Genomic DNA, 167,408 nt, shown 5'->3' with positions numbered 1-167,408 from the left:
GTGTACCATCGGTTAACAGCGTTTTTTCCCATTCTGGAATGAAAACAGCGCAAAAATCATCGACATCGCAAAACACTTCCACTAATTTATGCATAGGCCCTCCGGTGTGATGGGGTTTCTCTTGGTCGAAAGATCCGATCACTTGGAGGGCTATTAGTTCAACATTTCTTATCCCGAGTTCAGGTTAAAATAACAACATTCATTAAGCTAATCGAGCTAGCGCTTGGTTCAAGTCGCCGATGATGTCGTCACAATCCTCTAAACCAATAGAGATCCGCAGCAAATTATCACCAATCCCAGCGGCAGCCCTCGCCTCTGACGTATAAGGTGAATGCGTCATCGATGCAGGATGTTGAATCAGGGATTCAGCATCACCTAGACTCACCGCAATTGAGAACAACTTTAGATATCCGACAAAGGCCATGGCTTCTTCTAAATTTGCCGCCAGTTCAAACGCGATAACACCACCAGCACGTTTCATCTGCTGGCCAATGAATTTATGCCCTTGATGAGATTTAAGCCCGGGGTAATACACACGTGTAATGCTTGGATGTTCCGCCAAAAACTCTGCCACGCGCTGGGCACTATCGCAATGGCGCTGCAAACGCACATCTAAGGTTTTAAGGCCGCGTAAGATCAGCCAAGCATCATGTGGCGATATCACAGCGCCAATATCCTTTAAAATTTCATACTTCACTTTATGGAGCTGTTCTTCACTGCCACACACTATCCCCGCAATCACATCACCATGACCATTGAGATATTTAGTCGCACTGTGGATCACCAAATCAATACCAAAATCCAGCGGCCTCTGCAGTAATGGGGTCATAAAGGTATTATCGACAATACTGACCAACTGATGACGTTTGGCAATATTCGCAATTGACGCTAAATCAAATACCTGCAAATGCGGATTGACAGGGGTTTCACAGAAAATGACCTTAGTATTGGATTTAATCGCCGCTTCTATTTCTGCTTCCGATGAAAAGTCCACTAGGGACACTTCAATACCAAAGCGGGCAAACTGAGTCGTCATTAGCGCATAAGTACAACCGTATACGGCATTCGACGCCACTAAGTGATCGCCCATCTGCAAATTAGCCAGCAATGCGGCGGATACTGCGCCCATACCAGAAGCAGTTGCTGCTGCGGCCTCAGCCCCTTCTAAAATCGCCATTTTACGTTCAAGCTCAGCGGTTGTCGGATTCCCTAAGCGCGTGTAAATATACCCCGGCTCATTACCCGCAAATCGCTCACCACCTTGCTGTGCAGACTCAAACACAAAAGTCGCACTTTGGTAAAGCGGCGTCACTAAGGCACCAAAGGCCTCTCGCTGATGGCCGCCATGAATAACCTGTGTTGCCGCCTTCCACATCTTGCCTGACTCATCTTGCATACCTAGCTCCTTGTCATTGGCATTGAGCAGTTCCCGTTCTTGATTGATTGTTGGTGTGGAGCGCTCAATGCCCGCATTATGGATAATCTAATAGATAAGTTAATGAAACATTAGCCCTATCGAATAAGCCCTACCATAACGCGGCCAAGCACTGAAGCCAGTAGCATGACGAAAATAGCAGCGATCAAAAGTGTAATTAACTTGTTACATAGCACTTTTCAGTCGCACTTTGTCATTCTCTTTATCTGCAAAAATCATAAAAAATGCGCTAAGGAACAAGTCCATTAGCGCATCTACTTTCGGCTATTTGAATCGTTTAATCATATGATATTCAATAGCATCTACTCTTTAGACTTATCTTTAGATGACCGCGATACCCTATCATCAACATCGGCGAACTGGCCTTTTAATGCGTCGCGACCTTCTTTGGTAAACAGCTTGCCTGAAAACTGCTTCAGTTCGATCAACAATTCCTGATGCACTTTAGACAATTTAGGCCTTTGATCTTCTCTAAACACAATCGGCCGACACAGCGCCATGGCTTGATATCCAAGGCGCGCTGTTAACATGCCGCCCCCTAAGCCTTGGGCCAAGCGAGCAGACAATTTACCTGTCATTTCAACCGATAACAGCTGTGTTCCTAAATCGGTAACTAACTCAGTGGTGCCCGCGTAGATGATATTAATAATAATGCTGCGGATAAGTTTAATTCGGCTCCAGTAACCAAGTTCAATGCCATAACAGCGGGCGACATCGCGCAGCATACGTTGATTACGCCAGAGGATAATCGCCATATCGAGCACAGCTAACGGACTCGCCGCCAGTAACACTGCCGACTCAGCCGCATAGCGTCGCACGACTTTTTTGGCCAGTTCATCTCGCTCAGTTAGGACTAAGTCCTCGAATAACAAGACTTTCTCGGCATCATTATGTTCATCTTTTAATGAACTGCGAAGTTGCTGCAAACCTTGGCTGTCTTCATAGTGGCAAACGATATTATCGATAAAGCTGTCTGCTTCACCCATTTGCATGCTCTGCGCTAGCCTTGCACCTGTTTCTTGAGTATCGGCGACCTGTTTGAGTCGCTTGAGCTTACGGTATTCACTGACTGCGCCCGCCAATGCCCACGCACTGACAACCCCAAGCACCACACCATAAAAACTGAACAACCAAGGGCTCTCAAGCCAAGCATCCCTCAGTCCTAATCCTGTTTGAACTACTACAAGCAGCAATAAACTCGCTACTGCCAGACGAGCGAGCCAAGACCAACGGCGTGATTTTACAAGTTGAGGCGATACCGATTTAGCATCAATCATTTGGGGATGGGCTGACAGCGTTTCATCCATCAATTCCTCAATATCAGCAGCCACTTCTTGCACTGGCGTATGGGGATCAAAGGCTTTCGCCCCTTTGAGATCCTCTTTGCTGGGTTTAAGCTCCACTATTTGTGGGTCAAATAGCTGCTGCTTTTTCAGCGCCTTATGTTCAACTGAGTGTGCAAATGAGTTCGCAGAAGAATTAGAAGCCTGCTCGTTAGCGTTATCAGATAGCTTTAACGTCATTCCAACTTATCTCCCAGTAAGTACTGCAGCAGATGATCGAGACGAATATGGTCAAAATGCACTTGAGAAGGGTCAACATTAACATTGCTCGGTGGCGCGAACCCAACAAAATTAAACCCTTGGTCACGCCAAAAATGCGCTTCAGGTAAGCGAGTGGGCACTTCGCCGGGAAACAAGGTCAGGGCTTTACCATTGAGTCCCATCCCCTGCACGACTTCCACCTCGCCCTCTTGGGTCGTTACCATGCCATGGCGAGTCGCTTTAATGGCGCTAATCGCCATCGTCTCCACTTTACAACCATCGAAACTGGCAAAATGCTGGCTGTGTTTCAACATATCGGTCAGCAGGGACAAAACATGGCTCTGCTGATCGCGAGTCACATGGTCAACCTTGCTCGCGGCAAACAATAAACGGTCGATGCGGGGGGCAAATAAACGCCGTAAATAACTCGATTGGCCAAACTGAAAGCTTTCCATAATGGCATTGAGCGCCGCGCCCATATCCTCAAATTGCTTTTTACCGCGATTCAACGCACTAAAACAGTCAACAAGTACTAACTGCCGATCAAAACCGGCAAAGTGGTTTTTATAGAAAGGCTTAACCACTTTAGCCACATATTCTTGATAACGTTTTTCAAGTACATGGAATCCACTGTGTTTATCGCTTTGCGAAAGCTCAGCAAACTTTTCATCATTAACCAATAACAGGGGGAAAAAAGCCAATAAGGGAGCCCCCTGCCATTCACCCGGCAATAACATGCGCCCAGGTTGCGCTTGGTAATAACCTTGCACGTGCACTAAATCATTGAGTAATAGCTGATATTGATCGGCAATCTGCTTTAATTGCTGCTCATCGGCGCTGGCGGCTAAATCCAATAAAATCAAAGATTGTTCAAACTCAGCATACAAGGGCGAGCTTTTAAGATTCTCGCTGCGAACTTGTTGAGCGCGACACCAGGTTACAAAGTCTTGGCGCAACATAGGTAAATCGAGTAACCATTCGCCAGGATAATCGACTATGTCTAAATACAAGGTGGCGGTATCAGAAAACTTGGCCAGTAAGCCCTTCTTAGGTTGGTATTTAATCGCCAGTCGTAACTCAGAAATAGTACGAGTGGAGGCAGGCCAGGTCGCAGGTTCGGAAATGAGCGCTAACATGGCGCCTTGATAATCAAAACTGGCGATTTCAAGATCCGGCTGCATGGCACGCTTAACACCGAGTAAACGCTGATCGCGGCTCACCTGCCACAGTGGCAAAGCGCTGTTGTTACGTGCGTGAGGTAACGTTGAGACAGGTCCAGAATTGAGTAACTGATTGACTAACCCCGTGATAAACGCCGTTTTTCCCGCACCAGAAAGCCCAGTCACGGCCAAACGTAAATGCCGGTCCGCGGTGCGATGTAACAGGGATTGGCCCTTTTGGGTTAATTTATGGAGCGAGGCATCAAGCATTCCCATAGAGACTTCCCTTATGTCGAATGATGTTAACTTATGTCAAGTAATGTTGACTATACACTGGAATGGAGCAGAGATTAAGCAACAAGGGCGGACATGGCCGCCCTTTAGAAGGGTTACAAACTATTGATTTGTCTTTTTAAATCAAAGTTGTCAGAGGTGACATGGCGTTCTAAATTTTGTAGCCTGACTTCCAGACTTCGAAATTGACGACTCACGTCGCTTAGCGCTTGCTTTGCGGGTTCTCCCGACTGCCACGGCTTCTTCTTCACCTCAATATCGTCTCTATCGTAATGCTTTTGCGGCTTGATGTCTAAAATCACCCACAAAGCGACATAGATGATAAATACCACACCTGAGCCGCCGAGTAAGAAGATAGACACAGTCAGCACTCGCACTAACCAAGTTTCAATCGCAAAGTACTCGGCAATCCCTGCACATACACCCGCTATTTTGCCTGACTGGGGAATGCGGTACAAAGTACGGCCATTAGATCCTCTCATGTTTCCCCCTCCATTCGGGCGATTCTGTATCCAGAATGGCCTCTAAGGTCTCGATACGCGCCGCCATTTTATCGGCCTTGGATATCAAATCATTGAGTTGTGAAAACTCTTCCTCAGTGAGTCCCTGGCTCACTTGTCGCTTACTGCGATAATGAAGAACTAACCATATTGGCGCGACTATCACCATGAAAATAATAATCGGCGCCATTAGCACGTCCATATCCATAACTCACCTCTGAATTGTTATTCTTTTGACTTAGTTGGCGCTTTACCTTTTACCTTGGCTTTGAGCGCTGCCAGTTCTGCATTCACAGAATCTTCCGCTTCTAGCGCCGCAAACTCATCGGCTAAGGTCTTCTTGCTGCCAAGATCGTAAGATTCAACTTGGGCTTCTAAGCCTTCGACACGGCGCTCATATTGCTCAAACTTGAGCATAGCATTGTCGATCTTGCTTGAATCTAGCTGCTTTTTCACTTCTAAGCGTGATGACGCTGTTTGAGTGCGCAAAATAATGGTCTTTTGACGCGCTTTTGCATCGAGCAGCTTTTCTTGCAACATGCCCACTTCATCTTTCAAGCGTGCGATATGTTCATCGATGACGGCTAACTCTTGATTCAGCGTATCTGCTAAACCGGTCGCTTTTTGTTTTTCAACTAAAGCGGCTTTCGCTAAGTCTTCACGGTCTTTGGACAGTGCCAGTTCAGCCTTATCTTGCCAATCTTGCACTTGCTCTAACACGCGGTTGATACGACGTTGCAGCTCTTTCTTTTCAGCTAACACTTTAGCTGAGGTAGAACGCACTTCAACGAGTGTGTCTTCCATTTCTTGGATAATCAGTCGAACCATTTTTTCTGGGTCTTCGGCTTTATCCAGCAATGCGCTGATATTAGAGTTAATGATATCGGCGAAACGAGAGAAAATTCCCATAATCCTATCCTCAAATTGATGTTGGTCTCGTACAAGGTAATACACTAACCGTGCCAACTTTAATTTCTTATTTAAATACAGCAATTTAAACAAAATATTAACTTTTACTTCCTTTTACGCTTCAAGCCACTTATTATCATTTTCACCAAATTTTAGCGCGAAAGACTAAAAAATATCGTGGATAATAAATTTCAGCAAGACAACCTTATCGGTCAATCTAACGCCCTACTCGAAGTGTTAGAACATGTGTCGCAAATAGCGCCTCTGTCTAAACCCGTACTGATTATTGGTGAACGTGGCACTGGTAAAGAGCTTATTGCCGAACGCTTACATTATCTGTCTAAGCGCTGGGATCAAAGTTTTATTAAGCTAAACTGTTCATCTTTGAGTGAAAATTTACTCGAGAGTGAGTTATTTGGCCATGAGTCAGGAGCCTTTACTGGCGCCAAAGGCAAACACGAAGGCCGCTTTGAGCGCGCCGACGGCGGCACCTTATTCCTCGACGAATTAGCCAACACCTCAGGACTTATCCAAGAAAAGCTTCTGCGTGTCATTGAATATGGCGAATTTGAGCGGGTCGGCGGCAGCAAAACGGTGCAGGCTGATGTTCGTTTAATCTGCGCCGCCAACGAAGATTTACCATCACTTGCTGACGCAGGCGAATTTCGTGCCGACTTGCTCGATAGACTCGCCTTCGATGTAATTACTCTGCCACCACTGCGTTGCCGCCCAGAAGACATAATGACGCTGGCGGAATATTTCGCCGTTGGCATGGCGCGCCAATTAAAGCTGCAGCTATTCAGCGGTTTCAGCGCCCATGCGGTCGAGCAATTAATGACCCACGACTGGCCGGGTAATATCCGTGAACTTAAAAACGTAGTCGAGCGCAGCGTTTACCGTAATGGTGGTGAAAATAGACCCATCGATCATATTACCCTCGATCCCTTTGCTTCACCGTATCGGCCTAAAACTCGGATCAAGACCCGCGAACGTCAAATCACCTCAGTTGCGCCAACAACTGTTGCCAGTACGCCACAATCTGCGCCGATATTTGAGGCTGAAGTACAAGTCAATACTGAGTATTCAACAAATTGCTTTAATTTTCCGTTAGATTTTAAAGAGCAAACGGAGCAGTACGAAATGGATCTGATCCAGCAAGCACTTTCAAACAGCCAATATAACCAAAAGAAAACCGCCGACATGCTCGGGTTAAGCTACCACCAACTGCGTGGCATCCTTAAAAAGTACAATTTACTTGATAAAGCATAAGCAGATTGCCCACGGGGGAGATGCACTGCTAAAATAGCCGTTCATAGTCGATAAAATAATGATTTATAAATGAGTGTGCTAATTAGACGCCTGTGCCTAACAACTGCAGTTTCTTGCATGAGTTGGTTGTTGGTCGCGTGTGGCCCCCAACGACTCCCTTCTGGTTTGGTGTATTGCTCCGAAGGGAACCCTGAGTCTTTTAATCCACAATTGGTGACATCTGGCACGACAATCGATGCCACCTCGCATCAAATTTATAGTCGCTTAGTGGATTATGACACCCAGTCAGGCAAGCTTGTCCCTGCCTTGGCGACGAGTTGGGCCATGTCTGATGATGGCTTAAGCTATCGCTTCACTCTCAGGGAAAACGTGCAGTTCCAGCATTCAAAGCGTTTTTACCCAACTCGCCCCTTTAATGCCGACGATGTGTTGTTCTCCTTTAATCGTATTATCGATACCCAGCATCCTTATCATTTTGTCTCCCGCACGGGTTATCCCTTCTTCCAAAGTATTGGCTTTTCTCAGCAAGTTAAAGGGATAGAGAAGATAAACGATCATGAAGTGGTCTTTTACTTAACCCGCAAAGACGCTTCTTTTCTGTCGAATTTAGCCACCGACTTTGCGGTGATCTTATCCAACGAATACGCGCAGCAGCAGTTAGCTTTAGGTCATCCTGAAAACGTCGACCACTATGCCATTGGTACAGGACCGTTCACCTTAGTGCAATACGCTAAAAACGAATATATCCGCTATCGCCGTAATCCCGATTTTTGGGGAGAGCCAGCAAAAATCGATATGCTGGTATTTGATATCACGCCCAAAAGTACAGTTAGGCTCGCTAAGCTTATCGCGGGGGATTGCAGCGTTTCTGCGCTGCCCAAAGCAGGTGAACTGCCTGTTATCAAACAGCATCAAGAATTAAACATCGAATCACAACCAGGTCTTAACGTAGCATTTTGGGCCTTTAATACACAAAAGCCACCGTTAGATGATGTTCGCGTACGTCGTGCACTTGCCTATGCTGTTGATAAACAAAATATCCTGCGAGCGGTTTATCAAAATACTGCCATTGAAGCCACCGGCGTTCTGCCGCCAGCATCATGGGCCTACGAAAATAACAAAGGACTTGTCGATTACAATCCGCAAAAAGCACGCGACCTATTAAAAGAAGCTGGTATAAAAAATCTCAGCATCAATATTTGGGCCATACCGGTTGCCCGCGCTTATAACCCCAATTCGTTGAAAACGGCCGAATTAATTCAATCCGATTTAGCAAACATCGGCGTAAAAGTGAATATCGTCAGTTACGATTGGAGCGTATTTAATCAGAGACTGAGCCGCGACGACTATGATTCTGTGCTGATTGGCTGGAATGCTGATAACAGCGATCCCGATAACTTTTTTAATCCGCTGCTGAGCTGCGCAGCAATGCAATCAAACAACAATCGTTCTCGCTGGTGTAACCCTGAGTTTGATGCCATCTTAAACAGCGCAAGGGAAGTATCAGATCAAGCGGAACGTAAAGTGATTTATCAACAAGCAGAAGCCTTTTTAGCTGAACAAGTACCTATGCTGAGTCTGGCCCATGCCAAACGTGTAGCGTTAACTCGCAGTGATATCAAGGATATGCAGCTTACGCCTTTTGGTGGTATTTCCTTCACCCATACTAGCCAAGCACCAAAGGAGGCGAATTAATGTTTACATACCTACTGCGTCGCCTCAATCTGTTCCTCGCCACCTCTTTAGTGATGATTGGTGTATTATTTTACGCTACAGGCTTGTTTCCGGTTGAGCGCACCTATGCACTCACTGGCATACATACACCGACGGCAAGCCAACTGGTTCAAATAGAACAGGACTACAAATTAGATAAAAACCAAGCGTGGCAATTTATCGCTTACCTACAACAAAGGCTTAGCGGTAATTTAGGGATTTCAGTCACGTCACATCAAGAAGTCGCCGAAGAACTCAGTGCCGTCCTACCCGCCTCCTTCGAACTTGCTGTGATGGCGGGCATTATCGCAATTTGCTTGGGCGTGCCCTTGGGCGTGCTCGCCTCCCAGAGTCAACATAAGCTCACCCAAAATACCATTATGGCGATTACCCTAACGGGCTACTCTGTACCCGTATTCTGGTTAGGCCTTTATCTTTCGCTTTGGTTTGGCGTCGATCTTGGTTGGTTACCAATTTCGGGACAAATCAATTTGCTCTATGAAATCAAGCCCGTCACTGGCTTTATGCTAGTGGATACCTTGTTGTCAGAGTCTGAATACGGCATGTCGGCATTTAAAGATGCCCTGCTGCATATCATTTTGCCTGCCACAACACTGGCCGTGTTACCTTTTACTGTAGTGGTTCGTAGCACCCGTTCGGCAATGGTGAATGTGATGAATCAAACCTTTATCCGCGCCGCCGAAGCCAGAGGCATGCATACTGGCACGATTATACTGCGCCACGCCCTGCCCAATGCGTTAATCCCCGTACTTAAACATTTAGGGCTAATGCTTGGCTCATTTGCCAGTTATGCCATAGTGGTTGAAATGATTTTCTCTTGGCCTGGTGTAGGATCTTGGCTAGTTTCAGGGATTTACCAACGGGACTATACTGTTATCCAAGGTGGGATTTTGGCCGTGGCCCTATTGATTATCTTCCTAAGTATCTTGATTGAAGTGCTGCACACAGCCTTTAATCCACTGAGCAGAAAAGACCTTTATGCCACCAGTTAAAATTTATCAAGAAGATCAAATTGCCTCCCCGACTATGCGGGTTTGGATTAACTTTTCGGCTAATCCTTTCGCCTTAGCGGGTCTATGGACGATTGCATTTCTGCTCTTGCTAACCCTGTTTGGCCCTATGATTGCGCCCTTTCCGCCAGAAGCACAAGATCCAAGAGCCTTGCTATTGCCACCCTCTTGGGACCCTTCAGGGACAGTGGCGCACTTTTTAGGGACTGACGATCTCGGCCGCGATATTTTCAGCCGATTATTACACGGCGCGCACTTGACCTTTGGCATGGCGCTGCTGATCGTAGTTACCGCTTTATTCACAGGCTTTATCATAGGGTCGTTGTCGGGCATGATGCGGGGCTTAAAATCCAGTATTCTTGGTCATTTACTCGATGCGCTGTTATCAATTCCTTCATTATTAATGGCCATTTTAGTAGTTGCTGTAATGGGACCAGGGCTTGAAAATGTGTTCTGGGCCGTCGGGATAGCCTTAACCCCACAATTTGTGCGCTCCATACACCAGTCAGTGCATGAAGAATTACAAAAAGAATATGTCACAGCCGCGCGTTTAGACGGCGCTAACTCGATGCAAATTTTTTGGTATGTCATTATGCCAAACGTGTGGGAAGTGGTGATTATTCAAACCACACTTGCCATTTCAGCTGCTATTTTAGATATCGCTGCCCTGGGTTTTTTAAGCTTAGGCGCACAGGCGCCGAGTCCAGAATGGGGCGCTATGGTCGCCCAAGGAATGGATAATTTACTAACAGCGCCTTGGGCCGTAACTATCCCAGGCTTAGCGATTCTTTTCAGTGTGCTTTCCATTAACTTGGTTGGCGATGGCCTACGGTCGGCGCTTGCGCCCATCAGAAACTAACTTATGCCCTTACTCGACGTACGAAATCTAACGATTGAACTCGATACGCCCCACGGTAGAGTGCGGGCGCTAGAAAAAGTCAGCTTAACGCTCAATGCGGGCGAAATTCATGGGCTAGTCGGTGAATCTGGCTCAGGACGAAGTTTGTTAGCCAGAGCAATTTTAGGCATCCCCGGCCCTAACTGGACTATCACAGCAGACCGCATGATGTGGGATGGCAATAACTTGATGGCCATGAGCTCAAAAGAGCGCCGTAATCTGATGGGTTCAGACATTGCTATGATCTTCCAAGATCCGTCTGGCAGCTTAGATCCAGCACAAACAGTCGGCAGTCAGTTAATGCAAGCTATGCCTAAAAATCCTAGCGCCTATTTTTGGCAACGGCGCAGGCATGCAAGACTTACAGCACAGAAATGGCTGCATAAAGTCGGGATCAAGAATCCGCGGCAGGTGATGTCTAGCTACGCATGGGAATTATCCGAAGGCGAATGCCAAAAGGTGATGATTGCGATGGCGGTTGCTAACCAGCCTCGCCTCTTGATTGCAGACGAACCCACAAGCTCGATGGAGCTCAGCACTCAGGCACAAATTTTCAGATTATTATCCCAATTAAATCAATTACAAAACGTATCGATTCTATTGATCAGCCACGAGCTGGAAACCTTAGCCCAATGGTGCGATCACTTATCCGTGCTCTATTGCGGTCAAGTCATGGAATCTGGGCCGACGGACGAAGTGATTAAGCAGCCTTATCATCCTTACACTAAGGCGTTACTCGAAAATATGCCCGACTATTCAGGCTCAGGTGGTCACAAGGCGATTATGCCTACCCTACCGGGTTCTGCGCCCGCCTTACAGCATTTGCCTATTGGTTGTCGTTTAGGGCCACGCTGCCCTGAAGCACAAAAAAAATGCGTTAATCAGCCAAATTTGAGTCATATCAAAGACCGCTATTTTGCCTGTCATTTCCCTTATCACGGCGAAACCCATAATGACGACCCCACTGCTTAAAGTTAATGACCTTTATAAAAGATATGATACTGGTTATAAGGGCTTTTCCCGCCAATATAACGATGCATTAGCGCCCGTATCCTTTGAACTCGAACGCGGTGAAACCTTAGCGATAGTGGGTGAGGCGGGTTCAGGTAAAAGTACCCTCGCCCGCATTTTAGTCGGTGCAGAGCCCCGCAGCGGTGGTGAGATTTTTTTCGAAGGTGAAGCCTTAGATAGCCGCAATGTGAAGCAAAGATGCCGCTTAATTCGGATGATTTTCCAAGATCCGAATACTTCACTGAACCCGCGCCTAACGATTGGTCAATTGCTCGATGAACCGCTGCGTTTCAACACCCAAATGTCTGCGCAATCGCGGCACACCCAAGTGGTCGATACCTTACGAAAAGTAGGTTTATTACCCGAACACGCGGAGTTTTATCCGCACATGATTTCCGAAGGGCAAAAACAACGAGTCGCAGTAGCACGAGCCTTAATGCTCAATCCTAAAATTATCATTGCCGATGAAGCCTTAACCGCTCTGGACCTTTCGGTGCGTTCGCAAATTCTTAATTTGCTGTTAAAACTGCAAAAAGATCTCGGCTTGTCTTATATCTTCGTGTCCCATAATCTCAATATTATTCGCCATGTCAGCGATAAAATTATGGTACTGCACAAAGGTGTAATGGTTGAAAAAGCTGATACAGAACAAATATTTAACTCACCAAAACATGAATATACCCAGAGGTTGGTCCAAGAGCAGAGTCTGTTTGTTCACAAACGTTAAACTGCTCCAACCACTTAAATAATCAGGTGAATTGGCTAAAAATAGGTGCCATTTACCCGCCGAAATATTTATCCTATTGGTCATTTTGATAGAAGAAGCTTAAACATGATTATCAAACCAAAAATTCGTGGATTCATTTGTACCACTACACACCCTGTCGGTTGTGAAGTAAACGTTCAAGAACAAATCACCTTAACTAAAGCAAAAGGCAAGATCACTAACGGCCCGAAAAAGGTATTAGTAGTCGGTTCATCAAGTGGTTATGGTCTGTCTTCACGTATCGCAGCCGCTTTTGGTAGCGATGCCGCAACGATTGGCGTGTTCTTCGAAAAGCCAGGTACTGAAGCGAAACCAGGTACTGCAGGTTGGTACAACTCTGCCGCTTTCGACAAATTTGCTAAAGCGGAAGGTTTATATTCTAAAAGTATTAACGGCGATGCCTTTAGCCATGAAGCTAAACAAAAAGTCATCGAGCTTATCAAGCAAGATCTCGGTGAAATTGACATGGTTGTTTACTCACTGGCATCACCAGTGCGCAAACTCCCAGATTCAGGTGAGCTTATCCGATCAGCTTTAAAACCCATTGGCGAAACTTACACAGCGACTGCCGTTGATACCAATAAAGACTGCATCATTGAAGCCACCGTTGAGCCAGCAACTGAGCAAGAAATTGCTGATACTGTCACCGTTATGGGCGGCGAAGATTGGGAACTGTGGATTAAAGCCTTATCTGAAGCCGGTGTATTAGCCGATAACTGCAAAACCGTAGCCTATAGCTATATAGGTACAGAACTGACGTGGCCAATTTACTGGCACGGCGCCCTTGGCAAGGCCAAGATGGATCTGGACCGCGCTGCAAAAGCGTTAAATGAACAACTGTCAGCCACTGGCGGCAGCGCAAATGTTGCAGTGCTAAAGAGCGTTGTGACTCAAGCGAGTTCGGCCATTCCTGTCATGCCTTTATATATCGCTATGGTATTCAAGAAAATGCGTCAGGAAGGTCTCCATGAAGGTTGTATGGAGCAAATCTATCGCTTATTCAGTGAGCGTCTATTCCGTGCCGATGGTGCAAAACCTGAGACCGACAGTGATAATCGCTTACGTTTAGATGACTGGGAACTGCGTGAAGATATTCAGCAACACTGCCGTAATTTGTGGCCACAAGTGACCACAGAAAACTTATCAGAATTGACTGATTACCGTGAATATAAAGCTGAATTTATTAAGTTATTTGGTTTTGGTATCGAAGGCATTGATTACGATGCCGACGTTAATCCATACGTTGAGTTTGACGTTATCGAACTCTAATCAACTCGATAGCGAATCACTGCTTATCACAAACGTTAAACGCCACTTTTTAGTGGCGTTTTTATTTATAACTCCCAGATTAAGATGCGCTACACTAGCTGCAGTTGACCCCTAATAATCCCTCAATAAGGAAAATCAATGAAAATTAGCGCAAGAAACACCCTCAGCGGTACAATCAAATCCATAGAAATGGGCGCTGTAAACAATGAAGTGACAATCGAACTTGCACCCGGTGTCGTACTGACCTCTGTGGTGACTAAAGCTTCCTGTGAGCGCCTAGGGCTCAAAGTGGGTGATTCGGCTTATGCCCTCATCAAAGCCAGCAGCGTAATGATTGGCGTTGATGATTAACCATTCAATTCAGTAACGTGGCGATTGAAGTAATGGAATATGGAGTCTGACAGTGTTGCTATAGCGGATATCCTTCGAACTTCATTGGTAAACTTTATCGAATTAAAAACAAAAAGGCCAAGTGAACTCACTTGGCCTTTTCTATTTAATCAGTCGGATAGTAAATTTAATAACTCGCTATCCTCACTGAAATTATTCTTCTACAGGGTAAAGCACCTTGGCATTAGCTTTAAGCGAATCGATCAAGCCACGGTAGTCTGCTTCACTGTATTGTGCGTTCAGACGTTGTTTAAGTGCATTAACTAGCTCATCACTCACGCCTTCTGCAGCATTGACTTTATCCAGTGCAACCACAGCATAACCGTTTGCTAAACCGACGGTATCGACAACAGGAGTTGTACTTGGTGTTGGCATTTGGAACGCTTTGCCTACAATCGCAGCATCAACGTCTTGCGCGCCACGGCCTAGTTTCGCTTTAGACACTAAACCAAGATCAGTTGCACCCGCTTTAACTTGTGCCATCAATTCCTGTGCTTTTGCACGGGCGGCTTCGTTTGCTTGATCTTGCTTCAAGCGCTCAGTGATGTTGGCTTTCACTTCAGCTAAGGCCAAAGTACCCGCATCGTGATGTTCTTTCACTCGGATAACAACCACATGGTTAGGTTCAAGCTCAATCACTTCACTGTTTAAACCTTTCAGCATTACAGTTTCAGAGAAGGCTGCTTTAACTAAGTCAGGCTTGTTTAGCTCAGCAGGTGCGTTATCGCGAGAAAACAGTGCTGTAGTCTTAACATCAACGCCAACAGCTTTTGCGGTTTCAGATAGTGTATCTGGCACTTCATAGCTGGTATCCGCTAATTTACTTTGTAAGCTATAGAACTGGTCAACCGCTTTCTTATCTTGCAATTGAGCCACTATCTTAGCTTTCACATCAGCAAACGGTACAGTCGCGCCAGATTGCACATCTAATAGCTTGATAATGTGGAAACCAAAGTCTGTTTTAACCACCGCAGAATGTTGGCCTTTATTTAATGCAAATAAAGCGGCATCAAATGCGGGGTCCATTACACCAGGTTCAAACCAATCCAGTTTACCGCCCTGCTCTGCACTCAAAGTATCATCAGAGTTAGCTTTAGCCAGATCAGCAAAATCGGCACCGCTATCTAATTGCTTAGCGAGATCTTCAGCCTTGGCTTTTGCTGCCGCTTCATCGTTACCTGGCATAACCAAAATATGCGCGGCAAGACGCTTCTCGTTAGAAACATATTGTGCTTTATGTTCTTCGTAATACGTTTGTGCTTCTTCATCAGAAACTGGATTATTTTTAGCAAAATCAGCAGCATTCAGTTCAACATATTCTAGGCTCACCATCTCAGGGCTCATAAACTGCCCTTGGTTTGCGTCGTAATAGTTTTTCACTTGCTCGTCAGTCACAACCGCTGTCGCTAAGAATGGTGCAGAATCGACAATAACATAGCGCACATCACGGGTTTGGCCTTGTAACTCAGCCAATTGCTTAGCTTCGCCAGGTAACACAAATTCAGTACCCACAAGGGCTGCAGTTAACTGACGACGGGTCATATCGACACGCATCATGTCTCTGAAAGTCTGTGGCTGATAACCTAACTGACGCAGAATCGCCTGATAACGATCGTTATCAAATTTGCCATCAGTTTGAAATGCCGGTTCAGCTCTCATTGCAGCAACAATTTGCTCGTCAGATACACGTAGACCCATAGCCTTAGCAGCTTGATCTATCAACTTGTCAGCCACTAAGCGTTCTAATACGCTCTGCTTAATGCTTTGTAAGTATTTTTCGTCAGCAGATAACGCAGCAAACATTTCACCTAGCTGTTGCTCCATGCGAGAGCGCTCGCTCTGGTACGCCTGTTCTAGCTCGGCTTTAGTGATCTTGTCACCGTTCACTTCTGCCGCAGGCACATCAGTTGTTGAACCTAAGTAACTACTGACTCCTGCAAATGCAAAAGATAAAATCACAAGTACGAGAATGCCTTTAGCAATCACGCCTTGCGAACCATCGCGGATCTTTTCTAACATCAGATTTCTCGCTTGTTGCGATTAACAAAATAAAAAGGCGCATCAGGTTGAGATGCGCCTTTCTGTAATTTATGGGGAATATTCAGACGCTACCACTGGTAAATTCTAAAACCCCGAGTAATGGTAGAAATTAAGCTTCATATTCCATTACTTTCAATTCGTAAAAAGCACTGATAAACAGTGCTTGTCATTACGAACGCCTTACAAAGGCTACGATATTAATGATTAATTAACAGCGTCTTTCAGTGCTTTACCAGCTTTGAATGCAGGAATTTTAGCTGCTGCGATTTTGATTTCTTCACCCGTTTGTGGGTTGCGACCAGTACGCTCAGCGCGTTCACGCACTTCAAAAGTACCAAAACCAACAAGAGAAATTTTATCACCTTCTTTCAGACCTTCGGTCACAGCAGCGATAAAAGAATCCAGTGCTCGGCCAGCAGCGGCTTTAGAAATGTCAGCACCAGATGCGATTTTCTCGATTAGTTCAGATTTGTTCATGTCATCCCCTTGAATGTAATTTTTTTGCGCCGCAACCAAATCCGTCTCTAGAGCGGTCTGCGGAGGCTTTTATAACAAGCTTGAATTCAAAGTTCAAGCTGAGTTCGAAAACCAAAGAATTAAAACTGGATACAGCTCAAAGCCAGTTGCGCCAAGGGCTTGGAGCAGCTGGCTCTCCACAGACCTAGGCTACCACAGGTCTGCGCTTTGTTAAGCCCCTTTTTTCATTTTTTTTAACGTGATAGCGCAATTTCTTGCGTTATGCCAAGTTTTTAACCACTTCGAAGCCTTCAACTGGTCTTTCTAGGGCCAGTTTTAACACTTCATCGACCCAACGCACGGGACGAATTTCTAAATCGGCAATCACATTGGCAGGAATTTCTTCCAAATCGCGCTCATTTTCTTTTGGAATAAGCACCAATTTTATGCCGCCGCGGTGAGCTGCTAGCAGTTTTTCTTTCAAACCACCGATAGGTAACACTTCACCACGTAAGGTTATTTCACCAGTCATGGCCACATCGGCACGCACTGGGTTACCCGTTAAGCTGGATACTAACGCGGTACACATAGCCGCACCAGCAGATGGACCATCTTTGGGTGTCGCACCTTCTGGCACATGCACGTGGATATCACGCTTCTCGTAGAAATCCGCATTGATACCTAATTGTTCCGCACGGGCGCGAACAACTGTCATCGCTGCTTGAATCGACTCTTGCATCACGTCACCAAGAGAACCAGTATAGGTTAACTTCCCTTTACCTGGTACTGAGGTTGCTTCAATCGTCAGTAAGTCACCGCCCACTTGAGTCCAAGCTAAGCCAGTCACTTGACCGATTTGGTTCTTAGACTCGGCTTTGCCGTAATCAAAGCGCTGCACGCCAAGGAAAGACTTGAGATTCTCTTGGTTAACAGTCACAGACTTGACCGACTTATCGAGCAAAATCATTTTCACGACTTTACGGCAAATCTTAGACAATTCACGCTCGAGTGAACGCACACCCGCTTCACGGGTGTAATAACGGATAATGCCAACGATAGCACTATCATCGACTTTAATTTCAGTGGCTTTTAAACCATTGCGCTCGATTTGCTTATTCAGCAAATGTTGCTTAGCAATATTCAGCTTCTCGTCTTCGGTGTAACCCGATAAACGAATGACTTCCATACGGTCAAGTAGTGGCCCAGGAATATCCATGGAGTTTGACGTTGCAACAAACATCACATCGGATAGGTCGTAATCGACTTCGAGGTAATGATCGTTAAAGGTCGCATTTTGCTCAGGATCTAACACTTCTAATAAAGCAGAAGCCGGATCTCCGCGCATATCAGAACTCATCTTGTCGATTTCATCGAGCAAGAATAACGGGTTTTTCACGCCGACTTTAGCCATCTTTTGAATGACTTTACCCGGCATAGACCCAATGTAAGTACGGCGGTGACCACGGATTTCCGCTTCATCACGCACGCCACCGAGGGCAACACGCACATACTTACGACCGGTCGCCTTAGCGATCGATTGACCTAGCGAGGTTTTACCCACACCTGGTGGCCCCACTAAACACAGGATTGGCCCTTTAAGCTGACGCACTCGGCTTTGGACTGCCAAATATTCCAAGATACGTTCTTTGACTTTTTCAAGACCAAAATGATCGGTATCGAGTACTTCTTGGGCTTTGGCTAAATCACGTTTGATTTTAGAGCGTTGGCTCCAAGGCACAGCCGTCATCCAATCGACATAACTGCGAACCACCGTCGCTTCAGCCGACATTGGTGACATCATGCGTAACTTGTTAAGCTCGGCGAGGGCTTTCTCTTTCGCCTCAGCGGGCATATTAGCCTCTTCAATCTTACGATTTAAGGCTTCAAATTCGTCATGGCCTTCATCTAAGTCACCCAGTTCTTTCTGGATGGCTTTCATCTGTTCGTTCAGATAGTACTCACGCTGACTCTTTTCCATCTGTTTTTTAACGCGAGTCCGGATACGTTTCTCAACCTGTAATAGGTCGATCTCCGATTCCATCATCGCCATTAGATATTCCAGACGTTCGCCGACGTTGACCATCTCAAGCACAGATTGCTTATCTTCAAGCTTAAGTGGCATGTGTGCGGCCATAGTATCGGCCAGACGCGCCGCTTCATCGATACCCGATAAAGAGGTCAAGACTTCTGGCGGGATCTTTTTGTTCAGCTTGATATAACCTTCAAACTGACCAATAGCACTGCGCACTAACACTTCTTCTTCTTTGTCTTCCAGCGGTTCTGATTCCAGATACTCAGCCTTAGCAACAAAAAATTCTGTTTCTTGGGTATAACGGGTAATACGGGCGCGACGACCACCTTCAACCAGCACTTTGACTGTACCGTCTGGCAGCTTAAGTAACTGTAAAATAGAGGCAACCGTACCCACTTCGAAGATGTCATCTTTTGATGGTTCATCGAGCTCGGCATCACGCTGCGCCACTAAAATAATTTGCTTATCCTGCGCCATTGCCGTTTCGAGACATCGAATAGATTTTTCTCGTCCGACAAATAACGGAATTACCATATGGGGATAGACCACCACATCTCGCAGTGGCAGCACGGGGAGTTCGATATGCGCTTCACGCTCTTGGGTCATAGTTCGATTCCGTTTTGGTGAAATGGATTAATACTGGAGTATATTGGGACGCTTTATGGAGTTTCAATGGCTAATACGAAAAAAGGAGTCCATTGGACTCCTTGTTTTTCAGTTTATTAGCGATCAGTACAATTATTGTTCGCCTGATGCCACTTGGGCCTCATTGTGCTCGTAAATCAAGATTGGGGCAGATTCCCCTTTCACGACTGATTCATCCACAACGGCCTTCACCACACCGTCAACGGATGGGATATCGTACATAGTATCCAGCAGAATACTTTCAACGATGGAGCGTAGACCACGGGCACCTGTCTTGCGAGACATGGCTTTGTGAGCAATCGCTTTAAGCGCATCTTCGCGGAACTCAAGCTCTACCCCTTCCATCTCAAATAACGCACTGTATTGCTTAGTTAGGGCATTTTTAGGTTGAGATAGAATTTGTACTAAAGCTTCTTCATCCAGCTCAGTCAGAGTCGCAACCACTGGTAGACGACCAATAAACTCAGGGATTAAACCGTATTTGACTAAATCGCCAGGTTCTACTTGTGATAACGTTTCAGAGATCGTCGCCTTCTCTTTCTCGCCTTTCACCTGTGCACCAAAACCGATACCCGAGCCAACGTGCGCACGTTGCTCAATCACTTTCTCAAGCCCTGCAAATGCACCACCACAGATAAACAGGATCTTAGAAGTATCGACTTGTAAGAATTCTTGCTGTGGATGCTTACGGCCACCTTGTGGTGGAACCGCGGCAACAGTACCTTCAATCAGCTTAAGCAGCGCTTGCTGTACACCCTCACCCGATACGTCACGGGTGATTGATGGATTGTCTGACTTACGACTAATTTTATCGATTTCATCGATATAAACGATACCACGCTGCGCCTTCTCAACATCGTAGTCGCACTTTTGCAGCAACTTTTGAATGATGTTTTCAACGTCTTCACCCACATAACCCGCTTCAGTCAGCGTAGTAGCATCTGCCATAGTGAAAGGCACATTGAGTGAGCGCGCAAGGGTTTCAGCCAGTAGGGTTTTACCGCTACCCGTTGGACCGATAAGCAAAATATTACTCTTGCCCAGCTCGATACCATCTTTAGGCGATGCATTTTTTAAACGCTTATAGTGGTTATACACTGCCACAGAAAGCACTTTTTTCGCTCTGTCTTGGCCAATAACATAATCGTCTAAATGTGCACGCAACTCATGTGGTGTCGGTAATTTATCGCTATCACGCTTTGGAGAGATTTCTTTAATCTCTTCACGAATGATGTCGTTACATAACTCAACACATTCGTCGCATACATACACTGATGGGCCAGCAATGAGTTTTCTGACTTCATGCTGGCTCTTTCCGCAAAAAGAGCAGTACAGCAATTTACCGCTGTCACCATTATTTTTGTTGTCGCCCATTAATTACCTCATTTGCAGTCTGCTCTACTGCCTGTCTTAAATTTGCTTAACTTTTACAAAGCATAGCTCAGTCAAAAGCAAAAATCAGCCGCGTTTCGTCATCACAGAGTCAACTAAGCCATATTCGACGGCTTGAGTTGCACTCATGAAGTTGTCACGATCGGTATCGCGTTCAATCACTTCGAGCGGTTGACCTGTGTGTTCAGCGAGCATTAGGTTAAGCTTATTTTTAATGCCTAAGATTTCTTTGGCATGAATAGCAATATCTGATGCTTGACCTTGGAAACCACCCAGCGGTTGATGGATCATCACGCGAGAGTTTGGTAAACAGTGACGCTTACCCTTCTCACCGCCGGCTAACAAGAAAGCGCCCATACTGGCGGCTTGGCCGATACAGACAGTGCTAACATTCGGTTTGATAAACTGCATGGTATCATAAATCGCCATGCCTGCAGTGACAGAACCACCAGGGGAGTTAATGTATAAAAAGATATCTTTATCTGGGCTTTCTGATTCTAAGAATAATAATTGCGCCACGATAAGGTTTGCCATGTGTTCTTCAACTTGACCTACCAAAAAGATAATCCGCTCTTTCAACAAACGAGAATAAATATCGTATGAGCGTTCACCCTTAGCAGTCTGTTCGATCACCATAGGCACTAAAGCACTTTGTATGTCTGACGCATTATGCATTATTCACTTCCCTAAATAAAAATGGCTCGCATGAGGAGCCTCATACGAGCCATTATAAATGGCGAACAGCTAATCAAGTCAAGCTTAGCTTATGCGCGACCGGTAGCCTTGTTCATAAATTCTTCAAAAGCGACTTGTTTTTCGGTCACTTTGGCAGATTTCAACAGTGCTTCAACCGCTTGCTCTTCTAAAGCAACGTTGCGCATGTTTTGCATCAGCTCTTTGTTGCTGTTGTAATAAGCAACAACTTCACTTGGATCTTCGTAGGCAGAAGCCATAGAAGCGATCAAGCCTTGTACGCGTTCATCTTCCGCTTTCAGTTCGTTAGTCTTGATGACTTCGCCTAATAACAGACCGATTTTAACACGACGTGCAGCTTGTTCAGTGAACAATTCAGCTGGCAGTTCTGGCATGTTAGCCGATTGGCCGCCAAAACGTTGCATGGCTTGTTGACGCAGAACGTTAACTTCGCCATCGATCAATGCTTTTGGCAAAGTGATATCGTTGTTAGCTAACAGACCATTGATCACTTGCTCTTTCACGTTAGCTTTTAACGCTTGCTCAAGTTCACGGTTCATGTTTTTACGGATTTCAGTTTTAAGGGCTTCTAAGCCACCTTCGCTGATACCAAACAGAGCAGCAAACTCATCGTTTACTTCTGGCAGGTTAGCCGCTTGCACTTCTGTCAGCGTAATCGCGAACTTAGCCGCTTTACCTTTCAGGTTTTCAGCGTGATATTCTTCAGGGAAGTTCACGTCGATAACAAATTCTTCACCCGCTTTGTGACCTAAGATACCCGCTTCAAAACCAGGGATCATACGGCCGCTACCTAGTTGCAGTTCGAAATCATCAGCTTTGCCGCCTTCAAACTCTTCACCGTCAACTGAGCCAACAAAGTTCATTTTCACTTTGTCGCCATCAGCAGCTTCACGCTCAACAGCAGCGAAAGTCGCGTGTTGTTTACGTAAGGTTTCAATCATAGTGTCAACGTCAGCGTCAGTCACTTCAGCTTTTGGCTGTTCTACTTCGATGGCATCTAAGCCTTTCAGCTCAACTTCTGGATAGATTTCAAAGGTAGCGATAAATTCGAATTTTTCGCCATCAGTAGAACCAGGAACAAAAGTCGGTGCACCCGCTGGGTTTAACTTCTCAGCAATAATTGCTTCGATGAAGTTACGTTGCATCACTTCACCCATGATGTCTTGACGAATCGCTGCGCCATAACGTTTGTTTATAACAGTAACAGGCACTTTACCAGGACGGAAACCTGGGATACGAGCACGCTTAGCTTCACGTTGTAAACTGTCTTTAACCAGCTTTTCAATTTGTTCAGCAGGAACAGAAATGGTCAGGCGACGCTCTAGGCCTTGGGTTGCTTCAACAGAAACTTGCATTGTTTTACCTCGAAATTTGTCTAACGTCCTTTGTAATAGCCGATTCATCAACTATTCAGGTATTCGTTTCTTGATCATTAAATTTGACTACAATGCCCACCACAACTGGCTTTAGGCACAGGTCGCTCATAGTTGATATCTATCAAGACGCGACATTATAGCCACCGTTTTCTGCAGAGTCGAGCCTCAACAGCCGAATCTGGGGTATAAAAAAAGCGACACAAGGTCGCTTTTTTTAATTTGTACTCAAAGTACTAAAAATGGGGTGACTGATGGGGCTCGAACCCACGACAACCGGAATCACAATCCGGGACTCTACCAACTGAGCTACAATCACCACTGAAACTGGTACGCCCGGCAGGATTCGAACCTGCGACCACCCGCTTAGAAGGCGGGTGCTCTATCCAACTGAGCTACGGGCGCATGGTTTACAGAATTTTCTGTATCCTAACCGATTTGGAAAGCATTTATGCTAACCCTATCACTCGCCTATTTGAGTTCAAATTATCTTTGAATTCATTGAAGCAAACGATAATAAAGTGGTCGGTGATAGAGGATTCGAACCTCTGACCCTCTGGTCCCAAACCAGATGCGCTACCGGACTGCGCTAATCACCGAAGGTCTTACATTTTACTTGATATCAACTCAGAGGGTTTCCTCTGGTCCACTCTCATCCAAAATCTGGATGCACTACCGGACTGCGCTAATTACCTAAGGTCTTACATGACAGTTTCAGCGCAAGATGAACACATCTGCCTGAGAACGGAGCGCATCTTATCCCCTCACTTTACACCCGTCAACGATTTTTTTATCGTTCGACTCTAGGTGCTGAATTATCAGGCTAATCTGGTTTTTTTTATCCACTTGGCAACGGCTTTAACCATGACACAGTAGCTGTGCCCTGTTAAAATAGCCACGATTGCCAATCTCTGTGTTAACTACTGTTTTCACCATCGCCCATATAAAGGATATCCTACACCCATGACAGCCCAAATAATCGACGGCAAGGCGATTGCTCAATCCATCCGCACTAAGCTCAGCGAAAAAGTCACCGCCCGCAAAGAGGCTGGACAACGCGTACCGGGTTTAGCCGTAATATTAGTGGGAGCCGATCCGGCATCACAAGTTTATGTTGGCAGTAAACGTAAGGCTTGTGAAGAAGTTGGATTTATTTCTCGTTCATACGATTTAGAAACAAACTGCACTGAAGATGAATTACTCAACCTGATTGATAGTCTTAATGATGATCCGACAATTGATGGCATCTTAGTGCAACTGCCATTACCCGCACATATCGAAGACTCAAAAGTCATCGAGCGTATCCGCCCAGATAAAGACGTCGATGGATTTCACCCGTACAACGTCGGCCGTTTAGCCCAGCGTATTCCGGTGCTGCGCTCTTGCACCCCAATGGGCATAATGACACTCATCAAATCCACCGGCGTTGATACCTATGGTTTAGATGCTGTTGTGGTTGGCGCATCGAATATTGTCGGCCGCCCAATGACCTTAGAGTTGCTGCTGGCTGGCTGCACCACCACTACTTGCCACCGCTTCACTAAGAATCTCGAGCAAAAAATCCGTCAGGCAGATCTCGTAGTCGTTGCTGTGGGTAAACCTGGCTTTATTCCTGGCGAGTGGATCAAGCCCGGCGCGATTGTAATAGATGTGGGAATTAACCGTTTAGATAACGGCACCTTAGTCGGCGATGTGCAATATGACATTGCTGCGCAAAATGCCAGCTTTATCACTCCAGTCCCCGGCGGTGTTGGCCCGATGACGATTGCAAGCCTATTAGAAAACACCTTATATGCCGCCGAGCAGTATCATGACTAGGTTCTAGGTTCTAGGTTCTAGGTTCTAGGTTCCAGGTTCCAGGTTCCAGGTTCCAGGTTCCAGGTTCCAGGTTCCAGGTTCCAGCAAGCATAAAAAAACCTGCATGATGCAGGTTTTTATTTACTGAAGATTTTCTTGAATTAAAAATATAGCGAATAAGCTTATTTCTTACGCCAAGTGGTGCCACTTGGACCATCTTCAAGCACAACGCCCAAAATATCTAAACGATTACGCGCCACATCCGCAGCAGCCCAATCCTTTTCGGTACGAGCACGGTTACGCTCAACGATTAAGGCTTCGATTTCGGCCACTTCATCGTCACTACCGCCGCCTTGAAAGAAGGCCTCTGGCTCTTGGCTTAATAGACCTAACACATCCGCTAATTGCTTCAAGGTGACCGCTAATGCCGATGCCTGTGCCATATCGGTCAGTTTTAAACGATTGATTTCACGCACCATATCAAATAGAACGGAATAGGCTTCAGGTGTATTAAAGTCATCATCCATCGCCGCTTTAAACTTAGCAATAAACTCTTCTGCAGGCGCTGCAACGACAGTTAAGTCGACATCTTTAATCGCGGTATACAAACGCTCTAAGGCTGAGCGAGCTTGTTTCAAGTTATCTTCTGAATAGTTCAGTTGGCTACGATAATGACCAGATAATAAGAAATAACGCACAGTTTCAGCATCATAGTGACCAAGTACATCGCGAATAGTGAAGAAGTTGCCTAAGGACTTAGACATCTTTTCACGGTCAACCATCACCATGCCAGTGTGCATCCAATAGTTGACGTATGGTGTGTCATGGGCACAGCAAGACTGGGCGATTTCATTCTCATGATGTGGGAACTGTAAGTCAGAGCCGCCGCCATGGATATCAAAATGCAAACCTAAATGTTTGCTGTTCATGGCCGAACATTCGATATGCCAGCCAGGACGACCCGGTCCCCATGGAGATTCCCACGTTGGTTCGCCAGGTTTAGACATTTTCCACAACACAAAATCCATTGGATTTTGCTTGGTTTCGTCCACTTCAACCCGAGCACCAGCTTGCAGTTGATCTAAATTCTGGCCCGATAAACGGCCATAATCAGGATATGAGGCCACGCTGAAAAGCACATCACCATCGCTCGCCACATAGGCATGACCACGGGCGAGTAATAACTCAACCATGTCGATGATTTCAGCAATGTGAAGGGTCGCGCGCGGTTCAAAATCGGGGCGCAACATATTTAAGGCATCGAAGTCTTGGTGCATTTCACCAATAAGACGCTCGGTTAAGGCTTCACAGCTTTCGTTATTCTCGTTAGCGCGCTTGATGATTTTGTCATCAACATCAGTAATATTGCGCTGAAAATTCACTTCATAACCCGCGTAACGCAGGTAGCGCACTATCATGTCGAAAGAAACAAAAGTACGGCCATGACCAATATGACAGAGATCGTATATGGTCACACCACACACGTACATCCCAATTTTCCCGGGATTAATTGGCTTAAATTCCTGTTTTTGGCGGGTAATACTGTTGTAAATCTTCAACATCGATATTCTCTTCAATGATACATTCAGGTGTAAAATCAAGGAGTCAGTCTATCACGGCCTGACAGGTTTTGAATACTGCACTTTGCGCGCAATCCGAGATAAGTTAGAATCGCGCCACTATTTACACTGAGTATGAAAACATGATCACATTACACACTAATTTGGGCGACATTAAACTGCAACTGAACGCTGAAAAAGCACCGTTAACAGTAGCAAACTTCATGAAATATGTTGACGAAGGTTTCTTCGACGGCACTATCTTCCACCGTGTGATTGACGGTTTCATGATCCAAGGTGGTGGCTTCAACGAAGACATGAGCCAAAAGCGTTGTAACGAGCCAGTGAAGAACGAAGCCAATAACGGTTTATCAAACCGTACTGGTACTGTCGCTATGGCGCGTACTTCAGATCCACATTCAGCTACTGCGCAGTTCTTCATTAACGTGAACGACAACACTTTCCTCGATTTTAAATCAGAAACCTCACAGGGCTGGGGCTACTGCGTATTCGGCGAAATCGTTGAAGGCATGGACATTATCGAAAAAATTAAAGCTGTTAGCACTGGTAACCGTGGTATGCATCAAGATGTGCCATTAGAAGCCATTGTTATTGAAAAAGTCAGCGTCGCGGCATAATACGTCGAATGCGAACTCTATTTATAGGCGATCTGCACCTGAGTGCAGATCGCCTTGATATCACCCAAGCGTTCACTCGCTTTCTCGACACTGAACTCGATGATGCCGACGCCCTTTATATCCTAGGCGATTTGTTTGAAGTCTGGGTTGGTGATGATATTGCCTTACCTTTTGCCCTCGACATCGCCGAAAAACTCAAGCAAGTATCACAAAAGTTGCCCGTGTATTTTATCCATGGCAACCGTGACTTCATGCTAGGCAAACAATTTGCGCGCGCCGCAGGCATGCAAATTTTACCCGAAGTCACTCGCCTCAATTTATACGGTGTCGACACTGTAATTTTGCACGGCGACAGCTTATGTACTTTAGATAAGGCCTACCAACGCTTTCGAAAACTGCGCTGTTTATCGCTGTCTCGTTGGCTGTATGGTTGTTTATCCAAGAAAACCCGTCAGGGCATTGCTGATAAAATTCGCAGCAAGAGCAAGAACAGCAATAAGCAAAAAAGCTACACTATCATGGATGTAGAGCCCAATGCGGTCGATGTGTTATTTGCCAAGACACACACTAAGCATATGATCCACGGTCATACCCACAGACCGGCCATTCATCAACTTGCTAATGGCTGTAAGCGTATAGTGGTTGGCGATTGGTATGAACAAGGCAGTGTGCTCAGTGTGAGCGCTGAAGGGATTAATTTACAGTCCTTACCCTTTGACCAGATGATGACCTAAAGGCATTGGCTTAAGTAGGCCTCATTTAGCGATACTTAAGCTTAAATGGCTTAAATTTTTAGCTTTAATAGCTTGAAAATACTGCGATTAACGGTTTTTCGAACCGTTAATCGTTTCTACTATATGGACTTAACTCTACTCGTTTGGGGAAGCAAAGCCGTTCAAATTAATTTAATAGAGGCGACCCACTGTGGAAACGAAACTCATCATCCTGCGCCAAAATCAACTCCGCTTCTAACTCGCCAAAGTACTTCACTCGCTCGCTAATATCCTCAGGTGAAACCAACTGAGCTAACGCAAGATAATCTTGATAATGTCGAGCTTCAGAACGCAGCAGTGACACATAAAACTTACTCAACTCACCATCTAAATAAGGCGCGAGTTTAGCGAAGCGCTCGCACGAGCGAGCCTCAATATATGCCCCTACAATCAACTTATCCCGCAAAATATCTTTCTCATGGGTTGTCACATGACTCATCATGCCCTTGGCATAACGCCCCGCGCGAATATTGCGGTAATCAATACTGCGCTTGTGCATTAAATCCAATACTTGTTCAAAATGATGAAACTCTTCTTTAATCAAGCGGATTAAAGGTGAAACTAAATTCGCAGCAAACTTAAAGTTGGGCTTAGGTATAAGGTCAGTTACCAACTCATTCTTTTTCACATCACGGGCTAAAAAACTTCCCACATCATGTTCTTGCGAATAAATAAACTCTTCATAGGGTTTCGCCCACGCCAACAGGGTTCGACCACTATCTTTATCTAACGCATATTTTCGTAGCAAAAAAATCGCTGTCTGAGCGGCTTTTAACTCACAGTTACAATGGTCGATCAGCAACTCATCCAAGGAATCTGATTTTATCGCAACATCAATCCAAGTTTGCGGTGTTTCACAGTGAAGAAATGCGTGGATGGGGGCAAGAAGTTGCAGCATGGACTCACTCAATATCATTCTGAATATCGCGCTATTTTACGCATATTTACTCATAAGCTATAGCATTAGGCTTAAGTAAACTTGACGCGCTGAACTTTTTGTTCAATAAATAATCTACACTCTAAAGAACTGAGATCCTGATCACACAGCCTCTCACTTCTCTATGTGTAACCAATCGATGGATAAAGAGACTGGACACCATTTTAACCTCGATTGTAGAGCTGTTATCAGCTCGTCTGACGTTTGGCGAGCCATTCATCAATGCTGAACAAGGATAAGGATAATTATAATGATACTGAATCACTTAATGGGGCTATACACTCATCCAAAACAAGAGTGGCAAACAATTGAAAAAAACCATGAGGCACTGAAAAGTAGCTTAAGTCATGTAGTTCTTATCGCCTTAATTCCGGCGGTGTGCAGCTATATTGCTACGGCTTACATTGGCTGGAATCCTGGCGCAGGCGATCCAATTTACCTTACACCACAAAGTGCCCTGTTTATGTCCGCAGGCATGTATTTAGGCCTAATCGCAGGCGTATTCGCCCTTGCCTATTTAGCCTATTGGATGGCAAAAACCTTCGATGCTAACCCAACTTACACCCAAGCATTAGAGCTCGCATCCTACACTGCAACCCCGTTGTTTATGGTCGGTTTAGCCGCATTATATCCAGTGCTATGGTTTATCATGATAGTAGGGTTGATTGGTTTAGCCTACTCAGTGTATTTACTGTACGCGGGGGTGCCTATCATTATGAATATCCCTGAAGAGAAAGGTTTTATCTACGCCAGCTCTATGGTGACAGCAGGCTTAGTACTCTTGGTGGGGCTAATGGCAACTAGTGTCATTTTATGGAGCTTAGGCTTTGGTCCTATGTACCAATAACCACTTTAATTCATCACAAATTTAATCAACAGCAACTCAAGCTCTGCGTCGCAATTGATTTGTAGCAGAAAATAAAAAAGAAGGCCGCAAAGGCCTTCTTTTTTGAGTTGAATTAACGCTCTGAGCGAGTTAGCAGATCTGTTTTACTCATTCAGTCAAACAGATCCACTTAAGCAAAATCATTCGAAAGAATCACGCAGCGCTACAGTTAAGTTAAACACTAAATTATCCGCTGACGAATCTTTGCTGTCAGCACAGAAATAGCCTTCACGCTCAAACTGATAGGCTTGTTCCGCAGGTGCATTCACTAGGCTTGCTTCTGCAAAACCTTGTACAACGATCAATGATTCAGGGTTCAACACTTCATCCACAGTCTCTGCCGCAGCAGGATTAGGATCGGTAAATAAACGCTGATAGAGACGGAATTCAGCAGGCTTGGCAGTAGATGCCTCAACCCAATGGATCACGCCTTTGACTTTACGGCCATCTGCAGGGTTTTTACCTAAAGTTTCAGGATCATAAGTACAGTAAACCGTCGTGATATTACCTTCGCTGTCTTTGTCACAACGTTCAGCTTTAATCACATAGGCATTACGTAAACGCACTTCTTTGCCTGTAACTAAGCGTTTGTATTGTTTGTTGGCTTCTTCTTTAAAGTCAGCCACATCGATCAATATTTCTCGGCCAAAGGCTAATTCACGCGTCCCCATGCTCTCATCATTTGGATGAGCGGCCGCTTGAATGTACTCAAGTTCACCTTCAGCATAGTTTTCAATGATGACTTTCAATGGACGCAATACGGCCATCGCACGCGGTGCATGTTCGTTCAATTCTTCACGAATACACGCATCTAACATGCCGACTTCAATCATATTCTCTTGCTTAGTCACGCCGATACGTTGACAGAACTCGCGAATTGACGCCGGTGTATAACCACGGCGACGTAAGCCTGCAATCGTTGGCATACGTGGGTCATCCCAACCTGACACGAGTTTACGGGTCACAAGGTCGTTCAGCTTACGTTTAGACATCAAGGTATATTCGAGATTTAAGCGAGAAAACTCGTATTGACGAGTACGATTCGGCGCTTGAAAATCGTTCAAATTATCCAACACCCAATCGTATAAACGACGGTTGTCTTGGAACTCTAATGTACATAAAGAGTGGGTAATATGTTCTAACGCATCAGAAATACAGTGCGTGAAGTCGTACATTGGGTAAATGCACCACTTGTCACCTGTTTGATGATGATGGGCAAAACGAATACGGTAGATGATAGGATCGCGCATGCACATGAATGGCGATGCCATATCAATTTTGGCACGCAGCGCACACTCACCTTCTTTAAAACCACCGTCGCGCATCTTAGCGAATAAGGCGAGGTTCTCTTCGACTGATGTGTCGCGGAAAGGACTGTTTTTACCTGGCTCTTTTAACGTGCCACGGTATTCGCGGGTTTCATCAGCATTTAAGAAACACACATAAGCCAAACCTTTATTGATCAGTTCAACCGCATATTGATGTAACTGATCAAAATAGTTTGATGAATAGCGCACGTCGCCATCCCACTGGAATCCAAGCCAACGCACATCCGCCTGAATAGAATTTACATAATCAATGTCTTCTTTTTCAGGATTAGTATCGTCAAAACGTAAATTACACAGACCGTTATAGTCTCGCGCTATCCCAAAATTTAAGCAGATAGATTTAGCATGACCAATATGAAGATAGCCATTCGGTTCCGGCGGGAAACGAGTCTGTACACTCGTGTGCTTACCGCTTTGTAAATCTTCATCTATGATATTACGAATAAAGTTACTCGGACGTACTTCAGTGTCCACATGACTCATGGAATTCCTCTTTGCGAACAATGGCAATTTTAAGAAAACCAGCATGATCCTACAGATCACTACTAGTTACAATGCCTAGTGCTAAAAACTATGGTTTTTGACCGGCTGGGTTATAGCCGCGATAGTAAAGCAATAAAAGCAGCCATGAAAGCTGCTTTTATCTTTGACCTAACTAAGCTGACATTTATTACTCAGTCATGCTGACTCAGTAAATCTTACTCGGTAATGATGCGGATCCCAGGAATAATCTGCTGGCTTCTTCTGCCCTTACGTTTCAGCCATTGATAAAAGACCACTAACGCAAAGAGGAAGAAACCGATCCACAGACTCGATTGCACAGGATGCTGCGTAAAAGTTGCCGCTTGATAGACTACCGTCGCTGAGCCATAGGCCAGAGAGAAAGTCCACGTTGCTGCAAATGTCGCCCAACGGGAACCAAACTCATGCACTAAAGCGCCCATCGCCGCAACACAAGGGGTATACAGCAAGATAAACAGCAAGTAAGAGAACGCCGCAATTTTACCACTGAAACCAGCTTGCAGAGCACCGAAGGTCGATGTCGCGACGCCTTGCTCTTCTGCTATCGCTTCTTTATTAGTCAAATCACCAACCGACAACTTCAGCGGATCTTCCAGATCGATTCCGAACAAGTTTGCAGGAATCGTCGCTAGAGCCGCATTAAAGCTTTCGCTCAATGGTGCAAGCTCTTCATCTGTCGGTGCCGCGCTGCTGTATAGACTGTTTAAGGTACCAACAACCGCTTCTTTAGCGAAAATACCCGTGATAATACCGACGGTTGCAGGCCAGTTATCCTGCTCTATGCCCATAGGCGAGAAGATAGGCGTGATTTTTTGGCTCGCGACACTCAGCAAAGATGCTTGGCTGTCTTCATGGCCAAATGTGCCATCAACACCAATAGCATTAATGAAGTTCAATAAGGTCACGACCAACACAATCGTTTTACCAGCGCCTAAAATAAAACTCTTAGTGCGTTTACCTGTACGAACCATAACAGCTTTCAGCTTAGGTAGTTCATAACTTGGTAGCTCCATCACCACTGCACTACTGCTGCCGGGTAATAAAGTGCTTCTGAGTAATAAACCCGTACCGATAGCGGCAAAGATACCAATAATATACAGCAAGAAGACTAAATTCTGACCTGAATCAGGGAAGAAAGCCGCCGCAAATAGTGCATAAACAGGAAGACGTGCACCACAGGACATAAATGGCGCCATCATCCCTGTCACAATACGCTCACGCTCACTGCCTAAGGTTCGCGTCGCCATAATTGCAGGCACTGAACAACCAAAACCGACAATCATAGGAACGAATGCTTTACCAGGCAGGCCAATACGACGCATTAAACCGTCAACCACAAATGCAGCACGTGCCATGTAGCCAGAACTTTCGAGGATCGACAAACCGAGGAAAAGCGCCGCTATAACAGGAATAAAGGTTGATACGGTTTGAATGCCTTGGCCGACACCTCCCGCTAAGATAGTGACCAACCAAGCCGGAGAGCCCATGCTCGTCAAGAATGAACCGAAGTGATCGACAAACAATGCGCCAGCAAAAACATCAAAGAAATCAATAAAAGCACTGCCAATATTAATGCTGAACATAAACATCAAATACATCACAAACAAGAACACAGGAATGCCAAGCACAGGATGTAAGACGAGTTTATCTAATTTGTCACTGAGGGTGAGGAACCCTGACTCTTTCACTGAACCTTGAAAAACTTGTTCAACGAAATTAAAGCGCGTGGTCGCCACCATCACTTCAATATCATGGCCTTGCTGAGCGATAATCTGAGTACAGGAATTCACTTCATCCTGCAGTTCAGCATTTTTACAGCTACCACAACCCGAACCATTACCTAGCATAGCCAAAGCGCGGCCGCGACTTAATTGGGCATCTTTGCTGCAGAGTAACTGCACGCCCGCTTCAATTTGTTCATCATAATGAAGCACTAATGGGGCTTCTGAGACTCGGCCTTGAAGTAAATCGAGTACCTGTGCCTGCACTTTAGCGACATCGGCAGGATCTCGCGAACACACGCCAATCACAGGGCAACCCAGCTCTTGGCTCATTTTCTTTAAATCGACTTTAATCCCACGTTTGACAGCCGAATCAATTTTATTCAGCACCACTACCATAGGGATAGCGAGTTCACGTAATTGGGCTGTGAGATATAAGTGACGTTCGATATTAGTGGCATCGACTAAATTGATAATGCCATCGACACGTTGCTCAGCAAGATATTGCTGCGCAATTTGCTCATCAAGTGAACAATCGCAACTATTGCCCGCAGGGAGAAGGTCGTAAATACCCGGTAAGTCTGTCAGATAGACGTCAGCACCGTTTAAGGTGAAATGACCAGTCTTTTTTTCGACCGTAACACCAGACCAGTTACCCACTTGTTGATTTGCGCCTGTTAGCGCGTTAAAGAGTGTAGATTTACCCGCGTTAGGGTTTCCTACTGTGACGCAATGAAACTGCTTAGCCATTCGTCTTTTCCACCTCAATGATGTCTGCCAAATCTCTGCGCATACAAAGTTTACTACCACGAATATCCAGTTCGAGACCAGAGCCCATAGGTGCGTATCGGATCAATAAAAAACGCGTATTTGGCGTGATCCCCATGGACAACAACTTGCGCTTCACGGTTTGTGGCAGCGCCAAACGCCCCACTTCAGAAATAAGACCGCGATCGCCGGGACTGAGTTCGCTTAACTTCATTACGTATTCCACCTTGCAACAGGTTCAGCTCGAAAAACTGCGCCCATTGTAACCGAGCGATGACACTAATAACTTTACCTAGATCAAGATTTTTGATTGGTAACGATAATAGTTTTCAATTGTGTTGGGTATTATGTGATAAAAATTCCAATGAATAAACGACCAACCGAAAATAAAAATCCGCACCTTAGCATTAGTGACTATCAAGCGATGCACAGAAGTCAAAACGCTGTAAACAAATCCCACCCGAAGCAAGTGTGATCAAAATCACACTTAATCTATATCGCCTGTAAAATCATCCCTCTTTACAGTGAAAAGACCACGCAATGTTAAGCACGTGTCACACACTTGTTCTAATATTAACCAGGCTCAATAAGCTAAATTAGCAATGTCGAAAGCGTAAAAATAACAAATATAAATGCACTCGGGAAAACATAACCATGGAAATAGGGCTAAAGTTCAGAAGCATAGCTAAGGCTATGCTATGTATTTTGTTATCAATCGCGAGCGTTTCGGCCTCTGCGATCCCTTGGGATGACAAAAAACCAGAAGAAGTTGTTGCGACATTAGACAAAAAATTCGCCGAAGGTAAGTATTCCGCTAAAGGCGCTGATACTTGCCTGATGTGCCACAAAAAAAGTGCCGTGGTGATGGCGATATTTGAGGGGGTTCATGGCAACCCCAATGTGAAAGATTCACCCATGGCCGATTTGCAGTGCGAAGCCTGCCACGGCCCGTTAGGGAATCATAATAAAGGTGGCAAAGAGCCGATGATCACCTTTGGCGCAAACTCCCCTGTTCCCGCGCAAAAGCAAAACAGTGTCTGTATGAGTTGCCACAATGACAGTCAACGTACCGCATGGAAAGGCAATCACCACGATAACGCCGATGTCGCCTGTAGCAGCTGCCATCAAGTGCATACCGCAAAAGATCCTATCAGCGATAAAGCCAATGAAGTCACCATTTGTACCCAGTGCCATACCCAACAAAAAGCCGATATGCACAAGCGCTCGGCGCATCCATTACAGTGGCAACAAATGGTGTGCAGTGACTGCCATAATCCCCACGGCAGTTTAAACGATTCAAGCTTGAAGCAAATGAGTGTTAATGAAAATTGCTATAGCTGTCATGCCGAAAAACGCGGCCCTAAACTGTGGGAACATGCCCCCGTCACCGACAACTGCGCTAATTGCCATAATCCCCACGGCAGCGTGAACGAAGCCATGCTGATCAGCAAACCGCCACAACTGTGTCAGCAGTGCCACGCTTCGGATGGCCATAGCAGTAATGCCTATTTTGGCAATCAAACCAATGCCTTCACTTCTGGTAATTCCTGTATGAATTGTCACGGACAAGTGCATGGCTCTAACCATCCTTCTGGCAAATTACTGCAGAGATAACAAGGGAATGATCATGCGAACAGCTAAAATGTCTCACCCTAGCGCTTATTTCTCCCTCACTTTGCTGGCTTGGGCGATAAGCGGTGTTTTGACTCAAGCACACGCCGAAGGTTATGAGCTGCAAGAAGCGAATCGAAGTAGCATAAAGACAGAGGCATGGAGCTGTAAGCAATGCCAACCTACGACAGGTCATATTGGCAATATCAGTGCCAGCCTCGCTTACAACGATAGTGAGGACAGCCGTTTCGGTAACCGCACAGGGACAGATAATGATGGTCTCGTTGGCGCCGTCGGTGCGGATATGGTGTACAAAACACCGTCGGGTTATCAAACCGAGCTGGTCGCGGATAAGTTAGGTTTTGATGCGGGCTCAGCCATGCTCACAACCGGAAAGCCGGGAAACTATCAAATCAACTTGGGTTATAGAGGCTTAGCAAACTATAACCATAATCAACTCAAAAACCCCTATATCTCAGTGCAAGATAAAATGTTATTGCCCGATAACTGGATAACAGGCGGCACAACGCAATCTATGCCTATGTTACAGAGCAGCCTTGTTAGCCAAGATTTAAGTATTCAACGTGATCGCTTTAGTATCGGTGGTTACTACGCTGGCAGAATATCACCTGAAGGCGACAATAACAGTCACTACAAAGCCTCGCTAAACTATCAGCACGAAGACCGCAGTGGCGCAAAAAAGACCAGTGCCAATATACTCACCAATAGCGTTATGCTAGCCCAACCGATTGATGACAGTACTGATGAAGTCGATGCGAGAGTTTATTTTAACGGTTCAGGCTGGCAAGCTGGCATCAATAGCCAAATCAGCCAATATAAAAATGATCACCAAGCCATGCTGTGGCAATCAGCCTACACACCCACCTTTGGCGCAGCATACTTAGGCCAGAATGAGGTCGACCCCGACAATAAAGCCTACAAAGTTGCCGCAGAAGCCTCAGGGGGGGCAAATGGTCAAAATGTATTGATGCACGCAGGCTTTAGCCGCATGACCCAAGATGACACCTTTATTCCTGCCACCATCAATGGCCCATCGCCCGTCCTGCCTGCGGATACCTTAAATGGCCAAGTTGATATTGTAGAGATGGACCTTAAATATTCAGGACGGATCAGCCAAGATTTAAGCATGCAGGCAAGTTACAACTATCAAGACAGAGATAACAAAACGGCTCAATTAGACTTTCCGCAGATCATCACCGACAGTATTAATCAAGGCACAGCCCAAAATAGCCTTTATGATAAGCGCACCAAAAAACTCGAACTTAAAGGCAAATACCGTTTTACCTCAGCGGCTTATGCCGAAGCGGGCTATAGCCGTAACGAAAACGATTACACTGAACTCGACCGCCAATCCATCGATGAATCCGGCGTGTTTGCTAAACTAAGTTATCGCTATTCACCCACATGGTCAGCTTGGTTGAAAGGAGAAGCACTAGAGCGAGATGGCAGTGAATATCATCCCGTCGCAACCACTCAAAGTTCAAGTAATCCTTGGCTACGTAAATCCTACCTTGCCGACAGAAAAAGACAAAAAGTCACCTTACACACTGATTATCAAACTGATATCGGCCTCTCGCTGGGCGCCAGCTTGCACAGTGTCGATGACGATTATCACCACACCCAAGTGGGTCTTACTCAAGTGTCCTACCTAGGTTATGACGTATCGGCCCAATATGCGCTGAGTGACGATCTTCATTTCAGTGCCTTTGTTAGCCAAGATTGGCGCGATTCAGACCAAGCGGGCAGTAATTCCTTCTCGACACCCGACTGGTACAGCACTGCCGAGGAAAAATCGACCTTGATTGGTGCAGGGCTAAGTTATCAAAACCTGTTCGATCATCACCTCGATATTGGTTTGGATTACAGCTATTCCGACGGACAGAGTGATACAGAAGTGACCTACGGCATCACCAGTCCCTATGGCGATTTTTACGCCCGCAAACACAATCTTAATGCCTATGCCAAATATAAGTTTGCCGACAGTATGTCGCTGCGCGTCGATTGGTTATTCGAAAAATATCAAGATGCTAACTGGCAAAACCAAGGCACAAGCTGGGACACGATTCCCAACGTACTCAGTTTTGGTGATATGGGCCACGACTACAACGCTCACTATTTAGGCTTGACCTTAAGCTACCAAATGTAACTTAGGCACTGACAGCGCATTCCAAGGATAGAAATATGAACAAGTTTGCAAAAATTCGCACTCAATTCAGTCTTATACTGGCCTTAGTCTCGCTATTAAGCGCCTGTGGCGGTGATAACGGCCAAGATGGTAAACCCGGTGAGCCTGCGAAACCGCCTGCATTAACGATAACTAGCCTTAACATCATGGTCGATAAAGTCGCGATGACAGATGGCATTGCTCAAGTGGATTTTCAAGTAAGCAATCAAGATGATGAAGCCGTGATTGGTATCCCATCGGCGACATTTATTGCTGCGCAGCTTCTCCCCCAAGGTTATACAGGCGCGGGGAATAGCAGTGAATGGCAGCACTTTACCGCTGAAACCTGCGCGGCAACTTGCCCTGGCAGTCTCACAGATCATAAAAACGGTCACTACAGTTACATCTTCAGCACCGCATTTAATGGCATGAATGGAGTGACGTTTATGCCCGAAGCGACCCAAAGAATGGTGGTCAAAATTGGCGGCGATAAACTTGCCGATAACACGCCCTTACCTATAACCAATCAGCATTATGACTGGCAATCTTCAGGTAGTAATGTCGCTTACACCCGCAACTTAGTCACAATAGAGACCTGTAATAGTTGCCACAGTAATCTAGCTTTCCATGGCAGTAGATATGATCAAATCGAAACCTGCGTCACCTGCCATAACAGCAAAAAAGTCAGTAACCCTGATATTTTCCCACAAATGATCCACAGCAAACATTTAACCGGCTTCCCGCAACCCATTAGTGACTGCCAAACCTGTCACGTCGATAAGGCTGAGTTAACCGAACAGCAAAACTGGCGCAGAGTCCCGACCATGCAAGCCTGTGGTGCATGTCATACACAGATCAATTTCCCCGCAGGCGAAGGACACCCAGTGCAAACAGATAACAGTAACTGCGTGGCGTGTCATAATGCCGACTGGACCGCAAGTGTACACAGTGATGAAGCTAAAAACGCGGCATTGATGCAATTTAGCCCAAGTATCACCAGCGCCAGTATGGATGCCAATGGCACGGTCACTGTTGCGGTTAAACTAATGAATCCAGCCACAGGAACTGTATATAGCGAAAGTGCCGATAAGCTAAAATTTATCAATGATTTAAGGGTATATGCCAACTGGGGAACCAGTTTTGATTATGCGACCCGTTCAGCTCGCTCGATTAAACTGCCGGAATCCACACCCATAACAGGCTCTAATGGCATTTATACCTATACGATAGCGGGCCTTACCGTGCCAGCAGGCACTGAAACGGATCATGGCGGACTTGCGATTCAAGGCAGAGTCTGTGCCAAAGATAAAGTACTGGTTGATTGCACGACTGAACTGGCGGAAGTGTTAGTGATTAAATCCAGCCACAGTTATTTTGATATGGCAGCATTGAGCAATGAAGGTCGCCGTAGCGTTGTGAGTAATGCAAGCTGCGGTAATTGCCATGGTGATCAAAAACTGAATATTCACGGCTCACGTAACGATCTCGATGGTCAATGCCAGCTATGCCATAACGCCAATATGCTGGCCGATGCGACGGCAGCCAATCCTTCAATCACGTCATTTGACTTTAAGCAGCTGATCCACGGTATTCACACCAGTCAATTCACGGGGTTTGAAAGCCTAAACTACCCAGGAAAAATCGGTAACTGTGCCCAATGCCATGTTAACGATACTGCGGGAATTTCTACCGTCGCCCTCCCCTTAAATTCAGCAGTACAACCCCTTGCCCTCGATAACGGCAATTTTACCAGCCCAATTGCCGCTGTGTGTAGCAATTGCCATTCAGATACCAGCACTCATAACCACATGGCTCAGCAAGGTGCTGTTTTTGCAGGTACAAAATCCGATGCAACCGCAGGAACTGAAACCTGTGCTTTCTGTCATGGACAGGGCGGAGTCGCAGACGTGTTGAAAGTGCATCCAATAAACTAACCCTATGATGCTGGCCTAAAAAGGCCAGCAACTGCAGATATAAAAGGAACTCATACGATGCAGCCATCTACTCCTAAAGAAATAGTCAGATCTCAGTCACATTACCCGCCTAAAGTGACTGATAAATACCAGTGACTTAGTTAGCCTTACAGATGGAAAACTAATTCCACACATCTTATGCGGGTAATGAGATTTATTCTTATTTGCCAAGCGTTTGATGATGATTACAACTATTGCAGGGAAATATCATGATGAAACGGTTCAATTTCAATACCGCAACAAAAGCGATGTTGGGTGCCGGTTTACTCTCTCTACTACTCGCCGGTTGCGGTGGTAGTGACGGTAAAGATGGTGAAGACGGAAAACCTGGCGTTGTCGGTGTTAATATCGATTCAACTCCTACACTGAAAGCAAGTTTCACTAACGCCACAGTCGATGCAGGTAAAGTGACTGTTAATTTCACATTAGAAAATGCGAATGGTGTGGCTGTACTTGGCTTGAATAAAGATCACGACATTCGCTTTGGTATTGCGCAACTTAGCCACGTAACAGTAGCAACAGAAGATCCAGCAAAACCCGCTGACCGCGGTTACCAATGGCAAGCCTATATCAATACGAAAAAAGAACCTGGCACAGTGCCTTCTGGCGTGGATAACCTCAATCCATCCGCTCAATATCAAGCCAACGTTGAAGCTGCAGCCAAGTGTGATACATGTTTAGTCGATCATGGTGATGGCAACTACAGTTATACCTATCAAGCCAATATCACCAATGTCACTGAGCCCTTAGCCATTACTTACAGCGCTGAAGCGACTCAACGTGCAACCTTAGAGCTTGAGTTACCACAACTTTCAGCAAACGCACATTTTGACTGGCAACCTTCAACAGGTAAAACAGAAGGAATCCAAACACGTAACGTTGTTTCAATAACAGCCTGTTACACCTGTCACCAACCAGAAAGTTTAGAGTTACACGGCGGCCGCAGAGTTGATATTGAGAACTGTGCATCTTGCCATACGGCAACATCTGGTGACCCTGAATCTGGCAATAGCATTGAATTTACTTACATGATTCATGCTATCCATAAAGGTGGCGAACGTCATACCTATGATGAAACTGGAGCGGAAGTTCCTGCACCATATAAAATTGTGGGTTATGGCGGTAAAGTCATTGACTATGGCAAGGTTGGTTTCCCATTAAAACCTGCCGCGGATTGTGCAGCCTGTCACGTAGAAGGAGCGAACGCGCCAGCTAATGCCGATCTATTTAAAGCTGATTTAAGTAATCAAGCCTGTATTGGTTGTCACACTGAAAAACCATCTGCTCACCACAGCAGCAATGACTGTGTTGCCTGTCATAATGCAACTCAACCCTATGGTGGAACAGGCAGTGCGGCTAAACGTCATGGCGATGTGCTGAAAGCTTACTCTGACACTAAAACTATGGGTATTAAGTTCAGCAATGTAGGTGTCAACACCACAGGAAAAATCACTTTCGATGTTCAAGTTATTGATAAAGATGGCAATGCGATTGACAAAGCCTTCGTGAACCAGGGCTCGCGTGTTGTAGTAGCATGGGATTCTAATAAAGACTTCCCGAGTTCTGCTACGGCTTCTTACAGTAACCGTCGCATTGCTCTAAGTGAAGGAACCTATAACGAAGCCAGTAAAACCTACTCATTGACTGGCACTAAGTTCAATTTACCCGCAGATGCAAATGGTAAAACATTCGAACTATGGTCAACATTGGAAGTATGTTTCAACAATGGTGGCTATGGCGTTGCGGATGTTGTGATGACAGATTGTGCGACAGCTAACACACACAAAGTCCCAGTCAAAGAAGCTCCTTATCACTTCGTTTGGAAAGATAATGCGGTGGATAGCACAGCTAAAGCAGCTACTCGTCGTGATATTATTGACCCAACAAAATGTCAAGGTTGTCACAATCAAGAAATTCACCACTATGACAATGGTGTAAACTGCCAAACTTGTCATACATCAGACAAAACCCTTAAAGCCGATTCAAGCTATCCTGGTGGCAAAATCCCAACTAGCTTTGCTTGGAAAGCTCACGAACGTGAAGGCCATTATCTAAAATATGCAGGCGTACAATCGGGCACTGTGCTTAAAACCGATTGTGCTACATGTCATTCTGTAGATAAATCAAACGTCATTACAGGTATTACCTTAGGCCGTGCACCTGAACGCACATGGCGTTTTGGTGACATCAACAATAACGGTACCGATATTTGGGTCTCTTCTGATGCAGGCGCATGTTTAAGCTGTCACCAGAAATATCTCTCTGATGCCGCTAAATCTCATATTGAGGCTAACGGTGGTATCTTAAACGGTACTAGCGCTGCCGATGTGCAAACTCGTGCATCTGAAAGCTGTGCAACTTGTCATACACCAGCTCAATTGAGTGAAGTCCACGGTAACTAAACAGAGATAACGCTCTCATTCAGAGCAATGTTTTTATCGTTATTAAAGAGAGAGGTTGTTACCTCTCTCTTTATATTCTACCCTTTCAAAACCCTGCTGTTTTTTTGTTCTAAAATCATTTTTACCTCTCGCTTTAAATACCTCTTTAGAAATAGAAAGATCCAAGTCACACATTAGCAAAGGCCTTGGAGATTTTAAGGTCATGTTAGGTTAGCCTTTCCTTGGGGAATTCTATTTCCAGCATCCACTTAAGTCGCTTCTAATGACCAAAAACACAGACATAGAATCTGTTGGCTCTAGAACATAGCGTTTAAGCAATGCCAAACCTATGCAGGGAAAAAAATGATGAACGCACAAACAACTAAAATCGCACTGCTGTTAGCAGCAAGTGCAGTCACTATGGCCTTAGCGGGCTGTGGTGGCAGCGATGGTAATGATGGTAATCCCGGTGAACCTGGTGGCGAACCTGCTCCAGCGATTCAAACCCTTAATTTCGCCTTTGACAAATCTGTCGTCACTAATGGTATTCCGAGTGTTGAGTTTACCGTCACTAACGAAAATGATTTACCCGTTGTTGGCCTACAAAAAATGCGTTTTGCCGCAGCACAATTAATCCCACAAGGTGCAACTGGTGCAGGTAATGCGTCACAATGGCAATACTTTGGTGATGAAACCTGTGATGTCGCTGCAACATGCCCAGGGACTTTCGTTGACAAGAAAAACGGTCACTACAGTTATACTTTTAGTATGAACCTGACCGCTAACACTAAAGTCACCTATAACGAACAGTTAGCTCAACGAGTATTAATCCGCGCTTATAACACTCCGCTTCCCGATGGTACTCAAGTACCAAACAGTAACGCCTTTGTCGACTTCACTGCCGATACTGGCGCACTGCCAACATACAGTCGCAAAATTGTCGCCACAGAAAGCTGTAATACTTGTCACCAAGATTTAGCCAATGTTAAACATGGCGGCGCGTATTCTGACGTTAATTACTGTGCAACTTGCCACACAGCCGGAAAAGTCGGTGTAGGTAAAGAGTTCAATGTTCTCGTTCACGCTAAACACAAAGACCTTACCTTAGGCTCACTAGAAAGCTGTCAAAGCTGTCACGCAGCAAATGAGGCTACGCCTGATTGGAGTAATTGGTCACGTATCCCAACTGCTGCCTCATGTGGAAGCTGCCATAGCGCAGTGGACTTTGCTGCTGGTAAAGGTCACTCACAACAGCTAGATAACTCTAACTGTATCGCCTGTCATAACAGCGATTGGACTGCAGAACTGCACACAGGTAAGACTGCAGACAAAAAAGCCGTTATCGCTCAGTTAGGTATGTCAGCAGCACTTGCTGGTCAAGCTGATGATACTGCAGTATTAACCGTGTCTATCTTAGACAAAGATGGTAACGCAATTGATGCGGCAACCGTTCAAGATAAGATTAAACGTTTAGAGTCCGTTACCAACGTTGGCCCTAACTTCCCGATCATGGGCTACAATCCAAGTCCAGGTAGCGGTAAAGCGAAAATAGCGAAAGACTTAGTCAAAGATGGCGCACTGCAAGAAGGTGTAACCTTAGTTGACGGTAAATTGGTCTTTACAACACCCGCTCTACCTTTCGGTGCAGGCGATACTGATACCGCCTTTACCATTATCGGTTTAGAAGTGTGTAGCACTGGTACAAGCTTAACCGCATGTACCGCAGACAGCGCAACAACGAGCATGAAAGCTGAGCTAGCTTTTGGCACTAAGTCTGGTAAAGCACCGAGCATGCGTCATGTTAACTCAGTTGAGTTTGGTACCTGTCAAGGTTGTCACGGTGATAGCTTCGAAATTCACAAAGGCCACCATGCGGGTTTTGTGATGACAGAACAGCTATCACATGCAAAAGATGCCAGCGGTAAGCCAATCGTCGGTGTGGATGCGTGTGTCGCTTGTCATACCCCAGATGGTACCTATGCAAGTGGTGCTAATAAAGGTGCGTTGGAGATGAAATTACACGTTGTTCATGGTAAACAAGGTGTCATCAAAGAATGTACCCAATGCCATAACGACTTCAACCTAGATGCATTCAAGGTCAAAGGCGCTCTGGCAACAACTGCGGGTAAATACACCACGCCAATCACTGCCACTTGTACTTCATGCCACGCGCCAGAATCTATCGGCCACGGCTTAGAAAATATGGGCGCGATTGTGAACGGTGATTATGTTCAAGCCAATCAAGCGGCGCAGTCAGAAACCTGTTTCTACTGTCACAAACCCACACCAACAGATCACACTCAGGTGAAGATGTAATTTGCCCAAGCAGGGGGAGTTCGCTCCCCCTTTCTTGAATTTTGTTGGGACAAATTGGGAAGCCTATTATGAAGAACAGCCTAAAAATGAAAAACCTACTGCCGGCACTTGTCATCTCCATGGCAATGTCTGCAGTGATGTCTTTATGCATCACACCGAGTGCACACGCCTCAAAGTGGGATGACAAAATGACTCCAGAACAAGTCGAAGCCACCTTAGATAAGAAGTTTGCCGAAGGCAGCTACTCCCCTAAAGGTGCCGATTCTTGTTTGATGTGCCACAAAAAATCTGAAAAAGTGATGGACCTTTTCAAAGGTGTCCATGGCGCCATTGATTCATCAAAGAGCCCAATGGCTGGCCTGCAATGTGAAGCCTGTCATGGTCCTATGGGTCAACACAATAAAGGCGGCAACGAGCCGATGATCACTTTTGGTAAGCAATCGACCTTAAGTGCAGAAAAACAAAACAGTGTCTGTATGAGCTGTCACCAAGATGATAAACGCGTATCTTGGAACGGTAGTCACCATGACAATGCCGATGTCGCTTGTGCCTCATGCCACCAAGTGCATGTCGCAAAAGATCCTGTGTTATCAAAAAACACCGAAATGGAAGTCTGTACTAGCTGTCACACTAAGCAAAAAGCAGACATGAATAAACGCTCGAGTCACCCACTAAAATGGGCTCAAATGACCTGTAGCGATTGTCATAATCCCCATGGGAGCATGACAGATTCCGATCTAAACAAGCCTAGCATTAACGAAACCTGTTACTCCTGCCACGCCGAGAAACGCGGCCCAAAACTGTGGGAACATGCACCCGTCACTGAGAACTGTGTGACTTGCCACAATCCTCACGGCAGTGTGAATGATGCCATGTTGAAAACCCGCGCACCGCAGCTGTGTCAGCAATGTCACGCCAGCGATGGCCACGCCAGCAATGCTTACTTAGGTAACACTGGTTTAGGTTCAAACGTCGGCGACAATGCCTTTACGGGTGGAAGAAGCTGTTTAAATTGCCACAGTCAGGTCCATGGTTCAAACCATCCATCTGGCAAGCTATTACAGCGCTAAGGAGACGAGAAAATGAAATTTAAACTCAATTTGATCACTCTGGCGTTACTAGCAAACACAGGTTTTGCAATAGCGGCCGACGGGTATGGCTTAGCCAATGCCAATACAGAAAAAGTCAAAATGTCCGCTTGGAGCTGTAAAGGCTGCGTTGTTGAAACGGGTACGTCTGGCACTGTGGGTGTGGGCGTGGGTTACAACAGCGAAGAGGATATTCGCTCGGCGAATGCCTTTGGGACTTCAAACGAAGTTGCGGGTAAATTTGATGCAGATGTCACCTTCCGTGGTGAGAAAGGCTATCAAGCCAGCGTTGAAGCTTATCAACTGGGCATGGATGGTGGCCGTTTAGATGTCAATGCGGGCAAACAAGGCCAGTATAATGTCAATGTAAACTATCGCCAAATCGCCACTTACAACAGTAATAGCGCCTTAACGCCCTACTCTGGTGTCGGCAGCGATAATTTAACCTTGCCAGACAACTGGGTAACTGCGGGTTCAAGCAGCCAGATGCCGTTACTGATGGACAACCTAAATGCCTTAGAACTGTCGCTCAAACGTGAGCGCACAGGGTTAGGTTTTGACTATCAAGGTGAATCGCTGTGGAGTACGCATGTGAGCTACATGCGTGAAGAAAAAACCGGCTTGAAAAAAACATCAGGTGGATTCTTTAACCAATCCATGATGTTAGCTGAGCCAGTTGATTACACCACTGACTCCATTGAAGCTGGCATTAAACTCAAAGGCGATCGTTGGTTCACTGCACTTAACTACAATGGCTCAATTTTTAAGAACGAGTACAACCAGTTAAACTTCGACAGTGCCTTCAATCCGACCTTTGGTGCTCAAACCTCTGGCACTCTCGCCCTTGACCCTGACAACCAGTCACACACAGTCTCGCTCATGGGCCAATACAACGACAATACCAATGTGTTAACAGGTCGTGTGCTTGCGGGACAAATGAGTCAAGACCAAGCATTAGTCACTTCAGGCTATGGCTATCAAGTGCCGACAGAGGCCGTTGATGCCAAAGTTGACCTCACAGGGTTGAACTTAAAAGTCGTCAGTAAAGTGACTAACTCACTGCGCTTAAGTGGTAGCTACGACTATAGCGACCGTGATAACAATACTCAAATTGAAGAGTGGACCCAAGTCAGCATCAACAATGTCAATGGTAAGGTGGCCTATAACACCCCTTACGATAACACTAGCCAACGCTTCAAAGTGGCGGCGGATTATCGTATTACCCATGGACTGAAGCTTGATGGCGGCTATGACTTCAAACGTGACGACCGTAATTATCAAGACCGTGAAACCACGGATGAAAATACCGTTTGGGCACGTTTGCGCGTTAACAGCTTTGAAACTTGGGATATGTGGGTTAAGGGCAGTTACGGTCAGCGTGATGGCTCGCAATATCAAGCTTCTGAATGGACATCTTCTGAAACCAACAGCCTGTTACGTAAGTACAATCTGGCTAACCGCGACAGAACCCAGATTGAAGCTCGAGTCACCCACTCGCCAATCGACAGCTTGACTATAGATTTCGGTGCCCGTTACGCATTAGATGACTACTCTGACACAGTTATTGGCTTAACTGAGTCAAAAGACACCAGTTATGATGCCAACATCAGCTACATGATCACCGATGATTTACTGGCGACAGCCTTCTACAACTACCAAATCATTGAGTCTGAACAAGCGGGAAGCAGTAATTACAGCACCCCAACGTGGACAGGATTCATTGAAGATAATGTAGATGTGGTCGGGGCAGGCCTGAGCTACAACAACTTGCTTGAGAACAAGTTACGCATGGGATTGGATTACACTTATTCAAACTCCGACAGTAACACTCAAGTCAGACAAGGTATCACAGGCGACTATGGCGATTATTTTGCCAAAGTGCACAACATTAACTTATATGCTCAATATCAAGCCACCGAGAAAATGGCGCTGCGCTTGGATTATAAAATTGAGAATTATAAAGACAATGATGCCGCCAATGATATCGCCGTCGATGGGATCTGGAACGTCGTAGGCTTTGGCAGCAATAGCCATGACTACACAGCGCAAATGATCATGCTGAGCATGAGTTACAAACTCTAATCGATACTGTTCATAACACGAAAAGCCCGCATGTTGCGGGCTTTTGTTTAAGCGCAGCATTATCTTTTAAAGCGATAACATCATGGCAGATAACAGTAAAAATCTTGAATAAGATCAGACTCTGGCGCGAAAGTCCGCCCATAAAAACCTTAATCCTTGAGTTTTGGCTCACTTTAGCGGATCTTAATTCAATCTTTTAGTTAATCCTCTGAGCCAATGCGTATTTATTCTTCAATCTCCCAATCTCAGTGGCTGTTATCAATTCCCGCACTAGTGGGGCTAAGCCTATTACCCTTACCCGCCATGGCGTTCGACCCATCGGGTGGCGCAGCGAGCCTATTTATCATTTTAGGCCTAGGTGGTTTTACCTTAATCAATCTGTTTCTACAGGGCTTATTCTTTTTTGCGGGTCAGTATCGCAGCGCCACTTTTGCTAAACGCCATGTATTAAGCGCACTAATAGTGCCATTAATTGCCATTGCGTTAGCCATTTATGATCATAGAGGTTGGAGTGATTTCGCCCTTAACTTAGGCATTATCTGTGTCGGTATTGGACTGATTTTATTGCCACTACAGCTTTGCCAAATCGATAAGCCCACCAATCGCAATGCTGATTGGATCATCAGCCTAGGGGCATTATTTATCTTAACTTTGAGCTATGTGATTGCCCCCTTAGCCTTCTTTACGATTGTACTGGCCCACATCTGTTTAGCTTCAAGCCCAAATCAAATTCCTAAGATATTAAGTTATATCGGTATAATCCTTGGCTATTCTCTTTTTGGCTACTGGGTATATCAAACAGTGATGATGCTCCAATCCTGATTGAAAATGAATGAGCAACGATAAAATTAGCGATTAAATTGACTAAGACGAATCTCACTAAAGCGCCATCGCCACTTTGCGTAACTGTATCGCCATCATGCTCAGCATCAATGGCTAAACTGCTGGCAAAAATCAGCGCCTGTACTTTATGTCAGGCCCATTTACCCTTAGCGCCCAAGCCGATATTACAGGCCAGTACCCAAGCGCGAATTTTGATTGCAGGCCAAGCTCCGGGCGTGAAAACCCACCATAAAGGCATACCTTTTGACGATGCCAGCGGTGAACGGCTGCGCACTTGGTTAAATGTCACGCGGGAGCAATTCTACGACCCCAATCTTTTTGCCATTATCCCTATGGGATTTTGTTTTCCGGGCAGTATCGAAAAAAACGGTAAAAAGCAAGGTGATAAACCACCGCGCCCCGAATGTGCTGCCACTTGGCATCAGGCCTTGCTCGCCCTAATGCCGCAAATAGAGCTAATTGTGATCCTCGGCCAATATGCCATCGACTATCATCTACCGCGCGAATCGTCCGAGGCCGTAAACCCCACTTCGCCGATCACTAAGCATCAAACAACCGGCACTAACGTAACAGTCATCCCCAAACTGAAACCAATAACTGTGACCCAAGCATGCGCGCAATGGCAGCTATATTGGCCTAAGTATCTTGTCTTGCCGCACCCAAGCCCGCGTAATAATCTTTGGCTTAAGCAGCATCCTGAGTTTGAACGCGATATGCTACCCAGATTAAGAATGCGTATTGCATCCCTATTAAACCTTCAACCCCACTAGGCGCCTGTATGTATCTACTTGATTCTGCCATCGCGAAGCAAATTGTGAGCCGCACAATGAAAATCATTGGCCACAATATCAATGTGATGAACGGCCAAGGGGTGATTTTAGGCTCAGGCGACCCTAAGCGTATAGGGTCAACCCACGAAGGCGCGCTGCTGGCGATTGCCCAAAATCGCAATGTGGAGATCAGTCAAGAAGTCGCCTCAGGGCTGCATGGCGTTAAGCCAGGCATCAATTTACCCTTACATTATCAAGGACAAATTATCGGCGTCGTCGGCATTACCGGTGATCCACGTGAGCTCACCCATTATGGTGAGTTACTTAAAATGACCGCCGAAATGATTGTTGAACAAGCCAACCTGCAGGATAAATTGCAATGGGAGAATCGCCAGCGTGAAGAATTTATTCTGCAACTGATCAAAGCTGAAACCGATGATGCACAGTTGCACCGCTGGGCAAAACAACTCGACATTGATATCAGCCTGCCAAGAGTCGCGGCCATTATTGAGATCAGCGAGAAAAACATCCAGAAACACCATTTAAAAACCGACACCACCCCATCGACCTTGTTCTTAGCTGAGGCATCCACTCTGCCCGCCGATGAACGCAGCCCCAGAGTCAGTGAAACCCTCAAGCAAGTGCTGCATCTATTGCAATATCCTGACCGTGGTAACTTGATTGCCATGACCTCAATGTCGCAGTTGGTGATCCTAAAGCCTGCTTTTTTAGATGGAAAACAATGGGATCCTGAGCTTGAAAATCAGCGTATCGATAAGCTGTTGCAGCGCTTACCCGCCCAGATGGATTTAAACTTTAAGATTGCCCTAGGCCATTTCTTCCCCGAAAAAGGCGGGATAGCGCGCTCCTATCAAACGGCTCAAGAAACCTTAGCCCTAGGTAAGCAGCTCAATGCAGAAGGGAATAAATACCTGTTTGAAGATTATTCCCTACAAGTGTTACTTGCAGGGCTGAAACATGACTGGCGCGGTCAGGCGCTGGCAACGCCCTATCAGCAACTCGCCAAGGCGGATAAAAACGGCCAATTACGAAAAACCTTAGCGGCTTACATCACCCACTTTGGCGATGCACAGCAATGCGCGAATGCCCTGTTTATTCATCGCAATACACTGAGATATCGCCTTGATAAAATTCAGCAAATCACCCAAGCCGACATTCAATCCCTGCATGGATTATTAAGCCTGTATCTTGGGCAATTAATTGATACTTCGACTCGCTTAACTTAACGCTCAAATGACTTAGCAACTCAACAGATTAGCTAGAAAAAAGCCCGCAGATGACGGCGCCGACCTGATGGCCAGATCAATTGAGTAAAACTTAGCCTGTACTAAAAAATTCATTGAAAGATTTATACCGTATCCCCTTTCCTATCCTTTCATATAGTATCGCGTCGATATGCTAGCGCTCTCGACTTAGTCCATTGAAAGGAATGATAATGACCTCAATCAAACTGACTTTATTCGCCAAAGCTTGTCTCATTAGCGGCATTGCGCTGACTTCACCTTCGTTAATCGCGGCCGAGAAAACCATTCCCGAACTGGTCGATGCCGTCAACGGCACACCCGATGCGGCAAGTCGCGAGGCGGGTAAAAATGTCAAACTGCGTAATCACACTAAGGGATTTTGTACCTCGGGCAGTTTTAAACCGAATCCACAATTACAACAAACGTTGGCAATTCCATTTTTTAATCAAGATAGTATCAAGGTCACAGCCCGCTTTTCCCTCGGCGGTACAAATCCGCAGATCTCAGATAAAACCGCTGGGCGCTTTATGTCACTCAAAATTGACGGCGATAAAGAAAATCTTAACTTTGTCACCACTAACGTTCCCGTTTTCTTTGCCAAAAATCTCGAAGAGTTTTTTAACTTTCAGACCAAAGTGAAACAAGGTCCTGAAGGTAAACAGTGGCTTATTGATAATCAACCCAGCGCCAAAGCTTTTTTCGACTACGTTAAACAGTTGCCTCCCAGCCCAAGTTTTGCCAACAGCCGCTACTTTGGTGTAAATAGTTTCCTGTTCAGCACGCCAAAAAACAGTGTTCTTCAAGGTGAAACGGTCGCGGGTAAATGGATTTTTGAACCTGTCGCAGGTACTGCCGCGCTGTCAGCCAGTGAACTTGCCAATCTCAGTGATGATTTTTTAAAGGCAGAATTACTCGAGCGCATTAAAACCCAGCCAGCACAATGGAACCTTTATATTCAACTCGCCGAAATGGGGGATGAGATTAATGACCCAACTGTGATCTGGCCTGAAACTCGCCAGCGTTTACTGGTAGGCCAAGTGATGATTAACGGTGAACGAGACAGCGATCCCCAAGTTCAACAGTGCGATAAAGGCATATTTAACCCACTGTTATTACCTAAGGGCATTACTGCATCTGCCGATCCCATACTCAATGCCCGCACCGCAGCCTATGTAGAATCCTTTATTCGTCGTCAATAAAGATGTCGAGTTAAGTCCCTCCTGTTTAGGATTGGCAAATAGCCCTATTTGCCAATCCTTATCGACAAGCGCCTCCCTTACCGACAAAACGCCTCCTCCTGCATTCGAATTCACCTAAGCATTTTTGTGCATGAGCACAAAAATGGCGAAACATAACGCGGTAATTCCGTGGATTTAGCCAAAGCTATTCAAACATACCTGCACAATAATAGGATGACCTTAAAGCAGCCCTCATTTGGACTCAGGCCCAAATAAGCACTGCGCCCTACACTATAAGTCAAAAAACTTACTCAAAAACTTCAGCCAAGAACTGAACGGGACAAACTATGAACTTAGTGCTTATTCTCATCGGCGTGATTGCATTTATTGTTATCGCGACCTCAAAATTTAAACTCCACCCCTTTTTAACCTTAATTCTGGCCGCCTTTATCGCGGCCTTCGCCTATGGCCTGCCGAGCGGAGAAATCGCTAAAACCATTACCACAGGGTTTGGCAATATTTTAGGCTATATCGGCTTAGTGATCGTCTTAGGCACTATCATAGGGATTATTCTGGAAAAAAGCGGCGCCGCCATCACCATGGCCGATGTGGTGATCAAGATATTAGGTAAACGCTTCCCGACACTCACTATGTCAATTATCGGTTATCTCGTGTCTATTCCGGTCTTTTGTGACTCGGGTTTTGTGATCTTAAACTCACTGAAACAATCGATGGCGAACCGCATGAAGGTCTCTAGTGTCTCCATGAGTGTTGCCTTAGCCACAGGTCTGTACGCCACTCACACCTTTGTGCCGCCAACGCCAGGCCCTATCGCCGCCGCAGGCAACTTAGGCTTAGAGTCCAACCTAGGCTTAGTGATCGGTGTGGGTCTCTTTGTGGCCGCTGTTGCGGCACTCGCGGGTATGTTATGGGCAAACCGCTTTGCCGATGTTGAGCCCGATGGTGAAGGCGCAGAAGAACTTAAAGCGCAGGCCAGCGACTATGAAACGCTGAAAAAAAGCTATGGCACGTTACCAAGCCCATTAAAAGCTTTCGCACCGATTTTTGTGCCTATCGTATTAATTTGTTTAGGTTCTATCGCTAACTTCCCTTCAGCGCCTTTGGGTAAAGAAGCTGTGTTTGATGCGCTCGTGTTCCTTGGTCAGCCTGTTAATGCCCTGATGATTGGCCTGTTTTTATCCCTGCTGCTGTTAAAGGGTGAGAATAAGATCAGCGAATTTAGCGAACGCATCAGCCAAGGGCTCGTCACTGCCGCGCCGATTATTTTAATCACAGGTGCAGGCGGTGCCTTTGGTGCGGTATTAAAAGCCACGCCTATCGGTGACTTTTTGGGCACATCACTGTCGGCACTGGGTATCGGTATCTTCATGCCATTTATCGTCGCTGCAGCGCTTAAGTCAGCGCAGGGTTCATCGACGGTAGCGTTAGTCGCAACCTCTGCACTGGTTGCGCCTATGCTTGGCGATATTGGTCTTGGTAGCGATATGGGCCGAGTGTTAACAGTAATGGCAATTGGCGCAGGTGCGATGACCGTTTCCCACGCCAATGACAGCTTCTTTTGGGTCGTCACCCAATTTAGCCGCATGAGCGTCAAACAAGCCTATAAAGCCCAAACTATGGCAACCCTAATCCAAGGTGTAACGTCCATGGTAACTGTGTATGTGCTAAGCCTAGTGTTGCTCTAATATTAATGAGTTCTTGATTCAATATTGTCCCTTGGGCACATACCGTGCCCAAGATATATCTCTGTTATACGCCCTAATAATTGCAACAGATTAATGTGCCAGTGATGGATATAAATGCCTTTATATCACCTCAGTTTTAGCACAGGGATGTTGTTGCGCCCAACGTAAGTGGCATTGGGTTTAGTGTTCAACATTGAGCCCTGTTTTATCCCATTTAGCTGTAGGATTTTTAATGAAAATAGTTATCGCCCCCGACTCATTTAAAGAAAGCTTAAGCGCGCTCGAAGTGGCCAACGCAATCGAGCAAGGCTTAAAACAAGTGATACCCGACTGCGACATAATCAAAATACCCGTTGCCGATGGTGGCGAAGGCACAGTGCAATCTATGGTGGACGCCACATGCGGCAGTATTGTCAGCTTAGAGGTCATGGGGCCACTGGGGCATAGAGTGCAAGCACACTATGGCATTCTTGGTGAAGGCATTCTCGGCACTGCGATGAATACAAGTTCTGCTTCAGTTTCAAGTGCAGATCCAACGAACAAATCGCCACATCAAGGCGCGATTGCCGTGATTGAAATGGCCTCAGCCTCAGGTTTGCACCATGTGCCGAGAGAGCAACGTAACCCGCTGCTTACCACAAGTTATGGCACGGGCGAGCTGATTTGTGATGCGCTTAATCGGGGGATAAAGCACATCATTTTGGGGCTAGGCGGCAGTGCCACCAACGATGGCGGCGCGGGTATGGCCCAAGCGCTGGATATTTTATTGCTCGATGGCCAAGGTAAAACCTTGCCTTCTGGCGGCGCAGCGCTGGCGAACCTTGCTCAAATCGATGTATCAAACGCTCATCCACTTTTACGTGAGTGCAGCTTCGAAGTTGCCTGCGATGTTGATAATCCACTGTGCGGTGAACGCGGTGCATCGGCGATTTTTGGTCCGCAAAAAGGTGCGACGCACGAGATGGTTAAGCAGCTAGATGCCGCTCTTGCCCATTATGCCGATGTGATTGCCCGCAATGGCATTAGCGATCACCGCGATCATGCCGGGGCTGGCGCTGCTGGCGGTATGGGTCTTGGCGTGATGGCTTTTTTAAATGCCGAGCTTAAACCTGGGGTTGAGATTGTAATGCAAACCGTTGGCCTTGCGGACAAAATCCGTGGCGCCGATTTAGTGATCACAGGTGAAGGCCGTATCGATGGTCAAACCGTGTTTGGTAAAACCCCAATGGGCGTGTTAAAGCAAGCCAAATTGCAGGGCATTCCCACTATCGGTATCGCGGGCTGCCTCGGTGAAAACGCCAATGCCATATTGGATCACGGTATGACGGCTATCTTCCCTATCATCCCGCACTTAAGTCCGCTTGATGATGTGCTAGCCAATGCCAAGCTAAACCTTTGCAATACCGCTCGAAATATCGGCGCGGTACTCATGTTGGGCCAGCGCTAGTACTGGAACTAATGCTTAAGTAATTCCCTCTGTTTAATGATTTGAAGAAAGGCGCCATAACGGCGCCTTTGCTTATTTAGGCCGCAACGCTTTGGTAACACAAAATTTTAGTGCTTGATGCCTAAAAGGCCTTGCAGTAAAGTGAGCTCCCTTTTTGGTATTCCGCTGATTGAACATTTGAGAGTCACTGATAGCGCATCACTGGTCGAGAATCACTGGTCCGTTATACTCTTCGAGCCAATTTGCGGTTTCACTATAAAAATTAATAGACGGCAAGCCCCATGACCCAGAAACTCCCTCGCCAAGCCACCGCATCCGAAGCAAGTTTGCTCCGCATTTTTACTGCACCGGAAGATGCAAGCTCAACGCTGAGTATTATTGAGCAAAAGCTCTCCGAGGACTTAGCAGGCTTTTTGGGTGACAGTATCGCCGCGCTCGAAAAACCCTTGTCTGAAATCGAAACCGATTTTCAAGCCTTTGAGATCCCAACTCAACCACGTTTTGTCTCCGATTACACCGACGAAATTATGCAAAATTTGGTGGCGCATTCGGTACACACAGCGGCGCCAAGTTTTATCGGTCACATGACTTCGGCACTGCCCTACTTTGTGTTGCCGCTGTCAAAAATGATGGTGGGACTCAATCAAAATCTGGTCAAAATCGAAACCTCTAAGGCATTTACGCCGCTTGAGCGCCAAGTGCTCGGCATGATGCACCATTTGATTTATGCCCAAGATACGGATTTTTATCAAAGCTGGATGCACAGCGCCAATCATTCCCTCGGCGCATTTTGCTCCGGCGGCACGGTTGCCAACATCACGGCGCTGTGGATTGCCCGTAACCAATTATTAAAAGCCGATGGCGAGTTTAAAGGCGTCAGCCGCGAAGGCTTATTCAAGGCGCTGCGCCACTACGGCTATGATGATTTAGCGATTTTGGTCTCGGAGCGGGGCCACTATTCGCTGGGCAAAGCCGTCGATCTGCTTGGCATCGGTCGCGACAATATCATCAGCATTCCCACTGGCAGCGATAACAAGGTCGATGTCGCGAAAATGCGCCAAGCCGCCCTTGAACTTGCTAGCAAGAACATCAAAGTGTTAGCGATTGTTGGCGTGGCTGGCACTACAGAAACCGGTAATGTTGACCCGTTGACAGAGTTAGCGGCGCTGGCAAAAGAGTTAAACTGCCATTTCCATGTGGATGCAGCGTGGGGCGGCGCAAGTTTATTATCCAATAAATACCGCCACTTACTCGCAGGTATCGAACTTGCGGACTCAGTCACTATCGATGCCCACAAACAAATGTACGTGCCCATGGGCGCAGGTATGGTGTTATTTAAAGACCCAGAGTTTGCCCACGCCATTGCCCATCACGCCGAATATATTCTGCGCCGCGGTTCTAAGGACTTAGGCAGCCAAACGCTCGAAGGTTCACGCCCCGGCATGGCGATGTTAGTGCACGCTTGCTTACAGATCATCGGCCGCGATGGCTATGAAATCTTAATCAATAACAGCCTTGAAAAAGCGCGTTATTTTGCGGAAAAAATCAAAGCCCATGAGGATTTTGAGCTGGTCACTGAACCAGAACTGTGTCTGCTGACTTATCGTTATGTGCCCGCCAGTGTCCAAGCCGCCATGCAGTTTGCTATTGAGCAAGCTGACACAGTAAAACTTGCGCGCTTTAACGAGCTGCTCGATGGCCTCACTCAGTTTATTCAAAAGCACCAACGCGAACAGGGTAAATCCTTCGTCTCCCGCACCCGCATCTCCCCTGCCCGCTATTTTAGACAAGCGACCGTGGTGTTTCGCGTAGTACTCGCCAACCCCCTGACCAGCCATGATATTCTGAATCAAGTGCTCATCGAGCAAGCTGAAATCGCCGCATTAGATAACGAGTTTTTACCCGCACTCATGGCGATGGTGGCTGAATAGCAAGTTTGGGATGATGAGTTTCAAATAGCGGCTTTCAGATATAAAGTTTCAAATAGTAAAACAGCCGCAAAGATCTTTGCGGCTGTTTTACTTAGTGATACAAAATTAGTGCAACGTTAAGGCCAAGCGAAAAGCTTTAGCAACCCTTCTAAGATTAAGCACTTATGCATCATCGCTGGTACACCGAATTCAACTGCTTCCGTGACACGCCGTGAAGCCATCCATGGCGGCTCTACGATGACATCCATGTCATCGAAGGTCACGTCCGCACTGAAATTCGCCATGGCTAACATTCAACGTAATCTGCAGCATATAGAAACACAAATACCGCGATCATATGGCAGTCATAGTGCGCACATCCTATAGGGATTAGGATGTAAAAGAGTAACCATGAAAGCTATGGGTGTCCTGACTCTTTTCGATATCTAAACCGATAGTAGTAATCTTCATAGGTGGACCCGTCCTCTTTTTGATGAGTTTTAGCGACTACATCGTGGCCCATTGTGAGGCCGATTAAAAGTGGATGGGTCCATTCCATTATCCATGGCTACTGCCTTGCTTGCTCGGACATGCCCTTTAATACTTCTTAAATGTAAGTCATAAGTAGGGATTATACCTTACGCTATTGATAATGATTATCGATTACATTAGCTTTCCTGCTGAATGAAAAAGCTAGGAAAAGCAAAATGGAATTTGAAATAAACATCTCCCCTAAAATGATCACGATAATTACTACTTATAAATGTACTGCGGCATGTGAAGACTGCTGTTTTGAATGCACGCCGAAATTAAATAGTACTCTTAATTATGAAGAAATTTCAAATGCGATAATATCCGCTCATAAAAAATTTCCAAGGCTTGAATTAGTTGTTTTTACTGGAGGTGAATGCTTTATTCTAAAACAAAATTTATTTAAAGCAATTTCATTATGTACAAACCTAGGGTTGAAAACCAGATGTGTAACAAATGCCTATTGGGCTAAAACATACTCAAGTGCTTTAAAGGTTTCCGAGTCGCTTAAGTTAGCAGGTATTTCAGAAATAAATATCAGCACAGGTTTAGACCATCAGAAATGGGTACCACAGGAATCTATAGTTAATGCTTCTAGAGCTCTTTTGTCAAAAAGTATATTTACGCTTGTAACAATAGAGAAGGATTCAGCTTCTTCAAATTGTTATAAGGATTTTGTGAATGAAGGTAACATAAAACATCTGATTTCAAATAAACCAGAAACCTTCAGGGTTCAGTCTAATGTATGGATGCCATTTCATAGTACTAGTGAGAAAAGAGACTGCAATTCACTTGAGCATTTGAAAAAAGGTTGCGATCAAATTTTTAATAATTGCGTAATTACGCCTAAAAAGGAAATATCAGCATGCTGCGGCCTCACTCTGGAACATATACCTGAAATGAAACTAGGTTCCATTAGCAATGTTGATGCATACGTACAAGCTCAAAAAGACGATTTTTTAAAGTTATGGCTTAGAACTGAAGGGCCATTCGTTATTTTGCAAAAAATTTTAGGATCAAACCACCCAGATATAGCCGATATACAACACCAGTGCCAAGCTTGTGCAGTATTGCATCAGAACAGTAGTGTAAAAGAAAAATTAATTGATAATTATCATAAAAACATAATTCCTGTTTTCAATAAATTTAAGATGCTAGAAGTCGATGATCAGATTTAATTATTTAAATTAACATAATGGATATTATTAATGAAATTGAAATATGCTAAATATGGCGTTATTGGTATAGTTGGCGTGGCCCATACGGTTAACGCAAGTGTCGAGCCTGAAAAGGTGAATACTCGATTATTTGGAAAACCTGGCAGCATAGAAGAAGGTTTTGAAGAGAAAAACAATATCCTTAGACTTTCTATGAAAAAGAGCAAATTACCAACAGAGATTTGGAAGGATATTGAAAAATTGTCTGGTATGTGGCAAATGATAAATGCGAAAGATGTAAAAAATGATTATTTAAAACATTATAAAAATACAAATCTAACCTCTAACTCAAAAAGTGCAATCGAACAGACGTTTGAGCATAGAGTATTGTTAGCGATGGCAGATGATAGTATACAAAATTTAGTGCGACTTAATGACTATGAAGGCATTATTATAGAGTTAGACAAACGAGGGCTTATTTATCATGATGACGAGTCTTCATTGACCAACAAACTTCAAGCCGCGCTATCTCAAGACGAAGAACTTAAACGCAGCGTTAGTAATGCGTTAGGAAGAGTCCATCATTCTCATGATGAAAGTGACATAGTATATTTAAATAGAGTAATTGAGCCAATAGGGGTTAGTCCTCAAAGTGGTGTAGCAGCTGCTGCTGTTTTGGTGGTGGTTGCTCTAGGTGTTGCTACATATGTCGCAGCTGCGGTAAACGTTGCAGCAGCTCTAAATCTTGCAATTCAATTATCTATAGCTATAAACGTTGCAGTTACCGTCGGAGGATCTGGTGGAGGTGGAGGTCAGTGCAACGGTTGTCACAATCAGTCCTCCTCAATGTCCGTTGGTTTGATGGATAGTAAAATGACACACAATTATACGATTATGAATGATCTGGCCAATATTGGATTCAATGGCTATCTTCACTCCCGAAGTGCAATTGAGTTCAAAAAGAAAGAAGCAAGAGCAGTATTAAGTGCAGCTCTCAATTTAGGACTCATAAAAATTCCAGATTCAGAAATTAAAAGCGTATTTGAGGCGATAGATCGAATTACTGTCGACTCATTAACTTACTAGATTGATTATTAACCTGCTTAATCGTATTTGGTGATTATCTTATGCAAGAATTTAAAATAGAAAATTTTTCGTATATTATTTCATTTTTACTAGTTGTAGCAATACCATTAACTTTAATTGTCGCAACTGAGTATATGCTGACAAAGAAAGTTAGTGTAAATCTTTTCGCCTTCACTTTGTTGTTGAGTGTGTTGATATATGTTTCTTTAGTTGTGCAGATTAAGTCATCGAAAACGATTTTAAATGAAGGCCGAATTTTGATTCAAAGCCAGTTTTATAATGATGAAATATTACTGTCTGACGTTCAAGATATATTACTACTTCCAATAGGCTTGCCAGAGGGTTTGTCGTTAAAACATAGGAAAAATGGAATTGCATTACTGAATTATAAGACTGGATTATTTACAATGAATAATGGTGGTGACGCATTTGTTCAAATGTTGAAACCACCTTTCATAGTCATTAGTGTTAAATCTAAAAGGAATAAATATATAATTTCATCTAGTGAGGTTTTTTATAATAAGCTACTGGAGTTAAATAACGATGGTTAATGTATTTTGATTATATTTTTTTCCATTGAAACCTGTGAATCCAGGCTTTCAGCGGCATTAGTCGCAAGTTATATCTGAAAATCCAGCTACCTCAATCACAAGAGTGAGCAAAAGTGAGGACATCCACATATTTTAAAGGTTAAAAGTGAATATATGCCCTGATGTGTCGACTTGAAAATAGAAAATTGTAGCGAAGAAACGAGTGACAGAAGGTACACATGGATTAACGAAATTATGCACTCTCATGGAAGTGACCGTTGACGGCATGGATGCCGTCGTCGAGCCCTCAGAGATGAGTTGATGGCGTGTCACTGGAATGAAAGAGCTTAATTGTGACACGGTTTATAGTCTCATCATCAAGCACGTGAGCGTTGCTAAATGGTGGCCTTACTCACTCTCGGCACTAAATCACATAGGAACTGAAAGCTTTATATGCGAAAAATCATTCTCCCACTGATCATGCTAAGTCTTGGCGCATTGCCTCTATATGCTCCAGCACAGGACACCAGCGCGTTATGGGGTAAAAAATACGCTGAGGTGAAATCAAGTTTATTAGCTGCTGGCTGGGTATTAGCGCCTGTAGCAGAAGATGAAACGCCAATAACAGCAGATTACCCCGAAATAACCTGTGGTAACGGTGCTATGGCAATTTGCTCTGTCGGCTTTAAACGAGACAATAGTACGCTTGCCTTAGTGGTTGAATCTATTGAACAAGAGCTTATTGTGACAGGTGAATACTAAACAGCCCAATAGATGATGTTAAACTCAGCCTAAGCATCTAATGTAGACGAGGTAGTGATGTCATCTGTACCCAAATCAAAACAAGAGCTTGAATTGGCTATTCGCTCAATTTTCCCAAAATTGATGGCAGACTATCGTTCAATCCCAGCCCAAATGTCCCGAGTGTGCAGCATAGAAGGAAACATCAAAGGTACACAAATTAGTGTAAGTGATACCGTCGCTTACCTTATTAGTTGGGGTAAATTAGTGCTCAAATGGTACGAGTTAACATCGCAAGCACTCCCCGTTGATTTTCCCGATACGGGCTATAAATGGAATCAACTGGGATTATTAGCAGAGCGATTTCATCATGAATATAGCCTATGGCAATATACTGATTTACTTGATGAATATGAAATGACAATGGAAAAATTGTCAACGCTGATTGCGAGTCTCAGTGATCAGCAACTGTACGACATAACTTGGTACGATAAATGGACTCTGGGCCGTATGATCCAATTCAATACTTACTCCCCGATGAAGAATATGCGTACCAAAGTACGACGATTCAAAAAAGACAATGCATTACCCTAGTAAACAACTCTTTTAAGCACGGAGGTATTCATGCCAAGTACCCACACTCACCCGCAGTTAGGCCCGAACCCCAACGATAAAGCGCCGATGAAAGGCTTTCCTCAGGTTGGCTTTCTTAAAAATTTTATTTCCCGCGAGAACATTATTGTCGGTGATTACACTTATTATGACGATCCAGCAGGTCCTGAGAGGTTCGAGTCGAATGTGCTTTATCACTTTGACTTTATTGGCGATAAACTAAATATTGGTAAATTCTGCGCCATTGCGAAAGACGTGAAATTCATTATGAATGGCGCCAATCATCAAGTATCTGGCTTCTCGACTTATCCTTTTTATATCTTCGGCAATGGCTGGGAGAAAGCGGCGCCCAAGCCCGAAGATTTACCTTTTAAGGGCGACACCTGTATCGGTAACGACGTATGGATTGGTTATAACGCCACTATCATGCCTGGGGTGACAATTGGCCACGGCGCCATTGTTGCCAGTCAATCCGTAGTGACAAAAGATGTGCCACCCTACGCTGTGGTTGGCGGTAATCCTGCCACAGTGATCAAGCTGAGATTCGAGCAAACTGTGATAGATGAGCTTGTTGCCATCGCTTGGTGGGATTGGCCGATAGAGAAAATCACTCAACACCTTGAGGCTATCGCGGGGGCAGAACTCACAACATTACAGCAGGCGACCTAAATAACGCCTGTCGCGAGCAAGACTGAACGAAAAATCTCAAGCGACAAGCATTAAGCAACAAACATTAAAAAAAACGCCATTAAACGCAAACAAAATCCAATATGCGCAATTTTGTACAAAAGCACTGAGGGTTTCTGGGTTACTATCAGGCACAACCCGCCTATTTATGCACTAAACACGGAGGCCTAGTGTGAACACAGAACATGCGGCCTACCAGATTGCCGATGAATTAGGTGGCCTCGAGTTACTCAATGCCCACTACCATAAACAAAACTTTAGTCGGCACACCCACGAAGGTTACACAGTCGGCGTGATTGAAACGGGGGCGCAGCGTTTTTATCGCACGGGTGGCAACCATGTGGCGCCAAAGCACAGCATCATTCTCGTCAACGCCGACGAAGTCCATAATGGCTGTAGCGCCACCGAGGGCGGTTGGTCCTATCGTGCCATGTATCCAGTACCCGCGCAGTTTGCCAATATTAACCGTGAGCTAGCATCAAACCGCGGTGCGCCCTATTTCCCTGAGCCCGTAGTGTACGATCCTGAATTAGCCGAATTACTGCGCTTCACCTTTACGACTTTAGATACATCGGAAAATCGCTTACTGCGCGAAAGCTTGGTCTATTCAAGCTTGACACAGTTGATGACACGCCATGGCAAGAATCGCCCAAGCGATGACCTCATTGTAATCGCTAAGCCTGCGTTAGCACTGGTGAAATCCTTTATCGACGATCATCCTGCGGCCGACATCTCCCTTGAAGAGCTGGCAACACTGGCGGGATTAAGCCCCTATTATTTGCTGAAGCAATTTCAGCGTTATTACGGCTTACCGCCCCACGCTTATCAAATTCAGGCAAGAGTGAGACTCGCCAAAGGAAAAATCAAACAAGGCACACGGCTACTCGATGTCGCCCTCGATTGTGGGTTTCACGATCAAAGTCACTTGAATCGACATTTTAAGAAGACAGTCGGTGTTACGCCGGGGCAATTTGCCAAAGAAATAGGCCGCAATATTATCCAAGCCTAAACAACCACTTTAAGTTAATCTGTCATGCTCATTCTTGCTTTCTCCTCTATTGACTAAGCAAGCAAGCTTATCCAAGCATTTATTGTTTAACAGCAACCCCGTCGCCGCTATTTTTAGGAGCCAAAGTGACCACCGACAAGCTTATAGAACCTAATGTTTATCCTGTGCATCCATCGAAATCCAAGGCATTTTTAAAAGGTACATTAGCCATGATGCCGTTGACAATAGCGGTTGTACCTTGGGGAGTTTTAGCGGGCTCCTTCGCCATTGAGGTTGGGCTAACGCCCATTGAGAGCCAAGCCATGTCGGCGATTATCTTTGCGGGCGCGGCTCAATTAGTGGCGCTCGGCATGGTGAAAGCCGGTATTGGTCTGTGGAGTATCTTAATTACGACGTTACTCATCACCTCGCGCCATCTGTTATATGCAATGGCGATGCGCAGTCAAATCAGTCCTTTGCCGTTAAAGTGGCGCCTAACATTGGGCTTTTTGCTCACAGATGAACTGTTTGCCATCGCCAATCAAGGCAAGTTACATAAGTTCGACCCTTGGTACGCCCTTGGCGGCGGTTTGAGTTTCTATTTCGGTTGGAACATAGCCACACTACTTAGCATAGTGGCGGGCAATGCGATCGAGAATTTAGATGAGATGGGATTAGATTTTGCCATCGCAGCCACCTTTATCGCTCTGGTCGTTCCTACCATAAAAAAACTATCGATTCTCGTCTGTGTATTAGTCTCGCTCACCCTAGCAGTAGTATGCGCCGTTTTTAAAATTCAAGCGGGACTGCTCATTGCCGCCATTGCGGGAATGACGGCAGGTGTACTTTACGCCAAAGTGACCAAGGAAGCGGAACGCGCAGAACAATCCGCCAGTCAGTTAGCAAGCGCACAGACCAAAACAGAAGTGGATACTGGAGTTGGGACTGACATTAAGACAAAAACATTGTCAGGAGAAAAAGCATGATTTGGTTAATGATCTTTTCAATGGCGGCGGTTGTGTTTATCAGTCGTCATTTACTACTTGAGCCTAAACTACCGCTGCGATTAAGTAAGGGCACCCAAACCTTTTTAAGTTACTCGGCCCCTGCGGTACTCACTGCGATCTTTGCGCCCATAGTATTTGTGCAGGAAGGTCAGCTCGATCTGAGCCTAGACAACAGCTATCTCATCTGCGCCTTAGTCGCTACAGTGTTGGCGCTCGTCACCCGTAATACCTTACTGACCACAGTGCTGAGTATGGGACTGTTTTTCTTTATCCACTAAGTCAACAAAGAGTCAGTGCTCAGCAACGGCACTGACTCTTGCATCAATCACTGACACCGTTCCTACCACTCTTTTACACAGCCTAACCCCCCTCTGAGACATCGCCCCCTAGATAATTACTTACACGTTATCTTGATCTTCCACAATCTTCATGTATTTAGGCTCTTATGTCTGTGCAACTAACAGTATCGGCTTTAACGGTATTTCACACATCGACGATAATGGAAGAGTGATGATATTTATCAGCAATAAAAAAGACTCAAACAAAATACTTAACCTAACCATATTCAAACTATTTAGTCTCTAAAAACGTCCATTCAAAAATGTTATTTACTATATCTATTACGGCACTCATCTTAGTATAGTTCTCGGTATAAAGAGTCCATTTAAAAGGTTTTACATAATAAAATGCCGCATAAATATTAATCCACATTCAAAAGCCAACCCACTAAAAATTAAAGTAAATACACTACATTATAAAGTTCTAAATACTGTTTAAAAATAAAATAATTAACATTTTCAACCAAAATTAAACAACATTTAAATTAATCTAATTTTACTTTGTTTAATAAAAATAAAAGTGTTAGCTTTTTAGATGTGCCTAGCAGTAATGATTATTTATATGATTTAGGACTACATATAATTGCCATCGGCGCTCTCAATGAAAGGACGTATTTTATTAAAATAAAGGAACAATCATGAGAACAAAATCTAGCCTGGGTATATTAACGTTATCCTGTTTAACCGCACTTGGAACTGTTTCTTTGTTGGCCGAAGCTGCTATTCCGAATACTATTCCAAAACTGTCAATGGTAGAACACGCAGCCCCTGATCTTGATTCGCTTAAAAATGATGCAATTAACGACCCCTCGTTTATCAGCTCGTTATTCTCCTTAGGACACCATCTTGGATATGCATGGGCTGGCGGTACAGCATCCCAGTATGTTGGTGAAGACATCGAAGTCAGAAGAGAATCGAGCAACGAATACAGTCTTAGAGCCCGCTATAACGGCAATGATCCTTATGCAAGCGGCTACAGAGCGAATGAACGTTTGAAGGTAAATTTACAAAATATTCATTTCGTCACTAATCCTCAAAGTCTAAAGTTAGGTTCACCTCAAGTTTATGATCGTGAGGCTATTTATACTGCTCCTGTGGTTATCTATAACTGGGGCGATACCGAAGATACCGGTGTGGCCACCCTAAACTATGATTACACCACTAGCTGGGCCAAAACCGATAATTTCTCCTTCTCCGAGAAAATTGGCGTAACCAATAAATATGAAGTGGGTATTCCAGGAATAGGTGGAGCGAGTTCTGAAATCAGCGCCGAATTTTCTGCCAGCCAAGGTTGGAGTGAAACCGACGGCAAAAGTACAACGATTTCGAGTCAGGCGCAGTACCGCGCAATTATGCCGCCTCGCAGCAAACGTTATATCTCAATCACCCTATTTAAACAAAAGGCGGATGTCCCATACACCTCAAGTTTATATATGATGTACGATATAAAATATGAGAACTTCTTAAAATGGGGTGGTAATGCGCATATTAATCATCCGACAAATAGACCTAACTTCCCTTACACCTTTGGCGGAGCGAATGCGAATAATCTGAATGGACCAGAAGCCTTAGTCGATCAATATCTTCATCAAGATATATACGGTTATGGTGTATGGGATTGGCCTGCAGCGATTAATTCGGCACAGTCAAAAAGTGGGTTTGAGTGGCAATTGGCGAATATTGTTAGACAACATGGCGCACCTATCAGCGGTAAATTTACCGCAATAGATTCGAGTCAATTTAATATCGATGCCAGTGAATCCTATCCACTAACGGATGAAGACATTGCTAATCGTCCTAAAAGTGCTCAAAAATTAGGACTGAGTCGTAATATTCAGGTTGCCGTCGGCGAGCTCCAAAACAATGATGAAGATGGTTTAATCAAAAAACTGAATATTTCGCAATCAAGTGAAGTCATGTTAAACAATTAAAAACGGTGAGCTTAGGCTCTCAATAACTACTATGACACCAGTATCAGAGAGATCTCGATACAACTAGCGAATTACTAGAAAGTTACTAGCAAATTAGAAATGTAATACAAAGCCACTCATTCGAGTGGCTTTTCTTTCGCTTCTGCTCGCGCCTTCGATTGCTCATCCATCAGGCAAATATAATCTTCAAGCTCTTGCCCAAGAGTGAGATCAAAATGACGGTTTAACCGCACAAGACCTGTGATGCGATCGACCCTGAAATTACGAAAATCAGCACGTAGCTCACACCATGTCAGTAAGGTCCAAGTACCACGCCAAAAATAGATGGCGAGCGGCCTAACTTCCCGCTCGGTAACATCCAGTTTGACATCTTGATAGAAGAGTTTAACGTATTCGCGGCGCTGAGCCGCATTACGCAAGGGATCAAGGAATTGAAACTCATTGGAATCTAAATAAAAATCCGGTGAAAACATTAAGGATTGATAGGCTTGTAATCGTTTAGGCAACACAGCTTCGACTTTAATCATCGCCTGCCTCGCGGCGCTACCAAGCTCCTTACCACCCCAAGTTTGCACCATACGCATGCCAACTTGAATCGCTTCCAGTTCGGCTTCGTTAAACATCAAGGGCGGAACATTAACCTCATGGCGCAACAAATAGCCGACACCCGCTTCCCCTTCAATAGGAATGCCACTTAAACACAGGTCCTGCACATCACGGTAAATCGTGCGTGTAGAAACCTCTAACCGTTCAGCCAATTCTTGGGCCGTGGTCAGGCGTTTGTGTTTGAGAATTTGCACTATTTGAAATAGGCGATCAGCACGGCGCATTAGCTCTGGTTTAACCCTTATCTATCAATCAGTTGATTACGTATTATTACCCTAGGTCAATCGCTGGTATATCCTTGAATACACACTTGAGTGTTTTTACGATTTGAATCATAAAATCCCGATATAGATCTCAACCTCAGTAGCACTAAGATAGACTTCAAAATCCGTTTGATAGCGTCGCTGATGAGAGCAATCAGCCGCGCTAAAATAACCCCACACTTGCCCCCAGAGGTCGATAACACACTGGGGCATATCACCCTGAGCGGTGAATTTTAGGTACTTGCCCGCGTTAAGCTCCAATGACGTAAAATGACTTGCATCAACAGGGGCATCAATTGCCTTACCCACCAGTACAGAAAACTCGCCATTCATGTCTGACTCATAGTCATAATACACGCCATACATGGGCGAATTGAGCATAGCGGTTAGCTGGGATGATTCAAAAAAGGCTTGCCATAAACTGCCAATTTTAGCGCTATCGACAGACATTTCTGCCCGATTATTCGTGCGGGTGCTTAGTCCAAGTAACGGTCGAGCATCAATATAAATCACATCCATTTTTGTTTCTTCCATAAAAATCTAAACCAATAGGTTAATGTTAGCGTCGTGCCTTAAGGACACGACGCTAAAAATTTAACACTCGAGACTACTTATCCTTAGACCACAGACCGACTTTATTGCCTTCACTATCGGCAAATAACGCGATGTAACCACACTCTCCACCATTAATCGGCGTCACTGGCAGCAAAATATTCACATTGGCGGCAGCGAGTTTATCCACTAAAGGTTGCAAATGGGTGCTGAAATGCAAATACACTGTGCTGCCCTGCATTGACGGCTGGCTCATACTGCACTTGACTAGCCCTATGCTCGCCGCACTCGCATCCTCTGTGACTATGCTCGCATATTCCATGTCTTCCATATCGTCACGTTTAAACTCGACCCCAAAATGCTGCTGATAAAAAGCAACGGCACGGTTCATGTCACTGACAGGAATTTCACCCCAAACTAACGGTGCAATAGATAACATTTTCACTTTCTCCTTGTTGAAAAAATATCAATGATTCAAAACCTTATTAGTACAATTCAGGACTGAATCATTAACGGGCGACAACAAGAATAAAACAAGGCTACTGACAGCATGATGTCAGTAGCCTTTTAATAAAAGTGAATTTTGGCGTTTTAACTTAACCAGCAACCAAGATTATTTTGGCAAACTGGCTTGGTGAGCCTGAATAAAATCATCCATGGCTTTGCTCGCCCTCGCTTGGGCACTAGCTAAGGTATCTGTATCAACCATAGTTTCTACCACTTCGTAGTAGCACTTAATTTTAGGTTCAGTGCCAGATGGTCTGACGATCACCCGAGCCCCGCCCGCTAAGCAGTAAGTCAATACATCGCTCGGTGGCAAGTCGATTTTCTCAACCCGACCATCGGCAAAACGACGCTCAAGTGCCTTTAAATCATCGGTTGAGAGCACATCTAACTCACCAATCTTCACCGGTGGATGCTCGCGCAAATAGGCGCCAATATTGGGCGTGTCAGGTTTTAGCGCAATGCTCACCTGCGCATTGAGATGGAAGCCATGCTCACGGTAAATTTGCTCGAGTCTGTCCCAAATCGTTTGCCCCTTCGCCACCAGCTCGGCAGTTAATTGGGCAAATCCCACCAGCGCCGACAAGCCATCTTTATCCCACACCATACTGCCCACCGTATAGCCAAGGGCTTCTTCATAGGCAAACAGGAATTGATCCTCAGGCGAAGTTTTTGCAATCCCCACATTCATCAGCCACTTAAAGCCGGTGAGCGTGGTAAAGCTTTGCGTGCCAAACCCTTGAGCAATTTTAGATAACAGGCTCGATGACACTATCGTTGTGCCCGTAAGTCGTTGATGATCTTTAGCGTGAGATAGCAAGTAATGTCCAAAGAGCACACCGACTTGATCGCCCGTCAGCATCTGATACTCGCCATCCTCTTTACGCACTGCAACCGCAAAACGGTCGGCATCGGGATCGTTAGCACAGGCGAGCATAGCGCCGTGTTTTTTCGCCTCGGCAATCACTAAATCCATCGCACCCTTTTCTTCAGGGTTTGGGAAGTTCACCGTCGGGAAATCCCCATCGGGTTCACGCTGGGAGGCAACCGAATACACTTGGGTGAAACCTGCATCTTTCAATACCGTTTCAGCCATTTCGGCACCCACACCGTGCATGGCGGTATAGGCTAAACTCACCTTTTCAGGGGCGGTATGGTTTTGCAGCACCTCAGCTTGCTGCACGCCATGACGATAGCTTTGGTAAAAATCGTCCTGCAGGATAATTAACTTACCTTGTTTTACCGCGTCATCATGCTCTAAAAACGGAATCGCTTGATTCGCGGCGCGCTCAATTTGCGCGGCAATGCCAGAGTCGTGGGGCGGAATAATCTGCGCGCCATTCTCCCAATAGACTTTATAGCCATTGTATTGCGGCGGGTTATGACTCGCGGTCACCACAATGCCCGCTGCCGAATTAAAATGTTTTACCCCAAAGGCCACTAGCGGCGTTGGCGCTACTTTGGACGTTAAGCGCACCTTAATCCCCATAGCGGTGAGCACACTCGCCGCATCATGGGCAAAATTAAATGAATCGTGGCGGCCATCATAACCAATCACCACGCCACGCTCGGCTGCATCTTTAATCTGATCAAGTAGATAAGCACCAAGACCAGCAGAGGTTTGGCGGATCACCAAACGGTTCATCCCCATAGGCCCAGCGCCGACGACACCACGTAATCCTGCGGTGCCAAACTCCAAGCGCCCCGCAAAGCGCGCTGCGAGTTCGGCATCATTGCCGCTATCAATTAGGGTTTGTAACTGGGCTTGAGTGCGAGGGTCTGGATCATTTTCAAGCCAATGGTTTACCTGTAACTGCAGATGGGTATTCATATCACGCCTCATTGAAAATCATTTGCAATCACCTTAGGAAAAAGCACGTAGAAGAACAAGCTAATTTGCATTAATTTCAAAATGAGCCAAGGGTATTGCCATAAAAAACGCACTATCTAACAGGTCATGCCAGATAGTGCGTTGGTTTTAAAATTAAACGCCAACATTAGCGCGAGGGTAAAGTGCCATCAAATATACGTACTTTGATATTCTTTTTCAGGTTATCTTGGTCTTGTTGCCATTCTTGCCACTGGGTGAGACTGATACTGAGCTGCAATGAAAAATCAGTAGAAATCCACTGTTTTTGCCCTTGAGTATATTTAGGTGCAGGGACTATGTTACTGGGTCCAACGAAGGACGCAGAACACATAAAGGTTTTGAAATACACTTGGTCAATCGATAAATCGAGGGCGCTGGGCGATGTTAAACATTGGCCACTGCCCGGCTCTTGATACGAGGCAAATTGGTACAGGATTGCCGGTGTATTATTGGTACTATCAGGAACTGAAGCAGTTTGATGGCAAGATAAACAGCTACTTAATGCATTATCCGCAGGGCCATTTAGGCGCCCATTACACCCTAAGTGTCCCGCATTGGTGTGCTCATTCAAACGGCCAACGACCTCTTGAAATACGGCGCTATCCTTAAGCCCTGTGATTGGGTTTTGCGGGAATGCTGCCGCTCCCACTGTTGCTGGCGGCGTGTCATTCCCCCACATTAATCCCAGAGGTGAAATACGATCCCAAGGATTTTTCTCTTTCGCTTTAAACTGACCATCGGCGACAAAAGTGCCATAGGCCCAGCCCACGGGTGAACGGCTGTCGCGCACTGCAATATCAAACTGCAATAAGTACACATCGGCGACAGAGCGCGGGCATTGCTCTGTTTCCTGTTGGAAACTACAGGCACTGCCATCGGCGTTTTTACATACACAGAAATCACTGGCACTGATATTGGCTTGCCAAACAGGTACATTTTCAAGGAAAGGATAGTTATTAGGCGTTGCAGTAGTAAACAATAACTTGCCAATCACACTGCCTTCATTAAATGCAAAATTTTGCTGGGGCATCACAGGTGATGGTGCCCCCGTCCATACCTTGCCAATGCTGTTTGCCGCCTGAGGATTATAAAAACCCACCGCCCACATAGTGGTTTTAAGGGAGCCTTGGCCTTTTATCTCCATAGTGACGGGGGCTTCTCGGGTCAAGCCATGGATAAATTCCCGCCCACTCATGGGATCATAGGTCTGATAGGGAATATGGTACCAAGAGCGCACCTTGTTGTTACACAGATCCCAGTCTTTACTGACATCGCCTTTGTCGATGTTTCCCTCTTGGATGTACTTCATCACAGCCCAGAGGTATTGCTCAGCTTGGGTATTTTTATCACTTTCACTCAGATTTTTATCGAAGGGATTGAATTTAAGCCAAGGTGCAGCGCTATCTGGTTTAGCACTCGAATAAGCATCACTGAGGCTAAAAATAGGCCCCTTCCAGCCAGAATAAGCTTGGTTGATAATGACTTGATTGTCCCACATGCCTGTTTTTGCAAAAGCAGGATCTTGGAAGTAACTTGGATAGGCTCCAGTACAGGTTGAATTTGCGTTAGATCTAGTGTTGGGCGATTGCTTATCTGCAGCTTTTGCGTTGACGGTGGTCAATGAACAAACGGTGAGCAGAAGTATGGCGGTAATGTTGAGTTTCATAATATCGTCCTTGAAGAGTATTAGTCCTAAAAACTCCCTTTGTGAGCCCAAAACTAACAACGGCTCGAATTAAGCATAGACTAATTTTTAACATCTTCTGTAAAGCTTAACGATTCACATATTAAGGATATAAAAAAGGCCGTTTAGTATGACTAAACGGCCGAAACATATTACTTATTGGACTAGCCGTCCAAGCTATTTCTCAACTTCTTGCCCGCGCGTCTTCCACAGCGAATACAGGACACCTAAAACTAACAGACCAAAAGTCACACCAAGGGACACGGCCGTAGGGATAGTAAAGTCCACGATTCCCTCGTGGTTGAAATACACTAAACCCACTTTCACCCCAATAAACACTAATACTACTGACAGCGCGTATTTAAGGTATTCAAAACGATGCACCATAGCAGCCAACGCAAAATACAAAGCACGTAGCCCCAGAATCGCGAAGATATTCGAGGTATAGACGATGAAAGGATCTTGGGTAATCGCAAAAATAGCTGGAATACTGTCGACTGCAAACACCAAATCCGCGGTTTCCACTAAGATCAACGCCAAGAATAACGGCGTCGCCCACCATCCTTTTGTTAACTGATGATCTTCGCCACGAACCCAGAATTTTTCTTTATGCAGCGTTGGCGTAAAACGCATCTTAGTGCGTAACCATTTATAAAACTTATTGTCTTGGATATCACCGTGCTCATCGTTTGAGAAGAGCATTTTCACGCCAGTGAAAATCAAGAAGAGTCCAAATAACACAAGTACACCTTGATACTGGGCAACAAGCACAGCACCAAGACCGATCATAATGGCGCGCAACACTATTACGCCCATAATGCCCCAGAAGAGCACTCTATGTTGGTATAAACGTGGGATACCTAAGCTACTGAAGATTAACGCGATAACAAATACGTTATCCATAGACAGTGATTTTTCAATCAGATAGCCCGTTAGGTATTCCATACCGGCGGTTGAACCCTTGTACCACCAGAGCCAGGCCCCAAACAATAAGCCCATACAGATATAAAAGGCTGAAAGCTTTAAACTTTCAGCCACGGTAATTTCATGCTGCTCCTTGTGCAATACGCCAAGGTCAAAAGCTAATAACGCCAGCACAAAACCGAAAAACATTAACCAAACCCAAAGCGGGTAACCCACAAATAGGGTGGTAAAAAACTCCATAAGTCTCCTTAGTAACACATAACGACTGATCTAAATCAGTAAAGTTGAGCAGATAGACATTAACTCATTGTAGAAATATAAACTGTGAAATCTTATATGAAAAATGCAACTATCAAGATTAAAATTCTTTTATAATCAATATGATTATGGTGCTTATTTATACTTATGCCTCGAATAAGTTCACTTCTCAATCACTGCGCTTCCCTGAGAAAATCATCTAACCCACCCATTTGTGACATTCATTTAGATAGCAGCCTCGAACAAGCGCGTAGATGCTCTACCAATAATGCAAAATCGCTATCAAACATAAAACTTATACCATCCATTAAACGACGAACTACAGCTAAATCAAGGCTAAAGCGGCTAAGATAAAACAGCCACAGTTGAATTATGGCCACTATTTAGCACTCATTTCTTAACTGAAAATGAATTAATTTAACCGCTTAGTATTGCTATAGCGAGCCTTAAAGAACGGCTAAAAATGTTAGTTATACAAAATATTCATCACTTTCAAGACCCTTGGCTGTTCCATATCATCCGAGTGTGATTAACTGCTGCAACAGCGCCGTTTTTTAGCGATCAAAAGCGCCGCGATAATCACAAATAATGAAAAATAATTAATAAAATTCATTACGATAAAATGAATCATTAGCTGCTCGGCGCATAAAGTGCCAGCAATGGGAGTCTTAAGTGTCAATAGAACAAAACCTGCCGCACACAATGCAGGGCCCACAAGGCTCGCCCCCAACTGAAATGCTATTTGGGCATCCTAAGGGCTTATTTGTCTGCTTTTTTACCGAAATGTGGGAACGCTTCTCTTTCTACGGTATGAAAGCATTACTGTTTCTTTACCTGATTAAATATCATCTATTTACCGATGAATTTGGTTACAACGTGATTGGTGCTTACGGTGCCTTAGTGTATGCCATGCCCGTAGTGGGTGGCTTATTGGCCGACCGCTATATCGGCATGCGTAAAGCGGTGATCTTTGGTGGTGTTTTATTGGTGCTCGGCCACTTAGGTATGGCCTTTGAAGGCCATCAAGCGGTTATCGTTGCAGGTGAAATTCAACGGGATGAACAAGCGCTGCAAGTATTCTATTTATCCCTCGCCTTAATCATTGTCGGTGTGGGTTTTTTAAAACCCAATATTTCCACCATAGTCGGTCAGCTTTATCCTAAATCATCCGCTAAGCGAGATTCTGGTTTTACCATTTTCTACGCGGGCATCAACTTAGGCGCCACCTTAGCCCCGCTAATTTGCGCTTATTTAGGTGAAACCTATGGCTGGAAGTACGGTTTTGGTTTGGCAGGTTTAGGGATGTTAGCAGGTTTGTTGGTGTTTATTCGTGGCAAAAAACATCTGCAAGGCTTCGCCGAACCCAGAGATCCTGCGCGGATTTTAAAGAAAACCGCTGGCATAACGACAGAACAATGGATTTACTTAAGCGCAATTGGCAGCGTAATCATAGTCTGGGGGTTGATTCAAACCCACTCCCTCGTACTTTCGATTAGCAGTTTATTACCCGCTGTGAGCCCAGTGATTTGGTTCTTGCACTCAGTATCACTAGTGCTCGCCCTCGGGATTGGCTGGTTCATGGTGAAACATTGTAATCCGATTGAACGTCAACAGATGTCGGCTTTGCTGCTTTTCATCGTTGCGGGTTTGGTCTTCTTTGGTTTATATGAGCAGACCTATGGCTCTTGGGTAGCATTTTCGGACCGTGTGATGGACCGTAACATGCTCGGTCTCGAATGGAGCGCGGGACAATTGACCTTCCTCGGTGCCTTCTTTGTGATCAGTTTGTCGCCTATCTTCGCTTGGCTGTGGCCAGCCCTCGCCCGTAAAAATTGCGACCTAAGCAAACCGGTTAAAACCGCACTCGGTATTTTGTTCGCGGGTTTATCCTTTATGGTGCTTGTGCTCGGGATCCAGATGCCGCTAAGCAGTGGCTTAGTGAGTATTTGGTTCTTAGTCGCGGCTTATTTTGTATTAGAAATCGGGGAGTTATTGTTGTCGCCCATAGGCTTATCTGCCGTGACTCAGCTTTCGGTAAAACGCGTAGTCAGCCTGATGATGGGTGCTTGGTTCCTCGGCACTTCATACTCTGAAATCTTAGCCGCCGAATTAAACAAACTCGCCGCGATTGATACCCAAGGCGGCGTGATAAGTGACGTACCGAGTGCGATGGCGCTATACGAACAACTGTTTATCTTCTCGGCGCAAATTGGCGTGGTGATGGCATTAGTCTTCTTTGCCCTTGCGCCATTAATGAAAAAAATGATGCACGAGAAAATGGCGACTCACTCAGTTTAAGCATACAAACAGAAAGTCGATTGGCTTACTTTCGCCCTCTGAGGCGACGGTAAGCCAATACGATAAGGTGCAAAGCAAGTAACCCCGTAAAAGCCGCGCAGAAAAACAGTAATGCAATCGAGTTTACATCCCTAGGCGCATCACGATAAAGCCACCACCACAGCGGCCAGCCGATGGTCGATAAAGCCGTAAGCTGCCACATACAGCGTTTGCAGCGACCAATCTTTTGTCTGAAAATTGACGTTTTACAATCACCGCAACTCATAAATCCCCAATAACATGATGGCAGTATATCTAAAACTAAAGCGACACTTTAAGCCTTGCCATCCCTTGATTAATAGAGACGAGCGCACGATAACCTAAATCTCGTTTAGCTGCGCTGATATCAAAATAATGGCTGCAGGATAACTGCCGTGCCACGAAGCGCGTCATCATGGGCTCTTCTTGCTTCTTTAGTAGAAAATACACAGTTTCCAACACGGCGCCAGCTACATATGCTACAGATTGAGGCACACGCTTAGTCACTGGCGGTAAAGCATCGCAGGCCAAAATCAGATTGATCATCTCGGCCATAGTGATGGGTTCATCATTACTCAGAAAATAAGCTTTCCCTTGACACTTAGGCTTTGCTTGGCAAAGTTCCAGTGCCGCCAGCACATGGGCATAGGCAGCGTTATCTATGTAGATGGTATCGACTAGCTTATCTTCGCGGCCAACCAGTTTAAGCTTACCTAAATGCCCGCGCGACAATACCCGAGGCACTAGATGGGGATCGCCAGGCCCCCATATCAAATGCGGCCTGAGTGCGACGGTTTTTAACGCATAGGGTGTAGTGGCTTGAGTCGTAACTTGGCCAACTACTTGATTCACATCAGGATTTTCAATTGGCATGTCACCCATTTGATTGGCGTCGAGCATCATCTTTTCAGCGATGGCTTTAGAGTGAGCATAATGATTCAGGAATCTGGTGGCATAGGGAGTAGACTCATCAATACCCGATTCATCCTGACCTGCAAAGGTCACACTCGGGGTACTGGTGTAGACTAACTTATCTATTTTTAATGCCTTACAAGCGGCAATTACATTGGCAGCGCCCTTTACATTCGGACAAAAATAGCTGTCTCTGTCACCCCAAACACCCGCTTTAGACGCCACATGAAATACAATATCGCAGCCTTGCATCGCCTGTTGCAGCAGATCTTTATTGACTAAATCCCCTTGCAGCATGACTACGCCCAGTGCTTCAAGTTCGGGATAATGCCCACGCGCAAAACCTGTGACTTTAATGCCCGCAGCTAACAATCTCAGGCAAATCGCTTTACCTAAAAATCCCCCCGCCCCCGTGACAAAGGCGTGTTGCACCCTAAGCGCGAGCTGCGCGAGTGCCGTTTGTTCAGCCGCATCAAATTGGGCAAGCGTCGTGCTCTTGATTGGGTCTTTCGTCATTAAGGGTATCCATTTCAGCACATTTACATGAACTTAAAGTCGGTGTAATAAGTTTAAAATAAGCACAAGGGCTTAAAAATAAGCGAGTTTGTTCAAATGAACACAGAATATAACGTAAAAAATGCAGGAAAAAAGCCGTGGAGTTTCAAATCAACCTTTCGTTTGTGATTGTGCCCAAACGGCTAATTTTTCTCTAAAAATCTTGGCATTATGCCGCACATCCACAGGGAAATCAGGATGGATAAGAAACCGCCTTATGCCCTGAGTCTGCGTAAATTGCTCGGCGATGGCGATCAAATCTTGGTACAACTGCTGACTCTTATTGCACACCAATGACTGGTCGAGTTCGATACAAATTAACGGCTCTATCTCGTTCGCCACTTTCACTCCCACTAAAGCGGAGCGCTTCACATTGGGATGCGTATTAAAAATGCGCTCGCAGGGAATGGAATAATAACGTTTAACAAACAATCCGTTAAGAGTGGCGTCGACTCTGTGGGCCTTACGACCACACATCCACAGAAGACCTTGATCATCAAGGTACCCCAAATCGCCCATGCGGTGTCTAACGGTATTGGTTGACGAGTCCCAAATCTTGGCCGCCGCAGTCGCGCGTTTGCCTTGGCTTTCGTTTTGGCTAGCGTGCTGACTATTGTTTAGATAATAGGACTGACTCACCATAGGCCCCTGCACGACTATCTCGCCGATTTCACCGTTATTCAGCTGTAAGGCATCATCCCACTCGGGAATAACCTCTTCGCTGATAGCAATAATGCGAATCGTCACGCCATCGATAGCGCGACCGACACAGATACCACCGCCGTTATCTGTGATGTCAGTCGTGGCAAATAACGCATCGCTGGCAATCATACTAATAGGCAAAGATTCGGTTGCGCCGTAGGAATTTAAAATCGGCACACCTTGGCTCAGCATCTTGCTAAATCGGGCGATGGAGGCAATGGTGGCTGGCGCACCCGCAGAAATGACCCGCTGCACGCTGGGCAGTTTATGCTGTTTTTGCTCCCCTGCGCGGCCTAAACGTTCAAGTAAGGCGGGATTAACAAAAATATTACTGCATTGATATTTCTCAATCGCGGCAAACAGGAATTCAGGATTGGCGGTAATGGGCTTGCTGGCATCCATTTCTGGAACGATAGACGCCATGCCAAGTGCGGGACCAAAGAGTGAAAACAGCGGAAAAGTGGCTAAATCGCGCTCGCCATGGCAAATGCCATAATCGTTTTTTAGCGCTTGAATTTGTGCCTCAAACATACCATGGCTATACACCACCCCCTTAGGCGTGCCAGTGCTGCCACTGGTAAATAAAATCGCCGCTATCTCATCAGATTTAAGCATCACCATGGGATATTCAGACTTTGGAGCAGAAGATTGCACTGAGGTGCTTTGCAGCAGAGTCGATAAACTTATCGCACCAGTACTGATACGGATTAACTTTGCCGCTAAGCCTGTTTTGCCGTCATCAACATTGAGTAATGACTTGATACTGCCCTTTCCCCAACCAAATAGACGTCTAGCAATATGAGCCTTGGGAATACCGATAAAGGCATCGGGCGCGGCTTCAGCAAAACACTGTTTAAGATTGCGGATCCCCATGCCGGGATCAACTAGGATAGGAATAACCCCCGCTTTAAACAGCGCAAAAGTAAGTGCAAAAAAATCCAAACTTGGCGTGACCATAAGCACAGCCTTCATGCCGCGCTCAATGCCATGGGCGTTAAGCGCAAAGGCTATCGCATCGCTTTGTCTATCTAGATTGAGAAAGTCCAACTCGCTGTAATGCAAATTCGCCACAGAAGCACCCTGAGCGCTTTGTACTGCTACCGCAAGATGATGGGGAATGGCATGGGCGGCTTGCTTGAGATGACGACAAATATTGGCATCATTGACCGTTGCTGACGCAGAAGTGCCACTTAAAAGTGACTTTTCCAACGGCGTCACTAAAGGAACAACCAAAGGAGCCACTTCAGTCTCAAGCAAGGTCGACATTAACCTGCGGCCTGTTCGGACTGCGCCGCTTCTACGTGGTCGTCAGCCATAAAGCCTTTGATATGGGCAATCACTTCATCGCTGGCATCTTCCAAAATGTAGTGACCACAATCGGCAAATTCATGCACTGTCGCATGGGGCATGTGCTGACGCCATTTTGCTAAAAAGTGCTTATCGAATACAAAGTCCTTGAGGCCCCAGCAAATCAGGGTTGGCACTTTAGCAAATTTAGGTAAACTCGCAGCAATATCAGAGACTAATTGATAATTTCTATCGCCTTCACGCAGCGGAATATCCTGCACAAAACGCAGCGTCGAAATGCGATTAGCCCAAGAGTTAAACGGCGCGACATACGCCTCGCGAATGTATTTCGACATCGGCTGGCGCTTAACACCCACATAGGAAGCAATAGACGAAAAGGCATTGAAACCGCGTACCAACACTGTGCCTAACAGGGTATTACGACAAATCCACAGCGGCCAAGGGAATGGTTTAGTCTCGGGCAAATGGAAAGCGCCCGTGTTCAATATCACTAGGCGTTTAATGCGCTCAGGATAACGCGCCGCATAACCCATACCTATCATGCCGCCCCAATCGTGTACGACTAAGGTAATGTTTTCTTTCACATTCAGGCTATCGAGCAGGGCTTCGAGATCGTCGATACGGTTCTTAAGGGTATAGTCATAACCACTGTCGTCTGGCTTATCCGACAGTCCACAGCCGATATGATCCGGCACTATGCATTGGTGAGTGTCTTTTAAGGCGCTAACAAGGTTGCGGTAGTAAAACGACCAGCTAGGATTACCGTGAACCATGACCACAGGTTCGCCTTGACCCTCGTTGATATAATGTAGCTTGTTGCCATTACGGCTCAGAAAATGACGTTTAAAAGGCAACAGAGTGTCTAACATGACGCTTCCTATCTTGATTCTTTATGAGAGCGAATAACGGGTTATGTACAGCTGGCTTAGCTTATCGACAGAACTAAAGACTGAGCTATCAACTGAATCATGGACTTACTGGGTTGACTCGAATGTATGCCAGCCATCAAGCAAAGGCGTGAAAAGGTGCACTGCACCCTACCACTTAATACCTAACATCATGCAATTCAATCCACTGCCTATGCCTAAAAAGCTCACTTGATCGCCCGCTTGTAAAAAGCCTTGATCGTGCGCCATCGCAGCGGTCACAGGTAACGACACAGTGCCCATATTGCCCAGTAGCTGATACGTTGGAAATTCTTTTTCCGGGGGAATATTGAGCGCACTCAGTACTTGCTTACGATTTGAAGCGCCCACTTGATGGCAAATCACTTTGTCCACTTGCTCAACCAGCCAATTACGCTGCTCAAGGAAATGCTCCCAAGTGTGCTTCGCCAATTCAACACCTTCTTTAAGCAAGGTAACGGCATCGGTACGCATAAACTCACGGTACAGATTGTGCCCCACTTCCTGCAGACCCCATTGACACAACTGGTGATGCTCAGGCGCCGATAAGTGCGATGCACCCAGCAATTGATGCTGACGCACATTTGTCAGCGGCAAGCTGCCATCGGTAAGAATCACCGCCACGGCACCAGAACCACCGGTTAAGGTCGCCAGTGACTGGGCAAAATTCTGCATGGTCGGATCGGCCAACATGTTATCGATAGTGACATCGACAATATCCCGCGCCGACTCACAGGACACCACCATACCCGCCTTGATTTGACCCAACTCAATACGGTTCGCGATATCTAAAATACCCGATAACACCCCAAGGCAAGCGTTGCTGATATCGTAAATCGCAGTGTCTTTTGACACCCCCAATTCGGCAGCAATACGACACGCGGTCGCGGGCTCATGTTGATCGCGGCACACGCCGGTATAGACAACAGCACCTAAATCGGCGACATCAATCCCAGTTTCAACCATGGCTTTACGGGCAGCTTTAATCGCACCGTCGGACAATTGATGTCCTTTTGGCCACCAGCGGCGTTCGGTAATCCCAGTCAATGCGGCAAGCTGTCCCATAGGAATACGGAACTTTTGATACAAAGGAGCAAGACGAGACTCTAGCTCACTACTGGAAACCACAACAGGCGCCAGTTCATAGGCCAGGCTATTAATAAATACGCGGGAATATTTCATGAAACTGTTTTATTCGCTCACTAGAATGACTGACCAGCAGGTCAGCTTTCAGTTGTTATTCGTCATTAATGCGACATTTGAACAAGAAAAGCCCGATGATTCAATAAAAAACCATCTTGAGTGTAAGACTTGTCTCACAGCGCAGGTTCCAAACACGACGGCCCTGAATTCACTATCACTAAACTTAAATGCGCTAATATAGAAATAATTCATAAAAAACATCACAGTACAGCATATTTTTAGACGCGCAAAATTATACCGCCATTTTTTGCGCTAAAATCAGCGTATTTCTTGGTGTGACGCTGTTTGCACAAAATTCACCCACGCAAACACCATATCCTTGTTCTTGCAAAAAACAAGCGCGATCTAAGATTAACCACTGCTCCAGTGCGCAGCGGAATAAATGCGCGACTAAATCAATACGGCGAGTTAATTGTTGTCTTTGTCGTCCAACGTCAAGCCAAGCTTCAAAATCCCTGTTTTTTGCAAGATTAACGGCCTTAGTCTCGGCTGCCCACAGGCAAAAATCCGTAAAACTGCCGCTCAATTGACTCTGTTTTAACGAGGGTAAAGGCAAATATTCGTCGATTTGTCGACATTCACGTTGCAGTGCATCAAAGCCTAAGCGCCACGCAATTTCTTGATGGCGTAGCGCCTGCTGTTTGGGATTAGCGATCACACTCTGCTGTAGCGGTAACTGTAAATCATGGCGACTGAGCTTTAGGCTGCTCTCCTGAGCAAGAATGGATAACGGCTGATAATGGCTCGCTTGAATTAAATGATAGCAACAGGGAGAAATCGCCAATGCCTGCGTGCCCGCCTCGGCCGCCAGCGTTAACAACCGAACATGCAAATCTCCGCAGGCATGCAAAGCAACCGCTTGCTGCTGTGCGGTTAAGGGGTTAGTTGTTAACGGATTCGCTGCTGAGGGATGTTCAACTGGTGTATCGACAGTGGCTATAGCCCTGTGCTCAGCGCCAATAGCAAAGGCATCGGCGCAAATAAAAGTCTGCGATAACTGCCACTTATCAGCAAAGGCCTGCCCTGCTTCACACAGCGGCGCTTGCCATTCTAAACTCACCACTTCGGCGCCGCGAGCTTTAGCAATCAAGCGGCCCAAATGCCCTTTACCCGCACACCATTCCAGCACAGGTAAATTAAGCTGGGGTAAATGCTGCACAAAGGCAGTAATTTGCTGCCATTTTCGGCCTTTAATGTGAGCGCTAAAGTGCGCTTCATCATCAAAGGACAAACCGCGGTCCTGCGCTTTATCTACCTTTGTGGTATCGGTTATTGCAATATCAGCAATGGCAGTGGTAAGCAATGACAAGTCCCAATCTTGGCCTAATGCCATAAGATCGCAGTTTAATGCCGGTGACAGCGTCTTAACCAGTAAAGATTGCTCGGCATCGAGTCCATCAAGCTCATCATCAGCCAGCGCCCACACAGCTTCGGCCAACTTCGGAAAATCCTGTGCCCAAGGTAAAGCGTTCACTTCAAATGCACGCACTTGCCACAGGGCAGCACTCTTTTCAAGCAACTGATTAAGCTTGCTAAATTGCTGTGAGTAAGTGAATTGTTGCTGCAGATTATCTTGGTTCACGTCATGCCCAGTGTAAAAAATACTTGTCTCACCTTAGGCCAAGGGAATGCGCCCTAAAGATGACTTTATGCGAAAAAATGTTAGTATCGCGGCCTTTAAACACTCATCCATATCGTTAACTGAGAAGACTCGGTTAACTAGCCATAAGGCTCCAAAGGACACCTATGCTTTCACCTTGCGTCGCACGCTGCGGTTTAAATGACGAAGACTACTGCATGGGCTGCTTTCGACATATCGATGAAATCGTCAGTTGGCGCACGAGCAGCGAAGCGCAACAGGCAGCCATTTGTCAGCAACTTCCCGCCCGTAAAGCTTTGTTTGAAGGCAGTGAAAACCAGCATATTTTAAGCCGTGATAAATGGTTAGCTGCCGAAGCGCGTTTAACCGACAAAGACTAAACGCCGCCTGCTAACGCCACCCTCTGCGCAAGCTCATCCTGCTAACAGCCCACAAGACTATTTTTTCAGCATTGATTTCAAGTCAGCAAAGGGATTGTAGGTCGCCGCCGCTTGCTTGGTTTCTGCGGTGCTACCGTAGCGGATCAATTCTTCAAAGCGAGAATGTTCGTTGTCATGGCAATAAAGACATAATAATTCCCAGTTTGAACCGTCTGACGGGTTGTTATCGTGGTTATGATCCCTATGATGCACAGTCAGTTCACTTAGGTTTTTTGGGGTAAATTCGCGGGTACAGCGGCCACACACCCAAGGATAGAGTTTTAACGCTTGTTCACGGTAACCGCTCTCACGCTTAGCTTTGTACTCCCGCGCATCGGCTAATACTTTATCTAACTTACTCTGGCCTGGCACTGATGACATAGTGTAATCCCTAAAACAAACCCTAAAAAATTGCCCCAAGGATAATCCGAGTTATCACTTGGGGCAATATTTCCCGCACTTTGCGGGTTAATGGTGCGCGATTTGTAGACGTAAATGGTTAAGCCGACCTAGGTTACTGGCTTAGCTAACTTAGCTTACGTTACTTAGCTTACGTGGGCATGATCGGCATTCGACAGATGCAAATAATGTAAGTATTTTTCATACTGAGTCACCACATCCGCGAGGATTTGCTCTTCGGTATAACCCATCACATCGTAATGCTGACCACCTTGTTCAAGGTACACTTCGGCGCGGTAATACAAGGTATTGCCCTGCTCGATTTCAGTCCCTATTGGGTTAGTGATGTCAAAACAACGCGTTCGTACACCGTAAACAAAGGGCAAGTTCACCTCATTGCTGATCACTAATCGCACGCGGCCATCTAAATATTCAAGATCGGCCACTATGCCTTTAGCCATAAAGTGTTGGCACACCTTAGACAAAGCGGGCGTAGCCACATTATTCAAGAACACTTGCGCTTCTTCATGGGTAGGATGCGAGACTAAAACCCCAATACGCTCTTCCCAGCTCATATTAGTTTTGGCGTATTGCACACTAGTATTGTGTAACTGCACGCTATTAATCTTAAGCCAATCATTTTTCAGGGCTTTAAATAAGCCCAGACACATGAATAGCATCACCACTAAGAACGGCATAGCACTGGCGATAGCCGCCGTTTGCAGCGCCTGTAACCCACCCGCTAACAACAATACCGAAGCAACGACCCCTTGCAACAGTGCCCAAAAGATCCTCTGCCATACGGGGGCATTGTTATCACCACCCGAGGTTAGATTATCAATCACTAAGGATCCCGAATCCGACGAGGTCACAAAGAAAGTGACGACTAAACAAATCGCAATCCCAGAGAGTAAAGTCGGAAACGGCATGTGCTCGAAAAACACAAACAAGGCCACTGACACATCAGTATTCACCGCCTCGGCAAGATAGGTCGCGCCGTGATTCATAATCGAATCAATCGCCGTATTACCAAATACCGTCATCCATAGAAAGGTCAGCGCCGATGGCACAAATAACACACCTATCAAAAACTCACGGATGGTACGACCGCGACTCACACGCGCAATAAAGGTACCGACAAAAGGAGACCAGGAAATCCACCAGCCCCAATAGAGCAAGGTCCAGCCTCCGAGCCAATCTTCCTTATGTTCATAAGCGTACAAGTTAAAGGTTTTGCCCACTAAATCACTTAAGTAGCTACCGGTATTCTGCACAAAAGCCTGCAACAGCATAACCGTAGGGCCAAGGATCAAGACGATAAGCAATAAAATAATCGCGAGACCCAGATTGAGTTCGCTTAAGCGTTTCACGCCTTTATCGAGACCAGAAAATACCGATAATGTCGCCAATAAAGTAATGCCGATAATCAAACACACCTGCACTACAGCATTATTGGGTAAGCCTTCGAATAAATAACTCAACCCAGAATTGACCTGCAACACCCCAAAGCCCAGTGATGTCGCCACCCCAAACATAGTGCCAAGCACAGCAAATGTATCCACTGTATGGCCAATAGGACCATAAATGCGTTCACCAATTAAGGGATAAAGCGCACTTCGCGGCAGTAGCGGTAACTTATGTCGATAAGAGAAATAGGCCAGACTCAATGCCACCACAGCGTAAATCGCCCAAGCATGCAGTCCCCAATGGAAGAAAGTGATCTTCATTGCCTCTTTTGCGGCAATAAGACTCTCTGGGGTTGCATCCGGCGGCGCCAGATAGTGCATCACAGGTTCGGCGACCCCAAAAAACATCAAACCTATGCCCATACCCGCCGAAAACAACATGGCGATCCAGCTTTTATAGCTGTAGTCTGGCACTGAATGATCTGGTCCTAGTTTGATATCGCCGAAGCGACTGACCATGACAAATATGATAAAAATCAGGAAAAACGCCACACTTAGAATGTAAAGCCAACCGGCTTTCATTTCTATCCATGACTGCATTGATCTAAAAAAGGTGTTTGCCTCTGTGGGCCATACTGCGCAAATCATCACCATCAAGATGATGAAAAAGACCGACGAATAAAATACCGGCGGATTAATACTAGACTTGATTGACATTGACTCTCCCTATTTCTAGCGGGTTCACACTCCAAATATCTCAACATACCAACGGCGAGATAGGACAAAACTTATACTTAAAATTTGGTTAATACTGGGTGGCTCATCTATGACCAGTATGGGGGAAATCCCAAAGATCATTGCAACGACTCGCTATGGCTAAACGCGACAGGATCTGAACAACGGGATTAACAACACTCGACTTTTTTAAGCCAATGATTGATGGATAAACAGAATTAACACCACTAAGGCAGCTAACACCCACCTTTAGCATAAAACAAATATATTACTAGAATATTCAGCATAAAAAATGGCGACCATATTGGTCGCCAAAAAATTATACCACAAAAATCATCAAATTTAATTTTAAACGCTAAAACGCACAAACCTTCATCTGATTACTTAGTCGGTGACTGCGAAATGCCAGCAGTTAAATTGAAGCGCATCGCCTCCTCAAACGACCAATCAACCATAATTAAATCATCCCGCTTAACTAAGCTCGTCACGCCCGCCATTTGATAGCTCAATTGGAACAACACAGGCACCCAATCGCCCTCAGGCAACGCATCTAACAAGGGCTGCGGCGGCGTATCCGTCATAATAAAGCCCACCACAAAACTGCCATTCGCCTGTTTCACTAACACTGTCTTTTGGCTTGTTGGCTTACCATCACGATTCATCAAAGAGGCGATATCACGGATACTGCCATAAACCGATTTAAACAATGGGAAACGCATCAACTGGCGCTCAAGCCAACCATAAAGCCACACAATCGGGCTGACCGAAAACAGCAGGCCCACCGCAAAAACTAATGCCACCACCAGCATAAATCCCGCGCCGACAAAGTGTTGGTTTATCCCTACCAACTCTAAAATTACAATTCCTAAACCATCTAACGATACAAACAACGACCAAAACAGCCACAAACTCAAGGCCATAGGTAATAGATTCATTAAGCCGCGGGCTAAGGTTTTTTTCATCACACTCTCATTCAGTCATAGGGATATAGAAGGCATAAAATATTTACGCAAAAAACGCCACAAATGCTACCACAGAGTCACTTTTGCACCAGCACATGATGTAAGGTATCTGGCAGTAATAGTCTCAAGCATAGAGACAGCGTTCAAATTCAGAGCCCACTCTGAACAATTCTAAGGAAAGTAAAATGCGCGTAACCCGCTTAGATCATTTGGTCTTAACCGTAAAAGACATCGCCGTCAGTGTCGAATTTTATCAAACCGTGCTCGGGATGAAAAAAGTGGTATTTGGCAATCAGCGTATTGCGTTAAGTTTTGGCGACCAAAAGATTAACCTGCACCAAGCGGGCGCAGAATTTGAACCTAAAGCCGCAGCAGCCACGCCCGGCAGTGCCGACCTGTGTTTTGTGGTCAGCCACAATATAGAAGAAGTGATCGCGCATTTAAACGCACTTCAGATTGAAATCATTGAAGGACCAGTGCTACGAACCGGCGCCACAGGCCGGATAAACTCTGTCTATATCCGCGACCCAGATTATAACCTGCTTGAGTTATCAGAATATCTGCCCGCCTGCACTGGGTAAGCGAATTTTGGCAAAGGTAAGCGAAGTTAAGAAAGTGTAATCTGTCAGTTCTGCGAGCACGCAGCGAGCAGAACTGCAGTTGACGTTATACTGGTTCACTGTTGTTTGCGATAAGACTCTCGACAGTTAGATGGTATTCATTGTCATTGTTTCCCGATTGACTCATGATCCTTTGAGCTAATAAGAGGTATCCCTATAGGCTCCACTAAAAAGCGAGTGATCAAAACAAGACGACTGGGTTTTGCAGTGTTAATTATCATTACTTCCCCAGTGACTCGCCGTAAACTCATCCTTGAGGGCTCTACTAAAACATCCCTGTTTTAGAAGGTCACTGGTGCAGCAATGATAATCCTAGGTAAGTTATCAATACCTATGTCTACCCTAAAAAGCATTTGCCCCAAAGCGTAATAACACTGAGAAGTTGATGAACAAACAGTTATCTCATTACCCTACAAATGTTCATCTATTTCCTGCTTTCAACTACGAATCACTCGTCGCCAAAACTGCAATTTTATAGAGTAGTATTTCAATCGCTTGGTTTTGAGTCTTTTAAGTCGATATCTTTGCGCGTTATCTCAAACTCTTAAATCTAAATTTTATTAAAATTAATCACTTAAAGATTTTTGTTCTTAGATAATAAGTTTGGAAAACGCGCATGCGCGTTTTTCCTGATGGTATATGTTATTGAAAAATGATAACTTCGAGTTAATACAGATAGTTAACTATGCTCGTTTTTACTGTTCTAATGAGGTAAACGCGCATGCGCACTAATAAAATATTAAACACATAGGCTCTGAAATACTTATGGAAGAAGTATTTATCAATGAATGTTGCGGTGGTCGCTTGACTACTGAAGCTCTCCTGAGGTCTACAGGGAGTATTGACGTAAATTTAAAGGTTAATGCGTTCCCCAAAGAAAAGGTCTGTATTTTTCATGTCGCAGGTGAAAACTTTTGGTTTAATATGGGATTCATTGATAGTGAATTAACGCTACAGCGATGTGATCACGACCTGAGGATTACTGAAAATTTCTTTAAACAGTTACCTGAAAATACTACTTTTATAGCTTCTTGGACGCCAGATTCATTAATAGTTCTACTAGGCAAAAGAGGATTTGACGGCCCAAGTATTCGTAAGGTAATGAAAATTGAACCAAGACCGGCACCGGCTAGTCTATTTCGGTGGGCAAGGCATCAATCATTAATACCTACGGAGATATATAGTAGTGAAGCAGAATTTGTAGCCAGAGTGCACACTGGGTTAGCAATGCTTCAAGACAAAATTGATTTAATGAGCAATCGCGATATTTTTTGGAATGTTGCTCGTGATGGAAGTCAAATTCAACATCGAAGTCCCAAAAAAGAAGTTGATTTACATGGTGCGATTCATGCGTTCTTATCTGATCAATTTTTCTTGGCGTCTATTGAAGTGATTCCAGAAGCAATGAGCAGTGCTGGTCGTCTTGATTTTTTGTTTATCGGTCAGGTAGAAGGACTAGGAATGGTGAAAGTTTGTGCTGAATTTAAGCTTGCGCATTCTAAAGATTTATATCGAGGAATTGAGTTTCAACTCCCAGCCTATATGTCCAGTCACGGGACTGAAAATGGTGCTTATTGCATAATCGATTTCTGTGGCAAAGAGTTCGAATTACCGAAGGAAGATAGTTTGAGTATGCACAATCGTTTGGCCTTGGCTTCAAGCCGCGGATGGCCAAATATTGATCGTCCGATAAAAATTCACAAATTAAAAGTGGCCAAATCTGAGGCTGCATCGAAGTTAAAAAATGCCTAACAAGCGCATATTGTCGTACTGGTTTTCCGCTGCGCTCCAGCCCAGCAGAAAATACGGGCGTTAGGTTAGCAGGGAATTCTATGGGCACGTGGGTAACAACCAACACAGGTTTTAGATCTTTCTTAAGCGATAGAATCGGTTATAAATCTGGTTTTGCACTTAATAATACAGAAATGATAGAACTCCTAGATATTAATGATCCGCTTATCAATATTTTCAAAAATCAGAAGGAAGAACTGATTCGAATTCGAACGAATCACATCGAAGATACCTTTCAAATAATGTTGTATCGCTTAGGCGTCACCACTCAAGACTTCGTGGGACACGCTCCAACTATGCTCGATTTAGAACTTATGCATTCTCCTAACAAGAGGGCTTTGTTCAAAAAGGTATTAAAGGTTCTTGGAGAGAGTCATTTTGATCAAGGCAAAAATTCTATATTCGATGGCTTCGATGAAGATGCATATTATGAACGTATCCAAATAAATATCGGTGTTGAAGCGCTGGAAATTGCACATAGGTTAGTGAACTTAACAAAAGAAAGCGAAGAAGCGAGTCCTTGGGACTGGTTATCTGCAAGGGTAACTGAATGGAAATCCCCAATCGAACTTAAACAGTTATTTGAAAGTGAATCGTTAGATACTATGTATGGTAGCTTTCTTGACCAAAGGTATATCAATTATTTAGCAAGTAATACTGACAAGCTATCTGCAATGCATTGGCGAAAGTTTGAAGCTCTTACTGCTGAGTACTTTGAGCGTAAAGGTTATAAGGTTCAGATTGGAGCAGGAAGGAATGATGGTGGTATTGATGTTAGGGTTTGGAGCAAAAACTCGGAATTTGATCATCCTCCTGTGCAGCTCATTCAATGTAAGCGAACGAAATCGAAAATAGATAAAGTCTTAGTTAAATCACTCTGGGCAGATGTAGTTAATGAGAACGCTAAAGGTGGGATAATTGTTACGACTTCCTCTTTTTCACCTGGGGCTAGTGAAGTTTGCAAGGTTAGAAATTATCCCATTCGAGAGGCCAACAGAAAAACAGTAACTCAATGGCTAAACGAATTAAGAAAAACTGGCAAAGGGGTGTTCATGGGTGAGTGATTCACCTGACAAAGCGCTGTTGTAAGACTGGTTATCCACTGCGCTCAAACCAGCCGCAGAGCGCGGCGTTACCCATAGAAATTTTAATTCAAGACTCACTAATTCGTGCTAAAAGTCTAACTTAGAAATGTCCCAAAGTATGTTGCGTATGTCTTTTAAATCTACAGGTTACGTGAATGCACGAAAGGTGAGCCATGGTGATTAGCGAGACGACCGTCCGCCCCATGGACGGGGCGGTCGAGCATCCAAGGACGGACTTGCTGCGTGTCGGTGAGTAAGTACCATGGCAAGCCTATATGCGTGGATACCAGCCAACGCCTAGCAACTAAAATGACAGTTCACTCAGCTATACTAGCCTGCAGAATTTTCCAATGCGTTTTTACCAAATCGAATTGACTCATCATTGCTATTAGTACTGTCAAATCAGTCTATAAAAGCAGTCGGCATTTATTAAGCCGCATTTAAAAGCCCTAAAAGCAAAACGCTCCACAGAGGCTGCGGAGCGTTTTATTCAGCGAATGGCATTACAATAGCAGACTAATACTTGTGTTAGCCTTTCATGTCCTTTTCCATATCTTCGTAGGAAGTATGGCGAACGTCTTTACCTTTCACGTAGTAGATAATGTATTCACAAATATTTTTACAGCGGTCACCGACACGCTCTACTGCGCGTGCAGCCCATAATACGTCGAGTATGTCTGGGATTGAACGCGGATCTTCCATCATATAGGTCATTAACTGGCGAATGATGCCTTCATATTCACGGTCAAGCTTAGCATCTTCTTTATGCAGCTCTAACGCGGTATCTGCATCCATACGGGCCAAGGCATCTAAAGTCGCATGTAACATCCGAGTCGCATGACGCCCCATATTTTCAATACTAACTAACAAAGGCTGCTGATTATTCAAACGTTTATCTAATGCCGCTTTTGCAATCCGCACACAGGCATCACCAATACGCTCAAGATCGGCGATGGTTTTTGAAATAGCGATAATCAAGCGTAAATCGCTGGCCGCAGGTTGACGCTTAGCAATAATACGCGTGCATTCTTCGTCAATGGAGACTTCCATTGCATTGACTTTATGATCGCCTGCAATCACCCGCTGAGCTAACTCGGCATCGAGGGCACTTAAGGCATCAATCGCTTGCTCCAGCTGACGTTCAACCAAGCCACCCATCGCGAGCACTCGATTGCGGATATCATCCAGCTCAGCGGTGAACTGACCCGAAATGTGCTTACTTAAATTCATGTTTTCCATTGCGTTCCAACCTGTTACTTAACTGTTGACCCATACCAAGCCTTGGTGGCCTTATCCGATACTCAAGTGATTAACCGTAACGTCCTGTGATGTAATCTTCAGTCTTACGTTTTTTCGGCGTGGTGAAAATCGTATTAGTATCAGCATATTCAACTAATTCACCCATATACATAAAGGCCGTTTGATCCGATACCCGCGCCGCCTGTTGCATGTTGTGAGTCACGATAACCACAGTGTATTTCGTCTTAAGCTCAGTGATTAACTCTTCAATCGTCAGCGTCGAAATCGGATCGAGTGCCGATGTTGGTTCGTCGAGTAATAGCACTTCTGGCTCAATGGCTATCGCACGGGCAATCACCAGACGTTGCTGTTGACCGCCAGACAAACCAAAGGCGTTATCGTGCAATCTGTCTTTAACTTCGTCCCAAATCGCCGCGCCGCGCAATGAACGCTCAGCCGCTTCGTCGAGTTCACGACGGTTATTCAGCCCTTGCAATCTCAAGCCATAAACAACGTTTTCGTAAATCGACTTAGGGAAAGGATTTGGGCGTTGGAACACCATACCGACATTACGGCGCAAAGCCGCGACATCAATCTTTTTGTCGTAGATATTCTGGCCGTGCAGCAATATCTCGCCGCCAATATGACAATTATCAACTAAGTCATTCATGCGGTTAATACAGCGCAATAGTGTCGATTTACCACAACCACTGGGGCCGATAAAGGCAGTAACTTGCTTCTTGGGGATCTTCATCGATACATTAAACAGCGCTTGCTTATCACCATAGCGCAAATCTAAGTTACGGATCTCCAGCGCGGTGTCGTTCTGGCTTAAGTTAGCTAAATCAAAGTTATTGGTTTTCATTGCTGTCGAATCTATAGAAATCATATTTAGTCCTAATACTTTCAGGATAATCGCTGATTAGTGCTCAAGCGAACGATATTTTTCACGTAAGTGGTTACGCACGCTAATGGCCGTCAAGTTGAGTGCCACAATCACAGACACCAGCAAGAAAGAGGTCGCATACACCAGAGGACGTGCCGCTTCAACGTTAGGACTCTGGAAGCCCACATCATATATATGGAACCCTAAGTGCATGAACTTACGTTCTAAATGCACAAACGGGAAGTTAAAGTCCAGTGGTAATGTTGGCGCTAATTTCACGACACCCACCAACATCAGCGGTGCCACTTCACCGGCAGCACGAGCGACCGCTAAAATCAAACCTGTCATGATCGCTGGACTCGCCATCGGGATCACAATCCGCCACAGGGTTTCAGCCTTAGTCGCGCCCAATGCCAAACTACCTTGACGTACTGCGCTTGGAATACGACTTAACCCTTCTTCAGTCGACACAATAACCACAGGCAGCGTCAAAATCGCGAGGGTTAATGCCGACCAAATCACCCCTGGCGAACCAAAGGTAGGAGCAGGCAAAGCTTCAGCGTAAAACAATTGGTCGATGGAACCGCCCATCATGTACACGAAGAAACCTAAACCGAATACACCATACACAATCGAGGGCACACCCGCTAAGTTGATTACCGCAATACGGATCATCTTAGTAATAGGGCCTTTCTTAGCATATTCATGTAGATAAACCGCCGCAACCACGCCAAATGGCGTCACGATCACCGCCATCAACATCACCATAAATACAGTGCCGAAAATCGCGGGGAACACGCCGCCCTCAGTGTTGGCTTCACGCGGATCGTCACTCATAAAGCGTCCAATACCGACAAACCACTTACCAATTTTGCCTATGAGTCCTAAGTGATTCACATAGGTCACATCAAGAACGGTATCGAGCTTCAGTTCAACTTCTTCGCCGCGCATATCTCGGACAATAACTGAGTCACGCGCCGCATCATCACGCAGGGCAAATAACGCCTTTTCAAGCACTAAGTAATCTTCTTGCAGTTGAGCTCTCTTGGCGACCAACTCAGCTTTAACACTGTTGGTCAGTTCCCCATCCAGCTCGAAACGACGCTCCTGCAAACGCAATTTTTCAATGGCGTAGTTAATCGAGCCAATATCTTGCTTCTGCAAATCAACCGCTTTGTCCGATAAGGCAACAGCGCGTTCGATATGCTCCATTAAGGAGGATTCAATCGCATCATTCACTAAATCAAGACGCTTGCCATTTTCAATCACGGCTATCGGATAACCGTAGAAGTTACCGTTTTTAGCCCGCTCGATCAGTGCGACCTCGCTTGGCACAGAACGGCTAACAATGTCCGTACCTAATATCCAGCGGAAATCCAAACCCACAAATTCACGGTTACCGGTTTTCACTAAGTAACGGGTCACAAACTCGCCCGGGTGTTGCTTAAACACATGGCCAGCAGCAATCAAACGCTCAGTCGGTACTTCTTCCCTATCGTAAACCTCACCAATTAAGGTCGAACGTACACCCGTGTTATCTTCAAGCTCCCACTGGTAAACGGTTGCAGGCCAAAAGTAACTTAAGCCACGCCATGCGATTAACAATAATAAGCCTAAGACGGCAATCAAACTGATGCTCACGGCACCGCCCGTCATCCATATCCATGGCGAGCCTGATTTTACCCACTTACCCATTGCACAAACCTCTCAAGGTCACTGGCGAAATAGTATTTAATGTCATTGTCTTATCCCCGTTACAGCGAGCTATAGCGTTCACGTAGACGCTGTCTCACCACTTCTGCAATGGTGTTAAAGAAGAATGTAAAGATGAATAGTACGAACGCAGCAAGGAAGAGCACACGATAATGCGAGCTACCGATAGCCGATTCAGGCATTTCAACCGCAATGTTTGCCGCCAAGGTTCGCATCCCTTCGAACACGCTCCATTCCATGATGGCAGTGTTACCGGTGGCCATCAGTACAATCATGGTCTCGCCAACGGCACGGCCAAGGCCCATCATAATGGCCGAGAAAATACCCGGACTGGCGGTTAACAACACTACGCGTGTCAATGTCTGCCAAGGCGTCGCACCTAAGGCTAAGCTGCCGTTAGATAAATGACGCGGTACAGAGAAAATAGCATCTTCAGCGATGGAGAAAATCGTTGGGATCACCGCAAAGCCCATGGCAATACCGACCACCAGCGCGTTACGTTGGTCGAAGGTGATCCCCAGTTCGTTAGTGATGAATTGACGGGTATTACCATCAAACAGCGCCACTTCGATGATTGGGCTGACCGCAAAAGAGAACCAACCCACGAAACAGACCACAGGGATTAACATCAGCTCTTGGTACATTTCGGGTAAACGTTGTTTCCACTTACCCGGCAACCTACTCCAGCCATAGGCAGATGTGAGTATCGAGGTCGGCAATAAGATCAGTAGAATTAAAATGCCGGGGAGATGCTCTTCAATCAGTGGCGCTAACCACAGACCCGCCAAGAAACCTAAAATCACCGTTGGTAAAGCTTCCATAATTTCAATGGTCGGTTTCACAAAACCGCGCACCTTAGGCGACATAAAGTAAGCCGTGTAAATCGCACCTGCAACGGATAAAGGCACGGCAAATAACATGGCATAAAATGCCGCTTTCATTGTGCCGTAGGCCAATGGCATTAAGCTCAACTTAGCTTCGAAATCGTCAGAGCCTGAGGTCGATTGCCATACATATTTAGGCTCTGGATAACCTTCATACCACACCTTGTCCCACATAGCGCTCCATGACACTTCTGGGTGGGAGTTTTCCACACTGAAGATATGCAGCTTTTTGTCCGCCTCAACGACTATGCCATTTGAGCGTGGGGTAAAGCCCATTTTACCGGGGTTTTTAAGGTCAAACTTTGCATCAAACAGTTCACGATGACTCGTGGTATAGAGTAGTGTTAGCTCACCCTCAGGGCTCACAGTCGCAAAACTCTTACGGTAGAATTCAGAGGTAATCGAGCTGATGGGCGGTAAGTCATCAAACTGACGAATCTCTTGATATAAACGCCCTTTTTCACCATTAACTTGGAAGTACTGCGCCACAATACCTGTGTCATAACTGACCAGTAATGAACTCGCACCCGCCAGCAAAGCCACGTTATTAACTTGTGCCTTAGCACGTTCAACATCAATCACCTGCAGCAGATCTAAGCTGTCAGTATCACGGATGTCGTACACGAAAATTTTATTGCCAGTTTGCAACATCAATTGACGTTGATCGGGCGTCATCAACTCGTGGGAGACTTTCTTCGGCGCATCTTGAATTTGTGATGTCGTAGAAACCCACTCCACTTCTTCAGTCATCATGTTCTCTTGCCCTTCGAGACGAGTGAGGCGCCAAACACCACTCTCATCTTGATAAGCAAAACTCATTTTGTCTGAGCTATAAGTGAAGGTCAGCTTATGAATCGCACTGCCCGTCTCATCGACGATAATAGGGGTTTCACCTGCGGGATAACGCAGTTTAGGTGTGATTAAACGTTTGTTATTGGGGTACGTTAAACCAAACTCTAGGCCCGCCACTATGACCTGACCATTACTTAATCCCAGCGCAAAACGTTGTTCGCTCGGTACAGCAACGGCGGCGCTGGTGACTGTAACACCCGCTGGTAACGTCGGGGTAAAGCTAGAAAGTAAGCTACCGTCGGCAACAGTATAGAAGTCCACTTGACCATGAACGCTCACACGGTACATCACCTCATTTTGCTCTTCAGCACCCACCATTAAGGTCGGCACATCCGCGTGTTGATAGCTCACACTCTTAACGGGTGTGACATCAGCACTGTCGAAAATGGGTTTAATCACATACAACAGATAAAAGAAGATCAACAATAAGGCGACAAATACCATAGTGCCGCCGATAGTGACGCTGATTTGCGCCGCTTTATCCTTAAATGCCCTGCGATTCGAGCGTCCGCCTTTAAGCATACTGTGCGATGCAGGACCAGGTTGAGTGACCTGACTTTCCATTAAGAACCTCTATTATTAATAGCTAGCGAGTTTTTTCGCTAGGATTTGCCGAGTGCTATGCTTACACTGTTTGAACGTAAACTGAGCAATAACAACATCCTTTATTCTAAGTGCGTTGGATTATATGACGCAAAGATGACAGTTGTGTTACACCCCGTTTTAAAACAGGTGCCTTTTACAAAAAATAGGAGTCAGTCACTATGCTACGATACTTAATCACACTACAAGCACCTGATAGAAAAGGATTAGTAGAACAAATCGCCCATGCTGTGAGTCGTCATGGCGGCAACTGGCTCGACTCAGAATTACGCCATATTGACGGTGTCTTTGCCGCGATATTGTTACTCGAAGTGCCGTCACTGCGGATGGACGAGCTCATTGAGGCCCTAGAATGCATCGATAGCCTGTCCCTCACCTACTCCAAAACCTCGGTCGCTCTTAAGCCCATCAAACGCTTAAGTTACAACCTAGTGGCCTATGACAGACCCGGACTCGTGCTCGATATATCCAATAAAATCAATGCAATTGGCATCAATATTGAGCAGTTTAGTAGTCAATATGAAACCGCAGGCCACACAGGTATAGCTTTGTTTCGGGCAACCATTGGCCTTGGACTCACAGATCTAGCCCAAGAAGATCAACTGGTAGAATCCCTCTATGCTCTTGGGGATGATCTCGTGCTCGATAGATTAAGCCGTTAATCTTGTTTACTTTTACGGCAAGCTAACACTTAGCACACCAATACATTTAGAGAGTGCACTCGCAATGGCACTTTCAAACAGCACTTTAAGAGCACTTAAAACAATGCTTAAAAACCGATATTCGCGGCAAGGTGTTCAAATTAAGTTAAGCCAGTGCAATCAATACTGGATAGTTGGAATCGTTAGAATGCGCATAGGAATCAGGCAAGTGGGTTTGTAAGTTGATGTCATCATTTAAAATTTATTAACCATATAATAATGCTTAATATTTTTACTATAAAAAGCCCACAAAACCCGATTACTGAACCATAAACACACTAACACCAACAAAATTTAATGTTGTAACTGCCTTTCGATTCATGCTCCCTTGGTAGAATAACCCACGAAACACCATAGCTCAGGTTCAAAATTGCCGCTTTCGAGCTTTTCCATCTTTATGTTTTATCAATTATTTTAGGGAGTAGTACGTATGGAGCAGTTATACGAACTGGCCCAAGCCATGATACACAATGATCTAGCGGTTTTAGCCAATCCTAAAATCGCCCTCATGGTCAGCGCATTAATTTGTGGCTTTTTAGTGTTAGAAAATGGCTTTATTCCCACCGCATTTTTACCCGGAGATAGCCTACTCTTTCTCACTGGAGTGCTGATTTATCAAGATATTCTTCATATCGGTATTATGCCGTTATTGGTTCTAGCAACCTTTACAGGTACAGCTATAGGTTATTTACAGGGTCGATTTTTAGGGCATACCCAAATTTACCAAAAACTGCTGTCGAATATTGATATCAAACATCAGGAAAAAGCGACCCACCTAATTGATAACTATGGAGTGATAACCCTGCTACTCGCACGTTATATTCCTTTTGTTCGTACCGTTTACCCCTATATTTTAGGTGCAACGGGTATTTCTTCCCGTCGTTTTTTACTCATTAACTTCATCAGCTCAATGGTGTGGATTTTTTCCGTTGTTGGTTTTGGGTATCTCATTAGCCATACCCAATTAGCAACAAAATACCAAACACAATTTATGAGCATAATCATTTACTTGCCAGTAGCCTTGCTAACTTTCGGTATTATTGCCTTAGTGTACAAATGGTTAAGTAAAACAAAAGAGGTTTAGGTGCACTCATTCAATCGACTCAGGTCATTAACGCCATCAATCGACTTACTTATCGAAAAATCCTATCTAAACTGGCTTGGATAATCTTGTATACTGGCGACCACGCAATGACGATATAACGAAAGCGTGCACTAGAACGCATAATGAGCGACTAAGCTGCACCAGAACGCAACACATTAGGATGACCATGTTAGGAACGCTAAAAAAGATGCGCGTGCAGTTAGATGACGCGCAACAAGTGCAATATCAACTCGTTGTTGGTGATGAGTTACTCCCGCTCAATCCATTGATAGGCAAGCAATTAACCTTGACCCACACGGGCAATATCTTCTGCTGCAACTGCGGTAAAAAGAGCAAGAAGAGTTACTCGCAGGGCCATTGTTTTGTCTGTATGCAAAAGTTGGCGAGTTGCGATATGTGCATCATGAAGCCGGAAACTTGTCATTACGACCAAGGCACTTGCCGCGAACCAGAGTGGGCCCAGAGCCACTGTTTTGTGCCGCATTATGTATATCTGTCGAATACTTCGGGCGTTAAAGTCGGCATTACCCGCCACACTCAACTGCCCACCCGTTGGATTGACCAAGGTGCTACCCAAGGTTTACCGATTTTTAAAGTCTCAACAAGACAGCTCTCAGGCTTAGTCGAAGTAGAATTGGCAAAACTGGTTAATGATAAAACCCATTGGCAAGCCATGTTAAAAGGCCATGCCGACGATATCGATTTAAATGCTAAGGCTGCGGAACTGATCCCACAAATTGAGGCTAAGTTGCACGAAATCGGCATGCAAAAAGGCGATTACAGTATCGAGCGTTTGCACGAAACGATTCAGCCAATTCATTATCCAATTGACACCTTTCCGAAGAAGATCACTTCGCACAATTTCGATAAAGATGTGGTCGTCAGCGGAATTTTGCAGGGGATCAAGGGGCAGTATTTAATGTTTGATACGGGCGTGATTAACATTCGTAAGTTTTCATCCTACGAGATCACAGTCGAGCACGACTGAAACAGTCTGAAATCAAAATGGAACTTCCATCCATTAAAATGAAAAAGCGCGGCAGTTTTCACTGTCGCGCCCTTTATTGAGATGGCTGTCACTAAAGTACCATGTCCCACAGTTCAAAAATGGGAGCTAGCACCACAAACATGGGACCAAGACACCTCAATTAAGCACTAATCCCGTTTATCTGGCGAATGCTCCAACCAAAAATGCTGACTCAATTCACTTAGAACTGAACTAAAGCTCAAACACTGACTAAAGAGCCACATTAACCGACGGCATATTGGCCAACATACTGGCAATGAGACTGTCGAAATTTTCGGTTAGCTCATCCATCTTTTTAATGTTACCAAAACCTTGGGCAAGCACTCGCCAAATTGGCTCATCAACGCCCTGTATTTTAGTGGGTTTAAAGAGCGCTATCACCACGGTACCTTTGTCATACTTTTGGGTATTCACACCGTCGGTTGACAGCCCAGCGACTAACCCTGTCACTGCCAAAATTTGTTCATCGCTCATTTCAGTTCCCATAGCGACGCCAAAGCCAACCTGAAAATCCGCCAGTAGTGGATCTTCGACCCAGCGATATCCCTTACTCTGCAAAGTTTGCTTTAATACGGCTTGCATGTGTTGCAACACTGGCTGCGGATCTAAGCGTTTATCTGTGATGATTTTTTGAAATTTAGGATGCCAAGTAAATGTCATTGCCGTTGACGGTAATTCACTGAGATCGCCAGACATCACGATTGTGGTTCGCAACGACTGCGCCGCGTTATCCGTCACAGTCACGCACCCAGTAAGACCTAAAACGCTGCTAAAAAGCAGTATTAACACTCTCAAATACCGACTTAACACTCGGTCGGGAGCCCAGCAAGGAACTCGACTGAGCTGTCGATTTAGCACTCCACTTAGCTCACTATGTAATGATGGATTCATCATGCCCTGTTACCTCAATCTATAAAATGCTGTCTAAGGATAGTTACTATTACTAAAACTGAAAGCTGATATCCATCATAGTGTTAAATCAGCATATTCCAATATATCTTGATATTCGTACTAACACAGAAAACCATCAAACTCGCTAGCCCTATTCTCACGCCATTAATCCCATCGAGGCATGTACATATTTTGTTATTCTTTTTAGTTTATAAACTCGCTATGTCGTATAGGCGCGGCAACATTTAATCGCTAGAATGCCTCGCCTGCGTTGCAATCAAATGTCGCAATTTTAAATAATAGCAACACAGTATTGCGTACCGGCCGATGAGTAAATCGCAGGCTCAATGCCGCAAATAATCACAATGCCATAAAACTAAAATAAAGGTGTGGATCTATCTATGGAGTTAATACTCGCTATCGCGTTGTTTGCCTTTTCATCGGGGATCACCCCTGGGCCTAACAATATTATGCTGATGACCTCAGGGGTAAACTTTGGCGTAAAACGCAGTATTCCGCATCTTATGGGAATAAGCCTTGGCTTCCCGACTATGATCCTCGCGATAGGTTTGGGCTTAAGCGCCCTATTCCAAAGCTATCCTATCATCCATCAAGTGATTAAAGTCGTCGGCATAGGTTACCTTTTGTATCTGTCTTGGTTGATTGCCAACAGCAGTAGCAAGATGGAAGGCAAAGCCATTGCTAAACCCTTTAGTTTTATCCAAGCCGCGGCCTTTCAATGGGTCAACCCTAAGGGCTGGATCATGGCCGTGGGCGCGATTGCGACGTTCACGTCAGTACAGCAGGATTTGACCCCGCAGGTCATCACTATCGCAACGGTATTTTTGTGCGTCGCATTTCCCTGCGCTATCGTCTGGCTCGGCTTTGGTGTAGCCCTTAAACGCATTTTAAAAAATGAGCGCCAACAGAAGATTTTTAATATCAGTATGGCGCTCTTGCTTGTGGCGTCTATCATCCCTATGATCGCCCCCTAATTTTTAAGCACGAGCAAACAACCGCCATGAACGAAATTGACATGATCACTCAACAAACCGACGACTGGGTGAAAAAAGTGATCATGAAATACAATATTTGCCCCTTCGCCAGACAAGAAGTCGAGCGCGGCAGTATTCGGTATCTGGTGGTGGAACAAACTAAAGTCAAACAAGTGCTTAAGGCATTGATCGAAGAATGCCAATACCTCGACGCCCACCCCGAAGCAGAAACCACACTGTTTATTCTGCCCCGTGGTTTTGAGGGGTTTTATGCCTATCTCGACCTCATCGACATGGCAACTGATACGCTTATCGAACACGAGTACGAAGGCACTTACCAACTCGCCACCTTTCACCCAGACTATTGTTTCGATGGTGAACCACAGGACGGGGCAGCCAACTTCACCAACCGCGCGCCCTACCCAACCCTGCACATCATCCGCGAAGCCAGCATGGAGCTCGCTCTCGCCAGCTACACAGATCCCGAAACCATCCCAGAACGTAACATCGCCTTTTGCGAACGCAAAGGCAGCGACTTTTTCGTCAAACTGTTAGCAGAGTGCATGGGGAAATCCTCATAACAACTCATACTAGGCAGTGAAATGCCATTTTCAGAAAACCAACTGAAAGCTTAAACAAACAAGGAATGTAACAGCGATGGATATAGTGTTGCCCGAAGAACTCTGCCACTTTTTAAGCACAGCAATTCCTGACTCGCGCCAACTTGATATAGGTTTTGCCTTATTTGAATTCCCACGAGTTGAAGAGCTGATAGACTTTCAACTGGGTTATCGCTGGCATGGTATCACCCGAGCGCAAGAATCGGCTTGGGATAACAATTGGTTAGTGCTTGCAAGTTCACATGGCGACCCCTTAATTTATCATTTAAAGGACGGGCACATTCTTTTCGCTCGCCATGGTGCAGGCCGTTGGGAGCCCTGCCTTCTTTTTACCGATTTAGCCAAAATGTCTCGCTGCTTTAATGAAATTGCGGCTCTTATCACTGAAACGGATAAAGCCCTTTTCGATGATAACGTCAATATCCAGCCAACCTATGTTGAGCTAATTAAAGCGATGATTGTTAACCATGTAGGGCTTGAGCAAGGCAACCAGATAATCGAGCAATTGGAAATCATGGCCTACTAACATAAGTAGGCCATAATAAATAAAACATTATAAATTAATAATTTATACATTATAAATCAATGTTTTTAAAATAGCTTACCCGCAGGCATACCGACGATATCTTTATCATGGTCGTTAATGCTCGCGAATAAGATCTGTCAAACCTATAACTGAAAACGTCTTAGTAATTCTTTTAGCGTAACACCAAGGCTAGCAAGATCGTCGGCGGAACGTGCAGTTTCTGCCGCGCCATCAGCGGTTTGTTCGGCAATATCCCTAACTCTCACAATACTTTTATTAATATCTTCTGCCACGGCGCTTTGTTCTTCCGAGGCAGCGGCAATTTGATGTGTCATATCCTGGATACGGCTAACCGCATCGGCAATATCCACTAACATTTCACCCGCTTCGCGGGATAATGACACTGCGCCATCACTTAATGTTCGGCTTTTGGTCATCATTTGTACCGACTCCAGTGTCCCCTTTTGCAAATTAACAATCATATTTTCAATTTCTTCAGTAGAGGATTGTGTTCGACTCGCAAGGCTTCTCACCTCATCGGCCACCACTGCAAATCCCCGTCCCGCCTCACCTGCTCTTGCAGCTTCAATGGCCGCATTTAGCGCGAGTAAATTGGTCTGTTGTGCAACCGATTTGATCACATCAAGGACGGAACCGATACTGTCACTCTCCGATTGTAAGCGCTCCATCGCATGTGCCGTGGTCGCTATTTCCTTGGCTAAAAGTTCGATTTGACTGACCGCTTCAATAACTTTTTTATTACCTATTGCAGTGGTGTGATCCGCCTCTTTAGCCGCTAGCGCAACATTTTCAGCACTGGTAGAAACCTCTTGCACTGTCGCCGCCATTTCATTAATCGCGGTGGCAACTTGGTCAGTTTCACTACGCTGATTTTGCATACCCGCACGATTTTGTTCAGTGACCGCAGAAAGCACCTCAGCCGATGAAGCCAACTGCACCACGCTATCGCCTATTTGTGTCAACACTTGCTTAAGGGTGCTATTCATTTCACCCATGGCACGCAATAATTCCCCCATCTCGTCCTGACGCTCTGAGTGGATAGTGCTGCTTAAATCACCTGTGGCAATTTTTCTCGCTGTAAGGAGGGTTTGTTTAAGTGGCCCGACAATTTGTCCACTGATTAACCACGCAAGTAAGGGGCCGACAACCAAGGCGACAATTAACGCACCGAGTACCACAGCCTTTGCTTGGGCATCAGCGTCAGCCCGTTTATGCTTTTGGATGTCAACTAATTCACGAATATTCACCATCAATGTTTGTGCTGCGCCGCCCATTGACTGCGCTAGGTTATTCATATCACGATTAACATTGACCATAGCATCAATATCATGGTCGTAACGGTCCAATATCTGGATGGCTTGTGCGGTATCCTCTCCCTTAAGAGTGGCGATAGTCTGTGACAATCTGGCAATGGCATCTTTTGCCGTTTTTAAATTGAGATCACTAGCATCATAGACATAGCCTCGGATGTGATAACGTAACATGGTCATTTGCTGGCTAACACTTAAGGCATCTTTTAATAATTCAGTATTTTGCGTCGCTTGCGCCCTGTTGGTCATTCTATCGACCAGCTCCGCATAGGTGGCAACCAACTTGGCCCCCACTTGAGCACCCGTGACTTTCAATTCCTGTTTATGCTTAAACACATCACTAAACTGATTTATTGATTGATGATACCGCTCCGTCACCACTAACGATTCTTGAAGATACAGCCGATCGTATGCATCGTTAGACGCTAACAACTGTTGCTGTAAACCGCTTTTTGTATTTTCAATTAAGCTCTGTAGTTCATCCAATTTTTTTAAATCGCCATTTGCGATAAATTCTAATCTTGCGGCCTTAGCCGCAAGCAGTGTTTTATCGACATTGGCAATAAACTCCAACCGACTACTGCTGATATCGATTGAGGTAAGTCCCCTGTATCCAGCCGCTGCCACAATAAATATCAGCAATAACAAGATCCCAAAACCAAGCCTTAACTTATTGGTTACCGTCATGTTTCCTAGCAGGCGGCGCAAACCTTCCATTTAAATACCCCATATCAAATTTAAAAATGAATATACAAATCCAATGCAATTGTAATGAGTTTTTCATGGCCGTTTATTGACCCAGTTAACCAATCTATAAAATACATTATATGTATAACATTTAAATTAAGGATGTATTGTGGAAGTCAGAAGCAAGAGAAAGCATTGTGGGAATGACAACAAAAATGAAAGAGTGATGACATGTCATCGTAGAAGGCCATGAATGGACCATTATTTAAGAGAAGATTAAGCGTGCCCGCAAGTAGCTGCATTCGATTTACAATAGACACACAGCCAAATTAAAACAATAAATTTGAGCACTACGACAAGGCTGGTGACATCACAATATCCGATACATCTTCGTCATGGTCGATACTAAAGGCCATAAAACCATCGATTTTAGGGATCGCTTGATAGACTTCAGTTTGGGTAAACAACACTAGACATTCGTTAAACACTGCGCGTATTTGCCGTGCTATCTCCTCCCACTCACTAAAGTCATCCTCGGGTAAGCTCTGTTGAATCGTCTGCAACTCATCCTCTGAAAGCAGGTAACATGTACTAAAACATTGATACTCCCAGTCACCTGTATTGAATTTAAGTTCTTGGATAGCCTCAGGGCTTTGGTATGACTCAGCCCATTCCCCAGACTGGTAATAGGCCAATCGCTGCTGAAAATCTGCCTCTGTATTAAAACAAAGATTTAATTCTGCGTATTCAGCATGGGTGTCAAAAGCAAAGGCATAAAAGGTTTTATCAGGATGAGCTAATAAAAATTGCTCAACCTCAACCGTTGTAAACCGCAATGTCTCGGCTTTGATTCGAGCAATAAGAGCATTATCTAATGGCATAAAGATGTTCCATTTATACAATATTTTTTGTGTCTCAGTGCATCACTTAAATTAAACCGACGTTACTAAACTCAATGCTTTAGTCATTTTTTACTAACGTCAAGCATTGAGATTAAGCTGAATTAAAGGATTTGTACGCTCCATTTCTCATTGCCATAGCGACGATTTTTATAGCTATCGATACGCCATTCATCGGCTTTTTTGAGAGCAATAAACAAATACTCATCTTCGAAGTTAGTGTTGGTTTTAATATAAATTTCGGCTCTGCTTTTATTTTTTAAAGTAATTTGCACTTCAAGAGGATGAGCGCAACCATTAAATTTTGAAGGAAACCCGAAGGAATTACGCACTTTTCCGCCGTAAACGCGCTGTTTTTCGGTGCAAAAATCGTCAAATAACGGCGCTATTTGCTCATTCAGTAAAGCAAACCAATCGGTTTGCTTCGCATAATGGAATTCAGCCACTGGCAATTCCTGCCGTAGCTTATCTTCTTCGGCAGTTCTTTCGGTATAGAGGGTATTTTCGATACTGTTCCAGCGCGTACAAAAAGATAACACTTTCTCTGTTAAATATGCTTTTAATTCAATATCATCCATTTAAATTATTGACTCCTTTATTTATAAGTCTGTCGGTCAAACCCGCCAAGAGTTTATACCATATCGGGACAGACGAATGACTCTTTACCGCGATTAAACGACGTATTAAAACCAATCCTTTACGCTCAAACGAGCTTGCACCACTGCAAACTCGGCAGCAAGCCATAACACCAAGATTTACAATGCTATAGATTTAATCCCCACACCTCAAAGGCATCACGACTTAATTGTTCCCTAAAATCTGGGTGAGCAATGGCGATCAGCGCTTGTGCCCGTTCGCGCAGTGAACGGCCGCGTAGATTGGCGGCGCCGTATTCGGTCACAATGTAATGCACATGGGCCCGAGTGGTGACAACCCCAGCGCCAGGTGATAACACGCTTGCAATGCGAGAAAGCGTTCCCCCCGCGGCAGTGCTGGGCAGCGCAATCACAGAACGACCACCTTCAGATAACCCTGCTCCGCGGATGAAATCCATCTGGCCGCCAACACCGGAATAGATTTTAGTGCCAATGGAATCGGCACACACTTGGCCTGAAAGGTCGACCTGCAGCGCCGAGTTAATCGCCATCACATTGGGATTTTTACGGATAATGGCCGTGTCGTTAACTTGCTCTATGTCCATAAAGATGACCGCAGGATTATCATCAACATAGTCGTATAATTTCTGGCTACCCAGGGCGAAACCTGTGACGAGTTTCCCCGGATAAAAACGCTTCTTGCTGTTGTTAATCACGCCCTTTTCAACCAGTTGTAATATACCGTCAGAAAATAGCTCTGTGTGGACGCCTAAGTCTTTATGTTCGGTTAAACAAGACAGCACGGCATCGGGGATCGCTCCTATACCCATTTGTAAACAATCGCCATTACGCACCAATTGGGCAACATTTTTACCGATCGCCAAACTCACCGCATCCCCCGTCGCGAAGGAATGAATGGGCAACGCCGCGCTCTGCTCATACACAGCGGCAAAACGGTCGATATGGATAAAGCTGTCGCCATGGGTTCGCGGCATTTGTGGATTAATATGAGCGATGATCTTACCCGCGACTTGGCAAGCTGCGAGCGTTGCTTCAACCGAAATGCCTAAGGAACACATGCCATGCTTATCGGGTGGCGACACTTGGATAATTGCGGTATCAATTTTTTGCTCGCCGGAACGAAATAACTTAGGCACTTCAGACAGGAAAATCGGCACATAATCCGCGTCACCACTTTGCAGTAATGCCCGCGTTGGCAGCCCACCGAAAAAACATCGATGGCGTAAATGCCCCTGTAAACTGGGATGGCTTAAGGATTCGGCGCCTTCAGTATGTAACTGTAACAGGGTGAGATTTTCTTTGGTGAGAGCATGCTGCGCCAACGCATCTAATAAAATGCGCGGAGTGGCGCCCATGGAATGAGTCCACAGCGTCTCGCCGCTTTGAATTAAAGCAACCGCATCGAGCGCGCTATGACAAATGATTGGAGGCATAATGAATTCCCTTCGCTAAGCATGATGGCGGCAATCGCCCTAGCGGCAGTGTAAGGGATATCCTAATTAAGCAACATCGATTTCAATGGCTTAGCGCGACTGTTTACTGATAATTTGCGCTATATCAAAACTCGGCACTTTGCCCTTGATGATGAAACTCAGTACAGGGTTAATCCAAGCGCTTCGAAAATCTCATACTGGCAATCAATAACCCAATACAAGTAAAACCTATCATCCACAGGGCATCAAATTGCAGATCCATCACTTGGGCATCGCGCAGCACTATGGCCCGTGACATGCGCATAAAATGGGTTGCGGGTAAGGCTTCGGCAATCCATTGCGCCGCGATAGGCATGGCTTCGTAGGGGAACATAAATCCCGACAAGAGAATCGATGGCAGGAGGATAAATACCGTCATCTGCATCGATTGCAACTGGGTTTTCGCTATGGTCGAAATCACTAATCCTAAGGTTAAACTGGCGCAAATGAACAACATAGCAGCAAGGGCGATAGAATCAAGCCCGCCGCGAATGGGCACATCGAACAACAGATGCCCTGCGCTCAAGATAATGGTCACTTGCACAAAGCCAACCATCACATAGGGCACGATTTTACCCAGCATCAATTCCAGCGGCCGTACTGGCGTAGTGATCAAAAACTCCATATTGCCCTGCTCGCGCTCACGCACTATGGCGGCGGAAGTAAACATCACCATGGTCATAGTCAAAATCACGCCCAACAGACCGGGCACTATGTTGACCACAGAACGTTGTTCTGGGTTGAAATATTGCACCACTTCAAAACTCGGCATCGCCGTTTTTAGTGCTCTTCCTGCGACTTCATCCAGTGGCATTTGCCTTAAGCTACGAATAGTTGAAGCGACAACCGTATCTGAACCATCCACCAGCCATTGGCCAGCGGGTTGTGTGATATAGGACTGCGCTAAATATTGCTGACCCACAAAGCTTGGGTGACGCACTAAGCGCTCATCAAGATCGGCGGGCAAATACAGCACAGCTTTGACTTCGCCGCGAGTGATCGCCGCCTCAGCCTCGGCTGCACTTAAATAACGCTGTTTAAAATCTACGACCTGCGTTGCTTCCACCGCCTTAACCAGTGCGCGACTGTAGGCAGAATCACTCAAATTAACTAACCCAGCAGGCAGATGGCGAGCATCGGTATTGATCGCATAACCAAACAACATTAGTTGCACTAACGGGATCATGATTATCATGCCAAAGGTCATGCGATCCCGCGACAACTGCCGCAGCTCTTTGACCACAATCGCAAAAATCCTACGCCACATGGTCAGTCTCTCCCTTGGAAACCCCAGCCAAGCGCTCGCCAGTACAAGTGACAAACACATCTTCTAAGCTAGCGCGCACTTCTTCCATCGTCCGGCTGGCAACTCTTGGTTTAAGCCAAGCGAGCGGATCTTCAATATCGCTGCGCACTAACACCCGCAAACGACTGCCAATTTGCGCCGCCGACAATACCGCAGACTCGCTGATCAGTGATTGTTTTAAAGTGCGTAAGTCATCCCCTGAGATCTCAACCACCCGAGCCCCCATCGCCGCCATCAACTGCTGGGGTGAACCGTCGGCGCGTTTTATCCCCCGCTCTAAAATCGCAAGACCATGGCAACGCTCGGCCTCATCCATATAGTGAGTCGACACAAGTATCGTGGTGCCTTGGGCACAGAGATCGAATAAGCGTTCCCAAAACTCGCGTCGATTTTCAGGATCGACCGCCGATGTCGGCTCATCGAGGAACAATAATTCGGGCTGATGTAAGGTCGCCGCCGCTAAGGCCAAACGCTGCTTCTGGCCGCCACTCATGGAGCCCGCCATTTGTTTTTCTCGGCCAACTAAATCGTATAGCGTGACTAACTCGGCTATCCGCAGCTTTGATGCTCTGCGGTTAAGGCCATAAATTTGCGCGACAAACTCTAAGTTTTCCCGCACCGAAAGATTGTCGTACAGGGAGAATTTTTGCGTCATATAGCCAATGCGGCGGCGCAGTTTTTCCTCGGCGCCGGGTAAGGTTTCACCCAATACGCGGATATTCCCCGATGTGGGACTCAGTAAACCAGTCAACATGCGAATTGAAGTCGATTTTCCGCAGCCATTGGGGCCGAGAAACCCATAAATAGTGCCCTTGGGAATGGCGAGGTCGAGGTTTTCTACCGCATTAACACCACCAAAGGCGCGGGTCATCCCTTGGGTCTCAATAGCAAAATCAGCGCTTTTCATGGCTGCTCCACTTTTTGCTGCACTCCTTGCAGCACATCGAGTTGCAGCACATCGAGTTCAACTTCTAATGCCATGCCAGTAGGTAAGTCCTGATCTGCGGCGGAAATGGTGATATCGGTCAAATACATTAAGCGCGCTCGATCACGTTCATTCAGCGCATAAAATGGCGTGTAAGCAGGTTGACTGCGAATATTGCGCACAGTGCCAGCAATCGGTATCTCGCGGCCATCTACAAGAATATTGACGCTATCACCTGCCTTCACTCTGTCTAACCAAGTCGCGGGCAGGTAAACCCGCACATAGGGATCCTCGCTCGCCAGCAAACCAATCAACTGGGTGCCTGCGGCAATGCGATCGCCGACTCGCCAAGGCAACATATCGACAACGGCGTCACGCGCCGCCACTAAGCTCAAGTCGGCTAAGGCTTTTTGTTCGATGGCAACACTGGCGCTGGCGGCGGCCACCGCTGCTTTGGCTTGTTCTAGCTGCTCACTACGGGTGCCATTTTCTAGTAGTCGCAGGCTTTGCTGCGCCTCGGCTTGCTTGGCTAAACTGGTATCCCGCGCTGCACGGGCGGTATCTAAATCCGCTTGGCTCAGCACTTTGGTGGCATACAAACGGTTAGTACGCTCAAAGGCACGCTGCGCTTCCTTCACGCTGGCATTTGCCCCGTCGAGCACGGCCTTGGCGCGTTCGATATCTTCTAAACGCGCGCCAGTCACCGCCTCAGAAAGTTTAGCTTTAGCCTGTTCAAGCTCGGCTTGACGCAGGGCAAGGCGCGCATTGGCCGAAGTCGAATCGAGCGTGAGTAGCACTTCGCCCGCCTTAACCTGCTGACCTTCAACCACATTTACCTGAGTAATCAACTCACCCACGGGCGCGGTCAGTGTCAGCCTGTCACGCTCGACTGTGCCAAGCACTCTGGGCGGCGCTTCGGTGCAGCCGACTAATAGCAAGATCACACAACCCACACTCACGTGCGTAAGAATTTTAAAATTCACACCCATTACGACTTCCTCGGTTCACGCAGTACACCTTGGGTAAAAACCTGCATATTGTGCAGCGCTAAACGCTGTAAACCATCAGCATCGGCACTAAAAAAACCGAACTGACGCATTAACACCGGTGGCGCAATAAGCGGAAAAACCATCAGACTCACAAAACTGAGGCGTACTAAATCGGGATCTAATCCCTCCTTCAATAGCCCCGCATTGACTAATGTGGATTCGAGCCATTGCCGCGAGAGGGATAAAATTTGCTCAAAAACAGACAACATAATGCGATAGGGTTCTGAGCCATCGCCTTCCTGTAACACCCGTATAATCAACCGTGGCAATCCCAGGTTAGGTGCCATAACGCGATAATATGTCTGCATAAGTTCACCCAAGTTATTAGGGGCATCCGCAGCGGATATTTCGCGAAAACGCGCTAATACGGGCTCAAGGGTTTCCCGCACCATTTGTTCGAACAAGCCCGCTTTTGAACCAAAATAATAACGAATAAGCGCGGCATCAACCTCGGCTTCGCGGGCAATTTCACGGGTAGAAACGCTGGGATAACTGCGATGACTGAAGAGACTTAGGGCTGCGATAATTAAGCGTTGGCGGGCATCGGAATCCCCTTTCGGACGACCAGGAGTCTGCGGCTGTGATTCAGTTTGGGCGGTAAATGGCACAACCCCCTTTGGGCGACCGGGAATAAGCGACATGGCAAGCTCCAGCAAAATTCATCTATTGATGAATATACTGAAAAGCCGCGTAAAAAGGCAGCAGTTAAATTCCTCATTTTCATTGATATTGAGGAATTTAACCCTAGCACTGCAAGGCTAAAATTTGAGTACCGTTCAATCGAAAAATTAAGCGGCCTTCTATTAGATATTTATACAGTAAAAGCTTATGCGCCTTTCACTATCGCACTCAAACGGGTAATGAATTGCTGTACGGCTTCAACTGTGTCAAAACTAAAGGCAAGGCCATAGTGGGTTTCGGTCAGACTCTTATGCAAACGTTTGGGGAAACGTGTCATCTCGGCATTGTGGAAATAGTCGTATTTGGCATGCACGCCTGCAATAGTGGCAAGTTCGCCGGAAAAGACTTCGAATGCGGGACGAATAATCAAGTTTGGTGATTTACCGTCGAGGTGTAAATAGAAAGCCTCTTTGGTTTCTGGGAGCATGTATTCAGTAATGTTTTTTATGGTGAAATTAGTGCGACATTGCAGTCCACTTAAGCAACTCACCATCTTATTATGTTCTATCGCCAAACTTATTCTCCCGTGTTTGTTGTCTATTTAGATTAAACCTGCCCATATCGCGCTACTTTTTCTACTCCCAGTCAATCCATGGCTCAGATGACTGATTAAGATAAGAAGAATATCATCTCGGCAATGTTGGTTCTTATCCCGTTTATCCCACTTTACCTCAGCTCAGCCTAATCGGTTTAGTCTTTAAATGCACTAAAGTGATACCCATATCCCAGAGTAAATGGGCGAGTTTGAATTATTTATCACAAAAAACCTTTATATACAGAACGATAAACCGATTAACTCAAACGCTAAGTGGGTGTCACAGAAAATTCTTTTGTGTAAGCAAATCGATATTTCAAACACGATAAAACACAACTTAGTTTATTAGGTATTGCTTATCATCAGGTTACCAACCTTTAGTTTGACATTAAAACGAACCGTTCAAAATGCGACCCTGCGATTGCATTTTATAATGATTGTTTTACTTGCCAGCTTAAAATGTTGCGTCTAGGTTAATAACCTTGAGTTAAGTCCTGTTGATAATGGCGAAGTTACGGCAATCACATTTGATGCCAACGTAAACTAGCGCATTCACGTTATCCCGTCGTATTCAGGCCTTAAGTCATGTTTTACCCAAAATGAGTAACCCGCGCTTGAGCGCCTATAAACCGAGCCATGCCAGCCGATTTCAAGCTTATTTACGGCAAATCCTGCATTAACTGACTTGCCCTGAACTGTCGCAACGGACTGGCGGCCACAATCAACAAGACCAACAACACGAGATATAGCCATGAAGATCAAAAAAGCCCTCATGCTCTTGGGTCTGTTCGCTGTCAGCCCAGTCACGTTAGCCGCAACCGGAGTCGCCTTTATCCATGGTACGGGTCACCAGACCAATGCCTTAGCCGATTACTGGACGCCCGAATTTGTTAACTCAGTGCGCCAAGGCATCCCAGTGCCAAACAATTACACAGTGATCAACTGCGACTTTGACCAATATATGTGGGAAGAAAGCGCCGCAGGTTGTCTGGCCACGCAGCTCAATAGCTTTATCCAAGCCAAAAATATCGACGACTTAATTCTGCTGACCCACTCCAATGGTGGCAACGTAGTGCGGTGGATTTTATCTAACCCTACGTGGGACAGCCGTTATCCTGCAGTGATCAACGCCACCTCAAAGGTTATCGCCATCGCGCCTTCCAGTGCTGGTACGCCGCTGGCCGACGCGGTGAACCAAGGTAATGTGTTCGAAACCAGCTTAGGCTGGCTCTTAGGCTATGGCAGCAACGCGGTGAAACAACAGCAAGTCGGTTGGATGGCAAACTACAACAACGCTTGGCTTAATGGCACAGCGGGTCGCCCATCGCTGGGTAAACCCTTCGAAGTCGTGGTGGGCTCAGATGTTGATTCCGCCATTTGGGACAGCGACAGTTACTGCGCGGGTTATCAATACCAAGTCGCGCTCGAAACCACCCAAAACTGGCTCGATAGCTGCTCCGACGGCTTCTTAAATTGCAGCTCACAAAAGGCGGCTGGCACTGTCTGGTTTACTGATAAACAAAAGACCCGTGGCCAAGAGCCCTTAAGCCATCAGCAGAGCCGTCGTACGTGTTTCAACTTAGACACGCTGATCCGCAACCACATTTAAGGAGCACTAAGATGCACACACTCAGCAAACTTGCCAGTGTCTTGGCGCTAAGCGGACTGCTTGCAGCCTGCCAAGATGAAGCCACACCCATAGATCCCAAAACCAATGCCAGCCCAATGTACGCCAAAGGGTTAACCCTAGCCGCGCCGAGCGATACCGATTTAGTCGATAGCAATATTGCCAGCCCAACACTCACGCCCATCAACACCAGTACGGATTACATTAGCTTTATCACCCCGCTGTACGGTGAGTATCAAGCGAGTATGCTTAAGCTTGAGCAAGCCAGCCAAAGTGACGAGTATTGGGTCAATGTAACAGGCGCACAGCTTAATGCGGGCGTGGGCCTCACCATGAGCCAAGCGTCGAGCTTAGTGCGCATTGCACCTCGGGGCGATACCCGCTCTGGCGCCTTAATGCATGCAGAGGCTATTGCCCCTGAGCGCGTACAAATTCAGCGCGTTACCCCTAATCAGTCACCCCAAGGCAAAGCAGCCAACAGCAGTGGGATAAACACCAATGAGTCACTGGTTAAATCAATGGTCAACGCCGATGCTTTGGCTAGCGCAGGGTTAACCGATGATTCCAGTGCGCTGCAAATGTCGGCGAAGGCCACACCGGGCGAATATCGCCTGCAGGTCAGCCAGCCGTTAACACCGAGCGCCAGCTACTTAGTCAATGTGAAGGAAAAAGGCTCGCCCTATCAACTGAGCGTCAAAGCCCCCACTGCCATCGCGGCGGATGCACAAACCCTTGGGCTTGAACTCGCACTCAGCCAAAGTGATAACACCTTTGTGCCACAGGCAAAACTCAAGCAAGCCGATGGCAATATACAACTGCTGGCGATGGTAAAACAAGGGGAGACATGGCAAGCGGTGATCCCCGCGGGCGTCGCACTTTCGAGCAGCAATGCAGGTTTCAGTGAAATTGAAATCACAGTGCAAACCCAAGTCGATGGCCGACCTGTGCAGCGCACGGTCAAATCTGTCTTTAAGTCCTATGTCAATTCGGCGAGCATCAAGCCCGAAGTGCTCACGGTTTGGGATAAAGGCTTGCCTAACCAAATCAACTTTGAGTTAACTGTCGCCGAGGCGGGACGTTTTGGCTTAAGTGGCACGTTAACGGGCACCAGTGCCGAAGGTCAAAAGGTGGCGATTCTACGCACCCAAGCGGCCAATTGGCTGACCCCAGAGTCGCCGAAGTTAAAGCTGATGTTAGATCCTAAGCTTATCCAAGCCTCGGGTTTACAGCCGCCCTTCGAACTCAATGAATTAGAACTGCAAGATCAAGGTCAAATGGCCAGATTAAGCTATCAAGCCAAGGCACTAACCTTAACGCGCTAATTCAAAGGGACCAATGTTAAGGGGCTAACGTTAAGATACTTAGCTTAACGTGCTGATAAGTCAGGCTTGTTAGCCTTAAGTTCATCTCTAATACCAAGTGCCCAATCACGGGCACTTTTTTATTGTTGATCTTTTGCAATCGACACCTAAAAGCCATCACCTTATTTAACATCTAGCGCAAAGCACAAACTGTTGACAGAAAAATGACAAGCTAAAGACTATTTACCACACCTCACCCTGATAAAATTTACATTGATTATCAAGGGTTATTCCTTTTAAATAACAATCATCAACGGCATAATGTCAACGTCTTGACATCAGACCTTTGAATGACAAGCATAGATCTTTATAACAATACGTATAACAATAAGAGTGACTCACGGCGCAAGTTTTTACCGTGCCATGGTCAATACTCAATAAATGGACATCGTTATGAGTGACAGCACATTTTTCTTTGGTGAATGGCAAATCAATCCCAGCGCCAATAGTCTGCTCCTTGGCAAACAAGTCAAACAACTTGAACCCAAGGCGATGGATGTGCTGCTATTTCTCTGTCAACGGGCGGGCGAAGTCGTCAGCAGTGATGAAATAGTCAGCCACTGCTGGCCAGGTGTAGATACCGGCGACAATCCACTACACAAGATTATCAATCAGTTACGTCGAGCATTAGGCGATAGCGCCACAGAACCCACCTATATAGAAACCATACGCAAACGCGGCTATCGCACCTTAGCCGAAGTGCGTTTTCCTATCGGACACCAAGCCACCGCCAGCCCACAGAGTTGGCAAGGCGGCTCGCCCTTTCCGGGACTGCAAGCCTATAGCGCTAATTATGCCGAGGTGTTTTTTGGCCGCAGTGAACAAATCAGCACTTTGCTTAACCGGATAAGCCAACAAATCCTGTTTGGCCGTGCCTTCTGCCTGATCTTAGGTCCAAGTGGCAGCGGTAAATCCTCCCTGATTAATGCGGGTGTTGTGCCCAATTTAATGAAGGGCGACGGCTATAACGGCATTGGTGTCGCGTCATTCAGCAGCTTAGATTTTGCCGATGTGAGTAAAGGGCAACTACTCACCGATCTTGCCAGTGCAATGCTCGACTGGGAAATCAACGACATCCCAGTATTCGAAGGCATGAGCGCTGAGACTCTGGCGATTCAACTCGTCGAAGATATCCAAAGCGTGATCAATCAGTGTACCCAAGCGCTCAAGGCTAAACCCTTTTCCAATCCGTTTTTTGCCTTGTTTATCGACCGATTAGAAGTGTTGCTCTCATCACCGCTATTTAGCGATACCGAACGAACCCAGTTCATAGAATTATTGGAACAACTCGCCACCTCAAAAGCCGTGATTATCATCAGTGCCTGTCGCAACGATTTTTATCCTTTATTGGTCAATTACCCAAGCTTAATGGCGGGTAAAGCCCGCGGCGCCCACTTTGACTTAGCGCCGCCAACACGCACTGAGCTATTACAAATGATCCGCCTGCCCGCGGTGGCTGCCAACTTAAGCTGGGAAGTTGACAGCGACACCGCGATGCCGCTCGACGAAATGCTCTGCAGCGATGCCGCCAGTAACCCAGATGCGTTGCCTATGTTGCAATACACGCTGCAAGCCTTGTATTTGCAACGCAGCGCCGACGATAAGTTATTAGTCTCGGTTTATCATGCACTTGGCGGTATTGAAGGGGCGATTGGCAAAAATGCCGAGCAAGCGATTTCCCATTTAAGCGATGCCGAAAAAGCCAGCCTACCGCGGATTTTATCCCTGCTAGTGACTCTGCGTGAAGATGAAAAGTCCATCACCAGCCGCACCGCTCGCTGGTCACAACTACAAAGCACCGCTGAAACCGCCCTAGTGCAAGCCATGGTCGATAGCCGCTTATTCGTGTCGCATCTGCAAAATGGTGAACCCTGTTTTAGCATCGCCCACGAAGCACTTTTACGCCGTTGGCCGCGGGCAACCGCTTGGATTAGCGAGCATAACGACAGCTTAAGCATTAAGAGTCGCCTACAGCATTTATCTAAGCGTTGGCTCAGCGAAGCCAAACACAGCGCTTATCTGCTCGCCGACGGCAAGCCGTTGAAAGAGGCCCAAAGCCTCAGCCAAAATCCGTTATTCGATTTAGACGATCCCGAAACCGCCTTTATCGCAGCCTCCAGCAAACGCGCCAATATGCTGCGCTGGACGAGGCGCCTAACCGTCGCCCTGCTGTGCGTCCTCACCTTAACCTCCGTCATTATGAGCGTGCGCAGCATAGAGGCCGAAAAACTTGCCCTGCAAAAACGCCTCGCCGCCGAAGATTTGCTCGGCTTTATGGTGGGTGACTTCGCCGACAAGATGCGCGGCATCGGCCGTATGGACTTACTCGACGGGATCAGCAATAAGGCACTGGAATATTTCACTGATTTTTCCAATAAAGAGGATGATGCACACTTAAGTTTTGACGCCCGCTTCCAACACGGCCAAACCTTAGAGGCCATGGGGGAAGTCGCCTATTCGCGCAATAAAATCGATGAAGCCCGCAGCGCATTACTCGCGGCGCAAGAAAAAATGTTGCCACTGCTCGAATTGCAGCCGGAAAACTTAGCCCTACTGAAAACCTTAGGTGCCAATGCCTTTTGGTTAGGACAGCTTAAGTATGATGTGAGTGATTGGGCGGCATCGCGCCCCTTCTTCGAGCAGTACTTAGCCTATAGCCAAACTATGTACGCCCTTGCGCCCGAAGATAAAGATGCGCTCATGGAACTTTCTTACGCCCATAACACTTTGGGCTCAGTTTCGATGAAGCAACAGGAATTTGCCAAAGCACAACAAGATTTTGAAGAGTCGCTAAGGCTTAAATTGCTGGCGTTGGCTAAAGCGCCTCAAGATAGCCAGCTGATTGCGGATATTGCGAATGCACGTTCTTGGTTAGCGAGTGCGGCAGTGTCACAAGGTGATGTACTTTCAGCCATACAGATCCACACTCAACTCCAACAAGAACTAAGCAATAACATTAAACAGCCATATATATTAGATAGACTAGCAGCCAGCCATCAAATTCTTGCTAAGTTATACGATTATCAAGATCTACCAGAACAAGCCCTAAGACAAACCCGACTTGGTTTGGAAGCAATATCAAAAGCGCTAGAACAAGATCCTAAAAACGATATTTGGACAAGACAAAATTACTATTTACACTTCAATCTTCTAGCATTTGCACGCACTGATTCTAATGAGATTACAAGATTAAAATCTTTACTAGATTCAGATATTGATTTGAATTCTTCATCGAAGAGAGACGAAGTGTATGCAAGCTATTTTCTTGCATCAGCACAACACTTACAACGACAAGGTAAGTTTGATAAAAGTATAGAATATGCTGTGCTAGCAAAAAATGAATTTCTTAAGTTATCAAAAAAATTCAATCAAAATATTAACTTCATTTCAAACTTATCGGAAAGTATTCTATTTGAAGCTAAAACGGTCAAAAATTATAAAGCCAAGCATGAATTATGCAACACTTCAAAATATTTACTATTACCTATAGTAGAAAAAGATAAATCACCAAATTTCACCATTCATTATGTTAAAGCCCTTGACTGCCTTGGCGAAATTATAAGCGATGACAATCTTAAACATTTACTATTAAAATCTCATATAACCAATACCAAATTTTAACCAAAAGAAAGGAAGTTAATATGTTCGCACCACAAGGCTCGGCTCAATTTATTAAAGTCAATGTTAATCTAGAAAATGGCGAACCTGTATTTATTTATACAGATGCTAATGGTGAACAATGCCAAGGGGATGTGACTATCACCCAAGCTGGTACTGTTACCTACTTGCTAAATGATCAAACAGGAAAAGGTTTAAAATTTGTTGGGGTCGGCTTTGTTACCCCATTCGATGATATTGTCGATGCGGTAACCATCAGCAGCGATGGTATGTTAGTACAACTCGTCGACCTAGATAGAACGTCGGGAACTACTAAGTTCCAATTTGTATTGAGCAATACTACTAATACCTTACTGATATTAAGTCCTGATCCAGAAATTATCAATCGTCCTCAAAACTAATCGAAATGCCCAACCTTTAATCGGGCTGGGCAGTTTCTACACCCGAAGAAAAGGGGAAAAGCGGGGACAGCCATGTCTTTTTGTGCTTTGTCCCCTCTTATACTAGCCTTTACATTATCTTGATTGCGTCTGTTTGGAGCAGATGATGACCCCGGCCAGAAGAATGCTTATCGATGCTAATACAACGCCCTTCTATCATGTGATAAATCGCTGTGTCAGAAGGGCTTTTCTGTGCGGTGAGGATAAACTCACAGGCCGCAGTTATGAGCATAGACGTGACTGGATTGTCGATAAAATCAAAGCATTATCCACCATCTTTAGACACTAAAATCCTTTGCGCTTGCCGCTTAATAGCCAAAAATCCACTCATGGGTACCGCTCTTTCAACTTAGCCATGCCCCAAAACCTCGCACGTTTCAGCTAAACCTGAGAATTTACCGTGAGAAGATTAAATTTAAAACCTTTATAAACAATAGATTAAATCGGAAGGTAAGCAGAAGGTATCTTTTCTTTGCGAAGAATAAAGTCATCATCAGAAAAGCGCTTAGCGCAGATGGCATTAGGTTCACGGAGAATGATAACAATGACAAGCTCACCTAAACTGACACGTTCACAACATCCATTATCACTTGTGGGTGAAGGCAATGGTTCACAGTGTACTGCGCAGCAAGGCTTGGTCGAGCCCGCATTGCCGTTAACCTTCTTCGAACATGCCTCGATTGAAACGATTCAACAGTTTATTCAGCATCTGACTGAACCGGTGATTATCGTCAATGCCCAAGGTTACATTTACTTTAGCAATAGCAAAGGTGCTGACTTACTGACATGCCCGCAGGCCAGTTTGAAGGGACAAGATTGGCGCAACTTTTTGACTGAACACCACCACGCTCGCTATGACAATCTGCTGAGCAATGATATTAAATTAGGCAAAAATTGCGGTATCCCAGTGCAGCACTGCGCCGAAGAAATCACCCTCATTACCGCCTCAGGCAAAGCAAAAGATGTTGAGCTTTCCATTTCCTACATCCCCAGCCATGAACCTCTGTTTGTGATGATGATGCACGATTTAACGCAGCACAAAGCGGAAAATCAAAAGCTACGTAAATTGGCCGCCACAGATTCACTGACAGGACTGGCGAACCGCCGATATTTTGATGAAATGCTGCATCACTACTGGGAAGAATGCACAGGTAAGTTGCGCCCGATCAGCGTGGTGATTATCGATGTGGATTACTTCAAAGTGTTCAACGACCAATTCGGCCATATCCAAGGGGATGAATGCCTACGTAAGATTGCCAAAGTGATTGCTGACATAGTGCCGATAGAAATTGGCCTGGCAGCGCGTTACGGCGGCGAAGAGTTCGCGCTAATTCTGCCAAGCCACAATGCCAAAATGGCACTGACGATTGCCCAAAAAGTGCAGCAAGGGATTAATGACCTGCGCTTTACTGAGCAAGGCCTGCGCGACTATGTCTCTGTGAGTGCGAGCCAAGGAATTGCGAGCGAAATCAATGGCCAGTTCCGTACCTCACTTGCCATGCTGTGCGCCGCCGATACCGCATTGTACCGCGCCAAAGCCGATGGCCGTGACAGGATCAATACGTCGCTTTAATACCTATTAATTGGCGACTTGTTTGCCCGCAACTGATTTACCCAAAACTGATTCACCCAAAACTGATTTACTCAAAACATAGTTACCCGCGGCTTAGTTACCCGCAATTGATTAACAACGGGATGAATGACCTCAGTAGCGCTTTACCGCATTGAGGAAAACACGCAAAGCACACGAAAGGACTCATGAATATGGACAAGCTTGAGGCATCAAGAAATATACGGGCAGTGATTGAAAAAAGCTTACCCGTGAGCACGTCACCCCTTGCCATATTTACTTACCAGTGTTGGGTAAAAACCAGCGCGGGTGGGCGTGTGTTCCATTATAAAACCGATCGAGAAGATACCTATTTTGCGGTGGATATTAATTCACTGGGACATATTGAATGCGTGATTAATACCACCTTACTGCGGGTTGAGGCAATTTCAACCTTAGGTGGACTCAACGATGGCCAGTGGCACTTATTGTCTATCTGCCATGAATACCATGAAATCAATTGTTATGTGGATGGTGAAATTACCCATACACAACTCAATAACCTGTCACTGGTTGCCGACAATGAGTTTTTAATTGAAAACGTGTCATTACCGAATCATCGCGATACACATTTCGATGGTGAAATATTTGGCATCACCTTGCTCAATCGATTATTAACCCGAGCTGAAATCGTTGACTATTACCGTAATCCAGCGCAACAAAAATCGATTAGCGAAAATAACCTCTACATTTATCAGCATCAAGATGCACATAATATTCGTGGTGAAAACTTTATCCCACTTAAAAGACAAAAAGTGCTGCTGGTCATATTTAATGATACTGAACATCAATTCATAAAAACCACTGCGGATAGCAACACCTATAATCAACAACTGCCTAAGATTATTCCGCCCCACGAACGCCGAGCCTATATTATTGAATGTAACTATAATACTTGGCCCAATTTTAGTTATTTAGTGAATTACACGGCGAGTAATCAAGCGGATATTACACTCAATATTGAAGTGTTTAAATCGCTGACGGCCTATCGCTCTAATATTAAAGTCACCGTCGCAAATGAACTGGAACGGGATTGTTTGATTATTCAATCGACCGAAGAAGAATTAAGTGCTGAAGTGCGTATTAGTGAAAACTTAGTGATCACTCAAGCCAAAAACTTTGTTAATTTCATCAATGAAGTTCGCGCACACATTCCGGCCGATAATATTATTACCGGTGGCCATTATTATAGTGAGCAGCAACTCTCGGTCAGCACAGGTAAGCAAATGATTGCCTATCAACAGGCTTGCCAACTGTTCAACCGCAGGTTACAAAAAAAGCCACTGGCGATCATCAAATGCACGTCAACTGAAGAAGTCAAAATCGCCTATAAAGCGGCCATTGATTATAACTTGCCGATCAGCGTGCGCTCGGGTGGGAATGATCACGAAGGTGAAAGCACTGAAACGAATACCGTAGTGTTAGATCTGCTGAAGATGGATAGCCTCACTTTAGATCCCATCACAGGTATTGCGGCCATTGGCCCAGGTAATCGTTTTATCAATCTCACCACAGCCCTTGCCAAACAAGGCGTGATGATCCCCCATGGCACCAGTGGCAGTGTTGCCATAGCGGGATTTATTATGGGCGGCGGCTCAGGACCTTGGACCCGCAAATACGGCATGTGCTGCGAATCCCTATTACAGGCAGAAATTGTCCTCGGCATTGGTGAAACTCAAGTCGTCTCTGTTGCCAATAAACCAGAGTTACTCTGGGCGCTCAAGGGTGGCGGTGGGTTAAGTTACGGCATTGTAACCCGTTTTTTTGTGCAAACCTTTCCACTACCGCCTTGCCTTATCAAGTTTGAATTAGAGTGGAATAGCTACGATAAACAAACCCATGAACTTATTGAGCACACCCCAACTAAAGACATTTTACAGCGCTGGGAAGCCATCATAAATGCCGACAGCACTGGCTGTTTGATTGGCACTAATCTCAAGATTAATGCCAAACATTTACCCGTAGAACAACACAAAACACCCGACATAGACACTGAGTCAATTACGCATAACTGCTTGATGTATGGTTTTTGGGAGGGCAATTCCGCCAGCCTACACCACTTTATCCAGACACAATTTAATGAATTTGGCCTAGTCCCCAATGATATTCGCATCGAGGGTATGGGCGGACTCACCAAAGCTTACGGTGAAAACTTAATGCCCAGTTGGGAAAGGGAATCTTTTCATCATCTGCAAGCTGACTTGCAAGGCATAAGCCGCTCACCGACGCCACCCGATTTGGATGAGCCCGCACCCCATAAAGTCACCTCGCGCTTAGTGAATCAAACGGGCCTGAGGGACGGTTATAAGCCACTGCTTGAAAGCTTAACCTCTCGCTATGTGCTTGAAGGTAATCGCCAATTGGGGCTATTTACCTATGTTACCCTTGGCGCTATAACTGGTGATTATTATCGCACTATGGGCGAAGAGCAAAAGAGCCGCAGCGCCTTCCCCTACAAGGACAGACAATATACGATTCAATATCAAACTTGGTGGAATAACGCCCTGCAAGAGAAGCAACAATTGCAGGATAGCCAAGTGTTTACCCGCATTAATCGTGCGCTCGATTGGATTGATGCCAGCCGAAACTATGACATCCCCAACACCTCGGGCGCTTTTATCAGTTTCAAAGATAAGGCCATTCCTACAGATGTGTACTTTGACCACAATTACGCTGCGTTAAAACGGATTAAGGCGGCCTACAGTCAAGATAGCTTTAACCATTTCCGCTCACGTAAAAGCATTATTTAGTTAATACATCGACATAGCCTAGGGTGAGTTTTTAAGGCAAAATCGACGCCGTCCACAGGACGGTGTCGCCCCTTAACTCTCTGTTCACTCTGTTGTAGGTTATCTATGCCAAGCTCAGCTTTAGCTATCATTTTTGCCCTATTGGCGGCCATTCTTATGGGCACTATCGGTGTATTAGCGCGCTTTGCCGCCCTGCCCGCCGAGCACATTACCTTCTACCGCTTACTGCTCGGTGCCCTATTTCTATTGGCTTATATGTTATTCACTGGCAAAGGACAGCAAATTCGCCATAGACCGAGTAAGCGTAACTTAGTTAACGGCGCTATGCTCGCGGGTTTTATGGCGTTTTACATTGAAGCCATTCAGTACACCCAAATGGCCAATGTGATCATGATCATTTACTTAGCCCCTGTGGTGTCGGCTATTTTCGCCCATTATTTCTTTGCCGAGAAACTCACCCGCTTAAGCATGGCAAGCGTGGTCGTCGCACTAATGGGTTTTATGTTAATGATCCCAACAGGGCCGCAGCAAGCGAGCAATCACACTGAATTATTAGGCTATTTTTATGCCATACTCGCTTTATTAACCTACTGCGGTTTTATGTTAATCAACCGAAAACCTAGCCTGAGTTCGCCATATCAAAGCACTTTAGTACAGCTTAGTGTCGGCGCTTTGTGTCTACTGCCCTTAGTGATAAATACACCGCTAACGCCAAGTTTGCCGCAAATGGGTTGGTTAATTGCGATTGGATTCTTCCCCGGATTTTTAGCCATTTTGCTGGCGGTAAAAGCCCTGCGCCAATTGCCTGCGGTCACTTTTGGCACCCTCGCCTATGTGGAACCGGTTATCGTAGTGACGTTAGCATGGTGGATATTTGGTGAAAGCTTAAGTCCCATGCAGTTAAGCGGTGTCGGCTTGATTATTCTGGCCGGCATTAGCCAAGGCTTTATCAGTCAACGCAACGCATTGATTACGAGCGGCTAACCAACAACACTTTGCCAAGTAGCTGAAATAATGTGAAGAAAATAGTGTAAGCTCGATAGCGGATTGATTGAACATTGCACTTAAGACGTGCGACTAAGACTTAAGATCAGGAGGTCAAATTGAGAAAGCTACTGTTAGTCATTAGTATATTTTTGCTCAGCGGTTGCTTAGGCATGCCTAAACTGGTTCAACCCGTGAATGATTTTGAGCTAAATAAATACTTAGGTAAATGGTACGAAATTGCACGATTAGATCATTCATTCGAAAGAGGCTTAAGCCAAGTTAGCGCAGAATACAGCCTGAAAGAGGATGGTGGTGTTAGGGTCATTAACCGTGGATTTTCAGCGGCTAAAAATGAATGGAAAGAAGCCGAAGGTAAGGCCTATTTTGTGAATGGGGACTCAGAAGGCTATTTGAAAGTCTCCTTCTTTGGGCCATTTTATGGATCGTATGTGGTCTTCGAATTAGATCATGAAAACTATCAATACGCTTTTATATCGGGACCCGACACAGGTTATTTGTGGCTATTGGCTAAAACCCCGACTGTGCCACCGGAGGTGTTGCAAAAGTTTGTTGAAATGTCTAAAGCCCGCGGCTTTGATACCGACAATTTGATTTATGTGCAGCAAGAGTCAGCGCCCTAACGAGTGCCGCCAATGCGCTAAAATCGAGTGCGCGAAAGCTAATCGCTAGATAAAAAGACAACCAATGGATATAAAAACGCCGCTATGAATCGCGGCGTTTTTATTGATGCTGCATTTAGCTGCACTGTATTTAAATGCATGTATTTAAATGCATGTATTTACACATGCATTTAAATAACAAATAGCGTTAGACTTCAATGCCTTTGCTGGCAAGGAACTCATCGTAAGTGCCTCTGAAATCATTCACGCCTGAGTGAGTGACTTCAAGGATACGGTTTGCCAGAGACGATACGAATGCACGGTCATGACTCACGAAAATCAAGGTCCCTTCGTACATTTCCAGCGCGTTGTTCAGTGATTCAATCGATTCCATATCCATGTGGTTGGTCGGTTCGTCGAGCACTAAAATATTGGCTTTTTGCATGATGAGCTTGCCGAATAACATACGACCCTTCTCACCACCGGACAGCACTTTCACTGACTTTTTAATATCGTCTGAACCAAACAACATACGGCCTAAGATACCACGTACCGATTGGTCGTCATCTTCTGGCTTGCGCCATTGGCTCATCCACTCGAACAGAGTCATTTCGTTAGCGAAATCAGACTCATGGTCCTGTGCATAGTAACCAATGTTAGCGTTTTCAGACCATTGGATAGTACCTGCATCCTGTGGGATATCATGGATCAGGGTACGTAACAGAGTTGTTTTACCAACGCCGTTTTCACCCAGTACCGCAATGCGCTCGCCCACTTCAACAATCAAGTTTAAGTCTTTGAATAGCGGCGTGTCGTAGCCTTTAGTTAGGTTTTCAATCACTAAGGCATTACGGAATAATTTCTTCTCTTGCTCGAAACGAATGAAGGGGTTCACACGGCTAGAGGCTTTTACTTCATCTAACTTAATCTTGTCGATTTGACGGGCACGAGAGGTGGCTTGTTTCGCCTTAGAAGCGTTAGCCGAGAAGCGTGCTACGAAGGTTTGCAGCTCAGAGATCTGGGCTTTTTTCTTCGCATTATCAGACAATAAACGCTCGCGAGCTTGAGTCGCTGCTTGCATGTATTCGTCGTAGTTACCTGGGTAAACGCGCAATTCGCCGTAGTCTAAGTCAGCCATGTGAGTACAAACTGAGTTTAAGAAATATCTATCATGGGAAATGATAACCATAGTACTGCTACGTTGGTTCAACATGTCTTGTAACCAACGGATAGTGTCGATGTCCAAGTTGTTGGTGGGTTCGTCGAGCAGCAGCACGTCTGGATCAGAGAACAGGGCTTGCGCTAATAGTACACGCAGTTTTAAACCCGGGGCGATTTCAGACATCAAACCAAAATGGCTGTCGATACCGATACCTACACCTAACAGCAATTCGCCAGCGCGAGATTCAGCGGTATAACCGTCCATCTCAGCAAAATCCATCTCTAGGTTGGCGACGGTAATGCCATCTTCTTCACTCATTTCGGGTAAAGAATAAATACGGTCACGTTCTTGCTTTACCTTCCACAGTTCGCGGTGGCCCATGATCACGGTATCGATCAGGTTGAATTCCTCATAACCGAACTGGTTCTGGCTTAATTTACCCAGACGCTCATTCACATCTAACGAGACGTTACCGCTGCTAGGGTCTAGATCACCACACAGGATCTTCATGAAGGTCGATTTACCACAGCCATTCGCGCCGATAAGACCGTAACGGTTACCACCGCCAAATTTAACTGAGATGTTTTCAAACAGTGGCTTAGCGCCGAACTGCATGGTGATATTTGCTGTTGTGATCAAAATGAACTTCCAAATCGAGTAATGTTGGCCGAGCCCGCTGGCGCCGCTTTAAATAAGCATAAACCAAATAACGCTATGCCGAAGGGGTAAAAATAAACGTGGCACTATAGCAGTTTGGGCTAAATTATCAACTACCAAGGCGGATCAAAAAGCCAGAGGGAATGCCGAAATCGCCGCACTATGCCTGTATGAGAAGCGTAATTGATTTTACCCTATTGGCTTAGCTTTCAATGTATTCGAGCAGAATGACAATCTGATGACCCTTAGCGTCGTAAAGCTTGGCGATGCTAAAGGACTATCTGCTTAGGGGCTATCTGCTAAAGACTTATGTGGTAAGTGTTAATGTGGACATAGCCCAGAGTTAGCTCAAGATACCCGTTTCAACATTTTAAGTTAGCTTAGGTATCGACAACTTATAACTTCTGTCGTCTTAAGCGGTTGGCGTTCGTGACGACAGTCAGTGAAGACAAAGCCATGGCTGCACCCGCAATCACAGGGCTTAATAACATGCCCGTAAGTGGATAAAGCACGCCCGCCGCAACCGGAATACCCAAACTGTTATACACAAAGGCGCCGAACAGATTCTGCTTAATATTGGTAATCGTCGCCCGCGACAATGCCAATAAGTTAGCAATCACTATCAATTGCTGCGACAGCAAGGTGATATCCGCACTTTCAATCGCCACCTCAGTGCCCGATCCCATCGCGATCCCAACATCGGCGCTCATCAGAGCTGGCGCATCATTAATGCCATCCCCAACCATAGCCACCACATGCCCTTGCTTTTGCAAATCCAGCACATGCTGTTGTTTTTGCTCGGGCAGTACGCCGGCAATCACTTCGGTGATACCCACTTGGTCGGCCACCGCCTGCGCCGTTTGTGGGTTATCCCCCGTTAACAGCACCACGCGAATGCCCCTTTGCAGCATGGCCGCGATGGCTTCTTTGGCATCGGGTTTTATTGGATCGGCAAGCGCGATAGTGGCCACTAACTTGCCCGCTTTGGCGACATAAATTGGGGTTTTACCTTGATTTGCAAAGCTTAATGTCGCGTTAGGATCTAAGGCACTGCCATCGGAATTGACAATATTCAATGCCGTCATCAAGGCGAGATTACCTATCGCCAGCGATACGCCATCGACCTTGCCCTCAATCCCCTTACCTTGATGGTTCGTAAATGCCTCTGTGTCGGGCAATTGCGTCAGTGATTCCTTGGCATAACTGACAATCGCCCCCGCTAACGGATGCTCAGAGTGCTGCTCAAGGCTTGCGATTTCGCCCAGCAAGGTTTCTTTATCGGCATCACTCAATGTTTGTACTAATACAAAGTCAGTGACTTGCGGCTTGCCTAAGGTGACAGTGCCGGTTTTATCCAGCACCACACAATCAACTTTACTGGCGGTTTGCAGTGCCTCGCCATTTTTAACTAACACGCCCATTTGGGCTGCGCGGCCAACGGCCACCATGATAGACATAGGCGTAGCCAGCCCCAGCGCACAGGGACAAGCTATAATGAGCACACTCGTCAGCACCACTAACGCATGGCTTAAGGCGGGCGCTGGACCTGCGAAATACCAAATTGCCGCCGCCAGTAGTGCTATCGCCACCACAGTAGGGACAAATACCGCGGAGATCTTATCGGCCAATCGACCTATGGGTAATTTTGACGTTTGTGCCTGTTGCACCAGTGCGATGATTTTGGCGAGTTTGGTATCTTCTTGCCCCGCCGTTACTCGATAAACTAAGCTGCCGTTGCCGTTGACTGTGCCCGCGCTCAGACTATCTCCCCGATTTTTAAGGACAGGAATAGGCTCACCTGTGAGCATGGCTTCATCGAGTAGGGATTGTCCTGTTTCGACCTCACCATCAAGGGCAACTCGGTCACCGGGGCGCAAACGCAGCTTATCACCCAGTTTCAACTGACTTATCTCAACCTTTTCATCACCCTTATCCGTAATACGAATCGCAGTAGTGGATTGCAACCCGAGCAGTCGCTGCACCGCTTCGCTGGTTTTGCCCCGCGCTTTGAGTTCGAGTCCATGACCTAAGTTAATTAAACCTAGAATCATCACACTTGCCTCAAAGTACACATGGCGGGTATCCATAGGGAATGCGCTGGGCATAATGACCACCAGCATGGAATAGGCCCATGCGGTACTGGTGCCCAGCACAATCAGCGTATCCATGTTAGTGGTTTTGGCTTTTAGCGCCCGCCACATGCCTTGATAGAAATGTCTGCCTGTGGTGATGAGTAAAGCCAAAGTGACCAGTCCCATGATGCCCCAGCCTAACTGCAGGTTTGGGCTGTTGATCATCATTTCACCGCCCAGCAATCCCCACAGCATCATGGGCACCCCCACAACGAGCGCGGCTATAGCTTGGCGCATCCGCAGTCGATACTCGGCGGCATCTTCAAGGCGTTTTTCTTCGGCGGCGACTTTAGCATCAATAACGACCTGCGCCGGATAACCCGCATTCGCCATCACAGCCAATGCGGTATCAGCGCTCATCTTGCCTTCTACCGTCACTTGCTTATCGGCGAGATTCACACGCGCTTCAACGCCCGCTTGGGCGGCAAACGCCTTTTCAATTTTTGCGACGCAGCCAGCGCAATTCATATTGGCGACATAGAGTCTGGTCATAGACATAGGAGATCCCTCACTTGATGTTTCACACTTTAGGTCTAAGATAAAGTCTCCCATCACTGGAGAGTCAAGGATGAATTTGCTCAATGTGATCACATCGACAATTAATTGTTGGGCGAAGTGGGTGATACCATTCAGTTGGAAAAATAGAGGTCAAAATGAAGATAGGTGAAGTCGCGAAACAAACGGGCTTAAGTGTTAAGAGTATCCGTTATTACCATGATATTGGTTTAGTGTGCGGCGAGCGCAATGAGGCGGGTTATCGAGTTTATCGCCATCAAGATATTGAAGCACTTAAGTTTGTGCATCAATGTCGCGACTTAGGTTTTAGCCTAGAGGATTGCAAATCCTTGCTTGGTCTTAAGGGCAATGAAAGCCGTAATGCCGAGGACGTTAAGCAGCTTACCCAAACGCACCTTGCCTATGTCGAGCAGCAAATCAATAAGTTACAGCAGCTTAGGGCGCAATTACAGCACATGGTGACCCAATGCCAAGGCGGCGATCAGCCCCACTGCGCCATTATCGACAGCCTAAGTCACGAGACTCATGGCTGCCTCGAAAATCACAAGAGCCAGCAAAATGCTGGCTCTGAGTGTTGCGGTAAAAGCCAATCGCAATAGCGATGGCAAGTTCAATAACGGTAAATACCACGTTATTGACTTCTCACTATGGTTGGCTTTAACGCCGCGGCGTTATCCAGTACCAGTGTTACAAGCTTACCCGCTGGGGTAAAGTTAAACACTTGCCCATAAAATGCCAGCTCAGTTTCTAATCCTGCGGCCTTGTGCTCAGGTTTCCAACCGCCGTGGGGTTCATCCTGATAAGCGATATAAGCCGTGGGTACGCCTCTCACTTTCAACGCCTCATAAATCTGCCGCGACTGCTGTGGTGGCACGATTTGGTCACGTAATCCTTGAAAAATTAATAAAGGCTCATTCAATCCTTCAAGGTGATGCAGGGGCGACAGCTCCCTATAGCGGGCTTGATTTTCACCATAGGGGCCGATAAGCAGATCTAAGTAGCCAGTCTCGAATTTATGGGTACTCTTGGCGAGCTGTTCAAAGTCACTGATCCCCGCATAGCTCACCCCCGCTTGAAATACATCATAAAATGCCAAGGACGACATCACAGTTAACCCACCAGCGCTAACACCTCGAATCGCCAGTTTTTGTCCATCGACCCAACCCTTATCAACTAAATAACGGGCCGCATTGACCGCATCCTCCACATCAACTTGGCCCCATTTTCCGTAGATACTTTGACGATAAGCACGGCCAAAACCACTGCTACCACGGAAATTAACATCGAGAACCGCAAAGCCTCGGCTGGTCCAAAATTGAATGTCACTGCGATAAGCCAGACTCGCACGCGCCGTAGGACCGCCGTGTAACATTACAATCAAGGGCGGACGGGTATCATTAGGCGCAGTATAGTTGGGGTTAACCGGACCATAAAAATAACCGTAAGCTTGCTGGTTAGCACCTGTTTTAAAAGTAATATTTTTAGCACGGGAGATATAATTGGGATTAAGTTTTGGTAAGTTAGGGGTATACACCAACTCAGTACCACGACCGATCACTTTATAAATGCCCTTCTCTGGCGTCGCCTTAGCGCCGACAAAATAAACAGTATCTTCCCCTCGGATCACTTGGGTGATTTCACCAAAGTCGACGGCCAAAGATTCGGTCAGGCCTGAATCTAGATGCAGTCGAATTAAAACGGCCTGACTACCAAGCATATAACTGGCAATAATTGTTTTTTCGGATTCAAAGGCATAGTTATGATTGCCTAAATACCAATCAGCTACCGCAAACTCGGCCTTTTTCTTTAGCACTGGGTCTAAGGTATTTTGTGCCGTGACTCGATAGATATTCCACCAGTTACTGATATCCGATACGACATACAATTGCCCATCGGGGCTAAATAACGGCTGCGAAACTGAAGAGTCCGCGGGCGTGTTTACCTTACGAATATTGTGTAATTGCCCTTTACGGTCCAGATCCCCAAGCCAGAGCACGCTATTATCCCATGGCATATAGGGATGTTCCCACGTGATCCACGCCAGTTGGCTGTTATCGGGCGAAATGGCTGGCGAAGAAATAAAGTCATGGCCCGAAACAAAGGTATCGCCTTCACCGGCAAAATTAAGATTAATGGTAACAAGACTCGCCTTAGGCTCACCCGCTTGACGATGATCTTCGCGCACACAGATAATCCTCGACCCTTTGGGGTAAGCAATACAATCTGCATGGCGAGTACCATTTGGCGTTAAAGGCAAAGGGGGTTGATTAGGGGCAAAACGATAAAACAGTTGGTCCTGTGCCTTAGTGGCAAACAGACTCTGACCAATCCCCAAAAAGGCGGCACCACCGTATTCATGAACGGCGGATTTAACATTAAACGCAGGCGGCACTATGTCGGTAATTTTTCCCCGTTGATCGAGGCGTTTAATGCCGACTTGGCCTTGTTTTTCACCATCAGACTCAGAGAAATAAATTGCACCATCAACGCTTTGCAACTCAGCCACATTATCGGCCTGCTCAAACACTTCAGTCGCCGATAACGGAGACAGCCAACTACCATAGGGCGCAACTATGCGCGCGCCATTATCACTAAGATGCGGCGTCTCTTTGTTCGAGCGCTCGCAAGCACCTAAACAAAATAAGCCCCCCAGCATCCATAAATATCCATGTAGCTTCATTGTTTCTCCCCAATGTTTGCCAACTGCACAAACCGAAACAAAATATGAACTTGCAGAAATGAGTTATGTGTAAATTAGTTATTTTTTAAATTTTTTTAAGAACCAATTTACCACTTGCACTTGTTGTACTTGCGTTAAACCAAAATAAATACACACCCAAGGTGAGATAAGAAAAAACCATGGGATCACGGCCACAGAGCGGCCACTAAAGAGCAGAAAAAAGAAACCGCAATAAATCACAACCAACCCTAAGATACCCACGATCAACATCATGCGCTTAGTGATTTTCTCAAGCCAGTGGGCTTTTTCCTGCCAAGACATCCGGATTTCAAGCTCCATTACATGTGATCAACATGTTTGTAAAGTTATGTAAAAAAATGGGAGAGCGATTGTTGAAGGTTAACAACTAAATGTCAACTCCAACAGTGAAATCTAAATAAATCCGAAAGCTAGGGTATAAGAACCATTATCTTTATTTACCCTATAAAAAAACCGAGCCTAAGCTCGGTTTTTATGCAAATCAGTAAGATATCGCTCTAAAGACGAATACCACCATCGATTTCAAACACACGACCATTAACATAATCGTTTTCAATAATAAAACGTACGGTAGAAGCTATCTCGTCGGCATGACCTAAGCGGCCAACAGGCACGAGTTTCTCTAAACGCTCCAACGCTTCTGGCTTCATTGCTGCTGTCATCTCGGTTGCGATCACGCCAGGTGCGACCGCTGCGCTACGGATATTGTAACGTGCTAACTCCTTTGCCCAACCGACAGACATAGCCGCAACACCCGCTTTTGAGGCCGCATAATTTGATTGACCCATATTACCCGCCTTAGCAAGGCTAGAGATGTTAACAATCACCCCCGCTTGACCCGATTCAATCATGGCCGCTGCGGCCTCACGGCCACAAAGGAAACTGCCGGTCAGGTTCACATTGATCACCGATTGGAATTGCTCGTAAGACATACGATCAGTGACCTTGCCGTCTTTGGCTTTGACTAACATGCCATCACGCAGAATACCAGCGTTGTTCACTAACACGTTCACTTGACCAAAATCTTCGAGAATATAGGCAAAACCCGCGACGACGTCTTCTTCGTCTGTAATGTCTAAGGCATAACCTTGAACTTCAGTGTCCGATCCAAGCTCAGCGCAGGCTCGCTCGAGTTTTTCTTGGTCCACATCGATAAGCGCTATCTTAGCACCCGCCTGCGCAAAATTTTGCGCCATTGCTAAGCCTAAGCCCCCCGCGCCGCCAGTAATGACGACAACCTTATCTTTTAAATCCATCTGGTGATCCCTTGTTATCTGTGTCTATTTTTTAAGTGGTGCAAATTGTTCAAATATACTGGAAAAATCTCGGCGGCCATTGCCTTGTCTTGCATGATTAACATACAAGCTGCGGGCTAAAGCGCCCATTGGCGTGCTAGAGTTGCTCAATAATGCAGCTTCTTGTGACAGACCGAGATCTTTGACCATCAAATCTACCATAAAGCCCCCCTGATAGCCCTTAGAAGAAGGCACTGTTTCCATCACGCCTGGGCAGGGATTGTACTTCTCTAGCGTCCAGTTTCCGCCACTGCTGACCTTCATAATGTCGGATAGCACTTTGGGATCTAGGCCATGATCGACGCCCATTTGCAGGGCTTCGGAAGTACCGACCATCAACACAGATAACAGCATGTTATTGCAGATTTTCGCGACTTGCCCCGCACCTGGACCGCCTGCGTGGAAGATATTCACACCCATAGCCTTAAGTACGGGCTGCGCACGTTCAAAAGCGTTATCCGAGCCACCACAAATAAAAGTTAAGGTGCCCGCTGCCGCGCCTGCCGTGCCGCCAGAAACTGGTGCATCCATAAATTCGATGCCGCATTTAGCCGCTTCGGCCGCCACTAATTGTGCGCTTTGTGCATCGATGGTTGAACAATCGATGAGCAAGGTATCACCCGCAACCACTTCAAGCAGACCTTTGTCTGTTCCATTGCCTAAATATAAACTTTTCACATGCTTGCCCGCAGGCAGCATAGTAATCACCACACTTGCGCCCGCTGCAGCGCCGCAGGCGGTACTTGATACTAAGGCGCCTTTTTCGGCCAATTGCTGCATAGCCTCAGGGACTAAATCAAAGACGCGAACCGTCATGCCTGCTTTTAATAAATTGGCCGCCATTGGGCCGCCCATATTACCTAAACCGATAAAGGCTACTGTACTCATGCCATCACTCCTGTGTTGTTCTTTTTAGTGTTGTGATAATGCTATCAAATTGATTATGCTGACTTTATCACAGAGTAAAGCGAGCTTGGCTAAGCAAATAAACACAGCGCTTAGCCAACTCGGCCCTTAAACGCTTAACTCAGTTGGTTAAAGGGATGCGCCTCGCCCCATGGGGAAGCCAATATTTGCTCAAGTACCGCTGTGGGTACTGAGTTAACATCCTTAAAACGCCATTGCGGTTTCTTGTCTTTATCAATCAAGAGTGCACGAACGCCTTCGCAGAAATCACCGTGGGCGCACACGTTAACACTCGCGGTTAATTCCCATTTGAAACATTGAGCTAAGCTAAGCTTAGTCCCTAACTGCCCTTGGATATAGACCAAGTGCCAGCTGATAGGGCTACCCGCAAGGAAGGTGTCCCGCGCTTTCATTAACCACTTTTCTTCCGATACCAGAGTTGACATGCGTGCTGCAATATCCTGCAGACTGCCCGCCATAAGCCTGTCGATTATGTCTTGGCTTTCGGCTAATACACTGTCGCCCTTCGGAATATCCACTTGATTAGACAGCTCGTTGATCATGCTATCTAAACGTTGATGATTAAGAGCTGGCGTATCACTCCAATCTAAGGTTGCCATGGCATCAAACATCAGCTCTTTGTCGTCGCGGTTCAGGTAATGATCCGCAAGGCCCACATAACAGGCATCGGCGGCATTGAGTTGATAGGCGGTCAATCCCAAAAACAATCCCATCTTGCCCTGCATACGATTAAGGAAATAACTGCCGCCCACATCGGGATACAGGCCGATAGTCACCTCTGGCATAGCGATACGCGAGGTTTCGGTAACGACTCTGTGGCTCGCGCCCGCCATCAAACCGAGGCCGCCGCCCATGACTATGCCATCGCCCCACACCAACACAGGTTTGCCAAAGGTATGCAGTAGATAATCGAGGCGATATTCCTCTTCGAAGAAAACCTTTGCTTCCTCAGTCACTTGCCCATTAGCGGCAATGGAAGCATGGTATAAAGCGCGCACATCACCCCCGGCACAAAATGCCTTCTCACCGCTGCCATCTAATACGATGCAAGCGATAAGGGGATCTTTCTTCCACAGATTAAGCTGCGCCGTCATAGCGCGCACCATGCCTAAATCTAAGGCATTGAGGGCTTTTTCCACATTGAGTGTGACCACCCCAACCAATTTGCCAGAAGCAGTGGCTAAGGTTTGAAAAACCACATTTTGTGTGGTCTTGACCTGATTTGCGACATGCTCGACCACGTCATTATCTACTACATTCGTCATTAGCGGTTTCTCCACTCAGCTTTACGTTTCCCTAAAAACGCATTCACGCCTTCGGCCTGATCTTCAGTATCAAATAATCCGACAAATAACTCACGCTCAATCGGTAGCGCTTGGCTACGCGCCATAGTGCGCCCCGCTTGAATAAGTGTCTTGCACGCTGTGACGCTGCTTGGGCTTTGGTTAGCGACTTTAACGGCCAACGCGATTGCCGCATTAAGCGCTTCGCCAGTATCAACCACTTCTTCCACTAAACGTAGATTCAATGCTTGAGTCGCATCGATACGCTCGCCGCATAAAATCATCCGTTTAGCCCACCCTTCACCGACTAATGCGGTCAGATTTTGAGTGCCACCCGCACAGGGTAATAAACCGACCGTCGCTTCGGGTAATGCCATTACAGCTTGAATTTCGGCGATACGAATATCGCAGGCCAACGCGACTTCTAAGCCGCCGCCCATGGCATAGCCATTAATCGCGGCAATCGACACACCGCGGAATTGGCTTAAGGTTTCAAAGGCTTCACCAAAATGCTTTGCCATCGTTGCCGCATTGCCTTTGTCACCATCGCTAAACAGTTTTAAATCGGCGCCAGCGGAGAAGAACTTTTGCCCTTGGCCCGTTAACACTAAGGCGTAAATCTCTTTATTGGCATTCAGCTCAAGCACTTTGGCTTTAAGCGCCTGCAAACTCTCGGCGGTCCAAGTGTTGGCTGGCGGATTGTTCATGGTCAGAATCGCCGTGTGGCCTTCGATACGTTCAACTAAATATTCCATCTTTATAGACTCCTTTTCAGTTATCGCCGACCTGTAAGTCACGCATATTGCGAGTTGAATTACAGGATTTGTCCTGCATTTTCATCGAGTAAACGACGGGCGATAATTAAGCGCATAATTTCGTTAGTGCCTTCTAAAATCTGGTGTACACGCACATCACGGAAATGACGTTCCAGCGGGTACTCCCTTATATAACCATATCCACCATGAATTTGCAGCGCCGCATCGCAGACTTGAAAACCCACATCGGTGGCAAAGCGTTTCGCCATAGCGCAATAAGCCGTGGCCTCAGAATCGCCACTATCGAGTTTAAAGGCCGCAAGGCGCACCATTTGGCGGGCAGCCACTAACTCGGTTGCCATATCGGCAAGTTTAAATTGCAGCGCTTGGAAAGCCGCCAAAGGTTTACCAAATTGCTGACGCTCATTCATATACTGAGTTGCGCGCTCTAAAGCCGACTGCGCCGTCCCTACAGAACAGGTGGCTATATTGATGCGACCACCGTCTAAGCCTTTCATCGCGAAAGCAAAACCTTGGCCTTCTTCACCGAGCAAATTCGCCACTGGCACGCGCACGTTTTCAAAGGTGATTTGACGGGTCGGCTGGGCATTCCAGCCCATTTTATCTTCAGCTTTACCGTAGATAACACCAGCGGCATCCGCCGGAATCGCAATGGCCGAGATCCCCTTAGGGCCAGCTTGACCTGTACGGCACATCACGACTAAAAGCTCAGTTGCGCCCGCACCCGAGATAAACATTTTCGAGCCTGAAATCACATATTCATCGCCGTCGCGCACCGCTTTAGTTTGCAAAGATGCAGCGTCCGAACCCGCGCCCGGCTCAGTCAAACAGTATGACGCTAACATCTGCCCAGTGGTTAACGGCTCAGACCAAGTCTGACGCAGGGTTTCAGTGCCCCAAGTCGTCACCATCCAAGTCGCCATATTGTGAATGGTCAGCATGGCCGTGGTCGCGGTGCAGCCCTTGGCAAGTTCTTCAAAAATAATCGAGGCATCGAGGCGCGATAAGCCCATGCCACCTTCGGATTCTGGCGAATACAGAGAGCAAAAACCTAGCTCACCGGCTTTTTGGATCACGTCTTTGGGGAAATGATGTTCTTCATCCCACTTGGCGGCGAACGGGGTTAATTCTTCCGCGGCAAACTGGCGCGCAAGATCGGCAAACTGGCGTTGGTCATCGTTGAAATTAAAATCCATTTGGCTCTCCTATGACTCTATGGTCACTTTTTATTTAATAAATTGGGCGCCGTAAAGACGCCGTGGTTTATCGATTAATCACCGAGCTTAGCGTAAGTTAATGCTCATATTTGGCGTTGAAGCTACGGCAATATCAGACTCAAACCAGCGGGAAGTTATGGTCTTGGTCTCGGTATAGAAACGCACCGCTTGCTTGCCATAAGCATGTTGATCGCCGTAGAAACTGCCCTTCCAACCCGTAAATGAGAAGAAAGGTAATGGCACAGGAATCGGCACGTTAATCCCCACTTGGCCGACTTCGATTTCGTGTTGATATTTACGGGCCGCCGCGCCGCTAGCGGTAAAGATAGACGTGCCATTGCCATAAGGGCTGGCGTTGACTAATTCGATGGCGGCGTCTAAAGAGTCTGATTCCATACAACACAGTACAGGGCCAAAGATTTCTTCCTTGTAGATGCTCATCTCAGTGGTGACTTTATCGAACATGGTTGGGCCAATCCAATTACCGGATTCATAACCTTCCACGGTAAAATCGCTGCCATCGAGTAAACACTCGGCGCCTTCGGCTTTACCTTGAGCGATAAGTTTAAGCACCCGCGCCTTAGCGGCTGGGCTGATAACCGGGCCATAACCCGCTTCTTTATCGTCCCATAAACCTGGGCGAACTTTGGCTAAGGCTTCTTTTAATTCTGGGATCCACTCTTTAGCGGCGCCAACAAACACGGCAACCGAAATCGCCATACAGCGCTGACCCGCCGCGCCCACAGAAGCGCCAACTAAGTTATTGATCACTTGCTGTTTATTCGCATCAGGCATGATAACGCAGTGGTTTTTCGCGCCCGCAAAGGCTTGCACGCGTTTTAAGTTATCGGTACCCGTTTTATAAATATATTGACCCACAGCCACAGAACCGACGAAAGAAATGGCTTTAATCGCAGGGTCTGCCAGCAGGATATCTACGGCGGTTTTATCGCCATGCACTAATTGCAATACGCCCTTAGGTGCGCCCGCCTCAACAAACAGCTCAACCAGACGCTGCGGCGTCATAGGATCTTGTTCTGAAGGCTTTAAAATGAAAGTGTTACCGCAGGCAATCGCCAATGGGAACATCCATAACGGGATCATCGCAGGGAAGTTAAATGGCGTAATACCGGCACACACACCGAGCGGTTGAGTGTAGCTGTAAGTGTCAATTGAACGCGCGACGTTCTCGACGGTTTCACCCATCAATAATGACGCCACGTTACAGGCGTGTTCAGCGACTTCGATACCGCGCCATACATCGCCCTTGGCATCTTCGAAGGTTTTACCAGTTTCCTTTGCAAGAATGGTCGCCAGTTCGTCGTGATGTTCTTTTAGCAAATGTTGATAACGCAACATGACGCGCGCACGTTCAGACACTGGCACTTCTTTCCAGGTTTTAAAGGCCGCTTTGGCGCTGGCAATCGCGGCGTGAACTTCTTCGCTAGTGGCAGCATTAATCACAGCAATCGGCGAGTTATTCGCGGGATTGGTGACAATAATCTGTGATGTGCCCGTACCTTGGATAAACTCACCGTCAATGTAATGCTTTACTTGTGTGGTCATGTTGCAATCCTTTCCTTGTAGAGTGATGGGCTGGCGGTGCGATATTATGATTATCCTCAAGGGAAGTGATTGCCCTTGCCAGCCCCGTCTTGTTGATTTAACTAAAACCTGATTTGACTAAAACTTTTGCAATTAAACCTCAATCGCCATCGCTGTCGCTTCACCGCCGCCGATACACAGCGAGGCAACACCACGCTTAAGGCCGCGGGCTTTTAATGCATGGATTAAGGTCACCAGCAAACGTGAACCCGAGCAGCCAATAGGATGACCTAAAGCGCAGGCGCCGCCATTGACGTTAACTTTAGCCACATCTAAACCCAGTTCAGACACGGCAAGCATAGTCACCATGGCGAAGGCTTCGTTGATTTCAAATAAATCGACTTCATCCGTTGACCAACCCACATTAGCCAGCAATTTCGCCATAGCGCCAACCGGTGCAGTGGTAAAGAGTGAAGGCTCTTGGGCGTGGGTCGTGTGACCTTTAATAGTGGCTAACACAGTTAAACCTAAACGCTCAGCTTCGCCACGCGAGGTCAGCATCAATGCGGCTGCGCCATCGGAAATCGAGCTAGAGTTGGCCGCTGTGATAGTGCCATCTTTGGTAAAGGCTGGGCGCAGCGTAGGAATTTTTTCAGGGCGGGCATTACCGGGTTGCTCGTCGGTATCGATAGTCACATCACCGCGACGATCACTAACTGTGACAGGCGTGATTTCGGCCTTAAAGGCGCCCGAGTTAATCGCGGCATTGGCTTTTTCGAGCGAACTTAGCGCAAAGGCGTCCATCTGCTCGCGGGTGATCCCAAATTCATCGGCGGTTTTCTGGGCAAACGTTCCCATGGCGCCGCCAGTATAAGCATCCTCAAGACCATCTAAAAACATATGATCGAGCACTTTGCCGTGGCCCATGCGCATGCCGCCGCGAGCTTTATCCAAAAGATACGGCGCTTGGCTCATACTTTCCATACCGCCAGCGATCACGACTTTTGCACTGCCCGCTTTAATCAAATCGTGGGCTAACATGACCGTCTTCATGCCTGAGCCACAGACTTTGTTCACTGTGGTCGCACCAACGGATAAGGGTAATCCCGCACCCAAAGTTGCCTGACGCGCAGGCGCTTGACCTAAACCAGCGGGTAATACGCAGCCCATCAAGACTTCATCAACATGCTCACCCGCTAATTGAGTCTCCGCCAACAAGCCCTTAATGGCTGTCGCGGCTAAAGTCGGTGATGCAACAGATGACAAACTGCCTTGAAAACCACCCATAGGGGTGCGTTTAGCGGCAACAATAACGATATCTTGATTTAACGGTTCAGTACTCATGCAGGCTCCAACCCAAATTGACCACAAGGCCTAGTGCTAGCCTTGGGACGTTTAATAAAATCGACAATAAAACCACTCTGACGTTTACGCGAACGTAAAGCAAGTATTCCTTGGTCTAATGTGTCGATTTTATCGGGTGAAAATTGTCAGTAAGGATTTACAGCGAGGCAGGGATTAAGCACAGTCAAGTGTGGACAACAGAATCTAAGGGAGAGATAAATTAAGGGCTTTTGGGTATCAGCTTAGGTCACATCCATGTGACCACATCACCATAAAAGGCTAAAAAAAACCTTAGCGCGATTCCCACGGCGTCATCGCCGTCATATCACTTAAGTCATAAGGCGTTAACTGGTAAACGTAATAATTGAGCCAATTACTGACCAACAAACTACCGTGGCTGTGCCAGCGGGCAATGGCTTCAGCTTCTGGATTATTATTTCGATAATAGTTTTGTGGCACATTTGGCGTTAAGCCTTGGGCTAAATCCCTATGGTATTCATCGTTTAAAGTCGATTTTTGATATTCAGGGTGACCCATTACAAACAAGTTACGGTTATTGCGACTTAATACTAAATAGGCCCCGGCCTCATCGGACTGCGCTAACACTTGCAACTGCGGGTGTTGTCTAATTTCTTCCACATCCATCTCGGCAAAACGCGAATGAGGTGCAAAGAACTCATCATCAAAGCCACGTAGTAGTGGGAAATGCTGACAAGTGCGCCTATGTACAAATACGCCAGAACGCTTCTGTTGCAATATTTTTCGATTTAAACCATAGAGATGATACAAGCCCGCATGGGCTGCCCAGCATAAAAACAACACTGAGGTGACATGCTCTTGGGACCAGTCGATGATTTCACGGATATGATCCCAATAAACCACATCTTCGAAATCTATTTGCCCAAGCGGCGCGCCTGTGATGATAAGACCGTCGTAATTTTTATGGCGCACGGCTTCAAAATCACGGTAAAAAGTATTCATGTGGTCGATGGAAGTATGCTTGGACTCTTTGTCGTGAATGCGCAGCAAATCCACATCGACTTGTAAAGGCGTGTTGCCCAGTAAGCGCAGTAACTGGGTTTCTGTCTCGATTTTGTTCGGCATCAAGTTCAAAATCAGCACCTTCATCGGCCTGATATCTTGATTCGCCGCCCGCGTCTCGGACATAACGAAAATATTTTCTGACTCTAACACCCCTGCTGCGGGCAGATGATCTGGAATTCTAACCGGCATACCGCGCCTCTTCTGTTCGTAAATACTAACGGATTCGGCGCGTATGTCAGCTCACTTTTGAGCGGGCTAACTAGCCACCGACTTTCTCTAGCAGTATCGTCATTGGCTCAGTAGAATTGAGATCAATGTGATAGGCTTGAGTATTAATAAACAATAACTTATCACCCAACATAATCCGGGCACCTATGGCATAAGTGTGACCGGGTTGGAACTGATCGCTACCAATCGCAAAACTGAATGGCGCGGGTGTCGCAGCACCTTGTTGCACGCGCTCCGCCATCACTATGGCTGGCACATCCATTTTTGAGACATCAAGCAGTTGCACTATGACCTTAGCATCGGCAGGTAAGGCTATCCGTTCGCGATATAAGGTCTCGCCTTTTATCTCAACGATAGCATTAGGTGTCGCACAACCCGATAACACCCCCATTACGGCCATTAATGCTAAGGCTGTTAATCTCAACGCGCTTAAACGCAACCATTTGTTCATTTTGTTTCTCCTAATCATACATAAAGACTTCTAGATGTCCATACGCCCAAGCTATAAATCTTGTCTTGGTGAACATAACTTTCTATCATAAGCCACCATTTCGTTGCCGAAAAATCTATGACCCAAGCAACTGCAATCATTGTGGGAGCTAGCTCACAATTAAGTCGTGAACTTGCAAAGCAATTGGCAGATCAACAGGTTGAATTAGTCTTATTCGCCCAAGATCCAGAATCACTGCGCGATTTTGCCTTATCCTTGCCAACAAAAGTACAAGTTTTTGCACTTCAAATTGAACAACCTCAAGCCATCATCAACCAACTTGAATCAGTCTGGCAAACTCTTGGCGGCGCGCACTTAGTCTTAGTTAATACAGGCCTCAATAGCTATGACCCCGAGTTGCCTTGGCTACCGGAGCAAGACATTATCGATGTCAATGTGCGAGGTTTTGCTGCCATCTGCAATACGGCATTTAGACTATTTCGCGAGCAAGGTTATGGACAACTGGCGGCAATCAACTCGATTGCGGGCCTGCGCGGCGGGCCGAGTGTGGCCTATCACGCCTCAAAAGCCTTTGGCCAGAATTACCTTGAGGGCTTAAGTATGCATGCTCAGCGCCTTAAGTTACCGATTACGATTACCGATATCCAACTCGGTTTACTCGATAAAGCCGCCATGCAACAAAGTGCAATGTGGCTTGCCCCGTTGCCACAAGTCGCAGCACAGATCATCAAAGCAATGAAGCAAGGTAAACGCCGCGTCTATGTGACTAAACGCTGGCGCCTCGTCGCTTGGCTCACCGTATTATTACCCGAATTTATCTATAACACTCGCCACTGGAAGGCTAAAAAGCCAAAGCGCTAAGTCGGCTTAACCTGAGTGGAACATGTCAGGATAAAAGTGCAGAAACGAAAAAGGAGCCTAAGGCTCCTTTTTTACGCTTATCTGATCCGTAGATTAGAAAGTGTAACCTACGCTGACCATATAAACCCATGGGTTGATATCAGTGTCGATAACTACAGTGTCGCCCGCTAATTTAAATTTCACGTCACTGCTAATTTGCGCGTACCACACAGAAGCGTTCACTAACCAGTTTTTGTTAACCTGATAGTCAACACCCGCTTGTGCCGCTAAGCCCCACGAAGTGCTCATGCTCAAGTCAGTTAACGCACCACCTAAATCATTGGTGAACTCATTATCGAAGAAGTTAGTGTAGTTCACACCAACACCCACGTATGGACGTAATTTAGACTGTGCATCACCAAAGTAGTACTGCGCCACTAAAGTGGGTGGTAAATGCTTAGTTTCGGCAATCTTAGTGCCACCCAAAGAAACGTCATGGCTGAATGGCGTAGCCGCTAATAACTCTACCCCAAAGTTATCTGTCAGCATGTAGCCGAAGTTCAAACCCAATTGAGTGTTATTGCTAATTTGGAACTCGCCCTTACCCGCAACATCATCACTTGATTCGTTTGGCGCGACAACAACAGCACCCGCACGAACGATAATGTCACCTGCTTGGTGAGCCGATACAGAAGCAGAAAAACCAGCAGCTAAAAGGGTGGCAGCGATCAGTGTAGAAACAGTATTTTTGTTCATCATCATACTCCATATGTACAACATAGGTTTTTGTTTTAAATTACATCCTTAACAATTGACGCCTACACTGCCAGAGAAGTGCGACCACTTTATTGATCCAAATCAAAGTGAGCGAGCAATACTCACTTATAGGTACTACACATGGGAGCTGAATCACGAAATTCAAACATTTATTGATAATACCCCTTTGTTTTCTGTGAGCTAAGTGTTGTATTAGCCATCACTAATGACTACCGCAAGAGGTAGTGATCAATAACACCATAAACATTTTAGTAACAATGAAAAGCACTTAACTAAGAGGTTATTTGAACATTAATTTCAAATTATAGAGACGAGTTAAATGATACCAATCACATTAAATATCTAATCAGTTCAGAGCCTCACAGGCATCTCAATCCAAGGCGCATTGACTTAAAATGGTTATTCCCTTTTAAGTCAATGCAACGCAGGAGTGGGATGCCTGTGTGGCTCCCGAAGGGCGGCTGATGTTAACGGCATGGCAACGCGCTTTATACTGCGTTTAAGGCTTTCGACAGAGCACCACTATGCCTTCATGCCTTCGCCTTGTCTAAAGCGCGTTGAACTCCCGCTGAATGAACAGATATTTAATACGATTGGTATTAGGATAAAAACAGAAAATGGACAAATAAAAACGGCTTGAAGATGATACCTATCATGTTAGATAACTTGATTGCATGGAATGACAGTGTGAGGCGGTTAGATCAGTTTTAGACTGAACGAATAAGAAAGTGAGAAGATTAGCTTGAGTAGCAACACGTAAGCAAAGGATAGCGAGTTAGCCAGCCCTTAGTCGCAACTCTGTGCTTAAAAACTGGTAATGATCGCTTTGGATTGGCGCTCAATTTGAGGGCAAACAGGGAGTTCAGCCCAAAGGGAACCACCAGCTCAATACCGTAATGCATGGAATGATGAGCAGTCTCTGCATCTACCTGAGTATCTGTCTCAACATGAGATTTTAAACACACCCCAACCGCGGTTTCTAACTCTGGCCAATGGGCCATAGCATCAATACAAGATGTGTAAGCCATGTCTTGATTGCGACTATGCATGCGCGCCTGATTCTTAACCGACCATGGTAACTCAGGGGCAAGCTGATGAAGATAGGTTTCAATCGCCAGATCCCGCTCAGGGCTAATATCTAAAGGGCAAAAATAGATCAGATCGATATCGTTCAGTGGACTCAACTCAAATTCGTGCAAGCGATCCCAGACTAAATTACGGACAAATCCTGCCGCCAGACACCACTGCGGCATTGAGTGTACTTTGGCGCATTGAAGCACGAGTTCAAGCGCCCTCACCCGCTCACAGTCTTGAGCTATCCATTCGAGTAATTGATGCTCTAGCGCTGCTTCACTCATTGCATCATTCATAACATTATTCGTAGCAACACTCATGACATTACCCCTAGCACCACTCATAACAGTATCGCCCGCTTCAATATCAGATAAAAACACGGGAAAGACATTAGGCTTACTCCACTTCGCCATCGGTTTCTGAGCACTTTACGACCTCATGACAGAGTAAATAAACGAGACTATAAATCGGTGCCATTACCGCAAAACAAATCCAAAACCCATAGACATCTTTGTCTAGCAGATTAACGCTAACAGTAAAGATGGGCATGAACAGTAGCATCCATTTTATTACATTGAGTTTGTACAGTATCGGCTTATCACAATGGCAGCAGCGTCCTTCCTTAATCGGCACATCCTTAGCGCCGAGTTTACCTTTGCAATACGGACATTTTTTACTGAAAAGCATTTAAACTCCATCGCTGAGATTAGACTCGCAAAGCAAGTCTCATCATCCATTCTTTCTATTCGTAAAAACCGTATCCGCGCAATTCGTTACACCGCATCCGCTTGGCGCTCTGGCGCAGCATCGACAAAGGCTTCAAGCTGATTACACTCAGCCCACACGCGCATGATATTGGGATAAGGCGTTAAATCCACATTAAAACGCTGGGCGTTATACACCTGCGGCACTAAACATAAGTCGGCTAATGTCACGGCATTCCCAAAGCAATAACGACCGCTATGCCGTGTTAACAAGGTTTCTAAGGCCGTAAAACCACTTGCGACCCAATGGTGATACCAAGTATTTTTGGCGGTGTCATCAGCACCTAAGGTTTGCGTTAAATACTGCAATACCCGCAAGTTGTTTAATGGATGGATCTCACAGGCGACCGTAAGTGCCATAGCGCGCACGTGAGCACGTTCAAGAGCCGATGCAGGCAATAATGGCGACTGTGGATGTATCTCATCAAGATATTCGATAATCGCTAAAGATTGCGACAAGGCATCCAGCTCATCATCCACCACTAAGGTTGGCACTAACTCTAAAGGATTAAGCGCAATGTAGGCCGCTTTATGTTGCTCGCCGCCATCACGTACGAGATGCACTGAAAACTGTTCGGCTGAAATCCCCTTGAGATTAAGGGCAATACGAACCCGATAGGCTGCACTGGAACGCCAATAACCGTAAAGTTTCATATTTTCATGTCCTTATAAAAGTCAGTATAAAAACGGGGCAATTAAGCCCCGTTAGTTTGAGTCGGTGTTGCCCTTTAAGGAAAAGCCTTAGGCTTTGTATTCAACCACTTTTTGATCGATAGAACCAAAAATGGTTACATCATTATCATCGAGCATTTCGATGCGCACTGTGTCACCAAAACGCATAAATGGCGTAGTGGCTTTGCCTTCGGCAATCACTTCTAACATACGTTTTTCCGCTAAACAGCTCGAACCTGCGCTACGGTCATAGTTAGAAATAGTACCAGAGCCTATAATCGCGCCTGCGCCCAATGGACGGGTTTTTGCAACATGCGAAACTAACTGACTGAAATTAAAGGTCATATCAACGCCCGCATTCGGACGACCAAATAATTCACCATTTAAATAGGTGATCAGCGGTAAATGCACTTTCGAATCTTCCCAACGGACACCCAATTCATCCGGTGTCACAGCCACAGGCGAAAAACTGCTCGATGGTTTAGATTGGAAAAAACCAAAGCCTTTCGCCAACTCACCAGGGATCAAGTTACGCAATGACACATCGTTAACTAGCATCAACAATTTAATGTGCTTAGCTGCATTGTCAGTGCTCACGCCCATAGGCACATCATCGGTAATAACCGCAATTTCAGATTCGAAATCGATACCCCAGTCTTCACTCGCCAATGGGATATCCGCTTTAGGGGCAATAAAGCTGTCTGAGCCTCCTTGATAAAACAACGGATCTGTCCAAAAGGTTTCTGGCATTTCTGCGCCACGGGCTTTACGGACTAACTCAACGTGATTCACATAAGCGCTACCATCGGCCCATTGGTAAGCACGCGGTAATGGCGACAAGCACTTAGCTTCGTCGAACGCTTGCGCGTTATCTAACACGCCTTCATTTAACGCATCGTACAATTCTTGCAATTGCGGTCTCAGTAAATCCCAACCATCGAGTAATTGCTGCATAGTGTGGGCGATGGCAGGAACGGCAACCGTTTTAGTGAGATCGCGGCTGACTAACATCAACTGACCATCACGACGACCATTGTTATAACTTGCAAGTTTCATATTGGCTCCAGTGCTCTTCGGCTAGGTGTACAATTTTATTGTGCTGGAAAACGTGCGACGTCACCCAGCTTATATTCGGCGATTTAAATCGGACTTTTTGACTCAATTAAGGGCATACACGTTACGCAGTCCGCGCCAACGAGGCATGCTCTGTTACTTGCTTTAACGTATTTGTTGCGCGTAGAAATACCCGATGCAGCTCAAGATTCCTATAGCGTGACCAAAATCACATTTAGGTCAATTATTTCACATTTTGTAAACTAATCATTACGTTTATAACCTAGTTACCGCTTATCAATATCTCGGTAAGCAATATGCCTGAAAAGTCGGCAACTAAGTGGAACGATACTGTTACATTGACTGTGTCAACCCAACGAGACTTTGACTAACGGCGCTTGGCTATCTTGTATTCTCGCAGTTTATTAGCAATAGCTGTGTGTGATACACCTAGCTTTTTCGCCAACTGGCGAGTGCTCGGGTAGGCCGGATATAATCGACGCAACAAACTCGCTTCAAACTGCTTCATTGCATCGTCGAGATTGCCTTCAAACTCATTATCAAAGTAACCAAAACCTTCGGCGTATGACGGCAATTTCAGCTGTTCTACCGTCAACTCGGCCGACCCATCCCACATAGACACGGCTCTAAATACCGCGTTTTTTAATTGGCGTACGTTACCTGGCCAAGCGTAGGTGAGCAAATGATCGCGGCACTGGGCCGAAATCCGTCGCACTGGGCTAGACAACTGTTGACTGTAATGTTCGAGGAACATTTCCGTCAGTGGAATGATATCGACTTTACGCTCGCGTAAAGACGGGATGTGATAACTCAACACATGGATGCGATAGTACAAATCTTCCCTAAACTCACCGGTTTGGCATAGTTCAGCTAAATTTTTCTGGGTCGAGCAGATAATTCGCACATCAGCACGCACTTCTTCATCGCCCCCTATGCGTCTAAAAGTGCCATCTTGCAATAGCCGTAGCAGCTTAACTTGAGCCGCCCTAGACATTTCCGCCACTTCATCGAGAAATACTGTGCCCCCCTTAGCTTCTTCAAAAAAGCCTCGTTTGACGACTTTACCCTGACTGACGTAACCGAATAATTCTTCTTCGGCAGCGCTGTCGGGCAGAGCGGCGCAGTTGATGGCGATAAAAGGTTTTTCACGGCGCATCCCCGCATCATGGCTAGCTCTGGCCATTAATTCTTTGCCAGTACCCGTTTCACCCGTGATCAACAAAGGTGCATCGAGCTGGGCCATACGCCGCGCTTGCTTAAGCACTTCCTTCATCTTGTCACTGCTGGCTAATACATTTTCAAAGCCAGTGGTTTGGTTCTGCAGCGCGTTAAACTGTTTTCCAACGCGCGCAGGGGATTTCAGCGACACCACAGCACCAACCAAGATGGTTTTTTCATCCTCATCGGGTAGGTAAATCGGCAGCATTTCCGCTAAATATTCGTTTGGACCGATTTGAACTCGCGCCGCTTGTGGCAATACTTGTGCTTCACTCAACCAACGGCTGAAGTTAAAACCTTGCACCCAATGATTAAGCGACTCTTCGAGCACTTCGTGCTCACCCATGCCGATATTGAGCAAGGCGGACTCATTAACGATACGGATACGTGCCTTGGCATCGATAGAAAAAACGGAGTCGGGTAAGGTTTTGAGCAGGGTTTTAAGGGCGTAATGTTCTTGCTCTGAGGGCATAAATGACACCGTACGCACATCGTGGACACTTTCCACTTTGCGGATCTGCGGCATCAAGGCACTCAAGGTTTCAAAACTGATTTCGGCAAATTGTAAGTACAGGAATCCTTGGTTACTGGCATCAATGGCAATTAAATTAATACCATAACGCTCTAACACGACTAAGATATCTTTGGCTAAACCAACACGATCCTGACAGCTGACTTCCAAGCGCATAATGACTGATATTCCCTTTTTTGATTTGAATTTTGGGGATAAACCGTGCAGAGCTATTTTTCGCCTTAGGCTTTACAACAAAAATAACGCTTGCTAGGCAAATCGTTACCTTTGACGAAAACGTCAGCGATGAGGGGAAATAGCAGAGCCCGTATACGTTAGAAGGTTAAACTGAAAGTGGCAAGCCTAGTTTACAGTTGAATTGTAACAGGAAGAAAAAATCAGCATCATAAAACACATTAAGATGCTGATTAAATTGATTAAATAATTAACCTAGTAACTGGTCTGTCTTGGCGGCCATGATGAAGTCATTCTTATGTAGCCCCTTAATGGAGTGCGACCACCAAGTGACAGTCACTTTGCCCCATTCAGTGAGAATGCCTGGATGGTGGAATTCTTCTTCCGCTAAATCCGCCAGCTTATTCGTGAATACCATCGCCAGTTTAAAGTTTTTAAACTTGTAGACGCGCTCAAGCTGCATTACGCCGTCACGCACTTGCACGCCCCAGTCAGGGATCATACGAATAAGTTCTGCCAATTCTTCATCGGTCACTTTTGGTGCATCGGCTTGGCACGCTTCACATTTCATATTCGATAACGCAGTCATACATACTCCTGTTGGCAACATTGATAGGGATATTCAGTTGCACTTTACTCATTACTTATTAATTACTTAAATCACATTACTAAATTAGATGGCGGCTCAAATAACACATCAAACCATCCATCGAACCGAGACTAGCTCGCCTTGGCTTTGGGAGGATATTTAGGAGCAAATAAACCTAACTGACGTGCCTTAGTGACATAACTCATGATGTCCATTTTGGCAATTTCATCAAGCATATCAATGTGCTCAATCACATAATAAATCGGCTGCATAATATCAATGCGATATGGGGTTCGTAGCACATTCAATAAATCAAAGGGCTGACGTTCTGGCACGTCACTTTCCATTGCATATAAAGTTTCACCAGGTGAGCTTAAAATACCGCCACCATAGATACACAAGGGGCCATCTTTAGGCTGTAGCAAGCCAAACTCAACCGTAAACCAGTATAAACGCGCTAAAAATACCCTTTCTTCTTTGCTGGCATTTAAACCTAATTGGCCATACATATGTGAAAAATTGGCAAATGAAGGGTTGGTGAGCAAAGGGCAGTGACCAAAGATTTCATGAAAAATATCAGGCTCTTGCAGGTAATCAAACTCTTCCTTACGGCGAATGAATGTCGCCACAGGAAACTCTTTATTGGCCAGCAGTTCAAAGAAACGGCCGAAGGAAATCAGCGCAGGTACGGCTGCCGTTTTCCAGCCGGTGGTCGCTTGCAATACAGTATCAATTTCAGTAAGTTGCGGAATACGATCCTTTGGCATAGCCAAGGCATCTAGCCCTTGCAAATACTCCTTACAGGCACGGCCAGGCAGGTTTATCGCTTGACGGGCATAAAGCTGGCTCCAAATCTCATGTTCTTCTTGCGGGTAGTTGATAAACCCTGTGTCATCAGCTCTGTGAGCGATGTACTCTGTTCCTTTCGTCATAGTCTTCACTTAGTGGCTAGCGCTCATGGAACCATAGTGATCTAAGCCTTTAAATTTGTTAACTCCCTCACACTTTATTCTTGCACCACTACTGTGACGTAAACGTAAAGCAAATATTACAAGGGTATTAAAAATGCCATGCAAGTGCACATCACCCATGCTGGATTAGATGCTCTGTGCTACCTTTGCTAAAACTTACGTCGACTTCGCTGTAAAAATACTTAAATATCCTAAGTTTTCAGCGTTTCTAAATAGCTTTTCTGTGCAGGTCATTTACAATATTGGCCATTAACCGCATCTCCTTGACCTAAAAGGTTCGCAATGAAACAACATCAAATTCGTAAAGCCGTTATTCCTGTCGCAGGCCTAGGCACTCGTATGCTTCCCGCGACCAAAGCAATTCCAAAGGAAATGTTACCTGTTGTCGATAAGCCATTGATTCAATACGTAGTAAGTGAAGCTATCGCGGCTGGGATCAAAGAAATTGTACTCGTGACCCACGCCAGTAAAAACTCTATCGAAAACCATTTCGATACCAGTTTCGAATTAGAAGCCCAATTAGAACGCCGCGTTAAACGTCAGTTACTTGAAGCCGTACAATCTATTTGTCCTAAAGATGTAACAGTGATCAGCGTGCGCCAATCTCAAGCTAAAGGCTTAGGTCATGCGATTTTGTGTGCTAAATCTGTCGTCGGCGATGCACCATTTGCCGTATTGCTACCGGATGTGATCATAGATGAAGCCAGCTGTGACCTTCGTAGCGATAACTTAGCCGCTATGGTTGCCCTGTTTGATGAAACCCAAGTCGGTCAAATCATGGTGGAAGGCGTGCCACATAACGTCGTCAACCAATACGGTATTGCCGATGTGAATGGTCATGATTTACAACCAGGTGAATCTGAGCCATTAGTCGAACTGGTTGAGAAGCCAGCCGTGGATGAAGCGCCATCTAACTTAGCCGTTGTAGGCCGTTATGTTTTACCAGCCAGCATTTGGCCGCTACTGGCTAAAACCCCTGCGGGCGCAGGCGATGAAATTCAATTAACTGATGCGATTGCGATGTTAATGAAGCAAGAAACCGTAAATGCTTACTACATGGAAGGTAAGAGCCATGACTGTGGTAACAAGCAAGGTTATATGCGTGCTAACGTTGAATATGCCCTGCGCCACAGCGAAATCGGTGAAGATTTTGCGCACTATTTAAAAACCGTTGTAAAAGGAATTAAGTAATGACGATTTTAGTGACCGGTGGTGCTGGCTATATTGGCACCCACACAGTAGTAGAACTGCTCAATGCTGGTAATGATGTGATTGTATTGGACAACTTGTCTAATTCAAGCATAGAAGCCTTAAACCGAGTCGAGCGGATCACTGGTAAATCGGTTACTTTCTATCAAGGCGATATTCTCAATAAAGCGTTATTGCAGAAAGTGTTTAACGATCATGCTATTGATTCAGTTATCCACTTTGCAGGATTAAAAGCGGTGGGAGAATCCGTCGCAAAACCCCTGAAGTATTATGAGAATAACGTTACGGGTACGCTTATCCTTTGCCAAGTCATGGCAGAATTTAAGGTAAAAAATCTCGTATTCAGCTCATCAGCAACCGTGTATGGCGATCCCGCAAGTTTACCGATCACCGAAGACTTCCCCACTGGGGCAACAAACCCTTATGGTCAGTCTAAGTTGATGGTTGAACATATACTGGCAGATGTACACAATGCCGATCCGAGCTGGAATATCGCCCGTCTGCGCTATTTTAATCCGGTTGGCGCCCATGCCAGTGGCTTAATCGGCGAAGATCCTAACGATATCCCTAACAACTTAATGCCCTTTATTGCGCAGGTTGCCGTGGGTAAACGCACCGCCTTAAGCGTGTTTGGTAATGATTATCCGACTCACGACGGTACCGGCGTGCGTGACTATATCCATGTCGTGGATTTAGCCAATGGCCATTTAAAAGCGCTCGCAAAATTGGCCACTAAACCTGGTCTGGTGACCTATAACTTAGGCACAGGCCAAGGATATAGTGTATTAGATATGGTTAAGGCCTTTGAAAAAGCCTGTGGTAACACTATTGCCTACCAAATTGCGCCACGTCGCCCAGGGGATATTGCCGCCTGCTACGCCGATCCAACCCACGCAAGGGAAGATCTTGGCTGGCAAGCGACTCATACCCTAGAAGATATGGCCAACAGTAGCTGGCATTGGCAATCAACCAATCCCAATGGTTATAACGGCTAATAACTTGAATGGCTTGTGGAAATCTCCCAAGCCATTTTTCTTTACCCTCTAAATACCATCGCTTTACAGCATTAACCACCCGAGGAGCAACATGACTCAAAGTATTAATCACAGCCGTCGCAGCCTCTTTCGCCGGCGTAAAGATAATGCGATAAGGCCGCCTTGGGTACGTGATGATATCGAGTTCACCGATGTGTGTACTCGTTGTTCCGCCTGTCTTGAGATTTGTGAAACTCACATTATCATCAAAGGTGATGGCGGATTTCCTGAAGTCTCCTTTAAGGACAATGAGTGCACATTTTGTACTCTGTGTGCTAAGGCTTGCCCTGAAAATATTTTCGATTTGACTCAAGCACCTTGGCAATACCAAGCCCATATTCAAGAAAGCTGCTTAACCTTTCAAGGGATCTGGTGCCAAAGTTGTAAGGATGCCTGCGAACCAAGAGCCATCAGTTTTGTATTTAATATTGGCCAAGCTCCGCGTCCGCAAATAGACCTTGACCTTTGTACTGGATGCGGTGCCTGCGTAGCTCCTTGCCCTAGCAAAGCCATTGAGATAAAACGACCAACTTGATAGAAACACTGTAATTGCATTAACACATGCAGAGCTGTGCTTCTCATGGATTTTAAGCTAGTATCGCGCCTCTGTTTAACTCAGTGAATCCCTTCTCGAATTAAGTTAATTTATGATGATGTTTGTAAAAAAACTGTTTTTCCCGCCTAAAAAAAGTACCTCTTTTAGCTTTATTGCTCGAGGCACTAAACTCACGGGAAATATCGAATTAACAGGCGACGTGCTTGTTGGCGGTGATATCCAAGGTCAGCTGCTTTCTGAGGCCAATATCACCATAGAACAAGGCGGTATAATTCAAGGTGAAGTAAAGTGCCATGAATTTATCGTCGATGGGCACTTCAAAGGCAGACTTATTTGTGAGCGTTTAGTGATCCAACGTAATGGTGTTGTCGACGGCGAAGTGGCAAGTACCTCAATGCAAATCCTTGAGGGTGGCCAATTTATCGGGATGCGAATTAAAGAAGATGCACCAACCATTTATTCCCATGCAATAGGCCATACACCAACAGCAGATTCACTCAACTTACCGCCCGTGCAAAACGACGTCATAGAATCTCGCTAATCTTAAATGCATCACTATCGTTTGCTCGCCGCCTTAGGCGAGCAGACTTTGACTCACTCTTTTAGCTCAATCATTCCTTATCACTCGACGTTAAACATAGCGCCTACTCATCTAACTCTCCCCAACGCTCCTCTTTACAATGGTTAAATAATTGTTATTTTGCCGAGAGAGATCACAGTTAATCCGCATGCTGAATGTTAATCTTGGCAGTTAGTAATTATGATATTTGATCGCGGTGGTTCGGGTAATCGCAAGGACACAGAACTCCCCTAATAGCACCGCAAAAGCATTTAAGACTCATACAGGGCAAAATACAAAATGAGCAACTTATTACTAAAACAGATCTGTGAACTCGATGTTTTTACCTTGCTTGTATTTAAAAGTATTTTCGACACTGGACACGCAAATAGCGCGGCCAAAGCGCTAGATGTTTCTGCACCCAAAATAAGCCGCTGCCTCAATGCATTACGCCTAACCTTTAACGATGAACTATTTTATCGTCGTCAACAGGGGCTTAAACCGACGCCTTTAGCAGAAAGTCTCTATGTTGCTATTTGCCAGTTTACTGAATCGGTTTATCACCTCGAACAATCTGCAATCCAGATACAAAATGCGGCCATCAATACCGACTTACCGCTGCATATCGCTGCTTGTAATGGCCTGCTAAGCTTTTTAGCGCCTCAGTTAAGTACTCCTGAACTTGCCCAAAAGCTAGGACAAATACGCTTACATAAATGGCAGGAAAATAGCGCTGAGTTGATCCACGCAGGTGCGCTTGATTTTGGGATTACGTTTGAAAGTGCTGAAAATAAAGAATTAAGTTACACCAAACTTGGCTCAATCAATGGCATTTATATCGTTGCAGCCAAGCAACATCCGCTTTGGGACGTTGAGACAAATATTACCTTAGAGCAAATTTGTCGCCATCCGTTTCTATTTCAAGAACTCAAGGGCTTTAACAGTAAAATCGATCCCTTAGAATTATTTTGCCAGCGCCAAGGTATCTTATTGCCTACTGTAGAGAAAGTGATAGACAGGGAGGAATGGTATGCCCATCTATTAACCATGAAGAGTGTGGCTTTTTGTTCTAGCATTGATATGCACACAGTTAAACATATGCCCGGATTACATCTCGAGCGCCTTAGCGACACAGAGCTTAATAGACTCCACGAAACTATGATGGCGCCACATTATTATCTGATTGAGAAACCTGCAGTTCATCGGCGTTACAGCCAAAGCCAGTGTGATCTCGTCGTGCGCTCCTTACTTGCCGCACTCGAACCAGCACACTAATACAAAAATAGATTACACACTAAGTTCATCAACCTAGCTTACGTCATGGATGTTAAATGGGTTAAGTGGGTTTACTGGGCTATACTTCTATTTATCCAAGGCACAATTCAATCACTTTAAAATGCCATATCTTCCCCCCATTCTCGCCCTCTTATCCCATTGCTTTTATGCTCAAAACCTTAAGATAACGACTTAAGATTTAGGCTCCCTTAACATCGTTCATTTTGCTTAACCGAAAATGAATTCATCATTTCGGCCTAAGTTTAAAGATTGAAATTGTGATGCACATCATAGATTAGCAGCTTAATTTCACTATTTAAAATATCAAAATGCAAAGTTTAGAATTACCATTCACAGGTGTTAAATCATCGTTCACATATCAGATACAAATTTGCAAATACCACTTTATAAGTAGATGAATCCTCCTATATTAGAGGCACTGCACACGCAGTCTTATAGATAGAAAAAGGGACGCGATGATGAAAAACTACAATAAATCTCTACTGGCACTGGCTCTCGTCAGTACCTTAAGTCTTACCGCCTGCGGGGACGGAAGCGATGGTCAAGATGGGGCACCTGGCACACCAGGTACACCCGGAACACCAGGTACTCCCGGAACACCAGGTACACCCGGAGCCCCTGCGGGTTCCTTCGCAACGACAGCTCAATCCATTACAGATCTGGCATTCACGTTAAGTCCTGCTGACATTAAAGTAACCAGCAGTGAAGGCTTCAGTGTTAAATTTACTGTTACGGGTAAAAATGCAGGCAAAGTAGTCCCTTTCAAAGGACTGGATAAAATTGCAATTTATTCTTTAACAGCAAATGAAAACACCTCAGGTACTGGCGCACCGATTGAGTGGCAAAATAATGCCACGGCAAATGCCGCTGGCACTTCGTTAACTTGTACTCTAAACGGCCTGAACGGAACTAAAAACGCTTGTACTTTAACCGAAGATACAGCGACGCCAGGCACTTACACAGCAACTTGGACTTATGGTGGCGCAGCGCCAATCATTAATCCAAATGATAATCCAAACGCAGTACACAGAGTCTTTTTACGTGCTTACAACATCGCCGATAGTACAGGTGTCGTCCTATCTGACAAGATTTTGTCTGTACCCGTTGATTTTATCCCTGCAACAGATGAATTAGGTGTATCGGGTAAAGACACAGTATCTAGTGCGGCATGTAAAAACTGTCACGGTGAAGTAGACGGCCATATCGCGAAGATTGAAGCCCACCATAACTACCAAGATGTTAAAAACTGCGTAACTTGTCATAACCCTGATCTCGTTCCAAGTGACGCACAACTGGCCGAAGGTTGGGTATTTGATTTTGCTCCCATGATCCATAGGATCCACGCAGGTCATCACATCAGTGACAGCTTAAGTGGCGAAGCAAAAGAATATTTCGGTGAAGTTGGTTTCCCATCTGATTTGAAAGAATGTAAATCTTGTCATGATGGTGCACCAAGTTATAACACCAATATTTATGCACAAGCTTGTGTGGGTTGTCATATCAATGTGAACTTCACCACTGGCGAAAACCATTCAGAATTTAGTTTAGCCCAAGCTGATGATACTCAATGTAAATCTTGCCATGGCAGCGGTAGCTTAACACCTGAAGCTGTACACAGTGTCGGTAAACGCGCTGAGTATGCAAGCCTATTCAAAGTTGACTTTACCAGTGCTGCAGTAGTGACTTCAGCAGCACCTGGAATGAAAACATTGACATTAAAAGCCAATGTGACCATGAATGGCGCTGCAATTCCTAACGGAACCGATTTAAAAGTGTATAACGCGACAACTAACCCTACTGGTATGTTTGTGGCTAACGGCTTATTACTGGGTAACGTAACCACTGATGGTACTGTTTATGCTTGGAGAGATGTCAAACCAACAGCAATCGCTCTTAAGCTTGAAAATGGTACGCTGGTCGATGGTGTATTAACCTTCGTAAAAGATATTCCCGATGCCCAAGCTGTAGGTACTATCTACGTCAGTTCAGAAGCCAACGTCTGTATCAAAGCAGGTAAAGTGAGTAGCTGTAATGCCACAGGACTTGAATTTGGCCCAACAAATCCAATTGGTAACACTGCTCCTGTTAAATTCTATAGCTTAGATGCTTCTGCAGTAGTTAAAGCTCGAATGACAGATCCTGCTCGAATTACCGTAGAAGAAGCAAAATGTAACGCCTGTCACGGCACCTTAGATTATATCAAGGGCACCAGACACGGAACTTACACTTTTGATCAATGTATGAACTGTCACAACGATACAACGGGTGCATCAGGCCATAAAACAGTGGTTTCTAAAGGTGAAGACGGTAGCAAAGTCATTAATCCAGAAGTCACTTTCAATAACAAAGACTTATTCACCGTCGCCCACCGCTTCCACAGTGGTAACTTTGATGTTATCGCAGGGATCTTCCGCGATGCCAATGGTGAATTAGTCGGTTATCCATCACCAGAAACTGCATGTTCTGCATGTCACAAAGATGATGCAAAACTGTTTGCGACTGACGGTGGTTTAGCCTCTGAGAAACGTTCAATCAAAGTGGGTAGCAACTACATTAGCCCAGTAGCTGAATCATGCCGTAGCTGTCACGCTCACTCTGATGCAGCGGCTGTCGCTCACTTTAGAAGTAACGGTGCTGTGGTTGAAGCTGACGCAATGACAGATCCTAACTTACCAGTAGAATCTTGCGCAACTTGTCATGCTGAAGGTAAAACCTACGGTGTAGATAAGGTACACGCAGAGGTAGCACACTAGTACCTTTGGGTTGCCCCTGCACAACCCAAACTTTAATCTCTGCAACTCATTGGGGACCCTAGGGTCCCCTTTTTTATTGCTGATGATCTTCAATTGAGATTGTAGACTTAACCAGCTGAGCGGCTACATTGTGCAATACGTTGTCTAAGTAACTTAATAAAGTCCTTAGGTTCCCTATCTAAACTGTCATGGGGAATATACAAGTGATACCCTAAACGCGTATCTAACATCACGCAGCGATGCCCAAACATAGCCAATACGCCACGATAACGATCCCCTTCAATCACTAAAGGGCCAAACTCAGCGCCGAGATAAGTTTCTAAAGTCGCTAAGTCTGCATCTTGAGAGGCGGCTGTCACCAGCAAAGGTCGCTGTTCAGTTAATAATCCTGTTGCTAGACGCAGGGAAATATTATCGAGAATGGGATTTAAATGTTTCAGTTTAATGCCTAAATAAGATAACTCTATAGTATCTAAACCATTAGTCACCCGCGGAATATCGACCCGCTGAATATTATCCCAATCGATAGACACTTTGCCGCGGCGATGAAAATAGGTCAGCCCCTTGTCATCTAATGCTAGAGTCGTTTCCGGTTCATATACCTTGGCTAAACCGAGAATTAATGAAATCGCTCCCAAACTAAAAAACATCAAACCAACAGCAAACAAGGCCGACCACGTCAGAAACAGTCCCAAACCCAGCACCAGACTTAAGCCTCCCAGCCAAGTTAAGGTTAACCCATTTCGTTTCGATAAAGGACGCACTGATACTATTTCTGACTCAATTGTCATTGTTCATATTCCTGTTAAAACTCACTATCTTTAGACTGAACTCGGCAAACCACACCTTTAACTTACTGCCTTTATCCATAACCACAAACGGCCAATGTATTCGTGAATCGCCCGTTGAGAAGCCACTAAATTATCGGCGGTTAACCGCCACCCAAAATCATCTCGGCCAATAAAATCCGTTGGGGCAGCATATGGCTGTAAGCCTTTAGCGGCGAAAATAGCCATCGCCCTTGGCATATGAGTGGCCGATGTGACTAAGCGAAAGGGCTCCTCCCCTAACTCCCACTTTAAGTATTGCGCTTCTTCAATCGTATCGCGCGCCAGTGGAAATTGAATAATTCGGCTTTTATCAACACCTAGCTCTACCGCGGCTTTAGCCATCATTTCAGCATGGGAAAATTGAGTGAGTTCACCGCCCCAGCCGCTGACGATCAACATACACTCTTGACCCAACTTAAGTTGCCGAATTCCTTCAGTTAACCTTGTAAGGGCGACGTCCGATAAGGATTGCACCGCCGTCGCTCCCGCTATATCAGCATGCCCTGAACCTAATACCATCACAAAACAAGCGCCTGTGATGGGCGAGGAATTAATCGGGTAAGCTGATTCTAATGGCCGCACTAAGGTATTCACACTCAGTTGACTGCTTAAAAACAGTAAGAGAAAAAAAGCGCAGGATACTAAGTATTTCGCCATACTGCGACGGCGCCATACTAGAAAAGAAATCAGTAATAACAATAGGATAAAGGGAATCGGCATCATCCCCTGTGAAACAACTTTCTTAACCCAAAACATGATGTCCATGCCAAGCAATCCAAAGGAGCGCAATCATAGCATCAAAATACGGGGGGAATACATCGCACATAAAGCTAGCCCAGCGTTTTACTGGGCTATTATTTACAAGACTCCGATATCACTAGACGTTGATTTCATAGCGTAATGAGTTCACTGGTTGAGTTTATATCTTCAATAATGGATCACTTTTCCCACAACCAAGCGGCACCGCGCACACCCGATGAACAACCGTATAGATTCTGCACCACAGGCGTATGACACTCACGTCCCACCACATAATGGGCCAGCAATGCCGGTAATCTTGGGTAAATCGCCGCGACATTCGACATTCCGCCGCCCAACACTATGGCATCGGGATCGAGCATATTGATCACATGGGCGAGTGAACGAGCGAGTCTATCCATATAACGATCAAATGCAGCAACCGCAATGGCGTCACCTCCATGGACTAACAGCATAATATCGGCACCTGATTTGGCAGCAGCGCGCACTGTACCCGCAGCCGTCAAAGCCGCATTATAATCACGCACAAAGCCAGTGCCAGAGATAAAGGTCTCGATACAATCGGGATTGCCACAGAAACATCGGGTGGTATTGAACTCTTCCTTGGTCATCCAAGGCAAAGGATTATGACCCCATTCACCGCCGATACCATTACCACCACCGTGAACTTTGCCGTTAATTGCCACACCCGCGCCACAACCAGTACCAATAATCACGCCAAACACCACAGAAGCGCCAGCGGCTGCCCCATCGACCGCCTCTGATACCGCAAAACAGTTTGCATCATTGGCAACCCGCACTTCACGCTGCAACAATTCCCCTAAATGTACATCGAGGGGCTGACCATTGATCCACGTCGAGTTAGCATTTTTGACTAAACCTGAATAGGGCGATACCACACCAGGAATACCCACGCCGACAGTGCATTTCTCGCCAAGAGTCGCTTCCGCTTCCTTAACTAAATCAACCACCGCAGTAAGCGTGCCCTGATAGTCACGTGGCGTCGTCACACGTTTGCGAAATAGCTCATTGCCCTCATCACTCAGTGCGACTAATTCTATTTTTGTTCCACCTAAATCGACGCCCATGCGCATCATGAATTACCACTCCAGTGTTTAGCTTGCCCTTTCATCAAGTGAGATTGATGCAAGGCAATCGTTATTTTACCCAGCCAGGAGCTGTGGCAATAAAGTAAGGGTTTAAAATGTCAGGTTTTTGATTATAAGTTAATGGTTCACCTGAGTCATAACAGACAACTGTACCGCCTGCACTTTCGAGTACAGCTTGCGCCGCCGCAGTATCCCATTCGCTGGTTGGGCCAAGTCTGGGGTACAGATCGGCACTGCCTTCAGCCAACATACAAAACTTAAGCGAGCTACCCACGCTTAAGATGTCATGCTCACCAAACTGTTGTAAATATTGCGCTAAGCCTGGGCTCAAGTGCGAGCGACTGCCGACAATCATCGGCATTTCGCGTGGCGTGTTGGCCCCCAATAAGGGACTCTCTTGACCCGTTCGTTGGCGCCACGCACCTAAATGTTTAGCACCGTAATAATACGTATCGAGCACAGGCGCATATACTACACCTGCGATAGCAACCCCTTGATGGATAAGCGCAATATTGACGGTAAACTCGCCATTGCGTTTAATAAATTCCTTAGTGCCATCTAAAGGATCAATCAACCAATAGGTTTGCCATTGACGACGCACGTCCCACGCGATATCCGCCGCTTCCTCAGACATAATAGGAATACCGACAAACTGCTTTGCCAATGCTGCCACTATCACGTGGTGCGCGGCTAAATCGGCCGCCGTCACAGGGCTATCGTCCCCCTTATGGCTCACCGAAAAGTCATCTTGACCATAAACCGTCATAATGGCATCGCCTGCGGCTTTGGCAATCGCGACCACTTGCAGTAGATCTTGTTTGGTCAATGTCTGCGCTATTGTCGTCTTGTCTGTCACTGAAACTTCCTTAATGCATTAAATATCTTGGCATTATGCCATTGTCATCCAAGGGGAATTTAGAACAAATTCATCATACATCAAGCAAAATAGACTAAGACTCGCAGCTTAAACCGCGGTGCACAAAACCACAGATAAACAAAGTGATTACGATACTAAGGTAAGCCATTGGCGCTGAGAAGAGGCTTAAGTCCAGTTGCATTCGTATTCACAGCTCATGTTTTCATATTGATAGTCTAAAGCCGTCGCTTAAATCTGATTATTGGCGAGCTTATTGTTTTCGAAAGTGTTAATCACTGCGATGACGTAAACGCTTAACGCCTGATTAAAACTGCCTAAACCCAAATGTGAGTCATGTTAATTGTCGTCATGATAGCGTCGCAACATGCAATTCAGTTGCTGACGCCAATCTTGCCATACGACGTTATCAGGCATAGGCAGTGCGGTATTGACAGCCAAAGTGGACTGCACTTTGGCACTATTCAACACGCTATAACTCGGTCTTTTTGCCAAACTCACGCCGCGATTTAATGCTTGTTTAGCATAGTGAGCGCTGGTAATCGGCTGGATAACTACTGGCAGACTTAACAGATTTAGCGCTAGGGCTTGTCGCTGGATTTCACAGGCAAATTCATACCAACTGCATTGGCCTTGAGCGCTGTAATGAAATACGCCCGAGCACTGTTGCATGACTAATTGCCAAATCACCTTAGCGAGTGCATCACTCCACGTCGGACAGCCGATTTGATCGACTATCACCTGCAATCTTGGTTGAGTGCGCATCAAGTTCAGCATGGTTTGGACAAAATTATGCCCATCTTGACCGTAGAGCCATGAGGTACGCACAATCGTTGCATCCTCGCCCAGAACCGCCAATACCTTCTGCTCGCCGAGCAACTTACTCGTACCGTAAGCAGACAACGGCTCGGGAGCATCAAGTTCAACAAATGGCCTTGGTAAATGATTTGGAGCTGAGTCTGGATTTTGATACTGCTCAGCGCCAGTTTCTCTAACATCACAAACAGCATGACCACCAAACACATAATCGCTCGACACATGCAGTAGGCGCGCCCCCGACAGCCAACATTGCTGCGCCAATAACTCAGGGCCGAGTGCATTCACGCCATTCGCTTCAATTGCATCATGCTCAGCAGCATCCACTGCATTATAGGCCGCACAATTGATCACCCAGCTTGGTCGATATTGAGTAAACACGGCAGCAATATTGGCGGCATCGGTAATGTCTAACTGACTACGACTTAGCGCATAAAGCTTAAGTGGTGCGACTGAGTTTGCACTTGTACTTGTACTTGTACTTGTGCAGGTATTTGGGGCTAGCTCACCAATATCGGCAGCGACTCTCAGCAAGGCCTTAGCGAGCTGACTCTTCGCACCAGTGATTAACACCACTTGAGGAGTGTTAGCGTCTGTGGCACTCGCCGCCCCGCATTGAAGTGGCGTCACTTTAGTTGCCACTATTTTCATCACTAATCAACAGCATGGCTCATCGTCACTGAATAAGGGGATCAAATCAGCAACGGTTTCATGGCCACGGGCAGCTAAAAAGGCCAAGAGTGCTGAAGGACTACGATTAAGTAATCGTGATGGCGGATAAGCCACTTCATCGATAATCGCTTGCGCCCGCGCAAAACCGCCTAAGCTAAAAGCCACGTGGGAATCAGAGCCCATAACTAAAATCGTGCCAAATTCCTTGGCCGCTTTGGCAATCGCAGTGCAATTGGCTTCGCTGCCCTTACGGGAAACTTCAAAGGAGGAATTGTTAATTTCGAGCGCCACACCGTATTCGGCTGCGACGCGGGTAACGGCTTCAATATCAATCGGATAGGCTGGATTACCTGGATGAGTAATGATATCAACCTTGCCGCTCTTAATCGCATTAATCATGGCCTCTGTGTGAGTCGCTTTATCTGACGGAGGATAGACGGGCTCATGAAATCCTGCGAGCACAATATCGAGCTGCTTTAAATAATCACCAAAGAAATCAATCTCGCCGTCGATATTTTTGATGTTTGCTTCGATACCCCGCAAAATCCCGACGCCATCAACCATACGTGGCAAAACTCTTAAATTCACAAAGTGCCAAAAATGCGGCGCATCGGCCATCGCAGGCCCATGATCTGTGGTGGCAAATAGGCGAATCCCCTTCTGCTTTGCCACCGCTAAGTAGTCATGAATCGTGCTATAAGCATGGCTCGAAGCCACAGTATGGGTATGAGTGTCGACTTGGTACTGCATGGTTCACCTCAGTCAAATGATTCAATCAATTTAGAAAAACTGGCCACGATTTAGCTAAAGAGCGATAACAGTTCATCGGCGCTTCCTTGCCATGTGCCCTTGCCTTTACCTTCGAGAATACTGTCCGCCAGACTTTGCTTATGCTGCTGCATTTCTTGGATTTTTTCTTCGACTGTACCTTCTGCAATCAGCTTATAGACAAACACGGGCTTATCTTGGCCGATACGATGGGCTCTATCCGTAGCCTGTTTTTCCGCCGCCGGATTCCACCAGGGATCATAGTGGATCACAGTATCCGCCGCGGTGAGATTGAGCCCAGTGCCGCCCGCTTTTAAGCTGATTAAGAACACAGGCGTATCGCCCTCTTGGAACTTATCTATCTGCGCTTGGCGCAGGCGAGTTTGTCCTGTGAGTTTACTGTAATCGAGCCCCAGGTCCACCAGCTCAGCTTCAATCAAGCTGAGCATGCTAGTGAACTGGCTGAAAATCAATATCTTACGTCCCTCTTGCACCATTTCTGGTAAGTTCTGCTTCAGCCAGTCTAACTTAGCATTATTCTTCACTTTCTGCGCTTGCTCTAACTTCACCAAGCGCGGATCGCAGCAGGCTTGGCGTAGCTTAAGTAAGGCATCGAGAAACTCGATATGACTGCTACCAACGCCTTGAGTGGCAAATAAATCCCGCAGTTTTTTCTCCATCACCAGTCGAATACTCTCGTAGAGATTACGCTGATCTTTTTCTAACTCTAAACTCTGGGAGATTTCGGTTTTAGGGGGTAATTCACCGACCACTTCATCTTTGGTTCGACGCAACACAAAAGGCGCAATCCGCTGACTCAAGATTTGCGCTTGCTCCATATCGCCATAACGTTCGATTTTGTGCCTAAAGGATTTGTTAAAGAAGGCATTCGTGCCGAGTAATCCTGGCAAACTAAAATCCATCAAGGACTTAAGTTCGCCTAAGTGATTTTCAAGCGGCGTACCCGACAGGCACAATCTAAACGGCGCTTTAAGATCTTTAATCACTTGAGTCACTTTCGCCTGCGCATTTTTTATCTGCTGCGCTTCATCCAGCACGATATGTTCAAACACCTGCCGTTGATAATAGTCACTGTCGCGCACAATCAGCGGATAGGTCGTCACCACAATATCAAACTCATTTAAGCGTTCGAGCAAAGGCTTGCGCAAGGCGCCATGAATGACGACAAGCTTTAACGAAGGCGCAAATTTCGCGGCTTCTTTCGCCCAATTACCCACCAAGCTCGTTGGGCAAATAATTAAACTCGGTGAACAACTTGCCACCGTGGATTTTAGTTCTTGCTGCTTAAGTAAAAAAGCCAAGGTTTGAATGGTTTTACCCAGCCCCATATCATCGGCCAAAATACCGCCAAGCTGATATTCCTTTAAGAAACAGAGCCAATTTAAGCCTTGCTGTTGATACTGGCGTAACTCAGCATTTAAGTTGTCTGGGACTGTGACCTCTAACACACCGTTAAAATTTTCGAGCTTAGTCGCTAAACTGCGCACTCGTTCACCATTAAGCAAACGAATATCACTGTCGGCAAAATCATTTAATAGGTGGGCACGGTATTTAGGCAAAGACACGCTGTTGCCTTTGTGGCTATCGAACAGTTCTAAAATAATGCTGATCAGCGGCTTAATCACGCTGGCTTTGACTTTTAACCAATCACCATTTGGGCTTGGTAACAGCAGTTCTGCATCATCGGCGGGCTCACCGTACTGCTTAAGCCAAGTGGCAATTAAAGGCAACATAGGCACTATTTGACCATCAATGTCAGCATTCAGTGACAGAGAAAACCAACCCTCTTGCGTATCATCCAGCTCAATCGCCAGCGGAGTATCAATGACATTTAAGCTGAAATTGTCGGCAAAATGCACTTGGTGACCTAAAGCCTCTAGCGCCGGGATTTCCTGTTGAATAAAGTGCAACCAAGCATCAATCGTTTCAGGCAGTGAACCTAACCCCCAAATGCTGACATAGCTGCCACTGTTAGGGATAAAAGAAGGCGCAAGCTCCACCAGTTCCAATGCCATCAAACGATTAATCGCATCCATTTCCGCATCGAGTTGACGCGCGATTTGATAGGTTTTGCCTTGATGGGTGACTAAGGACAAGGGCTCGTCGGGATATTGGCCGCCGAGCACCACATCTTGATAGACAAATTCCAGCAGCACTAATGGCTGCGCCATAGCAAACTCAGGTAAATCCTGCGAGGTTAAGGTCAACCTAACTTGAAGCGGCACTTGCAGCTCGACAAAATCAATCAAAGCAGGCGTAGGTACCGTTTTCGCCGAAAAATGCTTAATCAGTTTGTGGCTCACCAGTTCAATCTGAGAGCTAGGCACTGGCGGCATCTGACTGAGTAATAACAGCTTTTCAACACTGATCTCTGTGTCTAATGCGCCCACTTTAAAATAATCTAAATCAATATAAGTCGGTGGCTCACAGGGGATAAGCTCCCAATTGTCTTTATTGGGCAGCATTAACTGCATTTGTTTATGCTCGGCATCCTTATCTAGCCAAATGAATTCAGGCTTGCTCGCTTCACCTCGGGTGAGCGGTAAACGGCTCTCCTCCCAAAAACACCGCCCAGTGACGAGCATTTTTTCCAGTGCCATGGCACCTAACTGAGCTTTAAGATACAGACGCGAGGCACCGTGGCGACGGGTAGACATGATGAGATTGATGATGAGCACGTCTTCAGCACCAATCCAAGCAGGCATGTAATATTGCACGTCGGATAAAGCGATTTTCGAGCCTTTGTTATAGCCACCATTCTTCGCCAACTTGCCTTTTCTTAGCTCAAGAAAGACACCGTTATCATCTTTAGATAACACGTACAGCACGCGATCGTCGTAGAGTAAATCAACATTTGAAACCGTGAGATCATCACTTTCGTCTAGCAGATGTAACCACTGAGCAATACGTTGATCTTCAACGGTTCTATCACTCAGTAAACTGTAAAGTACGGCAGCAATATGTTTGCAATGCCCAGTGGCGGGACATGAACAGAAGCCATTCATGATCAACTTATGGTTCATGCTGACAAGGCGAATATCCTGCCGATAGGGCTGGGATTCCGTCCCCATGACACGACCTTCAATATGACGAAAATCGGCGTTCGCTTTGGCGCTCAACACCCGTCCTTTCATCACATAATCACGGGCACGCATTAAGGTTGGCGGCGTGAATAATGACTCAATCGTGGTTCGAGTCAATTGGATAGGATCTTGGGGGGACAAGCGATTCATGTAAAAACCTTGAAACTAAAAATATCAACTCCGAGCAATAGCAAGCCATTGCCGCGCGACATTTATCAATAAGTTGTGTGGGATTGTATTGAAAGCCTTGGCCGAAAGCCAGAATGATAGCCTCTATCGATAAACCCACCCTGCCTGCAAGATAAGAGAACACACTTATTCGCAGACAGGGTATGAGCTTTACCAAGAGTAAAGTAATTGATAAATAATTACTTATTATCAATTGCTTAGCGTTAACCACTACAACCAAATGCTAAACTTGCGCTTTAGCGTCTGTGGCTTTGGCCTCAGCATTTTTTGTATCAGCACTTTTTTTATCAACAATGTAGCGATCGACTAATGTTTCTAAGATATCCAAAGGAACTGCACCATTCTTCAGAACTACATCGTGGAAATCCCTGAGATCGAACTTATCACCTAAGGCCAACTTGGCTTTTTCGCGCAGTTCGAGAATTTTCATCATGCCGACTTTATAGGCCGTCGCTTGGCCTGGCATAACGATATAACGCTCAATCTCAGCCGTGACATCACGATCGGACATGCCAGTATTTTTCTTCATATAGTCAATCGCTTGCTCGCGAGTCCAACGGCTATGGTGAATACCCGTATCTACCACTAGACGCACAGCGCGGAACAACTCAGCCTGCAAACGACCTATATT

The 167,408-nt window shown here is 45.8% G+C and carries 141 protein-coding genes and 3 tRNA genes (1 of these 144 only partly in view); 64 read left to right on the top strand and 80 right to left on the bottom strand.

Going from position 1 to position 167,408, the window contains the following annotated elements:
- Nucleotides 1-202: 202 nt before the first annotated feature.
- The 6 genes from megL to pspA form a co-directional block, all read right to left on the bottom strand.
- Nucleotides 203-1,396 carry a methionine gamma-lyase gene (megL, locus tag KO531_RS02080; RefSeq protein ID WP_168823662.1) on the bottom strand — a complete coding sequence of 398 codons (1,194 nt, stop codon included), beginning with the start codon at nucleotides 1,394-1,396 and terminating at the stop codon, nucleotides 203-205.
- A gap of 341 nt (nucleotides 1,397-1,737) precedes the next feature.
- Nucleotides 1,738-2,958, bottom strand: coding sequence for a TIGR01620 family protein (locus tag KO531_RS02075; RefSeq protein WP_219250259.1), 1,221 nt, complete (start codon nucleotides 2,956-2,958; stop codon nucleotides 1,738-1,740).
- Nucleotides 2,955-4,415 (bottom strand): YcjX family protein, encoded by a 1,461-nt coding sequence (locus KO531_RS02070; protein WP_219250258.1) that lies wholly within the window; start codon nucleotides 4,413-4,415, stop codon nucleotides 2,955-2,957. Before KO531_RS02070 ends, KO531_RS02075 begins: the two co-directional genes overlap by 4 nt.
- 113 nt (nucleotides 4,416-4,528) lie before the next feature.
- On the bottom strand, nucleotides 4,529-4,915 hold the full coding sequence (pspC, locus tag KO531_RS02065) for an envelope stress response membrane protein PspC (protein ID WP_028760457.1): 387 nt from the start codon (nucleotides 4,913-4,915) through the stop codon (nucleotides 4,529-4,531).
- Nucleotides 4,902-5,141 carry an envelope stress response membrane protein PspB gene (gene pspB / locus KO531_RS02060; protein WP_006081138.1) on the bottom strand — a complete coding sequence of 80 codons (240 nt, stop codon included), beginning with the start codon at nucleotides 5,139-5,141 and terminating at the stop codon, nucleotides 4,902-4,904. Before pspB ends, pspC begins: the two co-directional genes overlap by 14 nt.
- A 17-nt stretch (nucleotides 5,142-5,158) precedes the next feature.
- Complete coding sequence (gene pspA, locus KO531_RS02055) at nucleotides 5,159-5,842, bottom strand: phage shock protein PspA (protein WP_006081137.1); 684 nt, start codon at nucleotides 5,840-5,842, stop codon at nucleotides 5,159-5,161.
- Between the two features lie 177 nt (nucleotides 5,843-6,019).
- Between pspA and pspF the strand changes: the two genes are divergently transcribed.
- From pspF to KO531_RS02015, 8 genes are all read left to right on the top strand, one after another.
- Nucleotides 6,020-7,111, top strand: coding sequence for a phage shock protein operon transcriptional activator (pspF, locus tag KO531_RS02050; protein ID WP_219250257.1), 1,092 nt, complete (start codon nucleotides 6,020-6,022; stop codon nucleotides 7,109-7,111).
- A 69-nt stretch (nucleotides 7,112-7,180) separates the two neighbouring features.
- Nucleotides 7,181-8,806, top strand: coding sequence for an ABC transporter substrate-binding protein (locus KO531_RS02045; RefSeq protein WP_219250256.1), 1,626 nt, complete (start codon nucleotides 7,181-7,183; stop codon nucleotides 8,804-8,806).
- Nucleotides 8,806-9,837, top strand: a complete 1,032-nt coding sequence (locus KO531_RS02040; RefSeq protein WP_113938850.1) for an ABC transporter permease — start codon at nucleotides 8,806-8,808, stop codon at nucleotides 9,835-9,837. Before KO531_RS02045 ends, KO531_RS02040 begins: the two co-directional genes overlap by 1 nt.
- A complete protein-coding gene (locus tag KO531_RS02035; protein WP_105252931.1) occupies nucleotides 9,824-10,714 on the top strand; it encodes an ABC transporter permease subunit in 891 nt (296 codons plus the stop codon). Before KO531_RS02040 ends, KO531_RS02035 begins: the two co-directional genes overlap by 14 nt.
- Nucleotides 10,715-10,717: 3 nt before the next feature.
- Nucleotides 10,718-11,725: an oligopeptide/dipeptide ABC transporter ATP-binding protein gene (locus tag KO531_RS02030; RefSeq protein WP_219250255.1), complete on the top strand. Its 1,008-nt coding sequence runs from the start codon at nucleotides 10,718-10,720 to the stop codon at nucleotides 11,723-11,725.
- Nucleotides 11,706-12,491 (top strand): ATP-binding cassette domain-containing protein, encoded by a 786-nt coding sequence (locus KO531_RS02025; protein WP_105252932.1) that lies wholly within the window; start codon nucleotides 11,706-11,708, stop codon nucleotides 12,489-12,491. Before KO531_RS02030 ends, KO531_RS02025 begins: the two co-directional genes overlap by 20 nt.
- A 105-nt stretch (nucleotides 12,492-12,596) precedes the next feature.
- Nucleotides 12,597-13,799: an enoyl-ACP reductase FabV gene (gene fabV / locus KO531_RS02020; RefSeq protein ID WP_219250254.1), complete on the top strand. Its 1,203-nt coding sequence runs from the start codon at nucleotides 12,597-12,599 to the stop codon at nucleotides 13,797-13,799.
- A 138-nt stretch (nucleotides 13,800-13,937) separates the two neighbouring features.
- On the top strand, nucleotides 13,938-14,150 hold the full coding sequence (locus tag KO531_RS02015) for a molybdopterin-binding protein (RefSeq protein ID WP_006085368.1): 213 nt from the start codon (nucleotides 13,938-13,940) through the stop codon (nucleotides 14,148-14,150).
- 192 nt (nucleotides 14,151-14,342) lie between these two features.
- Here KO531_RS02015 and KO531_RS02010 read toward each other — a convergent pair whose 3' ends face one another.
- The 9 genes from KO531_RS02010 to KO531_RS01970 form a co-directional block, all read right to left on the bottom strand.
- The gene (locus KO531_RS02010) at nucleotides 14,343-16,208 is read right to left on the bottom strand and encodes a SurA N-terminal domain-containing protein (protein ID WP_028760465.1); all 1,866 of its coding nucleotides are present in this window, start codon (nucleotides 16,206-16,208) and stop codon (nucleotides 14,343-14,345) included.
- Between the two features lie 225 nt (nucleotides 16,209-16,433).
- Nucleotides 16,434-16,706, bottom strand: a complete 273-nt coding sequence (gene hupB, locus KO531_RS02005; RefSeq protein ID WP_006081127.1) for a nucleoid-associated protein HU-beta — start codon at nucleotides 16,704-16,706, stop codon at nucleotides 16,434-16,436.
- A 259-nt stretch (nucleotides 16,707-16,965) separates the two neighbouring features.
- The gene (lon, locus tag KO531_RS02000) at nucleotides 16,966-19,323 is read right to left on the bottom strand and encodes an endopeptidase La (RefSeq protein WP_105252934.1); all 2,358 of its coding nucleotides are present in this window, start codon (nucleotides 19,321-19,323) and stop codon (nucleotides 16,966-16,968) included.
- Between the two features lie 132 nt (nucleotides 19,324-19,455).
- Nucleotides 19,456-20,736 carry an ATP-dependent protease ATP-binding subunit ClpX gene (clpX, locus tag KO531_RS01995; protein ID WP_028760467.1) on the bottom strand — a complete coding sequence of 427 codons (1,281 nt, stop codon included), beginning with the start codon at nucleotides 20,734-20,736 and terminating at the stop codon, nucleotides 19,456-19,458.
- 84 nt (nucleotides 20,737-20,820) lie between these two features.
- Nucleotides 20,821-21,429 (bottom strand): ATP-dependent Clp endopeptidase proteolytic subunit ClpP, encoded by a 609-nt coding sequence (gene clpP / locus KO531_RS01990; RefSeq protein WP_063883148.1) that lies wholly within the window; start codon nucleotides 21,427-21,429, stop codon nucleotides 20,821-20,823.
- Between the two features lie 89 nt (nucleotides 21,430-21,518).
- On the bottom strand, nucleotides 21,519-22,823 hold the full coding sequence (gene tig, locus KO531_RS01985) for a trigger factor (RefSeq protein WP_028760469.1): 1,305 nt from the start codon (nucleotides 22,821-22,823) through the stop codon (nucleotides 21,519-21,521).
- A gap of 261 nt (nucleotides 22,824-23,084) precedes the next feature.
- Nucleotides 23,085-23,160 (bottom strand) — tRNA-His (locus tag KO531_RS01980).
- A 9-nt stretch (nucleotides 23,161-23,169) separates the two neighbouring features.
- Nucleotides 23,170-23,246 (bottom strand) — tRNA-Arg (locus tag KO531_RS01975).
- Between the two features lie 117 nt (nucleotides 23,247-23,363).
- Nucleotides 23,364-23,440, bottom strand: a tRNA-Pro gene (locus tag KO531_RS01970).
- 364 nt (nucleotides 23,441-23,804) lie between these two features.
- Here KO531_RS01970 and folD point away from each other — a divergent pair.
- Complete coding sequence (gene folD / locus KO531_RS01965; RefSeq protein WP_014610292.1) at nucleotides 23,805-24,659, top strand: bifunctional methylenetetrahydrofolate dehydrogenase/methenyltetrahydrofolate cyclohydrolase FolD; 855 nt, start codon at nucleotides 23,805-23,807, stop codon at nucleotides 24,657-24,659.
- 161 nt (nucleotides 24,660-24,820) lie between these two features.
- Here folD and cysS read toward each other — a convergent pair whose 3' ends face one another.
- Complete coding sequence (cysS, locus tag KO531_RS01960; RefSeq protein WP_105252936.1) at nucleotides 24,821-26,200, bottom strand: cysteine--tRNA ligase; 1,380 nt, start codon at nucleotides 26,198-26,200, stop codon at nucleotides 24,821-24,823.
- Nucleotides 26,201-26,340: 140 nt separating this feature from the next.
- Here cysS and KO531_RS01955 point away from each other — a divergent pair, with 140 nt between their 5' ends.
- Entirely contained in the window at nucleotides 26,341-26,835 is a 495-nt protein-coding gene (locus KO531_RS01955; RefSeq protein WP_198572192.1) for a peptidylprolyl isomerase, read from the top strand.
- An 8-nt stretch (nucleotides 26,836-26,843) separates the two neighbouring features.
- Entirely contained in the window at nucleotides 26,844-27,569 is a 726-nt protein-coding gene (locus KO531_RS01950) for a UDP-2,3-diacylglucosamine diphosphatase (RefSeq protein ID WP_219250253.1), read from the top strand.
- Nucleotides 27,570-27,735: 166 nt separating this feature from the next.
- Here the strand turns inward: KO531_RS01950 and KO531_RS01945 are convergent, their stop codons facing one another.
- A complete protein-coding gene (locus tag KO531_RS01945) occupies nucleotides 27,736-28,506 on the bottom strand; it encodes a tRNA isopentenyl-2-thiomethyl-A-37 hydroxylase MiaE (protein WP_219250252.1) in 771 nt (256 codons plus the stop codon).
- A 289-nt stretch (nucleotides 28,507-28,795) separates the two neighbouring features.
- Between KO531_RS01945 and KO531_RS01940 the strand changes: the two genes are divergently transcribed.
- A complete protein-coding gene (locus tag KO531_RS01940) occupies nucleotides 28,796-29,392 on the top strand; it encodes a Yip1 family protein (RefSeq protein ID WP_105252940.1) in 597 nt (198 codons plus the stop codon).
- A 179-nt stretch (nucleotides 29,393-29,571) separates the two neighbouring features.
- On the opposite strand, the gene glnS is transcribed toward KO531_RS01940, so the two are convergent.
- From glnS to KO531_RS01925, 3 genes are all read right to left on the bottom strand, one after another.
- A complete protein-coding gene (glnS, locus tag KO531_RS01935) occupies nucleotides 29,572-31,242 on the bottom strand; it encodes a glutamine--tRNA ligase (RefSeq protein WP_219250251.1) in 1,671 nt (556 codons plus the stop codon).
- 215 nt (nucleotides 31,243-31,457) lie between these two features.
- Complete coding sequence (gene feoB, locus KO531_RS01930; RefSeq protein ID WP_219250250.1) at nucleotides 31,458-33,752, bottom strand: Fe(2+) transporter permease subunit FeoB; 2,295 nt, start codon at nucleotides 33,750-33,752, stop codon at nucleotides 31,458-31,460.
- Nucleotides 33,745-33,984, bottom strand: coding sequence for a FeoA family protein (locus tag KO531_RS01925; RefSeq protein ID WP_028760477.1), 240 nt, complete (start codon nucleotides 33,982-33,984; stop codon nucleotides 33,745-33,747). The genes feoB and KO531_RS01925 overlap by 8 nt, the downstream gene beginning before the upstream one ends.
- A 440-nt stretch (nucleotides 33,985-34,424) precedes the next feature.
- On the opposite strand from KO531_RS01925, the gene KO531_RS01920 reads away from it, so the two are divergent.
- The 4 genes from KO531_RS01920 to KO531_RS01905 all read left to right on the top strand — a co-directional run bounded on the left by KO531_RS01920 (nucleotide 34,425) and on the right by KO531_RS01905 (nucleotide 41,941).
- Nucleotides 34,425-35,384: a DmsE family decaheme c-type cytochrome gene (locus KO531_RS01920; protein WP_219250249.1), complete on the top strand. Its 960-nt coding sequence runs from the start codon at nucleotides 34,425-34,427 to the stop codon at nucleotides 35,382-35,384.
- A 13-nt stretch (nucleotides 35,385-35,397) separates the two neighbouring features.
- Complete coding sequence (locus tag KO531_RS01915) at nucleotides 35,398-37,548, top strand: MtrB/PioB family decaheme-associated outer membrane protein (protein WP_219250248.1); 2,151 nt, start codon at nucleotides 35,398-35,400, stop codon at nucleotides 37,546-37,548.
- A 35-nt stretch (nucleotides 37,549-37,583) separates the two neighbouring features.
- Entirely contained in the window at nucleotides 37,584-39,500 is a 1,917-nt protein-coding gene (locus KO531_RS01910; protein ID WP_219250247.1) for an OmcA/MtrC family decaheme c-type cytochrome, read from the top strand.
- Between the two features lie 248 nt (nucleotides 39,501-39,748).
- Nucleotides 39,749-41,941, top strand: a complete 2,193-nt coding sequence (locus KO531_RS01905; RefSeq protein WP_219250246.1) for an OmcA/MtrC family decaheme c-type cytochrome — start codon at nucleotides 39,749-39,751, stop codon at nucleotides 41,939-41,941.
- Between the two features lie 42 nt (nucleotides 41,942-41,983).
- Here the strand turns inward: KO531_RS01905 and KO531_RS01900 are convergent, their stop codons facing one another.
- On the bottom strand, nucleotides 41,984-42,145 hold the full coding sequence (locus tag KO531_RS01900; protein WP_219250245.1) for a hypothetical protein: 162 nt from the start codon (nucleotides 42,143-42,145) through the stop codon (nucleotides 41,984-41,986).
- 138 nt (nucleotides 42,146-42,283) lie between these two features.
- Between KO531_RS01900 and KO531_RS01895 the strand changes: the two genes are divergently transcribed.
- The 20 genes from KO531_RS01895 (at nucleotide 42,284) to KO531_RS01800 (ending at nucleotide 66,133) form a co-directional block, all read left to right on the top strand.
- Complete coding sequence (locus tag KO531_RS01895; protein ID WP_173245653.1) at nucleotides 42,284-44,236, top strand: OmcA/MtrC family decaheme c-type cytochrome; 1,953 nt, start codon at nucleotides 42,284-42,286, stop codon at nucleotides 44,234-44,236.
- A 68-nt stretch (nucleotides 44,237-44,304) separates the two neighbouring features.
- Nucleotides 44,305-45,306 (top strand): decaheme c-type cytochrome MtrA, encoded by a 1,002-nt coding sequence (gene mtrA, locus KO531_RS01890; RefSeq protein WP_028760483.1) that lies wholly within the window; start codon nucleotides 44,305-44,307, stop codon nucleotides 45,304-45,306.
- Nucleotides 45,307-45,318: 12 nt separating this feature from the next.
- The gene (locus tag KO531_RS01885; protein ID WP_173245655.1) at nucleotides 45,319-47,406 is read left to right on the top strand and encodes an MtrB/PioB family decaheme-associated outer membrane protein; all 2,088 of its coding nucleotides are present in this window, start codon (nucleotides 45,319-45,321) and stop codon (nucleotides 47,404-47,406) included.
- A gap of 216 nt (nucleotides 47,407-47,622) precedes the next feature.
- Nucleotides 47,623-48,228: a hypothetical protein gene (locus KO531_RS01880; protein WP_219250244.1), complete on the top strand. Its 606-nt coding sequence runs from the start codon at nucleotides 47,623-47,625 to the stop codon at nucleotides 48,226-48,228.
- A 110-nt stretch (nucleotides 48,229-48,338) separates the two neighbouring features.
- The gene (locus tag KO531_RS01875) at nucleotides 48,339-49,019 is read left to right on the top strand and encodes a uracil-DNA glycosylase family protein (RefSeq protein ID WP_219250243.1); all 681 of its coding nucleotides are present in this window, start codon (nucleotides 48,339-48,341) and stop codon (nucleotides 49,017-49,019) included.
- Nucleotides 49,020-49,027: 8 nt separating this feature from the next.
- Nucleotides 49,028-50,266 (top strand): sugar diacid recognition domain-containing protein, encoded by a 1,239-nt coding sequence (locus KO531_RS01870; RefSeq protein WP_212599873.1) that lies wholly within the window; start codon nucleotides 49,028-49,030, stop codon nucleotides 50,264-50,266.
- Between the two features lie 209 nt (nucleotides 50,267-50,475).
- Entirely contained in the window at nucleotides 50,476-51,483 is a 1,008-nt protein-coding gene (locus KO531_RS01865) for a catalase family peroxidase (protein WP_219250242.1), read from the top strand.
- 326 nt (nucleotides 51,484-51,809) lie between these two features.
- Nucleotides 51,810-53,168, top strand: coding sequence for a GntP family permease (locus tag KO531_RS01860; protein ID WP_173245672.1), 1,359 nt, complete (start codon nucleotides 51,810-51,812; stop codon nucleotides 53,166-53,168).
- 232 nt (nucleotides 53,169-53,400) lie between these two features.
- A complete protein-coding gene (locus tag KO531_RS01855) occupies nucleotides 53,401-54,615 on the top strand; it encodes a glycerate kinase (protein ID WP_219250241.1) in 1,215 nt (404 codons plus the stop codon).
- Nucleotides 54,616-54,896: 281 nt separating this feature from the next.
- Nucleotides 54,897-56,546, top strand: coding sequence for a pyridoxal-dependent aspartate 1-decarboxylase PanP (panP, locus tag KO531_RS01850; RefSeq protein ID WP_219250240.1), 1,650 nt, complete (start codon nucleotides 54,897-54,899; stop codon nucleotides 56,544-56,546).
- Nucleotides 56,547-57,232: 686 nt separating this feature from the next.
- Nucleotides 57,233-58,234 (top strand): hypothetical protein, encoded by a 1,002-nt coding sequence (locus KO531_RS01845; RefSeq protein ID WP_219250239.1) that lies wholly within the window; start codon nucleotides 57,233-57,235, stop codon nucleotides 58,232-58,234.
- Between the two features lie 30 nt (nucleotides 58,235-58,264).
- Nucleotides 58,265-59,299, top strand: a complete 1,035-nt coding sequence (locus KO531_RS01840; protein WP_219250238.1) for a hypothetical protein — start codon at nucleotides 58,265-58,267, stop codon at nucleotides 59,297-59,299.
- 41 nt (nucleotides 59,300-59,340) lie between these two features.
- The gene (locus tag KO531_RS01835) at nucleotides 59,341-59,850 is read left to right on the top strand and encodes a hypothetical protein (protein WP_131526092.1); all 510 of its coding nucleotides are present in this window, start codon (nucleotides 59,341-59,343) and stop codon (nucleotides 59,848-59,850) included.
- 432 nt (nucleotides 59,851-60,282) lie between these two features.
- The gene (locus tag KO531_RS01830) at nucleotides 60,283-60,591 is read left to right on the top strand and encodes a hypothetical protein (RefSeq protein ID WP_219250237.1); all 309 of its coding nucleotides are present in this window, start codon (nucleotides 60,283-60,285) and stop codon (nucleotides 60,589-60,591) included.
- A 57-nt stretch (nucleotides 60,592-60,648) separates the two neighbouring features.
- Nucleotides 60,649-61,164, top strand: coding sequence for a ClbS/DfsB family four-helix bundle protein (locus KO531_RS01825; RefSeq protein ID WP_219250236.1), 516 nt, complete (start codon nucleotides 60,649-60,651; stop codon nucleotides 61,162-61,164).
- Nucleotides 61,165-61,194: 30 nt separating this feature from the next.
- Nucleotides 61,195-61,851: a Vat family streptogramin A O-acetyltransferase gene (locus tag KO531_RS01820; RefSeq protein WP_219250235.1), complete on the top strand. Its 657-nt coding sequence runs from the start codon at nucleotides 61,195-61,197 to the stop codon at nucleotides 61,849-61,851.
- A 190-nt stretch (nucleotides 61,852-62,041) separates the two neighbouring features.
- On the top strand, nucleotides 62,042-62,878 hold the full coding sequence (locus KO531_RS01815; RefSeq protein WP_219250234.1) for an AraC family transcriptional regulator: 837 nt from the start codon (nucleotides 62,042-62,044) through the stop codon (nucleotides 62,876-62,878).
- Nucleotides 62,879-63,003: 125 nt separating this feature from the next.
- Entirely contained in the window at nucleotides 63,004-63,843 is an 840-nt protein-coding gene (locus tag KO531_RS01810; RefSeq protein ID WP_219250233.1) for an AzlC family ABC transporter permease, read from the top strand.
- Nucleotides 63,840-64,142: an AzlD domain-containing protein gene (locus tag KO531_RS01805; protein ID WP_219250232.1), complete on the top strand. Its 303-nt coding sequence runs from the start codon at nucleotides 63,840-63,842 to the stop codon at nucleotides 64,140-64,142. The genes KO531_RS01810 and KO531_RS01805 overlap by 4 nt, the downstream gene beginning before the upstream one ends.
- Before the next feature lie 698 nt (nucleotides 64,143-64,840).
- Nucleotides 64,841-66,133, top strand: coding sequence for an aerolysin family beta-barrel pore-forming toxin (locus KO531_RS01800; protein WP_219250231.1), 1,293 nt, complete (start codon nucleotides 64,841-64,843; stop codon nucleotides 66,131-66,133).
- Between the two features lie 116 nt (nucleotides 66,134-66,249).
- On the opposite strand, the gene KO531_RS01795 is transcribed toward KO531_RS01800, so the two are convergent.
- The 6 genes from KO531_RS01795 to KO531_RS01770 form a co-directional block, all read right to left on the bottom strand.
- On the bottom strand, nucleotides 66,250-66,963 hold the full coding sequence (locus KO531_RS01795; RefSeq protein WP_028760503.1) for a YafY family protein: 714 nt from the start codon (nucleotides 66,961-66,963) through the stop codon (nucleotides 66,250-66,252).
- 108 nt (nucleotides 66,964-67,071) lie between these two features.
- Nucleotides 67,072-67,521, bottom strand: coding sequence for a GyrI-like domain-containing protein (locus tag KO531_RS01790; protein ID WP_219250266.1), 450 nt, complete (start codon nucleotides 67,519-67,521; stop codon nucleotides 67,072-67,074).
- A gap of 88 nt (nucleotides 67,522-67,609) precedes the next feature.
- A complete protein-coding gene (locus KO531_RS01785) occupies nucleotides 67,610-67,993 on the bottom strand; it encodes a VOC family protein (protein WP_212599862.1) in 384 nt (127 codons plus the stop codon).
- A 174-nt stretch (nucleotides 67,994-68,167) separates the two neighbouring features.
- Nucleotides 68,168-69,889, bottom strand: a complete 1,722-nt coding sequence (locus KO531_RS01780; protein WP_219250230.1) for a phospho-sugar mutase — start codon at nucleotides 69,887-69,889, stop codon at nucleotides 68,168-68,170.
- A 166-nt stretch (nucleotides 69,890-70,055) separates the two neighbouring features.
- Nucleotides 70,056-71,594 carry a hypothetical protein gene (locus tag KO531_RS01775; protein ID WP_219250229.1) on the bottom strand — a complete coding sequence of 513 codons (1,539 nt, stop codon included), beginning with the start codon at nucleotides 71,592-71,594 and terminating at the stop codon, nucleotides 70,056-70,058.
- Between the two features lie 195 nt (nucleotides 71,595-71,789).
- A complete protein-coding gene (locus tag KO531_RS01770) occupies nucleotides 71,790-72,776 on the bottom strand; it encodes a TerC family protein (protein ID WP_131525740.1) in 987 nt (328 codons plus the stop codon).
- A gap of 690 nt (nucleotides 72,777-73,466) precedes the next feature.
- Between KO531_RS01770 and KO531_RS01765 the strand changes: the two genes are divergently transcribed.
- Nucleotides 73,467-75,092 (top strand): peptide MFS transporter, encoded by a 1,626-nt coding sequence (locus KO531_RS01765; RefSeq protein ID WP_219250228.1) that lies wholly within the window; start codon nucleotides 73,467-73,469, stop codon nucleotides 75,090-75,092.
- Between the two features lie 25 nt (nucleotides 75,093-75,117).
- Here KO531_RS01765 and KO531_RS01760 read toward each other — a convergent pair whose 3' ends face one another.
- The 6 genes from KO531_RS01760 to KO531_RS01735 all read right to left on the bottom strand — a co-directional run bounded on the left by KO531_RS01760 (nucleotide 75,118) and on the right by KO531_RS01735 (nucleotide 82,277).
- Nucleotides 75,118-75,357, bottom strand: coding sequence for a DUF3624 domain-containing protein (locus tag KO531_RS01760; protein ID WP_219250227.1), 240 nt, complete (start codon nucleotides 75,355-75,357; stop codon nucleotides 75,118-75,120).
- 35 nt (nucleotides 75,358-75,392) lie between these two features.
- Nucleotides 75,393-76,538: a 2-alkyl-3-oxoalkanoate reductase gene (gene oleD / locus KO531_RS01755; RefSeq protein WP_219250226.1), complete on the bottom strand. Its 1,146-nt coding sequence runs from the start codon at nucleotides 76,536-76,538 to the stop codon at nucleotides 75,393-75,395.
- Nucleotides 76,539-76,688: 150 nt separating this feature from the next.
- The gene (gene oleC, locus KO531_RS01750) at nucleotides 76,689-78,545 is read right to left on the bottom strand and encodes an olefin beta-lactone synthetase (RefSeq protein WP_219250225.1); all 1,857 of its coding nucleotides are present in this window, start codon (nucleotides 78,543-78,545) and stop codon (nucleotides 76,689-76,691) included.
- Nucleotides 78,545-79,456, bottom strand: coding sequence for an alpha/beta fold hydrolase (locus KO531_RS01745; RefSeq protein WP_219250224.1), 912 nt, complete (start codon nucleotides 79,454-79,456; stop codon nucleotides 78,545-78,547). The genes oleC and KO531_RS01745 overlap by 1 nt, the downstream gene beginning before the upstream one ends.
- 168 nt (nucleotides 79,457-79,624) lie before the next feature.
- Nucleotides 79,625-80,674, bottom strand: a complete 1,050-nt coding sequence (locus tag KO531_RS01740) for a 3-oxoacyl-ACP synthase III (RefSeq protein WP_028760522.1) — start codon at nucleotides 80,672-80,674, stop codon at nucleotides 79,625-79,627.
- Between the two features lie 253 nt (nucleotides 80,675-80,927).
- The gene (locus tag KO531_RS01735; protein ID WP_219250223.1) at nucleotides 80,928-82,277 is read right to left on the bottom strand and encodes a methyltransferase; all 1,350 of its coding nucleotides are present in this window, start codon (nucleotides 82,275-82,277) and stop codon (nucleotides 80,928-80,930) included.
- Nucleotides 82,278-82,441: 164 nt separating this feature from the next.
- On the opposite strand from KO531_RS01735, the gene KO531_RS01730 reads away from it, so the two are divergent.
- On the top strand, nucleotides 82,442-82,675 hold the full coding sequence (locus tag KO531_RS01730) for a DUF1289 domain-containing protein (protein ID WP_006085323.1): 234 nt from the start codon (nucleotides 82,442-82,444) through the stop codon (nucleotides 82,673-82,675).
- Between the two features lie 57 nt (nucleotides 82,676-82,732).
- On the opposite strand, the gene KO531_RS01725 is transcribed toward KO531_RS01730, so the two are convergent.
- The 3 genes from KO531_RS01725 to KO531_RS01715 all read right to left on the bottom strand — a co-directional run bounded on the left by KO531_RS01725 (nucleotide 82,733) and on the right by KO531_RS01715 (nucleotide 86,216).
- Nucleotides 82,733-83,095: a YajD family HNH nuclease gene (locus KO531_RS01725; protein WP_219250222.1), complete on the bottom strand. Its 363-nt coding sequence runs from the start codon at nucleotides 83,093-83,095 to the stop codon at nucleotides 82,733-82,735.
- Between the two features lie 164 nt (nucleotides 83,096-83,259).
- The gene (locus KO531_RS01720; protein ID WP_105249669.1) at nucleotides 83,260-85,236 is read right to left on the bottom strand and encodes a BCCT family transporter; all 1,977 of its coding nucleotides are present in this window, start codon (nucleotides 85,234-85,236) and stop codon (nucleotides 83,260-83,262) included.
- 398 nt (nucleotides 85,237-85,634) lie between these two features.
- A complete protein-coding gene (locus KO531_RS01715; protein ID WP_028760527.1) occupies nucleotides 85,635-86,216 on the bottom strand; it encodes a DUF502 domain-containing protein in 582 nt (193 codons plus the stop codon).
- A 185-nt stretch (nucleotides 86,217-86,401) separates the two neighbouring features.
- On the opposite strand from KO531_RS01715, the gene KO531_RS01710 reads away from it, so the two are divergent.
- From KO531_RS01710 to KO531_RS01700, 3 genes are all read left to right on the top strand, one after another.
- Complete coding sequence (locus tag KO531_RS01710; RefSeq protein ID WP_219250221.1) at nucleotides 86,402-86,797, top strand: VOC family protein; 396 nt, start codon at nucleotides 86,402-86,404, stop codon at nucleotides 86,795-86,797.
- Nucleotides 86,798-87,601: 804 nt separating this feature from the next.
- The gene (locus tag KO531_RS01705) at nucleotides 87,602-88,588 is read left to right on the top strand and encodes a hypothetical protein (protein WP_219250220.1); all 987 of its coding nucleotides are present in this window, start codon (nucleotides 87,602-87,604) and stop codon (nucleotides 88,586-88,588) included.
- An 80-nt stretch (nucleotides 88,589-88,668) separates the two neighbouring features.
- A complete protein-coding gene (locus KO531_RS01700) occupies nucleotides 88,669-89,691 on the top strand; it encodes a restriction endonuclease (protein ID WP_219250219.1) in 1,023 nt (340 codons plus the stop codon).
- A 549-nt stretch (nucleotides 89,692-90,240) separates the two neighbouring features.
- Here the strand turns inward: KO531_RS01700 and phoU are convergent.
- From phoU to KO531_RS01680, 4 genes are all read right to left on the bottom strand, one after another.
- Nucleotides 90,241-90,951 carry a phosphate signaling complex protein PhoU gene (gene phoU / locus KO531_RS01695; protein ID WP_028760530.1) on the bottom strand — a complete coding sequence of 237 codons (711 nt, stop codon included), beginning with the start codon at nucleotides 90,949-90,951 and terminating at the stop codon, nucleotides 90,241-90,243.
- Between the two features lie 70 nt (nucleotides 90,952-91,021).
- Nucleotides 91,022-91,840 carry a phosphate ABC transporter ATP-binding protein PstB gene (gene pstB / locus KO531_RS01690; RefSeq protein ID WP_028760531.1) on the bottom strand — a complete coding sequence of 273 codons (819 nt, stop codon included), beginning with the start codon at nucleotides 91,838-91,840 and terminating at the stop codon, nucleotides 91,022-91,024.
- A gap of 33 nt (nucleotides 91,841-91,873) precedes the next feature.
- On the bottom strand, nucleotides 91,874-93,532 hold the full coding sequence (gene pstA, locus KO531_RS01685; RefSeq protein ID WP_105249674.1) for a phosphate ABC transporter permease PstA: 1,659 nt from the start codon (nucleotides 93,530-93,532) through the stop codon (nucleotides 91,874-91,876).
- Nucleotides 93,533-93,591: 59 nt separating this feature from the next.
- Nucleotides 93,592-95,850 carry an ABC transporter permease subunit gene (locus tag KO531_RS01680; protein ID WP_219250218.1) on the bottom strand — a complete coding sequence of 753 codons (2,259 nt, stop codon included), beginning with the start codon at nucleotides 95,848-95,850 and terminating at the stop codon, nucleotides 93,592-93,594.
- 200 nt (nucleotides 95,851-96,050) lie between these two features.
- Here KO531_RS01680 and KO531_RS01675 point away from each other — a divergent pair, with 200 nt between their 5' ends.
- The 3 genes from KO531_RS01675 (at nucleotide 96,051) to KO531_RS01665 (ending at nucleotide 98,683) form a co-directional block, all read left to right on the top strand.
- Nucleotides 96,051-96,551 (top strand): ACT domain-containing protein, encoded by a 501-nt coding sequence (locus KO531_RS01675; protein WP_028760534.1) that lies wholly within the window; start codon nucleotides 96,051-96,053, stop codon nucleotides 96,549-96,551.
- A gap of 469 nt (nucleotides 96,552-97,020) precedes the next feature.
- The gene (locus KO531_RS01670) at nucleotides 97,021-97,674 is read left to right on the top strand and encodes a DedA family protein (RefSeq protein WP_168823092.1); all 654 of its coding nucleotides are present in this window, start codon (nucleotides 97,021-97,023) and stop codon (nucleotides 97,672-97,674) included.
- Nucleotides 97,675-97,861: 187 nt separating this feature from the next.
- Nucleotides 97,862-98,683: a DUF2797 domain-containing protein gene (locus tag KO531_RS01665; RefSeq protein ID WP_105249677.1), complete on the top strand. Its 822-nt coding sequence runs from the start codon at nucleotides 97,862-97,864 to the stop codon at nucleotides 98,681-98,683.
- A 249-nt stretch (nucleotides 98,684-98,932) separates the two neighbouring features.
- On the opposite strand, the gene KO531_RS01660 is transcribed toward KO531_RS01665, so the two are convergent.
- Nucleotides 98,933-99,616, bottom strand: coding sequence for a DUF4136 domain-containing protein (locus KO531_RS01660; RefSeq protein WP_219250217.1), 684 nt, complete (start codon nucleotides 99,614-99,616; stop codon nucleotides 98,933-98,935).
- Between the two features lie 398 nt (nucleotides 99,617-100,014).
- Between KO531_RS01660 and KO531_RS01655 the strand changes: the two genes are divergently transcribed.
- From KO531_RS01655 to KO531_RS01645, 3 genes are all read left to right on the top strand, one after another.
- Complete coding sequence (locus KO531_RS01655) at nucleotides 100,015-100,608, top strand: LysE family translocator (protein WP_113938904.1); 594 nt, start codon at nucleotides 100,015-100,017, stop codon at nucleotides 100,606-100,608.
- A gap of 26 nt (nucleotides 100,609-100,634) precedes the next feature.
- A complete protein-coding gene (locus KO531_RS01650; protein ID WP_168823098.1) occupies nucleotides 100,635-101,189 on the top strand; it encodes a DUF1415 domain-containing protein in 555 nt (184 codons plus the stop codon).
- Between the two features lie 76 nt (nucleotides 101,190-101,265).
- Nucleotides 101,266-101,754: a hypothetical protein gene (locus KO531_RS01645; RefSeq protein WP_219250216.1), complete on the top strand. Its 489-nt coding sequence runs from the start codon at nucleotides 101,266-101,268 to the stop codon at nucleotides 101,752-101,754.
- A 143-nt stretch (nucleotides 101,755-101,897) separates the two neighbouring features.
- Here KO531_RS01645 and KO531_RS01640 read toward each other — a convergent pair whose 3' ends face one another.
- The 10 genes from KO531_RS01640 to KO531_RS01595 form a co-directional block, all read right to left on the bottom strand.
- Nucleotides 101,898-103,802, bottom strand: coding sequence for a methyl-accepting chemotaxis protein (locus KO531_RS01640; protein WP_219250215.1), 1,905 nt, complete (start codon nucleotides 103,800-103,802; stop codon nucleotides 101,898-101,900).
- A 320-nt stretch (nucleotides 103,803-104,122) separates the two neighbouring features.
- Nucleotides 104,123-104,653 (bottom strand): DUF4303 domain-containing protein, encoded by a 531-nt coding sequence (locus KO531_RS01635; protein ID WP_219250214.1) that lies wholly within the window; start codon nucleotides 104,651-104,653, stop codon nucleotides 104,123-104,125.
- A 122-nt stretch (nucleotides 104,654-104,775) separates the two neighbouring features.
- A complete protein-coding gene (locus tag KO531_RS01630) occupies nucleotides 104,776-105,249 on the bottom strand; it encodes an NTF2 fold immunity protein (RefSeq protein ID WP_131525690.1) in 474 nt (157 codons plus the stop codon).
- 185 nt (nucleotides 105,250-105,434) lie between these two features.
- Nucleotides 105,435-106,721, bottom strand: coding sequence for an acetyl-CoA hydrolase/transferase C-terminal domain-containing protein (locus KO531_RS01625; RefSeq protein WP_212600061.1), 1,287 nt, complete (start codon nucleotides 106,719-106,721; stop codon nucleotides 105,435-105,437).
- A gap of 169 nt (nucleotides 106,722-106,890) precedes the next feature.
- On the bottom strand, nucleotides 106,891-108,027 hold the full coding sequence (locus KO531_RS01620) for an ABC transporter permease (protein ID WP_219250213.1): 1,137 nt from the start codon (nucleotides 108,025-108,027) through the stop codon (nucleotides 106,891-106,893).
- The gene (locus KO531_RS01615) at nucleotides 108,017-108,973 is read right to left on the bottom strand and encodes an ABC transporter ATP-binding protein (RefSeq protein ID WP_219250212.1); all 957 of its coding nucleotides are present in this window, start codon (nucleotides 108,971-108,973) and stop codon (nucleotides 108,017-108,019) included. Before KO531_RS01615 ends, KO531_RS01620 begins: the two co-directional genes overlap by 11 nt.
- A complete protein-coding gene (locus KO531_RS01610) occupies nucleotides 108,970-109,980 on the bottom strand; it encodes an HlyD family efflux transporter periplasmic adaptor subunit (RefSeq protein ID WP_219250211.1) in 1,011 nt (336 codons plus the stop codon). Before KO531_RS01610 ends, KO531_RS01615 begins: the two co-directional genes overlap by 4 nt.
- Nucleotides 109,980-110,681 (bottom strand): TetR/AcrR family transcriptional regulator, encoded by a 702-nt coding sequence (locus KO531_RS01605; protein ID WP_131525685.1) that lies wholly within the window; start codon nucleotides 110,679-110,681, stop codon nucleotides 109,980-109,982. Before KO531_RS01605 ends, KO531_RS01610 begins: the two co-directional genes overlap by 1 nt.
- Before the next feature lie 185 nt (nucleotides 110,682-110,866).
- Complete coding sequence (locus KO531_RS01600) at nucleotides 110,867-111,214, bottom strand: hypothetical protein (RefSeq protein ID WP_113938914.1); 348 nt, start codon at nucleotides 111,212-111,214, stop codon at nucleotides 110,867-110,869.
- Nucleotides 111,215-111,808: 594 nt separating this feature from the next.
- Nucleotides 111,809-112,009: a hypothetical protein gene (locus KO531_RS01595; protein ID WP_131525684.1), complete on the bottom strand. Its 201-nt coding sequence runs from the start codon at nucleotides 112,007-112,009 to the stop codon at nucleotides 111,809-111,811.
- Between KO531_RS01595 and KO531_RS01590 the strand changes: the two genes are divergently transcribed.
- From KO531_RS01590 to KO531_RS01550, 9 genes are all read left to right on the top strand, one after another.
- Nucleotides 112,008-112,865 carry a hypothetical protein gene (locus tag KO531_RS01590; protein WP_028760548.1) on the top strand — a complete coding sequence of 286 codons (858 nt, stop codon included), beginning with the start codon at nucleotides 112,008-112,010 and terminating at the stop codon, nucleotides 112,863-112,865. The two genes, KO531_RS01595 and KO531_RS01590, sit on opposite strands and share 2 nt — an antisense overlap.
- An 11-nt stretch (nucleotides 112,866-112,876) precedes the next feature.
- A complete protein-coding gene (locus tag KO531_RS01585) occupies nucleotides 112,877-114,205 on the top strand; it encodes a DUF4785 domain-containing protein (protein WP_219250210.1) in 1,329 nt (442 codons plus the stop codon).
- A 432-nt stretch (nucleotides 114,206-114,637) separates the two neighbouring features.
- Entirely contained in the window at nucleotides 114,638-117,865 is a 3,228-nt protein-coding gene (locus KO531_RS01580) for a winged helix-turn-helix domain-containing protein (protein ID WP_219250209.1), read from the top strand.
- 20 nt (nucleotides 117,866-117,885) lie between these two features.
- The gene (locus KO531_RS01575; RefSeq protein ID WP_219250208.1) at nucleotides 117,886-118,263 is read left to right on the top strand and encodes a DP-EP family protein; all 378 of its coding nucleotides are present in this window, start codon (nucleotides 117,886-117,888) and stop codon (nucleotides 118,261-118,263) included.
- 142 nt (nucleotides 118,264-118,405) lie between these two features.
- Nucleotides 118,406-118,591, top strand: coding sequence for a hypothetical protein (locus KO531_RS01570; protein WP_346345238.1), 186 nt, complete (start codon nucleotides 118,406-118,408; stop codon nucleotides 118,589-118,591).
- 255 nt (nucleotides 118,592-118,846) lie between these two features.
- A complete protein-coding gene (locus tag KO531_RS01565; protein ID WP_219250265.1) occupies nucleotides 118,847-119,875 on the top strand; it encodes a diguanylate cyclase in 1,029 nt (342 codons plus the stop codon).
- Between the two features lie 191 nt (nucleotides 119,876-120,066).
- Complete coding sequence (locus KO531_RS01560) at nucleotides 120,067-122,661, top strand: FAD-binding protein (protein ID WP_219250207.1); 2,595 nt, start codon at nucleotides 120,067-120,069, stop codon at nucleotides 122,659-122,661.
- A 105-nt stretch (nucleotides 122,662-122,766) separates the two neighbouring features.
- Complete coding sequence (locus KO531_RS01555) at nucleotides 122,767-123,645, top strand: EamA family transporter (RefSeq protein WP_219250206.1); 879 nt, start codon at nucleotides 122,767-122,769, stop codon at nucleotides 123,643-123,645.
- Nucleotides 123,646-123,764: 119 nt separating this feature from the next.
- Entirely contained in the window at nucleotides 123,765-124,289 is a 525-nt protein-coding gene (locus KO531_RS01550) for a lipocalin family protein (RefSeq protein WP_106650068.1), read from the top strand.
- A gap of 187 nt (nucleotides 124,290-124,476) precedes the next feature.
- Here the strand turns inward: KO531_RS01550 and KO531_RS01545 are convergent, their stop codons facing one another.
- The gene (locus KO531_RS01545) at nucleotides 124,477-126,069 is read right to left on the bottom strand and encodes an ABC-F family ATPase (RefSeq protein ID WP_219250205.1); all 1,593 of its coding nucleotides are present in this window, start codon (nucleotides 126,067-126,069) and stop codon (nucleotides 124,477-124,479) included.
- Between the two features lie 413 nt (nucleotides 126,070-126,482).
- Complete coding sequence (locus tag KO531_RS01540) at nucleotides 126,483-128,717, bottom strand: heavy metal translocating P-type ATPase (RefSeq protein WP_219250204.1); 2,235 nt, start codon at nucleotides 128,715-128,717, stop codon at nucleotides 126,483-126,485.
- A 155-nt stretch (nucleotides 128,718-128,872) separates the two neighbouring features.
- Between KO531_RS01540 and KO531_RS01535 the strand changes: the two genes are divergently transcribed.
- The gene (locus KO531_RS01535) at nucleotides 128,873-129,334 is read left to right on the top strand and encodes a Cu(I)-responsive transcriptional regulator (protein ID WP_219250203.1); all 462 of its coding nucleotides are present in this window, start codon (nucleotides 128,873-128,875) and stop codon (nucleotides 129,332-129,334) included.
- A gap of 32 nt (nucleotides 129,335-129,366) precedes the next feature.
- Here KO531_RS01535 and KO531_RS01530 read toward each other — a convergent pair whose 3' ends face one another.
- The 11 genes from KO531_RS01530 to KO531_RS01480 all read right to left on the bottom strand — a co-directional run bounded on the left by KO531_RS01530 (nucleotide 129,367) and on the right by KO531_RS01480 (nucleotide 141,564).
- The gene (locus tag KO531_RS01530; protein WP_219250202.1) at nucleotides 129,367-131,415 is read right to left on the bottom strand and encodes a prolyl oligopeptidase family serine peptidase; all 2,049 of its coding nucleotides are present in this window, start codon (nucleotides 131,413-131,415) and stop codon (nucleotides 129,367-129,369) included.
- A gap of 78 nt (nucleotides 131,416-131,493) precedes the next feature.
- Entirely contained in the window at nucleotides 131,494-131,736 is a 243-nt protein-coding gene (locus tag KO531_RS01525; RefSeq protein ID WP_028760560.1) for a hypothetical protein, read from the bottom strand.
- A gap of 215 nt (nucleotides 131,737-131,951) precedes the next feature.
- Nucleotides 131,952-132,710: an SDR family oxidoreductase gene (locus KO531_RS01520; RefSeq protein ID WP_011846385.1), complete on the bottom strand. Its 759-nt coding sequence runs from the start codon at nucleotides 132,708-132,710 to the stop codon at nucleotides 131,952-131,954.
- A 24-nt stretch (nucleotides 132,711-132,734) separates the two neighbouring features.
- Complete coding sequence (gene mmsB, locus KO531_RS01515) at nucleotides 132,735-133,637, bottom strand: 3-hydroxyisobutyrate dehydrogenase (protein ID WP_219250201.1); 903 nt, start codon at nucleotides 133,635-133,637, stop codon at nucleotides 132,735-132,737.
- A 134-nt stretch (nucleotides 133,638-133,771) separates the two neighbouring features.
- Nucleotides 133,772-134,941, bottom strand: coding sequence for an enoyl-CoA hydratase/isomerase family protein (locus tag KO531_RS01510; RefSeq protein ID WP_198573586.1), 1,170 nt, complete (start codon nucleotides 134,939-134,941; stop codon nucleotides 133,772-133,774).
- Entirely contained in the window at nucleotides 134,941-135,714 is a 774-nt protein-coding gene (locus KO531_RS01505; RefSeq protein ID WP_011789976.1) for an enoyl-CoA hydratase, read from the bottom strand. The genes KO531_RS01510 and KO531_RS01505 overlap by 1 nt, the downstream gene beginning before the upstream one ends.
- A 59-nt stretch (nucleotides 135,715-135,773) precedes the next feature.
- Nucleotides 135,774-136,931, bottom strand: coding sequence for an acyl-CoA dehydrogenase family protein (locus KO531_RS01500; RefSeq protein ID WP_219250200.1), 1,158 nt, complete (start codon nucleotides 136,929-136,931; stop codon nucleotides 135,774-135,776).
- Nucleotides 136,932-137,018: 87 nt separating this feature from the next.
- On the bottom strand, nucleotides 137,019-138,518 hold the full coding sequence (locus KO531_RS01495) for a CoA-acylating methylmalonate-semialdehyde dehydrogenase (protein WP_219250199.1): 1,500 nt from the start codon (nucleotides 138,516-138,518) through the stop codon (nucleotides 137,019-137,021).
- 132 nt (nucleotides 138,519-138,650) lie between these two features.
- A complete protein-coding gene (locus KO531_RS01490) occupies nucleotides 138,651-139,841 on the bottom strand; it encodes an acetyl-CoA C-acyltransferase (RefSeq protein ID WP_131523781.1) in 1,191 nt (396 codons plus the stop codon).
- Nucleotides 139,842-140,132: 291 nt separating this feature from the next.
- A complete protein-coding gene (gene metA, locus KO531_RS01485) occupies nucleotides 140,133-141,074 on the bottom strand; it encodes a homoserine O-succinyltransferase (RefSeq protein WP_028760567.1) in 942 nt (313 codons plus the stop codon).
- A gap of 70 nt (nucleotides 141,075-141,144) precedes the next feature.
- Nucleotides 141,145-141,564, bottom strand: a complete 420-nt coding sequence (locus tag KO531_RS01480; RefSeq protein WP_173245790.1) for a YbaY family lipoprotein — start codon at nucleotides 141,562-141,564, stop codon at nucleotides 141,145-141,147.
- A 117-nt stretch (nucleotides 141,565-141,681) separates the two neighbouring features.
- Here KO531_RS01480 and KO531_RS01475 point away from each other — a divergent pair, with 117 nt between their 5' ends.
- Complete coding sequence (locus tag KO531_RS01475; protein ID WP_028760569.1) at nucleotides 141,682-142,425, top strand: SDR family NAD(P)-dependent oxidoreductase; 744 nt, start codon at nucleotides 141,682-141,684, stop codon at nucleotides 142,423-142,425.
- Nucleotides 142,426-142,518: 93 nt separating this feature from the next.
- On the opposite strand, the gene ompW is transcribed toward KO531_RS01475, so the two are convergent.
- From ompW to phhA, 8 genes are all read right to left on the bottom strand, one after another.
- Nucleotides 142,519-143,163, bottom strand: coding sequence for an outer membrane protein OmpW (gene ompW / locus KO531_RS01470; RefSeq protein ID WP_219250198.1), 645 nt, complete (start codon nucleotides 143,161-143,163; stop codon nucleotides 142,519-142,521).
- 755 nt (nucleotides 143,164-143,918) lie between these two features.
- Complete coding sequence (locus tag KO531_RS01465; RefSeq protein WP_251068813.1) at nucleotides 143,919-144,599, bottom strand: nucleotidyltransferase family protein; 681 nt, start codon at nucleotides 144,597-144,599, stop codon at nucleotides 143,919-143,921.
- A 52-nt stretch (nucleotides 144,600-144,651) separates the two neighbouring features.
- On the bottom strand, nucleotides 144,652-144,942 hold the full coding sequence (locus tag KO531_RS01460; RefSeq protein WP_028760572.1) for a hypothetical protein: 291 nt from the start codon (nucleotides 144,940-144,942) through the stop codon (nucleotides 144,652-144,654).
- Nucleotides 144,943-145,028: 86 nt separating this feature from the next.
- Nucleotides 145,029-145,673, bottom strand: a complete 645-nt coding sequence (gene maiA, locus KO531_RS01455; protein ID WP_219250197.1) for a maleylacetoacetate isomerase — start codon at nucleotides 145,671-145,673, stop codon at nucleotides 145,029-145,031.
- A gap of 87 nt (nucleotides 145,674-145,760) precedes the next feature.
- On the bottom strand, nucleotides 145,761-146,747 hold the full coding sequence (locus KO531_RS01450; protein WP_219250196.1) for a fumarylacetoacetate hydrolase family protein: 987 nt from the start codon (nucleotides 146,745-146,747) through the stop codon (nucleotides 145,761-145,763).
- A gap of 385 nt (nucleotides 146,748-147,132) precedes the next feature.
- Nucleotides 147,133-148,671 carry a transcriptional regulator TyrR gene (gene tyrR, locus KO531_RS01445; RefSeq protein WP_113938940.1) on the bottom strand — a complete coding sequence of 513 codons (1,539 nt, stop codon included), beginning with the start codon at nucleotides 148,669-148,671 and terminating at the stop codon, nucleotides 147,133-147,135.
- A gap of 268 nt (nucleotides 148,672-148,939) precedes the next feature.
- A complete protein-coding gene (locus KO531_RS01440) occupies nucleotides 148,940-149,278 on the bottom strand; it encodes a 4a-hydroxytetrahydrobiopterin dehydratase (RefSeq protein WP_219250195.1) in 339 nt (112 codons plus the stop codon).
- A 131-nt stretch (nucleotides 149,279-149,409) separates the two neighbouring features.
- Nucleotides 149,410-150,210, bottom strand: a complete 801-nt coding sequence (phhA, locus tag KO531_RS01435; protein WP_219250194.1) for a phenylalanine 4-monooxygenase — start codon at nucleotides 150,208-150,210, stop codon at nucleotides 149,410-149,412.
- 321 nt (nucleotides 150,211-150,531) lie between these two features.
- On the opposite strand from phhA, the gene galU reads away from it, so the two are divergent.
- The 6 genes from galU (at nucleotide 150,532) to KO531_RS01405 (ending at nucleotide 157,656) form a co-directional block, all read left to right on the top strand.
- A complete protein-coding gene (galU, locus tag KO531_RS01430; RefSeq protein WP_028760578.1) occupies nucleotides 150,532-151,440 on the top strand; it encodes a UTP--glucose-1-phosphate uridylyltransferase GalU in 909 nt (302 codons plus the stop codon).
- Nucleotides 151,440-152,453, top strand: coding sequence for a UDP-glucose 4-epimerase GalE (gene galE / locus KO531_RS01425; RefSeq protein WP_028760579.1), 1,014 nt, complete (start codon nucleotides 151,440-151,442; stop codon nucleotides 152,451-152,453). Before galU ends, galE begins: the two co-directional genes overlap by 1 nt.
- Nucleotides 152,454-152,544: 91 nt before the next feature.
- Nucleotides 152,545-153,027 (top strand): ferredoxin-type protein NapF, encoded by a 483-nt coding sequence (gene napF, locus KO531_RS01420; protein WP_219250193.1) that lies wholly within the window; start codon nucleotides 152,545-152,547, stop codon nucleotides 153,025-153,027.
- Nucleotides 153,028-153,139: 112 nt separating this feature from the next.
- Nucleotides 153,140-153,589: a polymer-forming cytoskeletal protein gene (locus KO531_RS01415; RefSeq protein ID WP_219250192.1), complete on the top strand. Its 450-nt coding sequence runs from the start codon at nucleotides 153,140-153,142 to the stop codon at nucleotides 153,587-153,589.
- Nucleotides 153,590-153,907: 318 nt separating this feature from the next.
- Nucleotides 153,908-154,882 (top strand): LysR family transcriptional regulator, encoded by a 975-nt coding sequence (locus tag KO531_RS01410; RefSeq protein WP_113938944.1) that lies wholly within the window; start codon nucleotides 153,908-153,910, stop codon nucleotides 154,880-154,882.
- A gap of 476 nt (nucleotides 154,883-155,358) precedes the next feature.
- On the top strand, nucleotides 155,359-157,656 hold the full coding sequence (locus tag KO531_RS01405) for an OmcA/MtrC family decaheme c-type cytochrome (protein ID WP_219250191.1): 2,298 nt from the start codon (nucleotides 155,359-155,361) through the stop codon (nucleotides 157,654-157,656).
- A 107-nt stretch (nucleotides 157,657-157,763) separates the two neighbouring features.
- Here the strand turns inward: KO531_RS01405 and KO531_RS01400 are convergent, their stop codons facing one another.
- From KO531_RS01400 to KO531_RS01365, 8 genes are all read right to left on the bottom strand, one after another.
- Nucleotides 157,764-158,447, bottom strand: a complete 684-nt coding sequence (locus KO531_RS01400; RefSeq protein WP_028760584.1) for a DUF2982 domain-containing protein — start codon at nucleotides 158,445-158,447, stop codon at nucleotides 157,764-157,766.
- A 57-nt stretch (nucleotides 158,448-158,504) separates the two neighbouring features.
- Nucleotides 158,505-159,206: a YdcF family protein gene (locus KO531_RS01395; RefSeq protein WP_028760585.1), complete on the bottom strand. Its 702-nt coding sequence runs from the start codon at nucleotides 159,204-159,206 to the stop codon at nucleotides 158,505-158,507.
- Between the two features lie 218 nt (nucleotides 159,207-159,424).
- Nucleotides 159,425-160,342, bottom strand: a complete 918-nt coding sequence (mak, locus tag KO531_RS01390; RefSeq protein WP_219250190.1) for a fructokinase — start codon at nucleotides 160,340-160,342, stop codon at nucleotides 159,425-159,427.
- 61 nt (nucleotides 160,343-160,403) lie between these two features.
- A complete protein-coding gene (cysQ, locus tag KO531_RS01385; protein ID WP_219250189.1) occupies nucleotides 160,404-161,210 on the bottom strand; it encodes a 3'(2'),5'-bisphosphate nucleotidase CysQ in 807 nt (268 codons plus the stop codon).
- A 357-nt stretch (nucleotides 161,211-161,567) separates the two neighbouring features.
- Nucleotides 161,568-162,695: a dTDP-4-dehydrorhamnose reductase gene (rfbD, locus tag KO531_RS01380; RefSeq protein ID WP_219250188.1), complete on the bottom strand. Its 1,128-nt coding sequence runs from the start codon at nucleotides 162,693-162,695 to the stop codon at nucleotides 161,568-161,570.
- Nucleotides 162,696-162,701: 6 nt separating this feature from the next.
- Nucleotides 162,702-163,466: a phosphatase gene (locus KO531_RS01375; protein WP_219250187.1), complete on the bottom strand. Its 765-nt coding sequence runs from the start codon at nucleotides 163,464-163,466 to the stop codon at nucleotides 162,702-162,704.
- Nucleotides 163,467-163,516: 50 nt separating this feature from the next.
- Nucleotides 163,517-166,738 carry a DEAD/DEAH box helicase gene (locus KO531_RS01370; RefSeq protein ID WP_219250186.1) on the bottom strand — a complete coding sequence of 1,074 codons (3,222 nt, stop codon included), beginning with the start codon at nucleotides 166,736-166,738 and terminating at the stop codon, nucleotides 163,517-163,519.
- Nucleotides 166,739-167,000: 262 nt separating this feature from the next.
- A protein-coding gene (locus tag KO531_RS01365) for a DUF885 domain-containing protein (protein WP_251068801.1) crosses the window boundary here: on the bottom strand, nucleotides 167,001-167,408 show its end. 1,467 nt of this gene lie beyond the right edge of the window; only the last 408 of its 1,875 coding nucleotides appear in the window; the start codon falls outside the window, past its right edge; the stop codon is at nucleotides 167,001-167,003.

It is taken from the genome of Shewanella sp. NKUCC06_TVS, from assembly GCF_019345515.1.
Classification (GTDB): Bacteria; Pseudomonadota; Gammaproteobacteria; order Enterobacterales; family Shewanellaceae; genus Shewanella; species Shewanella oncorhynchi.
The sequence above is the reverse complement of the archived record's forward strand: the minus strand, read 5'-3'. Positions and strand labels throughout refer to the sequence as shown.

Bases quoted from the DNA above. Each gene is read 5' to 3' on its own strand.
- megL (WP_168823662.1), bottom strand. From the start codon at position 1,396: ATGCAAGATGAGTCAGGCAAGATGTGGAAGGCGGCAACACAGGTTATT.
- KO531_RS02075 (WP_219250259.1), bottom strand. From the start codon at position 2,958: ATGACGTTAAAGCTATCTGATAACGCTAACGAGCAGGCTTCTAATTCT.
- KO531_RS02070 (WP_219250258.1), bottom strand. From the start codon at position 4,415: ATGGGAATGCTTGATGCCTCGCTCCATAAATTAACCCAAAAGGGCCAA.
- pspC (WP_028760457.1), bottom strand. From the start codon at position 4,915: ATGAGAGGATCTAATGGCCGTACTTTGTACCGCATTCCCCAGTCAGGC.
- pspB (WP_006081138.1), bottom strand. From the start codon at position 5,141: ATGGATATGGACGTGCTAATGGCGCCGATTATTATTTTCATGGTGATA.
- pspA (WP_006081137.1), bottom strand. From the start codon at position 5,842: ATGGGAATTTTCTCTCGTTTCGCCGATATCATTAACTCTAATATCAGC.
- KO531_RS02045 (WP_219250256.1), top strand. From the start codon at position 7,181: ATGAGTGTGCTAATTAGACGCCTGTGCCTAACAACTGCAGTTTCTTGC.
- KO531_RS02040 (WP_113938850.1), top strand. From the start codon at position 8,806: ATGTTTACATACCTACTGCGTCGCCTCAATCTGTTCCTCGCCACCTCT.
- KO531_RS02035 (WP_105252931.1), top strand. From the start codon at position 9,824: ATGCCACCAGTTAAAATTTATCAAGAAGATCAAATTGCCTCCCCGACT.
- KO531_RS02030 (WP_219250255.1), top strand. From the start codon at position 10,718: ATGCCCTTACTCGACGTACGAAATCTAACGATTGAACTCGATACGCCC.
- KO531_RS02025 (WP_105252932.1), top strand. From the start codon at position 11,706: ATGACGACCCCACTGCTTAAAGTTAATGACCTTTATAAAAGATATGAT.
- fabV (WP_219250254.1), top strand. From the start codon at position 12,597: ATGATTATCAAACCAAAAATTCGTGGATTCATTTGTACCACTACACAC.
- KO531_RS02015 (WP_006085368.1), top strand. From the start codon at position 13,938: ATGAAAATTAGCGCAAGAAACACCCTCAGCGGTACAATCAAATCCATA.
- KO531_RS02010 (WP_028760465.1), bottom strand. From the start codon at position 16,208: ATGTTAGAAAAGATCCGCGATGGTTCGCAAGGCGTGATTGCTAAAGGC.
- hupB (WP_006081127.1), bottom strand. From the start codon at position 16,706: ATGAACAAATCTGAACTAATCGAGAAAATCGCATCTGGTGCTGACATT.
- lon (WP_105252934.1), bottom strand. From the start codon at position 19,323: ATGACCCAAGAGCGTGAAGCGCATATCGAACTCCCCGTGCTGCCACTG.
- clpX (WP_028760467.1), bottom strand. From the start codon at position 20,736: ATGGGCGACAACAAAAATAATGGTGACAGCGGTAAATTGCTGTACTGC.
- clpP (WP_063883148.1), bottom strand. From the start codon at position 21,429: ATGCATAATGCGTCAGACATACAAAGTGCTTTAGTGCCTATGGTGATC.
- tig (WP_028760469.1), bottom strand. From the start codon at position 22,823: ATGCAAGTTTCTGTTGAAGCAACCCAAGGCCTAGAGCGTCGCCTGACC.
- folD (WP_014610292.1), top strand. From the start codon at position 23,805: ATGACAGCCCAAATAATCGACGGCAAGGCGATTGCTCAATCCATCCGC.
- cysS (WP_105252936.1), bottom strand. From the start codon at position 26,200: ATGTTGAAGATTTACAACAGTATTACCCGCCAAAAACAGGAATTTAAG.
- KO531_RS01955 (WP_198572192.1), top strand. From the start codon at position 26,341: ATGATCACATTACACACTAATTTGGGCGACATTAAACTGCAACTGAAC.
- KO531_RS01950 (WP_219250253.1), top strand. From the start codon at position 26,844: ATGCGAACTCTATTTATAGGCGATCTGCACCTGAGTGCAGATCGCCTT.
- KO531_RS01945 (WP_219250252.1), bottom strand. From the start codon at position 28,506: ATGCTGCAACTTCTTGCCCCCATCCACGCATTTCTTCACTGTGAAACA.
- KO531_RS01940 (WP_105252940.1), top strand. From the start codon at position 28,796: ATGATACTGAATCACTTAATGGGGCTATACACTCATCCAAAACAAGAG.
- glnS (WP_219250251.1), bottom strand. From the start codon at position 31,242: ATGAGTCATGTGGACACTGAAGTACGTCCGAGTAACTTTATTCGTAAT.
- feoB (WP_219250250.1), bottom strand. From the start codon at position 33,752: ATGGCTAAGCAGTTTCATTGCGTCACAGTAGGAAACCCTAACGCGGGT.
- KO531_RS01925 (WP_028760477.1), bottom strand. From the start codon at position 33,984: ATGAAGTTAAGCGAACTCAGTCCCGGCGATCGCGGTCTTATTTCTGAA.
- KO531_RS01920 (WP_219250249.1), top strand. From the start codon at position 34,425: ATGGAAATAGGGCTAAAGTTCAGAAGCATAGCTAAGGCTATGCTATGT.
- KO531_RS01915 (WP_219250248.1), top strand. From the start codon at position 35,398: ATGCGAACAGCTAAAATGTCTCACCCTAGCGCTTATTTCTCCCTCACT.
- KO531_RS01910 (WP_219250247.1), top strand. From the start codon at position 37,584: ATGAACAAGTTTGCAAAAATTCGCACTCAATTCAGTCTTATACTGGCC.
- KO531_RS01905 (WP_219250246.1), top strand. From the start codon at position 39,749: ATGATGAAACGGTTCAATTTCAATACCGCAACAAAAGCGATGTTGGGT.
- KO531_RS01900 (WP_219250245.1), bottom strand. From the start codon at position 42,145: ATGACCTTAAAATCTCCAAGGCCTTTGCTAATGTGTGACTTGGATCTT.
- KO531_RS01895 (WP_173245653.1), top strand. From the start codon at position 42,284: ATGATGAACGCACAAACAACTAAAATCGCACTGCTGTTAGCAGCAAGT.
- mtrA (WP_028760483.1), top strand. From the start codon at position 44,305: ATGAAGAACAGCCTAAAAATGAAAAACCTACTGCCGGCACTTGTCATC.
- KO531_RS01885 (WP_173245655.1), top strand. From the start codon at position 45,319: ATGAAATTTAAACTCAATTTGATCACTCTGGCGTTACTAGCAAACACA.
- KO531_RS01880 (WP_219250244.1), top strand. From the start codon at position 47,623: ATGCGTATTTATTCTTCAATCTCCCAATCTCAGTGGCTGTTATCAATT.
- KO531_RS01875 (WP_219250243.1), top strand. From the start codon at position 48,339: ATGGCTAAACTGCTGGCAAAAATCAGCGCCTGTACTTTATGTCAGGCC.
- KO531_RS01870 (WP_212599873.1), top strand. From the start codon at position 49,028: ATGTATCTACTTGATTCTGCCATCGCGAAGCAAATTGTGAGCCGCACA.
- KO531_RS01865 (WP_219250242.1), top strand. From the start codon at position 50,476: ATGACCTCAATCAAACTGACTTTATTCGCCAAAGCTTGTCTCATTAGC.
- KO531_RS01860 (WP_173245672.1), top strand. From the start codon at position 51,810: ATGAACTTAGTGCTTATTCTCATCGGCGTGATTGCATTTATTGTTATC.
- KO531_RS01855 (WP_219250241.1), top strand. From the start codon at position 53,401: ATGAAAATAGTTATCGCCCCCGACTCATTTAAAGAAAGCTTAAGCGCG.
- panP (WP_219250240.1), top strand. From the start codon at position 54,897: ATGACCCAGAAACTCCCTCGCCAAGCCACCGCATCCGAAGCAAGTTTG.
- KO531_RS01845 (WP_219250239.1), top strand. From the start codon at position 57,233: ATGGAATTTGAAATAAACATCTCCCCTAAAATGATCACGATAATTACT.
- KO531_RS01840 (WP_219250238.1), top strand. From the start codon at position 58,265: ATGAAATTGAAATATGCTAAATATGGCGTTATTGGTATAGTTGGCGTG.
- KO531_RS01835 (WP_131526092.1), top strand. From the start codon at position 59,341: ATGCAAGAATTTAAAATAGAAAATTTTTCGTATATTATTTCATTTTTA.
- KO531_RS01830 (WP_219250237.1), top strand. From the start codon at position 60,283: ATGCGAAAAATCATTCTCCCACTGATCATGCTAAGTCTTGGCGCATTG.
- KO531_RS01825 (WP_219250236.1), top strand. From the start codon at position 60,649: ATGTCATCTGTACCCAAATCAAAACAAGAGCTTGAATTGGCTATTCGC.
- KO531_RS01820 (WP_219250235.1), top strand. From the start codon at position 61,195: ATGCCAAGTACCCACACTCACCCGCAGTTAGGCCCGAACCCCAACGAT.
- KO531_RS01805 (WP_219250232.1), top strand. From the start codon at position 63,840: ATGATTTGGTTAATGATCTTTTCAATGGCGGCGGTTGTGTTTATCAGT.
- KO531_RS01800 (WP_219250231.1), top strand. From the start codon at position 64,841: ATGAGAACAAAATCTAGCCTGGGTATATTAACGTTATCCTGTTTAACC.
- KO531_RS01795 (WP_028760503.1), bottom strand. From the start codon at position 66,963: ATGCGCCGTGCTGATCGCCTATTTCAAATAGTGCAAATTCTCAAACAC.
- KO531_RS01790 (WP_219250266.1), bottom strand. From the start codon at position 67,521: ATGGATGTGATTTATATTGATGCTCGACCGTTACTTGGACTAAGCACC.
- KO531_RS01785 (WP_212599862.1), bottom strand. From the start codon at position 67,993: ATGTTATCTATTGCACCGTTAGTTTGGGGTGAAATTCCTGTCAGTGAC.
- KO531_RS01780 (WP_219250230.1), bottom strand. From the start codon at position 69,889: ATGAATACCCATCTGCAGTTACAGGTAAACCATTGGCTTGAAAATGAT.
- KO531_RS01775 (WP_219250229.1), bottom strand. From the start codon at position 71,594: ATGAAACTCAACATTACCGCCATACTTCTGCTCACCGTTTGTTCATTG.
- KO531_RS01770 (WP_131525740.1), bottom strand. From the start codon at position 72,776: ATGGAGTTTTTTACCACCCTATTTGTGGGTTACCCGCTTTGGGTTTGG.
- KO531_RS01760 (WP_219250227.1), bottom strand. From the start codon at position 75,357: ATGAGTTGCGGTGATTGTAAAACGTCAATTTTCAGACAAAAGATTGGT.
- oleD (WP_219250226.1), bottom strand. From the start codon at position 76,538: ATGACGAAAGACCCAATCAAGAGCACGACGCTTGCCCAATTTGATGCG.
- oleC (WP_219250225.1), bottom strand. From the start codon at position 78,545: ATGTCGACCTTGCTTGAGACTGAAGTGGCTCCTTTGGTTGTTCCTTTA.
- KO531_RS01745 (WP_219250224.1), bottom strand. From the start codon at position 79,456: ATGTTAGACACTCTGTTGCCTTTTAAACGTCATTTTCTGAGCCGTAAT.
- KO531_RS01740 (WP_028760522.1), bottom strand. From the start codon at position 80,674: ATGAAATATTCCCGCGTATTTATTAATAGCCTGGCCTATGAACTGGCG.
- KO531_RS01730 (WP_006085323.1), top strand. From the start codon at position 82,442: ATGCTTTCACCTTGCGTCGCACGCTGCGGTTTAAATGACGAAGACTAC.
- KO531_RS01725 (WP_219250222.1), bottom strand. From the start codon at position 83,095: ATGTCATCAGTGCCAGGCCAGAGTAAGTTAGATAAAGTATTAGCCGAT.
- KO531_RS01720 (WP_105249669.1), bottom strand. From the start codon at position 85,236: ATGTCAATCAAGTCTAGTATTAATCCGCCGGTATTTTATTCGTCGGTC.
- KO531_RS01715 (WP_028760527.1), bottom strand. From the start codon at position 86,216: ATGAAAAAAACCTTAGCCCGCGGCTTAATGAATCTATTACCTATGGCC.
- KO531_RS01710 (WP_219250221.1), top strand. From the start codon at position 86,402: ATGCGCGTAACCCGCTTAGATCATTTGGTCTTAACCGTAAAAGACATC.
- KO531_RS01705 (WP_219250220.1), top strand. From the start codon at position 87,602: ATGGAAGAAGTATTTATCAATGAATGTTGCGGTGGTCGCTTGACTACT.
- KO531_RS01700 (WP_219250219.1), top strand. From the start codon at position 88,669: ATGGGCACGTGGGTAACAACCAACACAGGTTTTAGATCTTTCTTAAGC.
- phoU (WP_028760530.1), bottom strand. From the start codon at position 90,951: ATGGAAAACATGAATTTAAGTAAGCACATTTCGGGTCAGTTCACCGCT.
- pstB (WP_028760531.1), bottom strand. From the start codon at position 91,840: ATGATTTCTATAGATTCGACAGCAATGAAAACCAATAACTTTGATTTA.
- pstA (WP_105249674.1), bottom strand. From the start codon at position 93,532: ATGGGTAAGTGGGTAAAATCAGGCTCGCCATGGATATGGATGACGGGC.
- KO531_RS01680 (WP_219250218.1), bottom strand. From the start codon at position 95,850: ATGGAAAGTCAGGTCACTCAACCTGGTCCTGCATCGCACAGTATGCTT.
- KO531_RS01675 (WP_028760534.1), top strand. From the start codon at position 96,051: ATGCTACGATACTTAATCACACTACAAGCACCTGATAGAAAAGGATTA.
- KO531_RS01670 (WP_168823092.1), top strand. From the start codon at position 97,021: ATGGAGCAGTTATACGAACTGGCCCAAGCCATGATACACAATGATCTA.
- KO531_RS01665 (WP_105249677.1), top strand. From the start codon at position 97,862: ATGTTAGGAACGCTAAAAAAGATGCGCGTGCAGTTAGATGACGCGCAA.
- KO531_RS01660 (WP_219250217.1), bottom strand. From the start codon at position 99,616: ATGATGAATCCATCATTACATAGTGAGCTAAGTGGAGTGCTAAATCGA.
- KO531_RS01655 (WP_113938904.1), top strand. From the start codon at position 100,015: ATGGAGTTAATACTCGCTATCGCGTTGTTTGCCTTTTCATCGGGGATC.
- KO531_RS01650 (WP_168823098.1), top strand. From the start codon at position 100,635: ATGAACGAAATTGACATGATCACTCAACAAACCGACGACTGGGTGAAA.
- KO531_RS01645 (WP_219250216.1), top strand. From the start codon at position 101,266: ATGGATATAGTGTTGCCCGAAGAACTCTGCCACTTTTTAAGCACAGCA.
- KO531_RS01640 (WP_219250215.1), bottom strand. From the start codon at position 103,802: ATGGAAGGTTTGCGCCGCCTGCTAGGAAACATGACGGTAACCAATAAG.
- KO531_RS01635 (WP_219250214.1), bottom strand. From the start codon at position 104,653: ATGCCATTAGATAATGCTCTTATTGCTCGAATCAAAGCCGAGACATTG.
- KO531_RS01630 (WP_131525690.1), bottom strand. From the start codon at position 105,249: ATGGATGATATTGAATTAAAAGCATATTTAACAGAGAAAGTGTTATCT.
- KO531_RS01625 (WP_212600061.1), bottom strand. From the start codon at position 106,721: ATGCCTCCAATCATTTGTCATAGCGCGCTCGATGCGGTTGCTTTAATT.
- KO531_RS01620 (WP_219250213.1), bottom strand. From the start codon at position 108,027: ATGTGGCGTAGGATTTTTGCGATTGTGGTCAAAGAGCTGCGGCAGTTG.
- KO531_RS01615 (WP_219250212.1), bottom strand. From the start codon at position 108,973: ATGAAAAGCGCTGATTTTGCTATTGAGACCCAAGGGATGACCCGCGCC.
- KO531_RS01610 (WP_219250211.1), bottom strand. From the start codon at position 109,980: ATGGGTGTGAATTTTAAAATTCTTACGCACGTGAGTGTGGGTTGTGTG.
- KO531_RS01605 (WP_131525685.1), bottom strand. From the start codon at position 110,681: ATGTCGCTTATTCCCGGTCGCCCAAAGGGGGTTGTGCCATTTACCGCC.
- KO531_RS01600 (WP_113938914.1), bottom strand. From the start codon at position 111,214: ATGGTGAGTTGCTTAAGTGGACTGCAATGTCGCACTAATTTCACCATA.
- KO531_RS01590 (WP_028760548.1), top strand. From the start codon at position 112,008: ATGAAGATCAAAAAAGCCCTCATGCTCTTGGGTCTGTTCGCTGTCAGC.
- KO531_RS01595 (WP_131525684.1), bottom strand. From the start codon at position 112,009: ATGGCTATATCTCGTGTTGTTGGTCTTGTTGATTGTGGCCGCCAGTCC.
- KO531_RS01585 (WP_219250210.1), top strand. From the start codon at position 112,877: ATGCACACACTCAGCAAACTTGCCAGTGTCTTGGCGCTAAGCGGACTG.
- KO531_RS01580 (WP_219250209.1), top strand. From the start codon at position 114,638: ATGAGTGACAGCACATTTTTCTTTGGTGAATGGCAAATCAATCCCAGC.
- KO531_RS01575 (WP_219250208.1), top strand. From the start codon at position 117,886: ATGTTCGCACCACAAGGCTCGGCTCAATTTATTAAAGTCAATGTTAAT.
- KO531_RS01570 (WP_346345238.1), top strand. From the start codon at position 118,406: ATGATGACCCCGGCCAGAAGAATGCTTATCGATGCTAATACAACGCCC.
- KO531_RS01565 (WP_219250265.1), top strand. From the start codon at position 118,847: ATGACAAGCTCACCTAAACTGACACGTTCACAACATCCATTATCACTT.
- KO531_RS01560 (WP_219250207.1), top strand. From the start codon at position 120,067: ATGGACAAGCTTGAGGCATCAAGAAATATACGGGCAGTGATTGAAAAA.
- KO531_RS01555 (WP_219250206.1), top strand. From the start codon at position 122,767: ATGCCAAGCTCAGCTTTAGCTATCATTTTTGCCCTATTGGCGGCCATT.
- KO531_RS01540 (WP_219250204.1), bottom strand. From the start codon at position 128,717: ATGTCTATGACCAGACTCTATGTCGCCAATATGAATTGCGCTGGCTGC.
- KO531_RS01535 (WP_219250203.1), top strand. From the start codon at position 128,873: ATGAAGATAGGTGAAGTCGCGAAACAAACGGGCTTAAGTGTTAAGAGT.
- KO531_RS01530 (WP_219250202.1), bottom strand. From the start codon at position 131,415: ATGAAGCTACATGGATATTTATGGATGCTGGGGGGCTTATTTTGTTTA.
- KO531_RS01525 (WP_028760560.1), bottom strand. From the start codon at position 131,736: ATGTCTTGGCAGGAAAAAGCCCACTGGCTTGAGAAAATCACTAAGCGC.
- KO531_RS01520 (WP_011846385.1), bottom strand. From the start codon at position 132,710: ATGGATTTAAAAGATAAGGTTGTCGTCATTACTGGCGGCGCGGGGGGC.
- mmsB (WP_219250201.1), bottom strand. From the start codon at position 133,637: ATGAGTACAGTAGCCTTTATCGGTTTAGGTAATATGGGCGGCCCAATG.
- KO531_RS01510 (WP_198573586.1), bottom strand. From the start codon at position 134,941: ATGACGAATGTAGTAGATAATGACGTGGTCGAGCATGTCGCAAATCAG.
- KO531_RS01505 (WP_011789976.1), bottom strand. From the start codon at position 135,714: ATGGAATATTTAGTTGAACGTATCGAAGGCCACACGGCGATTCTGACC.
- KO531_RS01500 (WP_219250200.1), bottom strand. From the start codon at position 136,931: ATGGATTTTAATTTCAACGATGACCAACGCCAGTTTGCCGATCTTGCG.
- KO531_RS01495 (WP_219250199.1), bottom strand. From the start codon at position 138,518: ATGACCACACAAGTAAAGCATTACATTGACGGTGAGTTTATCCAAGGT.
- KO531_RS01490 (WP_131523781.1), bottom strand. From the start codon at position 139,841: ATGAGTACTGAACCGTTAAATCAAGATATCGTTATTGTTGCCGCTAAA.
- metA (WP_028760567.1), bottom strand. From the start codon at position 141,074: ATGCCGGTTAGAATTCCAGATCATCTGCCCGCAGCAGGGGTGTTAGAG.
- KO531_RS01480 (WP_173245790.1), bottom strand. From the start codon at position 141,564: ATGAACAAATGGTTGCGTTTAAGCGCGTTGAGATTAACAGCCTTAGCA.
- KO531_RS01475 (WP_028760569.1), top strand. From the start codon at position 141,682: ATGACCCAAGCAACTGCAATCATTGTGGGAGCTAGCTCACAATTAAGT.
- ompW (WP_219250198.1), bottom strand. From the start codon at position 143,163: ATGATGAACAAAAATACTGTTTCTACACTGATCGCTGCCACCCTTTTA.
- KO531_RS01465 (WP_251068813.1), bottom strand. From the start codon at position 144,599: ATGAGTGGTGCTAGGGGTAATGTCATGAGTGTTGCTACGAATAATGTT.
- KO531_RS01460 (WP_028760572.1), bottom strand. From the start codon at position 144,942: ATGCTTTTCAGTAAAAAATGTCCGTATTGCAAAGGTAAACTCGGCGCT.
- maiA (WP_219250197.1), bottom strand. From the start codon at position 145,673: ATGAAACTTTACGGTTATTGGCGTTCCAGTGCAGCCTATCGGGTTCGT.
- KO531_RS01450 (WP_219250196.1), bottom strand. From the start codon at position 146,747: ATGAAACTTGCAAGTTATAACAATGGTCGTCGTGATGGTCAGTTGATG.
- tyrR (WP_113938940.1), bottom strand. From the start codon at position 148,671: ATGCGCTTGGAAGTCAGCTGTCAGGATCGTGTTGGTTTAGCCAAAGAT.
- KO531_RS01440 (WP_219250195.1), bottom strand. From the start codon at position 149,278: ATGACTGCGTTATCGAATATGAAATGTGAAGCGTGCCAAGCCGATGCA.
- phhA (WP_219250194.1), bottom strand. From the start codon at position 150,210: ATGACGAAAGGAACAGAGTACATCGCTCACAGAGCTGATGACACAGGG.
- galU (WP_028760578.1), top strand. From the start codon at position 150,532: ATGAAACAACATCAAATTCGTAAAGCCGTTATTCCTGTCGCAGGCCTA.
- galE (WP_028760579.1), top strand. From the start codon at position 151,440: ATGACGATTTTAGTGACCGGTGGTGCTGGCTATATTGGCACCCACACA.
- napF (WP_219250193.1), top strand. From the start codon at position 152,545: ATGACTCAAAGTATTAATCACAGCCGTCGCAGCCTCTTTCGCCGGCGT.
- KO531_RS01415 (WP_219250192.1), top strand. From the start codon at position 153,140: ATGATGATGTTTGTAAAAAAACTGTTTTTCCCGCCTAAAAAAAGTACC.
- KO531_RS01410 (WP_113938944.1), top strand. From the start codon at position 153,908: ATGAGCAACTTATTACTAAAACAGATCTGTGAACTCGATGTTTTTACC.
- KO531_RS01405 (WP_219250191.1), top strand. From the start codon at position 155,359: ATGATGAAAAACTACAATAAATCTCTACTGGCACTGGCTCTCGTCAGT.
- KO531_RS01400 (WP_028760584.1), bottom strand. From the start codon at position 158,447: ATGACAATTGAGTCAGAAATAGTATCAGTGCGTCCTTTATCGAAACGA.
- KO531_RS01395 (WP_028760585.1), bottom strand. From the start codon at position 159,206: ATGCCGATTCCCTTTATCCTATTGTTATTACTGATTTCTTTTCTAGTA.
- mak (WP_219250190.1), bottom strand. From the start codon at position 160,342: ATGATGCGCATGGGCGTCGATTTAGGTGGAACAAAAATAGAATTAGTC.
- rfbD (WP_219250188.1), bottom strand. From the start codon at position 162,695: ATGAAAATAGTGGCAACTAAAGTGACGCCACTTCAATGCGGGGCGGCG.
- KO531_RS01375 (WP_219250187.1), bottom strand. From the start codon at position 163,466: ATGCAGTACCAAGTCGACACTCATACCCATACTGTGGCTTCGAGCCAT.
- KO531_RS01370 (WP_219250186.1), bottom strand. From the start codon at position 166,738: ATGAATCGCTTGTCCCCCCAAGATCCTATCCAATTGACTCGAACCACG.